General features: G+C 68.8%; 204 protein-coding genes, 1 tRNA gene and 1 pseudogene (1 of these 206 only partly in view). 106 read left to right on the plus strand and 100 right to left on the minus strand.

Features of this window, described 5'->3' with window-relative positions:
• Positions 1-954 carry the 5' portion of an efflux RND transporter periplasmic adaptor subunit gene (locus tag VEC11_RS17040; RefSeq protein WP_464134865.1) on the minus strand. The gene continues 351 nt to the left of window position 1, outside the view, so 954 of the gene's 1,305 nt are visible here — the first part of the coding sequence; the start codon lies at positions 952-954; the stop codon falls past the left edge of the window.
• Between the two features lie 392 nt (positions 955-1,346).
• Between VEC11_RS17040 and VEC11_RS17045 the strand changes: the two genes are divergently transcribed.
• Both VEC11_RS17045 and VEC11_RS17050 read left to right on the plus strand, forming a co-directional pair.
• Positions 1,347-2,756, plus strand: coding sequence for a sigma-54-dependent transcriptional regulator (locus VEC11_RS17045; protein ID WP_464134870.1), 1,410 nt, complete (start codon positions 1,347-1,349; stop codon positions 2,754-2,756).
• A 138-nt stretch (positions 2,757-2,894) separates the two neighbouring features.
• Positions 2,895-4,235, plus strand: a complete 1,341-nt coding sequence (locus VEC11_RS17050) for a sensor histidine kinase (RefSeq protein ID WP_464134876.1) — start codon at positions 2,895-2,897, stop codon at positions 4,233-4,235.
• Between the two features lie 32 nt (positions 4,236-4,267).
• Here the strand turns inward: VEC11_RS17050 and VEC11_RS17055 are convergent, their stop codons facing one another.
• Together VEC11_RS17055 and VEC11_RS17060 are read right to left on the minus strand one after the other, a co-directional pair.
• Positions 4,268-5,557, minus strand: a complete 1,290-nt coding sequence (locus VEC11_RS17055; RefSeq protein ID WP_464134882.1) for an FAD/NAD(P)-binding protein — start codon at positions 5,555-5,557, stop codon at positions 4,268-4,270.
• The gene (locus VEC11_RS17060) at positions 5,554-5,985 is read right to left on the minus strand and encodes an RrF2 family transcriptional regulator (RefSeq protein ID WP_464134886.1); all 432 of its coding nucleotides are present in this window, start codon (positions 5,983-5,985) and stop codon (positions 5,554-5,556) included. Before VEC11_RS17060 ends, VEC11_RS17055 begins: the two co-directional genes overlap by 4 nt.
• A gap of 74 nt (positions 5,986-6,059) precedes the next feature.
• Between VEC11_RS17060 and VEC11_RS17065 the strand changes: the two genes are divergently transcribed.
• Positions 6,060-6,725: a GntR family transcriptional regulator gene (locus VEC11_RS17065; protein ID WP_464134891.1), complete on the plus strand. Its 666-nt coding sequence runs from the start codon at positions 6,060-6,062 to the stop codon at positions 6,723-6,725.
• Positions 6,725-8,557 (plus strand): serine hydrolase domain-containing protein, encoded by a 1,833-nt coding sequence (locus VEC11_RS17070; protein ID WP_464135571.1) that lies wholly within the window; start codon positions 6,725-6,727, stop codon positions 8,555-8,557. Before VEC11_RS17065 ends, VEC11_RS17070 begins: the two co-directional genes overlap by 1 nt.
• A gap of 20 nt (positions 8,558-8,577) precedes the next feature.
• Here the strand turns inward: VEC11_RS17070 and VEC11_RS17075 are convergent, their stop codons facing one another.
• The 3 genes from VEC11_RS17075 to VEC11_RS17085 form a co-directional block, all read right to left on the minus strand.
• The gene (locus tag VEC11_RS17075; protein ID WP_464134895.1) at positions 8,578-8,799 is read right to left on the minus strand and encodes a type II toxin-antitoxin system HicB family antitoxin; all 222 of its coding nucleotides are present in this window, start codon (positions 8,797-8,799) and stop codon (positions 8,578-8,580) included.
• Positions 8,800-9,049: 250 nt separating this feature from the next.
• Positions 9,050-9,703 (minus strand): dihydrofolate reductase family protein, encoded by a 654-nt coding sequence (locus tag VEC11_RS17080; RefSeq protein ID WP_464134900.1) that lies wholly within the window; start codon positions 9,701-9,703, stop codon positions 9,050-9,052.
• Positions 9,704-9,734: 31 nt separating this feature from the next.
• Positions 9,735-10,106 carry a YciI family protein gene (locus VEC11_RS17085; RefSeq protein WP_464134904.1) on the minus strand — a complete coding sequence of 124 codons (372 nt, stop codon included), beginning with the start codon at positions 10,104-10,106 and terminating at the stop codon, positions 9,735-9,737.
• 106 nt (positions 10,107-10,212) lie between these two features.
• Between VEC11_RS17085 and VEC11_RS17090 the strand changes: the two genes are divergently transcribed.
• From VEC11_RS17090 to VEC11_RS17120, 7 genes are all read left to right on the plus strand, one after another.
• A complete protein-coding gene (locus tag VEC11_RS17090; RefSeq protein WP_464134910.1) occupies positions 10,213-10,704 on the plus strand; it encodes a winged helix-turn-helix transcriptional regulator in 492 nt (163 codons plus the stop codon).
• 293 nt (positions 10,705-10,997) lie between these two features.
• Positions 10,998-12,923, plus strand: coding sequence for a ribonucleoside-diphosphate reductase subunit alpha (locus VEC11_RS17095; RefSeq protein WP_464134914.1), 1,926 nt, complete (start codon positions 10,998-11,000; stop codon positions 12,921-12,923).
• Between the two features lie 86 nt (positions 12,924-13,009).
• Complete coding sequence (locus VEC11_RS17100; protein WP_464134919.1) at positions 13,010-13,189, plus strand: hypothetical protein; 180 nt, start codon at positions 13,010-13,012, stop codon at positions 13,187-13,189.
• 2 nt (positions 13,190-13,191) lie between these two features.
• The gene (locus VEC11_RS17105) at positions 13,192-13,542 is read left to right on the plus strand and encodes a hypothetical protein (RefSeq protein WP_464134924.1); all 351 of its coding nucleotides are present in this window, start codon (positions 13,192-13,194) and stop codon (positions 13,540-13,542) included.
• A complete protein-coding gene (locus tag VEC11_RS17110; RefSeq protein WP_464134928.1) occupies positions 13,539-13,793 on the plus strand; it encodes a hypothetical protein in 255 nt (84 codons plus the stop codon). The genes VEC11_RS17105 and VEC11_RS17110 overlap by 4 nt, the downstream gene beginning before the upstream one ends.
• Positions 13,790-14,293 (plus strand): endonuclease domain-containing protein, encoded by a 504-nt coding sequence (locus VEC11_RS17115; protein ID WP_464134935.1) that lies wholly within the window; start codon positions 13,790-13,792, stop codon positions 14,291-14,293. Before VEC11_RS17110 ends, VEC11_RS17115 begins: the two co-directional genes overlap by 4 nt.
• On the plus strand, positions 14,293-15,348 hold the full coding sequence (locus tag VEC11_RS17120; RefSeq protein WP_464134941.1) for a ribonucleotide-diphosphate reductase subunit beta: 1,056 nt from the start codon (positions 14,293-14,295) through the stop codon (positions 15,346-15,348). Before VEC11_RS17115 ends, VEC11_RS17120 begins: the two co-directional genes overlap by 1 nt.
• A gap of 69 nt (positions 15,349-15,417) precedes the next feature.
• Here VEC11_RS17120 and VEC11_RS17125 read toward each other — a convergent pair whose 3' ends face one another.
• Positions 15,418-16,170, minus strand: coding sequence for a hypothetical protein (locus tag VEC11_RS17125; RefSeq protein ID WP_464134948.1), 753 nt, complete (start codon positions 16,168-16,170; stop codon positions 15,418-15,420).
• A gap of 112 nt (positions 16,171-16,282) precedes the next feature.
• Here VEC11_RS17125 and VEC11_RS17130 point away from each other — a divergent pair, with 112 nt between their 5' ends.
• The 3 genes from VEC11_RS17130 (at position 16,283) to VEC11_RS17140 (ending at position 17,901) form a co-directional block, all read left to right on the plus strand.
• Positions 16,283-16,900, plus strand: coding sequence for a DUF5343 domain-containing protein (locus tag VEC11_RS17130; RefSeq protein ID WP_464134953.1), 618 nt, complete (start codon positions 16,283-16,285; stop codon positions 16,898-16,900).
• On the plus strand, positions 16,884-17,438 hold the full coding sequence (locus tag VEC11_RS17135; RefSeq protein WP_464134959.1) for a hypothetical protein: 555 nt from the start codon (positions 16,884-16,886) through the stop codon (positions 17,436-17,438). The genes VEC11_RS17130 and VEC11_RS17135 overlap by 17 nt, the downstream gene beginning before the upstream one ends.
• Positions 17,439-17,502: 64 nt before the next feature.
• Entirely contained in the window at positions 17,503-17,901 is a 399-nt protein-coding gene (locus VEC11_RS17140) for a GFA family protein (RefSeq protein WP_464134962.1), read from the plus strand.
• A gap of 19 nt (positions 17,902-17,920) precedes the next feature.
• Here VEC11_RS17140 and VEC11_RS17145 read toward each other — a convergent pair whose 3' ends face one another.
• Entirely contained in the window at positions 17,921-18,742 is an 822-nt protein-coding gene (locus VEC11_RS17145; protein ID WP_464134968.1) for an energy transducer TonB, read from the minus strand.
• A gap of 109 nt (positions 18,743-18,851) precedes the next feature.
• The gene (locus VEC11_RS17150; RefSeq protein WP_464134974.1) at positions 18,852-19,190 is read right to left on the minus strand and encodes a DMT family protein; all 339 of its coding nucleotides are present in this window, start codon (positions 19,188-19,190) and stop codon (positions 18,852-18,854) included.
• Positions 19,191-19,370: 180 nt separating this feature from the next.
• Between VEC11_RS17150 and VEC11_RS17155 the strand changes: the two genes are divergently transcribed.
• Positions 19,371-19,904, plus strand: coding sequence for a hypothetical protein (locus VEC11_RS17155; RefSeq protein WP_464134978.1), 534 nt, complete (start codon positions 19,371-19,373; stop codon positions 19,902-19,904).
• Between the two features lie 85 nt (positions 19,905-19,989).
• On the opposite strand, the gene VEC11_RS17160 is transcribed toward VEC11_RS17155, so the two are convergent.
• The 3 genes from VEC11_RS17160 to VEC11_RS17170 form a co-directional block, all read right to left on the minus strand.
• Positions 19,990-20,613 (minus strand): hypothetical protein, encoded by a 624-nt coding sequence (locus VEC11_RS17160; RefSeq protein WP_464134983.1) that lies wholly within the window; start codon positions 20,611-20,613, stop codon positions 19,990-19,992.
• A gap of 181 nt (positions 20,614-20,794) precedes the next feature.
• Complete coding sequence (locus tag VEC11_RS17165) at positions 20,795-21,145, minus strand: DUF2200 domain-containing protein (RefSeq protein ID WP_464134990.1); 351 nt, start codon at positions 21,143-21,145, stop codon at positions 20,795-20,797.
• 96 nt (positions 21,146-21,241) lie between these two features.
• On the minus strand, positions 21,242-22,069 hold the full coding sequence (locus VEC11_RS17170) for an arylamine N-acetyltransferase family protein (protein WP_464134995.1): 828 nt from the start codon (positions 22,067-22,069) through the stop codon (positions 21,242-21,244).
• A 110-nt stretch (positions 22,070-22,179) separates the two neighbouring features.
• Here VEC11_RS17170 and VEC11_RS17175 point away from each other — a divergent pair, with 110 nt between their 5' ends.
• The 5 genes from VEC11_RS17175 (at position 22,180) to VEC11_RS17195 (ending at position 24,841) form a co-directional block, all read left to right on the plus strand.
• Positions 22,180-22,926 carry a hypothetical protein gene (locus VEC11_RS17175; RefSeq protein WP_464135000.1) on the plus strand — a complete coding sequence of 249 codons (747 nt, stop codon included), beginning with the start codon at positions 22,180-22,182 and terminating at the stop codon, positions 22,924-22,926.
• Positions 22,927-22,981: 55 nt separating this feature from the next.
• Positions 22,982-23,392: a nuclear transport factor 2 family protein gene (locus VEC11_RS17180; RefSeq protein WP_464135005.1), complete on the plus strand. Its 411-nt coding sequence runs from the start codon at positions 22,982-22,984 to the stop codon at positions 23,390-23,392.
• A 110-nt stretch (positions 23,393-23,502) separates the two neighbouring features.
• The gene (locus tag VEC11_RS17185) at positions 23,503-23,796 is read left to right on the plus strand and encodes a hypothetical protein (protein WP_464135010.1); all 294 of its coding nucleotides are present in this window, start codon (positions 23,503-23,505) and stop codon (positions 23,794-23,796) included.
• Positions 23,797-23,912: 116 nt separating this feature from the next.
• Positions 23,913-24,038, plus strand: coding sequence for a hypothetical protein (locus VEC11_RS17190; RefSeq protein ID WP_464135012.1), 126 nt, complete (start codon positions 23,913-23,915; stop codon positions 24,036-24,038).
• A 185-nt stretch (positions 24,039-24,223) separates the two neighbouring features.
• Positions 24,224-24,841 carry a PilZ domain-containing protein gene (locus VEC11_RS17195; protein ID WP_464135016.1) on the plus strand — a complete coding sequence of 206 codons (618 nt, stop codon included), beginning with the start codon at positions 24,224-24,226 and terminating at the stop codon, positions 24,839-24,841.
• On the opposite strand, the gene VEC11_RS17200 is transcribed toward VEC11_RS17195, so the two are convergent.
• Together VEC11_RS17200 and VEC11_RS17205 are read right to left on the minus strand one after the other, a co-directional pair.
• Positions 24,838-25,740, minus strand: a complete 903-nt coding sequence (locus tag VEC11_RS17200; protein ID WP_464135019.1) for a hypothetical protein — start codon at positions 25,738-25,740, stop codon at positions 24,838-24,840. The genes VEC11_RS17195 and VEC11_RS17200 overlap by 4 nt on opposite strands.
• Before the next feature lie 70 nt (positions 25,741-25,810).
• The gene (locus VEC11_RS17205; protein WP_464135025.1) at positions 25,811-26,302 is read right to left on the minus strand and encodes an ExbD/TolR family protein; all 492 of its coding nucleotides are present in this window, start codon (positions 26,300-26,302) and stop codon (positions 25,811-25,813) included.
• Between the two features lie 198 nt (positions 26,303-26,500).
• Here VEC11_RS17205 and VEC11_RS17210 point away from each other — a divergent pair, with 198 nt between their 5' ends.
• From VEC11_RS17210 to VEC11_RS17240, 7 genes are all read left to right on the plus strand, one after another.
• Positions 26,501-27,010 (plus strand): OsmC family protein, encoded by a 510-nt coding sequence (locus VEC11_RS17210; RefSeq protein WP_464135029.1) that lies wholly within the window; start codon positions 26,501-26,503, stop codon positions 27,008-27,010.
• Between the two features lie 55 nt (positions 27,011-27,065).
• Entirely contained in the window at positions 27,066-29,096 is a 2,031-nt protein-coding gene (locus VEC11_RS17215; RefSeq protein WP_464135033.1) for a zinc dependent phospholipase C family protein, read from the plus strand.
• A gap of 46 nt (positions 29,097-29,142) precedes the next feature.
• Complete coding sequence (locus VEC11_RS17220) at positions 29,143-29,340, plus strand: KTSC domain-containing protein (RefSeq protein WP_464135039.1); 198 nt, start codon at positions 29,143-29,145, stop codon at positions 29,338-29,340.
• A gap of 93 nt (positions 29,341-29,433) precedes the next feature.
• Complete coding sequence (locus VEC11_RS17225) at positions 29,434-29,955, plus strand: glycine zipper 2TM domain-containing protein (protein WP_464135044.1); 522 nt, start codon at positions 29,434-29,436, stop codon at positions 29,953-29,955.
• A 181-nt stretch (positions 29,956-30,136) separates the two neighbouring features.
• Positions 30,137-30,430, plus strand: a complete 294-nt coding sequence (locus tag VEC11_RS17230; RefSeq protein WP_464135050.1) for a hypothetical protein — start codon at positions 30,137-30,139, stop codon at positions 30,428-30,430.
• Between the two features lie 125 nt (positions 30,431-30,555).
• A complete protein-coding gene (locus VEC11_RS17235) occupies positions 30,556-31,212 on the plus strand; it encodes a hypothetical protein (RefSeq protein ID WP_464135054.1) in 657 nt (218 codons plus the stop codon).
• Between the two features lie 57 nt (positions 31,213-31,269).
• A complete protein-coding gene (locus VEC11_RS17240; protein WP_464135058.1) occupies positions 31,270-31,800 on the plus strand; it encodes a nuclear transport factor 2 family protein in 531 nt (176 codons plus the stop codon).
• On the opposite strand, the gene VEC11_RS17245 is transcribed toward VEC11_RS17240, so the two are convergent.
• The 3 genes from VEC11_RS17245 to VEC11_RS17255 form a co-directional block, all read right to left on the minus strand.
• Positions 31,797-32,474, minus strand: a complete 678-nt coding sequence (locus VEC11_RS17245) for a phosphocholine cytidylyltransferase family protein (RefSeq protein WP_464135061.1) — start codon at positions 32,472-32,474, stop codon at positions 31,797-31,799. The two genes, VEC11_RS17240 and VEC11_RS17245, sit on opposite strands and share 4 nt — an antisense overlap.
• 13 nt (positions 32,475-32,487) lie before the next feature.
• Positions 32,488-33,588, minus strand: coding sequence for an inositol-3-phosphate synthase (locus tag VEC11_RS17250; protein WP_464135063.1), 1,101 nt, complete (start codon positions 33,586-33,588; stop codon positions 32,488-32,490).
• A gap of 79 nt (positions 33,589-33,667) precedes the next feature.
• Positions 33,668-34,615, minus strand: coding sequence for a CDP-alcohol phosphatidyltransferase family protein (locus tag VEC11_RS17255; RefSeq protein WP_464135068.1), 948 nt, complete (start codon positions 34,613-34,615; stop codon positions 33,668-33,670).
• A gap of 82 nt (positions 34,616-34,697) precedes the next feature.
• Here VEC11_RS17255 and VEC11_RS17260 point away from each other — a divergent pair, with 82 nt between their 5' ends.
• Positions 34,698-35,609: a CDP-alcohol phosphatidyltransferase family protein gene (locus VEC11_RS17260; RefSeq protein ID WP_464135073.1), complete on the plus strand. Its 912-nt coding sequence runs from the start codon at positions 34,698-34,700 to the stop codon at positions 35,607-35,609.
• Here the strand turns inward: VEC11_RS17260 and VEC11_RS17265 are convergent.
• The 15 genes from VEC11_RS17265 to VEC11_RS17335 all read right to left on the minus strand — a co-directional run bounded on the left by VEC11_RS17265 (position 35,596) and on the right by VEC11_RS17335 (position 48,444).
• Complete coding sequence (locus VEC11_RS17265; protein ID WP_464135078.1) at positions 35,596-36,735, minus strand: glycosyltransferase family 4 protein; 1,140 nt, start codon at positions 36,733-36,735, stop codon at positions 35,596-35,598. The genes VEC11_RS17260 and VEC11_RS17265 overlap by 14 nt on opposite strands.
• A gap of 47 nt (positions 36,736-36,782) precedes the next feature.
• Positions 36,783-37,763 carry a GGDEF domain-containing protein gene (locus tag VEC11_RS17270; RefSeq protein WP_464135083.1) on the minus strand — a complete coding sequence of 327 codons (981 nt, stop codon included), beginning with the start codon at positions 37,761-37,763 and terminating at the stop codon, positions 36,783-36,785.
• A gap of 14 nt (positions 37,764-37,777) precedes the next feature.
• Positions 37,778-38,737, minus strand: coding sequence for a flagellar motor protein MotB (locus VEC11_RS17275; RefSeq protein WP_464135088.1), 960 nt, complete (start codon positions 38,735-38,737; stop codon positions 37,778-37,780).
• A 3-nt stretch (positions 38,738-38,740) separates the two neighbouring features.
• A complete protein-coding gene (motA, locus tag VEC11_RS17280) occupies positions 38,741-39,604 on the minus strand; it encodes a flagellar motor stator protein MotA (RefSeq protein ID WP_464135092.1) in 864 nt (287 codons plus the stop codon).
• 134 nt (positions 39,605-39,738) lie between these two features.
• Positions 39,739-40,596 (minus strand): flagellin, encoded by an 858-nt coding sequence (locus VEC11_RS17285; protein WP_464135096.1) that lies wholly within the window; start codon positions 40,594-40,596, stop codon positions 39,739-39,741.
• 21 nt (positions 40,597-40,617) lie between these two features.
• Positions 40,618-41,967, minus strand: a complete 1,350-nt coding sequence (gene flgK, locus VEC11_RS17290; RefSeq protein WP_464135100.1) for a flagellar hook-associated protein FlgK — start codon at positions 41,965-41,967, stop codon at positions 40,618-40,620.
• Positions 41,964-42,317 carry a rod-binding protein gene (locus tag VEC11_RS17295; protein WP_464135106.1) on the minus strand — a complete coding sequence of 118 codons (354 nt, stop codon included), beginning with the start codon at positions 42,315-42,317 and terminating at the stop codon, positions 41,964-41,966. Before VEC11_RS17295 ends, flgK begins: the two co-directional genes overlap by 4 nt.
• On the minus strand, positions 42,314-43,411 hold the full coding sequence (locus tag VEC11_RS17300) for a flagellar basal body P-ring protein FlgI (protein WP_464135111.1): 1,098 nt from the start codon (positions 43,409-43,411) through the stop codon (positions 42,314-42,316). Before VEC11_RS17300 ends, VEC11_RS17295 begins: the two co-directional genes overlap by 4 nt.
• 14 nt (positions 43,412-43,425) lie before the next feature.
• Entirely contained in the window at positions 43,426-44,073 is a 648-nt protein-coding gene (locus VEC11_RS17305; RefSeq protein ID WP_464135116.1) for a flagellar basal body L-ring protein FlgH, read from the minus strand.
• Position 44,074: 1 nt separating this feature from the next.
• Positions 44,075-44,863 carry a flagellar basal-body rod protein FlgG gene (gene flgG, locus VEC11_RS17310; RefSeq protein WP_464135122.1) on the minus strand — a complete coding sequence of 263 codons (789 nt, stop codon included), beginning with the start codon at positions 44,861-44,863 and terminating at the stop codon, positions 44,075-44,077.
• A gap of 26 nt (positions 44,864-44,889) precedes the next feature.
• Positions 44,890-45,633 carry a flagellar basal-body rod protein FlgF gene (gene flgF, locus VEC11_RS17315; RefSeq protein ID WP_464135127.1) on the minus strand — a complete coding sequence of 248 codons (744 nt, stop codon included), beginning with the start codon at positions 45,631-45,633 and terminating at the stop codon, positions 44,890-44,892.
• A gap of 25 nt (positions 45,634-45,658) precedes the next feature.
• Positions 45,659-46,951, minus strand: coding sequence for a flagellar hook protein FlgE (locus VEC11_RS17320; protein ID WP_464135131.1), 1,293 nt, complete (start codon positions 46,949-46,951; stop codon positions 45,659-45,661).
• A 48-nt stretch (positions 46,952-46,999) separates the two neighbouring features.
• Positions 47,000-47,680, minus strand: a complete 681-nt coding sequence (locus tag VEC11_RS17325; RefSeq protein ID WP_464135137.1) for a flagellar hook assembly protein FlgD — start codon at positions 47,678-47,680, stop codon at positions 47,000-47,002.
• Positions 47,677-48,087, minus strand: a complete 411-nt coding sequence (gene flgC / locus VEC11_RS17330) for a flagellar basal body rod protein FlgC (protein WP_464135142.1) — start codon at positions 48,085-48,087, stop codon at positions 47,677-47,679. The genes VEC11_RS17325 and flgC overlap by 4 nt, the downstream gene beginning before the upstream one ends.
• Before the next feature lie 3 nt (positions 48,088-48,090).
• Complete coding sequence (locus VEC11_RS17335; protein WP_464135149.1) at positions 48,091-48,444, minus strand: flagellar basal body rod protein FlgB; 354 nt, start codon at positions 48,442-48,444, stop codon at positions 48,091-48,093.
• Between the two features lie 192 nt (positions 48,445-48,636).
• Between VEC11_RS17335 and VEC11_RS17340 the strand changes: the two genes are divergently transcribed.
• From VEC11_RS17340 to fliA, 9 genes are all read left to right on the plus strand, one after another.
• Complete coding sequence (locus tag VEC11_RS17340; RefSeq protein ID WP_464135154.1) at positions 48,637-49,329, plus strand: motility protein A; 693 nt, start codon at positions 48,637-48,639, stop codon at positions 49,327-49,329.
• Positions 49,326-49,784 (plus strand): OmpA family protein, encoded by a 459-nt coding sequence (locus VEC11_RS17345; RefSeq protein WP_464135159.1) that lies wholly within the window; start codon positions 49,326-49,328, stop codon positions 49,782-49,784. Before VEC11_RS17340 ends, VEC11_RS17345 begins: the two co-directional genes overlap by 4 nt.
• Positions 49,785-49,819: 35 nt before the next feature.
• Positions 49,820-50,374 (plus strand): flagella basal body P-ring formation protein FlgA, encoded by a 555-nt coding sequence (locus VEC11_RS17350; protein ID WP_464135166.1) that lies wholly within the window; start codon positions 49,820-49,822, stop codon positions 50,372-50,374.
• Positions 50,375-50,414: 40 nt separating this feature from the next.
• Positions 50,415-50,687 (plus strand): flagellar biosynthesis anti-sigma factor FlgM, encoded by a 273-nt coding sequence (flgM, locus tag VEC11_RS17355; RefSeq protein WP_464135171.1) that lies wholly within the window; start codon positions 50,415-50,417, stop codon positions 50,685-50,687.
• Positions 50,687-50,995 carry a hypothetical protein gene (locus tag VEC11_RS17360; RefSeq protein WP_464135177.1) on the plus strand — a complete coding sequence of 103 codons (309 nt, stop codon included), beginning with the start codon at positions 50,687-50,689 and terminating at the stop codon, positions 50,993-50,995. Before flgM ends, VEC11_RS17360 begins: the two co-directional genes overlap by 1 nt.
• An 80-nt stretch (positions 50,996-51,075) precedes the next feature.
• Positions 51,076-52,041 carry a lysozyme family protein gene (locus tag VEC11_RS17365; RefSeq protein WP_464135182.1) on the plus strand — a complete coding sequence of 322 codons (966 nt, stop codon included), beginning with the start codon at positions 51,076-51,078 and terminating at the stop codon, positions 52,039-52,041.
• A gap of 1 nt (position 52,042) precedes the next feature.
• Positions 52,043-54,139, plus strand: coding sequence for a flagellar biosynthesis protein FlhA (flhA, locus tag VEC11_RS17370; RefSeq protein ID WP_464135189.1), 2,097 nt, complete (start codon positions 52,043-52,045; stop codon positions 54,137-54,139).
• A complete protein-coding gene (locus tag VEC11_RS17375) occupies positions 54,136-54,945 on the plus strand; it encodes a MinD/ParA family protein (protein ID WP_464135193.1) in 810 nt (269 codons plus the stop codon). Before flhA ends, VEC11_RS17375 begins: the two co-directional genes overlap by 4 nt.
• Complete coding sequence (gene fliA, locus VEC11_RS17380) at positions 54,932-55,651, plus strand: RNA polymerase sigma factor FliA (RefSeq protein WP_464135199.1); 720 nt, start codon at positions 54,932-54,934, stop codon at positions 55,649-55,651. Before VEC11_RS17375 ends, fliA begins: the two co-directional genes overlap by 14 nt.
• Before the next feature lie 88 nt (positions 55,652-55,739).
• On the opposite strand, the gene VEC11_RS17385 is transcribed toward fliA, so the two are convergent.
• Positions 55,740-56,549, minus strand: a complete 810-nt coding sequence (locus tag VEC11_RS17385) for a flagellin N-terminal helical domain-containing protein (protein ID WP_464135205.1) — start codon at positions 56,547-56,549, stop codon at positions 55,740-55,742.
• A gap of 246 nt (positions 56,550-56,795) precedes the next feature.
• Between VEC11_RS17385 and VEC11_RS17390 the strand changes: the two genes are divergently transcribed.
• The 19 genes from VEC11_RS17390 (at position 56,796) to VEC11_RS17480 (ending at position 72,636) form a co-directional block, all read left to right on the plus strand.
• Positions 56,796-58,034 carry a sigma-54 interaction domain-containing protein gene (locus tag VEC11_RS17390; protein ID WP_464135573.1) on the plus strand — a complete coding sequence of 413 codons (1,239 nt, stop codon included), beginning with the start codon at positions 56,796-56,798 and terminating at the stop codon, positions 58,032-58,034.
• Between the two features lie 10 nt (positions 58,035-58,044).
• A complete protein-coding gene (fliE, locus tag VEC11_RS17395; protein ID WP_464135210.1) occupies positions 58,045-58,398 on the plus strand; it encodes a flagellar hook-basal body complex protein FliE in 354 nt (117 codons plus the stop codon).
• A 6-nt stretch (positions 58,399-58,404) separates the two neighbouring features.
• Positions 58,405-60,138, plus strand: a complete 1,734-nt coding sequence (gene fliF, locus VEC11_RS17400; protein ID WP_464135214.1) for a flagellar basal-body MS-ring/collar protein FliF — start codon at positions 58,405-58,407, stop codon at positions 60,136-60,138.
• A complete protein-coding gene (gene fliG / locus VEC11_RS17405; RefSeq protein ID WP_464135219.1) occupies positions 60,131-61,168 on the plus strand; it encodes a flagellar motor switch protein FliG in 1,038 nt (345 codons plus the stop codon). Before fliF ends, fliG begins: the two co-directional genes overlap by 8 nt.
• Complete coding sequence (locus VEC11_RS17410; protein WP_464135223.1) at positions 61,161-61,787, plus strand: FliH/SctL family protein; 627 nt, start codon at positions 61,161-61,163, stop codon at positions 61,785-61,787. Before fliG ends, VEC11_RS17410 begins: the two co-directional genes overlap by 8 nt.
• Entirely contained in the window at positions 61,784-63,112 is a 1,329-nt protein-coding gene (locus VEC11_RS17415) for a FliI/YscN family ATPase (RefSeq protein ID WP_464135230.1), read from the plus strand. Before VEC11_RS17410 ends, VEC11_RS17415 begins: the two co-directional genes overlap by 4 nt.
• Positions 63,109-63,528, plus strand: coding sequence for a hypothetical protein (locus VEC11_RS17420; RefSeq protein WP_464135236.1), 420 nt, complete (start codon positions 63,109-63,111; stop codon positions 63,526-63,528). Before VEC11_RS17415 ends, VEC11_RS17420 begins: the two co-directional genes overlap by 4 nt.
• 1 nt (position 63,529) lies before the next feature.
• Positions 63,530-64,843: a flagellar hook-length control protein FliK gene (locus VEC11_RS17425; RefSeq protein ID WP_464135243.1), complete on the plus strand. Its 1,314-nt coding sequence runs from the start codon at positions 63,530-63,532 to the stop codon at positions 64,841-64,843.
• 11 nt (positions 64,844-64,854) lie between these two features.
• On the plus strand, positions 64,855-65,454 hold the full coding sequence (locus VEC11_RS17430; RefSeq protein WP_464135247.1) for a flagellar basal body-associated FliL family protein: 600 nt from the start codon (positions 64,855-64,857) through the stop codon (positions 65,452-65,454).
• Positions 65,451-66,428 carry a flagellar motor switch protein FliM gene (locus VEC11_RS17435; protein WP_464135250.1) on the plus strand — a complete coding sequence of 326 codons (978 nt, stop codon included), beginning with the start codon at positions 65,451-65,453 and terminating at the stop codon, positions 66,426-66,428. The genes VEC11_RS17430 and VEC11_RS17435 overlap by 4 nt, the downstream gene beginning before the upstream one ends.
• Entirely contained in the window at positions 66,425-66,745 is a 321-nt protein-coding gene (fliN, locus tag VEC11_RS17440; protein WP_464135253.1) for a flagellar motor switch protein FliN, read from the plus strand. Before VEC11_RS17435 ends, fliN begins: the two co-directional genes overlap by 4 nt.
• On the plus strand, positions 66,742-67,047 hold the full coding sequence (locus VEC11_RS17445) for a flagellar biosynthetic protein FliO (RefSeq protein WP_464135255.1): 306 nt from the start codon (positions 66,742-66,744) through the stop codon (positions 67,045-67,047). The genes fliN and VEC11_RS17445 overlap by 4 nt, the downstream gene beginning before the upstream one ends.
• Positions 67,040-67,942 (plus strand): flagellar type III secretion system pore protein FliP, encoded by a 903-nt coding sequence (fliP, locus tag VEC11_RS17450; protein ID WP_464135258.1) that lies wholly within the window; start codon positions 67,040-67,042, stop codon positions 67,940-67,942. The genes VEC11_RS17445 and fliP overlap by 8 nt, the downstream gene beginning before the upstream one ends.
• A 4-nt stretch (positions 67,943-67,946) precedes the next feature.
• Positions 67,947-68,219, plus strand: coding sequence for a flagellar biosynthetic protein FliQ (locus VEC11_RS17455; protein ID WP_464135260.1), 273 nt, complete (start codon positions 67,947-67,949; stop codon positions 68,217-68,219).
• Positions 68,216-69,001 (plus strand): flagellar biosynthetic protein FliR, encoded by a 786-nt coding sequence (gene fliR / locus VEC11_RS17460; protein WP_464135263.1) that lies wholly within the window; start codon positions 68,216-68,218, stop codon positions 68,999-69,001. The genes VEC11_RS17455 and fliR overlap by 4 nt, the downstream gene beginning before the upstream one ends.
• A gap of 3 nt (positions 69,002-69,004) precedes the next feature.
• Complete coding sequence (gene flhB, locus VEC11_RS17465) at positions 69,005-70,144, plus strand: flagellar type III secretion system protein FlhB (RefSeq protein WP_464135265.1); 1,140 nt, start codon at positions 69,005-69,007, stop codon at positions 70,142-70,144.
• A 51-nt stretch (positions 70,145-70,195) separates the two neighbouring features.
• Positions 70,196-70,438 (plus strand): hypothetical protein, encoded by a 243-nt coding sequence (locus VEC11_RS17470; RefSeq protein WP_464135267.1) that lies wholly within the window; start codon positions 70,196-70,198, stop codon positions 70,436-70,438.
• Positions 70,439-70,599: 161 nt separating this feature from the next.
• Positions 70,600-72,201, plus strand: a complete 1,602-nt coding sequence (fliD, locus tag VEC11_RS17475) for a flagellar filament capping protein FliD (protein ID WP_464135269.1) — start codon at positions 70,600-70,602, stop codon at positions 72,199-72,201.
• A 36-nt stretch (positions 72,202-72,237) separates the two neighbouring features.
• Positions 72,238-72,636, plus strand: coding sequence for a flagellar export chaperone FliS (locus tag VEC11_RS17480; RefSeq protein WP_464135272.1), 399 nt, complete (start codon positions 72,238-72,240; stop codon positions 72,634-72,636).
• Here VEC11_RS17480 and VEC11_RS17485 read toward each other — a convergent pair.
• The 3 genes from VEC11_RS17485 to VEC11_RS17495 all read right to left on the minus strand — a co-directional run bounded on the left by VEC11_RS17485 (position 72,633) and on the right by VEC11_RS17495 (position 81,444).
• Entirely contained in the window at positions 72,633-73,730 is a 1,098-nt protein-coding gene (locus tag VEC11_RS17485) for a sigma-54 interaction domain-containing protein (protein ID WP_464135275.1), read from the minus strand. The two genes, VEC11_RS17480 and VEC11_RS17485, sit on opposite strands and share 4 nt — an antisense overlap.
• Before the next feature lie 235 nt (positions 73,731-73,965).
• Positions 73,966-76,044 (minus strand): response regulator, encoded by a 2,079-nt coding sequence (locus VEC11_RS17490; protein WP_464135278.1) that lies wholly within the window; start codon positions 76,042-76,044, stop codon positions 73,966-73,968.
• A 3-nt stretch (positions 76,045-76,047) separates the two neighbouring features.
• Positions 76,048-81,444 (minus strand): HAMP domain-containing protein, encoded by a 5,397-nt coding sequence (locus VEC11_RS17495; RefSeq protein WP_464135281.1) that lies wholly within the window; start codon positions 81,442-81,444, stop codon positions 76,048-76,050.
• Between the two features lie 224 nt (positions 81,445-81,668).
• On the opposite strand from VEC11_RS17495, the gene VEC11_RS17500 reads away from it, so the two are divergent.
• The 6 genes from VEC11_RS17500 (at position 81,669) to VEC11_RS17525 (ending at position 84,867) form a co-directional block, all read left to right on the plus strand.
• A complete protein-coding gene (locus VEC11_RS17500; protein WP_464135283.1) occupies positions 81,669-82,067 on the plus strand; it encodes a hypothetical protein in 399 nt (132 codons plus the stop codon).
• Positions 82,060-82,332 carry a DUF5985 family protein gene (locus VEC11_RS17505; RefSeq protein ID WP_464135285.1) on the plus strand — a complete coding sequence of 91 codons (273 nt, stop codon included), beginning with the start codon at positions 82,060-82,062 and terminating at the stop codon, positions 82,330-82,332. Before VEC11_RS17500 ends, VEC11_RS17505 begins: the two co-directional genes overlap by 8 nt.
• Before the next feature lies 1 nt (position 82,333).
• The gene (locus tag VEC11_RS17510) at positions 82,334-82,591 is read left to right on the plus strand and encodes a DUF5985 family protein (protein ID WP_464135287.1); all 258 of its coding nucleotides are present in this window, start codon (positions 82,334-82,336) and stop codon (positions 82,589-82,591) included.
• Between the two features lie 211 nt (positions 82,592-82,802).
• Positions 82,803-83,165, plus strand: a complete 363-nt coding sequence (locus VEC11_RS17515) for a hypothetical protein (protein ID WP_464135290.1) — start codon at positions 82,803-82,805, stop codon at positions 83,163-83,165.
• Between the two features lie 54 nt (positions 83,166-83,219).
• Complete coding sequence (locus tag VEC11_RS17520) at positions 83,220-83,432, plus strand: hypothetical protein (RefSeq protein ID WP_464135293.1); 213 nt, start codon at positions 83,220-83,222, stop codon at positions 83,430-83,432.
• 466 nt (positions 83,433-83,898) lie between these two features.
• Positions 83,899-84,867 carry a hypothetical protein gene (locus VEC11_RS17525; RefSeq protein WP_464135296.1) on the plus strand — a complete coding sequence of 323 codons (969 nt, stop codon included), beginning with the start codon at positions 83,899-83,901 and terminating at the stop codon, positions 84,865-84,867.
• 6 nt (positions 84,868-84,873) lie between these two features.
• Here the strand turns inward: VEC11_RS17525 and VEC11_RS17530 are convergent, their stop codons facing one another.
• Positions 84,874-87,012, minus strand: a complete 2,139-nt coding sequence (locus VEC11_RS17530; RefSeq protein ID WP_464135298.1) for a peptidase domain-containing ABC transporter — start codon at positions 87,010-87,012, stop codon at positions 84,874-84,876.
• A complete protein-coding gene (locus VEC11_RS17535) occupies positions 87,009-88,241 on the minus strand; it encodes an HlyD family secretion protein (protein WP_464135302.1) in 1,233 nt (410 codons plus the stop codon). The genes VEC11_RS17530 and VEC11_RS17535 overlap by 4 nt, the downstream gene beginning before the upstream one ends.
• A 146-nt stretch (positions 88,242-88,387) precedes the next feature.
• On the opposite strand from VEC11_RS17535, the gene VEC11_RS17540 reads away from it, so the two are divergent.
• Entirely contained in the window at positions 88,388-89,773 is a 1,386-nt protein-coding gene (locus VEC11_RS17540) for an efflux transporter outer membrane subunit (RefSeq protein ID WP_464135305.1), read from the plus strand.
• A gap of 188 nt (positions 89,774-89,961) precedes the next feature.
• Positions 89,962-90,570: a hypothetical protein gene (locus VEC11_RS17545; protein ID WP_464135307.1), complete on the plus strand. Its 609-nt coding sequence runs from the start codon at positions 89,962-89,964 to the stop codon at positions 90,568-90,570.
• Here the strand turns inward: VEC11_RS17545 and VEC11_RS17550 are convergent.
• The 3 genes from VEC11_RS17550 to VEC11_RS17560 all read right to left on the minus strand — a co-directional run bounded on the left by VEC11_RS17550 (position 90,547) and on the right by VEC11_RS17560 (position 92,433).
• The gene (locus VEC11_RS17550; RefSeq protein WP_464135311.1) at positions 90,547-91,263 is read right to left on the minus strand and encodes a hypothetical protein; all 717 of its coding nucleotides are present in this window, start codon (positions 91,261-91,263) and stop codon (positions 90,547-90,549) included. The two genes, VEC11_RS17545 and VEC11_RS17550, sit on opposite strands and share 24 nt — an antisense overlap.
• Before the next feature lie 11 nt (positions 91,264-91,274).
• Complete coding sequence (locus VEC11_RS17555) at positions 91,275-92,042, minus strand: ImmA/IrrE family metallo-endopeptidase (RefSeq protein WP_464135313.1); 768 nt, start codon at positions 92,040-92,042, stop codon at positions 91,275-91,277.
• A 67-nt stretch (positions 92,043-92,109) separates the two neighbouring features.
• Positions 92,110-92,433, minus strand: a complete 324-nt coding sequence (locus VEC11_RS17560; RefSeq protein ID WP_464135315.1) for a helix-turn-helix domain-containing protein — start codon at positions 92,431-92,433, stop codon at positions 92,110-92,112.
• A 124-nt stretch (positions 92,434-92,557) separates the two neighbouring features.
• Here VEC11_RS17560 and VEC11_RS17565 point away from each other — a divergent pair, with 124 nt between their 5' ends.
• Positions 92,558-92,773, plus strand: coding sequence for a hypothetical protein (locus VEC11_RS17565; RefSeq protein ID WP_464135318.1), 216 nt, complete (start codon positions 92,558-92,560; stop codon positions 92,771-92,773).
• A gap of 50 nt (positions 92,774-92,823) precedes the next feature.
• Positions 92,824-93,015: a YegP family protein gene (locus VEC11_RS17570; RefSeq protein ID WP_464135320.1), complete on the plus strand. Its 192-nt coding sequence runs from the start codon at positions 92,824-92,826 to the stop codon at positions 93,013-93,015.
• A gap of 162 nt (positions 93,016-93,177) precedes the next feature.
• On the opposite strand, the gene VEC11_RS17575 is transcribed toward VEC11_RS17570, so the two are convergent.
• Complete coding sequence (locus VEC11_RS17575) at positions 93,178-94,464, minus strand: phage major capsid protein (protein WP_464135323.1); 1,287 nt, start codon at positions 94,462-94,464, stop codon at positions 93,178-93,180.
• A gap of 292 nt (positions 94,465-94,756) precedes the next feature.
• On the opposite strand from VEC11_RS17575, the gene VEC11_RS17580 reads away from it, so the two are divergent.
• Entirely contained in the window at positions 94,757-95,416 is a 660-nt protein-coding gene (locus VEC11_RS17580) for a hypothetical protein (RefSeq protein ID WP_464135325.1), read from the plus strand.
• Here VEC11_RS17580 and VEC11_RS17585 read toward each other — a convergent pair.
• From VEC11_RS17585 to VEC11_RS17615, 7 genes are all read right to left on the minus strand, one after another.
• Entirely contained in the window at positions 95,413-95,652 is a 240-nt protein-coding gene (locus tag VEC11_RS17585) for a hypothetical protein (protein ID WP_464135328.1), read from the minus strand. The two genes, VEC11_RS17580 and VEC11_RS17585, sit on opposite strands and share 4 nt — an antisense overlap.
• 482 nt (positions 95,653-96,134) lie before the next feature.
• Positions 96,135-98,447, minus strand: a complete 2,313-nt coding sequence (locus tag VEC11_RS17590) for a primase-helicase family protein (RefSeq protein ID WP_464135330.1) — start codon at positions 98,445-98,447, stop codon at positions 96,135-96,137.
• On the minus strand, positions 98,444-98,869 hold the full coding sequence (locus VEC11_RS17595) for a hypothetical protein (RefSeq protein WP_464135333.1): 426 nt from the start codon (positions 98,867-98,869) through the stop codon (positions 98,444-98,446). The genes VEC11_RS17590 and VEC11_RS17595 overlap by 4 nt, the downstream gene beginning before the upstream one ends.
• Positions 98,870-99,171: 302 nt before the next feature.
• Positions 99,172-99,417 carry a helix-turn-helix transcriptional regulator gene (locus tag VEC11_RS17600; RefSeq protein WP_464135336.1) on the minus strand — a complete coding sequence of 82 codons (246 nt, stop codon included), beginning with the start codon at positions 99,415-99,417 and terminating at the stop codon, positions 99,172-99,174.
• 156 nt (positions 99,418-99,573) lie between these two features.
• Positions 99,574-100,773 carry a tyrosine-type recombinase/integrase gene (locus tag VEC11_RS17605; protein ID WP_464135339.1) on the minus strand — a complete coding sequence of 400 codons (1,200 nt, stop codon included), beginning with the start codon at positions 100,771-100,773 and terminating at the stop codon, positions 99,574-99,576.
• A gap of 185 nt (positions 100,774-100,958) precedes the next feature.
• Positions 100,959-101,049, minus strand: a tRNA-Ser gene (locus VEC11_RS17610).
• A 105-nt stretch (positions 101,050-101,154) separates the two neighbouring features.
• A complete protein-coding gene (locus VEC11_RS17615) occupies positions 101,155-101,442 on the minus strand; it encodes a 4a-hydroxytetrahydrobiopterin dehydratase (protein WP_464135342.1) in 288 nt (95 codons plus the stop codon).
• 41 nt (positions 101,443-101,483) lie between these two features.
• On the opposite strand from VEC11_RS17615, the gene VEC11_RS17620 reads away from it, so the two are divergent.
• The 3 genes from VEC11_RS17620 to VEC11_RS17630 are packed head-to-tail and all read left to right on the plus strand — an operon-like array spanning position 101,484 to position 103,065.
• Entirely contained in the window at positions 101,484-101,882 is a 399-nt protein-coding gene (locus VEC11_RS17620; protein ID WP_464135344.1) for a metallopeptidase family protein, read from the plus strand.
• Between the two features lie 11 nt (positions 101,883-101,893).
• The gene (ccmA, locus tag VEC11_RS17625; RefSeq protein ID WP_464135576.1) at positions 101,894-102,427 is read left to right on the plus strand and encodes a heme ABC exporter ATP-binding protein CcmA; all 534 of its coding nucleotides are present in this window, start codon (positions 101,894-101,896) and stop codon (positions 102,425-102,427) included.
• Positions 102,424-103,065, plus strand: coding sequence for a heme exporter protein CcmB (locus VEC11_RS17630; protein ID WP_464135347.1), 642 nt, complete (start codon positions 102,424-102,426; stop codon positions 103,063-103,065). The genes ccmA and VEC11_RS17630 overlap by 4 nt, the downstream gene beginning before the upstream one ends.
• Here the strand turns inward: VEC11_RS17630 and VEC11_RS17635 are convergent.
• The 8 genes from VEC11_RS17635 to VEC11_RS17670 all read right to left on the minus strand — a co-directional run bounded on the left by VEC11_RS17635 (position 103,062) and on the right by VEC11_RS17670 (position 108,819).
• Positions 103,062-103,790, minus strand: a complete 729-nt coding sequence (locus VEC11_RS17635; protein ID WP_464135350.1) for a class I SAM-dependent methyltransferase — start codon at positions 103,788-103,790, stop codon at positions 103,062-103,064. The genes VEC11_RS17630 and VEC11_RS17635 overlap by 4 nt on opposite strands.
• 193 nt (positions 103,791-103,983) lie before the next feature.
• Complete coding sequence (locus VEC11_RS17640; RefSeq protein WP_464135353.1) at positions 103,984-105,210, minus strand: M16 family metallopeptidase; 1,227 nt, start codon at positions 105,208-105,210, stop codon at positions 103,984-103,986.
• Between the two features lie 21 nt (positions 105,211-105,231).
• On the minus strand, positions 105,232-105,852 hold the full coding sequence (locus VEC11_RS17645) for an SURF1 family cytochrome oxidase biogenesis protein (RefSeq protein WP_464135356.1): 621 nt from the start codon (positions 105,850-105,852) through the stop codon (positions 105,232-105,234).
• Positions 105,849-106,229, minus strand: a complete 381-nt coding sequence (locus VEC11_RS17650) for a DUF983 domain-containing protein (RefSeq protein WP_464135359.1) — start codon at positions 106,227-106,229, stop codon at positions 105,849-105,851. The genes VEC11_RS17645 and VEC11_RS17650 overlap by 4 nt, the downstream gene beginning before the upstream one ends.
• A 97-nt stretch (positions 106,230-106,326) precedes the next feature.
• Positions 106,327-107,160: a cytochrome c oxidase subunit 3 gene (locus tag VEC11_RS17655; RefSeq protein WP_464135363.1), complete on the minus strand. Its 834-nt coding sequence runs from the start codon at positions 107,158-107,160 to the stop codon at positions 106,327-106,329.
• A gap of 62 nt (positions 107,161-107,222) precedes the next feature.
• On the minus strand, positions 107,223-107,780 hold the full coding sequence (locus VEC11_RS17660; RefSeq protein ID WP_464135366.1) for a cytochrome c oxidase assembly protein: 558 nt from the start codon (positions 107,778-107,780) through the stop codon (positions 107,223-107,225).
• Positions 107,777-107,911 (minus strand): hypothetical protein, encoded by a 135-nt coding sequence (locus tag VEC11_RS17665; RefSeq protein WP_464135369.1) that lies wholly within the window; start codon positions 107,909-107,911, stop codon positions 107,777-107,779. The genes VEC11_RS17660 and VEC11_RS17665 overlap by 4 nt, the downstream gene beginning before the upstream one ends.
• The gene (locus VEC11_RS17670) at positions 107,908-108,819 is read right to left on the minus strand and encodes a heme o synthase (protein ID WP_464135372.1); all 912 of its coding nucleotides are present in this window, start codon (positions 108,817-108,819) and stop codon (positions 107,908-107,910) included. The genes VEC11_RS17665 and VEC11_RS17670 overlap by 4 nt, the downstream gene beginning before the upstream one ends.
• Before the next feature lie 127 nt (positions 108,820-108,946).
• Between VEC11_RS17670 and VEC11_RS17675 the strand changes: the two genes are divergently transcribed.
• A complete protein-coding gene (locus VEC11_RS17675) occupies positions 108,947-109,897 on the plus strand; it encodes a bifunctional helix-turn-helix transcriptional regulator/GNAT family N-acetyltransferase (protein ID WP_464135375.1) in 951 nt (316 codons plus the stop codon).
• A 55-nt stretch (positions 109,898-109,952) separates the two neighbouring features.
• Here the strand turns inward: VEC11_RS17675 and ctaD are convergent, their stop codons facing one another.
• Positions 109,953-111,644, minus strand: a complete 1,692-nt coding sequence (gene ctaD, locus VEC11_RS17680; protein WP_464135377.1) for a cytochrome c oxidase subunit I — start codon at positions 111,642-111,644, stop codon at positions 109,953-109,955.
• 15 nt (positions 111,645-111,659) lie between these two features.
• Positions 111,660-112,781, minus strand: coding sequence for a cytochrome c oxidase subunit II (coxB, locus tag VEC11_RS17685; RefSeq protein WP_464135379.1), 1,122 nt, complete (start codon positions 112,779-112,781; stop codon positions 111,660-111,662).
• A gap of 192 nt (positions 112,782-112,973) precedes the next feature.
• Here coxB and pyrE point away from each other — a divergent pair, with 192 nt between their 5' ends.
• From pyrE to VEC11_RS17720, 7 genes are read left to right on the plus strand one after another with little or no spacing between them, the layout of a single operon-like run.
• The gene (gene pyrE, locus VEC11_RS17690; RefSeq protein ID WP_464135578.1) at positions 112,974-113,558 is read left to right on the plus strand and encodes an orotate phosphoribosyltransferase; all 585 of its coding nucleotides are present in this window, start codon (positions 112,974-112,976) and stop codon (positions 113,556-113,558) included.
• Positions 113,555-113,959, plus strand: a complete 405-nt coding sequence (locus tag VEC11_RS17695; RefSeq protein ID WP_464135382.1) for a VOC family protein — start codon at positions 113,555-113,557, stop codon at positions 113,957-113,959. The genes pyrE and VEC11_RS17695 overlap by 4 nt, the downstream gene beginning before the upstream one ends.
• Complete coding sequence (locus VEC11_RS17700; RefSeq protein ID WP_464135384.1) at positions 113,956-114,687, plus strand: pyridoxine 5'-phosphate synthase; 732 nt, start codon at positions 113,956-113,958, stop codon at positions 114,685-114,687. The genes VEC11_RS17695 and VEC11_RS17700 overlap by 4 nt, the downstream gene beginning before the upstream one ends.
• Positions 114,680-114,973 (plus strand): hypothetical protein, encoded by a 294-nt coding sequence (locus tag VEC11_RS17705; RefSeq protein WP_464135386.1) that lies wholly within the window; start codon positions 114,680-114,682, stop codon positions 114,971-114,973. The genes VEC11_RS17700 and VEC11_RS17705 overlap by 8 nt, the downstream gene beginning before the upstream one ends.
• Positions 114,970-115,386 (plus strand): holo-ACP synthase, encoded by a 417-nt coding sequence (acpS, locus tag VEC11_RS17710; RefSeq protein ID WP_464135389.1) that lies wholly within the window; start codon positions 114,970-114,972, stop codon positions 115,384-115,386. Before VEC11_RS17705 ends, acpS begins: the two co-directional genes overlap by 4 nt.
• Entirely contained in the window at positions 115,383-116,513 is a 1,131-nt protein-coding gene (lepB, locus tag VEC11_RS17715) for a signal peptidase I (protein ID WP_464135391.1), read from the plus strand. The genes acpS and lepB overlap by 4 nt, the downstream gene beginning before the upstream one ends.
• Entirely contained in the window at positions 116,510-117,706 is a 1,197-nt protein-coding gene (locus VEC11_RS17720) for an AI-2E family transporter (protein WP_464135393.1), read from the plus strand. Before lepB ends, VEC11_RS17720 begins: the two co-directional genes overlap by 4 nt.
• A gap of 3 nt (positions 117,707-117,709) precedes the next feature.
• Here VEC11_RS17720 and VEC11_RS17725 read toward each other — a convergent pair whose 3' ends face one another.
• From VEC11_RS17725 to VEC11_RS17740, 4 genes are all read right to left on the minus strand, one after another.
• A complete protein-coding gene (locus tag VEC11_RS17725; RefSeq protein WP_464135395.1) occupies positions 117,710-118,339 on the minus strand; it encodes an FKBP-type peptidyl-prolyl cis-trans isomerase in 630 nt (209 codons plus the stop codon).
• Positions 118,340-118,435: 96 nt separating this feature from the next.
• The gene (gene rpsU / locus VEC11_RS17730; protein ID WP_010126124.1) at positions 118,436-118,642 is read right to left on the minus strand and encodes a 30S ribosomal protein S21; all 207 of its coding nucleotides are present in this window, start codon (positions 118,640-118,642) and stop codon (positions 118,436-118,438) included.
• 136 nt (positions 118,643-118,778) lie between these two features.
• Complete coding sequence (locus VEC11_RS17735) at positions 118,779-120,095, minus strand: DEAD/DEAH box helicase (protein WP_464135400.1); 1,317 nt, start codon at positions 120,093-120,095, stop codon at positions 118,779-118,781.
• Positions 120,096-120,338: 243 nt separating this feature from the next.
• Complete coding sequence (locus tag VEC11_RS17740; protein ID WP_464135402.1) at positions 120,339-120,755, minus strand: surface-adhesin E family protein; 417 nt, start codon at positions 120,753-120,755, stop codon at positions 120,339-120,341.
• Between the two features lie 112 nt (positions 120,756-120,867).
• Between VEC11_RS17740 and VEC11_RS17745 the strand changes: the two genes are divergently transcribed.
• A complete protein-coding gene (locus VEC11_RS17745) occupies positions 120,868-121,278 on the plus strand; it encodes a VOC family protein (RefSeq protein WP_464135404.1) in 411 nt (136 codons plus the stop codon).
• A 5-nt stretch (positions 121,279-121,283) separates the two neighbouring features.
• On the opposite strand, the gene VEC11_RS17750 is transcribed toward VEC11_RS17745, so the two are convergent.
• Together VEC11_RS17750 and VEC11_RS17755 are read right to left on the minus strand one after the other, a co-directional pair.
• Positions 121,284-122,297: a magnesium transporter gene (locus tag VEC11_RS17750; protein WP_464135407.1), complete on the minus strand. Its 1,014-nt coding sequence runs from the start codon at positions 122,295-122,297 to the stop codon at positions 121,284-121,286.
• Positions 122,298-122,384: 87 nt separating this feature from the next.
• Positions 122,385-123,200 carry a crotonase/enoyl-CoA hydratase family protein gene (locus tag VEC11_RS17755; protein WP_464135410.1) on the minus strand — a complete coding sequence of 272 codons (816 nt, stop codon included), beginning with the start codon at positions 123,198-123,200 and terminating at the stop codon, positions 122,385-122,387.
• A 29-nt stretch (positions 123,201-123,229) separates the two neighbouring features.
• On the opposite strand from VEC11_RS17755, the gene VEC11_RS17760 reads away from it, so the two are divergent.
• The 9 genes from VEC11_RS17760 (at position 123,230) to VEC11_RS17800 (ending at position 130,676) form a co-directional block, all read left to right on the plus strand.
• The gene (locus VEC11_RS17760; protein WP_464135412.1) at positions 123,230-123,784 is read left to right on the plus strand and encodes a (2Fe-2S)-binding protein; all 555 of its coding nucleotides are present in this window, start codon (positions 123,230-123,232) and stop codon (positions 123,782-123,784) included.
• A gap of 114 nt (positions 123,785-123,898) precedes the next feature.
• Positions 123,899-124,789, plus strand: a complete 891-nt coding sequence (locus tag VEC11_RS17765; RefSeq protein WP_464135414.1) for an RcnB family protein — start codon at positions 123,899-123,901, stop codon at positions 124,787-124,789.
• A 145-nt stretch (positions 124,790-124,934) separates the two neighbouring features.
• On the plus strand, positions 124,935-126,203 hold the full coding sequence (locus tag VEC11_RS17770) for a metal-dependent hydrolase family protein (protein ID WP_464135417.1): 1,269 nt from the start codon (positions 124,935-124,937) through the stop codon (positions 126,201-126,203).
• Between the two features lie 10 nt (positions 126,204-126,213).
• Positions 126,214-126,912: a prolyl hydroxylase family protein gene (locus tag VEC11_RS17775; protein WP_464135419.1), complete on the plus strand. Its 699-nt coding sequence runs from the start codon at positions 126,214-126,216 to the stop codon at positions 126,910-126,912.
• A gap of 70 nt (positions 126,913-126,982) precedes the next feature.
• Positions 126,983-128,806: a DUF885 domain-containing protein gene (locus VEC11_RS17780; RefSeq protein WP_464135422.1), complete on the plus strand. Its 1,824-nt coding sequence runs from the start codon at positions 126,983-126,985 to the stop codon at positions 128,804-128,806.
• A gap of 40 nt (positions 128,807-128,846) precedes the next feature.
• On the plus strand, positions 128,847-129,254 hold the full coding sequence (locus VEC11_RS17785; RefSeq protein WP_464135426.1) for a hypothetical protein: 408 nt from the start codon (positions 128,847-128,849) through the stop codon (positions 129,252-129,254).
• Positions 129,255-129,268: 14 nt separating this feature from the next.
• Complete coding sequence (locus tag VEC11_RS17790) at positions 129,269-129,688, plus strand: DUF5655 domain-containing protein (protein WP_464135429.1); 420 nt, start codon at positions 129,269-129,271, stop codon at positions 129,686-129,688.
• A gap of 43 nt (positions 129,689-129,731) precedes the next feature.
• Positions 129,732-130,154 (plus strand): hypothetical protein, encoded by a 423-nt coding sequence (locus VEC11_RS17795; RefSeq protein ID WP_464135432.1) that lies wholly within the window; start codon positions 129,732-129,734, stop codon positions 130,152-130,154.
• Positions 130,155-130,187: 33 nt separating this feature from the next.
• Positions 130,188-130,676, plus strand: coding sequence for a hypothetical protein (locus tag VEC11_RS17800; protein WP_464135435.1), 489 nt, complete (start codon positions 130,188-130,190; stop codon positions 130,674-130,676).
• Here VEC11_RS17800 and VEC11_RS17805 read toward each other — a convergent pair whose 3' ends face one another.
• Positions 130,677-132,284 carry a lysine--tRNA ligase gene (locus VEC11_RS17805; protein ID WP_464135438.1) on the minus strand — a complete coding sequence of 536 codons (1,608 nt, stop codon included), beginning with the start codon at positions 132,282-132,284 and terminating at the stop codon, positions 130,677-130,679.
• 16 nt (positions 132,285-132,300) lie between these two features.
• Here VEC11_RS17805 and VEC11_RS17810 point away from each other — a divergent pair, with 16 nt between their 5' ends.
• Both VEC11_RS17810 and VEC11_RS17815 read left to right on the plus strand, forming a co-directional pair.
• Positions 132,301-135,021, plus strand: a complete 2,721-nt coding sequence (locus VEC11_RS17810) for an ATP-dependent DNA helicase (protein WP_464135441.1) — start codon at positions 132,301-132,303, stop codon at positions 135,019-135,021.
• Entirely contained in the window at positions 135,018-135,548 is a 531-nt protein-coding gene (locus tag VEC11_RS17815) for a SixA phosphatase family protein (RefSeq protein ID WP_464135444.1), read from the plus strand. The genes VEC11_RS17810 and VEC11_RS17815 overlap by 4 nt, the downstream gene beginning before the upstream one ends.
• Before the next feature lie 6 nt (positions 135,549-135,554).
• On the opposite strand, the gene VEC11_RS17820 is transcribed toward VEC11_RS17815, so the two are convergent.
• The 6 genes from VEC11_RS17820 to rpmF form a co-directional block, all read right to left on the minus strand.
• Positions 135,555-136,016: a hypothetical protein gene (locus VEC11_RS17820; protein WP_464135446.1), complete on the minus strand. Its 462-nt coding sequence runs from the start codon at positions 136,014-136,016 to the stop codon at positions 135,555-135,557.
• A complete protein-coding gene (locus VEC11_RS17825) occupies positions 136,013-136,408 on the minus strand; it encodes a MerR family transcriptional regulator (RefSeq protein ID WP_464135448.1) in 396 nt (131 codons plus the stop codon). The genes VEC11_RS17820 and VEC11_RS17825 overlap by 4 nt, the downstream gene beginning before the upstream one ends.
• Before the next feature lies 1 nt (position 136,409).
• On the minus strand, positions 136,410-136,733 hold the full coding sequence (locus VEC11_RS17830; protein WP_464135451.1) for an integration host factor subunit alpha: 324 nt from the start codon (positions 136,731-136,733) through the stop codon (positions 136,410-136,412).
• A gap of 98 nt (positions 136,734-136,831) precedes the next feature.
• Complete coding sequence (locus tag VEC11_RS17835; RefSeq protein ID WP_464135455.1) at positions 136,832-137,803, minus strand: beta-ketoacyl-ACP synthase III; 972 nt, start codon at positions 137,801-137,803, stop codon at positions 136,832-136,834.
• Entirely contained in the window at positions 137,800-138,849 is a 1,050-nt protein-coding gene (plsX, locus tag VEC11_RS17840) for a phosphate acyltransferase PlsX (RefSeq protein ID WP_464135458.1), read from the minus strand. The genes VEC11_RS17835 and plsX overlap by 4 nt, the downstream gene beginning before the upstream one ends.
• Positions 138,850-138,880: 31 nt before the next feature.
• On the minus strand, positions 138,881-139,060 hold the full coding sequence (rpmF, locus tag VEC11_RS17845) for a 50S ribosomal protein L32 (protein WP_395611694.1): 180 nt from the start codon (positions 139,058-139,060) through the stop codon (positions 138,881-138,883).
• Positions 139,061-139,264: 204 nt separating this feature from the next.
• Between rpmF and VEC11_RS17850 the strand changes: the two genes are divergently transcribed.
• The gene (locus VEC11_RS17850; protein ID WP_464135581.1) at positions 139,265-139,678 is read left to right on the plus strand and encodes an MAPEG family protein; all 414 of its coding nucleotides are present in this window, start codon (positions 139,265-139,267) and stop codon (positions 139,676-139,678) included.
• A gap of 7 nt (positions 139,679-139,685) precedes the next feature.
• Here the strand turns inward: VEC11_RS17850 and VEC11_RS17855 are convergent, their stop codons facing one another.
• Positions 139,686-140,363 (minus strand): MBL fold metallo-hydrolase, encoded by a 678-nt coding sequence (locus VEC11_RS17855; RefSeq protein WP_464135464.1) that lies wholly within the window; start codon positions 140,361-140,363, stop codon positions 139,686-139,688.
• Between the two features lie 50 nt (positions 140,364-140,413).
• Between VEC11_RS17855 and VEC11_RS17860 the strand changes: the two genes are divergently transcribed.
• On the plus strand, positions 140,414-141,181 hold the full coding sequence (locus VEC11_RS17860; RefSeq protein ID WP_464135466.1) for a class I SAM-dependent methyltransferase: 768 nt from the start codon (positions 140,414-140,416) through the stop codon (positions 141,179-141,181).
• Position 141,182: 1 nt separating this feature from the next.
• Here VEC11_RS17860 and VEC11_RS17865 read toward each other — a convergent pair whose 3' ends face one another.
• Genes VEC11_RS17865 through VEC11_RS17880 form a run of 4 tightly spaced genes read right to left on the minus strand, consistent with a single transcriptional unit; the run spans position 141,183 to position 146,055 of the window.
• Entirely contained in the window at positions 141,183-141,797 is a 615-nt protein-coding gene (locus VEC11_RS17865) for a DUF4328 domain-containing protein (RefSeq protein ID WP_464135468.1), read from the minus strand.
• Entirely contained in the window at positions 141,797-142,270 is a 474-nt protein-coding gene (locus VEC11_RS17870; RefSeq protein ID WP_464135470.1) for a hypothetical protein, read from the minus strand. The genes VEC11_RS17865 and VEC11_RS17870 overlap by 1 nt, the downstream gene beginning before the upstream one ends.
• A gap of 18 nt (positions 142,271-142,288) precedes the next feature.
• Positions 142,289-144,232, minus strand: a complete 1,944-nt coding sequence (locus VEC11_RS17875) for a S9 family peptidase (protein WP_464135473.1) — start codon at positions 144,230-144,232, stop codon at positions 142,289-142,291.
• Between the two features lie 29 nt (positions 144,233-144,261).
• Positions 144,262-146,055: a hypothetical protein gene (locus VEC11_RS17880; RefSeq protein ID WP_464135476.1), complete on the minus strand. Its 1,794-nt coding sequence runs from the start codon at positions 146,053-146,055 to the stop codon at positions 144,262-144,264.
• Positions 146,056-146,143: 88 nt separating this feature from the next.
• Here VEC11_RS17880 and VEC11_RS17885 point away from each other — a divergent pair, with 88 nt between their 5' ends.
• Both VEC11_RS17885 and VEC11_RS17890 read left to right on the plus strand, forming a co-directional pair.
• Positions 146,144-147,262: a DUF47 family protein gene (locus VEC11_RS17885; protein WP_464135478.1), complete on the plus strand. Its 1,119-nt coding sequence runs from the start codon at positions 146,144-146,146 to the stop codon at positions 147,260-147,262.
• Positions 147,262-148,257, plus strand: coding sequence for an anion permease (locus VEC11_RS17890; RefSeq protein WP_464135481.1), 996 nt, complete (start codon positions 147,262-147,264; stop codon positions 148,255-148,257). Before VEC11_RS17885 ends, VEC11_RS17890 begins: the two co-directional genes overlap by 1 nt.
• Positions 148,258-148,261: 4 nt before the next feature.
• Here the strand turns inward: VEC11_RS17890 and VEC11_RS17895 are convergent, their stop codons facing one another.
• On the minus strand, positions 148,262-149,641 hold the full coding sequence (locus VEC11_RS17895) for an L-serine ammonia-lyase (protein ID WP_464135484.1): 1,380 nt from the start codon (positions 149,639-149,641) through the stop codon (positions 148,262-148,264).
• A 102-nt stretch (positions 149,642-149,743) separates the two neighbouring features.
• Here VEC11_RS17895 and pabB point away from each other — a divergent pair, with 102 nt between their 5' ends.
• On the plus strand, positions 149,744-151,468 hold the full coding sequence (pabB, locus tag VEC11_RS17900) for an aminodeoxychorismate synthase component I (protein WP_464135486.1): 1,725 nt from the start codon (positions 149,744-149,746) through the stop codon (positions 151,466-151,468).
• Positions 151,469-151,476: 8 nt separating this feature from the next.
• Positions 151,477-151,983, plus strand: a complete 507-nt coding sequence (msrB, locus tag VEC11_RS17905) for a peptide-methionine (R)-S-oxide reductase MsrB (RefSeq protein ID WP_464135488.1) — start codon at positions 151,477-151,479, stop codon at positions 151,981-151,983.
• On the opposite strand, the gene pdeM is transcribed toward msrB, so the two are convergent.
• The 6 genes from pdeM to VEC11_RS17935 form a co-directional block, all read right to left on the minus strand.
• Complete coding sequence (gene pdeM, locus VEC11_RS17910; protein WP_464135490.1) at positions 151,980-152,642, minus strand: ligase-associated DNA damage response endonuclease PdeM; 663 nt, start codon at positions 152,640-152,642, stop codon at positions 151,980-151,982. The genes msrB and pdeM overlap by 4 nt on opposite strands.
• Positions 152,643-152,681: 39 nt before the next feature.
• Entirely contained in the window at positions 152,682-152,831 is a 150-nt protein-coding gene (locus VEC11_RS17915) for a hypothetical protein (protein ID WP_464135493.1), read from the minus strand.
• Between the two features lie 177 nt (positions 152,832-153,008).
• Positions 153,009-153,497 carry an Hsp20 family protein gene (locus VEC11_RS17920; protein ID WP_464135584.1) on the minus strand — a complete coding sequence of 163 codons (489 nt, stop codon included), beginning with the start codon at positions 153,495-153,497 and terminating at the stop codon, positions 153,009-153,011.
• An 80-nt stretch (positions 153,498-153,577) separates the two neighbouring features.
• Positions 153,578-155,695, minus strand: a complete 2,118-nt coding sequence (locus VEC11_RS17925; protein WP_464135496.1) for a PAS domain S-box protein — start codon at positions 155,693-155,695, stop codon at positions 153,578-153,580.
• A gap of 80 nt (positions 155,696-155,775) precedes the next feature.
• On the minus strand, positions 155,776-157,002 hold the full coding sequence (locus tag VEC11_RS17930; RefSeq protein WP_464135499.1) for a dipeptidase: 1,227 nt from the start codon (positions 157,000-157,002) through the stop codon (positions 155,776-155,778).
• A 40-nt stretch (positions 157,003-157,042) separates the two neighbouring features.
• On the minus strand, positions 157,043-157,267 hold the full coding sequence (locus tag VEC11_RS17935) for a hypothetical protein (protein ID WP_464135502.1): 225 nt from the start codon (positions 157,265-157,267) through the stop codon (positions 157,043-157,045).
• A 100-nt stretch (positions 157,268-157,367) separates the two neighbouring features.
• On the opposite strand from VEC11_RS17935, the gene VEC11_RS17940 reads away from it, so the two are divergent.
• Complete coding sequence (locus VEC11_RS17940) at positions 157,368-158,597, plus strand: M10 family metallopeptidase C-terminal domain-containing protein (protein ID WP_464135506.1); 1,230 nt, start codon at positions 157,368-157,370, stop codon at positions 158,595-158,597.
• On the opposite strand, the gene VEC11_RS17945 is transcribed toward VEC11_RS17940, so the two are convergent.
• On the minus strand, positions 158,594-161,005 hold the full coding sequence (locus tag VEC11_RS17945; RefSeq protein WP_464135510.1) for a ligase-associated DNA damage response DEXH box helicase: 2,412 nt from the start codon (positions 161,003-161,005) through the stop codon (positions 158,594-158,596). The genes VEC11_RS17940 and VEC11_RS17945 overlap by 4 nt on opposite strands.
• Positions 161,006-161,023: 18 nt before the next feature.
• The gene (locus VEC11_RS17950; protein WP_464135514.1) at positions 161,024-161,218 is read right to left on the minus strand and encodes a hypothetical protein; all 195 of its coding nucleotides are present in this window, start codon (positions 161,216-161,218) and stop codon (positions 161,024-161,026) included.
• 63 nt (positions 161,219-161,281) lie between these two features.
• Between VEC11_RS17950 and VEC11_RS17955 the strand changes: the two genes are divergently transcribed.
• Entirely contained in the window at positions 161,282-162,280 is a 999-nt protein-coding gene (locus tag VEC11_RS17955; RefSeq protein ID WP_464135516.1) for a ligase-associated DNA damage response exonuclease, read from the plus strand.
• 3 nt (positions 162,281-162,283) lie between these two features.
• Here VEC11_RS17955 and VEC11_RS17960 read toward each other — a convergent pair whose 3' ends face one another.
• Genes VEC11_RS17960 through VEC11_RS17975 form a run of 4 tightly spaced genes read right to left on the minus strand, consistent with a single transcriptional unit; the run spans position 162,284 to position 165,008 of the window.
• On the minus strand, positions 162,284-162,526 hold the full coding sequence (locus tag VEC11_RS17960) for a hypothetical protein (RefSeq protein WP_464135518.1): 243 nt from the start codon (positions 162,524-162,526) through the stop codon (positions 162,284-162,286).
• A complete protein-coding gene (gene pgmG, locus VEC11_RS17965) occupies positions 162,526-163,908 on the minus strand; it encodes a phosphoglucomutase/phosphomannomutase PgmG (protein ID WP_464135520.1) in 1,383 nt (460 codons plus the stop codon). Before pgmG ends, VEC11_RS17960 begins: the two co-directional genes overlap by 1 nt.
• Positions 163,909-163,920: 12 nt before the next feature.
• A complete protein-coding gene (locus tag VEC11_RS17970) occupies positions 163,921-164,196 on the minus strand; it encodes a J domain-containing protein (protein WP_464135523.1) in 276 nt (91 codons plus the stop codon).
• A gap of 8 nt (positions 164,197-164,204) precedes the next feature.
• The gene (locus tag VEC11_RS17975; protein WP_464135525.1) at positions 164,205-165,008 is read right to left on the minus strand and encodes a division plane positioning ATPase MipZ; all 804 of its coding nucleotides are present in this window, start codon (positions 165,006-165,008) and stop codon (positions 164,205-164,207) included.
• An 89-nt stretch (positions 165,009-165,097) separates the two neighbouring features.
• On the opposite strand from VEC11_RS17975, the gene panC reads away from it, so the two are divergent.
• Positions 165,098-165,943: a pantoate--beta-alanine ligase gene (panC, locus tag VEC11_RS17980; RefSeq protein WP_464135528.1), complete on the plus strand. Its 846-nt coding sequence runs from the start codon at positions 165,098-165,100 to the stop codon at positions 165,941-165,943.
• 80 nt (positions 165,944-166,023) lie between these two features.
• Entirely contained in the window at positions 166,024-166,326 is a 303-nt protein-coding gene (locus VEC11_RS17985; RefSeq protein ID WP_464135530.1) for a hypothetical protein, read from the plus strand.
• Positions 166,327-166,338: 12 nt separating this feature from the next.
• On the opposite strand, the gene VEC11_RS17990 is transcribed toward VEC11_RS17985, so the two are convergent.
• Positions 166,339-168,408, minus strand: coding sequence for a S9 family peptidase (locus tag VEC11_RS17990; protein WP_464135533.1), 2,070 nt, complete (start codon positions 168,406-168,408; stop codon positions 166,339-166,341).
• Between the two features lie 342 nt (positions 168,409-168,750).
• Between VEC11_RS17990 and VEC11_RS17995 the strand changes: the two genes are divergently transcribed.
• On the plus strand, positions 168,751-169,260 hold the full coding sequence (locus VEC11_RS17995) for a hypothetical protein (RefSeq protein ID WP_464135535.1): 510 nt from the start codon (positions 168,751-168,753) through the stop codon (positions 169,258-169,260).
• Positions 169,261-169,286: 26 nt separating this feature from the next.
• On the opposite strand, the gene VEC11_RS18000 is transcribed toward VEC11_RS17995, so the two are convergent.
• The 5 genes from VEC11_RS18000 to VEC11_RS18020 are packed head-to-tail and all read right to left on the minus strand — an operon-like array spanning position 169,287 to position 172,502.
• On the minus strand, positions 169,287-170,423 hold the full coding sequence (locus VEC11_RS18000; RefSeq protein ID WP_464135538.1) for a GNAT family N-acetyltransferase: 1,137 nt from the start codon (positions 170,421-170,423) through the stop codon (positions 169,287-169,289).
• Positions 170,420-171,145 (minus strand): glycerophosphodiester phosphodiesterase family protein, encoded by a 726-nt coding sequence (locus tag VEC11_RS18005; protein WP_464135540.1) that lies wholly within the window; start codon positions 171,143-171,145, stop codon positions 170,420-170,422. Before VEC11_RS18005 ends, VEC11_RS18000 begins: the two co-directional genes overlap by 4 nt.
• Positions 171,123-171,593: a RidA family protein gene (locus tag VEC11_RS18010; protein ID WP_464135543.1), complete on the minus strand. Its 471-nt coding sequence runs from the start codon at positions 171,591-171,593 to the stop codon at positions 171,123-171,125. Before VEC11_RS18010 ends, VEC11_RS18005 begins: the two co-directional genes overlap by 23 nt.
• Before the next feature lie 31 nt (positions 171,594-171,624).
• Positions 171,625-172,236: an HAD family hydrolase gene (locus tag VEC11_RS18015; protein WP_464135545.1), complete on the minus strand. Its 612-nt coding sequence runs from the start codon at positions 172,234-172,236 to the stop codon at positions 171,625-171,627.
• Positions 172,233-172,502, minus strand: coding sequence for a DUF3572 domain-containing protein (locus tag VEC11_RS18020; protein WP_464135548.1), 270 nt, complete (start codon positions 172,500-172,502; stop codon positions 172,233-172,235). Before VEC11_RS18020 ends, VEC11_RS18015 begins: the two co-directional genes overlap by 4 nt.
• A gap of 13 nt (positions 172,503-172,515) precedes the next feature.
• Here VEC11_RS18020 and VEC11_RS18025 point away from each other — a divergent pair.
• Positions 172,516-172,875, plus strand: a pseudogene (locus VEC11_RS18025) (response regulator); the annotation flags it as partial.
• A gap of 139 nt (positions 172,876-173,014) precedes the next feature.
• Here VEC11_RS18025 and rpmG read toward each other — a convergent pair.
• Positions 173,015-173,182 (minus strand): 50S ribosomal protein L33, encoded by a 168-nt coding sequence (rpmG, locus tag VEC11_RS18030; RefSeq protein ID WP_309002778.1) that lies wholly within the window; start codon positions 173,180-173,182, stop codon positions 173,015-173,017.
• A 199-nt stretch (positions 173,183-173,381) separates the two neighbouring features.
• Here rpmG and VEC11_RS18035 point away from each other — a divergent pair, with 199 nt between their 5' ends.
• Both VEC11_RS18035 and VEC11_RS18040 read left to right on the plus strand, forming a co-directional pair.
• Entirely contained in the window at positions 173,382-173,705 is a 324-nt protein-coding gene (locus VEC11_RS18035; RefSeq protein WP_464135551.1) for a hypothetical protein, read from the plus strand.
• Between the two features lie 9 nt (positions 173,706-173,714).
• Positions 173,715-174,275 (plus strand): TMEM165/GDT1 family protein, encoded by a 561-nt coding sequence (locus VEC11_RS18040; protein ID WP_464135553.1) that lies wholly within the window; start codon positions 173,715-173,717, stop codon positions 174,273-174,275.
• Here the strand turns inward: VEC11_RS18040 and VEC11_RS18045 are convergent.
• Complete coding sequence (locus VEC11_RS18045) at positions 174,272-175,102, minus strand: metallophosphoesterase (RefSeq protein ID WP_464135555.1); 831 nt, start codon at positions 175,100-175,102, stop codon at positions 174,272-174,274. The genes VEC11_RS18040 and VEC11_RS18045 overlap by 4 nt on opposite strands.
• A 101-nt stretch (positions 175,103-175,203) precedes the next feature.
• Between VEC11_RS18045 and VEC11_RS18050 the strand changes: the two genes are divergently transcribed.
• Positions 175,204-176,808, plus strand: a complete 1,605-nt coding sequence (locus VEC11_RS18050; RefSeq protein ID WP_464135558.1) for a cisplatin damage response ATP-dependent DNA ligase — start codon at positions 175,204-175,206, stop codon at positions 176,806-176,808.
• Positions 176,809-176,883: 75 nt separating this feature from the next.
• Positions 176,884-177,210, plus strand: a complete 327-nt coding sequence (locus VEC11_RS18055) for a GIY-YIG nuclease family protein (RefSeq protein ID WP_464135561.1) — start codon at positions 176,884-176,886, stop codon at positions 177,208-177,210.
• 174 nt (positions 177,211-177,384) lie between these two features.
• Here the strand turns inward: VEC11_RS18055 and VEC11_RS18060 are convergent, their stop codons facing one another.
• Positions 177,385-177,714, minus strand: coding sequence for a hypothetical protein (locus VEC11_RS18060; protein WP_464135564.1), 330 nt, complete (start codon positions 177,712-177,714; stop codon positions 177,385-177,387).
• 279 nt (positions 177,715-177,993) lie between these two features.
• On the minus strand, positions 177,994-178,508 hold a 515-nt coding region (locus tag VEC11_RS18065), incomplete at its 5' end, for a cold-shock protein (protein ID WP_464135566.1).

The following is a 178,508-nucleotide window of genomic DNA, read 5'->3' on the forward strand; positions in this document are numbered from 1 at the left end:
GCTGACCCGCATCCGGTAGGTGCGGCCGGCCACCTCCGCATCGGCGGTGAGGCCCTCGCTGACCCGGTTCAGGTAGAATTCGTCGACCTGGGCCCGCAGCTTGTTGCGGCCGGCGCTGTCGATCTGCCCGAGCCGCTCGCCGCGGTTCAGCGACTGGCCGATCTGGATGTTGAAGCTGGTCAGCTGGCCCGAGACCGGCGCGCGCAGGTTCAGCGAATCCAGGCTGCGGCGGGCGATGTCGAGGCTCTGGTTCAGGCCGCTGGCGGAGGCGCGCAGCTGGGCGAGCTGGCTGGACTGCAGGCGCTCGTCATCGGCCTGCTGGCGGCGCAGCACTTCGGAGCGGCGCCGGTTCGCCTCATAGGTGTCGCGCGAATCCGCGAAGGTCCGGCCGGAGACGAAGCCGCGCTCGGCGAGCGGGCGCTGCATCTCATACTGGCGCCGCGCCGTCTGGGTGGCGAGATCGGCCTCGATCCGCGCGCGCTCGTTGGCGAGGCGCGTCTGGTTCAGCGCCAGCTCCTGGCTGCGCATCGAGTTGATCTGCTGGGTGACCTCGGTCTGGCGGGCGAGCACGTTGAGCTGCAGGTCGGAATTGGAGAGCTCGGCGAGGAGCTGGCCCTGGGTGACCATGGCGCCGTCCTCGACGAGGACGCGCTCGACCCGGCCGCCCTGGACGGCGTCGAGATAGATGGTGAGCGAGGGCTGGACCTGCGCGCGCAGCGGCAGGAAATCGTCGAACCGGCCCTGGGTGACCGTCGAGATGGTGAGGCGGCTGGCCTCGACCGTCTGGCTGTTGCCGGCGGGCATGAAGTACCAGAAGAGCGCGAGCAGGATGACGAGGCCGCCGGCGCCGAGGCCGATCTTCGCCTTGGTGCCCAGCTTCCGCGACGCGACCTCGCGGTCCATGCCGCCGCCGCTCTGGGGGCCTTGCGCCTCTTTCATCCGCACGATGCTCATCTAGTTCCCCGAAACTCCGGATTGGCTGGCGGCGGCGGTATGTCCGTTAAGCAACCGGGACTTTCCGCCGCCGCGCACGCACCACTCACGCGCCAAGCGGCAGGGCCACGAGCGTGAGGAAACCGGTGGCGATGAAGCCGGCCATGAAGGCGAAGGTTTCGAATTTCGCTGCGGACATGATCTTTACTCCCTTTACACGCTCCCTGTTGCCTCCTTCCCAGCATCAGCCATGCCAAGTGGAGAAAAGCCCGGAAATCCGCCAATTTCCGGTTGATCCGCCGGCGAGAGGCGGGCCCAAAGGTGCGCGAAACCGGGCGAATCTGTCCGCGCGCGGACTGGCCTCGGCCGCGATTGTCCGTTATCGGACACGGCATCGGGTGGGAGTGTAAGGCGTGACTCAGGCAAAGCCCTTCGGGCGCTGCATCATCATTGACGACGATCCGGACATCGCCTTGTCCGCGCGGCTGCTGCTGCGCGACCTGTTCGTCGAGGTCGCCGCCTTCCAGGAGCCGGCCGAGGCGCTCGCCTCGATGGAGCGCGAGCTGCCCGACGCGATCCTGCTCGACGCCAATTTCGCGCGCGGCGCGACCAATGCGGCCGAGGGCTATCACTGGCTCAGCGAGATATTGGCGCGCGATCCCCAGGCGGTGGTGGTGATGATCACCGCCCATGCGGGGATCGGCGTCGCCGTCGAGGCGATGAAGCGCGGCGCCACCGACTTCGTCTCCAAGCCCTGGTCGAACGAGCGGCTGCTCGCCACCGTCCGCACCGCCGCGGCCCTGCGCACCTCGCGCGCCGAGGTCGTGGTCGAGCGCAAGAAGGCGGAGGCGATCTCGACCCCGGCCGGCGGTGACACGCCCCTGCTCGGCGAGTCCCCGGCCATGGCCCGGGTCTGGTCGCTGATCGAGCGGGCCGGGCCGACCGACGCCAATGTCCTGATCCTCGGCGAGAATGGCACCGGCAAGGAGCTGGCCGCCCGCGCGCTCCATGCCCGCTCCCGCCGCGCCGACCAGATCCTGGTCTCGGTCGATCTCGGCGCGGTCGCCGAGAATCTGTTCGAGAGCGAGCTGTTCGGCCATGTGAAGGGCGCCTTCACCGACGCGCGCAGCGACCGGATCGGGCGCATGCAGGCGGCGGACGGCGGCACCCTCTTCCTCGACGAGATCGGCAATCTGCCGCTCCATCTCCAGCCGAAATTGCTGACCGCGCTGGAGCAGCGCCAGATCGTCCCGGTCGGCGCCAACAAGCCGGTGCCGATCGATATCCGCGTGATCGCGGCGACCAACTGCCCGGTCGACCAGCTCGCCGACGAGAGCCGCTTCCGCCAGGACCTGCTCTTCCGCCTCAACACGGTGGAGATCGACCTGCCGCCCTTGCGCGAACGGCGGCAGGACATCCTCCAGCTGGCCGAGCATTTCATCGCCCAATATGCGAAGAAATACGGCAAGCCGGTCCGCGCCCTGCCCGACGTGGTGGTGCAGGCGCTCGAGGCCTATGACTGGCCCGGCAACGTCCGCGCGCTCCGCCATGCCTGCGAGCGCGCCGTGATCCTGTCGGACGGCGCCGCCTTCACCGAAGCCGACTTCTCCCTCTCCCGCGGCCTCGCCCCGTCGCGCGCCGCGCCGGTGCCCGCGCCTGCTCCCACGCCAGTCGCGCGTGATGACCTCAATCTCGAGCGGGTCGAGAAGCAGATGGTCGAGGAGGCGCTGAAGAAGCACAGCTACAATATCAGCCTCGCCGCCTCCGAGCTCGGCCTCACCCGCGCCTCGCTCTACCGGCGCATGGAAAAGCATGGGCTGTGATGCGGTGAGGGAAGACTCGGCCAAATACCCTCTCCCCGGCGGGGAGAGGGTCAGGGTGAGGGGGCTCGGCCTCCGCGGATCCTCCCGAACGCCGGACACCCCCTCCCTACCCTCCCCCTCGAGGGGGAGGGATTTCAGGTGAGGCTCCACTTCCACAACCGCTTCGTGCTCGGCCTGGCCTGGCGGCTGAGCCTGCTCGTCGCGCTGGTCTTCCTGTTCGTCGCCTCGCTCGGCCGGACCGACCTCGGCGCGGCGCGGATCGTCGCCGGGCTGATCGTGCTCGGTGCCGCCTTCATGCTCTGGCGCTACATCCAGCGCACCAACATGGAGCTGGCCCGCTTCCTCGACGCGGTGCGCTTCGGCGATTTCAGCCAGGGCTTCTCCAACCGCGGCCAGGGCTCCGGCTTCGGCGACCTGTCCGACGTGCTCGACGATTCGATCAAGAAATTGCGCGACGAGCGCCACAAATTGATCGATGCCAACCGCTTCTACGAGGCGGTGCTCGACGACGCGCCGACCGCCCTGCTCACCGTCGACGCCGGCAAGGTCGAGCTGGCCAACAAGGCGGCGCGCCGGCTGCTCGTCCGCCACCAGGGCGTCAGGATCGAGGATTTCCGCGAATATGGCGAGGCCTTCGCCGCGGCGCTGCAGGGCGGCGCGGTGAACCGCCCGCGCCTCGTCCCGCTCGTCTCCGACGGTGTGCCGCAGACCATGCTGGTCAGCGCCGCGGTCGTGCACCGGCTCGGCGGCCTGGTCCGCGTCGTCGCGGTGCAGCCCATCCAGGGCGAGCTCAACGCGATCGAGATCGCCGCCCAGTCCGACCTGATCCGCGTGCTGACCCACGAGATCATGAACTCGATGACCCCGGTCACCAGCCTCGCGCACAGCGCGGTCGATCTGATGCGCGAGGTCGATCATGGCGAGAATGCGGACGTCACCGACGCGCGCATGGCGGTGGAGACGCTCGCCCGGCGAGCCGACGGCGTCATGCATTTCGTGGAGAGCTACCGCCAGATCAGCCGCGCCCCCGAGATTCGCCGCCGGCCGATCGACGTCGAGGCCTGGGGCCGCGAGCTGGAGAGCCTGTTCCGCGCCAGCGACCGCACGCAGGGGATCGGCTTCACCCTGAATGTGGACGGCGTGCCGACATTGGACGCCGATCCGGACCTGATGAGCCAGGTGCTGATCAACCTGATCCGCAATGCCGCCCAGGCCGCCCGCGGCCATGCCGAGGCGCCGCACGTCTGGCTGAGCTATTCCCGCACCCGCTCCGGTCGCGTCCAGATCGAGATTGCCGACAACGGCCCCGGCGTGCCGGAAGGGCTGAGGCAGGACATCTTCCTCCCCTTCTTCACCACCAAGCAGGAGGGCACCGGCGTCGGCCTCAGCCTCGCCCGCCAGGTCGTCCTCGCCCATCGCGGCGCGATCAGCGTGGGGGACCGGGAGGGCGGCGGCGCCCTGTTCCGGATCGTGATCTAGTCTTTCTCCCCAATCGGCGACTGGGGAGGAGGCTAGCCGGTCAACCGCGCCGCCACCCTGGCCGCCTGCACCTTGATGTCGGGCACAGCCACGCTCTCCCAGAAGGTCCCCCGCGTCACCGGGCCGATCACCGACAGGGTCTCGCTTGCCGCGCCGTCCGCACCGATCGCCCGGCATTCCAGGTCGACGTCGACGCCGATGCCGAGCGCATCCTCGCGGATCGCGCCCTTGGCGAGCAAAACGTCGAGCAAGGGCTCCCCGGCCCGGGCGATGCCCAGCTCGGGCCCGGTGCAATTGACGATCCGCGCCGCGCGCAACTGCTCGATCTCCTCATGGCCGCGCAGCCGGAACCGCACTTCCACGCCGCCCTCGACCGGGTCAACCGACACCAGCCGCCCGGCCGCCACGGCGAGCCGCGCCTCGGCCCGCATCGCCTCGATCGTCGCCCCGACCGCCGGCGCCAGTTTGTGGCGATGCACGTCCCACCAGGGGCGCAGATGGCGGAGGAAGCGGCGCCGCTCCGCCTCGTCCGCCGCGCCCCAGAGCCATTGCGTGACCGTGCGCAGCTCGTGCACCGCGCCCCGCCAGCCCACCTCCCCGCTGCGCTGGCGGACCCGGCGCAGCATCTTCGTGCAGGACGGCACCAGATCCTCGCGCGCCGCCACCATCGGCTCGCGCAGGCCGTGGCTGCGCGGCGCGAGGCCGCGGCGGGACAGCGCCACGATCCGCCCCCGGAAACCGGTCGCCTCCAGGGTCAGCGCGACGTCGACCGCGGTGAGGCCGGTGCCGAGCAGAAAGACGACGTCCTTCGGCCCGAGCCCCTCGAGCCCGCCGGCCCAGGGGTCCTCGATCCAGCGGTCGCCGAGCGCGGCCGGATCGATGCCGCGCGGCGTCGCCGGGCGGAAATTGCCGGGCGCGAGCACCACTGCGTCCGCGGCCAGCCCTTGCCCGTCGGCGAGCAGGACCGCGCCGGCGACGTCCACCGCCTCACCGTGCACGACCGCCACGCCCGATTCCGCCAGCAATTCCGTGAGATAGTCGCCATAGACCATGCGCGGCGCATAATCCTCCTCGGTGGCGGCATCGTCGGTGCGGTCGGCCCACCAGCGGCTGAAATGGCCGATCTCGTCGGCAAAGGCGCTCATCCGCCGCGCGGGCACGTTCAGCAGATGCTCGGGCCTGGTCGTGCCATAGGCGACGCCGCGCCCCGGCCGGGCGGCCCGCTCGACCAGGGTGACGTCGGCGCCGGCGCGCTGAAGATGCAGCGCCTGCAAGGTCCCCGACGCCCCCGCGCCGACCACGACGACGCGAGGGCCGCTCATGCCTCGATGCGGTCGTCGACCTCGACCTTGTCGGCGAGGCTGAGCCCGTCGAGGATGCGCGCCGTCTCGTCGCGGACCATCAGCATCGCCCGGTGCAGGCGGCACTGATCCTCGCTGATGCAATTCTTGCACTGCTCGTAGGCGAGCCGGCTCGCGCAGGGCAGCAGCCCGAGCGAGCCGCGGGTCAGCCGGACGATCTCGCCATAGCTGATCTCCTCGGGCCGGCGGGCGAGCCAATAGCCGCCCTCGCGGCCGCGCATCGTGTCGACGAGGCCGGCGCGGCGCATCTGCGAGAGGATGACGGTCAGGAACTTGGCCGGCAGGTTTTGCGCCTGCGCGATCTCGGTGAGCTGGACCGGGCCTTCCCCGTAGCGGTCGGCGAGGTGCAGCAGCGCCCTGATTGTATACCGCGTTCGTTGAGAAAGCATGCGCGCCCCATACACCTCTCACTCCGCTTGGCAATGACTTGCGGTCGGTGGCACTATTGTATACAGTATACAACATGGCCACCGCCGCGCTCTCCCGGGACACGCTTGCCGACACCGCGGCGCGCGCGGTCCGCAACATGATCGTCGACGGCACGCTCCCGGCGGGCGCGCGGGTCAACGAGGTCCATCTCGCCGCGCGGCTCGGAATCAGCCGGACGCCCCTCCGGGAAGCGCTCGCCGGGCTCGAGCGCGAGGGGGCGCTGTCGAACCGGCCGAGGATCGGCTGGTTCGTCGAGCCGCTGACCCTCGAGGAGCTGGCCGACCTCTATCCGATCCGCGCCTTGCTCGATCCCGAGGCGCTGCGCCTCGCCGGCCTGCCCTCGCCGGCCCGGCTGCGCGCGCTCGCACAGCTCAACGGCCGGATCGGCCGGGAAAGCGATGCCGACGCGGTGATCGCGCTCGACGACGAATGGCACCGCCTGCTGATCGCGGGCTGCCCGAACCGGGCGCTGCTCGACCTGATCGACACCTTCATCCTGCGCACGCGCCGCTATGAGGTCGCTTTGATGCGCGAGCGACGCAACGTGGCGGTGGCGACCGGCGGGCACGAGGCGGTGATGGCCGCGCTTCGGGACGGGGATCTCGCCGCCGCCTGCGCCGCGCTCAAGGCCAATCTTCAGCACGGCTTCGCGCCGATCGCCGCCTGGCTGGCGGAACGCGAGACGAAGGAGACAGCGTGATGCTCAGGATCTTCTGCGCCCTGTTCGCGGGTCTGGCTCTTGCCTCGCTGCGGCCCGCCACTGCCGCCGCGCAGGCCGCTCCCGCGGACGACGCCCTGCTCGGCCTCTGGGCCTATGAGGGCGATTTCGGCCCCGCCCTGCGCGGCGCGCTCACTCTCGTCCGGCGGGGCACCGGCTGGCAGGGCATGATCGGCGGGCGCACGGCGGCCGGGACGAGCGAGGGCGGTGAGCTCTTCTTCCGCTTCGGCGAGCAGGGCGGCTTTCGCGGCCGCCTCGTCGACGGCGGCCGCCGGCTCGAGGGCTTCTGGCTGCAGCCCTCGGGCGCCAGCGAGACCCGGCCCAATCCCGGCGGCTCGGGGCAGCGCTTCGCCACGCCGGTAACGCTCGCCGCCCTTGGCAGAGGCCGCTGGCGCGGCAACGTCGTCCCACTGGACGACCGCTTCCGCCTCTATCTCAGCATCTTCCGGGACGGCCGGGGCGTGCTCACCGCCGCCTTCCGCAATCCGGAGCTCAACTTTACCGGCGGCGCCTCGCGCTTCCTTGTGCTGCGCGAGGGCGACAGGATCCGCTTCAATCTTCGCTACGATGGCGGCGAGCTCAACCATGAGGCGCGGCTGCTCGCGCGGCCCGAACGGCTGGAGCTGCGCTGGCGCGGCTTCACCCGCCCGCTGGTGCTGCGCCGCATCCGGCCGGCGCTCGCCACGGGCTTCCACCCCGCCCCGCCCGGCCGGCGGCCCTACGTCTATCGCGCCCCGCCCGCAACCGGCGACGGCTGGCGCACCGCCGCCGCGTCCGCAGGCGGGATCGACGAGGCGGCCCTCACCCAGATCGTCCGCGACATCGCCCAGTCCGATCCGACGACGCGGCCGCCGAAGCTGATCCACTCCCTGCTCGTCGCGCATCGCGGCCGGCTGGTGCTCGAGGAATATTTCTTCGGCTATGATCGCGACACGCCGCACGACATCCGCTCGGCCGGCAAGACCTTTTCCTCCGTCCTGCTCGGCACAGTGATGGCCGAGACCGGCCTTTCCCCCGACTCGCGGGTCGCGCCGTTGCTCGCGGCGGGCGCGCCCTTCGCCAATCCCGATCCGCGCAAGGACGCGATCACCCTCGCCCATTTGATGACCCACAGCGCCGGCCTCGCCTGCAACGACAATGACGACGCGTCGCCGGGCAATGAGGGGACGATGCAGGGCCAGCGGGAGCAGCCCGACTGGTGGCGCTACACGCTCGACCTGCCGATGGCGCACGATCCGGGCACCCGCTACGCTTATTGCTCGGCCAATACCAATCTGGTCGGCGGGGCGCTGACCCGCGCCACGCGCACCTGGCTGCCGCGCCTGTTCGAGCGCATGCTCGCCCGGCCGCTGCAGTTCGGCCGCTGGCACTGGAACCTGATGCCGAACGGCGAGGGCTATCTGGGCGGCGGCGCCTTCCTGAGGCCCCGCGACCTGCTCAAGATCGGGCAGATGTATCTCGACGGCGGAATGTGGAACGGGCGGCGGATCGTGCCTGCCGAATGGGTCGCCCGGTCGACCGCGCCGCGCATGGAGATCAGCCCGGCCACCACTGGCTACAGCGAGGAGGAGTTCGGCGAATATTATGGCCGCGGCGTCGACGGCCTCGCCTGGCATCTCGGCGCGTTCACCGTCAACGGCCGCCAGGTCCAAATCTATTCCGCGACCGGCAATGGCGGTCAGATCTTGCTCGTCATTCCCGAATATCGGCTCGCCGTGGTGTTCACCGGGGGCAATTACATGCAGGGCGGAATCTGGGGCCGCTGGGGCGAGTTGATCGTCGCCAACCGCATCATCCCCGCGACCAGGCGGTAGGCGCCGGTTTCGAAGCGCCCCTAGGCGGGAACGATCAGCGGCGCTTCGATCAGGGTCGCGCCGCGCGCGCTGGGCTCGGGCAGGAACTCGCCGGACCGTGCATGCTCGTCGAGCGCCCGTCGCGCCTCGCCCAGCGCCTCCTCGTCGTCGCGGCCCAGGGCGGTCACGCCGGGCAGGTCCGGGAAGGTGGCGATGACGAGCCCGTCATAACGGGTCATGAGCTCCACGGCATATGCGGCCATAAACGACTCCTCGCGAATGCGGGGAATGTTTGCACGCGGCCGAAAAGAGTCAATCGCCGCCCCCGCCGCAAGTCTCCGAATGGCGCAATCGGCTTTCGTTTCGGCGCGTGGGTGCGCTGCCGTGCCCCCGAGTCATCCCGGCGAAAGCCGGGACCCATGAACTCGATTCGTGGAAGGAGAGGCTCGAGCGTCTTGACCGGGCCGACACGCCCAGGCTGTTCATGGGTCCCGGCCTGCGCCGGGATGACTATCAGGCCCCGGCACGTTCCAGGATCACATGCGTCGCTCCCTCGCCGGGGACGGTCTCGCGCACCCGGTAGCCGAGCGCCGGCAGGTCGAGCCCGGCGAACAGGGCCTCGCCCTTGCCGAGCAGGACGGGCGCGACGGCGAGGTGCAGCTCGTCGAGCAGGCCGGCCGCGAGATACTCGCGGATCGTCGCGGTGCCGCCGCCCAGCCGGATGTCCTTGCCGCCGGCCGCCTCCCGCGCCCGATCCAGCGCTTCGTGGATGCCGCCGGTGACGAAATGGAAGATTGTGCCGCCGTTCATGGCGAGGTCTTCCCGCGCATGGTGGGTGAGCACGAAGACCGGGCAATGATAGGGCGGATTGTCGCCCCACCAGCCCTTCCAGCCGTCGTCCGGCCAGGGCCCGCGGCTCGCCGCAAACATGTTGCGGCCCATGATCCAGGCGCCGACATTCTCGAAGCCGGCCGCGGCGAAGCGGTCGTCGACGCCGGTCGTGCCGCCTTCCTGGCCGTACATCGAGCGGAAGGTGCGCGTGGCGATCAGGCCGCTTTTGTGCAGGTCCTCCCCGCCCACGCCCAGAGGGTTGGCCAGGCTCTGGTCCGGCCCGGCGCCATAGCCGTCCAGCGACAGGCCGAAGGAAGCGACGCGAAGTTTCGACATGACAGGCTCCTTGGTCTTTGGATTGGGGGGGTCAGGGCTGCTCGAAGAAATCGACCGGCCGGATTTCGATCCCGCCGCGCATGAACGCGCCCAGATGCGCGCCGGGGTGCAGTCGGGCGATCTCCTCGGCTTCGTCCATCGATTCCGCCTCGATCAGGAAGAAGGCGCCAAATGGCTCGGGCGCCTCGGCATAGGGCCCGTCGGCGACGGTGACGCCATCGGCGTCGGCGCGCAACGTCCGATATTGGTCGGGCATGGCGAGCGAGCCGACGAACTGCAAATGGCCGCTCGCCTTCAGCGCCGCATCATGTGGCGCGCAAATCGCACCGATTTCCTTGAAGTCGGCGGGGCCGAGCGCGGCAAACGCGGCGGCGTCATAATGGCAGAGGCAGAGGAACTTCATGGCGGACTCCATTCAGAAAACCGATTGCACTTTGCAAGCAGTTGCACCTGACTAGGCAAACTGATTTCATATTGCAAGCGGTTTTTTCGCGCCCTATATCCTGTCCATGACCGAGATCCGTTCCGGCTGCCCGATCAACCTCACCCTGGAAGTGCTCGGCGACCGCTGGAGCCTGATCGTGATCCGCGACATGATGTTCGGCAACCGCCGGCATTTCCGGACCCTGCTCACCGAATCGGAGGAGGGGATCGCCTCCAACATCCTGTCGGACCGGCTGAAGCGGCTGCTCGCGGCGGGGTTGATCAGCAAGGCCGACGATCCCAGCCACAAACAGAAGGCGATCTACAGCCTGACCGAGAAGGCGATCCAGCTGGTCCCCCTGTTCGCCCAGATGGGCGCCTGGGGCCGCCGCCACCTGCCGGTGACGCACGAATTGTCGGTCCGCGCCGAGCTGCTCGAGACGGGCGGGCCAAAGCTGTGGGAGGACTTCATGGCCGAGCTCCGGACGGTGCATCTGGGTGCCCCGCGGCCGGCCGGGCCGTCGGTGAGCGAGCGCCTCCAGGCGGCTTGGGAGGAAGCCTGCAAAATCGCCGGCTGAACCCTCGAAGATTCGGTTCGTCGCACCCATATAAATGCGACGAACCGAATCCTTACCGCATATTTACTCTATTGCGTCGGACTCGATTTGAGGCACAATGGATGGTGGCGCTTCGCAGGGGGAGCCGCTATTGGTTGTGGGAGCGTTGAATCGGCGACAGGCTTCGCCGAGGCACGGACGCCTGCCCTGTGGATATCGGGGACAAGGCGAAATCAACCCGCACACGCTCTCCCGGAATCGCTTAGATGGGACCCGAATCCCACTGGAACGTTATAGGAACGAGGGGTAGAGTGATGGACCTGTCCGGCAGCAGCGAAGTGAGTCAGGCCGACGTGAGCGTGAGCGTGACCGAGGCGCCCAGGAAGGCGAAAGCGGCCCCCAAGGCGACGGGGTCTGCCCGCGACTCCGATTCGAAATCGGTGAAGCCGATCGTCTATCCGGTCGAGGTCGATCATTCGCGCGACGCTTTGCTCACCGATTTCGGCAAGGACACGCTGCAGGACCGCTATCTGCTGCCCGGGGAGACCTTCCAGGACCTCTTCGTCCGAGTCGCCTCGGCCTATGCCGACGACGCCGCCCATGCGCAGCGGCTCTACGACTATATCTCGCGGCTCTGGTTCATGCCGGCGACTCCGGTCCTCTCCAACGGCGGCACCGGCCGCGGCCTGCCGATCAGCTGCTACCTCAACAGCGTCAACGACAGCCTCGAGGGCATTGTCGGGACGTGGAACGAGAATGTCTGGCTCGCCGCGCGAGGCGGCGGCATCGGCACCTATTGGGGCAATGTCCGCGGCATCGGCGAGGCGGTGGGCCTCAACGGCAAGACCAGCGGCATCATCCCCTTCGTCCGGGTGATGGACAGCCTGACGCTCGCCATCTCGCAGGGCTCGCTCCGCCGCGGCTCGGCCGCCTGCTATCTCGACATCTCCCATCCGGAGATCGAGGAGTTCCTCGAGATCCGGAAACCCTCGGGCGACTTCAACCGCAAGGCGCTGAACCTGCACCATGGCGTGCTCGTCACCGACGCCTTCATGGAGGCGGTGCGCGACGGCCGCGAATGGCAGCTGCAGAGCCCGAAGGACGGCTCGGAGCGCGGCAGCGTCGACGCCCGCTCGCTCTTCCAGAAACTGGTCGAGACCCGTCTCGCGACCGGCGAGCCCTACATCATCTTCATCGACCAGGTGAATCGCTCGATGCCGAAGCATCAGCGCGACGTCGGCCTCAAGGTCACCACCTCGAACCTCTGCTCGGAGATCACCCTCCCCACCGGCACCGACCAGAACGGGCAGGAGCGGACCGCGGTCTGCTGCCTCTCCTCGCTCAACCTCGAGACCTGGGACGAGTGGCACGGCGAGAAGATGTTCATCGAGGACGTGATGCGCTTCCTCGACAATGTCCTGCAGGACTATATCGACCGCGCCCCGGACGAGATGGCCCGCGCCCGCTATTCGGCCGAGCGCGAGCGCAGCGTCGGGCTCGGCGTGATGGGCTTCCACTCCTTCCTCCAGGCCCGCGGCCTGCCCTTCGAGGGCGCCATGGCCAAGTCCTGGAACCTCCGGATCTTCAAGCATATCCGCGCCCAGGTCGACGAGGCGAGCCTGATGCTCGCGCAGGAGCGCGGCGCCTGCCCCGACGCGGCCGACCAGGGCGTGATGGAGCGGTTCAGCTGCAAGATGGCGATCGCGCCGACCGCCTCGATCTCGATCATCTGCGGCGGCACCTCGGCCTGCATCGAGCCGATCCCGGCCAATATCTACACCCACAAGACGCTCTCGGGCTCGACCTCGATCCGCAACCCGCATCTCGAGCGGCTGCTGACCGACAAGGCCAAGAACAGCGAGAGCGTCTGGTCCTCGATCCTCGAGCGCGGCGGCTCGGTCCAGCATCTCGACTTCCTGACCCAGGAGGAGAAGGACGTCTTCAAGACCAGCTTCGAGATCGACCAGCGCTGGCTGCTCGAGCTGGCCGCGGACCGCACCCCCTATATCGACCAGGCCACGAGCCTGAACCTGTTCATCCCTGCCGACGTCGACAAATGGGACCTCCTGATGCTCCACTACCGGGCCTGGGAGCTCGGCATCAAATCGCTTTACTATCTGCGCTCCAAGTCCGTGCAGCGCGCCGGCTTCGCCGGCGGCGTCGAGGCCGACAACACGCCGAACCTGCGCGAGATCGAGCTGCAGTCGACCGATTATGACGAGTGTCTCGCCTGTCAGTGATGTGACTCCCTCTCCCCTCGGGGAGAGGGCTGGGGGAGAGGGGCACGCCAGAGCAGGGGCCCGCGGAGCCTGAGAAGGAAAGACGGATGCAGATCGTGAACGCGACCCGTTTCGTCATCGGCATGGTCTTCCTCGTGGTCGCCGTCGGCCTGTTCCTCAGCACCCGCGGCGAGCGCGGCTTCGGCCAGCTCCGCCAGGCCGCCGTCATGTGCCTCCTCGCCGCCGGCATCTTCACCGCCATCGGCCTGGGCTGGCTGGACCTGTGACGATGACCGCCGCCCGCGCCCTGCCCGCCCTCGGCCTGCTCGTCACCCTCTCCGCCTGCGCGCGGCAGACGCTGGCGGGCGCCGTCGCCGCGGACGCGCCGGGCTTCCTGCGCGGCCTCTGGGACGGCTTCATCTTCATCTGGTCGTGGCTGGTCTCGCTGTTCGTGCCCGAGGTCGCCGTCTACCAGGTGCCCAATAATGGCGGCTGGTACGATTTCGGCTATTTCCTCGGCATCGTCGTGTTCGGCGCCGGCGCCCGCGGCGGCACCCGCATCGTCTACCGCACCCGCACGATCCGCGAGCGCGAGGTCGCCGGCAGCCACCGCGTCATCCGCGAGGAGGACGAGGCGTGACCTGGCTCCCCCTCGCCATCGCCCTCTTGCTCGGCCTCTGCTGCCTCGTCTTCGCGCGGCAGATCCTCGGCTTCTTCCTGAAGGGCATGGACTGGCAGAAGCGCCATATCGGCGGCGGCGGCACCGTGCCGCTGCAGATCCGCCTCCTCTCCAGCACGGGCGCGCTCTGGTTCGTCCGCGGCTTCGGCGCGCTCCTCCTGCTCGGCGGCGCGCTCGCCGGCCTCGACGCGCTCAAGGGAGGCCGGCCATGACGAAAATGCGTCGCAGCCCTTATCTGGCGCCAGGGACGGTCGCCCGTGCACGAACGCTTCGCCGGGAGATGACTCCGGCGGAGCGCTGCCTCTGGAAGGGGATGCGCTCGGTGCTGACTGACGCCCGCTTCCGCTGTCAGGTTCCTTTCGGTCCCTATTACGCCGATTTCGCCTCGCATCGTTGCCGGCTGATCGTCGAGGTGGACGGAAGCCAGCATGGCGAAGCGCTGGACTATGACGCCGCGCGCACCCATTTTCTGGAAGGCGAAGGGTATCGCGTGCTTCGCTTCTGGAACAATGAGGTACTGCGGGATCTCGACGCCGTACTGACCGCGATCGCCGCACAAATCCCTTCCCCCCTTGTGGGGGAAGGTGGCCCGAAGGGCCGGATGGGGGGTGCGCGACGCAGTCGCGCGCGGTCCGCCGGCCCGCACCCCCACCCCAGCCCTCCCCACAAGGGGGAGGGAGGGAATGACAACCTCCGGTTGGAGTCTGACTGATGCCTCTTCTCGAAGCCCGCAAGCAGTACAAGCCGTTCGAATATCCCTGGGCGTTCGACTTCTGGAAGCGCCAGCAGCAGATCCACTGGATGCCGGAGGAGGTCCCGCTCGGCGAGGATTGCCGCGACTGGGCGCAGAAGCTGACCGAGCATGAGCGCAACCTGCTCACCCAGATCTTCCGCTTCTTCACCCAGGCCGACGTCGAGGTGCAGGATTGCTACCACGACAAATATGGCCGGGTGTTCAGGCCGACCGAGATCAAGATGATGCTGACCGCCTTCTCCAACATGGAGACGGTGCACATCGCGGCTTATTCCCACCTGCTCGACACGATCGGCATGCCGGAGAGCGAGTATTCGGCCTTCCTCCAGTACAAGGAGATGAAGGACAAGCACGATTACCTCGCGACGTTCAGCGTCGACACGGACGAGGACATCGCCCGCACGCTCGCCATGTTCGGCGGCTTCACCGAGGGCCTGCAGCTCTTCGCGAGCTTCGCCATGCTGATGAACTTCCCGCGCTTCAACAAGATGAAGGGCATGGGCCAGATCGTCAGCTGGTCGGTGCGCGACGAGAGCCTGCACTGCGAGGGCATCACCCGCCTGTTCCACGCCTTCGTCAAGGAGCGCGACTGCCTCACGAAGAGCGTACGCGAGGACATTCTCGACGTCTGCCAGAAGACCGTCCGCCTCGAGGACGCCTTCATCGACCTCGCCTTCGAGATGGGCCCGGTCCCCGGCATGACGCCGAAGGAGATCAAGAAATATATCCGCTACATCGCCGACTGGCGGCTGGGCCAGCTCGGCTTCCAGCCCATCTACATGGTGGACGAGCATCCCCTGCCCTGGCTGGCGCCTTTGCTGAACGGCGTCGAGCACGCCAATTTCTTCGAGCAGCGCGCGACGGAATATTCCAAGGCCGCGACGAAGGGGAATTGGGGCGAGGTTTGGGAGAATTTTGATCGCCGGCAGGCGGCGAAGGCGGCCAATGACGCGCCTGAGGCCGGGAGCGAGGGAGATGATATGTTCACGCGGGCCGGGGTGGCGGCGGAGTAGCGAACGCTTCTTCGCCTCAGCCTCCGAAAGGGCGGAACAATTTACGAACTGGAGCAGGGGCGGAGTAACCTACCCCTCCGCCCACACTTCCTTCATCAGTTCGATGTGCTTCACCAGTTTGTCGAGCGCGATGGCGGTCACTGGGCCTTCGAACCGCAGCTCTGCGATGCAATGCCGAGCTACCGGGACGCGGAAGACCTCACCAGATCGCTCAAGCCGGCTGGGCTCGGACGGGGCGACGCTATCCCCGACAGGAGTTTCTTCGACTTCCTGTTGTAGGGAATTACCATCGCCTTCTTGTCTATCGTTGTCTTGATCCGAATGGTCTTGCTTCATCGGAACGAACTGGCCGACGTAATTCAGAGTTGCTCGGAACGATTCCAAGAAGCTGTCAGCACCTGTTTTCGAGAACCCCGCCTCGCGTATCAAAAAGGCCCGTAAGGGCTCATCCGCCGAAGGAATACGTCCTTCGAACCGAGACAATATCTGGTTATAAAGTTCCGGGCGCCGCGCAGCATCATTGATAGCCTCAGCCTTTTCATTCGGAGAAGCCGGCTCGAATATCTTGAGAGCCAAATCTGTTATTCTCGTTCTATCCCCTGTTCCTTCAACAAGACCAAATTGTCTGGCTGCGCCAAGGGCCTTCGAGCTGCTTCCCGTTTTCCCCGTGAAACCCATCAGTTTGTATGCAGTTAGAGAATCAACTGGGCTCCTGTGGACGCCCTGATAGATCTTTTCTGCATAGGAGATCGCATCGCTGAGCGGGAAAAATGGAAACCTGGGACTTCTACCTCCCGCAGTGGACAAGGATTGTGTGGCCATTGGTGCACCCCTCCACAACGAAACATACCAGAGCAGAACTCCCAACACCAACCATGGACTTGGCTTGGGGCGCAAAGCCGCTAACATCCGCGACATAGCCAGGGGGCCGTGCATGTATCCTTCCACGCAAAACACCGGGACGCTCACGAACGTCATTAGCGCGATCGGCAAACATGGCTTTCCGGCAAAATTTACGACGAAGGACCTTCCTGTTTGGGGTTACAAGAGTAGCCACGACCGATCGGTTGTGGGCGTCCTTCGCTTCATAGGGTTCTTAGACAGCAGCGGAGTGCCAACAGATTTGTGGCGAGAGGCACGTACCGATCCGGCGCTCGCGGTGGCGAAGGGCACCCGAGAAGCATATAGCGAACTATTTCAAACATTTCCGGACGCTCACCGGAAGGACACTGAGTCCCTAACTAATTTCTTCAAGGCGAAAACCACTGCTAGCGAACCGAATGTCAAAAAGATGGTCGGGACCTTCAAGGCACTCGCCCAATATGGTAACTTCGACGGCATCGAGACGGCATCTCCTGAAGGCAACACTTCCGCAAAAGTCCCTCGCCCCGAGACGCCCATTCATAACAGCCAGACGAAGGTCCCCACGGATGATGGATTGGCCGTGGTGATGAACATCCAGCTCAGCCTACCTGGGGACGCTTCAGGCGAGGTGTACGACAAGTTCTTTGCAGCTATGCGTAAGCACCTATTCGATGCCAAATCCAAATAAGATTGCTGTCTTAGCACAGAATCTCCGGCTTTTCGAAGTTGAAGCCGCTTCGATCCTTGGCGTAATAGAGAGTTCGCCGACGCGGACTGTGACGTTAGATCAAAGCTATGACACCCTCAATGGCCTAAACTTGAAGCAGGATGATCTTTTAAGGCAATCTTTGCGATGCGTGGAGGTTGGAGTATTTAGGGCCGCTCATGTCATGGCGTGGGCGGGGATGACTGACTGTATGCAGGAATTGGCGGCGAGCGACGGATTTGCTGCTCTCAACGCCGCGCGACCCGCATGGAATGTCACATCGATAGAATATTTGCGGGAGGAAGTGACAGAGTTTGCTCTAATTGATGCGTTTAAGGTTATGGGAGTGCTGGGAAAGGCTGAAAAAAAGGCGCTTCACGGGATGCTCTCTAAGAGAAATGAATGCGCTCATCCGGCAGATTACTTTCCCACCTTTAATGAGACACTTGGATACATCACCGAGATATTCTCAAGGCTGGCGGCCATCGAAAAGCGATATCCGAACTTCTCTCTCGTATAAAGATCGGTCTGAGTGCGAACAGCTGGACTGCGGCCATGCCTCCTGAGCCAACGGGAGTCTCACCATGCCCCAACACACCGCCTCCTGCCTCTGCGGCGCCGTCCGCATCACGGCCACCGGCACCCCCAACCGCGTCGGCCTCTGCCACTGCATGGATTGCCGCAAGCATCATGGCGCCCTGTTCTACGCCGCGGCCATCTTCCCGGCCGGACAGGTGACGATCGAGGGCGAGACGCGCGAGTACAAGAGCCGCCATTTCTGCCCCGCCTGCGGCTCCTCCGTCTTCGCCAGCTTCCCGGGCTCCGGCGAGATCGAGCTTCACCTCGGCGCGCTCGACGCGCCCAGCCAGTTCACCCCCAGCTACGAATGCTGGACCATCCGCCGCGAAGCCTCGCTCCCGCCTTTCCCGCTCGCCCATTCTTACGAGCGCGACCGCGAGGGCGACGGGCCGTTCGAGGACTAGGCCGCACCGGTTCCTCCGCTCAGCGCGCCCCGGGCACCAGCCAGGTCACCGTGAAGACCGAGGCGATCGCCACCGGCCGGCCGGAGGCGTCGCGGCCCGGCGTGAAGCGGGCCCGCGCCCGCACCACCCGGCAGCTGCGGTCGTCGATCTGCGGGTCGCCGCTCGTCGCGACGACGCTGCACTCGGCCGCGCGCCCGTCGGCGGCGACCATGACGCGCAGGATCACCCGCCCCTGGTTGCGGTCCGACAGTGAAACCTGGGGATAATCCGACGAGCGGAAGCCGAAGCCGTTGGTGGTGAACGGCCGCTCGCGCAGCGCCGCCAGCGCCGCCTCGTCGATCCCCCATTGCCGCGCGATCCCGGCCGTGCATTCGCGGTGCGCGGCGAGCGCGGCGCGCGACTGGTCGACCGGAATGCGGAGCCGCACCTCGGTCCCGGCGCGAAGCTCCAGCGCCTCCGCGCCCTCGAGCAGCCCGCGCAGGTCATAGGGGAAGCCGGTGATCTGCAGCACCTGCGCCGTGCCGCGTCTCTGCTGGAAAGCGCGGAGCGGAAAGGCGCGGCCTCCCGGCATGAGCACAGCTGTGTCGATGCCGCGCGGCAGCGTTGCATTCCCCTCGGGCACGAGCAGCAGCGAGCTGCTGTTGCTCCCGGGAACGGTCAGGAGCGCCGCGGCATAGGGCCGCCCGGCGGCGGGCTGGCGGATCAGGGAGCAGAAATGCGAGCCCCAGTCGACCTGCCAGGGCGGGACGGCAGGGGCCGGCGCCGGCGGCTGCGCGGCGAGCGGGGCGGATGCAGGCGCGGCGAGGGCGAGGGCGACGAACAGGGAGCGGGCGCGGGGCATTGCCGGAACCTAGGCCGCGGCGCCAGGGCGGCGCAAGGGCAAGCCTCCCCTGGTTCCCGGTACTTCCTTCTTGCCCCCTCCGAGCACGCCGGCCACCCGATCCACTCCCTCACTTCCCCACGAACAGGAACGCCACCGCCGCCATGATGCAGGCGAAGGCCGCGACATGCCGCCAGCTGATCGCCTCCCCCAGGAAGGTCACCATGAAGACGCCAAACACGGAGAGGGCGATCGCCTCCTGCGCGATCTTGAGCTGGCCGGGCGTCCAGCCGGCGAGCGCGCCCATCCGGTTGGCGGGGACGGCGCAGCAATATTCAGCCAGCGCGATCCCCCAGCTGATCAGGATCACGGCGACCAGCGGCCGGCTCAGCCCCTCTCCCTTGATGTGCCAGTACCAGGCGACGGTCATGAACAGGTTGGAGACGGTGAGCAGCAGGATCACGGGCATGAGGCTTCTTCCGCTTGGGAGACAGGCTGACGGGCATGGCGACGGCCCGCCCCTTTCGCACAGGCGCGCCGGCCAGGGAATCGCGGAGCGGGCATCGGAACAAAAGGTGAAAAACAATTTTCCTACAGCCCCCGATTCGGTATAAATAGCCGGCTCCTTTTTTCCCTGAAGGAGCCCCTGATGACCGAACGACCCGATCCTCTCGCCTTCGCCCCCGTCCCCGTCCGCCCGCGCCGCGACGGCTGGACCGTCGACAGGCAGATCGCCTTCATCGAGACCCTGGCCGAGACCGGCTGCGTCACCACGGCCGCGCGATCGGTCGGCATGTCGGTGCGCTCGGCCTATCGGCTGGCGGCCCGCCCCGACGCGCGCGCCTTTTCCGAGGCCTGGGACACCGCCATGGCAATCGCCGCCCGGTCGCTGGCCGCCCTTGCCTTCGACTATGCGACCGGCGGCATGGTCGAGCAGGTCTGGAAGGACGGCGTGCTCGTCTCGGAGCGGCGGCGGCCGTCCGAGCGGTTGCTGATCTTCCTGCTGAGCCGGCACGACCCCGTCCGCTACGGGACGCGGCCCGCGCCGCTCGAAGGCCAGGACGACTGGCCGCGCGACTTTCCCCAGCGCAGCCTCGGCGAGCATTTCGAGGCGTTCCGCGACATCGAGATCGAGGGCGACCCCGAAGGGGACGACGACTCCGCTTCGCGCGCGCGCACGTAGCGGCGTGACTTTCGTGACCTTCGGGCCGGAAGGGGGAGCGCGCGCCTTCGCGGAAGCCGCGTCTACCCCGTCCGCAAGAGGCGGCTCAGATCACCTGGTCGGGCCGCACCGCCGGGCGCGGGCGCCGGGCCGGGGCGACGGCGCGCGGGGCGGCCGGCGTCGCCGCGCCCGCGCCGCAATCGCCGGAGGTCCGCCGCACGACCTGCGGGGCCGCGTCCGCCGAGGTCCGAGTCACCTGTACCGTCTCCGTGCAGGCGCGGCCGCCGCTCACCCGGGTCACCGAGGAATAGCTGACCGCGCCCGGCGGCAGAGCGACCCCGGCGGCGGCGCCGAAGCCGGGCAGGCTCACCCAGCGCATGCCATCTCCGTCGCGCGCGCCGCTCCGGGCCTGCGCCGCGAGCGCCGCCATGGTGAGCCGCATCCGTTCGCGCATCAGCGCCGCGCGCTCGGCCATCGCCGCCATGAACCGGTCCATCTCGGCGAACCGGGCGGCCTCGTAGCGCGCCCGGAGCGCGTCCGCGCCCGCCTCGCCGACGAGGATGCGCGGCGCCACGTCGCCGCTATAGCTGATCCGGGCGACGCCGCCGCCGGGCAGCGCCACCTCCATCACGTTCACCACCGGCTTGACCGGCTTCTCCGCGGCCCAGGCCGCGCCCGCCAGCGCGAGCGACGCGAGGCCGGCGAGGGCCGCCGTTCGGGTCAGTCGCATGTCTCAATTCCTCCGCTGCTTGTTTACACCGACAGGAGGCGTGCACGGCGGACGTGCGACGCCCCGCCCGGGACGCGCGAGGGGCGCCCCGGCAGGGAAAAATCTATCCGCCGGAGCCGCGCGGGCAAGGGGCGCAGGGGGCCATTTGTCGCAGCAGGGTCGCGATTCGCCGACTGCCGGCTCAGGCCGTCCGCAGGATCTTCTCCAGCTTCCGGCCTTTGGCGAGCTCGTCGATCAACTTGTCCATGTAGCGCAGCTCGCGCATCAGCGGCTCCTCGATCGTCTCGACCCGCACCCCGCAGACCGTGCCGGTGATCAGCTCGCGGTTCGGGTTGAGGCGCGGCGCCCTGGCGAAGAAGTCCTCGAAATTCGTCTTCGCCGCGATCTCGGCCTCGAGGCTCGCCTGGCTGTGCCCGGTCAGCCAGCGCAGCACTTCGTCCACCTCCGCCTTGGTCCGCCCCTTCTTCTCCGCCTTCTGCACGTAGAGCGGATAGACGCTCGCGAAGCTCATCCTGTAGATGCGGTGGCTCATGGCCGGATGATGGGGCGGGGCGGCAAACGGGTCAATCGCCGCAGGGCTTTCGCCGCCCTCGGGACGGCCGGCATCCATGCGGCGAAATCGCCGCGGTCAGGCTGCTGCCCTGGCCCGCGCCACGACCTCGCCGGTCTTCGCCCAGAGCGCCGGCACGTCCGGATGGTCGAGCGCGAACGGACCCGCGAGCGTCGCCGCGAAGTCCGCCTCGTCCTCGATCTCGCGTTCCGCGAGGCCCGCGGCGCCGAGCGTGCGCCTGGTCCGGTTGACCAGGCTTTCGATCCGGTCGGGGAAATGGCGCATGATCGCGAGCGCGCCGGTGAAGGGCGAACCCGGATCGGTCCGCATCCAGACTTCGGTCGCGGCCAGCACCGCCTCGTCGGCATAATCCGGGCGGAAGTCGAAGCTGCTGGCGACGCCGTGGCGGTGGTTCACGTAGCGCAGCCATTCCCCGTCCGCCGGCTCGATCGCGCTGGCGAGGAAGCCCTGTTCGTGCGCGCCGGCGCGCAGCGGGATCGGCACGGGCAGCGCGTCGCCGAGCCCGGCCTCGACCAGCCACGGCCCGTCCTCGAGCTCGACGCGGAGCGAGAGATGGTTGCCGATCGCGGCCTCGCCGAGCGTTGCCCGGTGCACGCCGCAGCAGAGCCGGGTCACCGCGAAGCCGGCGCCCGCCAGGGCCGCGCCGAGCAGCCCGTTCATCTCGTAGCACCAGCCGCCGCGCCGGCCCGTCACCATCCGCTCGAACGCGCGCGCCGGATCGATGCCGCCTTCGGGGCGCATCAGGAAGGCGTCCGCCGCTTCCCAGGTGAAGGCCAGGGCATGGGCGCGGTGGATCGCGGCGAGCGCCGCGGCGTCGGCGCGCGCCGGGGCAGCGATCCCGATCCGCGCGAAATAGGCGTCGAGCTGGGCGGGCGTGAGTTTCATCGATCCATTTTCCAGTGAGTCGCGGCCTCGATAGGCTAATGAGACTATAATCTCAATATGAAAATTGTGTCTCTATTCCTCTGCCGCCGCGAAGTCCCTATGCAGTCCGCATGCGGATCGCTCCCCTTTTCCCCGCTCTGATCGTGCTCGCCGCGTGCAGCGGGGAGCAGCCAGCCGACAATAAAAGCGCGGCGCCGGCGAGTCCCGCAGCCAATGCCGCCACGCCTGCCACGAGCGCCGGCCCGGCTGCTGCGCCAGATCCGCTGGCCGACTATCTGCCCACGCCCGGCCGCCATGCGGCGCGCGCGATGGCGCTTGCGCCGCCCGCCGAGGCCGTGGCGCTGCGCGACCGCATGGCCGCTGCCATCCTCCGCAACCGCACCTGGTACGAGACCTATGCGGCGCAGCACCCGCAGGGCGAGCTGCCCTGGCACGCCAATCTGGGGATCGGCGAGGCCGACTATCGCCGCTATCTCGCTTTGACCCGGCAGATCGGCCTCGGCGAGCGCGGGCGCGTGACCCTGACCGTCACCCGGCGGTCCGACGGCGGCCTCGCGCTCGGCGCGGACGGCGCCGCCGCCGCGCTGGACGGGCTCATCCTCTATCCCGACCGGGGCCGCGTCGAGACGCCGCTGGGCCGGCTCGGCACGCGCGCCGCGACCGGCAACGACGCGCCCGAATCGCCGCTCGGCCGCTGGCAGGGCATCCGGTGGAGCAACGAGGGGACGGGGGCGCCGCGCCAGCTGAGCCTCTCCGCCGGCCGCCGCGCCGACGGCGAGCGGCTCCTCTACTACAATTACGGCCCGTCGGACGCCGAGACCGTCATCCTCCTCTATCCGGCGGGGCCGGCGCGATGACCGATTGCTGCCTGCCGAAAGCCCGATCATAGTCGCCATCAGAAGGGGGCAAGCCATGTCTCAGGAGAATGTGGAACTGGTGCAGGCGGTCTATGCCGCCTTCGGCGAAGGCGACGTGCCGGGCGTGCTCGGGCGGATGAGCCCGGACATCGTCTGGAACGAGGCCGAGAATTTTCCCTATGCGGACCGCAACCCCTATCTCGGCCCCGAGGCGGTGCTGACCGGCGTGTTCGCGCGGATCGGCACCGAATGGGACGGCTTCACCGTGGTGCCCGAAGACATGCTCGACGCCGGCGACACCGTGGTCGTGCTGGGCCGCTACAAGGGCACCTACAGAGCGACCGGCCGGGCGCTGGATGCCCAGCTCGTCCATGTCTGGCGCGTTGAGGACGGCAAGGTCGTCCGCTTCCAGCAATATACCGACACGCTGCAGACCGCGCGCGTCGTCGAGCGACGCGGCGGCTGAGCCGCCGCGGGGAACCCGGACCCGATCGGCGCTTTATGTCCCGGGAGCCGGCCTGGGCCGGCTTGCCGCGCGCCCGGCTTTGCCCGGCGCCCCACAGAGAGGAAGCCGAGATGAAGACCGGGACGATCCTCCTTGCCGCCGCCGGCCTGTGCGGGCTCGGCGCCTGCACCAACAGCACGCCCGCCGAGAATGCGAGCCGGAACATCAGCCAGGCCGCGGACAATATCGCCGAGGACCTCGGCAATGTCGCCGACAATGCGCGCAACGAGATTGCCGGTCAGACCGATGCGGTGCGCAACGCCGCAGCGAATGCCGCGAACGTGATCGAGGAGCGGGCCGGACGCGTCCGGGAGGCGGCGGGCAACAGCATGCGCGATCTCGGCAACGCCGTGGACGGCCGCTAGCGCCTGTCCCGATTCTCTTTGGCCGTGACATTATCCTGCTTCAGGCTTGGCCGGCCACCTGCAGGAGATACGTTCGCTTTCATGCCGATGCCGCCGGCTATCGCACCCTGAGCCGGATGGACGCCGGGCCCGACGCCCACCCTGGTCCTGCAGCGAGCGCCAACGAGAATGTCTCGATCAGCGCGACGCGCGTCGGCAACGTCACGCAGGGCACGATCGTGGTCGCCGGACCGGCCGGATGAGAGGCGCCGCTTCAAATAATATGGTTATCACGCCGTTAACTATTATTTCGTGAATATTATGAAGCGACTGGCCGTCTTCTTGGCTCTTGTGAATAAAATGGCGACTTATTTGCAAAATTGCGGAACCGAAATTGATCCAGGTTGTTTTCAGCAAGTATTCGGCTCGGTCAGGAGGGATGGGTCCGATGATTGTTGGCAATCGTCAGGCACCCCGCAAGGCCCCGGTAAAGCTGCCCGGGGACATGGAGCGGCGGGAGGATGTGCGCTTTCACACCGTCCTGCGGGTCGCTTTGGTCACGCGCGCCCATGATGTCGGCCTCTGGCGGGTGCGCAATATTTCCGATCGGGGAATCATGCTGGCCACCCATGTGCAGCTCGTGCCCGGCGAGCGGCTCACCATCGGCCTGTCCGACGCCATCGCGGTCGATGGCCGCGTCGTCTGGTGGGACGGCGAACGCTGCGGCGTCGCTTTCGACGAGCCGATCGATTGCGCGGCTGCGCTCCATGCCCTGGTCGCGGAGCAGCGGCTCCCGCATTACCGGCCGCCCCGGCTGACCGTGGCGACGCGCGCGATCGCCTGGTGCGACAAGGGCCTGCACACGGTGCGCATCTACAATCTGTCGCACCATGGCGCGGCCTTCACCCATGACGGCTGCTTCCATGCCGGCATGCCGACCAAGCTGCACTTCGAGACGGGCGAGGATTATCGCGGCGTCGTCCGCTGGTCGGAGGACGGCCGGGCCGGCCTTTACCTGACCGACCCGATTCCCTCGGCGAAGCTGGAGAGCGCCAGGCGGCTCTAGGCTGGCGGCGGCGGGCCTCCGGCCGGGCTTCCGTCCGGCCGGATCGCCGTCGCCAGCCAGGCGCGACGGCGGGCCTGGAGGAAGCCGGCAAAGCCGACCAGCAGGCAGACCAGCCCGATGAAGCCGCCCAAAGCCGCGGCGATATAATAAGGCTCGCGCAGGGCGAGATCGCCTGTCTTCAGCAGCCAGTGCGGACGCGCCACCGCGATCCCGCGGGCGCGCAGGTCGGCGAGCGCCTCCTCGGGCAGGCCGTTCTCGATCAGATAGCCGGTCTGCTCGGGCAGGAAGGCCTGCAGGGTGGTCAGCGCCTCCGGTCCCGGCGTGTTCCGCTCGATGAACAGGCGGAGCGGGGCGTCCTTGGCCTCTCCCTCGAGCCGGAAGCCGGCGTAGAAGGTGGTGCGCTCGTTCGGCCCGGGCCGGTCGACGCGGGTCCGCGCCTCGATATCGTCGGTGCCGCGGATCCGGATCCTGGTGGCGGGGGCCTGGCCGCTGACCAGCCGCGTCCCGTCGATCTCCCCGGCGCGCTCGCTGCCGTCCGGAAGCGTCTGCGAGAAAGCGAAGGCGGCGCCCCCGCCGAGCAGCAGCACCACGCCGATCAGCATCGTCCAGCGCGCCGTCCGCCCGATCGTCCGTGCCTGCGCGGCCTTGTCGTTCGCCTCGGCGGCCTGGCGGAGCCGGCTGCGGTGGCCGAGATAGGCGATGGCGGGCAGGCTGAGGACCAGGGCCGGCAGCGCCGCGGTCCATTTCTGGTAGAAGCCGCCCCATTGCTCGACCTGCCATTCGGCCAGCCAGCGATAGAGGCCCGAATAATTGAACGCGCCCCAGATCATGTAGCCGCCGACGGCCACGATCCAGAGCAGGCTCAGCGCAATGAAGACCTTGTGCCTGCCGTCGCTCATCCGTCCCTCGCGCCTGCCTGCCAGCAAGCGTGGCGGAAAGGGCGAGCCTGCGTCAATCCCGGGGCGACGCTCAGAAGGCGCGGCGGTAGCGCTCGTTGCCGACGAAGCCGAGTCGATCCACGCCGGCAAGGCGGATCTGGGCGAGGATCTGGTCGATCCGCTCGTAGCGCGCCTCGCTGGCGGCATTGAGCCGGAGCTCCGGCAGGGAAGGGCTGGCGGCCAGCTGCAGCAACTGGCCCTGCAGCTGATCGGCCGCCAGCGCGGCGCCGTTCCAGGCCAGGCTGCCGTCCGCGGCGATGTCGAGCTGGTGGAACGGGCGCTCGGGGAGCGGGAGGACAGGCGGTCGGCCGGGCAGATCGAGCGGAACTTTGTGGCTGGCGACCGGGATGGTGATGATGAACATGATCAACAACACCAACATCACGTCGATAAGGGGCGTCGTGTTGATGTCGGAGATCGTCCCGGGCTCCGTTCCGGCGGGGCCGAGGGCGAAGCGGCGGCTCCCGGAAGCCGGCGGGCGCCGGATCGACATGCCGGCGGGAAGCGGGTCAATCATGGCCATCTTCTTTCTCCCTGATCGCGCGTTCGGGCCTTGCTTCGCTTTGCTAATGGTTGCGTGGACCGAACTGTTAGGAACCTGTGGATAACCCCGTTTCTGCTTCTGACTGACTGATATAGTATATCATTCCATAGTAGATGCAAGCCCGACTTACCTTGCCCCGCGGCCTGTGCCATGGTCGCCGCGAAAAGGAGCCTCGCAATGACCGACGGCAGCAGCGCCGGACCCGATTTCAACGTGATCGCAAGGCCGACCGGGCAAGGCCGGTTCCAGACGGAGGTGCAGCTGCGGGGCGGTCCGGTCGTCGCCGACGAGCCGGTCGAGGCGGGCGGGCTCGGCGGCGGGCCGACGCCCTATGAACTGCTCTCCGGCGCGCTCGCCGCCTGCACGGCGATGACGCTTCGCCTCTATGCCGAGCGCAAGGGCTGGACGCTCCCGCCCTTCTCGGTCGCCGCCGCGCACAGCATCGTGCCGGCCGGTGCGGACGGGATGCCGCCGCGCGACCTCTTCACCCGCAACATCGCCTTCGAGGCGCCGCTCGACCCGGAAAGGTCCGGCAAATTGCTCGCCGTCGCCGACAAATGCCCGGTCCACCGCACCCTGATGCGGGGCTTCGAGATCAAAACCGAAATCGGCACCGCGCTTGCCCCGCTCACCCCGGAGGAGCCGACCCGCCACGAGCGCGACATGGAGTGGGCCTGCAACGATTGACTTGCCGCAGGGGCTGGCCGATCCCAAAGCTGTCGTTGCGAGGGGAGAATGACTCGTGAGGAAGCGGCTTCTGCTCTTGGCCGGCGCGGCGCTGATCGCCGCCGGCGCAACCCCGGCCGGGGCCTTCGGCCTGCGCACCCACCTCTATATCGCCGACCAGGTCTGGCAGGATCTCAGCGACTGCCGGGTCTCGATCCGCGGCGCGGACTTCGCCGTCCCGGCCGAGGCCTGCCGGGCGATCCGCGCCCACAGGGGCGAGTTCCTGGCCGGCGCGCTGGGGCCGGACGTCTTTCCCGACGTGCTGGTCGGCCAGGCGATCGTTCATCCCGGCGTCGCCAATGGCTGGCAGGCCGCGGACTGGCTGAACCATCTGCTCAGCAACGCCCGCACCGACGAGCAACTCGCCTTCGCGTGGGGCTATGCGATGCATTTCGCCGGCGACAGCTTCGCCCATAGCTACGTCAACAATTATGCCGGCGGGATCTTCGAGATCGGGGCCGACCGAACCAGGGGGATCGAGCTGCGCCACTTCCGGCTCGAAAAATATATCGACCAAAGGCTCGACTACGCGATCGACCCGGCGATGCTCCGCGTCCCCGCCGCCTGGCTGGCGCAGCAGCTGATCCAATATGATTATGCGGCGGGCGGCGGCCCGCGCGTCGGCGATTTCTACGCCTCGGCGGCGGCGGACCCGCAGGCCTTCCTGACCGCCTCGCGGCGGCGGCTGCGCGCGAGCGGCGTGGCAGCACCGGTCACCACCATCCTCACCATGCTCGATCTCGCCCGCGTCGCCCGCGCCCGCGCGCCGGGCCAAGAGGCGGCGGAGCGGGCCAGGCTCGCCACCACACTCGGCGCGGCCCGCGCGGTCGAACAGCGCTACAACCTGCCCGCCTCGGACACGATGATCTTTGACGAGCGCAGCCCGGGCCATGCCCGTCTCAACGGCACCCAGCGCAGCGAAGTGCAGGCCGCCTACCGGACCTATCGCGCGCAGGTGGAATCCTGGCAGCAGGCGCGGGCGCTCACCGTGTTCACCGCCGAATGGGCGCGCGACCTCGAGATCGTCGCCCAGCGCTATATCGAGGCCTCGCTCGAATTCGGCCAGAACATGGTCCGCGAAGGCGGCGCCAGCCGGCCGCCCCTGCAGGAACGCCAGAGCCCCACCGCCGCCTATCGCCGCTGGCTCGCCTGCTACGCGCCGGTGCTGGAGGGCCAGCCCGCCGCCGCCGGCGACCTGGTCTGCGCGCGGCTGCAGGCGATGCGTTCCGACCTCGCCCTGCGGCGCGCCGCCTTGCTCTCCTCGCTGGGCGCGCAGCCCCGCTCCACCTATTTCCGGCTGCTCCAGCTCGACGAATATCTGGGCGGCCTGGTCGAGGATTTCGTCACCGGGCTCGTCGGCCTGCGCGACCAGAGCTTCGGCGACCTGCTCGAGGAAGGGCTCCAGCCCGTCACGGTCACCGCCGACACCCTCAACACGACCTTCGCGACCGCGCCGAACGGCCAGCTCGCCTTCCAGTGCGCATCGGACTGGATCGACGCCGATCTCGGCCTGCGTGCGCCGCTCGCCTCGAGCGCCGACGGTCCTTGCGACAATGCGCCGCGGACCCGGACGACGCTCGATCCGGCGCGCTTCGCGGCGCTGGACGACGCCCTCGTCCTCGCCCGCCTGGCTTTGCTCGACCAGCAGGGCGTGCGCGCCGTGACCGGCCGCTTCGGCGGCAATCCGGCCGAGCCGCGCATGGGCAACCAGCGGCGCTATTCGGTGCTGCTGGACAGCGTGCGCTCGCTCGACGGCAGCCACCAGTGGCGCGGCACCTCCATGCCCTTCCCGCGCCGCCAGGCCTGGCGGGCCGCGTTCACGCCGGTCAGCGCGGGCTATGCGTCCGGCGGCGCAAGCGGGCCCGCTGGTTTCCCGCTCTACCAGAGCGCCGCCCTGCGCCGGACCGTCTTCACCGCTTTGTTCCGCCCCTTCGAGGGCGCGATCCTGACGCGGGCGGAGATGCAGCCTTCGGCCTATCCGTTCCGCCCGTGCGACGGCGATCCCCTGCGCGGCGAGCCTTTGCCCGGCCAGAACCCGATCTGCTGAGGGCACCGCCGGGGATCAGCGGCGTTCTGCCTTCATGCCCTCGAGCGTGATCAAGCAGGCCCGGTACCGCGCGGACGAGGCGGTGCTCGACATCCTGTTCACCACCGGCCGGCGCTATCTCTACCGCGGCGTGCCGCCCGACGAGGCCGAGCGATTCGCCGCGGCGTTCAGCAAGGGACGTTATTTCAACGCCCGGATCCGCGACCGCTACGATTTCACCGAGGTCGCTTCGGTCGCGTCATAAACCCCGGATGAACAGCGGGTTGGAGAATGTTCACGCAACCTCGCGCGGTGCTTTTCGTTCTTACGCCATCCCTAGGATTTCAGGAGAGATGAGATGCGTAAGCTGATTCTTGCGACCGCCGTGGCGGTTTCAGCGATTCCGTTCGCTGCCCCCGCTTCGGCAGATCAGGGCTATAACGAACGCCAGGAGCGCCGCGAGTGCGCCCGTGAGCTCCGCAATGCCGACAGCCGCCGCGAATATCGTCGCGAGCGGCGCGAGTGTGCGCGCGAGATTACCCAGGCGCGGCGCGAGGACTGGCGTCGCTGGAACCGGTACGACTGGAACCGGCCGGGGCCGGGTGGCTATTATTATGCCGACCAATATTACCGGGACGGCCGCTATTATTCGGTCCGCAGGCTGAGCCGCAATGACCGGATCTATCGCGGTCGCGACGGCCGCTATTATTGCCGCCGTAGCGACGGCACGACCGGACTGATCATCGGCGCCGGCATCGGCGCGCTGATCGGCAACTCGCTGGACAATGGCCGCTCGAGCCTGTTCGGCACCCTGATTGGCGGTGCTGCCGGTGCGGCGATCGGTCGTGAGATCGACCGCGGCAACGTGCGCTGCCGTTAAGGCTCCTGCGGACAGTCAGGAAGGAAGGGCGCCCTCGCTTGGGGGCGCCCTTTTCCTGCCGGATCCGCCTTCCTAAACCCCGGCTGAACGCGGGGTAGTTTGGGGTTCATGCAACGGCCGGTACATCCTGTTCGTTCTTTCCGGGCGTCCGGATTGGACGATTGACAAGGGAGTATGCACGATGCGTTTCCTGATCCTTGCGGCGGTCGCCGGAGCCGTCGCATTACCCAGCGCGGCCAGCGCCCAATATTATGGCCGCGGCTATGGTTACGGCAATTACTACAACAACCGGGTCCGCCAGGAGCAGCGCGAATGCGCGCGTGAGCTGAGGCGGGCGGACAGCCGCCGCGAATATCGCCGCGAGCTGCGCGAATGCCGTCGCGAGATCAACGCGGCGCGATACCACCGCGGCTACCGGAATTATTATCGCGACCGGCGCTACTGGGATGGCTATCGCTGGCGCAACCGCTGGTAAGCCGTCCAGCGGGGCGAACGCTCCGCCCCGCTCTTTCTCCCCGAGCCCGCGCCTTCGCGGTTGACCTCTCCCTGCGAGAGGCGGATCATCCCCCCGACACAGCTTGACGACAGGGGGGGATTCTCATGGCCGGCTCGTCGCTTTTCCTCAATCTGGCGCGTGCAGCCAAGGTCGTCGCCTTGCTGCTCTTCCTGCTGCCCTGGGTCACGGTCTCCTGCTCGTCCGAGGCGATTGACCGGACGCAGAGCGAAGCCGCCGGCAGCGCGCCGCGGCTCAACATGCCGACCAGCCTGAATGCGGGCGTTCCGGTCGCCGATGCGTCCGGCCTCAATATGGCCACGGGCCAGCTGCGGATGCTGCTGCCGAACACCGGCCCGAGGGAACAGGCCAAGGCGTCCGAACCCCCCGCCGTGCCGATCGAGATCGGCGTGATCGCCGGGGCCGCGCTTATCCTGCTCGCGCTGCTCGCCAGCTTCCTGCTGAAGGGGGCGACCGGGGCGATGGCGGCGATCGGCGGCAGCGTCCTCGCCATCGGCGCGCTCTGCTATTCGGTGTTCGTCAGCTATCCGCCCGCCGTGCGGGCCGCGCTGGCGGCGCACAATCCGTCGGGGCCGAGAGGCGAAAGTGCACCCACGCCGGACCAGATCGCGCAGATCCTCAGCGTTAAGCCCGAAATCGCCTTCTATCTGGTGCTCGTCGCGCTCGCTCTGGCGGTGCTGTTCAACGCGCTGGCGCTGCGCAAGCCGGGCGCGGCCGCGCCGGCTCCGCCGGCCGGGGCGTAAGGCTTGCGATCTGATTTCTCCTGTGTATTACATGCCTAATACACAGGAGAATTCTCGATGCTGTCCACCCTTGTCTTCGCGCTGGCCGCCCAGCCCGCGGCCGCGACCGTCACGCTCCCCGAGGGGCAGTCGCTGACCGAGGCGATCCGAAGCCGGGACGCCGAATTCTTCCAGCTCGTCTTTCTGGGCTGCGACCCGGCGCGGCTGCGCACGATGATCACCCCCGATTTCGAAATGTACCATGACCGGGGCGGCGTGGTCGCAACCAATGCCGACGCGTTCATCCGGGTGCATGAAAATTCCTGCCGGGAGCGCGCGCCCGCCGATGCCTGGCGCTCGCGGCGGGAACTCGTCCCGGCGAGCCTTCGCGTCGATCCCGTCCCCGGCTATGGCGCGATCGAGGATGGCGAGCATCTCTTCTACGAATGGCGCGGCGCGGCCGAAGGGCCTCCGGAACGCGCGGGGCGCCTGGTCGGCCGCGCCCGTTTCACCCAATTGTGGCGGCTCACGCCGGACGGCTGGCGGCTGGCGCGCGTGTTCAGCTACGGGCACGCGCCGGCCGGTGAGAATGCGCCCGCCGGGAACTAGGCGATCATCGCCTCCGCCCTGGCCAGCGCGGCGGGGTCGTCGACGTCGAGCCAGGCAAGGCCGGTGACGTCGAGCGTCGCCGCACGCCCCTCGTCGGCCAGGCGCTGCACGCCCTCCGACAGGCTGCCGCCGCCGCCGGCGATCGCCGCGGCCAGCGCCGGCGTGGCGCGGAACAGCCCGGTGTCGATCGCATCGAACCGGTCGAGCGTCTTGCCGATCCGGCGGATGCGGCCGCCCTCGCCCGTCTCGACCTTGGTCGCATCGTCCATGTCGAGCAGCGGATTGGCGAGGTCGCGGTCCACGGCGAGCGTCAGCGCCGCGGTTGGCGCCGCGATCAGCCGCGACGCGATCGCCGGATCGAACAGATGGTCCGACATGGCCAGCAGATAGTCGCCGGCGATCCGCGCCGCGCCGGCCAGCACGCTGTGGCCGTTGGGCAGATTCCAGTCCGCCACCCGCACCGGCGCGATCGCGAAGGGCAAGGTCTCGAGAAATGCCTCGAGCCGGTCCGCCTCATGGCCCGTGGCGACGGTGAAGCGGGTCGCGCCGCCCGCCGCGGCCGCGCGGATCACGCGCTCGATCAGCGGCACGCCGGCCACCGGTGTCAGCGGCTTCGAGGGCGAGACCGAGCGCAGCCGGCTGCCATGGCCGGCGGCGATGATCAGGCAGTCCATATTCCCGCCGCTCCTATTCCGCGGCGAGGGCTTCCCCGGCGATGAACTCCTCCGTCAGCTGCGCGGCGACATCGTCGCTGAACTGCTGCGGCGGATGCTTGCAGAAATAGGCGCTCGGGCCGATCAGCACGCCGCCCTGGCCGCGGTCCAGCGCCACCTTGCAGCAGCGGATCGCGTCCACCACCACGCCGGCGCTGTTCGGGCTGTCCTCGACCGAGAGGCGAAGCTCCAGGTTCATCGGCACGTCGCCGAACAGGGCGCCCTCCATGCGCAGGAAGCAGAGCTTGTTGTCGTTGAGCCAGGGGATGTAGTCGGACGGGCCGATATGGATGTCCTCGGCGCCGAGCGGCTCTGCCAAGGTCGACTGGACGGCGTCCGTCTTGGATTCCTTCTTCGATTCCAGCCGGTTCCGGTCCAGCATGTTCATGAAGTCGGTATTGCCGCCGGTGTTCAGCTGATAGGTGCGGTCGTAGCTGACGCCCCGCGCCCGGAACAGGCTGGACAGCACGCGGTGGACGATGGTCGCGCCGAGCTGCGCCTTCACGTCGTCGCCGACGATCGGCAGATTCTTCTCGCGGAAGCGCCGTTCCCATTCGGGCTTGGAGGCGATGAACACGGGCATGCAGTTGACCACCGCGACGCCCGCCTTCAGCGCGCATTCCATGTAGAATTCGACCGCCTCCTGCGAGCCGACCGGCAGGAAGTTGACGAGGATCTCGGCCCCGCTCTCCTTCAGCATGGCGACGATCTCGTCCTCGCTCGCCTCGGGCGCGTCGGCGCGGACGAAGCCGCGCTCGCCATAATTGGCCATGTGCGGCGCCATGCCGTCCAGCACCCGGCCCATCCGCACGGTGACTCCGGTCGCCGGAATCTGCGCCTGGAAGACGGTCGTGCAATTGGGCTTGGCGAAGATCGCCTCGCCCAGATCCTTGCCGACCTTGCGTGCGTCCGTGTCGATGGCCAGCACGAACTCGATATCGGCTATGGCATAGCCGCCGAGCCGCTCGTGCATGATGCCCGCCGGCGCCTTGCGGCCGGCATAATAGTAACGCCCCTGCACCAGGGAGCTCGCGCAATTGCCGATGCCGACCAGCGCCACCTTGATCTTGTTCATGTTTCTCCGGTTCTTTGCCCGGGCTCGCGCCCGAAAATGCGTCATACGCTCGTCACAATCCGGAAAGGAAGTCAATAAACTATGCGGTGCCGCGATAGGTCCGCGGCGGCGGCAAGAGCGAGGCGATCAGGACGTAGAAGAACCAGATCACGGCAACGCCCGCAAAGATGCACAGGGCGACGCGCTCCAGGCCCAATATGGTCAACACCATGTACATGAAAGCGAAAAAGTCGCGGCTCGAGATGACCTGGACCACCCAGTAGACCAGGTCGACGAGGCCGCCGATGCGGGCGTTGCGGCGCTTGAACAGGTCGAAGCCGAGCGGCGCCCCCTGCGCGCGGACGCGGCGGGCGATCAGCACGTTGCCGACGATCATCGCCACGATCGCCCAGGCGCCGATCCAGCCGATCGCGTCCCGGTCGCGCAGGGCGAGGTGGATGGTGAGGCCGGACACGAACAGGAAGTTGATCGTCATGTCGACCAGCGAATCCAGCGAGGCGCCCTGCGCCGACGTGCGCCAGGTGGCGCGGGCCATCTCGCCGTCGACGCCGTCGACCACGGAGGCGACATGGAAGAGGATGGCGCCGGCGATCAGGCCGCCATGGCCGCCGAACAGGAGCAGCCACAGCATCGGCACCGCGATGAGGGCGGTGACGATCGTGACGTGAAGCGGCCGCACGCCCGGAATGGCGAGGACCGCCCAGGTCAGGCGCTGCGAGATCGGCCGGTTCAGCCAGCGCGAGACGAGGCCGTCGCCCGGCTTGCCCGTGGCCCGGACTACCTCCCAGGCGGTCGGCAGGACGGGGACGGGGCCGTCGCCCGCCTCGATCCGCACGCCCGCATTGCCGCGCAGCCGCTCGATATCGGCCCTGGTCGCGTCCGCAAGCCGGGCACCGTCGCCGATCCTGAGGAGGATATCGGTGGCACCCGCGTCGGCGAGGCTGCGGACCGCCCGGCCCGCGGCGGCAACGCCGGCGATGGGCCGGTCCCCAGCCGCGGCAGTCGCGAAGCCGGCAATAGTCTCCACCGTTTTTCCTCTTCCCAACAAGCGGCTCCCTGACGCAAGGGACGCCACGGACAGCGTTTTCCCGCAAAAAGGAGGCCGGAACATGGCAATGGCTGGGGCCGCCGACATCCGGCCGCCCGAACCCGTCAATCGCCCGCGGGAGCTGCAGGATCCGCTGAACTTCTATTTCTACCACCCGCTGGCGAAACGGCTCGCAATCCTGCTGCGGCCGACGGGCATCTCGCCCAACCTGGTCTCGGTGATGAGCGCGATCAGCCTCTGCGCCGCCACCGCCTGCTTCGTCGGCCTCGCCTGGCCGGCCAACGCCCTGGCGGGGTTCTGCTTCATGCTGCTCTGGCATGTCGTCGACGGCGCCGACGGCGACCTCGCCCGGATGACCGGCAAGGCCTCTCCCACCGGCGAGCTGGTCGACGGGGTCTGCGACTATTTCGGCAATACCGTCATGTATTTCGCCTTCGCCTTCCTTGCCGACAACGTCTGGGGCGCCTGGGCCTGGGTCCTCGCGGTCGCGGCCGGGGCCAGCCATGTCATGCAGACCAATCATGCCGAGACCCAGCGCCGCCTCTATCTCGCCCGCGCCTATGGCGTGCCCTGGCTGCGCAATGCGCAGGCCGACAAGGACGAGGTGTTCAGGCGCGACACCTGGTTCACCCGCTATTTCGGCTTCTGGGCGGTCGGCTATCTCTGGCTGTCGGAGCGGATGGTGCCCGCCGCCAATCCGATCGACCGGGCGCTGGCCGAGGCGGAGGGGGATCCGGCCGAGACCGAGCGCATCCGCGCCTTCGTCCGTCGCGCCCATGCGCCGACCATGTTCCTGCCGAAATTGCTCGGCGCCAATCCCAAGACCTTCCTGATCGCCGGCGCGATCCTGCTCGGCAGCCCGGTCTGGTATTTCCTGGCGATGATCGGGCCGGTGAACCTGATCCTGATCGTCTCGATCGTCCACCACAAGCGCCTGGCCGCGCGGGTGGGAGCCGCGCTCAGCGCGCGCTGAGCCGCGCCTTCAGGAACGCCTCGATCTTCTCCGCCCGCCGGTCCCAGGTCAGCTCGCCGGAGCGGGCCAGGGCCGCGGCGCCCAGCCGGTCCGCCAGCGCCGGCTCGCGCAGCCGGTCCAGCGCCGCTGCCGCGGCGGCGGGATCACCCGGCGGGACGAGCAGGGCATTCTCCCCGTCGGTCAGCAATTCCGCCGTGTCCGGCGCCTCGGGCGCGAGGATCGGCCGGCCAGCGGCGAGATAGGAAAAGAGCTTCAGCGGCAGCACGCAGTTGCGGAACTGCTCGAGCGGCGCGCGAGAGGGCGGGATCAGCAGCACGTCCGCCGCATGGAGCCAGGCGGGAAGCGCGGCCGGTTCCTGCCACGGCACCACCCGCACATTGGGCCGCCGCCGGGCGTCCGTCTCGACCGGTCCCTCCCCCTCCGAGCCGACGAGCAGGAAGAGCGTCTCCGGCCTGAGGTCGGCGAGCGCGAGCAAGGCATCCAGCCCTTTCTGCGCGTTCACCCGGCCTGCATAGACGGCGGTGAAGCGGTTCGGGTCGAGCCCCAGCGCCGTGCGGACCCCGGCCTTCGCGGCGGGCGGCCCCATCCGCCGCGGCTCCGCGCCATTGTGCGCGACGAGCAATTTCTCCCCGGGCACGCCCGCGCGCCGGTAAGCGCCGGCCGCAAATTCCGAATGGAGGACGAAGCCGAGGCATACAGGGCTCCGCGCCGTCCGGCGGACCAGGGGCCGGATCGCGGGCAGATCGTCCGGCCAGGGCCGGTAATGATCGACCGCGAAGGGCAGAGGGGCGCGCGCCCCCATGCCCAGCATCGCCGGGATCCGCGAGTAAAGCAGGTCCGCCTGGCCGACCTCGGGATCGCGGAACACCTGCCGCAGCCAGAACAGGGTCCGCCCCAGCGCCTCGCCGGCCCATCGGCTCTCGCGCTGGACGAGACTGAACTCCCCCTCCACCCCGAACCAGTCCCTGAGGTCCGCCGCCGTCAGCACCGGATCGCCCGCGCCGCGCGGCATCAGCAGAGTCGCCTCCACGCCCCGGCGCGCCAGCGCGGCGACGGTATTGACGCTCTGCTCCCGGCAGGCCTTGCGGTCCGGGCGCGACCACATCAGGGGATAGAGAAGCCGCATCGCCCCGGCACGACAGCATTGCCGGCCATCCTGTCAAGCGAGGCGGCTCAGGCGGCTTCGCAGAAGACCTGGTTCCGGCCCCCGTTCTTGGCGGCGTAGAGCAGGGCGTCGGCCCGCTGCAGCGCCGGGGTGCCGTCGGGATGACGACCCCGCGCCACGCCGCCCGAGAAGGTGACCTTGCCGAGCGGCTGGTCGGTCTCGCGCAGCTTGAAATAGCGCGCGCCCAGGACGTCGCGGGCGCCGTCGAGGATGCGGCCGGCATCCACAGGCTCCAGGCCCGGGAACAGGACGACGAACTCCTCGCCGCCGATCCGCGCGACCATATTGCCACCGCAATTGTCGCGCAGGGTCTGGGCGACGGCGCGGATCACGCGGTCCCCGACGGCGTGGCCGTAAGTGTCGTTGACCCGCTTGAAATGATCGATGTCGCAGATGGCGAGGCTCAGCGCCGCTTCGCTCTTCTCCAGCTCGGCCAGCCGCTCCTCGAAGGCGCGGCGGTTGGGGAGGCCGGTCAGCGGGTCGCTGCGCGCCTCCTCGCCCGCCTCGGCGAGCTTGGCCTTGAGCTGCTGGGTCTCATCGCGCGCGGCGGTGAGCTGCTGCTCGACTGTCTTGGTGCGCTCGGCCATGGCGCGGGTGATCGCGACCAGGGCGGCGACGCCGCCTTCGCCGGATTCGAGCTTGTCCGCGCCCGCCGCCAGGTCGGCGCCGTAGCTCTGCGCGTCGGCGCGCTGCGCCTCGACGATCGCCGCAAAGCGCTCGACCTCCTGGGTCGCGGCGGCGAACAGGGCCGGGTCGACGCCGGCCCGGACCGCGTGGGCGACGGGCAGGCCCACCTCGGCCTTGATCCGGTCGGCCTCCTTCTGGCTGAGGCGGATGCCGTCGGCGGTTGCGATGCGCACGGCCTGCGCCGCAGGCGAGCTCTCGTCCGCCATCAAGGCGTGCACGAGGGCGTAATTGTCCGGGCTCGGCCAGAGGCCGTGATCCTTCAGGAACTTCCCGATCAGGTTGAAGAGCGCGCTGCCGTCCATCTGGTCCTCGGTGGCTAGTGCGCGGGCCGGGCCGGCGGCGCCCCGGCCTGGGGCGTCGGCGGCGAGGTGGTCGGCCGGGCGGAGGTCGAGGAGGTTCCGTTCCGCCAGCCGAGCGTGATCGAGATCCGGCGGTTGCGCGGATCGTAGCGGTTGTTGGCGACATAGGGCTGGCGGTCGGCCACGCCCTCGATCCGGGCGATCCGGGCCAGGGGGACGCCGGCCGCCTCCAGCGTGCCGCGCGTGCTCTCCGCGCGCGCCGCCGACAGGGTCCAGTTGTTGGTCGTCCGCCCGGCCGCATAAGGCAGGGAGTCCGTATGGCCCCGGATGATCACGTTATTGGGCACGCCCGAAATGACCTGCGCCACCTCACGCACCAGGCGCTGGGCCGGCGGCAGCAACTGGTCGGTGCCGACCCGGAACATGGAGAAGTCGCCCTCGTCCATCAGGTCGATGCGCAGGCCCTCGTCGCTCTCGGCGAAGCTGACATGGCGGCCGAGCCGGCGCAGCTCGGGCGAGGCCTCGATGCGGCGACGGAGCTCGGCGGACAGGCGCCGGAATTCCTCGCGGTCGATCTGGTTGCGCGGCACCGCCCCCTCCTGCACGCCGCCGGTGACGTCGCGCGGGATGGTGATGGCGCGCGAGCCGGTCTGGCCCGCGCGGTGCGGATAATTGTCCGCGGCGACGATGGAATCGCCGCCGAGGATGCCGTTGGAGCCGGCGCTGTTCTGCTTGTACTCGATCAGCGTCGGCGTGAAATAGTCGGCGAGGCCGCGGCGCTGGTCCTCGTCGGTCGCGCCGAGCAGCCAGAGCAAGAGGAAGAAGGCCATCATCGCGGTCACGAAGTCCGCATAGGCGATCTTCCAGGCGCCGCCATGATGGGCGCCATGCGCCTCCTGGACCACCTTCTTGATGATGATCGGCGGCGGCTGCGGCGCGGGATCGTTCCGCCCGCGCTTCATCGCGGCGCTGGCCATGGTCTAGCGTCCCCGCATCCCGTCGAACACGTCGGCGAAGGCCGGCTGGTTCGAATGGGCAATCCCCGAGCGCGCCGCCTCGATGACCAGGGGCAGCGGATGGCCGTGCAGCGAGGCGATGATGATCTGCTTGACGACATGATAGATCGCCATGTCGCCTTCGATCGCGTTCTTGGCCCGGTTGGCGAAGGGGCCGACGAAGCCGTAGGCGAGCAGCACGCCAAGGAAGGTGCCGACCAGCGCCGAGCCGATCATCTCGCCCAGGATCTCCGGCGGCTTGTCGATCGAGGCCATGGTCTTCACGACGCCGAGCACGGCGGCGACGATGCCGAGCGCCGGCAGCGCATCGGCCAGCGTCTGCAGATTGTTCGCCGGCGCGATCGCATGGTGCTGGTGGGTCTTGATCGCATTGTCCATCACGTCCTCGACGGCGCGCGGATCGAGCGTGCCGGAGGAGACGACGACCAGCCGCAGCGTGTCGCAGATCAGGTGGACGAGCACCTCGTCCTTCAGGAGCTTGGGATATTCGGCGAAGATCGCCGAGGATTTCGGGTCCTCGATATGCGGCTCGACGGCCACCGGGCCGTCCGTGCGCAGCATCTTCATCAGCTTCGAGACGAGGAAGATGACGTCGAGAAAGTCTTGCTTCTTGTATTTCGCGCCCTTGAAGACCTTGCCGAAGCCCCCGAGCAGCGCCTTGAGCTCGGCGCCGGAGTTGCCGGTGATGGTCGCGCCGATCGCCGCGCCGCCGATGATCGTCAGCTCGACCGGCAGCGCGTGCAGGATCACGCCGATGCTGCCGCCGGAGAAGATGAACCCGCCGAACACCAGCACGAGGAGGACGACGATGCCTACGGCTGCGAACATTTCTTCCCTCGTGAGACCTGGCCAGTCGGGAGGGTTTCTCCCCTCCCTGTATGATTAACGGCAGAGCGATACGGACTTTATGGTTAAGGACCCTTCAACCACGCTTTTTCCGGAACCGGCTTCGGACCGGCGGATCAGCGCAGGATGTCGAAGAGCGTGCTTTCGTTGACCCGCGCGAACACCGCCTGCGCCGCCTGCAGCGAGAGCTGCTGCGAGCTGAGCCGGGCGATGACCGCCTGGATGTCCGTATCCTCGAGGCCGCTGCGCTCTTCCGCCAGCTGCAGGCCGGCATCGGCCTGGCGCTCGAGCAGCTGGTCGACACGATTGGCCAAGGCGCCCTGCTCGCCGCGCTGGCCGGCGACATGCTGGACGGCCGCGGCCACCTCGTCCACCGCCGTCGCGACGGCGGTGCGGCGGGCGGTCGGGTCGGTGATCTCCAGCGCGGTCGCGGCGTCGGCCAGGATCGCTGCGAGGTCCTTGGGGCCGCCGGCGGTGGCGACGCTCTCGAACACCTCCTCGCGCGTGCCGACGGCAATCACCTGGACGCCGCTCTGCACCGGAATGCGGAGCGAGAAACCGGACATGAAGAGTGCGTTGCCGCGCGAATCCTTGCTCGCCTTCAGCGAATTCAGCTCGTCGGCGAGCGAGCGCAGCTCGAGCGCGATCGTCGCCCGGTCCTGGCCGGACAAGGTGCCGGTGGCGCCCTGGGTCATCAGCTCGGTCGCGCGGTCGAAGGCGGTGGCGGCAGCCTTCAGCGCGGTGTCGGCTCGGTCGCCGAGCGCAGCGGCGAGCTGGAGATTGCTCTTCCAGGCGGCCTCGTTGGCCTGGGAACGGCCGATCGAGGAGATGCGCGCTGCCGCGACCGGATCCTCGGACGGGGACTGGATGCGCTTCTGGGTCGAGAGCTGGGTCTGCGCCTTCGCGATCTCGCGCGACAGAGCGAGCTGCCGGTTGATCTCCTGGTCCAGGCGATAGCGGGTGCCGCTGATCATCGTTCAATCCCCCAATCTGGTTCAGAGCGCGTCGAACAGCGCCTGGATGGTTTCGCGCGCCACCTGGATGATCCGGGCGGAAGCGCTGTAGGCCTGCTGGTAGCGGAGCAGGTCCGCCGCCTCGGCGTCGAGGTCGACCCCCGTCACCTCGTCCAGCGCCGCATAGCTGTTGTCGCGCCAGGTGGCGGTCGCCGCGGCCTCGGCATTGGCGGAGGCGAGCATCTGCGCATTGGCGGAGACGATCGCGCCCCAGCGGTCCTCGACCGCGCTGCTGTTACGGATCGCGTCGAGCGCGAGCAGGTTGGCGTTGGGCGCGCCGCCAGGGCTCGCCGCCGGGACGAGATCGGGATCGGTGACCAGCGACTGGAGCGAGGTGGCGCCGCCGGCAACGCTCATCAGGGCCACGCCCGGATTGCCGTCCGCATCCTCGCCGGCCGCCGACCAGCCGTTCACCATCGCCGCGAAGTCCACGGCCAGACCGTCCAGGGTGGCGCGGCGGTCCGCGACGGTCTGCGCGACGTCGACCAGGCCGGCCAGTGTGCCGCCCGCAGCCGGCAGCGGCTGGGTGGTGCCGTTGGCCTGCAGCTGCAGCGAGAGCCGTCCGTCCGTCGCGCGGACCAGCACGGCCAGGCCCGGCCCCGGGCCGGCGAGCAGGGAGAGGGTCGGATTGCTGGTCGCGGCAAGCCGCGCCGCCCCGTCCGCGCCGACCGTGACGTCGACGTCGACCTTTCCGGCAATGAAGTCGATCAGCCGGTCCCGCTCGTCCTCGAGCGAGGCGCGGGCGCTGCCGCCCTTGTCGGCCGGGGCGAGCGCGCCATTGACCTCGTGCAGGGCGCGCAGCGCCTCGTTCAGCGCGGCGACCTCGAGCTCGGCGGCCTGGCCGATCCCGTCGGCAAGCCGGCCGAGCGTCTGGCCGCTGGTCCGGAAGGCGGAGGCGACATTGTCGAGCGACGACAGCACCGCCCGCCGGCCGAGCGTGTCGCCGGGATCGGAGGCCAGCGAGGCGACGGAGGTGAAGAAGCCGGTCATCGCCGAACCGACGCCGGCCATGTCGTCGCTCAGCGCGGTCTCGACGCCGGACAGCCATTGCTGGCGGACCGCGGCGCGGCCGTCGGCGGAGGCTGAGAAGCGGGCCTCGGCCGCCTTGAAATTGTCCCAGGCGCGGGCGACGCCGGCGGCGGTGACGCCGTTGAAGGTGAGCTGCGGCCGGTAGGCGATGTCGCCCGTGCCGGTGACCGACAGCTCCTCGAGCACGACGCGGCGGCGGGCATAGCCCGGGGTCTGCGCGTTCGCGACATTCTCGCCGACCGCGTTCAGCGCCGAGCGATAGGCGGCGAGCGCCGAGGTGCCGATGCCGAGAAGATCGCTCACCTTGTCACCTCGTTCGGGTTCTGCGCGGCATCGCCGCCGGTCCCGGCGACGGGCGGCTGCGGCTGCACGCTGCGGTGCCGCTCGAATTGCGCGGTGAGCAATTCGGCAATGCCGAACGTGCCCTGCTGCGACATGGCATCGGCAAGGCGCGCATCGGCCATGTCGCGGAACTGCTCGGTCGCCTGGCTGCCGAACATTTCGTCGGCGAGCCGGGCATTGCGCATCGAGCCGATCAGCTGACGGATGAACACCGCCTCGAAGGCCTGCGCCGCCTGGCGCAGCTCCTGCCGGCGCTGGGCATTCGCCTCACCGCCCGTGGCGGGGGTCTGGTTGTTGAGCGGGTTGATCACAGGATGATGAGCTCCGCACGCAGGGCGCCGGCCTGCTTCAGCGCCTCGAGGATGGCGACGAGGTCGGACGGGGCCGCGCCGATCGCGTTCACCGCCCGGACGATTTCCGAGAGCGAGGCGCCGGGGGCGAAGTTGAACATGCGGGTGCGGTCCTCGGTGACCTCGATCTCCGAATTGGGGACGACCACGGTCTGGCCGCGCGACAGCGGTCGCGGCTGGCTGGCGCGCGGATCCTCGCGCACGGCCACGGTGAGGCGGCCATGGCTGACCGCGGCCGGGCGGATGCGCACCGCGCCGTTGATCACCACCGTGCCGGTCCGCGCATTGACGATCACGCGCGCCGGCGCATCGGCCGGCTCGACCTCGATATTCTCGATCCGGCTCATCAGGGCAGTGCGGATCTCGGCGCCGGGCGCGACCTCGATCGCCACCGAGACGCCGTCCACCGCGCGCGCGATCGGCTGGCCGACCTCGCTGTTGATCGCCTGCGCGATGCGCTGGGCGGTGGTGAAATCGGATTCGGCCAAGTTGAAGGTCAGGCGCGGCGCGTCGGCGAAACCGGTTTCGACCGCGCGCTCGACCGTGGCGCCGCCCGGGATCCGGCCCGAGGAGGGCACGTTCACCGAGACCTGGCTTCCGTCCTGCGCCGAGACGCCGAGGCCGCCCACGGCGAGATTGCCCTGCGCCATGGCGTAGATCTGGTTGTCGGCGCCCCGCAGCGGGCTCATGATCAGGGTGCCGCCGCGCAGCGATCGCGCGCGGCCCATGGCGGAAACGGTGATGTCGAGCCGCTGGCCGGGCCGGGCGAAGGCGGGCAGCTCGGCGGTGATCATCACCGCGGCCGCATTCTTCAGCGCCGGATTCACGCCCGGCGGCAGGGTCAGGCCGAAGCGGGAGGCGACGCCGTTCATGCCCTGCGTCGCATATTCCAGATTGTCGTCGCCCGTGCCGGCGAGGCCGACGACGATGCCGTAGCCGACCAGCTGGTTGGGACGCACGCTCTGGAACGCGCCCAGATCCTTGATCCGGGTCGCCTGCGCGGGCGTGGCCAGGGCGAGCAAGGCGGCAAGGGCGATGAGGAAACGGCTAAGCATGATCGGGCACCTCATCAAAACGGGCTGAGAATGTTGAAGAAGCGCTGCAGCCAGCCCATCCGGCTGGAGCGCGCGATCTCGCCGCGGCCGAGATAGTCGATCCGCGCATCGGCGATGCGGGTCGAGGCGACGCGGTTGTCGGAGGTGAGGTCGCCGGGCCGGACGATGCCGGACAGCCGGATCGCCTCGTTGCCGCGGTTGATCCTGAGGCGCTTCTCGCCGCGCACCCGCATCGTGCCGTTGGGCAGCACTTCCTCGACGGTGACCGTCAGCTCGCCGGTCAGCGAATTGGCCTGGCCGGTCTGGCCGCGTCCCTGGAACTCGTTGCCGCCGCCCATCGCCACGTCGGACGGACGAAAGAAGGAGAGCGGCCCCGTGGTCGGCGGGGTGAGGCTCAGCGAGCCCTCGCGGTTGGTGTTCGAGGTGCTCTGCGAGCTGCCCTGGGTGCGCTCGACCAGCACGATGGTGATGACGTCGCCCACCTGCGCGGCGCGCTGGCCGGAGGTGAGCGGCGCATAGCCATATTGCGGCTGGAAGATCGCGCCGTTCGCCGCGGCCGGCGGGGCCGGCGGCGGCGGCGTCGGGCGATATTCGGGCTCGCGCTCGCGCCGTGCGGCGACGAGCAGCACGGCCGTGCAGGCGAGGAGGATGGCGCGCGTCATGCTAGAGCTGCTGGTTCGCATTGCGCAGCATCTCGTCGGTCGCCTGGATCATCTTGGAGTTGACCTCATAGGCGCGCTGGGTCTCGATCATGTCGACCAGCTCCTGGACGACGTTGACGTTGGAAGCCTCGAGCGCGCCCTGGCGGATCGCGCCACGGCCCTCGGCATTGGCCGGGCCGGTCTGGGCAGTGCCGCTGGCGCCGGTTTCCGCATAGAGATTGTTGCCGAGCGCCTGCAGGCCGGCCGGATTGACGAAGCGTGCAAGCTCCAGCTTGCCGACTTCCTGCGGCTCGGTCTGACCGGAGACGGTCACCGAGACGGTGCCGTCCTGGCCGATCGTGATAGACTGGGCGCCGTCCGGAATGGTGATCTCCGGCATGACCGGCATGCCGTCCGACGTCACCACCTTGCCCTCCGAGGAGAGATGGAAATTGCCCGCGCGGCTGTAGCCGGTCGAGCCGTCCGGCCGCTGGATCTGGAAATAGCCCTCGCCCTCGATCGCGAGGTCGAGATTGTTGCCCGTCGTGTTGATCGAGCCCTGCGAGGTGATCCGGCCGGTGCCGGTCAGGCGCACGCCCGTGCCCAGGTTGAGCCCGGTCGCATATTGGTTGTCGCCGGCCGAGCGGGCGCCGGCCGCGGTCACCATCTGATAGGCGAGCGTGGCGAATTCGGCGCGGTCGCGCTGGAAAGCGGTGGTGTTCACGTTCGCCAGGTTGTTGGCGATGATCCGCATCCGTTCGGCCTGCGCGTCGAGCCCGGTGCGGGCGACCTGGAGAGCTGAGGTGGACATCTATATTCTCCTTGGGAATTCGGGGCCTAGCTCGGCAGGCGCATCAGGTCGGCGGCGGACGTGTCCATCTCGCGCGCCGAGCTGACGAGCTGCAGCTGCATGTCCCACGAGCGGCTGGCCTCGATCATGTCGATCAGGGTCTGGCTGGTGTTGACGTTGGAGCCTTCGAGGCTGGCCGGAATCAGCCGCGCCTGCGGATCGGAGGGCAAAGCGCCGCCGCCTTGGACGCGGAACAGGCCGTCCAGCGCCTTGGCGATGCGCGAGCCCGCCGGCGAGACCAGTTTCAGCCGGTCGACCTGCTGCGGCTGGCTGGCGTCGCCGCCCGCCGGCACGATCCAGATCGCGCCATCCTCGGCGACGCGGATCGAGTCCGCGGGCGGGATGGTGATCGGCCCGGATTCGCCGAGCACGGGACGGCCGTCGCCGGTGGTCAGCACGCCGGTCGCCGCGACCTGCAGGTCGCCGCGCCTGGTATAGGCTTCGCTGCCGTCCTCGGCCTGCACGGTGAGCAGGGCGTCGCCGGTCATCGCGACGTCGAGGTCGCGGCCGGTATGGTTGATCGAGCCGGCCGACATGTCCGCGCCCGTGACCTCCTCGGAAACGGGAGCGCGGGTTTCCAGCCCCGCGCCGCGCACCCAGAGCGACCGCGCCGACTGCATCTCGGCACGGAAGCCCACGGTGTTCGCGTTGGCGAGGTTGTTCGCCGTCGCGGCCTGCCGGGCCATCGAGCCCCGCATCCCGGAAAGCGCGGTGTAGATCAGCCGGTCCATGGCCTAACTCCCGTCCCGCGTTCCGTTACGAGCGCAGGTTGATGATCGACTGGTCCATCGAATTGGCGGTCTCGATGGCCTTGGCGTTCGCCTGGAAGTTGCGCTGCGCCGCGATCAGGGCGACCAGCTCCTCCGTGATGTCGACATTGGCCCGCTCGAGCGCGCCGGACTGGATCCGGCCGAAGGCGTCGGAGCCGGCCTCGCCGACGATCGCGTCGCCGCTATTGCCGGTCACCGTCCAGCGGCCGTCGCCGCGCTGGCGAAGCCCGGCCGGATTGGAGAAATTGGCGATCAGCAGCTTGCCCAGCGCCTGGGTCGTGCCGTCGGTGAAGCTGGCGGTGACGAGCCCGTCCTCGCCGATCGAGACGTCCGAGATCTTCGCGGAGGCGATGCCGTCCTGGTCGATCGCGGCGATGTTGAAGGCGCCCGCGGCCTGGCGCGTGGCGGTGCCGAAATCGATAGTGATCGCCAGCGGCGCCGAGGCCCCCGAGGGGAAAACGCTGGAGAAGGCGACCGGGGTCGTCGGCGAGGTCAGCGTGCCCGTGGCGTCGAAGGTCAGGGTCGCCGGCACCGGGCTCGGCGAGCCGGTCGTGGCGGAGGCCTCCTCGTTGCCGATGAACATGTGGACGTCCCAGGTGTCCGTGCTGTCGCCCGCGGCGACCGAGCCGGTGCGCACGAAGTAGAGCGTCGCGGACTGGGCATTGCCCTCGCTGTCATAGACGGTCTGCTGCTGCGAATAATTGTAGCTGTTCGGGTCCAGCCGGTCGAAGCCATAGGGATTGGACGGGCTGTAGACGGCGCGGTCCTCCGGCTTGTCGGCGGTGATCGGCACGTTGGCGGTCAGCGAGATCAGGCTGGTCGCGCGCGGCGTGCCCGAGGTCAAAGGCAGCTGGATGTTGCGCGAGGCGGCGAGGCCGCTCGCCGTGACATTGCCCTCGGCGTCGACCGGCAGGACCTGCACATAGCCGCCATTGCCGTCGACCAGGTAGCGCTGGCCGTCGACCGAGAGGTTGCCGTTGCGCGAGAAATAGGTGGTGCCGCCGTTCAGCGCGTCGCGGGTCACGAAGAAGCCGCTGCCCGAAATGGCGAGGTCGAGGTCGCGCGCGGAGGTCTCGAAGCCGCCCTGCGTGAACTGCTGCTGGATGCCCTTCAGGCGCGTGCCCTGGCCCGCGGTCGTGCTCGACGCGGGCATGATGTCGCCGAAGAAGGTGCGGCTGCGCTTGAAGCCGATCGAGCCGACATTCGCGATGTTGTTCGAGATGGTCGACAGGTCGGTCTGGGCGCCGCGAAGGCCGGAGAGCGAGGTGTAGAAGGACATGGCAGGACTCCTTGGGTGATCCGTGCGAAGGGGATTTGGGCGATAGTGTCAGGCGAGGCGGATGGCCGCGCTCGGTTCGAGCAGGCCGAGGCCGGTCACGAGCCGGCTCTCGCCGCCTGCGGCCGGGGACTGGATGCCGCCGATCGAGGTCCAGGTGGCCGTCGCCGCGTTGCTGGTCTGGCCGTTCTTCGTGGCGGTCACGATCATGCGCAGCGGGCCGCCGGCAATATATTCGCCGGCCTCGTTCTTGCCGTCCCAGGTCACGGCGACATTACCCGCCTGCTGCGAGCCCATCGTCTCGCTGTGGACAACGGCGCCATTGGCGTCCTGGAAGCTCACGGTGACGCTGTCGGCGCCCTCGGGGAGCGAGAATTCGCCGGCATAGGTGCCGTCGCGCAGCGGCGTTGCGATGTCGGATTCGACGAGCATCGAATGGCCGATCCAGCTCGCCGCGTCGCTGAGGCGGCTGCCGCCCAGCGAGGTCGCGATCCGCTGCAGGCTCTGGTTCATCTCGGCGATGCCGGCGACCTGCGAGAATTGCGCCATCTGCGCGACCATCTGCGTGTTGTCGACGGGGTTGAACGGATCCTGGGTGGTGAGCTGCGTGGTCATCAGCCGCAGGAAGTCGTTCTGGTCCATCGACCCGGCAGGGTTGGTGTTGCTGACCGCATTCTGGGTCGGCAGGTTGGTCACGTTATGGGCGTTGTTGATTGTGTCGATAATGCTCATTGTCCGAGCCTCAAAGTGTCGAGGGTGAGGGTTTTGGCGGTCTGCAGGACCTGCACGTTGTTCTGGTACTGGCGGGCGGTCTCGACCATGTCGATCAGCTCGGCGGCGGTATCGACGCCGGCCTCCCAGACGTCGCCATTGGCGTCGGCCAGGGGGTGCTGCGGATCGTGGCGGCGGGTCGGCTCGACGCCGGCGCGGACGACGCTGTCGACGCGCACGGTGGCGATGCCCGGGCCGCCCTCGACGCTCCGGAAGACCGGGCGCAGCGCCTGGAAGGCGCCCTCGCGCGTGGAGGAGACGGAGCCGGCATTGGCGAGGTTCGACGCGGTGGTGTTCAGCCGCACGAGCTGCGCGGACATGGCGCGGCCGGCGATGTCGAACACGTTCATCGGGCGATTGGTGTTCATGGCTTATTCCCCCTTGAGGGCGCGGCGGATCGTCGAGATCCGGCCTTCGAGGAAGGCGAGGGTGGTGCGGTATTGCATCGCGTTCTCGGCGAAGAGCGTCTGCTCGGTGCTGAGCTCGACCGTATTGCCGTCGATCGACGGTGTGATCGGCACGCGCCAGGCGACCGCCTCGCCCGCGGCCCGGTCGGCGCTGTAGCCGCGCGAGGCCAGGCTCATCGCCCGGTCGAAGTCGATGTCGCGGGCGCGATAGCCCGGCGTCGCGGCATTGGCGATGTTGGAGGCGAGCAGGTTCAGGCGCTGGGACCGGAGGGTCAGCGCCGTGCCGTGAATGCCGAACAGGCTTTCGCCATTGGCCATGTGCATTCCCCTAAAGCTCGGCCCCCGCCCGCCGTTAAATTGACAGGCAAGGGGCGCCGGTCTGGATGAAGCAATGATCGTGCCAATTCTGGCCTGCTGCCTGACCGGCACCCTTGCGCAAATATGGGGCAGCGTAGAACCGGCAAAGTCTTGCCGGTGCCGGCAGTTTCCTGCCGGGGGCGGGAGGGACGAGTGATCGACGTCGTGGATCGGTTTTTCGACCCTCTCGCCTTCTCCGTCGTGCTGGGCGGGACGATGGTCGTCACCTGGATCTCGGCGACCGGCAAGGATGGCGGCCGCGGCTTCGGCGCCCTCATCCCTTTCTTCCGCGCGCGCCCCGCGCGCGACGCCGAGCGCGCCGACGAGGCGGTGCAGCGCATCCGCCATCTTTCCGAATATAAGGGCACGCTCTGCGCCGACCGGGTGAAGACGCCGGTCGACTTCGTCCATCGCGCCGCCTGCCGGCTCGCCGATGCCGACAGCGCCGAGAAGTTCGCGGTCTGGGCGCGCGAGGAGCTGGAGGACCGGCGCGCGCGCCACAAGGCGGCGATCGGGCTGTGGCGCTATGCCGCCGAGGTGGCTCCGGCCATGGGCATGATCGGCACGGTGATCGGCCTGATCATGATGTTCGCGACGATGAACGATGCGTCCGCGATGGGCCCGGCCATGGCGATCGCGATGCTGACCACGCTCTACGGCCTGATCCTCGCCTTCGGCATTGCCGGGCCGGTCGCGGCGCGGCTCGAGCGGCTGTCGGAGGCGGAATGCGCCTGGCAGGCGCGGGTGGCCGAGCGCCTGCTCGCGCTCGCGCGCGCGGAAGAGAAAGCGCTGGCCGAGGGGGCCTGGCGCGAGCGTCCGGTCCATCCGCTGCGGCGCTCCGCATGAACCCGCTGCCCCTGCCCCGCTGGGCCGTCAGCTTCGCCGATCTGGTGCTGCTGCTGCTCGGCTGTTTCGTGATGCTGCACGCCATGCAAGCCTCGCGGCCGACCGGCGCCGGCGCGGCGCCTGTTGCGGCGCGGGCCGCAGCCCCTGCGGCACCCGTCCGCGCGTTCAGCGCCGCCGAAGTGTTCCAGCCGGGCGAGGCGCTGCTCAGGCCCGAGGCGCGCGAGGCGCTGCGCGCCGAGGGCGGGCGGCTCGCCGGCCGACCGGTCCGCATCCTCAGCAGCGGCACCGGCGAGGAGGGGGGCCGGCTGGACCGCTTCGAGCTCGCCGCCGCCCGCGCCGCCGCGGTCGGCCGGGCGCTCCGCGAAGGCGGCCTCGCCGAGCGCGACATCGCCATCGTCATGGCCGAATCCGGCACGCCCGGCGCCGGGCAGACCATCGCGATTTCCCGTCGCTGAGCGGTTTGGCACGGCCATTGCTTAAGTTGCTCCAAATGCCTGGAGTGACCGTCATGCTGCCAATTTTCCGACGCCTCGCCTTGCTGCTCGTCATGCTCGCCGTGCCGCTTCCGGCGCTGGCGCAGAGCTTCGAGAATCTCGAAATGCTGGACAATCGCGTCGCCGCTGCGCTCGGCGCCAATATCGGCGAGCCGGGCGGCGCGACGACCCCGATCGACCGGCGCCTCCGCCTGCTGGCCTGCCCGCAGCCGGTCGAGATCGGCGAGCCGATCGCCGGCGCGCTCGCGGTGCGCTGCCTGCCGCTCGGCTGGCGCATCCGCGTCTCGATCGTCGGTAGACCCCAGGCGAGCCAGGCCGCGGCGAGCCCGTCCCGCGCGCAGGCGCGGCCCGAGCCGGTGGTGCGCCGCGGCGACCAGATCGAGCTGGTCGCGATCGCCCGGGGCTTCACGGTCAGCACGCTCGCCACGGCCGAGCAGGACGGCGCGCCGGGCGACCGGATCCGCGTCCGCACCGAGCGGCGTGGCGCGCCGGTCATGGGTCAGGTGCTCGAGGACGGCCGGGTCGCCTTGCCAGGATTTAATGGATTGTGAAAATCGCCGTTACTACTCCCAGGGGAGAAAGGACCAGACGATGATCGACGGTGTTGGACAGGGCGGCGCAGGGCGTATCGACGCCGCGCGCCAGGACAAGGGGGCCCCTGTCGCCTTGCCCCGCGGCCAGAGCCCGCGCAGCGCTGAAGGCACGGTGCAGAGCGCCGTGCTCGAGCTCGTCTCGGGCGGCGCCCCGGTCGACAGCTCCCGCGTCGAGGCGCTTCGCACCGCGATCCAGAATGGCCGCTATCCGGTCGATCCGGACCGGATCGCCGCGCGCATGCTCGACGTCGATCTCCCCCGGCGCGGCTGATGCAGCTCGCCATCCTCGATACTCTGGCCGGCTCGCACGAGGCGCTGATCCGCGCGCTCGACGGCGACGACCTGGCCGGGATCGAGCGGGCCACGGCCGCCCTGGCCGAGGCCGTCCACGAAGCGCGCCGCCATGACTGGCACGCCGCGCCCGACCTCAAGGAACGCCTGCTGAGCCTCGCCGCTCTGGCCCAGGCCGCCCAGATCCGCGTCAATTTCCTGACGGACATGATCCGCCGCCGCGTCGACGCCGCGGCCGCCCTGCGCGGCGCCCAGCCGCAGATGACCTACTCCCCGCACGCCGCCTGAGGGCACCCGCTCCGGCCCGCCGCTGAACCGGCGGTTTGGCACGCTCCTTGCTCAGATGTCCCTCGAACGAAAGGGACGTCATGAATCCGACGACGATCGGCAATGCAGGCAGTGGAGGTGGGGGCGATCGGGTCACCGCCGCCATCCAGCTTGCGTCCGCCCATACCGGCGTCCAGTTCGGCTACCTGCTCAACCAGGCCCGGCTGGAAAGCGGCCTGAACCCCAATGCCCGCGCCCGCACCTCGAGCGCGACCGGGCTCTTCCAGTTCATCGACCAGACCTGGCTCGGCATGGTCCGCCAGCACGGCGCCGGGCATGGCCTCGGCTGGGCCGCCGCCCAGATCCGCCAGGGGCCGAACGGCCGCTTCTACGTCGCCGACCCGGAGATGCGCCGGCAGATCCTCGATCTGCGCCGCCAGCCCGAGGCCGCCTCGGCCATGGCCGCCGAATATGCCGCGGACAATGGCCGTTTCCTTGAGAACCGGCTCGGCCGCCGGATGGAGCCGGTCGACCTCTACCTCGCCCATTTCCTGGGCGCGGGCGGGGCTGCGCGCTTCCTGCGCGCCCATCAATCCTCGCCCGATGCGCCCGCCGCGGTGATGCTGCCGCAGGCGGCCCGCGCCAACCGGCCGATCTTCTACAATCGCGACGGCTCGATGCGCAGCTTTGCGGAGATCCGCGCCCGCTTCGCCGAGAAGATCGCGACGGGCAACCATGGCGGCGGCGGCAGCCATGCCCCCGCTCCGGTCCGCCAGCGCCCGCCGGCCCCGTCCTTCCTCGAGGGGACGGTCCGCGCCGCCGCGCTTGACATGCCGCAGCTGCCGCGCGCCGCGACGCTGGACGCCAATCCGCTCGATTCCGCCGAGCAACGCGGCCTGGACGCCGACGCGCTCGCCTTCGCCAGCCTCAACCTCGGCAATCCGAACGCGATCGATCCGGACACCTTGCTCGAGCTGGGCCGCGACCGCGGCCGGGCGGCGGGCCCGTCGCCGCGTTACGCGCGGCTCGCCTATCTGATGCTCGCGCAGCTGGGAGGCCAGGTCTAGGATGAACCGGTCGATGTGGCTGAGCGCGTCGCGCGGAGCGGTCCTGCCGATCGCCATCCTGCTGCTCGTCTCGCTGATGGTGGTGCCGATCCCAGCGACCTTCCTCGACATCGGCTTCGTCGCCAACATCATGATCAGCCTCGCCGTGCTGATGGTGGCGCTGAACGTCGCCAAGCCGCTCGATTTCTCCTCCTTCCCGACGGTCCTGCTGTTCGCGACCCTGCTCAGGCTCGCGCTCAACGTCGCCTCGACCCGCGTCGTCCTGGTCAACGGCCATGAGGGCTCGGCTGCGGCCGGCCATGTCATCGAGGCCTTCGGCAGCTTCCTGATCGGCGGCGATTATGCCGTCGGCATCTTCGTCTTCATGATCCTGATGATCATCAACCTGATCGTCATCACCAAGGGCGCCGGCCGCGTCTCCGAGGTCTCGGCGCGCTTCACCCTCGACGCCATGCCCGGCAAGCAGATGGCGATCGACGCCGATCTCAACGCCGGCCTGCTCACGCCGGAAGAGGCCAAGAGCCGCCGCCAGGAGATCGCCACCGAGGCCGATTTCTACGGCTCGATGGACGGTGCCTCCAAGTTCGTGAAGGGCGACGCGATCGCCGGCGTGCTGATCCTCGTCGTCAACATCCTGGGCGGCCTGATCCTCGGCGTCGCCAGCCACGGCATGACGCTCGGCAATGCCGCGTCCAATTACGTGCTTCTGGCGATCGGCGACGCGCTGGTCGCTCAGGTGCCGGCGCTTCTGCTCTCCATCGCCGCGGCGTCGATCGTCACCCGGGTCTCCTCGCCCTTCGACCTGTCGGGCCAGATCACCCGCCAGTTCGGCCTTGCCGGCGCCTGGCTGCCGGTCGCCTGCATCCTGCTCTTCCTCGGCCTGCTCCCCGGCATGCCGCATTTCACCATCCTGCCCTTCGCCGGCCTCGCCTTCTTCATCGCCCACCGGCTGCGCAAGGCCGCAAAAGCCCGCGCCCTCGCCGAAGCGGCGCCGAAGGAGGAGCCCGTCGCCTCGCCGAGCACGATCGGCTGGGACGAGGTGTCGGACGATGCCGCGCTCGGCCTGGAGCTGGGCTTCGCCTTGGTCGGCCTGGTCGACGAGCGCAAGGGCGCGCCGCTCATGGCCCGGATCACCGGCATCCGCCGCCAGCTCTCCCGCGAGCTCGGCTTCGTCGTGCCCCTGGTGCGGGTCCGCGACGAGCTCACCCTCTCGCCGAACAGCTACCGCATCTCGGTCGCCGGCGTCGTCGTCGCCGAGGACGAGATCTTCCCCGACGATCTGCTCGCCCTCGACAGCGGCGACCTGATCGACCGCGTCCAGGGCCGGCCCTGCAAGGACCCGACCTTCGGTCTCGACGCCGTCTGGATCAGCCCGGCGCAGCGCGCCGAGGCGGTGGTCGCCGGCTATACGGTGGTCGATCCGGCCACCGTCGTCGCTACCCATCTCAACCAGGTCGTGCAGGCCGCCGCGGCCGACCTGTTCGGCATGGACGAGGCGCAGAAGCTGCTCGACGCGCTGAAGGAAAGCGCGCCCCAGCTCGCCGCCAACCTCGTCCCGCAGCCGCTCAGCCTCGCCGCTCTGGCCGGGCTCTGCCGCGCGCTGCTGGCCGAAGGCGTCCCGCTCAAGGATTTCCGCCGCATCGCCGAGGCGATGGCCGACGCCGCCCGCACCGAGGCCGATCCCGTCCAGCTCGTCGAGGAGGTCCGCCAGCGGATCGGCGCGCTGATCGTGCAGACGATCGTGCCGGTCAGGATGCCGCTCCCCGTGGTCACGCTCGATCCGGGCCTCGAGCATCTGCTGAGCCAGGCCGTGCGCAGCGGCCAGGGCGCGGTCCATCCGATCGAGCCGGGCCTCGGCAACAAGCTCGTCCACGCGATCGGCGAGGTCGCCGGACCGCTGCTGTCCGAAGGACGCCGCTTCGCCGTCGTTACCTCGCCGATCGCGCGCCGGGCGCTCTCTCGCCTGCTCGCCCCGCACGTCCCCGACGTGCCGGTCCTCTCTTTGCTCGAAATCCCCGACAGCAAGCCTGTCGAGGTCGTCGCCATCGTCGGCGGCGAGCCCGAGCGTCCGCTTCTTCAATCGGAGGTTGTTGCGTGATTCCCTTCCCGACCCGTGCCCGCATCATTTCGGTCGCCTCCGGCAAGGGGGGCGCCGGCAAGACCAATGTCAGCGTCAATCTTGCCGTCGCCTTTGCCCAGGCCGGCGACCGCACCCTCCTGATCGACTGCGACATGGGCCTCGCCAATGCCGCGATACTGCTCGGCATGCCGTCGGCCTGGACGATCGGCGACCTGCTTGCCGGCCGCTGCGGCCTGGACGACCTCCTCCAGACCGGCCCCGCCGGCCTCCGCTTCCTGCCCGGCCATAGCGGCACCGGGACCGGCTCCACCCTTTCCGCCGCGGAACGCGCGCGCCTGATGGAGGCGCTGCAGCCGCACCTCGCCGATTACGACCAGGTGGTGATCGACACGGGCGGCGGCCTCGAGGCCTCCGCGCTCGCTCTGGTCGCCAGCGCCGATACGCCGCTCATCGTGCTCACCCCGGAGCCGACCAGCTTCGTCGACGCCTATGCGGTGGTGAAGGCGCTCAACGTCGCCCACGGCACCAGCGATTTCGACATCGTCTGCAACATGGTCCGCCACGACGTCGCCGCCCGCCAGCTCTTCGACCGCTTCCGCGCGATCGCCGGCCGGTTCCTCGACGTCGAGCTCAATTATGCCGGGGCCATCCCGACGGACAATTATGTGAAGGAGGCGGTGCTCCGGAAGCGCTGCGTCGTCGAGATCTTCCCGGGCGCCCCGGCCTCGCGCGCCTTCGGCGCGCTGGCCCGGCGCCTCGCCCTGCCGGCCGCGGCCATGCCGCCGGAGCGGATTTTCGCGGAGGTGAGCCATGGCGCTCATTGATCCGCAGCATACCTATGCCAGGCAGGCGAAGCCGACGCCGGAGGCGCTGGTGCGCACGCACATGCCTCTGGTCCGCCGGATCGCCTGGCACGTCCATGCCCGCGTCGCCTCGGCGATCGACGTCGAGGATCTCGCCCAGATCGGCATGGTCGCGCTGGTCGAGGCGGCGAACGGCTTCGAGGACCGGGGCCATGCCTTCGCCACCTATGCGACCCTGCGCGTCCGCGGCGCGATGATCGATCATCTCCGCCGCCACGCCACCATCTGCCGCGCCGCGATCCAGCGCCGCCGCGAGCTGGCCCGGATCCGCTCGCGGCTGGAGGGCCGGCTCGGCCGCGCCGCAAGCGAGGCCGAGATGGCCGAGGAAATGGGCCTCGCCGCCGCCGATTATCGCGCGATGGTCGACGACAGCCAGGCCGTGCAGCAGGAATCGATCGACGAGGTCTATTCCGATCATTCGATGTGGTTCGCCGACGTCGAGGAGCGGGCCGACGACGCGATCGACCGCGAGCGCCTGCAGGGCGCGATCGCCGAGGCGATCTCCTCCCTGCCCGAGCGCGAGGCGATGGTCCTCCAGCTCTATTTCGTCGAGGAGATGAACCTGGAGGAGATCGGCCAGACGCTCGGCGTCGGCGCCGCCCGCATCTGCCAGATCAAGAAGGCCGCGCTCGACCGCGTGCGCGCCGATCTTCGGGACTGGGCCTGACGAGGCCGCCTGCGACGAAAGGATCAATCAAAGAAAAGCCCGGCGCGGGGGTCCGCGCCGGGCTCTCTTTTCTCCGCTATCGGTGGGGTTAGCGGAGCAGGCTCAGCACGTCCTGCTGGCTCTGATTGGCCTGGGCGAGCATCGCAGTCGACGCCTGGCTCAGGATCTGGGCCTTGGCGAGGTTGGTCGTCTCGGCCGAGAAATCGGCGTCCTCGATCCGCGACCGCGCATCGCTGAGGTTGGTGACCTGATTGCTCAGGTTGTTGACGACCGACTCGAGGCGGCTCTGGCCGGCGCCGAGCGAGGCGCGGGTCACGTTGACCGCATCCAGCGCGGCGTCGACATCGGTCAGCGCGGTGCCGGCGCCGGAAGCGTCCGAAATATCGGAAGCCGAAGCGGCGGAGACGTCGAGACCGGTGATCGTCAGCGTGGTCGTGTCGCCCGAGTTGTAGCCCGTCTGGATGGAGACGGTGACGTCGCTCGAACCGAACACCGCGACGTCGTTGAACGTCGTGTCGGAGATGATCGCGTCGATCTGGGCGCCGAGCTCGGCAACTTCCGCCTGCAGGTTGGCGCGGTCGTCGTCCGAATAGGTGCCGCTGGCGCTCTGCACCGCCAGCTCGCGGATACGCTGCAGCATGTTGGTGACTTCGTTGAGCGCGCCGTCCGCGGTCTGCGCGAGCGAGATACCGTCGTTCGCGTTGCGGATGGCCTGGTTCATGCCGCGGATCTGCGACGTCATCGAGCTCGCGATCGCGAGGCCGGCGGCGTCGTCCTTGGCAGAGTTGATGCGCTTGCCGGTCGACAGGCGCTCCATGGCAGTCTGGAGGGCCTGGTTGGCGACCCGGCTGCCGTTCTGCGCACGAAGCGCAGCCGTATTGGTGTTGATGACAGTCATTCTACGGTTCCTTTCCCGCTCATTCGCGGCTGACCGGGTCATCCCGTCGTGCCACGATGCAGTTAACGGCTGGCCTGCCACGGGCTTTAATCGTCGAAAGTTTCAGGCGACGTTTTTTCGACGCGCACCGTCAAATGGCCGACGTTTCTTCTGCCCCTGTTCAGAACCCGCAAGAGAGCGGCAAGAAGCCGGCGGCAATTGGCACGGCGCTTGCACCTCCCGGATCGAGTGAATCCCGGGGGTATGATGATCGGCATCAGCGAAAAGGTCGCAGAGGCAAATCCGGCGCTGGCAGCTGTGCTGGCCGGCGCCGGCCTCGCCTCCGCGATTTTCGCGTCCGAGCAGGGCTGGGCCAGGGGCCTCGCCGTGTTCGCGCCCGAGGAGGAGGCCTGCGCCGCCCCGTATGATTTGATCCTCGATTATGGCGCGCGCACCCCCGCCTGGACGCGCGCGACGATGAACGCGCCGGCCCGCCTCGCCTTCGGCCCCGACGACCTCGCCTTCGGCAATGCGCTGATCGCCGAACTGCTCCGTCCCAATGGCCGCCCGGCCTGCGGCGAGGCGGCGAGCGCGGCGACGCTCGACTTCGCCGCCCGCATCGCCGCCAGCGACGCCTCGGTGCTGCTGCTCGGCGAGACCGGCACGGGCAAGGAAGGCCTCGCCCGCTACATCCATCTCTGCTCCCCGAGAGCGCACGGCCCGTTCACCGCCGTCAATTGCGCGGCGCTCCCCGAGTCGATGCTCGAGGCGATCCTGTTCGGCCATCGCAAGGGCGCCTTCACCGGAGCCGGCGCCGACGGCGAGGGCCTGTTCCGCGCCGCGGACGGCGGCACCCTCCTGCTCGACGAGATCGCCGAGATACCGCTCGCCCTCCAGGCCAAATTGCTCCGCGCCATCCAGGAGCGCGAGATCCTCCCGGTGGGCGCCGTCCGCCCGGAGCCGGTCGACCTGCGCATCATCGCCTCCGCCAACCGCGACCTCGCCGCCGAAGTCGCCGCCGGCCGCTTCCGCGCCGATCTCTACTGGCGGCTCAACGTCATGCCGGTGAATCTGCTGCCGCTCCGCGAGCGCGCCATGGACATCCCCGCCATCGCCGCCGCCATGCTCGTCCGCCACTGCCCGCCCTCCGCCCCCTTCGCCTTCCCGACCCCCGCAGCAATGGCGCGGCTCGCCGCCCACAGCTGGCCGGGCAATTGCCGCGAGCTCGAGAACGTCCTCCAGCGCGCGATCCTGCTGCGCGGCGGCGAGCGGATCGAGGCCGGCGATCTCGTCATCGACGGCGCCCCCGCCGCGCCGGCCAATGCGCCCTTCCACTTCCCCGCCCCGCTCTCGCTCGACGAGGCCGCCCGCACCGCCGAGGCGCAGGCGATCCGCGCCGCGCTCGACGAGGTCGGCGGCCACCGCCTCCGCGCCGCCCGCCGGCTCGGGATCAGCGAACGCACCCTTCGATACCGGCTCGCCGAAATGCGCGCCGTGGCCGCCTAGGAGATAATGGATGACCATCGATGCAAGCCGGCTGATGGCGATGCGAAGCGCCATCCTCGAACAGAACAGCGCCCTGCAGCGTGCCGCCGGCCTCGCCGGCAGCGGCCAGCCGGGCACGATCGGCGGCCCCGAGGCGACCCGCCCGGGCGGCTTCGGCGACGCGCTGCAGACGGCTTTGCGCCAGGTCAACGAAAGCCAGGCCCGCGCCTCGGCGATGACCGAGGCCTATGAGCGCGGCGAGACCACGGACATCGCGGCCGTGATGCTCTCGCGCCAGCAGGCGTCGCTCGGCTTCGAGGCGACCCTGCAGGTCAGGAACCGCCTCCTGACCGCCTACAAAGACATCATGTCCATGCCGGTGTAACGAGCCATGACCGATACCACGCTCAACGATCTCACGCCCGTCCCCCCGCGCAGCGCCGCGCCCTTGCGGTCCGGCGGCGCCATGCAGGGGGTGCGCGGCTTTCTCGCCCAGCCGGCGGTGGCGCGCAGCCTGCCCCTGCTCGGCTTCCTCGGCGTGCTCGGCATTGCCGCCCTGATCTGGATGACGGTCGCGGCCGCGCCCAGCCGCACGCTCTTCACCGGTCTCGCCGACGGCGACAAGGCGGCGGTGGTCGAGGCGCTGAACAGCGCCGGCATCGCCAATTCGATCGACCGCGACACCGGCGCAATCCAGGTCTCCGACGACGATTATCACCGCGCCCGCATGGCGCTCGCCTCGCAGGGCCTGCCCCGCGGCGGCACCAGCGGGGCCGACGTGGTCGCCGACATGCCGCTCGGCGCCAGCCGCGCGGTCGAGGCCGAGCGGATCCGCGCGGCGCGCGAAGCCGATCTCGCCCGCACCATCGAGGCGATCGACGTCGTGCAGACCGCGCGCGTCCATCTCGCCGCGGAGCAGCCGAGCGTCTTCGTGCGCACGCGCAGCAATGCCGCCGCCTCGGTCATGCTCACCTTGTCGTCCGGCCGCACGCTTGGCGACGACCAGGTGCAGGCGATCGTCAATCTGGTCGCTTCCTCCGTCCCCGGCCTCGCGCCGGAGGGCGTGTCGGTGATCGACCAGAACGGCCGTTTGCTGTCCCGCACCGGCGGCAGCGGCCCGGGCGCCGCCTCGGAGCGGCAGCTCGCCATCCAGAACCAGGTCGAGGACCGCGCCCGCCAGGCGATCACCACCTTGCTGACCCCGATCGTCGGTGCCGGCAATTTCACCACCGAGGTCAGCGCCGAGATGGACTTCTCGGAGACCCAGTCGACGCGCGAGGGCTTCCCCGAGAACCAGCGCGCGATGACTGCCGAGGAAGGCCAGGTCTCGGCCGAAGGCGGTGCCGGCGCAGGTGCCGCGGCCGCGGGCGGCGTCCCGGGCGCGCTCTCCAACACCCCGCCGCCGGCCGCGCAGGTCGCCGCGGCCCCCGGCGGCGCGGTCTCGGTCCCGGCCCAGGGCGCGCCGGCCGGCGCCGCTCCGGCCGTGCCGGGTACGAACCGCACCGAGAATTACAACCGCAGCTACGCCGTCGGCCGCGAGGTCTCGGTGACCCGCGCCCAGACGGGCACGGTCCGCCGCCTCAGCGTCGCCGTCGCCCTGCGCAATCCGGAAGGGCGCCCCCGCGACATCCGCGAGATCCAGAATCTGGAGCAGCTCGTGAAGGGCGCGGTCGGCTTCAACCAGGCGCGCGGCGACGTCGTCGCGATCACCTCGCGGCCCTTCGCGGCCACCGAGGAGGCTGCGCCGAGCTGGTGGGAAGCCGGCTGGGTGTCGCTGGTCGTGCGCAACCTGACCGCCTTGATCATCGCCCTGCTCGTCATCTTCGTCTTCGCCAAGCCCCTGCTCCGCAAGACGCAGGCCGCGCTCGCCAACCGCGCCGTCGCCGGCAAGGCCAGCCGCACCCGCGTCGGCGGCGAGATCGCCAATGCGATCGCCGACCGGGTCGATCGCAGCAGCGGCACCGAGCTCGACGTCAAGGTGTCGCTGGAGATGATCGAGGCCACCCGCGACTATGAGGCGCGCGCCGCCCTGATCCGCGCCTTCGTCCGCCAGGACCCCGCCCGCGCCGCGCTCGTCGTGCGTGATCTCATCCGCACCGAATCCGGAGCCGAGCGCAATGGATAATCTCGAAACCTCCGGCTTCTCCAGCAACGGCCCGGCCGCCGGGCCGAGCGGCAGCGACGCCGCCGCCATCCTCCTGATGATGCTCGGCGACAGCGAGGCCGCGGAGATCCTTTCCTATCTGGAGCCGGACGAGGTCCAGCATCTGGGCAGCGCGATGTTCAACGTCGCCGACGTCTCCGAGGACCAGGTCGAGGGCGTGTTCAACACCTTCATGACCCGGACGCGGCAGCGCACCTCGATCGGCTTCGGCGCCGCGCCGCGCATCCGCGCCGTCATGGAGCACGCCCTGGGCGCCGAGCGCGCCGAGAATGTGCTCGCCCGGATCACGCCGCCGACCCGCAGCCGCGCGCTCGAGCCGCTCCGCTGGATGGACGCCAAGACCATCGCCGCCCTGATCGCCGAGGAGCATCCGCAGATCGCCGCGATCGTGCTCGCCCATCTGGAGCCCCCGATCGCCGCCGACGTGCTGCAGCTGCTCCCCTCGGACGTCCAGCCCGACGTCATTTTCCGCGTCGCCAAGCTGGAATCGGTGAGCGCGGAGGCGATCGAGGAGCTGGAGAAGATCCTGGTCCGCCAGGTTGCCCGCGTGAACACGGCCCCCGCCGCGTCGCGCGGCGGCGCCAGCGAGGCCGCCAAGATCATGAACAACCTGCGCCCGGGCTCGGACAAGACGATCATCCGCAGCCTCGGCAAGCTCGACAAGCAGCTCGCCCAGCGGATCGAGGACGAGATGTTCGTCTTCGAGGATCTGATGGAGCTGGACGACAAGAATCTCGGCATCCTGCTGCGCAACGTCGAGAACGACATGCTGGTCGTGGCGCTCAAGGGCGCCGACGAGAAGCTCCGCGAGAAGATGCTGGGCTGCATGTCGGCCCGCGCCGCGGATTCGATCCGCGACGAGATGGCCGAGCGCGGCCCGCTGCGCCTCGCCGAGGTGCTGGAGTCGCAGAAGGAGGTGCTGGCGATCGCCCGGCGCCTCGCCGATTCCGGCAGCCTGATGCTCGCCGGCCGGGGCGACGATTATGTCTAGGCTGCTGCGCGCCATCGATGCCCAGGCGGAGAGCCTCGGCAGCTTCGTCCTCAGCCACCGCGAGGTCGGCTTCCGGCCGCGCAGCGCCGAGGGCGGCTTCACCGCGGACAATGACGAAGGCGCGCTGCCGCTGACCGCCGAGCAGGAACGCGTCCGGCTGGAGGAAGAGGCCTTCGCCGCCGGCCATGCCGAGGGCCGCCGCGAGGCCGAGTTGGACTATGAGGCGGAGCGCGACGCGCTCGCCCGCCTCGCCCAGTCGCTGCAGGTGCTCCGGCCCGAGCCGGCCAATGCTCTCGCCCTCTTGCTCGCCGAGACCGTCGACCGGCTCGTCCGCGAGGTGGTCGGGCAGGTCGAGATCGACGGCAATCTGCTCGTTGCCCGCGCGCAGCAGGCGGCGGCCCTGGTCGCGCGCGACGTCGAGCCGAGCAAGCTGCGCGCCCATCCGGACGACATCGTCCATCTGGAGCGCGCCGGCCTGTCAATGACTCTGGAGGCCGATCCCGCGCTCGCCCGCGGTTCGATCGTGCTCGAGACCGGCCATGGCTGGATCGAGGACGGCCCCGCCGTCCGCCTCGAGCGGCTGCGGGCCGAGCTGGACCGGATGGGGACGCCGCAATGACGATGCTCCTCGACCGCGCCCGCAACCTGGTGGACCATGTCCGCGTCGGCGAGACCGGCCCCCGCGTCGTCGGCCGGCTCGCCGCCTATGACGGGCTGATGCTCGAGGCGACCGGCTTCACCCGGCCGATCGGCGCCGGCGCGCGCATCGTCTCCGCCGGCAACCAGGTCAGCCGGGCCGAGGTGGTCGGCTTCCGCGGCGACCGCACCCTCCTCATGGCACTGGACGGGGCAGCCGCCCATGCCAATGGCGCCCGCGTCGAGCCTGATGCGTCGAGCGCAATGGCCGAGGTCGGCCCCGCTCTGCTCGGCCGCGTCGTCGACGGGCTCGGCAATCCGCTGGACGGGCTCGGCCCGGTCGGCGCGGTCGACAAATGGCCGCTGCACGGCGTCCAGGACAATCCGCTCTCGCGGGCCCGCGTGACCAAGCCGTTCGACACCGGCGTGCGCGCCGTGAACGCGATGCTGACCGCCGGCGTCGGCCAGCGCATCGCCATCGTCGCCGGCTCCGGCGTCGGCAAATCCGTGCTGATGGGCCAGATGATCGCCGGCGCCGACGCCGACGTGATCGTCGTCGGCCTGATCGGCGAGCGCAGCCGCGAGGTCTCTGACTTCCTGGCTACCAAGCTGCCGCCCGAAGTCCGCCGCAAGGCCGTGGTGGTCGCCGTCCCGGCCGACCATGCGCCCTTGCTTCGCCTCCGCGCGGCGATGCGCGCCACCGCCATCGCCGAGGATTTCCGCGCGCGCGGCCTCAAGGTCCTGCTGCTCGTCGACAGCCTCACCCGCGTCGCCCACGCGCAGCGCGAGATCGGCCTCTCGCTCGGCGAGCCGCCGACCGTGAAGGGCTATCCGCCCTCCGCGCTCGGCCTGATCCCGAAACTGGTCGAGCGGGCCGGCGCCGACGCGCTGACCGGCGGCTCGATCACCGCGCTCTACACCGTGCTCGCCGACGGCGACGACACGTCGGACCCGATCGTCGACGCCGCGCGGGCGATCGTCGACGGCCATATCATCCTCTCGCGCGGCCTCGCCGAGCAGGGCGTCTATCCGGCGATCGACATCGGCAAGTCGCTGTCCCGCGTCATGGCCGACATCGTCACGCCCGAACATGCCCAGGCGGCCGCCGGCTTCCGCCGGCTCTGGTCCGCCTTCGAGGAGAATCGCGACCTGATCCTGATGGGCGCCTATGCGCCGGGCAACGATCCCCTGATCGACGAGGCGATCGTCCGCCGGCCGGAATTGCTCGATTTCCTCACCCAGCCGCAACTGGAGCGCGCGCCCTATGACGCGTCTGTCGCGGGCCTGATCGGGCTGATGGCGTCATGAGCGCCGCCCTTCGCCAGCGCCAGCGCATCGTGAAGGTCCGCCGGATCCAGCATGCGCTCGCCGCCAATGCCGCGGCGACCGCCGCCGGCCGGGTGCGCTCACTGGAACTGTCGCGCGAGCGCCTCCAGCAGATGCGCGCCGAGCTGAAGCCGGTCGCGGGCCCGACCTCAGGCCAGGCGCTCGCCCAGATGGGCGAGCTCGCCATGCGGCTCGACAGCGCCCGCCTCGGCCTTGCGCCTACGATCGAATCCGCCCGCTCCGCCGCCGCCGTGCGCGAGGCCGAAAGGCTCGCCGCCCGCCGCGACCAGGAGAGCGCCGAGAAGCTCGAAAATATCGCCTATCGCGCCGCCGAGGAGCTGGCGGAACAGAAATTGCGCGGCACCTTCCGCCGCCGCGCCCGGGTTCAGGGAGACTGAGATGATGGCTTCGATCCCGAACATGCGCAGCACGCCGCTGCCCCTCCCTGCCGCCAAGGCCGCGCCCGTCGACGGTGCCCCCGGCGATTTCGCCGCGCAGATGCCGGCCGTCCGCGGCCGGCCGACCCAGCCGGTGCCGCCGGTGCCGGAGCAGCCCGCCGAGGGCGTGGAGCTTCTCCTGTCGGAGATCGGCGAGGCGATCCTTCCCCCCGGCGAGGACGGCGACGCGCCCGAGAGCAAGGCCGAGACGTCCGAGGCGTCCGAGACGCCCGACACGATCAAGACCGGCCAGACGCCGGTGCCGGCCGTGATCATTCCGTTCGTGCCGGTCCAGCCGGCGTCCGCCGGGCCGCAGGAGCTGCCGACAGTCGCCGCCGGCGAGACGCCTCCTGTCGACAGCCATGAGACCCGGGCCGAAGCACCGGTCCGTCCGGTCGCGCAGCCGGCCAGCGGGACGGCCAACGGCAAGGCGATGCTCCCGCAGGTCGCCACAGGAACGAAGAGCCTCGAGGAAGCGCCATCCAACGCCCCGCAGCCAGAGGCCAAGCCGGCTGAGGCACAGCCGCAGACGCAGGCGGGCCCGCAGCTCGAGGCGGCAGTAAAGGAGCTCCTGCAGCGCAAGCAGGTCCTGCCGAAGCCGGCCGGCCGCACTGCGAAGGAAACCGCCCCCGTCGCGGCCAGGCCCGAGGCCACCGCCATGCCGGCGCAGGGCCAGGCCCCGGCTCCCATCCAGCCGCAGCCGGCGGCGCCGGTCCCGGCGCCCGTGACGCAGGCGATCTCGGAGCCGCTCCCGCCGCTGCTCGCGGCCACGCCGCCGCAATCCACGCCGCTCAAGGCGGAGGCCCCGCGCACCGTCGAAGGCGCGCGCATCGCCGACGTCGCCGTCGACCGTCAGTTCGATCTGGCACGTGACGGCCAGTGGCTCGACCGGCTGGCGCGCGACATCGCCGCCGCCGGCTCGAACGACAGCCCGCTGCGTTTCCGCCTGCATCCGCAGACGCTCGGCCACCTCCAGGTCGAGCTGCAGCAGGGCGATCACGGCACCGCCGTCCGCCTCACCGTCGAGACCGAGGCGGCGCGGCAGATCCTGGCCGACGCGCAGCCCCGGCTCGCCGCCGAGGCGCGGGCGCAGGGCGTGCGCATCGCCGAGACCCATGTCGACCTTTCGGGCTCCGGCCGGCACGCGCCGGGCGACCAGCGCCGGCAGGACGAGGCCCGCCACAACCCCATGATCAGGACCGCGCCCGGCGCGGGCGAGGACGCCGTCGCTTCCGCCCGCGCGTCCCGCCGCGCCGGCCTGGACCGCTACGCCTGAGGAGCTGAACGATGACCGATATCGCCGCAACCGCGCCCGCCGATGCCGGCGCCGAAGCCAGGCCGAAGAAGAAGGGCAAGAAGAAGAAGCTCATCCTCCTCCTGCTCGTCGTCCTGCTGGGCGCGGGCGGCGGCTATTATGCCATGTACGGCCTGCCGGGCAGCGGCGGCGGTCATGCCGCCGAGGAAGAGCATGCGGAGCAGCCGCAGCTCGTCGTCAAGGACGGCGTGAGCGAGGCGGCGGCCGAGCGCGGCCGCGCCGCCGCGCGCACCGGCCGGCCCGATCCGCGCGTCTTCAAGACGACCTACATCACGCTCGAGGGCAATTTCACCTCGAACCTCCGGGGCGGCGACAATTTCGTCCAGATCGGCCTCGGCCTTTCCACTTTCTACGACGACCATGTGAAAGAGAATGTCGAACGCAACATGATGGCCATACGCTCGGCCGTCATCCTGACCCTCTCCGAGGCCGATCCCGTTGAAATCACGACACTTTCCGGGAAGGAAGCCCTTAAGAACGCGTTAAAGGACGCGATAAACAGGGTGTTAACCAATCGGGAAGGTTTTGGCGGGATAGATGACGTCTATTTCACGAGTTTCGTCACGCAATGAGCCAGGACCAGACCCTTTCGGGCGAAGAGATTTCGGCCCTGATGAGCGAGGCCCGCGACGGTGGGCCCGGCGGGGAGAGCGCGTCGGCGGGGCCGGCGCGCGCTTTCTCGCTTGGCGGGGATGCCGGCCGCACCATGGCGGCGATCCCGGCGCTCGACCGGCTGGGCGAACGCATGGTCAAGCGTCTGCGCGACGTGATCGAGCCATTCGCGCGGGCGAAGCCGCGCGTCGAGACCCTGCCGGCGGAGGTCCGCGCCTTCGGCGACTGGCGGGCCGAGCAGAGCGAGTTCGTCAGCCTCAGCCTGTACAGCTTCCGCCCGCTCAAGGGCGCGATCCTGCTGCGCATCGAGCCGGAGTTCGTCAGCCGCCTGGTCGACGCCTTCTACGGCGGCAACGGCACCGCGCCGAGCCGCCGCGCCCGTGAGTTCACCCCGACCGAGGAGAGCCTGCTCGGCCGCCTCGCCGAGGCCGTGATCGGCGCGCTCGCCGAGGTCTGGCAGGAAATCGTGCCGGTCCGCCCGCAGCTCAAAGGCCGCGAGACAAATGTCGGCTTCGCCGATCTCGCGGGCGCCGACGAGGCCGTGGCGATCACCCGTTTCGAGGTCGCGCCCTGGACCGGCCCGGGCTCGGGCATCGAGATCCTCTATCCCGTCGCCGCCCTGCGCGCGGTCGAGCCGGAGCTGGCGGCCAGGTCGCATGACGAGGCGGGCGCCCGCAGCGGCGACTGGCGCCAGCGGCTCGGCGCCGCGGTCGGCGAGGTCCGCATCGAGGCGCGCACCGTGCTCGCCCGTCCGGAATTGTCGCTCTCCGAGCTGATGCAGCTGCGTGAGGGCGACGTCATTCCCGTGAGCCTCACCAAGCTCGTCCCCCTGATCGTCGCCGGGCGCCGCGTCGCGCTCGGCTCGGTCGGCGAGAGGGACGGCAAGGCGGCGCTCAAGATCGAGAAAATGGAAAGCAGGAGGTTCGGTCAGTGAAAGAGGGTCAGGACATTATCGAGGCCGGGCCGGCGGACGAGTTCGCCCGCCGCAATTTCGGCCTGTTCGCCGACATCTCCGTCCGCCTGTCGGTCGAGGTCGGCAGCACCGCGCTGAAGCTTTCGGAGCTGATGGATCTCGCCGAGGGCAGCATCGTCGAGCTGGACCGCCAGTCGCACGAGCTGCTCGACATCATGGCGAACGGCACCCTGATCGCCCGCGGCGAGGTGGTGACCGTGAACGGCCGCTTCGGCATCCGCGTCGTCGAGGTCGTCGCGACCGAGGGTGCCATGCCGGGGGCCGAGCGCCGCAAATGAGCGCCACCCTCGGCTATATCATCAAGCTGCTGATCCTCATCCCGCTGGTCGGCGGGCTGGCTTGGGGCTCGCTCTGGCTGTGGCGGCGTGCCCAGCAGGGGATCGGCGCCGCCGGCCGCCGCGAGCGGCTGGTGACCCTGCTCGACGCCACCCCGCTCGGTGCCACCGCCAAGCTGGCGGTGGTCGAGTTCGAGGGGCGCCGCCTGCTGCTTTCCGTTTCCCGCACCGGCGTCCAGCTCGTCGCCGACGGCAGCGCCCCCGTGGCGCCGCTGCCTACGACCGTGGGCCGCTTCGGTGACTGACACGCCGCCGTCCCGCGGACGCAGGGCCATCTGGGGGATCGCGATCGCGCTCCTCGCCGTGCTCGCCGCCTTCACCTTCCGGCCCGAGAGCGCGCAGGCCCAGCCGGCGCAGGCTCCGGCCGCGACCGCCCAGGCGCCCGCCGCTCCGACGGCGACCTCTGCTCAGGCACCGGCCACCGGGACGCCCAATGCGACCTCGCCCGCCGGCGGCCAGAGCGGCGCGCTGACCAAGGCGCTCGGCGCCATTTCCGGCGACGGCCGCCCGCTCTCGCTGTCGCTCCAAATCCTGTTGCTCATGAGCCTGTTGACGGTGCTGCCGTCGATCCTGCTCATGATGACCAGCTTCACCCGCATCCTGATCGTCCTCTCCATCCTCCGCCAGGCGATCGGCCTCCAGCAGACTCCGCCCAACCAGGTTCTCGTGGGGCTCTCGCTGTTCCTCTCCCTGTTCGTGATGAAGCCGGTGATCGACGAGATCGGCTCCCGGGCCTACACGCCCTATGGCAACGGCCAGATCACGATCGAGGAGGCTGTCTCGCGTTCGGGCACTGTCCTGCACGGCTTCATGATCCGCCAGACCCGCGAGACCGACCTTCGCATGTTCGCCGGCCTGGCGGGCGTCGAGCGCTTCCCGAACCCGGAGGCCGTGCCCTTCTCGATCCTGCTGCCCGCCTTCATCACCTCGGAGCTCAAGACCGCCTTCCAGATCGGCTTCCTGATCTTCCTGCCCTTCCTGATCATCGACCTCGTTGTCTCGTCGACCCTGATGTCGCTGGGCATGATGATGCTCTCGCCGACGATCGTCTCCATGCCGTTCAAGCTGCTGCTGTTCGTCATGGTCGACGGCTGGACCCTGACCATGGGCTCGCTCGCCTCCTCATTCTCGGGAGGCTAGCGACATGGAGGGCGATTTCTTCATCGGCGTCGCGCAGCAGGCGCTCTGGATCCTGGCCCTCGCCTCGGCGCCGATCCTGATCCCTGCGCTCATCGCCGGCCTCATCCTCGGCATGATCCAGGCCGCGACCTCGATCAACGAGCAGACCCTGACCTTCGTCCCGAAGCTCATCGTCGTCGCCATCTGCCTCGCCATTTTCGGCGGCTCGATCATGGTGCTGATCAGCGGCTTCACCCAGGACGTGTTCAACACGATGATCCCCGAGATCGTGAAATGATCCCGGCCGGGTTCGTCGGCGTCGAGGATCAGCTCTGGGTCTGGCTGGTGGCGATGCTCCGGCCCGGCGCCGCCTTCCTCGCCGCGCCGATCTTCGGCGCCAATTTCGTCCCGATCCAGATCCGCGCGATCGTCGCGCTCGCGGTCGGCATTCCCGGGCTCGCGGTCGCGCAGTTCCAGCTGCCGCCGGACGGGCTCGCGACCATGGCCGGCTTCATGCTGGTCACCGGGGAGATCATCGCCGGCCTGGCCATCGGCTTCGCGGTCCAGATCGGCTTCTCCTGCGCGCTCGTCGCCGGCGAGGTGATCGGCAATGCGATGGGCCTCGGCTTCGCCGCGATGATGGATCCGGCCTCCGGCCAGCAGAATCCGGTGCTCGGCCAGTTCCTGATGATCGTCGCGACCCTGCTCTTCCTCGCCATGGACGGGCATCTGATGCTCGCCCGGACGGTCGTCGAAAGCTATCACGCGCTGCCGCCCGGCAATGCCTGGCTCTCCGCCGAGGCGCTGCGCGGGCTCGTCTTCTTCGGTGCGGTCCTGTTTTCCGCCGGCCTCTCAATCGCCTTGCCGGTCGCCTTCGCGATCATCCTCGTGCAGATCGTGATGGGCCTGCTCGCCCGCTCCGCGCCGCAGCTCAACCTGTTCGCGGTCGGCTTCCCGGCGGCCCTGCTCGCCGGCATCGTCCTCCTCGCCATCGCCGCGCCCGTGCTCGGCGAGGGCATCAACACGGCGATCGGCGCCGGCCTCGACGAGGCGCGGCGGCTCGCTCTGGGCGGCGGCTGAGCCATGGCCGCCGACCAGGACCAGGATCAGAAGACCGAGGCACCGACTCCCAAGCGCAAAAGGGAGGCGATGGAGAATGGCGACGTCCTCCAGTCCAGGGAGCTCGGCACCGCCCTCGTCATCATCGTCGGCGCCGCCTGGATCGCGCTCGCCGGGCCGATGATCATGAGCTCGCTCCAGTCGATGGTGACGGACGGGCTCAGCTTCGGCAATGCCGATGTCGCGGATTTCGATCCGGGCCGGGTGATCCTGCGGCTGCTTGGCGCGGTCGCCTTGCCCGTGCTGATCCTGTTCGCCCTGACCCTCGCCGCCGCGGTCGCCGCGCCCGCGGCGCTCGGCTCGCTCGGCTTCCGCAGCAAGGCCTTCGCCTTCAAAGGGAACAAGCTCAATCCGCTGACCGGCGTGAAGCGCATGTTCGGCCTGCAGGGGCTGATCGAGCTGGTGAAGTCGATCGCCAAGGTCGCCCTGCTCGGCGGCGTCGGCGCCTGGCTGATCTTCAGCCAGACCCGCAACATGGTCGGTCTCTCCTCGCAGGAAATCGGACCGGCGCTCGCCAATGTCGGCCATGTCTTCACGATCACCGTCCTGGTCATGGCCGGCCTGCTCGCCGTGATCGCGCTGATCGACGTGCCCGCGCAGATCTTCCAGCGCATGCGGCGCCTTCGGATGAGCAAGCAGGACGTCAAGGACGAGCACAAGCAGACCGAAGGCTCGCCCGAGCTCAAGGCCGCTTTGCGCAGCCGCCAGATCCAGACCGCGCGCAACTCCGCCCGCAAGGCAATATCGGAGGCGACGGTCGTGCTCACAAATCCGACCCATTTCGCCGTGGCATTGCGCTACAAGCCCGAGATCGACGCGGCGCCGGTCGTGCTCGCCAAAGGCCGCGGCGCCACCGCGGAGGCGATCCGCGAGCTGGCCGGCGAGCATGAGGTGCCGATGCTCTCTTATCCGCAGCTCACCCGCGCCCTCTATTACACCTCGCGCCCGGGCCAGATCATCCGCGAGGATCTCTACATCGCCGTGGCCACCATTCTCGCCTTCGTCTTCAACCTCGATCAGGCCTTATCCTCCGGCCAGGCGCAGCCCGAAATCGAGGTCCCGGCCCGAATGCGCTTTGACGCAAGCGGTCTGCCCGAGGCTTAAGAAAGTCCTTCCGGCGCCGTTATTTCCCGGTTGAAGGGAAGGCGCGCAGCAGTGGACCAGGACCCGAAACTCACCGTCACGCTCGCCGAGATCGAACGCATGCTCGCCGAGGCGCGCCGTGCGGGCGACCGCGTGCCGGTCTGGCTCGACCAGCTCGCGCTCGAATTGCGCGAGGCGGCGCCCGGCAGCGGCGCCCGCGCCGACCTCGCCCGCCGCATCCTCTCCGACCCCCGGCTCTCGCTCGGCGCGCAAGCCAATGTCGACGCCGCGGCGCTCAGGAGCCTGAAGGGATAGCCGTCATTGCGAGGAGCGTGGCGACGCGGCAACCCAGCGGGTCTCTGACGTCATTCCGGGTTGCCTCGCTACGCTCGCAATGACGTCCTGTTTTCCAGCGATCTGGCCCTAAAGAATCCTCCGCTCCGGCCGTTCTTGAAGAGGAACGGAAGGACGCCCCCATGACCACCTCCATCGGATATGCGCTGGGCGCCGGATCCGGGCTCGACATCAGGGCCCTGGTCGCCGACCTCGCCAACGCCGCCAAGGCGCCGAAAGAGACCCTGCTCGCCAATCGCGAGGCGGCGAACGAGGCGAAGGTCTCCGGCCTCGCCCAGGTCAGTTCGGCGATCGACAGCTTCGCCGCGGCGCTCTCCAGCCTGATCTCCGGCGGCACCCTGTTCAGCCAGCCGAGCGTCTCCGACACCAGCGTCTTCACCGCCTCGGCGCTCGCCGGCTCCCGGCTCGGCGGCCTTTCCGCCTCGGTCGAGGTGGAGCGGCTCGCGCAGGCGCAGACCAGCGTCTCCGGCTATCTCACGGCCGCCACCGATCCGGTCGGCGAGGGGGTGCTCACCATCGCTGCTGGCGGCGGCACGCCGGTCGACGTGACGATCACCGCCGCCAACAACAATCTGAACGGCCTCGCCAGGGCGATCAACGACGCCAATGCCGGCGTCACCGCCGCCGTGGTCACCGACTCCAACGGTGCCCGGCTGGTGGTGAAGGGCAAGACCGGCGCCGCCAACGCTTTCACGCTGTCGGTGCCCGGCGGCACGACGAGCGGGCTCGAGCGCTTCGCCAGCGACGCGATGACCACGCCGCTCGCCGCGCAGGATGCCAGGGTCTGGCTCGACGGCGTCGCCGTGACCCGCAGCACGAACAGCTTCAGCGACCTCATCGCCGGCGTCCAGATCGACCTCAAGAGCGCGAAGCCCGGCACCATCGTCTCGGTCGGCGTCACCCGCCCGACCGCGGCGATCAGCCAGGGCGTCCAGGATTTCGTCAGCGCCTATAACGAGCTGATGAGCATGATCGCCGAGCAGACCAAGGCCGGCGTCAACGGCGAGGCCGGCGCACTGCGCGGCGACGTCGGCGTGCGCGAGCTGCAGCGGCGCCTTTCGGCGCTGCCCACTCAGATATTGTCCAGCCCCGGCACGGGCCCGCACACGCTCGCCGAGATCGGCGTGCGCACCAATCGCGACGGCACACTCGGCGTCGATGCCGGCCGGCTCGCCGCGGTGCTCGCCTCCGACCCGGACGGCGTCGAGGCGCTGTTCAATCCGGGCCAGTACAGCTCCAGCCCCTTCCTCACCATCAAGAGCCTGGCCGGCAAGGTCGCGCCCGGCACCTATACGATCACCGATGTGGTCCCGGCCGCGCCGCCGGCGGCCGCCTCCGGCAAGGTCAACAATGTCGCGATGACCGGCGTCGGGGCCAATCTCGTCGCGCCCCAGGGTTCGGCCGCGGTCGGCCTCATCCTCGGCGTCAGCGGCGCGGTGGCGAGCGCGACGATCACCGTGGACCCGGGCCTCGGCGGCGCCCTCCAGTCGATCCGCGACGCGCTCCGCGCCCGCGGCGGCGCCTTCGCCGCGGCGCAGGAGCGGCTCGACAAGGAAGCCGACCGCATCGCCGAGGACCGCGAGAAGCTCGAGGCGAGCTCGACCAAATATTACAACCAGTTGCTGACGACCTTCACCGCCATGGACAGCAAGGTCTCGGCGTTCAGGGCGACCCAGTCCTATCTCGAGCAGCAGATCAAGATCTGGACCAACGACAGAGACTGATTGGTGGCGCGTTTCCGGTTTCGGGAGAGTTGAGTGATGTATCAGTACGGTAAGTTCCGCGCCGGCACCGCACGCTATCAGAGCGTCGACATCGCCAGCCGGATCGAGGGCGCGACCCCGCACCAGCTCGTCCAGATCATGTACGAGGAGCTGCTGAAGGCGCTCGACGCCATGGCCTTCGCGACCGCGCGCGGCGACTATGTCCAGCGCGGCCAGCACCAGTCCAAGGTGCTGGCGGTGCTGACCGGGCTGGAGACCAGCCTCGACTTCGACAAAGGCGGGCAGATCGCCGTCGATCTCGTCGCCATCTATCGCGAGGCGCGGCGGCTGGTGCTCGCCGGCGGCCGCGACAGCGACGCGCGCCTCGTCACCCAGGCCCGCGAGATGATCCAGGAAATCGCGACCGCCTGGGACGCGATCGGCAGAAGGGGCTAGGCCGCCTTCATCTCATATTTGCGCATCTTCTCGATCAGGGTGGTGCGCTGGAGCGAGAGCATGCGGGCGGCGTCGGCGATGACCCCGCCGGAGAGGGTCAGCGCCTGCTCGATATAGCGGCGCTCGATCTCGGCCAGCATCTCCTTGAGCGCGACCGGCTCGCCGCAGTTCATCTGCGGCGGGGGCGCCGAGGGGCTGCGTCCGCGGATCGGGACGACGACCTCGTCGGCAGGCTGCATGGTAACCGGCTCGACTTCGGGCTCGGCTTCGGTGGCCGCCCAGAGTGCCCGGGCCTCGATCGCGCCGACCCGGCCGCGGCGGACCAGCAGGGCGCCGGCCTCGTCCGCGCCGATCGTCCGGCCGGCGAACATCACGTTGGCGCGGTCGACGAAGTTGCGGAGTTCGCGGACATTGCCCGGCCAGCCATGCTCGGCCATGCGGGCATAGGCCTCGGGCGAGAAGACCACGCCCGGCCGGCGGCCCGGCTGCCTCGCCAGGAAATGGCCGACGAGCAGGGGCACGTCCTCGATCCGCTCGGCGAGGCCCGGAATGTCCAGCGGAAAGACGGCGAGGCGGTAGAACAGGTCCTCGCGGAAGCTGCCGGAGTCGATCGCCGCGTCGATATCGCGATGGGTGGCGGCGACGATCCGCACGTCGACCTGGATCTGGCCGCGGCCGCCGACGCGCTGCACCGCGCGCTCCTCGAGCACGCGCAGCAGTTTCACCTGCATCTCGGCCGGCATGTCGCCGATCTCGTCGAGGAAGAGGGTGCCGCCGTCGGCTTCCTCGAAACGGCCCTTATGCTGGGCATGGGCACCGGTGAACGAGCCCTTCTCATGGCCGAACAGGACGGATTCGAGCAGGTCCCTGGGGATCGCGCCGCAATTGACGGCGACGAAGGGCTTGCCGGCGCGCTTGCTCTGCGCGTGGATGGCGCGGGCGAAGACTTCCTTGCCGCTGCCCGAGGGCCCGGTGAGGAGCACCGAAGCCTCGCTCGGCGCGACCTGGCGGACGAGGCGGCGCAGCGCCGACATCACGGGCGCGTCGCCCACGATCATGTCCTCGAGGCTGACCGGCGCGGCGGACGCGGGCATCGCTGCCCCCGCCGCGGCTCCGCTGTCCGCGCAAACTGGCTCCAGATTCTCCAACTTGACCCCCCGGTCGAAACGCCTGTGTCAGGGGCGAGTGGTGAACGGAAATGGTTAACAGCGATTTAAGGGCGTCAACATTTTGACCCGCGCAATGCGCATATCCCCTCTGGGGGAGGGTTTCGAAAGAGGACGCAAAAACCCGGTCCGGCGGTAAATCGGTGTCATGAGCGGTGAGCCGCTACGCGTCCGCGGTCAGCGCGCTGATCGCCTGGCCCATCTGGCCGAGGGTGAAGGGCTTGCGCAGCACGGCGACGCCGGGCGGCGCGTCGGCCAGCGCCTGGTCGTCGGCATAGCCGCTGATGATGATCGCGGGGATGGCCGGCAGGATGCCGCGGGCCTGTTTCAGCATCTCGCAGCCCGACATGAGCGGCATCGCATAATCGGTGATGATCAGGTCGCAGCCCGCGGGCGCGTCGGCCAGCCGGCGCAGCATGGCGGGGCCGTCGCAGGCCGTTTCGACGGCATGGCCGAGATCGCGCAGGATCGCCTCGGTCGTCTCGCGGACCGCATCATGATCGTCGACCAGCAGGATGCGCAGCGGCCGCCCGGGCTTCGCGCAGTCGGTCCGGGGCGAAGCGGGCCCGGCCGGCTCGGCCGCCTCGGCCGCGCGCGGCAGCCAGAGCTCGACGATCGTCCCCTCCCCCAAGGTCGAATCGATGCGGATGCCGCCGCCGGACTGGCTGGCGAAGCCGTAGACCATCGACAGGCCGAGGCCGGTGCCCTTGCCGATATCCTTGGTGGTGAAGAAGGGCTCGGTGACCTGGGCCAGCAGATCGGGCGCGATGCCGCTGCCCGTGTCGTTGACGGCGAGCACGACATAATCGCCCGGTGCCACCTTGACCGCGTTGCCGGGCCCGGCCTCGGCATTGCGGGCGGTGAGCAGGACGGTGCCGCCCTCGGGCATGGCGTCGCGCGCGTTGATGATCAGGTTCATCAGCGCCAGCTCGAGCTGGGCGCCGTCGGCAAAGACGGGCCAGACCCCCTCTTCCGCCTGCCAGTCGAGCCGGACCAGCCCGCCAAGCGTCGGCGCCAGCAATTCGGTGACGCTTTCCGACAGCCGGCCGATGTCGATCGGCCCGGGCCGCAGCTTCTGCCGGCGCGCGAAGGAGAGCAGCCGGCCGACCAGCTCCGCCCCCTGCTCGGCGGCGTGGCGGGTCATGGCGACGATCCGGCCCTGCTCCTCGTCCAGCTCCAGCCGGCGCTCGATCAGGCCGATGCCGCCCAGCACCGCCGCGAGCAGATTGTTGAAATCGTGGGCGATGCCGCCGGTGAGCTTGCCGATCGCATCCATCTTGCGGACCTGCAGGAGTTCCTCCTCGAGCGACTTGCGCTCGGTCACGTCGAGCAGGGTCCCGGCATATTGCGCGGCTGCCCCGCCGGACGAGGGCAGCAGCACCGCCTGGTCGAGGAAATGCTTGTACTGGCCGTCGGCGCAGCGCCAGCGATACTCAACCGCCATGGCGCCGGTCAGCGCCCGCTCCGCCAGCGCCGCCTTGGCCCGCTCGGCATCGTCGGGATGAAGCCGATCGGCCCAGAGCGATGGCGTCTCGACCACCGCCTCGAACGGGAAGCCGGTCAGCGCCTCGAAATTGCCGCCGACGAATTGCGGGACGCGCGGGCCCTCGGCCGGCTCCTCCAGGTAAAGGACGATGGGCAGCGAGCTGATGATCGCTGCCTGCCGCTGTTCGGCGATGCGCAGCGCCTGCTCGATCTCCAGCCGCTCGGCATTGGCGCGCAGGTTCGCGTCGAGCAGTTGCTGCTCCTGCGCCGCCTTGCGCTCGATCTCGTGGCGCATCGTATAGAGATCGACGAACACGCCGACCTTCGAGCGCAGCACGACCGGCTCGACCGGCTTGAAGACGTAGTCGACCGCGCCCATCGAATAGCCGCGCAGCAGATGCTCCTTCTCCTTGTTCACCGCGGAGAGGAAGACGATCGGGATCCGCTTGGTCTGCTCGCGGCCGCGGATGATGCTCGCCGTCTCGTAGCCGTCCATGCCGGCCATGTAGACGTCGAGCAGGATCACCGCGAACTCGCCCTTCAGCAGGTGGCGCAGCGCTTCCTCGCCCGAAGTCGCGACCTCGACCTCGGCGAGATCCTCGATCACCGTGCGGATGGCGAGCAGATTATGCTCGTCATCGTCGACGACGAGCACCCGTGCGCGCGGCATCGCCTCGTCCGCCGGCCCGGCTGCGGGCGGCGCGGCGGGGCGCGGGCGCGTGGATCTGTTGGGAAGGGCCATGCGGGCGTCGCTCATCGCCTATTCCGCCGCCGCCTCGGCAATCTCTGCCGTGAGGGCGTCGCCGGGCGAGAGGGCGCCGAGCCCGCTCCGCGCCTTGCCGATCCAGACGCGCAGCAAGGCGAGCAGCAGCTCGATGTCGACCGGCTTGGCGATATAGTCGGAGGCACCCGCGTCGAGGCATTTCTGCCGGTCCCCCTTCATCGCCTTGGCCGTCACCGCGATCAGCGGCAGGTTGACGAGGTCTGGATTGGAGCGGATCTGCTGCATTGTTTCGTAACCGTCCATCTCGGGCATCATGATGTCGATGAGCGCAACGTCCACGCCGGGAGTCTGCTCCAGGATCAGGATGCCGTCGCGGCCGCGCTCGGCATGGAGGACCTCGACGTCGTAGCTCTCCAGGACGCTGGTCAGCGAGTAGATGTTGCGGATGTCGTCGTCGACGATGAGGATTTTCGCGCCGGCCAGCTCGGGCAGGTTTCGCGGCACGGGCTGCGTCTCGGCCGCCTTGGCGAGGCGCCGGCGCTTCGGCTTGGCCTGGGCGCGGATCCGGGAAAAGACGCGGGCGAGATCCTTGTGGTCGGCCGGCTTGCCGAGCGCTCCGCGCGCGCCGATCTCCTTCACATAGGCCAGCTCGTCTGCCCCCGAGATGACGTGCACCGGAATGTCGCTGGTGTCGGCATCATGCTTCAGCAGGTCGAGCAGCACGAAACCATTGATGTCGTCGAGGCCGAGGTCGAGCGTGATCGCGCTCGGCCTGAGCTTGCGGGCCAGCGCCAGGGTGCCCGAGCCCGCGGTCGAGACGACGCCCTTGAGGCCCGCCTCCCTGGCCAGGTCGAGCAGGATCGAGGCGAAGGTGACGTCGTCCTCGACGATCAGCACGAAGGGCTCGCCGTTCAGATTGTCGCGGTCGTCGGTGATTTCGAGCGTGCCGGGCAGCGCCGTCGGCACCGTCGCGCCGGTATTCTCGTAGCGCGCCATCGTCGCCGGCGGGATCGGCGCGGCCACGGCGGCGGCCTCCAGCGGCACGAACAGGGTGAAGGTCGAGCCCATGCCCGGCCTCGATTTCACCTGCAGCTCGCCGCCGAGCAGGCGCGCGATCTCGCGGCTGATCGAAAGCCCGAGGCCGGTGCCGCCATATTTGCGGCTGGTGGTGCCGTCCGCCTGCTGGAAGGCCTCGAAGATGAGCTTCTGCTTGTCCTCGGGAATGCCGATGCCGGTGTCGGTGACCGCGATCGCGATCGTCTTCTCGGCGTTGCGCAGCACCGGATGGTTGGTGCTCCAGCCGCTCTCCGCCGCCTTCACCGACAGGGTCACGCTGCCATGCGAGGTGAACTTGAAGGCGTTGGACAGGAGGTTGAGCACCACCTGCTGCAGCCTCTTCTCGTCGGTGCGGATCGAGGCGGGCAGCGCCTCGTCGAACTCGACGTTGAAGTCGAGCGACTTGTCCGCGGCGAGCTGACGGAAGGTGCGCTCCATGTGGAGCTTGAGGCCGGCCAGCGGCATGTCGCCGAGCTCGATCGACACCGTGCCCGATTCGATCTTCGACAGGTCGAGAATGTCGTTGATCAGGCTGAGCAGGTCCGAGCCCGCCGAGTGGATGGTGCGGGCGAACTCCGTCTGCTTCTCGTTGAGGTTGCCGTGCGGGTTGTCCGACAGCAGCTTGGACAGGATGAGCAGCGAGTTGAGCGGCGTACGCAGCTCGTGGCTCATATTGGCGAGGAACTCCGACTTGTACTTCGAGGTGAGGGCGAGCTGCTCCGCCTTCTCCTCGATCGCGCGCCGCGCCATGTCGATCTCGATATTCTTCGCCTCGACCTGCTTCTTCTCGTTCTCGAGCAGCTGCGCCTTTTCCTGCAGCTCCTCGTTGGTGTTGTGCAGCTCCTCCTGCTTGGTGGTGAGCTCGGTCTGGCGCGCCTGCAGCTCCTGGGTCAGCAGCTGCGACTGTTCGAGCAGGCCCTCTGTGCGCATCGTCGCCGCGATCGTGTTCAGCACGATGCCGATCGATTCCATCAGCTGGTTGAGGAAGCTCTGGTGGGTCTCGCTGAACTCGCGGAACGAGGCCAGCTCGATCACCGCCTTCACCTCGTCCTCGAACAGGGCGGGGAGGATGTTGACGTTGACCGGCGGCGCATGGCCGAGGCCGGAGCCGATGCGGATGAAGTCCCCGGGCACGCCCTCCAGCAGGATCGGGCGCTTGTCGGCCGCGGCCTGGCCGACCAGGCCCTCGCGCAGGCCGAATTCGCGGCGCAGCTCGTCATGGCGCTCGGCGCCGTAGCTCGCGACCAGCTCGAGCTTCGTCTCCTCTTCCTCGCGGCGGGTGACGTAGAAGACGCCATATTGGGCGTTCACCAGCGGCGCGAGCTCGGACATGATCAGGTTCGACACGGTCGCCAGGTCGCGCTCGCCCTGCAGCATGCGCGAGAAGCGGGCGAGGTTGGTCTTCAGCCAGTCCTGCTCGGCATTCTTCAGCGTCTGATCCTTCAGGTTGCGGATCATCTCGTTGATATTGTCCTTGAGCGCGGCCATCTCGCCCGACGCCTCCACCGCGATCGAGCGGGTGAGGTCGCCCTTGGTCACCGCGGTCGCCACCTCGGCGATCGAGCGCACCTGGTTGGTCAGGTTGGCGGCGAGCTCGTTGACGTTGTCGGTGAGGTCGCGCCACAGGCCGGCGGCGCCGGGCACGCGCGCCTGGCCGCCCAGCTTGCCTTCGATGCCGACCTCGCGGGCCATGTTGGTGACCTGGTCGCCGAAGGCCGAGAGCGTGTCGATCATGAAGTTGATTGTCTCGGCGAGCGCCGCGATCTCGCCCTTCGCGTCCACGATCAGCTTCCGCTTGAGGTTGCCCTGCGCCACCGCGGTGACGACGTCGGCGATGCCGCGCACCTGGTTGGTGAGGTTGGTCGCCATCAGGTTGACGTTGTCGGTGAGGTCCTTCCAGGTGCCACCGACGCCGGGGACCTGCGCCTGGCCGCCGAGCTTGCCCTCGGTGCCGACCTCGCGGGCGACGCGCGTCACCTCCGAGGCGAAGGAGTTGAGCTGATCGACCATCACGTTGATCGTGTTCTTGAGCTCGAGGATCTCGCCCTTCACGTCGACGGTGATCTTCTTGGAAAGGTCGCCGCGGGCGACGGCGGTGGTCACGTCCGCGATGTTGCGCACCTGGCCGGTCAGATTCTCGGCCATCAGGTTGACGTTGTCGGTCAGGTCCTTCCAGGTGCCGGCGACGCCGCGCACCTGCGCCTGGCCGCCGAGCTTGCCTTCCGAGCCGACTTCGCGGGCGACGCGCGTCACCTCCGAGGCGAAGGAGTTGAGCTGGTCGACCATCGTGTTGATGGTGTTCTTCAGCTCCAGGATCTCGCCCTTCACGTCGACGGTGATCTTCTTGGAAAGGTCGCCCAGCGCCACGGCGGTGGTCACCTCGGCGATGTTGCGGACCTGGCCGGTCAGATTGCCGGCCATGAGGTTCACGTTGTCGGTGAGGTCCTTCCAGGTGCCGGCGACGCCCTCGACCTGGGCCTGACCGCCCAATTTGCCTTCGGAGCCCACCTCGCGCGCCACGCGCGTGACCTCCGAAGCAAAGGAGTTGAGCTGGTCCACCATCGTGTTGATCGTGTTCTTGAGCTCGAGAATCTCGCCCTTCACGTCGACGGTGATCTTCTTGGAGAGGTCCCCCAGCGCCACCGCGGTGGTCACCTCGGCGATGTTGCGGACCTGGCCGGTAAGGTTGCCGGCCATCAGGTTGACGTTGTCGGTGAGGTCCTTCCAGGTGCCGCCCACGCCCTCGACCTGCGCCTGGCCGCCGAGCTTGCCCTCCGAGCCCACCTCGCGCGCCACGCGCGTCACCTCGGACGCGAAGGCATTGAGCTGGTCGACCATCACGTTGATCGTGTTCTTGAGCTCCAGGATCTCGCCCTTCACGTCGACCGTGATCTTCTTCGAAAGGTCGCCGCGGGCCACCGCCGTCGTCACGTCCGCGATGTTGCGGACCTGGCCGGTCAGGTTCGCCGCCATCAGGTTCACATTGTCGGTGAGATCGGCCCAGGTGCCGGCGACGCCCTCGACCTGCGCCTGGCCGCCCAATTTGCCCTCGGTGCCGACCTCGCGGGCCACGCGCGTCACCTCCGAGGCGAAGGCGTTGAGCTGGTCGACCATCACGTTGATCGTGTTCTTGAGCTCGAGGATCTCGCCCTTCACGTCGACCGTGATCTTCTTGGAAAGGTCGCCGCGGGCCACGGCGGTGGTCACCTCGGCGATGTTGCGCACCTGGCCCGTCAGGTTCGCGGCCATCAGGTTGACGTTGTCGGTCAGGTCCGCCCAGGTCCCCGCCACGCCCGGCACCTGCGCCTGGCCGCCGAGCTTGCCCTCCGTGCCGACCTCGCGGGCCACGCGCGTCACCTCCGAGGCGAAGCTGTTCAGCTGGTCGACCATCACGTTGATGGTGTTCTTCAGCTCCAGGATCTCGCCCTTCACGTCGACGGTGATCTTCTTGGAAAGGTCGCCGCGCGCCACGGCGGTGGTCACCTCGGCGATGTTGCGGACCTGGCCGGTCAGATTCTCGGCCATCAGGTTCACGTTGTCGGTGAGGTCCTTCCAGGTGCCGCCGACGCCCTCGACGCGCGCCTGGCCGCCGAGCTTGCCCTCCGTGCCCACCTCGCGCGCCACGCGCGTCACCTCGGAGGCGAAGGAGTTGAGCTGGTCCACCATCACGTTGATGGTGTTCTTCAGCTCGAGGATCTCGCCCTTCACCTCCACCGTGATCTTCTTGGAAAGGTCGCCCGAGGCGACCGCGGTCGTCACCTCGGCGATGTTGCGGACCTGGCCGGTGAGGTTCGCGGCCATCAGGTTGACGTTGTCGGTCAGGTCCTTCCAGGTTCCGGCGACGCCCTTCACATTGGCTTGGCCGCCGAGCTTGCCTTCGGTGCCCACCTCGCGGGCCACGCGCGTCACTTCCGAGGCAAAGGAGGCGAGCTGCTCCACCATCGTGTTCACGATCTTGCCGATGCGCAGGAACTCGCCGCGCAGCGGCCGCCCGTCGATCTCGACGGTCATCGCCTGCGAGAGGTCGCCCTTGGCGACCGCGCCGATCACGCGCGCCACCTCCGCGGTCGGCTGCGCCATGTCCTCGATCAGCTCGTTGATCGAGCGGAGCTTCGCCTCCCAGCCGCCGGTCGCGCCCCGGACGCGCCCGCGCTGGCTGATCTTGCCTTCCTTGCCGACGACCACCGACAGCCTGTCGAACTCGGCGGTCAGCTGTTCCTCGATGCTGACCACCTCGTTGAACAGCTGCGCAATCTCGGCATCCTCGCCGGACAGGTCTTCCGGGAGGCGAACGGTGAAATCGCCCCGCCTCAGGCTGCGCAGGGCGGCGACGAGCTGACGACGGTCAAGCCGGTCGCGCGTGGAAAGGTGGTTCACTCATCGCTCCTTCGGACGGCCCCCCGCTCGAATTCGCAATGCAATTCCTTTTCCAAACCGGGTGATAGCAGCAAGGATGCGCGCTCGCCCATTAAAAAATGCTTGCCGGGGGATTCGCGAACGGCGGGTTGCCTCCCGCGCCGACGGGCGGCTACAGGCTGAAGGCGCGGGGCGGGGCAGCTTACCGGCGCAAGCCGGCAAAAGGGATTGTTTGCGCCGGCCTCATGCCTTCGAAAGACGAAATTGCAGACTTCATCCAGGCGACCTTCCCGTCGGTCTGGGCGCTGGAATTATTGTGCTTTCTCAGGCAGAAAGAGGGTCAGAACCTGTCGCGGGCCGAAATGGTCGCGGGCCTGAGGGGAAGCGAGCTGGTGATCACCCAAAGCGTCGAATCGCTGGTGCGCGGCGGCCTCGTCGTCACCGATGCGGACGGCGCCGCGCGTTATGCCCCCGCCAATGCCCGGCTGGCCGATCTCGCCGGCAAGGCCGAGGACCGATACGCGCGGAGCCCCGATGCCGTGCGCCGGCTGATCGTCTCGGCCGCCAGCCCGGGACTCGCCGCCTTCGTCGATGCCTTCCGCTTCCGAAAGGGGAAAGAAGGCAAGGAGGGGAACGATGGCTGAGGCCTTCCCGACCGGCGTCTATCTGCTCTGTCTTCTGACCGCGGGCGCGTGCGCCCTGCTGCTCGCCCGCACCTACTGGCGCACCGGCACGCGGCTGCTGCTCTGGAGCGCGCTCTGCTTCCTGTTTCTCGCGGGCAACAGCCTGGCCGTCATCCTCGACCTGCTCGTGCTCAAGAATATCGACCTGTCGCTGGTGCGGACCCTGCTCTCGCTGGCCGCGGTTTCCGTGCTGCTCTACGGCTTCATCTGGGACCGGGAGGACTGAGATGCTGTTCAGCTTCCTCTCCGGCGCGATCACCATGGGCTTCCTGGTCGCGGGCCTGCTGTTCCTGCGCTTCTGGCACCGGACGCGCGAATCGCTCTTCGCCTGGTTCGCGGTCGCCTTCTGGCTGCTCGGCCTCGCCCAGGCGCTGCTGGCGCTCAGCGTCGTGCCGGTCGAGGAACGGAGCTGGCTCTATCTGGTGAGGCTCGCCGCCTTCGTCCTGATCCTGGTCTCGGTCTGGCGGGCGAACCGGCGCGCCTAGGCGTCGCGCGCGCGCATCGTCGTCGGGGCTCCGGGCATAGTCGCGCTGGAGCACGGTCGGTGCCCAGTTGAGCGCAGCAACGTCGGCCATCACAACAGCACCACGCCCGAGCGCGCGAAGGCGGTCCCGTCCTCCCGTATTGGGTGTTGACGACGGGATGGCTCACCCCGCGCTTGTTGCTGGCTCCGCCCATCCCCGGTAAGAGCGGGCCATGTTCCGCGCCGCGCCTCTCCATCGCCGGCTGCTCTGCCTGTTCATGGCCTTCGCCATGCTCGTGCCGGCGGCCGCCTGGGGCGCGCACAGCCTGCGCCACGGCCTGGATGCCGCCGCCACTGCTCCGCATCACCGGCAGGCGACCGCCGCGGACAAGAGCGACAGGACGCCGGTCGGGGACAGGCAGGATGGCGGGCACGATCACCAGCTCAGCCTCTCCGTCCCGGTCGCGGCCCTGTTCGGGGAGACCCCGCTCGTCCATCCGCCGCTCGCGGCGCCGGCTCCGCCGGAGATGCGGGTGAAGACGCTCGCATTGCGCGCGGCCGAGCCGCCGCCCGCCCATCCGCCCCAGGCCTCCTGACCGACAGGCCGCGCCCCTTGGGCGCCGCTTCCCATCGATCAGGAAGGACATGGCATGACCAGCATCCCCCTGCGCGTGAACGCGCTGATTACCGACAGCGGCGGCTCCCGCTGCGACCGCTGCATCCAGGAGGCGCTCGGCGTCTCCCAGAACAACCAGGTCCAGCAGATCACCAGCGCGCTCGCCACGACGCGGGAATTCGTCCGCGAAAAGGCGGTCTGCGAGACCTGCGGCAAGACCAAGTCGGTCACCCGGCGCGCTGTCTGACGCGGGTCATCGCGTTCCGGAACCGAAGCGTTGACGCCTTTGCGTCACGCCTGTGACCGGCGCACAATCTTCTAACCTCGATCGTCCCGGCTTGAGACACTGGCCGTTAACCCTTTTTGTTAACCATCTTCCTCCGCTGACTCCCTCCTATTCAAAAGGTTAGCCGGGCGCTGCGGCATAATGCCGCCACTAATGGGGAGACTCCCGATGCGTGACCTTAACAAGGAAGAGCTCGGCTTCGTTTACGGAGCTGGCGGGCGCGGAAAGAAGGGCGGCAACTGCGGCTCCGGCGGCAGCAAGTCCAGGAAGTCCAAGTCCAGGAAGTCCAAGTCCTGCAAGTCCAAGTCGAAGAAGTCGCGGTCGCGTAAGTACTGCTGACTCATGCTCTGGCCCGGGGGAGGCCATACGCCTCCCTCCGGCCTCTTTCTCCACCTTTCCTAAAGCCTTGCCCGCTATGAAGGCCCCCATGCATGGACGGCCGCAGGTGCAGGTGACCCGAAAGAAGGAAAAGGTGCTGCGCGCACGCAGCACCGGCGCGGAGCTCGTCTGGCTGCTCGGCCAGCCGCATCTCGGCGACTATCTCGACTTCGTGAAGACCAAGGTCATCGGCGGCGCCGAGCTGGATCCGCGCATGCTGGCCGATGAGTGGCGCGCGGCGAACGACGTCTATGCCGAGCTCGAAAGGTCGGAAGACGGTTATGCCGACGAGACGAAGCGCCGGCCGGCCGGGCGCGCGCTGAAGCCGCTCGTCCGCCGCCTCGAGGCGAACCCCTGGTTCCGCGATTCCTTCGACAATCTGCCTTATGCCGTCGAGCGGGTGGAGCTGGACAGGCTCGTCGCCTCGCAAAACCATGTCGAGCGCGCCTTCACCGGCCGGTTCCTGAAGCGGCTCGCCTCGATGAGCGAGGAGGAGCTGTTTCATTTCTGCCTGCCGCTCGACAGGCAGCAGCCGCCCGTGACCATTACCCGGCTCGCGAGCGACCGCTTCGTCTTCACCTCCCCCTCCACGGATTTCCGCGCGCATACGCCCCGCATACTCCGGCCCGAGGAGGTCGCGCATCTCACGAGTTGCGGCCCGGTCAGCGCCTTCGCCGGCATCGCCCTGGGCTTCGGCTCGAACTTCCTGAGCGCGGTGCGCAGCGACCGGCGGATCGTGCTGCAGAACGGCTATCACCGCGCCTACGCGCTGCGCTCTGCCGGCCTCAAATATGCCTATTGCGTGGTCGAGGACGTGACCCGCAAGGACGAGATGAAGCTGACCGTGGACGATACCGTCGCGGAGGATCCGGAATTCTACTTCGCCAGCCGGCGGCCGCCCCTGCTCAAGGATTTCTTCGACCGTCGCCTCGCCAGGCAGCTGCGCATCCGGCCGATGCAGAACCATGTCGAGGTCGAGATCAAGGTCCGCTCCAGCATCGCGACCGACTGGAACTGATCCGGCCTAGCGCGGCTCGCTGAACGACCTGGCGAGGCGCGGGCGGCGGTCGCGCTCGAGGATCAGGCGCCCCGCTTCCATCCTGAGCACGATGTCGGCCTTCTCGACCAAGGCGGGCCGGTGCGCGATCACCACGCGGGTGATCTGCAGGATCGAGAGCATCCGCGCGATCTCGTTCTCGGTCGCCGGATCGAGATTGGCCGTGCCCTCGTCAAGGAACAGGGCGTCCGGATCGCGGTAGAGCGCCCGGGCGAGCAGAATGCGCTGGCGCTGGCCGGAGGACAGGGCGACGCCCATGTCGCTGACCAGGCTGTGATAGGCCATCGGCATCCTGACGATATCGTCATGGATGCAGGCCAGGCGGCAGGCCTGCTCGATCCGCCGCTCGCTGGGCTGGGGATCGAAGAAGGAGATATTCTCGGCCAGCGTGCCCGACAGCAGATAATCGTCCTGCATGACAGCGGCGATCCGGCTGCGCCAGCCGCCCACCGTGGCCGGCCCGAGCGGCACCTGGTCGATGATGATCTTGCCCGCATTCTGCGGCAGCAGGCCCAGCATGATCCTGAGCAGGGTGGTCTTGCCGCAGCCCGACGCGCCGGTGATCGCGACGAAGGAGCCGCTCGGTATGTCGAGGGACAGGTCGGTCAGGATCGGCGGCTCCGTAGGGCCGTAGGAGAAGCTCAGCCCCTGCAGCTGGATGTGCGGGCTGGTCTGCACGGGGGCGCGGACGTTCGGCAGCAGGATCTCCTCGCGCTTCTCGCCGACGATGTCCGACAGGCGCTCGAGATGCAGGCCGAGCAGCCGCCATTTCTGGAATTGCGAGACGAGCGCGGTGGCTGAGGAGGTGAAGCTGCTGCGATAGGCGAGGAAGGCAAGCAGCAGGCCGACGGTCAGCCTCTGGTCCATCACCGCCAGCGCGCCGACATAGACGGTCAGCAGGAAGGACAGACTGAACAGGAAATCCTCGGCGAAGGAGAGTTTGATGCCCACCATGCGCGACCGGTAGGTGGCAGAGATCACCTCGGCATAGCGGTTCCGCCAGCCGCTCTCGCGCACCGCCTCGTGGCCGTGCAGCTTGATCGCCCGGATCGAGCGCATCGATTCCATGAGGTAGGTTTCCTCATTGGCGCGGGCCATGATCTCCTCCTCGGTGCACTGGCGAAGGCGCGGGAAGAAGATCTGGTTGAGGGCGAGATAGAGGAGGGTGACCGCAACGACGATGCCGGTCAGCGCCGGGCTGATCAGCATCATCACGATCAGGGTCGTCAGGAGCAGGACGGAATCGATCAGGACGTTGACGATACCCTTGGTCAGCAGCGACTGGATCGGCTGGATCGAGCCGATGCGCGAGAGCAGGTCGCCGACATGGCGGCGCTCGAAATAGCCGAGCGGCAGGCGCAACAGATGGCGGACGACATTGCCGCCGAGCTGGAAGGACAGGGATTCGCCGAAGGTCAGGATCACCCAGTCGCGCAGGGCCCGCGACACCGCGCTCAGCGCATAGACCGCGCCGAAGCCGATCAGGAGGATGGTGAGCAGGCTCACATCGCCTTGGCCGATCGCCTCGTCGACGACGAGCTGGATGAAGAAGGGGGTCAGCAGGGTCAGCAGCTGGATCACCAGAGAGAGCACGAAAATCTGGGTGAAGGGGCCGCGGAAATTGCTGAACTTGCTCCACAGGTCGCTGAGCCGGGTGGTGACCTTGGCCTCGATCGGCTTGAAGGCCGCGGTCGGCGTCAGGTCCAGCGCCACCCCGGTGAAGTGGTTGCTCATTTTCGCAACCGAGAGGCGGCGGCGCCCGCTCGCCGGGTCGACGATCGTCGCCATGCCGGCGGAGACGCCTTCCAGGACCACGAAATGGTTCATGTCCCAGTGCAGGATGGCGGGCTTCTGCAGCTTGTCCAGCTCGTCCAGCTCGAGCCGCACCGCGCGCGGCGCCAGCTCCAGGTCCGAGGCGATCGCCATGAGCTGCTCGAGCGTCGAGCCGCGGACCGAGGGTGGATATTTCTGCCTGAGGCCGGCCAGGTCGATCCGGTGCCCGTAATGGCGCGCGACCATGACGAGCGAGGCGAGGCCGCATTCCGCCGCCTCGGACTGCAGGACCGGCGCCTGCTGGCGCGACCAGGGCCAGTGGATGCCGCTCATTGCCGCAGCGGCCCGATGATCGGCCCGAGCAGCACCTGCCAGAGGCTGCGGCTTTCGAGCACGAGATTGGCGCCCAAGGTCATGCCCGGACGCAAGGTGCGCCGCTCGGCCGGCAGGCGGGGCGGCAGCTCGTCAATCCTGACGCGGATACGGAAGACCGGCTCCTCGATGCCGAGGCCCGGATCGAGATTGGTCGGCTCGGTCGGGACCCGCGACACCTCGGTCACCGTGCCCCGACCGGCGCCATATTGCTGATAGGGAAAGGCGTCGAACAGGATCCGCACCTGCTGCCCGGCCTGGGTGACGCCGACCGCGCGCGACGGCGCATAGAGCCAGATTTCCAGCCGGCTGTTCCGGGGAATGATGGTGACGAGCGACTGGTCCGGCCGCGCCCGCTGGCCCACGTCGATTGCGATGTCGCTGACCTCGCCGGCGATCGGCGCGGTCAGCTGGAGCCTGTCGGTGCGCATCAGGCCCGCCCTCTGCTCGGCAATGGCCGCGCGCTGGGCGAGCAGCACCGAGCGGGTGCGGCTTGCCTCGATCTGCCGCTGCGCGCCCTGCGCCTCGGCGTTGCGGAGCGTCGCCCGCTGGGCGATGACCCGCTCGGCCAGTGATTCCACGTCCGCCCGCCTGGCCAGCAGGGTCGAGCGCGCATCCTCGACCTGCCGCTGGCTGCCGGCGCCCTGGCGGGCGAGGCCGGTGGCGCGGCGGACGGCGGACTGGGCAAGATTGACCTGACCGGCGGCCAGGCTGCGCTGGCGCTCGAGCGAGGCGATGGAGGCGGTGAGGCTCGCGCGCTGCTGCTCGAGCGCCGCGGCTTCCGCCGTGCTGGCCTGTGCCGCCAGCTCGACCTGCCTCGCCAGCTCCCCGTCCTGATGGGCCAGCTGCTCCAGCTGGCTGCCGACCCCGTCCACGCCCTGGGCGAGCGAAAGGGTGACCAAAGGCTGGCCGGCGCGGACGAGATCGCCGTTGCGCACGTGGAACTGGCGGATTTCGGCGGCGGCCGACGGATAGACGCGGGCGATGCCGGTATCGTAGGCGACGATGCCGCGCACTCTGGCGGTGGTCGCGTAGCTGCCGAAAATGAGCAGAGCGACCATGACCGCCACGACCGTCGCGACGAGGATCGTGTACAGGCGCGAGGACGGCGGCACCGCAGCGACGACATTGCCTTCCAGCCTGTCGCGCTTGGCGTCTATCACTTCGGCGCGGAAAAGCGGTGCGTTCATGGCCCCCGGGCGAGCGGAATTTCAAGCCTTGGTCGCTACGATAGAGACCTAAATTCCTGGTTAACTGAAACAAAACCATAAGGATCGGGCGCGGCCGGCGGCGCTTGGCTAAACCAATCTTAACCGCGCGCTTTTATGAGCCGGGCATGCGCAAAACCGGCCTTCCGACGACCAGCCTGATCGCCGCCCTGGGCCTCGGCGCCTGCGCGCCCCGGGTCGCGCTCGAGCCGACGCCGGTCGTCCAGTCGCAGCAATGGAGCGAACAGGGTGTCCGGCGGGCCGAGGAGGTGGCGGAAGCGACCCCCGGCAGCGCAACTCTGGGCTCGGCCATGGGCTCCCCCGCGCTCGACGCGCTGATCGACCAGGCGAGCCGGCAGAATACCGACCTGGCCGTGGCAGTCGCCCGGATCAGGCAGTCGCGCGCCCTGCTCAGAATTGCCCGGGGGGCGATGCTGCCTGCCATTTCGGCCTCGGCCGGGATCAGCGCGACGCGCACGGACCAGACCCGCTTCGACTTCAGGGACGCGTTCGGCGGCCTTGACATCTCCTTCGAGCTGGACCTGTTCGGCGGCCGCCGGGCCGAGGCGGACGCCGCGCGCGGCCGCTTCCGGGCCACGGAATTCGACCGCGAGGCGGTCCTGCTCGCGGTGCAGGCCGACGTCGCGCGCGCCTTCGTCCAGCAGGCCACGCTCGCCGCGCGGCTTGCGCTCATCGACCGCAACATCGCCCAGCAGCGCGAGCTCGAACGGATCATCCGCGCCCGCGTCGATGCCGGCGAGGGGACCAGGGTCGATCTCGGCCTGCAGACCATCCAGGTTCGCCAGCTCCAGTCGGAGCGCTCCCGGCTGGAAGAGGCGCTCGAACGCACGCGCACCTCTTTGGCGGTCCTCGTCGGCGAGGAGGCGCCGCGCTTCAGGCAGTCCCCCGCCGCGCTCGAAGCCCTGGTCGTGCCCGCCGTCAGGCTCGTCCAGCCGACCGAGCTCGTGGCCCGGCGCCCGGACGTGCGCGCGGCGGAGGCCCGCATCCAGGCGGCCGGCGGCGACGTCCGCGCCGCCCGCGCCGCTTTCTACCCGCGCCTGACCCTGAGCTCGCGCGGCCTGAGCGAGGCGGCCGTCCTCGGCGGCCCGCTGAGCACGCTCTACTCCACCGGCGCGGGCCTGCTGGCGCCGATCTTCGACCGCGGCCGGCTGCGCGGCAATCTCGAATTCGCCGCCGGGCAGCAGGCGGAAAGCGTCGCGCTCTACCGCCAAGCCCTGCTCAACTGCCTGGCGGACGTGGAAAACGCCATTTCGGCGGTCAACCGCTCGGGCGAGCGGGCGGCGATCACCGGGGAGATCGTGGCGCAGGCGCGCGAGACGGCGCGACTGGCCCGCCTGCAATATCTGGAGGGCGACGCCGACCTGCAGCGCCTGTTCGATGCGGAGCAAAGGCTGATCGAGAACGAGGATGCCCGGCTGCTTACCCTGCAGGAGCGGCTCGAGGCGGCGATCGACCTGTACAAGGCGCTGGGCGGCATGCCGGCCCGGCTCTGACGGCGCGGCTTCAGGGGCGGACAGGACAAGCAGGGGTGGCGGAGCGGGAGGGAGCCAAACCCATCAGGAAAACGTGGGTAAATCGGCTCCAGTTGGGCCTTGACCCCCGATATGACCCCTGACGAAGAGTTCGCTTTGACCGTTGCGGCCAAACGTATCGCCGGGCACACTGATCATCCATTCGACAGATGACGCTCATGAACCGCGCTCACAGTATTCGACCCGAGTTGGTCAAAGCGTATCATGTGCATGATCGCGCCAGTTGGAGCGATAGGCTAGCCGTGCTGCGCGAACGAGACGCTCGCTACAAAGCGCTCAACGCCCTGTATGGCATAGACAGTACCTCCTACCATGGGCAGCCTGACCCCGCATACGACCGACGGTACAAGGAAATCGACGCGGAGTTTGACCCGCAATACGCGTTGATCGGCAAACAAGAGCGCGAGTGGGCACAGCGTTCCGATATGACGATCCCGGAATACCTATTTTTGGACAATTTCACCTCGGAGCTAAAAATCATCTGTGCCCGGCCTGACTTTGAAACGCTCCACTACTTCTCCTTCATCGAAGCCAAGGCGCAGACCCTTATCGCTCGCTGGAAGGCTGAATTCAGCTACGCGGGGATGCGCCCACGTGTCGAAATGGAGATCGAGGATTTCCGGTTCGCCCGGAAACGCTGCTGGAAGCACTTTGCATTTCAGCTTTGGGACATGGACGCTTGGAAGCAAGTTAGGGTGTATCGGAGAATCTATGCGCGCAGTTTGCGCAACGCGTTAGGCAGGAGCCGGCTCGCTTAATGAAAAACAAGGCACGCGGGGCTTGATTGAGCGGCCGGTGATCTGCCCGCATTGTCCGCATGGCTCCTCGGTCCAAACGGGATTCTTCACAATCTCCCTCACCGTCCTCGGAGGTTCATCGCGCGAGGCAAAATAGGACAGCGGAATGTCGGTGCGCTGGCGGCATGACGGGCAGCGCAGTTGCATGACGAGTCGGTCCTGCACTGCCTCGGCGAGGGTGAATTCTAGCAGCCACTTCTCGGGGATCATCTGGGCAGTGATGTCGTCACCACCGCGATTCTGAAGGGCTTTCCTGTTGATTAACACGTATCCAGCATTCCACGCCCTCCGCGCCAAATTCGTCTCCGACACCAGCGACGCGAGCCGAGTCGGCTGACGGTCGATCACCTGATATCGGGCGACCAGACCCAAGTGGAGCAACTCGGCTACTCGTGCCTCGATGCAATCGACACCCTTCTCAAGAGCCTCTTTCTCGCACTTGTTGAAGCGCGACAATACGCGCTCCGGGAAGTCGTTGGTCTGGCCAACATAGATCGGAAGGCCGGGCTTTCCCTTCTTATCTTCAAAGCGAGGGTCGCGGATGAGGTAGGTGATCCACTCCCCATCGCGTTGCTGCTCCTCGGCGCGGCGAGTCTCAGCGAGCACCCCATCCCACACCGCTCTCTTGGCCGGATCAGCGAAATACTTGGCCATTTGAGATACTGCTAGCCGAAGCGATTGAAGCGGTCGAAAGCGTCTTCAACGTCCTCCTCCTCCCATCCGTCGGGCAACACGCCCAACTCTTCGAACACCAGCAGGGATATGGTCATCTCATACTTATCCGCGAAGATAGCGACCTCCCGCGTCGGCCGGTTCCACCAGATGCCTGAGGACAGATTCACTCCCTCAGCAGAAAGCAGCCTGTCCCCATCTGCCGCGAGCGACCCAGGCGGTAGCTCCATCCCATTGGGAAAGTAGATGCGCGCGCGTCGCGCCGCGGCACTCGGGCGAGCCCAGACCACGTAACCATTTTCGGCGACAACCACCGCAGCACAGAGACGGGTACTTTCAAGCCACTTGAGGGCCGCGGCTGTGAGTGAGACCTCATACCGGTCAGCGCAGTGGCGGAGGAGATCGAGTGTCATCCTCTCGCTGCCGACCTGAGCCCTAAAGTCGTCGAGCGGCATGAGCAGATACGATGCAAAGCGGTCCGCCTCTTGCTCCTGTTTGCGAGTGCCGCCCAACACATCCGACTGACTGCACTCGAAGCCGACGGGCGCGGCGGTGCGGTGGCAAAGGTAATGACCCCACTCATGCCCAAGCGTGAAATTGATTCGGCCGGGCGAGGAGATGGACGGATTGTAGAGTATCGCCCATCCACCCCGCTTGCCGAGCGGGTACAGAGCGCCTTCAAACCGCCGCACGTCGGCCTCGGCGATCTTCAAAACGGGGTCATTGAATCGTTTGGAATATTCGAGAGCGATCTGCCGCACATCAACGGGGAACCGAGGCCCCCACATGGTGACGAGGGTGTTGGCCCAAGCGCAAGGCGTAGTCGGGTCAGTCCTCATCGCTCAGCGCGTCCAAGATGCGCTGCAAGCGCGCCTTATCGGGGGGATCTAGCTTCTGATACCGGCGGTAAAAGGCGGTGTCGGCGACATCCTCGCTTGGGTCTGTTTGCGATGCGTCAATCAGGAACGCGGACGTCAGGCCCAAGACCTCGGCTATACGTTCAAGCTTCTCCGCCGAGGGTCGCGCGACGTCCTTATTCTCCAGTTCCCACATGTAGCTCTTTGAGCTGCCGGTGGCTTGGGCAAGTTGCTCCAACGTAAGCCCCTTCTCGCGGCGGAATTGCTTAATCTTGTCCCCCAAAGGCGTCGGCATCGTCCCTCCACAGAAAACTGGTCGGGTTCGCGATAACGAGACTGCGAGTGCTTGACAACCGAACTCGTAATCCCCATACGTCGTGTATGGCAGTTACGAACCCCTGCCAGAAAGGAGGTCGAGGATGAGTAAGGGCAAGAGCGGCGGCCACTATCGCAGCGCGATCAGCGGTCGGTATGTCACGACGGCTCACGGGCAGCGCAGCCCGCGGACGACCGTGCGGGAGGCCAGCGGCAAGAGCGGCAGCACCGGCGGCGCCTATCGCAGCGCGATCTCCGGCCGCTTCGTGACGACTGCGCATGGCAAGCGCAGCCCGCGGACCACCACCCACGAGAAGTAGTTTGGCGGCGCCGCCGGTAGGCGGCGCCGCTCGTCTTAGGAGAAGTCAAAATGGCGACGGTCACCTACCCCTGCTATTGGCAGAAGAAAGACAACGGCGGCTTCTGGTACTGGATCTATTACGCCTCCAACGGCAAGGCGATTTCGCGCAGCAGCGAGAGCTACGTCAATCGCACCGACTGCTCCCACTCGATCAACATCATGAAGGGCTCCAGCGCCAATCCGGTCTTCTACACGGACTGAGATCGATGATTGGCAGGTCGCGAACTCATTAGCCGGTGCCGGTGGCCCGAGATCACAAAACAGAGGGTCGGGAATCCTCGGGTGCTGGACGCCCGCCCTCAGCATTCTATGGCCATTCTAGCCAGCCGTTACCCATCCATGAAGCGAAGCCGGGAAGCTCGATTAGACCGGCAGGCGGAGGAACCGCAGCGCATTCGGATCGGCAAGGCCGCCACCTACGCGCTTCGTCACATAGAACATGACATAGGGCTTGTTGGAGAACGGATCGCGGAGGATGCGCGTCCCGAGCCGGTCATTGATGACATAGCCCGCCCTGAAATCGCCGAACGCGATGCAGATGGACCCGGCAGTCGGCCCCGGCATGCCTTCGTCGATCTCTACCGGGCGCCCGAGCAGCGTGGCCGGCTGACCGCTGATCAGGCCTTCGCGCCAGATGTAGTTGTCGTCCCCGTCCTTCATCTTTGAGATGAGCGCGGCGGTGAGGCTCGACATGAGCCAGGTGGCGTTCTGGCGATACGGCGCTGTGAGGCTGTAGAGGAAGTCCACCAGCGCGTCCGGCGTGATGGCAACCTCCGTCACGTCGATGGCGCCACCCGGGTGCACGGCTTCGTTCGCGGCGCCCTCGGCATAGGTCAGGAGGCCGTAGGGCTTGTTGGTGCCGTTGCCGCTCAGGAAGGCGATGCCCTCCTGCCGGTTGAACTCGCGCTGGACGGAATCAGTCAGCCAGCGCTCCACATTGATCCCGGCATCATCCAGCAGCCGCTGCGTAGCGATCGGCATCGCGTAAATCTCGCCGGTCGGAAACACGAGCGGGGAGAGGCTGGCATTGCTCGTCGCCGGGCGCGCGGCAGTCTCGCCAACCCATCCCGATCCCCACTGGTCGTTATTCCAGAGGGTGGAATAGGCGCCGACGCTGGTCACCTGCACCTGGGCCAGCCGACGCATCGGCGACACGGCCCGGAGCGCCTCCGAGATGCGGCGATCCCATTCGACCGGGGCCAGATAGCCGCCCGCCGAGTTGTCCCCGATGCTCATCGCGGCGTGGACGGTGGCGCGGTCTCCGGTCCCATTGGCGGTGCGCAGATAGTCCTCACCGTCGCCGCGTCGGAAATGGGAGGCGAAGGTGCGAGAATAGTCCGGGTCATAGCCGGGGATCGCATTGACCGGGCCGGTGACCCCGCCGTGCGATGGGACGATGTTCCCGTTCACCTGCTCTTGGATCGCCTGCATGGCGTCGGCGAGGTTCTGAACGCGATTATCCTGCTGCGAGCAGAACGTCTTGAGCTCATTGGTGAGCTGGTCGAACAGGGCGCGCGGATTGTCGGCATTGGCGTGAACCGACAAGGGGACTCCGCTGAGGGCGCTGGCCCGGCGGAGAGCGGCGGGGAAGGTCGCGGCGCCGGGGCGAATGATCCCCGCACCCGCCGGACGCGTGTGAATGTGCTGCATGACAGCCTCCAAATTCTCGGATTGGTCAGCGGCGCGAAGGTCCGGATGACCCCAGCCCAAAAGGCAGCGCCCGGCGTGCCCGCGTAGTTGAGGTCAGAACAGCGTCCGGCTTGCTCCCAACTCGACCTTGCGGGCCGTGTATCGCGGAGCGATAGTCCAGAAGAAACCGCGAGGCGTCACGACAGCGATGGCAGCAATTACGTTGACATGTCCCAGGTGCAGCAAAGATGCGATAGCGCCGGACGAGGGTGGTCGGCTACTGATCAAACTGGCCCGGAGAGGGGCTGCGCGCGTGACTTGCGACAACGGTCACTCCCTCGCCATTGTCGTTCAGCACCCCAAGTTTGACGTGCTTGCAGAGATAGCCTGCCAAGCCATTCTCGACGGGTATCCGAGGGAAGCGGTCGCGAGCTTCCAAGCATCACTTGAACGTTTCTACGAATACTTCTTCTTCGTGCTCTCTGATGTCAGAGGCATCCCGATTGAGGAAGCGGAGAAGGCTTGGAAGGCGGTAGCGAAGCAGTCTGAGCGACAGCTTGGCCTGTATGTAGCGGCCTATCTCTTCCATTTCGGTGAGCCGCCGGCACTGCTCCCCAATGCGATGGTGGCCTTCCGCAACCGCGTAATCCACCAAGGCGATATTCCTGAAGAAGATGAGGCAATCGCGTTCGGGCAGGCGGTATTGGACATCACCTACGTGATGCTTCGGGACTTCAGTCAGAAGAACATCGGCGCCTGCACGGGTTACATCAAACGGGAACTCGCTGAGCAGGCGGAGTTCAGACAGCCGGGCGATATCAATGTGAACGCCGTTTGGAGGCTGATCTACAGCTACAATGTTCCCGGTCCACCGACCTTCGATCTTGCTCAGGAGATCAAAGAGCGGCGCGAGGCCCGAGCTCTGCGCGTGATGGTTGATGCTGAGAATGCGAAGGACAGGGACCGGGCCTAGTGCGTTTCGATCCTGACCTGCTGCTCGATCACGTCCAGCACCCCTCTAAGCCATTCGACGCCGCCTCTGCGGGAACCCGCCAGATCGCTCGCAAGGTCGAATGCGGCATAGCCTAGCCCGATGGTGATATCCTCATAGCTGACGCCATAGCTCTGCGCCTTTGCGGCGAGAGAGCGCCCAAGGGTGCGGACCTTCTCAATGGCCTCCATGCTTAGGTCTTCATCGTTCCCGGTCATGGCTTACCTCATGGATCCACGCGCGCGGGCGGACCCGCCGGTGCGCGCGCCCGCGGGGGACTGCGCGCGAATTGCGAATTTGAAAGACGAGCATCGGGTGCGAAATGCGAATTAGCATTCACGCTCGTGGCCGCCGCCGGTCCGCAAAGGGCCAGCCGGAAACTTTTCAACCGGGGGGTCATCGCCGCCTCCGTCGATAGCCAAAGGATGGCGCGTGCCACTCAAGGCCAGGATCGGCCGCAGCCGCCTGCCGGGTGGCGCGATCAAGGAGGATCGCCGGGCGGGACGTCACAAAATAGAGGAACGCCGCCCGCGCGGACGTGACCACGAAGGGCATCCCCAAGAGCCGAAGGGGACGGGGGACGGCTAAATCGCCCGATCCGGTTTCCCGTAAGATTAAATACTCCTTCGTCTCTCGATTAATTCCAGCGGAACTACGAAACGGCGTTTTCTCCGTCCCCCGTCCCCTTCCCCTCTCTTGGTCACATTGGCTCATCGAGGCTCACTCCTTCAGGATTGGTCAGATGCTCCTTGATGTCCGCCCACCGCGCATCCGCGTCCGGGGTGAAGTTCATCACGACCGCTTCGCGGGTCGCCCCAAACTTGGGTCGCATTGCGTCGGCCCAGACAGTCACGCCTCGGACCTTCCGCATCGCGGCGATGATCGTGGTGAGCCGTTCAAGGCGCTTGTCGCCGAAGTCTATTCCTCGCTGGCGCGCGATCCACCGCCTCACGTCGCTGACCTTGAGGATCACTCGCCGGTCCAGCCCGACCAGATGCTCAGCGAAGGACATAGCGAGGTTCTGGCCCTCGGACCGCGATCCTTCGGCAATCGCCTGTTTCCGCTTCGATCCCGGAGCATGGTCCCCGGTCCGCACATAGCCGTGGGTGGAGACATACTCCTCAGCCCAGCGGGCGATTATCCCCGGCCCGTCGCCCTCGATCCACGAATACAGACTCTCCCACCATTCGCGGGGGCGCAGCGTCTCCGCCACCGTCGGGACGAACCACCGCCGATCCTCATCGTCCAGATGGAGCGCGGCCAGCGAATTGGAACACGCTATGACCGTCGCCCAATTCTGGAGCGTGTATTGTTTGACGTGCTTCTCATTCACCTCGCACTCGTCGTCGGCCAGCACGCCTTTGAGGTTGTCGTAAGCCTTGCGGCTGGCGCCCGAGTAAATCTCAGCGAGGAAGATGAGGCGACGGCGCGCCAGCCAGCCATTGAACTGGCTCTCCACAACCGACTTTTCGGAGGGGAAGCTGATGTTGGCCGCGCCGATGAGTCGCTTGAGGATATTGGCGAGCGTATTCTTGCCGACGCCTTGAGTGGTCGAGATGAGCAGGAGGCCGTACCTCATCCGGATCGCGGGCCGGGCGATCAAGGTGGCGAGCCAGCGCGAGACCACGGCCCGCTCATCCGGGTCCGGGATCAGGTGTTCCAGATATTCGAGCCAAGGCCCGGCCTCCCCGTCCCGGCTCCGAATGCGTGGGGCCTGATAGACGTTGAAGCAGCGGGCGCCGTCCACGAGGATCGTGCCGGGCGCGAAGGCGGGATTGTAGATGAGCCGGTCATGCTGGCACTCGATTTGCCCAAGCAGCTTTGAGGCCGTGTCCTTCACGTCTGAGAATGGCGCGGCGAGCGCGTTAAATTCATCCGGCGAGCGGTCGCGGCTCGGATGGTGGCGGAAGATGAAGCGGGGTGGCTCCACCGTGTAGGCGACTGTCTGCGCAAATTCCGGCCGGACGATCACCGTGGGCCGTCCGCGGCGTTCCGCGGGCAGCACCTGGGTGGCTCTAGTGGCCGGGAGCAAACAATCGTCCAGCGAAGGCCCGATATAGCTGCCGGAGGCGTCGAACAGCGTCTCCGGCCATTCATCGCCCAAATCGTGGCCCTCCGGAAAGCGCTGGTCGAAGGCGAGGATGAAGACATTGGCCGGGAAGAAGCGGGCGATCCGAAGCGCTGCCCGGATGCCTTGCCTATCGTTATCTGCCACGATTACCACGCGCCGCCAGCCGAGCCGCGAGAGCGCCGGCCAGTCGCTCCGGCCAATCGCGTGAACGCCGCCGATCCAGCCGAGATGATGGCCTAGGCGCATGTCATCGAACCACGGGAAGCGGGAGCTATCGCCCGCCTCGATCAGCGCCTTCACCCGCTTCGCGGCCTTCGCGCCTTCATGGACGAACAGGGTGCACGCGTCTTGATGACCGGGGAGGCCGAAGAAGGGCATGACCTCCGGCTCCATCTTGCGCCATTGGCCGTCGCTCCAGCGGGTCCACGGAATGAAGCCCTTGCCTCCGTCCTGTGTCGAATAGCGCTGGTGGATCATCACGACCCGGCCTGCGAAGTCGTGGCATACGAATACATCTGGATCGGAGAGAGTCACGCCGGGGGGCGCTTCCGCAACTGCGGTCAGAGCGACGTGCTTGGGAAACTCCACGCGCCGGAAGGCATCGTGGATCAGCGCCTGTTGCGCTTCCGTGGGTGCGATCGCCGGATCGCTGACCTCAATCGTGCCATCCTCGCCAAAGGTGATCCGGGCCATGGGCGCCGGATAGCCATCCCGCATCTCGATCACGCGGGCCGTCCTGAAATTTATCGGCTCGGCGTCATGCTCGCGAAGATAGTCGGCGACGGGATCCAGCTCGGTCAGGCTCGACACCATCCCGATCCTCGCTGGCGCTTCCTTTTGAATCGGAGCCGACGCATTCCCGTCGCGGGAACGATCCTCGTCCACCTCCGCGCCCGCTCCTTCCGCTTCATGGGGAGCGGGCGCATTTCCCGGATCGGTCATCCGACAATCTCCGCCTCGGCAGCTATGGCGCGCTCAATGCGAGCGCGGAGCAGGCTCACGTTCACGGTCAGCGCCGTTCGCATGAAGCCGCCGCTCAGGTAGCCGGTGGACAGGTTCAGCGTTGCGGTCGGCAACGTGGCCGTGCTGCCGTTCTCGAGCGTGACGATGGTGAGCTGGTCGGCGCCGGGATTGATCCGCATGGCCTCCCGCAGCTTCGTGGCCGCGATCCCCGACAGCCGCACCGACTGCCCCGCGCCGATCTCATCGACATAGAACAGCGCAGCGGCGGCATCGTCGATGCTCCACAGGCGGCGACCATCGGCGGGCGGCACGAAGCCGAGATACCCGGTGGCGATGTCGTCGCCCATCTTCTTACGATCCCAGCCGATGAGTCCGGCCAGCTTCTTGGTCTTGATTTGCATTGCACGTCTCCTTCCGCCCGGAATTATTCGGCGGGAGAAATTCAGAAGAAACGGCGGGGCCGATACGGACCGCGCGGGCCTCGGGAGGCGCCAACCGGGAGGGCATTGCCAACGGTTAGGTCGCTCAGGCCGAGGCGATGCTCCGTCCACAGACCTTGGGCGTATTTCCAGGCGTTGCTTTTGTCGCAGAACGTGAGCGTTCGCTCCGCCCCGTCCGACAACGGCGGCTCCACCGTGACCTCGAAGCCCTCCGGCACTGGCCGGATCACCACGATAGGTTTGGCTTGTCCCATGACGGCGGCTCACGCGCAGGGCCGCAGTGGTCGCTCCCTCGCGTCACGCTCCGCTTTCCGCCGTTCCAGCCACGCGTGGACTTCATCAGCCAGCCAGCCCTTGGAGCGGGGGCCAAGCTGGATTGGAGCACTGAGGCCTTCCTCGGCCATTAGCCGCTCAATTGCGTTCCGGGAGAGGCCGAGCAGCGCCTCCAAGTCACGCTGACGGTAAATGATGCGGCCTCCTTGGGCCGCTGAGTTGTCGGGGATAGTCACTTGTCGGTTCCTTCCAAAGCAAGTGCCTAAGGCACCAGGAAGACGCTCTGAGCAGCGCCCGACACCTGATCGTCCCCCGAATAACTCCAAATACAAATGGTTTTTTTCGGCTGAATTCCGCCGTTTTTTGTCAGCGCGCGAGCACCTGTCCGCGAATCATGCCCGGATCGGGACCACTTTCGCCCCGGACCGCGAATCACCGGCGCAGCACGCCGCCCAATCGACCATTAGCCGTTCGCGCTTCTGGAATAGATCGCCGCGCCGATACGCGGCTTCGACCGCGTTTCCGATAGAATGGGCAAGCGCCATTTCCACCACCGGGGCCTCGTGCGCGGTGACCTCGGATGCCCAGTCGCGGAAAGTGGACCGGAAGCCGTGAACCGTGAGGTCCGTTCGCTTCATCAGCTTCAGCACCTTTAGGAGCGCCATGTTGCTCATCGGCTTGCCCTTCGACATGACGCTGATGAAGACAAACTCGCCCTCGGGGTCGCGGGGGAGGGCCTTGAGCAGTGTGATCGCCGCATCGCTCAACGGGACACGATGTTCGCGCCGGGCCTTCATCCGCTCCGCCGGGATCGTCCAAACTTTCTTGTCTAGGTCGATCTCAGACCAACGGGCGCCAAGCACTTCCGAGGTCCGCGCGGCGGTTAGGATCGCAAATTCGAGTGCGCGCGGGGCGATGCCCTCCCGCTTCCTAAGAGCAGCCATGAATGCCGGCATCTCAGCGTAAGGCAGAGCCGCATGGTGCTGAACCTTCCGCACCTTCACCTTCTTGGGAAACAGGGCTTCAAGGCCCCCGCGCCAACGCGCCGGGTTGTCCCCGGTCCTCAGCTTAAGAGCCGAGGCAAAGTCCAGCACCTTCTCAACCCGCTCGCGGACGCGCTTGGCCGTCTCAGGCTTGGCGCTCCAGATCGGCTCCAGCACGTCGAACACGTCTGACGCGGTGATCGCCGACACGTCCATTTTGCCGAGGCCGGGAAAGGCGTACGCCTTGAGCGAGGATCGCCACTGGCGCTCACTCTTGAGGTTGCTCCAACCGGGCTTCATCGAAGTGATGCACTGATCGGCCACGTCCTCGAAGGTAGTGGGCCTGGGCTTCTTGTCGTCCCGGGCGTCGATTGGATCCACTCCCCGGCGGACAGTGCGGAGCAGGTCGATAGCGGTATTGCGGGCTTCCTCCAGCGACACGAGGTCCGCAGACCCTAGGCCCATCTCGCGGGAGCGCCCGCCCATCGTGAAGCGAAACTCCCAGCGCTTCCGCCCGGTCGATCCGATGATGAGCCACAGGTTGTTGCCGTCGCCATATTTGCCCGGCTCCTTGAGGCTCTGGACCTTCTTCACCGTCAGCTTGCCCATCGTGATTCCCTCTAGTCAGCGAGCCGCCCCAGCGGCCATTGACCCCCGTTCTAACCCCCGATGCGGTGCAAAATCTACAGGTTTCTTAGGGCATCTAAAAAGCGCTCACCCGGCCCACGGTCCTTCAAAAGCGACGGAAAACAGCCGTTTCTAGGGCTGACTAGGGTGTTCGGGAAAGTGGGTGGTGGCGGAGCGGGAGGGATTCGAACCCTCGATACGGTTTTGCCGTATACTCACTTTCCAGGCGAGCGCCTTCGACCACTCGGCCACCGCTCCGCACCGAACCCGATCGTTCGCCGCATCGCGACGGGCGTGAATCGGGTTCGCAACCAATTCGCACTGGAAGCGGGTCATCTACTGGCGTGATGCCGCGAGGGCAAGCTACCCGGCGATGGCGTCGATCTTCGCGGCGAGCGCGATGTCCTTCCGGGTAACGCCACCGGCATCATGGGTCGAAAGCAGCACGTCCACCCTGTTCCAGACGTTCGACCATTCGGGATGGTGATCGGCCTTCTCCGCCGCCAGCGCGACCCGGGTCATGAAGGCGAAGGCCTCGGAGAAGTCCGCGAACCTGAAGCCTCGCGCGATCCCGTTGCGTCCCGCGTCGAAGCGCCAGCCGGCAAGGCCCGCCAGGGCGGCCTCGCGTTCGCTTTCGGTCAGGACTGCCACGGCTCTTCCTCCTTCGGCTGCTCCCCTTTATGTCCGCAGCGATGGGGACGGGTCAAACCTGGGCGCCGGACGCGGCGACGATCGAGCGGCTCGCCGAGCAGGCGATCGCCCGGCTGCCGGCAAAGTTCCGCCGGCATCTGACCAATGTCGTCCTCCGGATCGAGGATTTCGCCGACGATGCGGTGCTCGACCAGCTCGGCATCGAGGATCCGTTCGAGCTTTCCGGCCTCTATACGGGCCGCCCGGTCAGCGAGGAGACGAACTGGGCCTCGGGCGAGCTGCCGCCGATGGTCCATCTCTACCGCCGCCCCCTGCTCGACGAATGGGTGGAGACCGGCGTCGCGCTCGAGGATCTGATCACGCACGTCATCGTCCACGAGATCGGCCATCATTTCGGCTTCTCCGATGCGGACATGCACCGGCTCGAGGATCAGGCGTGAGTCTGCTCGCCATGCAGGGCGTCGCCTGCCTGCGCGGCGGCCGGCTGCTGTTCGAGGGCCTGGACCTGGTGCTGGCGCCGGGCGCCGCCGCCCTGGTCGAGGGGCCGAACGGAGCCGGCAAATCCTCCCTGATCCGCGTCGCCGCCGGCCTGCTCCGGGCCGCCGCCGGCACCGTGTCGCGCGGCGAGGCGGCGCTGGCCGACGAGCATCTCGCGCTCGACGAGCGCCAGCCGCTGCAGCGGGCGCTCGCCTTCTGGGTGAGGGACGCCGCGCCCGGCCTGGCGGCGATGGGGCTGGCGCCGCTCGCGGCCGTGCCGGTCCGCATGCTCTCCACCGGCCAGCGCAAGCGCGCGGCGCTGGCGCGGGTGATCGCCGCGGGCGCGCCGCTCTGGCTGCTCGACGAGCCGGGCAACGGCCTCGATGCGGACGGCCTCCGGCAGCTCGAAGCGGCGATGGCGGCGCATCGCGCGGGCGGCGGCGCCATCCTCGCGGCGACGCACCAGCCGCTCGCCTTGCCCGACGCGCAGAGGCTGGTGCTGGCATGACCGGCCTGGTCCTGCGCGAACTTAGGCTGGCGCTGGCGGGCGGCGCGGCGGCGCTGCCGCTCATCTTCTTCCTTTTGGTCGCGACCCTCTTCCCGTTCGCGATCGGGCCCGACGGGGCCCTGCTCGCGCGGGCCGGCGGCGGCGCGCTCTGGACCGCGGCCCTCCTCGCCGCTTTGCTGCCGGTCGACCGGCTGGTGGAGCCGGACCGGGCCGCGGGCGTGCTCGACCAGCTCCACCTCAAGGGCTTCGGCGAGGAGACGATCGCGCTCGCCAAATTGCTCGGCCACTGGCTGAGCTTCGGCCCGCCGCTCATGCTCGCCGCCTTGCCCGCCGCGGCCCTGCTGAAGCTGCCCGCCGAGACGCTCTGGCGACTGGAACTCGGTCTCGCCATCGGCACGCCCGGCCTCGCCGCGCTCGGCGTCGGCGTCGGCGCGCTCACCGCGGGCCTCCGCCGCTCCGGCGCGCTCGCCGGCCTGCTGCTGCTGCCGCTCGCCGTGCCCGTGCTGATCTTCGGCGCCGGGTATCTGGAGCGCGGCAACGGGAGCGGCGCCCTGCAATTGCTCGGCGCGGTCTCGCTGTTGCTGGTGGCTGGAGCGCCCTTCGCTGCCGGCGCCGCGATCAGGGCCGGTCGGGACTAGCCCTTCGACCAGCGCGCGAAGATCGCCGTCGGCAGGAGCAGGCCGCGCGCTTCCTCGCGCACCGCCATGTCGCCGCACTCGACCCGGCCGCCAAGCTCGCCGAGCGCCTGGTTCAGCAGTTCGCCGATCGCCAGCGCCGACATGCGCACCGCATAGACGGTGAGGACGAGGAAGCGGCTGTCGGCGTCGAGCAGCTTGCGGCAGTCGGCGATCAGGCCGGGCAGGCCTTCCTCCAGCCGCCAGACCTCGCCCTCGGGGCCGCGCCCGAATTTGGGCGGGTCGAGGATGATGCCGTCATAGCGCCGCCCGCGCCGGACCTCGCGCGCGGTGAATTTGGCGGCGTCGTCGACCAGCCAGCGGATAGGCCGCTCCGCCATGCCGGAGAGCGCCGCATTGGCCTTGCCCGCCTCGGCCGACTTCTTCGAGGCATCGACATGAGTGAGGCGCGACCCGGTCGCGCTCATCGCCAGGGTGCCGACGCCGGTATAGCCGAACAGGTTCAGCGCTTCCGTGCCGTCGCCCAGCCGTTCCCGCATCCAAGCCCATTGCGGCGCCATGTCGGGGAAGAAGGCGAGGTGGCGGAAGGGGGTGCACTGGGCGCGGAAGCGGACCTCCTCCCAGGCGAGGTCCCACCCCTCGCGCGGCACGGGCCGGGCGAATTGCCAGCGGCCGCCGCCTTCCTCGTCCGAGCCCGGGATGAACTCGCCGTCCGCGTCCCACTCCATTGACGCAGGCGCCCAGAGCGCCTGCGGCTCGGGCCGGATGAAGCGGTAAGGCCCATAGCGTTCGAGCTTGCGGCCGTGACCGCTGTCGACGAGGCCGTAATCGGCCCAAGGCTCGGCGATCAGGGTGTCCAGAGCGCCTTCCGCAAAAGTGGCTACCGGTTTTGCGATCAGAAGGCGCTCCTCAAACGAATCCTCACGCGGCGCGGACTGCCGGCATGCCGATCGTGGCGCTGGCTTTCGGCCCGGCGAGCATCTTCGCCCCGGCGGCGCGGACCTGCTCGAGCGTCACCGCCTCCAGCTCGGCCACCACCTCGGCGGGCTCGACCAGGCGGCCCTTGATGCTCAGCTGACGGGCGACATAGGAGGCCTGCCCCCAGGAGGATTCGAGCGACATGAGCAGGCCGGCCTTGGCCTGCGCCCGCGCCCGGTCGAGTTCGCGCGGCGTCGCCGTGGCCGCCGCGTCGGCGACGACCTCGGCGATCAGGGCGGCCGCGGCGGCCGCCTCGCGGCGCGCGGTCGCGGCGTAGAAATAGAAGAGGCCGGCGTCGTCATAGGGCTGGAGCGAGGACCAGACCGAATAAGCCAGCCCCCGATCCTCACGCACCGCCTGGAACAGGCGCGAGGAGGCGCCGGAGCCGACGATGTCGCTGAACAGACGGGCGGGATAATAGTCGGCATCGTGAATGCCGGGCCCGGCATAGGCGGCGGCGAGATGCGCCTGCCCGGCCCTGGGGCTGCTTGTGCGGATGCCGCCGCCGAAGCGGGCGGGCTCGGCGGGGCGGGCCTTGCCCGCGGGCAGGCCGGCGAAGCGCGCCGCGGCGAGGCCAACCAGCGCCTCATGCTCGACCTTGCCCGCCGCGACCAGGGTGAGGCTGCCGGCCCTGTAATGCTCGCTCCGCCAGCCGTGCAGGTCCTCGACCGCGATGCCGCCGACGCTGTCCTCGTCGCCGAGGATCGAGCGGCCCAGGGGCTGGTCCGGCCAGGCCGCCAGCCAGAGGTCATCGAAGATGATGTCGCTCGGCGTGCCCTGCGCCTCGGCCAGCTCCTGCAGCACCACCTCCTTCTCGCGCGCCAGATCGTCGGCGGCGAAGCGGGGCCTCAGGATCATGTCCGAGATGAGCTCGATGCCGAGCGGCAGATGCTCGGCGATCAGGGAGGCGGTGAAGCTGGTCTGGTCGCGGTCGGTGCAGGCGTTGAGGTCGCCGCCCACATCCTCGATCGCCTCGCTGATCTCGCGCGCCGAGCGGTCGCCCGCGCCCTTGAACACCATATGCTCGAAGAGATGGGCGATGCCGTTGACCCGCGCCGGCTCGTGCCGCGAGCCCGCCTCGGCGAACAGGCCGACGGCGACCGTCTCCAGGCCGTCCATCGTCCGGCTGGCGACCTTGAGGCCGTTGTCCAATATGGTGAGCTTCATCATGGGAGCAGGGGATTTAGGCGCTCAGGGCTCCGGCGGCAATCTCGGCCGGTTCCGCTTCCTGAGCGCCAGCAGGTAGATCACCGTCGCCGCCGCCGCGAAGAAGAACCATTGCCAGGCGTAGAGCATATGGTTGTTGGCGATCGTGTCGGGCCCGGGCGGGCGGCTCGGCACGAGCGGCGGCGCGGCGGTTGCGGCGGTCAGCGTGATCGGGCCGTCCGCCTCCACCAGGCTCAGCCGTCCGGCGACGATCCCGCCGAGCGACAGCCGCCGCACCGCGTCCGGCCGCGTCGCCCAGCCCGCATTGATCCGGAGCCGCCCCGCCGGCCCCGACGCGCCCGGACGGCAGGGAATGGTGAAGGCCTGGCCGGTGACGTCCGCCAGGTTCCGCCCCGCCCGCGCCTCGACCGGCACGTCGCGCGCGTCGCAGCTGACCAGGGCGCGGCGGAAGGAGAGCTCGGGCAGCGGCCGCCCGCTCGCGAGCAACGGATCGAGGTCCACCGCCGGCAGCGCCATCGCCCGCGCATAATCGGCGAGCAGGGCCTCCTTCCAGGCGGCGCGCTGCAGCTGCCAGACGCCGAGGCCGATCATCGTCAGCACCGCGGCTGCGACGATGATGGTGGGGATGAGGGGCAGTCGCTTCACGGCCGGTCCTTGAGCCGGCCCTCGCGGGCGCCGCGCTGATATTCGAGCGCGAGCAGGAGGCCCTTGCCGATCCGGAGCAGGCCGACGGTGAGCGCGGCCGCGAGCGGCAGCCAGAGCAGGATGTGCACCCAGAAAGGCGGGGCGAAGCGGAGCTCGACCCAGATCGCCAGGGCAACCACCAGCCCGCCGACGATGAAGATCAGGAAGGCGGCCGGCCCGTCGCCGACGTTGAAGCTGGCGAAGTCCAGCCCGCAGGCCCGGCAACTCGGCTGAAAGCCTGCCAGCCCCCTGAACAGGGGCGCGTTGCCGCAGCGCGGGCAGATGCCGCGCAGCGCCGCGACGAAGGGCGTGGGCTGGGTCGGCGCGTGCTCACTCATATCGTCATTCCGGCGGCAGCCGGAATCTCACTTCTTCCGAGCCGAAGGCAGGGAGATTCCAGCCTTCGCTGGAACGACGGGACGCCCGTCTTCCGCCCTAGTGATAGGCCGCGCCCCAGCCGCCCCAGACATAGATGCACAGGAACAGGAACAGCCAGACGACGTCGACGAAATGCCAGTACCAGGCGGCCGCCTCGAAGCCGAAATGCTGCTGCGGCCTGAAATGGCCCTTATAGGCCCTGACCAGGCAGACGATCAGGAAGATCGTGCCGACGATGACATGGAAGCCGTGGAAGCCCGTCGCCATCATGAAGGTCGAGCCGTATATATTGGCGCCGTCCGCCGGCTCGCCAACGAACAGGAAGGGCGCGTGATAATATTCATAGGCCTGGATGCTGGTGAACAGCAGGCCGAGCCCGATCGTCGCCCAAAGGCCCTTGATCAGCCCGTCCCGATGACCGTTGATCAGGGCGTGATGAGCCCAGGTGACGGTGCAGCCCGAGCAGAGCAGGATCATCGTGTTCAGCAGCGGGAAGCCGAACGGATCGAGCACGTGCATGCCCTCGGGCGGCCAGGTCCCGCCCACTGCCTCGATCGTCGAGGGGAAGAGGGCGGCGGCGAAATAGGCCCAGAACCAGGCGACGAAGAACATCACCTCCGAGGCGATGAACAGGATCATGCCGTAGCGCAGGTGGAGCTGGACGATCGGCGTGTGATCCCCGCCATGCGCTTCCTTGATCACGTCCGCCCACCAGGAGAACATCGTGAAAGCGACGCCGATCAGGCCGGCGCCGACGACATAGGGGCCGGCCTGGAAATCGTGCATCCAGAGCACCAGGCCGGAAAAGAGTGCCAAAGCCGCAATGGAGCCGACCAGCGGCCAGATGCTCGGATTGACGATATGATATTGGTGGTTCTTCGCTCCGGCCATTCGTCCGTTCCCTGTTCACGTCCTTCGCCCGCGGGTTGGGCCCGCGCGGCGGTCATGGGTCTCTATCTCGCCGCTGCCGCCCGGTCCACCTTGTAAAAGGTGTAGGAGAGCGTGATCTCGCTGATGTTGCGCGCGTCCGGATCGTTGAGGATCGCCGGGTCGACGTAGAAGGTCACCGGCATGCGCACCTCCTGGAAGGGCTGCAGCGTCTGCTCCTCGAAGCAGAAGCAGTGGATCTTGGTGAAGTAGCGCCCGGCCTGCGCCGGCGTCACGTTGAAGCTGGCCTGCCCGGTCACCGGCACGCCCGAATCGTTGCGCGCCGTGTAGAAGGCGATGTTCCGCGAGCCGATCGGGATGGTGCGGTGCACCTCCTCGGCGCGGAAGCGCCAGGGCAATTGCGCATCCGTATTGGCGTCGAAGCGGATCGAGATGGTGCGCGCCGTCGCGCCCGGTGCCTCGGCGCCGACCGCGACCTGCGGGGTGCCGCCGAAGCCGGTCACCTGGCAGAAGAGGCGGTAGAGCGGGACGCTGGCATAGGCGACGCCGACCATGCCGAAGACGATCGCGAACATGAGAACGCCGGTGCGCGCGTTGCGGCTCAGATTCCGGTACCAGCTCATCCGCCGTACAGCCCCATCTTGGCGATGCTGACCGCATAGACCAAGGCCGCGAAGGCGAGCAGCAGCACCGCCATCACCACCGCGCGGCTCTTCTGGCGGCGCCGGACCTCCTCCTCGTCCTGCGGGGTCACAGGCCGATCCACCTGTCGGCCACCAGCGCGCCGAAAATGGCGAAGAGATAGAGGATGGAGAAAGCGAACAGCCTTTTCTCGGGGCCCATCTCCTTCGGCTCGGTCGCGCGATTGAGCGAGACCTGCACCGCGAGCAAGGCGAAGACCGCGCTCAGCGCGATCGCGGCGATACCGTAGACCGCGCCCGTCAGGTGCAAGGCCCAGGGGGCCACGGCGGCGGCGATCATCGGGGCGGTGTAGAGCAGGATCTGGACCCGCGTCGCCTTCGCCCCCGCCACCACCGGCAGCATCGGCACGCCCGCATTGGCATAATCGGTGCGGACGAACAGGGAGAGCGCCCAGAAATGCGGCGGCGTCCAGAGGAAGATCAGCGAGAAGAGCAGGACCGGCAGCAGGGTCACGTCGCCGGTCGCCGCCGCCCAGCCGATCACCGGCGGGAAGGCGCCGGCGGCGCCGCCGATCACGATATTCTGCGGCGTCCGCCGCTTCAGCCAGATCGTGTAGACGAAGACGTAGAAGAGGATGGAGACGGCGAGGATGCCGGCCGCCACCCAGTTCGTGGCCACCCCCATCAGCAGCACCGAGAAGAAGGAGAGGCCGACGCCGAAGTGGAGTGCGCTCGCGCGGTCCATCCGGCCGGCCGGCAGCGGCCGCGAGGCGGTCCGCTTCATCTGCGCGTCGATGTCCGCCTCGTACCACATGTTGAGCGCCGCCGCGGCGCCCGCGCCGAGCGCGATGCAGAGGATGGCGGCAAAGGCCAGGGCCGGCGGCAGCCGTACCGGCGCCACGAGCAGCCCGCACAGGCCGGTGAAGACGACGAGCGTCATCACCCGGGGCTTGGTCAGCGCCAGGAAGTCCCGCCAGTCGGCGGGCATGGCCGCGGGAAGGCTGTGCGTCACAGTGTTCATGAGTCTGCGCGCCTATAGGAGGAAGCAGCGCGAGAGGGAAGGGCCGGGGCGACCCCGGTGGCAACGCTATTGACCAAGGAGGGCAAGGATGGAATAACCGGATATATAACATGCTATGGAATTGCGCATGGCGACCGACATCCTGCACGAGCTCGGCCCCGTCTTCCTCGGCAGCCGGCTGAAGCGGCTGGCCGAGCGGATGCAGGCCGGTGCGGCCCGGATCCTCGCCGAAGCCGGCCTTCCGTTGCAGCCGGCCCAGGCGCCCCTGCTCGCCGCGCTCGAGCGCGGGCCGATGACGGTCGGCGAGCTGGTCGAGACCGTGGGCTACAGCCAGCCCGCAATCACCCGCGCCGCGGGCCAGCTCGTCGCTTTGGGCCTGGTCCGCGCGGAGCGCGGCGGCGACCAGCGTCGCCGCACGCTCTCGCTCACGCCCGAGGGCGAGATGGCGATGGCGCGGATCCGGCGGCTGGTCTGGCCGCGCGTCGGCCAGGCGGTGACCGGGATGCTGGACGGCCTGTCCGGGCCCCTGCTCGAGCAGATTGCCGGGATCGAGGCGGCGCTGGCCGAGCGGCCGCTCGACGCGCGGGTCGCGGCGATCGCGCCGGCCGGGCTCGTCATCAGGAACTTCGAGGACAGCCTCGCCACCGCCTTCCATGACATCAATGAGGAATGGGTCACCGCCATGTTCCGGATGGAGCCGGCCGACCGCGAGGTGCTCGAGCAGCCGCGCGCGCGGATCGTCGAGCCGGGCGGGGCCATCCTGTTCGTCGAGGCGCCCGGCCTCGGCGTGATCGGCACCTGCGCCCTGCGCAAGGAGGCCGAGGGCGTGTTCGAGCTCACCAAGATGGCGGTGCGCGCCGCCGCGCGCGGCCTCAAGGCCGGCGAGTTCCTGCTCGAGGCGACGATCGCCCGGGCGCAGGAGCTGGGCGCCGAGACCCTCTATCTGCTGACCAACAGCGACTGCGCCGCCGCCATCCATCTCTACGAGAAGAACGGCTTCGTCCATGATGCCGGGATCATGGCCCGCTACGGCGCCCGCTACGCCCGCTGCAACGTCGCCATGCGCTACGTCGGCTGAACGAAAAACGCCCCGGCTTTCACCGGGGCGCTTCGTTTCGATCCGGTGCCGCGGATCAGTCGACCTTGGGCAGGGTCTCGAACTGGTGGAAGGGCGGCGGGCTGGACAGCGTCCATTCGAGCGTCGTCGCGCCCTCGCCCCAGGGATTGTCCTCGGCCTTCCGGCCCGCGAACAGCGACCAGAAGACGTTCACGAAGAAGAAGATCATGCCGACGGCCATCACCACATAGCCGATCGAGGCCAGGTGGTTGGTCGGGCCGAAGGCGTCCGCATAATCGGGGGTACGGCGCTGCTGGCCCTCCCAGCCGAGCACGTGCATCGGGAAGAACAGGATGTTCACGCCGATGAAGAAGGTCCAGAAATGGAGCTGCCCGAGCAGCTCGTTATAGTTCTTCCCCCACATCTTGCCGAACCAGTAATAGAAACCGGCGAAGAGCGAGAAGACGGCGCCGAGCGACAGCACATAGTGGAAGTGCGCGACGACATAATAGGTGTCGTGCATCACCGTATCGACGCCCGCATTGGCGAGCACCACGCCGGTGACGCCGCCGACCGTGAACATGAAGATGAAGCCCAAGGCCCAGAGCATCGGCGTCTGGAAGGTCAGCGAGCCGCCCCACATGGTCGCGATCCAGGAGAAGATCTTGATGCCCGTGGGCACCGCGATCACCATCGTCGCCGCGGTGAAGTACATCTTCGTGTTCACGTCCATACCGACGGTGAACATGTGGTGCGCCCAGACGACGAAGCCGATCACGCCGATCGCGACCATCGCATAGGCCATGCCGAGATAGCCGAAGACCGGCTTGCGGCTGAACGTGGCGATGATCTGGCTGACCATGCCGAAGCCCGGCAGGATCATGATGTAGACCTCGGGATGGCCGAAGAACCAGAAGAGGTGCTGGTAGAGGACGGGATCGCCGCCGCCGGCCGCGTCGAAGAAATGCGTGCTGAAATTGCGGTCGGTGAGCAGCATGGTGATCGCGCCGGCCAGTACCGGAAGCGCCAGCAGCAGCAGGAAGGCGGTGACCAGGATCGACCAGACGAACAAAGGCATTTTGTGCAGGGTCATGCCCGGCGCGCGCATGTTGAAGATGGTCGTGATGAAGTTGACCGCGCCCAGGATCGAGCTGGCGCCCGCAAGGTGCAGCGCGAAGATCGCCATGTCGACCGCCGGCCCCTGCGAGAAGGTGGTCGAGAGCGGCGCATAGACCGTCCAGCCGACGCCGGCGCCGAGGCCGCTGACGCTGCCCGGCACGAACTGGCTGCCGAGCAGCAGCAGGAAGGCGGGCGGCAGCAGCCAGAAGGAGATGTTGTTCATGCGCGGGAAGGCCATGTCCGGCGCCCCGATCATGATCGGCACGAACCAGTTGCCGAAGCCGCCGATCATCGCCGGCATGACCATGAAGAAGACCATGATCAGGCCGTGCGCCGAAATCAGCACGTTCCACAGGTGCAGGGCCTCGTCGGGATTGGCGGCGGGCCTGCCGACCAGGTCGTGGATCGCATTGGCCCACTGGCCGAGATACTGGATGCCCGGCTCGGCAAGCTCGAGCCGCATCAGGCCCGAGATCGCGCCGCCGATGATCCCCGCGACGATCGCGAAGATCAGGTAGAGCGTGCCGATGTCCTTGTGGTTCGTCGACATGAACCAGCGGACGAAAAAGCCCGGCTTGTGGTCGGCGTCATGATGCGCGTCATGGGCCTGGGCCTCGAAATGGACGGCATTTGCGGTGGTGTCGGTCATATCTGTCTCGCCGTCCTAGCGGTTGGTCGTCGCGCTTTGATTAGTAGTGGCCGGCGCCTCCGCGCCCGCCGTGACATTGCCCGTCGGTGCGGTCGACGCCGCGGTCGCGGTGGCCGGCGGGGCTGCGGCAGCGGCCGGCGCGGGGGCGGCGGCCGTCGCATTGCCCTCGGCGCCGCCCGGGGCCGCCAGATGGCCGCCGCGCGAGAGCACCCACTGGTTGAAGCGCTCGCGGCTCACCACCTCGACGGCGATCGGCATATAGCCGTGCTGGGCCCCGCACAGCTCGTAGCAGACGCCGTAATAGACGCCCTCGCGGTCGGCGCGGAACCAGGTCTCGTTGAGCCGGCCCGGGACCGCGTCGATCTTGGTCCAGAAGGCAGGGACGCCGAAGGCGTGGATCACGTCGTTCGAGGTGACGATCAGCTTCACGACCGCACCAACCGGGACGACCATGCGATTGTCCACGCCGAGCTGGCGGGGTTCGCCGCGCGCCCGGGCGTCGGCGTCCGGGAGAATGCGCGAGGTCAGGGTCACGCCATTGTCGGGATATTCGTAATCCCAATACCATTGGTTGCCGATCACCTTGACCGTGAGGTCGGCGCGCGGCGGATCATATTGGTGGGCGAGCAGCCGGATCGACGGCACGGCGATCACCACCAGGATCAGCACCGGCACCAAAGTCCAGATCACCTCGAGCGTCGTATTGTGGGTGTTGCGCGAGGGCGTCGGATTGGCGCCGCGCCGGTAGCGGATGATCACCCAGAACAGCAGCAGCAGCACGAAGGCCGAGATCACGATGATCAGCGGCATCAGGATCTTGTCGTGGAACCAGGCCGCCTCCTGGCCGATCGGCGTCACCTGCTCCTGCAGGCCCCAGCGGCCGTCGGGCTGGCCGAGGCCGGGGGTCGGCGCGAGGCTCGGCGGGGCAGCGGGAGCCGCGGCATTGGCGGCGGGCGCGGCGGCGGCCTCGTTGCCGGCGGTGGGGGCCGGCGCTGGCGCCGCAGCCGGGGCGGGGGCCGTCGCCGCAGCCGTCGGGGCGGGCGCTGCCACATTGGCCGTTGCAGGTGCCTGGGCGGATGCGCCGGTCGCCAGCCCGAAAGCGGTGGCGATGGCGGCAAACTTGAAAAGAATCTTCATCTAAACCCCTGTGAGCCGCCCGGAAGCGGTTGGATTCGGCGCCTCTGGGGGGCGCTCCGCGCCGGCCTTATAGGCAGGGGATCATGGTCCCTCAAGCCCGTCGCGTACGGCAATCTTGCCACCGGCTGAACGCTTGATGGCACCGCCCCGCTCCCTTATGCGATGGGGGCCCATCAGCAGCAGAAGATCAGCATGACCGAGGACGAGGTTCTGGCCGAATTCCGCGCCGCAGGCGCGCTCATGGAGGGTCACTTCATCCTTTCCTCGGGGCTGCGCTCGCCCGTCTTCCTGCAGAAGATGCGGATCTTCGAGGATCCGCCCCGGGCCGAGCGGCTCTGCCGCGCGCTCGGCGAAGCGGTGACCGCGCGCTTCGGCAAGGTCGATCTCGTCGTCAGTCCCGCCATCGGCGGCATCATCCCCGGCTACGAGACGGCGCGGGCCTTGGGCTGCAAGGGCATCTTCGTCGAGCGCGAGGGCGCCGACTTCGCGCTGCGCCGCGGCTTCGAGATTCCCGCGGGCGCGCGCGTCCTCGTCGTCGAGGACATCGTCTCGACCGGCAAGTCGCTCAGGGAATGCCTCGCCGTGGTCCGCTCCTGTCCGGGCGAGATATTGGGCGCCGCCTGCCTGATCGACCGCTCGGGCGGCCGCGCCGAGCTCGGCGTGCCGCTGGTCGCGCTCGCCACAGTCGACTTCCCGGCCTATCCAGCCGACGCGCTGCCGCCGGAGCTCGCCGCCATTCCCGCCGAGAAGCCGGGGAGCCGCAAGGTCTTCGCGTGACCGACGCGCCGATCTTCCACCTCTCCTTCCCCGTACGCGATCTGGAGGAAAGCCTGGCTTACTATACGGAGACGCTGGGCGCGGTTCCGGGGCGGCGCGAGGCAGCGTGGGCGGATATCGCCCTGTTCGGCGCCCAGCTGACCTTGCAGCACCGGCCCGGCGACGTGCTCGATCCGATGCCGCGCTCGCGCCATTTCGGCGCGACCCTCACCTGGCGTGAATGGGAAGATCTCGTCGGCAGGCTGGGCGATTTCGTCGAGCCGCCCCATATCGACCATCGTGGGACCGAGCGCGAGCAGGCGAAGGCGATGGTACAGGATCCGAGCGGCAATCTGATCGAGCTTAAGGCCTACCGGCAGCCCGGGGCCGTGCTCGGCCCGCTGGCGGGGCGGCGCGCATGACCGGCCATCTCCGCCTCGGCGTCAATATCGACCATGTCGCGACGATCAGGAACGCGCGCGGCGGCGCCTATCCGGACCCGATCCGCGCTGCCCTCGTGGCGCAGGAGGCCGGCGCCGACGGCATCACGGCCCATCTGCGCGAGGACCGGCGGCACATCATCGACGAGGATATCGCCCATCTGATCGGCGCGATCGCGCTGCCGCTCAACATGGAGATGGCGGCGACCGAGGAGATGGTGGCGCTCGCCCTGCGCCATCGCCCGCACGCCGCCTGCATCGTCCCGGAGCGGCGCGAGGAGGTGACCACCGAGGGCGGGCTCGACGCCTTCGGCCAGCATAATCACCTGCAGCCTTTGATCTCGCGCCTCGCCGATGCCGGCATCCGCGTCTCCCTGTTCATCGAGCCCGACCCGCGCCAGATCGAGGCGGCGATGCTGCTCGGCGCCCCGGTCGTCGAATTCCACACCGGCCGCTACGCCCATGCCGAGGGCGAGGCGCGCGCCGCCGAGCTGCGTCGCATTGCCGATGCCGCCGCGCTCGCGGTGAAGAACGGCATCGAGCCCCATGCCGGCCACGGCCTCACCTACGACAATGTCCAGCCGATCGCCGCCATCCCGCAGATCGCCGAGCTCAATATCGGCCATTTCCTGATCGGCGAGGCGATTTTCTGCGGGCTCGATGCGAGCGTCAGGCGAATGCGCGCGCTGATGGACGAGGCGCGTGGATAAGCGAAAGCTCTTCGTCTTTGCCGCAGTCGTTGCGGCGATCGTGACGACGCTGGCGGCGCTCGCGACGACAATATCGCGCGCAATTCACAAGATCAGCCCTGAGCTTGCCCGGACATTGAAGCCAATCTTTCTCTACGAAGCACTGCCCGCAATGGCACTGGGCGGGCTCGTCATTTGCGTTGCGGTAGCTCTGTCGGAACGGCGCATGCCATTCGCAATCGTACTTCTGGCGGCTGCCCCAATAGTGGCGTGGATAGCCGGACTCATGATGTCGGTACTGCAATGACGATTATCGGCATCGGCTCCGACCTCTGCAATATCGAGCGGATCCAGCACTCGCTCGACCGGTTCGGCGAGCGCTTCCTCAACCGCGTCTTCACCGACACCGAGCGCGCGCGCGCCGAGAAGCGCCCGTTCACCCGCGCCGGCACCTATGCCAAACGCTTCGCCGCGAAGGAGGCCTATTCCAAGGCGGTCGGCACCGGCTTCAGGCGCGGCGTCTACATGAAGGATATCGGCGTCTCGAACCTGCCGTCGGGCGCGCCGACCCTCGTCCTGACGGGTGGGGCGAAGGAGAGGCTTGACGCCTTGGTCCCGCCGGGCCACGCGGCGCGGATACATTTGACGATGACCGACGACCATCCCTTCGCCATGGCCGTCGTGATCATCGAGGCGATGCCCGAGGAGCCTGGGATTTGACCGACGACGACCGCCAGCGCGCGGCCGAAACCCCTGCCGGGGGCGCCGAGGGCGTGCCTTCGCCCGCGGCGGGCACCGATCCCTCCGCGGCCGCCGATCTCCACGCCGCCCCGGACGCCGCCCCCGCCGTCCCCCCGGGAGGCGAGCCGTCGCTTGCCGGGACCGAGCCCGGCCCTGAAGGCGAGGCGACGCCTGCGGACCCCGAGCCCGCGCAGGGCAGGAAGAAAAAGAAGCGCGACAACACCTGGTGGGACGACCTCAAGGCGATCCTGTGGCTGCTTCTTGCCGTGCTTCTGTTTCACTCCTGCGTGGCCAAGCCCTTCTACATCCCGTCGGAATCGATGATGCCCGGGCTGCTCAAGGGCGACCGGCTGGTGGTCAGCAAATTCCCCTATGGCTGGTCCTGGGTCTCGCCGAGCTTCCACATCTTCCCGCACTGGGAGGGCCGGATCTGGGGGGCGATGCCGCGGCGGGGCGACATCGTCATCGTCACCCCGCGCAACAGCAGCTCGGACTATATCAAGCGCGTGATCGGCCTGCCCGGCGACACCATCCAGCTGATCGCCGGCCAGGTCTTCCTCAACGGCCGGCCGCTGCGCCGCGAGGAGCGGCCGCCGACGATGATCCCGGTCGACGCCAACGTCCCCTGCGGGATCGACGAGCCCGAAGGCTCCGAGGGCCGCCGCTTCCTGTTCCGTGGCACGGGCGGCCGCTGGTATTGCCGCCTGCCGGTCTTCCGCGAGTATATTCCCGACGGCAGCGAGCTGCGCGCCTATGACACGATCGACGGCGGCTACACGACCGCGGACGATTTCCCGCTCTACCGCGTGCCCGCGGGCCATGTCTTCCTGATGGGCGACAATCGCGACGACAGCGCCGACAGCCGGGTCTCCGAGGACCGCAGCGGCCTGGGCGGCGCGGTGCCCTGGGAGAATATCGGCGGCCGCGCCGAGTTCATCACCTTCTCGCTTGACGGCAGCTCCTCCTACTGGAACCCGGTCAGCTGGTTCACCGCCCTGCGCGGCGGCCGCGCCGGCACCTCGCTGCACCCGTCGAGCGCGCCGCAGACTGCAGGGCAGGACCAGGGGCAGAATCAGAACCGGAACCAGGGGGCGCCAAGACCATGACCATCACTCCACCGGGCGTCCAGGAAGGCGATCCCGTCGAGCTCGACCAGGCCGGCCCGATCGAGTTTCGCGATCCGATCGTCCGCAAGGAGCTGAAGAAGGCCATGGTCTGGGCCGGCGTCGTGCTCCTCATCCTCGGCGTGATCGTGCTCGCCGAGCCGCTGCTCCTGATCTTCGCCGGCATCGTGCTGGCGGCGATGCTGGACGGCGGCACCCGCCTGCTCGGCCGGGTGCTGCCGATCGGCCGCGGCTGGCGCCTCGCCATCGTCACCATTGCGGCGATCGGCTTCATCGTCTGGACCTTCTATTATGCGGGGACGGAGCTTGTCGGCCAGGCCGAGCGGCTGCGCGAGGCGGTGACCCTGCAGGCCAACCGCATCCTCGCCTGGGCGAACTCCATGCACCTGTTCGAGGGCGGCATCGACCTGCAGCAGATCGGCAGCCAGGTGATGGGCTCGCTCGGCCGGCTCGGCTCGGCGGTGTCGAGCGCGCTCGGCGCGGTGACCAGCGCGGTGATGATCCTCGTCATCGGCATCTTCATCGCTGCCGAGCCCAGGCTCTACCAGCGCGGCGTCGCCTGGATGCTGCCGAGCGACAGCCGCGACCGCTTCTTCCGCACTGCCGAGCGGATGGGCCATGTCATGCGCCGGCTGATGGCCGGCCGCCTGATCGGCATGGCGGTGGAGGGCGTCGGCACCTGGCTTTTGCTCTGGCTCGGCGGCGTGCCGATGGCGGCCCTGCTCGGCATCCTCACCGGCCTGCTCGCCTTCCTCCCCAATATCGGCGCGATCATCTCGGGCGTGCTGATCATCCTCGCCGGTTTCTCGGTCAGCGTCGACGCGGGCCTCTGGGCGATCGGCGTCTATTTCGTGGTGCAGACCGTCGATGGCTATCTGATCGTGCCCTATGTCGCCAAGAAGACGGTCGACATGGCGCCCGCGCTCGTGCTGGGCGCGCAGCTGCTCGCCGGCGCCCTGTTCGGGCTGATCGGGCTGATGCTCGCCGACCCGCTGGTGGCAATGATCAAGACCGCGCTGGAGCAGAAGTCGGACGACGACCAGGCCGAGGCGGAAGCGGAGGCGGCGCGGGAGCGTGAGGAAGCGGCGGCAGCGGTCGCCGCCATGGCCGCGGCCGCGGCGGCGGCCCCGCCGAATAAACGGCGCTTCTGGCGGCGCCGGCGCGCCGAGGGCTGAGGCTCAGCGGCCGCCCGCGGGCGGCGTCGCACCGGGCGCCGGGGCGCCGGACGGAGGCGCGCCGGGCCCGCCTGACGGCGGCGTTGCGCCCTGCTGCTGCTGCATCATTTGCTGCTGCTGCATCATCTGCCGGATGCGGCCCATCTGGTAAGCGGAGGCCTGGCCCGGATCGACCTGCAGCACCTGGGTCTCGAACAGCAAGGTGTCGTTCTCGGAGAATCCGGCCTGCGGCGGGATCGGCTGACCCGCCGCGACCACGCGCGCCGGCACCGATACGATATAATGGCCGCGGGCGCGCATCTGCTGGACACCCTCGGCAAAGCCGGCCGGAAGATCCTGGACGGTGCCCACGAACGGCTCCCGGCCGGAATCCCGGAACGGCGTCGCCTCGGGGTCGTTCACCCGGATCACGAAGCGCATCGCGACCACGTCCGCCGGCGTGATCGCCGGGCCGGTGCCCTGGCGGACGGCCCTGACCGTCACGCCTGAGTCGAGCGTCGTGAGCTGCATGCCGCGCGTCCCCCACCAGGCGAGGCCCGCGGCGAGAGCGACGAGCAGGGCCAGCGCGATCCACAATTTGAGCACGCTGCCTTTGGCGAGCGGGCGAAGCGGGACAGCGGTGACAGCGGACATGGCGGGCTCCCCGGCGAGATGTGCCCCAAAACGAGAACGGGCGGCGATTGATTATCGCCGCCCGGTCATGAAGCCAAGCTTGGAAGCGGGCGGCCCTTAGCGGACGCCGTCGCGCTCCGCCCGCTTGCGCTCGAGCTTGCGCGCGCGCCGGATCGCGGCGGCCCGCTCGCGGGCGCGCTTCTCCGACGGCTTCTCGTAATGACGGCGGAGCTTCATCTCGCGATAGACGCCCTCACGCTGCAGCTTCTTCTTGAGCGCCCGCAGCGCCTGGTCGACATTGTTATCGCGAACGATGATTTGCATAAAAGGCTCGCCACTCTTTCTTTTTAAGTGCGTCGTAAAAAGTCGTGAAAACGGATTCGCCGCAGGCAGGGCCCGCGGCGCAGGCCGGTGCCCCTAGCAGCACCTCCCTCTGAAAGCAAGCTTCAGCGCCAAAGTCCTAACGACTCGCGCGGCGCCGGGAGCCGCCCATCGGCTTCACCTTGTGCGCATGCTTGCCGCGCTCGCCCTTGGGGCGGGGCTGGAAGCGGCGCTGCTCGTGCCGCGGCTGGTGCTCCTCACGGGCCGGCGTGGTCCGCGTCGCCTTGATCCGCTGGGCCTCGGCGACGAAACCCTGCGGCAGCGGCTCGACCGCGATCTTCTGCCGGGTCAATTTCTCGATGTCGCGCAGATAGGGCCGCTCGTCCTCGGCGCAGAAGGCGATGGCGATGCCGTCATTGCCGGCCCGCGCCGTCCGCCCGATCCGGTGGACATATTGCTCCGCCACGTTCGGCAGCTCGAAATTGATCACGTGCGACACGCCCGAGACGTCGATGCCGCGCGCGGCGATGTCGGTGGCGACGAGGATGCGGACCTCGCCCTGCTTGAACAGAGCCAGCGCCCGCTCGCGCTGCGGCTGGCTCTTGTTGCCGTGGATCGCGTTCGCGGCGATGCCGTTGCCGGCGAGCAGTTTCACCACCCGGTCCGCGCCATGCTTGGTGCGGGTGAAGATCAGCACCCGGTCCATGTTGCCGCGCGGCCCGAAGCCCCAGCGCAGCATCATGGTGAGCAAAGCCTGCTTCTCCTGCTGCTGCACGAAGGTGACATATTGCTCGACGCGCTCCGCCGTCGTCGATTGCGGCGCGACCGAGACCTGCACCGGGTTCGGATCGTTGATGAACTGGGCGGCGAGCTGCTGGATCGCCTTCGGCATGGTCGCCGAGAAGAACAGGGTCTGCCGCTTCGCGGGCAGCAGCCGGACGATCTTCTTGAGATCGTGGATGAAGCCGAGGTCCATCATCTGGTCCGCCTCGTCGAGGACGAGGATCTCGACCTCGCGCAGGGTCAGATGGCCCTGCTCGACCAGGTCGAGCAGCCGGCCCGGGGTCGCGACCAGCACGTCGACGCCGCGCGCCACGTCCTGGCGGTTCTTGTTGATCGAGGTGCCGCCGAACACGGTGGCGACGCGGATGCGGCTATATTCGCCATAGGCGCGGGCGCTGTCGGCGATCTGCCCGGCCAGCTCGCGCGTCGGCGCCAGCACCAGCATGCGGCAGGCGCGCGGGCTCGCGCGGCGGTTGGCCGCAGCCAGGCGGTCGATGCTTGGCAGCATGAAGGCCGCGGTCTTGCCGGTGCCCGTCTGGGCGATGCCGAGCAGGTCCCGGCCCTGCAGGACCGAGGGAATGGCCTGCTGCTGGATCGGCGTCGGCGTGTCGTAATTCTTCGCGGCGAGCGCCTGCAGAAGGGGCTGCGAGAGCCCGAGGGATTCGAATGACATTGGAATGAAAACTCACAAATGTGCGGCACGCAGGCAGCCTCGACGGGCGCACCACGTGCGGCGGGTTCTGAACGACCCGCGTGAAAAGGGAAGCTCTTAAAAAAACCGAGGCGGAGCCGAAATCCCGAAGGACCAGTTCACGCTGCATGACGCCTCGCTGGGCGGGCATATGGATGCTGCAGTGCAAAAAGTCAAGGAAATGCGCGGAAAAGGCCGGCCACGGGCCAGAACGGCGCCCCGGGCCTAGCCCGGCCACTCGTTGAAGCAGGCCGCGCGCAGGTCAGCATCCGCCGTGGAGCCGGCCCGCACCGGCTCGATCTGACCATCGCCGTCCTGGCGGACGACGACCGCTGCCCCGAGCATCGCATAGGCCTCCAGCGTCTGCAGCGTCCTCGCCCGGCAATCCATCTCCATGAAGGAGCCGATCCGGTCGTAGCGCGTGCCGTCCGAGAAGCTGCGGGTCTCGCCCATGCGGATCTCCCGCCTGAAGCGCACCTTGTCCCCGGTGCGCCGGAGCGAGGACGTATCGATGAACGCCCGCTGCTGCCCGGCGCGGCTGGCCGGCCGCCAGCTCTCCTGCGCAGAGGCGGGAAGCGCCGTAGCGAGCAGCGCCGCCAAACAGGCCGCGGCCGGCATTGCGCTCTTCAGGATCTGTCCCATCCCCTTCCCCCTTCTCGCCCCGAACCTGCACCGGGCGTCCCGGTCTGGCAAGCGTCGCGGACCCGGAGCGGCCGGCAGGCGTTGGCGGGCAAAGCCCTGCTGGAGAAGCATCATGGAACTGCATCGCGGCCGCCTGCTCGACCATCTCCATCTCCATGCGCGCGACCTGGACGCAGCGAAACGCTTCTACCGCGCCTGCCTCGGGGCGCTCGGCATCCCGATCGTCGAGGAGGCGGACCATTTCTACGCGGACGAGCTCTGGGTGGACCAGGGCGAGCCCGCCACCGCCGTCCATTTCGCCTTCCAGGCGAAGGACCGGGACCAGGTCGACGCCTGGCACGCGGCGGTGCTGGCCGCGGGCGGCCGGGACAATGGCGCGCCGGGCGAGCGGCCCTATCATCCGGGCTATTATGCCGCCTTCGCCTTCGATCCGGACGGCAACAATGTCGAGGCGGTCTATCACGGCCCCGCGGAGCGCTCGGCCGAGAGCGTGGCGCTGCGCTTCGAGATGCCCGGCGGCTGAGCCGCCTAGAGCAGGAGCAAGGTCGCGAAGGTCAGGAACATGCCCATGCTGGCAATGTCGCTGGCGGTCGTGAGGAAGATGCCCGAGGCGGTGGCGGGATCGGCGCCGAGCCGCTTGAGGGTGAGCGGGATGACGGCGCCTGCGAAGCCCGCAATGGTGCAGCTCCCGACCATCGCCACCAGCACGGTGAAGCTCAGCATCAGCGGTTCGGCCTCGCCCTTCGTCGAGGCATAGATGAACATGCCCAGCGCAGCGGTGAGCCCGACGAGCAGGCCATTGAGGAAGCCGAGCGCCGTCTCCTTCACCATCAGCCGCCCGGAAAGGGCCGGCGTCAGCTCGCCGAGCGTGATGCCGCGCAGCGCGACCGCCAAGGCCTGGAGGCCGGTATTGCCGGTCTGTCCGGCCATGACCGGCAGGAAGACGGCGAGCACGACCAGCTGGTCGATCGTGCTCTCGAACATGCCGACGACCGCGGCCGCGCCGAAGGCGGTGAGCAGGTTGATCTGCAGCCAGGGATGACGAAGCCGGAGGCTGCGCAGGAAGGGCGTGGCAAAGCGCTCCTCCTTGTCGACACCGACCATCTTACCGGACTGGGCGGAGATCTCGATCGCCTGGTTGCGAAACAGTTCCTCGCCGCGGATCAGGCCCTTGAGGTGACCGCCGGAGTCGCAGACCGGATAGACGGGATAGTGCCGGCCGACCGCCGCCTTCAGCGCCTCGTCCAGCTCCATGTCCTCGGTGAAATAATAAGGCTCCTTGAGCATGATCGCGTCCAGCCGCGTCTCCGGCGTCGCGAGCAGCATGTCGCGCATCACCACGACGCCGACCAGCCTGCCGTCCTCCTCGGTGACGTAGCAATAGGTGATCATCGCCGAGCGGGTGAGCTCGCGCAGCTCCTCGACCGTGTCGGCGACGGTCATGTCCGGGTTGAACACCCCGAGCGCGGGCGACATCAGGTCGGCGACCTTCGCGTCCTCGTCCTCGCTGTCGGTCAGGTTCTTGAGCGGCTGTTCGGTCATGGCCGCGGACACTGGCCGATCAAGGCTTTGGGAACAAGCGCATCTTTTCCCGCCCGGTCGCGTGACGGAACACTTTGGTCGAAGGGGTCAGTCGTCGAGCGGCGGGAAGCTGGCCTCGGTCCTGCCCAGCCGCGCGCGGACCGCCTCGCCCAGGTCCGCGGTCGCCAGCGCCGCTGCGTTCCACAAGGCGACGTCGCGCAGCCCCTCCTCGACCGGCCGGCCGCGGCTGTGGTTGAGGTTCTTCTTGGCGCCGGCGACCGCGAGCGGCGACTTGGCGGCGATCGTCCGCGCCAGCGCGAGCCCGGCGGCGACGACTGCGTCGCGGTCCGCCTCGATCCGATTGGCGAGGCCGATCCGCACCGCCTCCTCGGCGTTCACCCGCCGCCCGGTATAGGTCAGCTCGCGCAGCAGGCCCTGCGGGATCAGATAGCCGAGCCGCTGCAGCGTGCCGAGATCAGCGGTGATCGCCACGTCCACCTCGGCGATCTGGAAGAAGGCGTCGGCGCTGGCGAGGCGGATGTCGCAGGCCGAGACCAGGTCGACGCCGGCGCCGATGCAGCCGCCATGCACGGCGGCGATCACCGGCGGCCGCGCCTGCTCGACCGCGGTGAAGCTGTCCTGCAGCCATTCGATGTGGCGGAGCTTCGCCTCCGCCGCCCGGCCCGCATCCGTGGCCGGCCTGAATTGCGAGGCCGCATATTCGAGGTCGAGCCCGGCGGTGAAATGCCTGCCCTGGCCGCTGAGCAGGATCGCCCGCACCGCCGGGTCGCGGCCGAGCGCGCGGAAGGCGTCGCCGATCGCGGCGAACATGTCCCGGTCCATCGCGTTGAACTTGTCGGGCCGGGCCAGCTCCACATGGGCGACGCCGCCGTCGATCCCAACGCTCAGTCGGTCGCTTCCCATCGCCGCCCTTCCCCGTCTATCTCCTGGCGATGAGCAGCTTTACCGTGAACGGACAGCCCGTCCACTACCGGATGGACCCGGAGACGCCCCTGCTCTGGGCGCTGCGCGACGCTTCCAACCTCACCGGGACCAAATATGGCTGCGGCACCGGCCATTGCGGCGCCTGCATCGTCCATGTCGACGGCAATGCGGTGCGCTCCTGCCGGGTGCCGATCTCGGCGCTGGAGGGCAGCTTCGTCACCACGATCGAGGGCCTGTCGGGCGACCGCTCGCACCCGGTCCAGCAGGCCTTCATCGCCGACATGGTCGTGCAGTGCGGCTATTGCATTCCCGGCGTGATCATGGCCGCCGCCGCTTTGATCGACCGCAACGACAGCCCGACCGACGAGCAGATCGACGCGGCGATTGCCAATCTCTGCCGCTGCGGCATCTATCCCCGCCTCAGGGAATCGATCCGTCGCGCGATCCGCATCAAGACCGGGCGGGAGCAGGCCGCGGGCGCGCCGCCGCCCCGCGTCGCGCCGGCCGATGCGGCCCGCGAAGTCCCCGCGCTCCGCCCCCAGCCGCGCCAGCCAAGACGTTGAGTTTCTGTCCGCTTTCTGACGTTCCGGTTCAGCAACCGCTCATCCGCGAATCGGCACAAGCCGTCTTATGAACGGGCGGCGCATGGCCGCCGGGGAGCGAAGGAGTCGAATTCGATGCGCAAGGCATTGATTGGTATCATTCTGGCCGCGACCGCGATGACGTCGGTGGCGGCCGAAGCCCAGCGGGGCAATCGCGGCGGCAGCCGCGGCGAGCGCAGCTGGTCGGGCAGCAACAATGGCGGTGAGAGCCAGCGGGCGCCGCGTTCCGAGCGGGCCACCGAGTCGCAGCCCAGCCAGCCGCAGCAGCAGGAGGCACCCCGCCCGCGGCCCAACCCTCAGGTCGCCCAGAGCCCGCGCGGCGACGGCGGCAATCGCGGCAACTGGAACCGCGGCGGCAACAATGACAGCAACCGCGGGGCCCGCGGCGATCGCGGCGACCGTGGCGGCTGGAACCGCGGCGGTGGCGGCGGCGACGGCGAGCGCCGCACCCGGCGCCAGCAGCCGAGCGTCTATCCGCAGGCCTGGCAGGGCAATCCGAACGATCCCCGCCTGCAGCATTATCGCGACCTCGAGCGCCGCAACCAGGCCGAGGGCCGCCGCGGCGACCGCGACGGCCGGCGGGGCGACTGGCGCAATGACCGGAACGACCGCCGCGACTGGCGGGGCGACCGCGACGGCCGGCGCAATTGGCGCAACGACTGGAACCGCGGCTGGCGCAACGACAATCGCTACAATTGGAGCGGCTGGCGGAGCCGCAACCGGCACATCTTCCACCTGCGGCCTTATTATTCGCCCTACCGGAACTGGAGCTACCGCCGCTTCTCGATCGGCCTGTTCCTCGACTCGCTGTTCTACAGCCAGCGTTACTGGATCGCCGATCCCTGGCAGTATCGCCTGCCGGCGGCGCCCTACGGCACGCAGTGGGTGCGCTACTATAACGACGTCCTTCTCGTCGACGTTTACACCGGCGAGGTCATCGACGTGATCTACGACTTCTTCTGGTAAGGACCGCTTCGCGCAGTCTGAAGGCAGAGACGTCCCACGCGAGGGAACGGGAAGCCCGGATCGGCCCAGCCGCTCCGGGCTTTTCGCTTGTCAGGGCTCCGCCCCCTGTCGCATGAATTCGCCCGCTTTCTCGGGGGATTCGCCGATGCTCGCCCGCCTGCTCGCCCTGCTCCTGCTCCTCGTCGCCGGTCCTGCCGCGGCGGAGACCATCGTCATCCATGCCGGCCGCGTGATCGCCGATCCGGCGCGGCCCGCGCTCGGCCCCTCGACGATCACCGTCGTCGACGGCCGCATCCAGGGCATTGCGCCCGGCCTCAACCCGGCGCCGCAGGGCGCGCGCCTCATCGATCTCCGCTCGAAGACAGTGCTGCCGGGCCTGATCGACATGCACGTCCATCTCTCCGGCAATCCGGGCGGCGACTATCGCGACGAGGCGGTCGACTCGGACGACTATGCCGTGGTGATGGGCGTCCGCAACGCGATCACTACCCTGCGCGCCGGCTTCACCACGGTGCGCGACCTCGGCTCCGGCCCGCAGGTCGGCTTCGCTTTGTCGCGGGGCACGCGCGAGGGCCTCTTTCCGGGTCCGCGCATCGTCGCGTCCGGCCCCGCAATCTCGATCATCGGCGGCCATGGCGACGTCTCCGGCTTCCGCCCCGACGTGATCGAGGCGCTCTCCGCGAACAATACCTGCACGGGCCCGGTCGAATGCGCCGCGCTCGTCCGCCGCAAGGCGCGCGAAGGCGCGCAGGTGATCAAGTTCACCGCCACCGGCGGCGTCCTCTCGCAGCAGGGCGCCGGGCTCGAGGCGCATTTCACGCCCGAGGAGATGCGCGCCATCGTCGTCACCGCGCACAGCCTCGGCCTCAAGGTCGCCGCCCATGCCCATGGCGCCCGCGGCATCGAGGCGGCGGCCCGGGCCGGCGTCGATTCGATCGAGCACGGCACCTTCGCCGATGCCGCCGCGATCCGCGCGATGCGCGAGAACGGCACCGCCCTGGTGCCGACCCTGATGGCCTTCACCGGCGTCCGCGAGGGCCTCGCCCGCAATGCCTTTACGCCCACGGTCGCGGTCAAGGCACGCGAGGCGCTGGAGCATCTGGGCGAGGCCGTGCGGCTTGCGCGGGCGGCGGGCGTGCCGGTGGTGTTCGGCACCGACGCCGCCGTCTATCCGCACGGCCGCAACGGCGAGGAATTCGCCCAGCTCGTGCGTTATGGCGGGATGAGCCCGGCCGAGGCGATCGCCTCCGCGACGACCGGGGCGGCCCGCCTGCTCGGCCTGGAGAATGAGATCGGCCGGATCGCGCCCGGCCTGTCCGCCGACCTGATCGCGGTCGAGGGCGACCCCTTGACCGACGTCACCCGTCTCGAACATGTGGATTTCGTGATGGTCCGCGGACGGACCCTGGAGTGAAGGCTTAAAGATGGCAACGCAGCCCGGCAGAGCGACCAACGACATCGATTACCGGATCACCCTCGGCGCCTATGTGAATGCGCGCCTGCAGGTGAATCCCAAGGCGTTCCGGATCCCCTGCAACAATCTGCTCGACATCTACATCGTCCGCGACTTCCTCGACGAGCGGGACTGCCGCGAGCTGATCGCACTGATCGACGCCGACAATTCGCCCTCGCAGCTCCTCTCCTACAATGGCGACCAGGAGTTCCGCACCAGCCACAGCTGCAACGTCGACCCCGAGAACGAGACGGTGAAAAGGGTCGAGGGCAAGATCACCGGCCTGATGGGCATCGATTCGACCCATGGCGAGACCATCCAGGGCCAGCGTTACGAGGTCGGGCAGCAGTTCAAGCCGCATTACGACTTCTTTCACAAGGGCGAGGCCTATTGGGAGGACATGATGCGCTCGGGCGGCCAGCGCACCTGGACGGCGATGGTCTTCCTCAACGACGTCGAGGGCGGCGGCGAGACCAATTTCACCAATTGCGCGGCCAAGGTGACCCCGCGGCGCGGCAATCTGCTCTGCTGGAACAATATGGACGGGATCGGCCAGCCGAACACCTATGCCATGCACCAGGGCTGCCCGGTCACCGCGGGCACCAAATATATCATCACCAAATGGTACCGGGAGCGGCCCTGGGCCTATACGGAGACGCCCGTCTATTGAGCGCTTGCCAGCGGGCGGTCCGGCGTCTTAGGGTGGCAACACAGTCCAGCCTCCCTCGGAACCCGCGCATATGACCCTCAAAGCCCTTCTGCTCGCCGCTACCCTCCTGTCCGCCGCCGCGGTTCCCGCCGCCGCCCAGAACACCGCCGCCCCGGCCGCCGCCGCGCCCGCCAGGAACGAGGCCGGCGCGCGCCTCAGGCAGCTGTTCCACGAGAGCGACGAGGCCAATCTCCGCCGCAACCCGATCAGCGCCCTGTTCCGCGGCGACTTCCGCTACGCCGATCGGCTCGGCGACTATATGAGCGACGCTTATTATGCGGCCGAGCGCGAGGCCGCCGAGCAGGAGCTCGCGGCCCTGCACCGGATCGACCGCAACCGGCTCAACGCGACCGACCGGCTCGCTTATGACGTGTTCGAATATCAGCGCCGCGAGGACCTGGCCGACGTCCAGCCGCAGATGCTGGCGCTGACCGCGGTCCGACCGCTCAACCATTTCTCTGGCTTCCACACCTTCTACCCGGTGCTCGCCTCCGGGCGTAGCGCGGCGCCGTTCCGCAACGTCCAGGATTACAACAACAACGTCTCGCGCCACCGGCAATATGCGGTGCTGATCGACCGGGCGATCGGCCGCTTCCGCCAGGGCCTCGCCTCCGGCGTGGTCGAGACCAAGCTCACCATCCGCAACGTGATCGACCAGCTCGACACGCAGCTGCGCGACGCCCCCGAGGCCTCGCCATTCTTCGGCCCCGCGCAGAACTTCCCCGAAGGCGTGCCGGAGGCGGACCGCGCGCGGCTGCGCGCCGAATTGCTGGCGGTGATCCGCGACCAGGTCTTCCCGGCCTACCGGCGCCTCCGGGCCTTCCTCAACGACGAATATTTGCCCCGCGCCCGCGACGGCGTCGGCCTCTCCTCCATGCAGGGCGGCGCGCAGCTCTACGCCCGCCTCATCGAGAAGAACACGACGCTGCCGATGAGCGCGGACGAGGTCCACAATCTCGGCCTCAGCGAGGTCGCCCGCATCCGCGGCGAGATGGACGCGATCCGCCGGCAGACCAATTTCAGCGGCACGCTGGCCCAGTTCTTCGAATTTATCCGCACCGACCGCCGCTTCGAGCCGCAGAGCCGCGAATGGATGCGCGAGCGCTATTACGAGATCGGCCGGCGGGTCGACGCGCGCATCCGCGAATATTTCTCCACCATCCCGCGCAGCCGCCTCGAGATCCGCGAGGTCGAGGCCTTCCGCGAGCGCACCGAGGCGGGCGGCTCCTACCAGGACGGCACGCCCGACGGCAGCCGGCCCGGCATCTTCTACTACAATGCCTATGACCTGCCCTCGCGGCGGACCTCGGGCATGGAGACGCTCTACCTGCACGAGGGTTCGCCCGGCCATCACTTCCAGATCATGCTCGCCGCGGAGAACGAGGCGCTCCCCGCTTTCATGCGCTTCGGCGGCAACACCGCCTTCGTCGAAGGCTGGGCGCTTTATGCGGAGACACTCTGGGACGAGCTCGGCATGGAAACCGACCCCTATCAGCGCTTCGGCGGCCTCAACGACGAGATGCTGCGCGCGATGCGCCTCGTCGTCGACAGCGGCATCCACGCCAGGAACTGGACCCGCGACCAGGCGATCCAGTACATGCTCGACAATAGCGGCATGAGCCGCACCGAGGTGGTCGCGGAGGTCGAGCGCTACATCGCCATCCCCGGCCAGGCGCTGGCCTACAAGGTCGGCCAGCTGACGATCCTGCGCCTTCGCGCCGAGGCCGAGCGGGCCCTCGGCCGCCGCTTCGACCTGCGCGACTTCCACGCCCAGGTATTGATGACCGGCTCGCTGCCCATGCCGGTGCTCGAGCGCAAGATCAGGGACTGGATCGCCGAACGGCAGCGGGGGTGACAAGCTTTACGGCCGGGCACGCATGACCTAGTCTCGGGTCATGCGAGCGCCCCTCCTCGCCTTCGCGCTGATCGCGGCTCTGGTCGCGGCGTCGCCCGCCACAGCCTGCAGTCGGCCACCCCCCTTTACCGACGCCCAGATCGAGGCGTTCGTGCTGGGCGACTATCGCGCCGCTGCCGGCCTGGTCGAGATCGAGGTGCTGACCGACGCAACCTTCGAGACGCCCGGGACCGCCCGGGTGGTGCGCGTCCACAAGGGCGATGTCGCAGTCGGCCGTCTCTACCGGATGCGCGGCAACAGGGATTCCTGCAGCCCGGGCAATTTCATGACCGCCGGTATGCGGGGCTGGATGTATGTCGGCGCTTCGGAGCCGGAGGAATTCCCGGGTCTGCTCAGTGCCGACGCGATCCGCATCCTCCGCCGCAACGGCGTCGAGCTGCAGCGCTGAACGCCCGGTCCGAATTGTGGACCTGCCCGGCTTGCGGCCGCGGCTTCGCCAACCGCAACCAGAGCCATGCCTGCGGCCGGCACGATCTCGCCGCGCATTTCGCGGGCAAGTCGTCGAACGTCCGCGCGATCTACGACGCCTTCCTGGCGATGCTGGAAGGCTTCGGCCCGGTCACCGTCCTGCCCGAGAAGACCCGGATCGCCTTCCAGGTGCGCATGTCCTTCGCCCAGCTCACCGTCAGACGCGACTGGGTGCTCGGCCATCTCATTCTCGCCCGCCGCGTCGAGGATCCCGTCTTTACCCGCGTGGAGAGCTTCTCGCCCCGCAACCACCTTCACGCCTTCCGCCTGGATGCGCCGGATGAAGTGGCGCGCGTGAAAGGCTTTGCACGCGAAGCCTATGCCGTCGGAAAGCAGGAGCATCTCGGCCGCTGATAAGCCGATTGGCATCGGAGATGTGATAGTGTATCATTGGCGCATGAGAAAGCTCGCCATTCTCGCCGGCCTGGCGCTGGCGCCCCTTGCCATCCCTGCCGCCGCTTCGGCCTGTTCGCCGATCCCGAACTACCGGCCGCCGAGCCGGGCAGAGCAGGAACGCGGCGTGCGCGAGGGCTTCCGCCGCGCGCATGCGGTGCTTGAAGTGGTGGCGGAGACCGGCTCATCCTATCCCCGTCCCGGGCGGATGCGCGTGCTCCGCGTTTACAAGGGCAATTATCGCGCCGGCGCGCGGTTTGCGGTCACAGGCGTGCCGGGATCGATGTGCGGCGCCGGCGACGTTCCCGCCGGCGCGCGCGGTATCATAATGATCCATCATCCGGGCGATCGCATCACCTTCCAGGGCTTCGTCGCGCCCGCCCATGTGGCGATGCTCCGCCGCGCGGGCCTGCTGCCGGCGCGCTAGGCCCGGCCGATGAAAGGACGTAGAATGGCGCGCATGAGGATGCTCGCCATCGCCCTGGCGGCAGGCGCTGCACTGCTGCCGCAGCCTGTGGCCGCCTGCGTCGTTGCCATCGCCCCGGAAGAGCCGCCGCCGGCAAACGCGGCCGAGCGGCGCGCGCTTCGGCAGCGTATGGCGGAGCACCGGCGCTTCCTGGCCCGCCAGGCAATCGCCACCTATCACGCCGCCACCTCGCTCGTCGAGCTCGTGGTCGTCGAGGTGCCCGACTGGCGCCGGCCGATCCGGATGCGCGTGACCGCCGTCTACAAGGGCGATTTCACGCCCGGCCAGGAGATCGCTTTCCCGCAGGAGCTGCCCAACAGTTGCGGCGGCCTGTTCCGCCCCACCCTGCATCCGGGGATGCGCGGCTTCATGCATCTGCGCGAGACCGAGACCCCGCCTTATTATCAGTTCAACGGCTTCCTGTCGGACGACACCGTCCGGACGCTCCGGCAGAACCGGATCCTGCCGCGCCCGCGCCGCTGATCAGCCGGCGCGGCCCAGCGCCTCGGCGATCAGCTTGCGGCCGTTGCCGATCCCGTAAAGCGCGAAGAAGCTGCCCATGCGCGGGCCCTGGCTGGTGCCGAGCAAGGTCTCGTAGAGCACGCGGAAGAAGTCGCGCAGTGCCTCCTTGCCGTAATGCGCCTTGCCGACCTCGTAGACCTCGTTCTGGATCGCCTCGGCGCCCGCATCCTCCGGGAGGGCTGCCAGCCGCGCGTCGAGGTCGCGCAGGGCCGTCGCCTCCGCCTCGGTCGGCGCGCGATGGTGGAGCGAATTGGCGATGAAGTCGCGGAAGTAGGCGAGCGCATAGTCCAGCCGCCGGTCCAGCTCCGGATGCGTTTCGGGCGAGGTATCCGGCGCATAGCGCTTCACGAAGCCCCAGAGCAGGTCCTTGTCGTCCGTCGAGGCGACCGCGACGAGGTTCAGCAGCAGGGCGAAGCTGATCGGCATCCGCGCCGGCGGCGGATCGCCGGCATGGACGTGGTGGACCGGATTGCCCGTCCTTTTGTCCCATTCCTGGCCCGGCCAGGCGGCCAGGAACTGGTCATATTCGTCGACCGCCTTCGGGATGATGCCGAAGCTCAGTTGCTTCGCCTTCCTCGGCTCGCGGTAGATGTAGAAGGAGAGGCTCTCCTCGGGCGCATAGGTCAGCCACTCGTCGATGGTGACGCCATTGCCCTTCGTCTTGGAGATTTTCTCGCCATTCTCGTCGAGGAAGAGCTCGTAGTTGAAGCCCTCGGGCGGGCGGGCGCCGAGCACGCGGGTGATCTTCGAGCTCTGGATCACCGAATCGATCAGATCCTTGCCCGACATTTCGTAATCGACGCCGAGCGCGACCCAGCGCATCGCCCAGTCCACCTTCCACTGCAGCTTGGCGCCGCCGGAGAGGATCGACTGCTCGACGCGCGTCCCCTCGTCTTCGAAGGCGACCATGCCGGTCTCCGCGTCCAGCACCTTGACCGGCACCTGCAGCACCTTGCCGCTCCGCGGGCTGATCGGCAGCACCGGCGAATAGGTCTTGCGGCGCTCCTCGCGCAGGGTCGGCAGCATGACGTCGAGGATCGCGTCGTAGCGGCGCAGCACTTGCTTCAGCGTCTCGTCGAACCGGCCCTCGCCATAGCAGTCCGAGGAGGCGAGGAACTCATAGTCGAAGCCGAACCGGTCGAGGAATTGCCGCAGCAGGTTGTTGTTGTGGTCGGCAAAGCTCCGGTGGCCGCAGCCATAGGGGTCGGGCACGCGGCTGAGCGGCTGGTCGAGATGCGCGTGCATCATGTCCTGGTGCGGCACGCCGGGCGGCACCTTGCGCATCCCGTCCATGTCGTCGGAAAAGGCGATGAGCCGGCTCGGCCAGTCGACCATCTCGGCGAGCGCGTGGCGGACCATCAGCGTGCGCGCCACCTCCTGGAAGGTGCCGAGATGCGGCAGGCCCGACGGCCCGTAGCCCGTCTCGAAGACGATCGCCTTGCCCGCCGGGGGCCCGTCCGGATAGCGCTTCAGGAGCTTGCGCGCTTCCTCATAGGGCCAGGCCCTGGAGATCTTCGCGGCCTCGCGCAGTTCGGGAGAGATCGACACCGTTGCCCTTTCGTTCCGCATGAGCCATGGCTGCGGGATGGCGGCCTCTTTGCCCTATCCCGCGCTGCACGCAACCCATGGCGGCATCTGGATCGCCTGGCCGGACGGAAAGGTGGAGGCGACGGGACGCGGCGAAGCGATCGCGCGGGCGGCCGAAACGCCGATGATCATGCTGAACGCGCCGCTCGTCGGCAACCGGCTCGGCTATCCCGATCTCAACGGCCTCGACCTGCTCGAGCTCTTCGCCTTCGTCCATCCGGCGCGCTTCGCAGTGCCGACGCCCCACGGCATGGCGCGGGCGCTCGGCCTCCCGGAGCCGGAGAGTGACGAGGCGGCGGCGACCTTCCTGCGCGACGCGGCGTCCACCCTGCTCGACACGCTCGGCGGCGACTGGCCCGAGCGCGAGGGCGCCTGGGCCTCGGCGCAGGCGCTCCACCGGCTGCGCTGGACCTGGGCGGGCGCGGTCGCTGACCGCCTGCAGCGGCCGGAGCGTGAGGAACGCTGGCTCTTCTCCCGCCTCCCCGAATGGGAGGACAGCGCCCCGCGCCCGCAGCCGCGCCCCGTCCGGCTCGACCTCGCCGACACCGCGCTGAGGCTCGAGGATCTGGTCGGCACGGATGCCGAGGTCCGCGACGGCCAGCGCGACTATGCCGCGGCCGCCGCCGTAATCTTCGATCCGCGCCGGGTCGAGGACCAGCCGAATCTGCTGCTCGCCGAGGCGGGGACCGGGATCGGCAAGACCCTGGGCTATCTCGCCCCGGCCTCGCTCTGGGCCGAGCAGGCGGACGGGGCGGTCTGGATCTCGACCTATACCAAGGCGCTGCAACGCCAGCTCGACCGCGAAGGCGAGCGCCTCTTCCCCGACGCCGCCGAGCGCCGGCAGCGAATCGTGATCCGCAAGGGCCGGGAAAACTATCTCTGTCTGCTCAACCTGGAGGATGCGCTGCAGGGCGGCTTTGCCGGCCGCGCCGCAATCCTTGCCCAGCTCGCCGCGCGCTGGGCCGCCTGGACGCGCGACGGTGACATGGTCGGCGGCGACCTGCCGGGCTGGCTGACCAGCCTGTTCCGCCGCGCCGGCGCGACCGCGCTCACCGACCGGCGCGGCGAATGCGTCTATGCGGGCTGCCCGCATTACCGGCGCTGCTTCATCGAACGCGCCGCCCGCGCCAGCCAGCATGCCGATCTCGTCATCGCCAATCATGCCCTGGTCATGGTCAATGCCGCGCGCGGCCGGGAGGAAGGCCGGGCGCCGACCCGGATCGTCTTCGACGAGGGTCATCATCTGTTCGACGCCGCCGATTCGACCTTCGCCGCCGCCTTCACCGGCCAGGAGGCGATCGAATTGCGGCGCTGGATCGTCGGGCCCGAGGGCCGCACCCGCGGCCGGCGGCGCGGCCTCGCCGCCCGGCTGATGGACGTCGCCTCCTATGACGAGGCGGGGGCGCTGGCGCTGGACGGCGCGATCCAGCATGCGGGCGCGCTGCCGGGCGACGGCTGGCTTGGCCGGATCGCCGAGGGCGCGGCCTTCGGCCCGGTCGAGGCCCTGCTCGCCGCGGTGCGCTCCACCGTCTACGCCCGGGCCACGGCGCAGGATGCGGGCTACGGCCTCGAGACCGAGCTGGCCGAGCCCGATCCGGCCCTGGTCGAGGCGGCCGCGCCCGCCGTCCAGGCGCTGGAGCAATTGGTCCGGCCCCTTGTCGCGCTCGGCAAAAGGCTGGAGGCGGTGCTCGAGGATGCGCCGGACTGGCTCGACGCGCAGGCCCGCGCCCGCGTCGAGGGCGCGATCGGCGGGCTCGGCTGGCGGACGCAGACCCTCCAGGCCTGGATCGCGCTCGCCGCGCGGATCGGCGGCCCCGCCGATGCCGACTTCGTCGACTGGCTCGCCGTCGACCGGGTCGAGGGGCGCGAATATGATGTCGGCCTGCACCGCCACTGGCTCGACCCGACCCGCCCCTTCGCCGAGTCGGTGCTGAAGCCCGCGCACGGGGTGCTCGTCACCTCGGCCACCTTGCGTGCGGGTGCCGACTGGCCGATCGCCGAGGCCCGGACCGGCGCCCTGCATCTCGGCGGCCCGGCCGCGCGCTTCGAGGCCGCCAGCCCGTTCGATTATGCCGCCAACAGCGAGGTGCTGATCGTCACCGACGTGAAGCGCGGCGATCTCGCCGCCCTGGCCGGCGCCTATTCCCGGCTGATCGAGGCCGCGGACGGCGGCACTCTGGGCCTGTTCACCGCCATCCAGCGCCTGAAGGCCGTCCATGCCCGGATCGCCGACCGCCTCGCCCGCGCCGGGCTCCCGCTCTACGCCCAGCATGTCGACCCGATCGATACCGGCACACTCATCGACATTTTCCGCGACGATCCCCACGCCTCCCTCCTCGGCACCGATGCGCTCAGGGACGGGGTCGACGTGCCCGGCCATTCGCTGCGCCTGGTCGTGATGGAAGGCGTGCCCTGGCCGCGGCCGACCGTGCTCCATGCGGCGCGCAAGGCGGCCGGCGGCGGCACAAGCTATGACGACCGCGTCGTACGCGCCCGCCTCGCCCAGGCCTTCGGCCGTCTGATCCGCCGCGCCGGCGACCGCGGCATGTTCGTCCTGCTCTCGGCCGCCACCCCCACCCGCCTGCTCGACGGCTTCCCGCCCGGCGTGCGCGTCTCGCGCGTGCCGCTCGACGGGGCCATAGACCGGGTGCGCGAGCGGCTGGCATCCGGAACCGGCGCCGTGCATGATGAGCGCGAGAGGATCGACGGGGCGGGATGAAGACGCTGACCTTGCTGCGCCACGCCAAGTCCGGCTGGGACGCGCCGGTCGCGCGCGATTTCGACCGGCCGCTAAACGCGCGAGGCCACAAGGCGGCGCGGGCCATGGGCCGGGAGATGCGCCGCCTCGGCCTCGGCTACGACCTGATCCTGGCCTCGCCGGCCGTCCGGGTCACCGAGACCCTGACCGAGCTGGCGCAGGGCTATGGCGGCGCGGTCGCCACCCATTTCGACGAGACTATCTATCTGGCGCCGGTCGAGACGCTGCTGGCCCTGGTCCGCGACGCCGACGACGAGGTCGAGCGGCTGCTCCTGGTCGGCCACAATCCGGGGATGGAGCAGCTTGCCTTGCTGCTCTCCGGCGGCGGCGCGCTGCACGACCAGATCGCGGTCAAATATCCGACGGGCGCGCTCGCCGAGATCGGCTTCGACGCCGCGCATTGGCGCGACGTCGCGCCCGGCGAGGGCCGGCTCGCGCGCTTCATCCGCCCGCGCGAGCTGGCCGAGGGCCTGGGGCCCGGGGACTAGCCGCCTTTATTGCTGGCGCTGGGCGGCGTCGAAGCGCGACTGGAAGAGCTGCAGCCGCTCGTCAATCTGCGCCTGCTCCTCCGGTCGCGCCTGGCCATGGAGGAAGCGAAACCGGTAGCGGCCATTGTCGATCTCGAGCACGCCGAGCTGGCTGCCCGCCGCGATGAACAACGGCAGGCCGAGGTGGATCACCCGGTCGTCCCAGGCGGCCGGGACGACGCTGGTGCGGCCGCAGGAAATCGCGGCAATGCCTTGCGGGATGGCGGGCGCGAAGGCGCGGCCGCCGGCCGTCTGCTCGAGGACGTGCAGGTCCGGCGCCTCGATCGTGACCATCCGGCCGCGTTGCTGCTCGAGCATGTCGCAGCGCATCTCGCGCAGCTCGCGCGACGTGCCCGCCGCGGGCGCCGCGGCGAGAAGGGTGGCGCCGCCCAGGGCGGCGAGCGAAAGCAGGGTCAAGCGCTTGGTCACAGGGCCGTCTCCTCCAAAGCGTCGGCCAGCGTCTGCCTCAGTGCGCGCAGCGCGGCCGCAGGGAAGGGGGTGGAATGATCGGTCGAAATCGCCGCGGATGCAAGGGGGGTCCGCTCGCCCTCCGCTTCCGAGGGCGCCGCGCCGCCGGCCTTCAGCAATTGCTGGACGCCGCGGATCGTATAGCCGTCCTGGTTGAGCAGCCGGTGGATCCGCCGCGCGAGCGCGACGTCGTCCGGCCGGTAATAGCGCCGGTTGCCGGCCCGCTGCAGCGGCCGCAGCTGCGGGAAGCGCGTCTCCCAATAGCGCAGGATGTGCTGCGGGACCCCGAGGTCGCTGGCGAGTTCGCCGATCGTCCGGAAAGCGTGCTCGCTCTTGCGGACCGGTTCCGGCATATCAGCTCGTGCGGGCAATCCGCTCGCGCATGATCTGGCTGGCGCGGAAGGTGAGGACGCGGCGGGGCGCGATCGGCACCTCGACGCCCGTCTTCGGATTGCGGCCGATCCGCTCGCCCTTGTCGCGCAGGATGAAGCTGCCGAAGCCCGAAATCTTGACGTTCTGGCCGTCGGCCAGAGCGGCGCACATATGATGCAGGATGCCCTCGACGATCCCGGCCGATTCGGCGCGGGACAGGCCGATCTCGCGATGCACGATATCGGCGAGGTCCGCGCGGGTCAGCGTACCCACGGACGGTTTCCTGGCTGCGCCCAGATCGGCCATCGAAACATTCCCCCTAGGACTTCAAACCGCAACATTAGAACAGCTTGCCTCTCTTAGCAACGTGACTTTTCCGCAAATTCGGCACCGGTCGGAACGCGCTAGTAACGAACCACCGCGGCGCCCCAGGTGAAGCCCCCGCCCATCGCCTCGAGCACGAGCAGGTCGCCCCTACGGATCCGTCCGTCGCGCACTGCCGTGTCGAGCGCGAGCGGAACCGAGGCGGCAGAGGTGTTGGCGTGGCGGTCGACGGTGACGATCACCTTTTCCGGCGCCAGGCCGAGCTTCTTCGCGGTCGCGTCGAGAATGCGCTTGTTGGCCTGGTGCGGCACCACCCAGTCGACATCCCCGGGCTCGTGCCCGGCAGCGTCCAGCACTTCGTGCATCACCCCCGCCAGGTTCACGACCGCGTGCCGGAACACCTCCTTGCCCTTCATCCGCACCGTGCCCACGGTCTGGGTCGTCGACGGGCCGCCGGTCACATAGAGCAGATCGTTATGGCGCCCGTCGGCGTGCAGGCGGCTCGCCAGGATCCCGGAATCCGGATCGCCCTCCTCGGCCGTCAGCACCACCGCGCCGGCGCCGTCTCCGAACAGGACGCAGGTCGTGCGGTCCTCCCAGTCGAGGATGCGGCTGAACGTCTCGGCGCCGATCACCAGGGCATGGTCGGCCATGCCGCCCTTCAGCATATTGTCCGCGACCGAGAGCGCATAGAGGAAGCCGGTGCAGACCGCGGCCACGTCGAAGGCGATGCAGTCGTCGATGCCGAGCATCGTCTGGACGATCGTCGCGGTGGCGGGGAAGGTCTGGTCGGGCGTGGCGGTGGCCAGCACGATCAGCCCGATCCGGTCGGCTGCGACCCCGGCGGCGGCCAGCGCCCGACGCGCGGCGTCGGCGGCGAGCGTAGCCGTGGTCTCGCCCTCGCCGGCGATGTGGCGGTTGCGGATGCCGGTCCGCTCGACGATCCACTCGTCGGTCGTGTCGATATTCTTCCAGGCAGCCAGCTCGTTATTGGACACGCTGCGCGCGGGCAAGGCGGCGCCGGTACCGGCAATGATCGAGCGACGGGTCATTTGGCGGCGGCGAGCTGGGCGTTCTGGGCGGAGATGTTGGCGAGATCCTCGGTGATCTTGCGGGTGAGATCCTCGCGCACCATCCGCGCGGCGACCCGGATGGCATTGGCGACGCCCTTGTCGCTGGCGCTGCCATGGCTCTTCACGACCAGGCCGTTGAGGCCGAGGAAGACGGCGCCGTTGTGATTGTTCGGATCGAGATGATGGCGCAGCAGCTCCGTCGCGGGCCGCGAGATCAGGAAGCCGAGCTTGGAGCGGGCCGAGCTGGTGAAGGCGCGCCGCAGCAGATCGGTGACGAAGCGCGCCGTCCCTTCGAGCGACTTGAGCGCAATGTTGCCGGAAAAGCCGTCGGTGACGATCACGTCGGTATTGCCGCGGGAGAGCTTGTCGCCCTCGATATAGCCGTCGAAGCGCATGTGCAGATGCTGCGAGCCGCGCAGGATCGCGGCGGCGTCCTTCAGCTCGTCCGTGCCCTTCAGCTCCTCGGTGCCGATGTTGAGCAGCTGCACGCGCGGCCGCTCCAGCTCGAGCACGACCCGCGCATAGGCGGCGCCCATCACCGCGAACTGGACGAGGTTGTTGGTGTCGCACTCGGTATTGGCGCCGAGATCGAGCATCACGCAGTCATTGGCGCCGAGCGTCGGCAGCAGGGCCGCGAGCGCGGGCCGGTCGATGCCGGGCATCGTGCGGAGCGCGATCTTGGACATCGCCATCAAGGCGCCGGTATTGCCGCAGGAGAGCGCGGCCTGCGCCTCGCCCTCCTTCACCGCCGCGATGGCGCGGCCCATGGAGGAGGATTTGGCGCGGCGGATGGCCTGGCTCGGCTTTTCGTCGCCCGAGATGACGTCGTCGCAATGGACGATCGAGGCCACCGCCTCGAGCCCGTCATGCTTGACCAGCTCGGCGCGGATCGCGTCCTCATGGCCGAACAGCAGGAAATGGAGATCGTCGCGGCGTTGCCAGGCGATGGCGGCACCCGCCACCGTCACTTCCGGACCCGAATCGCCACCCATCGCGTCGATTGCGATCCGTGGGCCCTGTCCCAACGCGGTTCTCCGTTCAGCCGTCGGCTTTCCCTTACGCCTCGGTCTTGAGGATTTCACGCCCCTTATAGTGACCGCAGCTCGGGCAGAGGTTGTGCGGCAGGCGGAGCTCGCCGCAATTCGGGCATTCCTGATAGCCCGTCGCCTTCAGCGAATCGTGGCTGCGCCGCATGTTGCGCTTGGAGGGCGAGGTTTTTCTCTTGGGGACGGCCATCGTGGCACCTGTTCTCGTTCAAAAGGGTCTGGCGAAAGTGATGTGGCGAGCGCCGGGTCTTTGGTCAACGGCCGGTCCGGCCGCTGGCCTCGCGGCCTGAAGCTCTCGCATGAAGGGTGCCGCCTATAGCGATTTGGCCCGCGGTTGCAAGCATGGCGGCGCATGTTACGGAGGAGGCCAGCGAGGGGAATATCCATGATACCGATCATCCTGCCGATCACGCTCACCATCGCCGGCGCCGCCGCGCTGCTGCACGTCTGGCTGAGCCTCCGCGTCTCGCGGCTGCGCCGGCCGCTGAAGATCGGGATCGGCGACGGCGGCAACGAGGTGCTGCTCCGGCGGATGCGCGCGCATGCCAATTTCGCCGAGAACATGCCGATCTTTTTGGTGCTGCTCGGCTTCGTCGAGCTGGCCGTCGGCAAGAGCGTCTGGCTCTGGGCGGCGGGTATCGTCTTCGTCCTCGCCCGCATCGCCCATGCCTTCGGCATGGACCGGCCCGGCGCGAACCTGCTGCGCGTCGCCGGCATCGCCCTGAGCTGGCTCGTCCTGCTCGGGCTCGGCGCCTTCGCCATCTACCTCGCTTATACCAGCCCGTCCCTGTTCGAAGCCGGTCGCTGACCGCGCGTCAGGCGCGCGCCAGCACCCGGTCGGCGACGAACGGGTTGGTCTGCCGCTCGTGCCCGAACGTGCTCATCGGCCCGTGGCCCGGGACGAAATGGGTGTCGTCGCCGAGCGGCCAGAGCCGGCCGGTGATCGCATCGAGCAGGTCCTGGTGATTGCCCATCGGGAAGTCGGTGCGGCCGATCGAGCCCTGGAACAGCACGTCGCCGACGATCGCCAGCTTCGAGGCCGGATGGTGGAAGACGACATGGCCGGGCGTGTGACCGGGGCAATGGTAGACATCGAGCACCAGCTCGCCGACCGTCACGCTGTCGCCGTTGACCAGCCAGCGGTCGCTCTCGAAGCTCTTGCCGGTGATCCCGTAATTGCGCCCGTCATCCTCGAGCCGCGCGATCCAGAAGCGGTCGTCCTCGTGCGGCCCCTCGATCTTCACGCCCAGCTCCTCGGCGAGGATCTTGGCCGAGCCGCAATGATCGATATGGCCGTGGGTGAGCAGGATCTTCTCGACCGTGACGCCATGCTGGACGGCCGCGGCCTTCAGCCGGTGGAGGTCGCCGCCCGGGTCCGTGAACGCCCCGCGCATGGTCTTCGTGCACCAGATCAGGCAGCAATTCTGCTGCAGCGGCGTCACCGGGATGATCGTCGCCCGAAGCGGGGGCGCGGAGGCGGGAGCACTGGCCATGGACCGCAAATGGCCTTGGCGGCGGGCCGATGCAAGCTATGCTGGCCCGGATGGACCTCAACCGCCGCCAGCTGCTCGCCGCCACGGCGGCCCTGCCCCTGCTCAGCGCGGCAGCCGAGCCGGAATATGACGTCCCCTATGTCCCGACCCCGGCGGAGCTGGTCGAGAAGATGCTCGATCTCGCCGGGGTCACCGCGTCCGACTATCTGATCGACCTCGGCTGCGGCGACGGCCGGATCGCGCTTGCGGCGGCGCGCCGGGGCGCCCGCGCGCTCGGCGTCGACATCGATCCGGTGCGCATCCAGGAGGCGGTCAACGCCGCCCGCTTCGCGCAGATGGAGAGCCGCGTCGTCTTCCGCCGGCAGGATCTGTTCCGCACGCCGATCTATGAGGCGAGCGTGATCACCCTCTATCTGCTGCCGCGCATCAACCTCGAATTGCGCCCGCGCCTGCTGACCGAGCTCCGCCCCGGCAGCCGCGTCGTCAGCCACGCCTTCCACATGGGCGACTGGCGGCCCGAGGCGCAGGAGGAGCTGGAGGGAAGGCGCATCTTCCTCTGGATCGTCCCCGCCGTCGCCGGCGGCAGCTGGACGCTGACCGAGGCGAACGGCGCCAGCTGGACGCTGGAGATCGAGCAGCGCTTCCAGGAGGTGAGCGGCACGCTGACCGGCCCATCCGGCGCGCTCGCCCTCGAGCGGCCGGTGCTGCGCGGCACCCGGCTCGGCTTCACCGCGGGCGGGCGGGCCTTCGCCGGCATCGTCGGCGACGCCTCGATCGCGGACGAAGGCGGCGCCTGGACCGCGCGCCGGCTGACCTGAGCTAGCGGAACGTCTCGCTCAGATGGGCGGGGCTCACCTGCAGCCTCTGGATCCGCATCATCAATGCGACGCTGAGCAAATTGGCCAGGATGCCGGCGCCGTTGGAGATCAGGTCCAGCACCCCCACCGCCTCCACCACGTCATAATCGCCGCTGAGCCAGAGCCGGAAGGAGAAGGAGGCGGCAAGGTGCGTGGCCAGCATCGCCGCCCACCAGAAGCCGATCAGGGGCGCGGTCGGCTGGCCCTGCCAGTCCCGCGGCGAGGCGCTCGCCTTCCAGGTGTCGCGCATCACCACGAAGGGCATGAACAGGAAGACGATCGGAATGAAGAACCAGGCGACCGAGAGCCCCGGCGAGCCCGTCAGCCCGTCCGCGCCCATCGCCCGGACATTGGCGTTGGCCCGGTAGAACCAGAGCAGGAACAGGATCAGCGAGCCGACCGCGGTGACGAGCTGGACGATGCCGAAGGCCGCGGCGAGATCGCCGTAGAGCAGGGCCCAGGGTCCCTGGACCAGCGCGATGGCCACCGCCGCGGCGCAGACCAGGCTGTCCGCATAGAGCGCCCAGCGCGCCGTCTCCGCGAGCCCGGCGGCGTCGCGGTAGACATAGGTCGTCATCAGGCCGCCCGGGCCGCCGGCCGGAAGCCGGCATCGGCCTTGAACGCTTTTTCGGCGTCGAGCCTGGTCTGCCGATAGAGCAGGAACAGCGGCAGGCCGAGGACCGCCAGCACGAGCGCCCAGACCGAGACCCCGTCGAGCAGACTCATCTGGAGGATGACGAGAAGCGTCATCGAAATGAAGACGCCAAGGCCGGCATATTCGTTGACCCGGCCGAAGCCGAAAGCCTCCCGCCCGTCGTCCGTCCGGACGCCGCTGATCCCGCGATGGTCGATCGCGGAGAAGGTATAGAAGCGGCCGCGCGTGCCGGGGGTCAGCAGGTCCGCGACATCGTTCATCACCACGGCCTTGGCCCAGGTCCTGGTGGAGCCGTCGTCGAGCCGGAACAGGATCCGGTCATAGACGCTCATCTTCGGCCGCCGGCGACGCAGGACCGCCTCCTCGACAGTGCCGTCGATCGTCGATGTCGCCATAACCCCTCCCTTTTTTCGCTAGCTTTGCGCTCCGCCGAGCAGGTTCGCCTGCCAGAACATCAGGTTCACCCAGAAATTATAGTCCTGATTCTCCTTCTTGGCGAAGCCGTGCCCCTCATTCTGGCCGATCAGGTGCCAGGCCGGGCGCCCCGCATTGCGGACCGCGGCGACCATCTGGTCGGCCTCGGACTGCGGCACGCGCGGATCGTTGGCGCCGGTGACGACCATCAAGGGAATGCGCAGCTCCGACACCCGGGTGAGCGGGCTGATCGCGGTCAGCTGCGCGCGCTGCGCCGCGTCGCGCTCGTCGCCATATTCGACGCGCCGCAGGTCGCGGCGATAGCTCTGGGTATTCTCCAGGAAGGTCACGAAATTGGAGATGGCGACGACGCAATTGGCGGCGCGCAGCCGGTCGCCGAAGCGGATCGCCGAGGCGTAGCACATATAGCCGCCATAGGAGCCGCCGGTGACCGCGAAGCGGGCCCGGTCGAGCGCCGGATCGTCCTGCAGCCGGTCGAGGAAGGCGCCGATGTCGCGGACGCTGTTCTCACGCAGCGCCGGCCCGTTGTCGAGGCTGACGAAGCGCTTGCCGAAGCCGGTCGAGCCGCGGACGTTCGGATAGAAGATGGCGATGCCGAGCTCGTTGATGAGATAGTTGTTGCGGCCGAGGAAACCGGGGCGGGACTGGCCCTCCGGCCCGCCATGGATGTTGACGAGCAGCGGCCGCCGCCCGGGGAAGCGGCGGGCGTCGGGCCGGTAGAGGAAGCCCGAGATGCGCTCGCCGTCGAAGCTCCGGGTCTCGACCAGTTCCGGCTCGACATTGGCCGAGGCGTCGAGGCCGCCCGTCTCGCTCCGCGTCCAGCGCGTCACCGCGAGCGTCTGCGGATCGACCGAATAGACGTCCGACGGGCTCCGCGCCGAGCTCAGGCTGAAGCCGACCGCGCCCCAGGGCGCGATCTGCAGGCCGCCGATCGTGCCCGCGGGCAGGTTGACCAGCCGGGCCGCGCCGGTGCGCGTGTCGAGCAGCCTGAGCCGGCTGCTTCCGGCCTCGTTGGTGACGAAGGCGATCGTCCGTCCATCCTCGGAGACGTCGAAATTCTCGACGTCCCAGTTGATGTTCGTCACCACCGGCGTGAACCTGCCGCTGGCCGGGTCGAGCCGGCCGAGCCGCTGGAAGTCCGAGCCCTCGTCGGAGGTGACCCAGAGCGTCCCGTCCGGCGCGAATTCGGCGCCGCCATAGGAAATGTCGCGAGCATGGTCGCCGATCGGCGTCATCCGCCCCGAGGCGAGATCCAGCATGTAGGGGTTCGACTTGGTGATCGAGATATAGTGGATCACCGCCGCCCTTTGGCCGTCGAAGGCGAAGTCGGCGACGCCCCAGCCGCCGCCCTGGACCTGCGCGACCATCCGGTTGGTCGAGGGATCGCGCGGGTCCATCACATAGATGTCGGAATCGGTGCCGTTTCGCCGGGTCGAGGTATAGGCGATCCAGCGCCCGTCATGGCTGAAGGCATTGTACCCGTTGCGGCTGCGCCCGTCGGTCAACAGGGTCAGCCGTCCGCCGGCGAGAGTGTAGAGCTGGAAGAATTCGCTACCGCCCGTGTCGCGGGTGGCGACGAGCACGTCCCCGGTCGGCGACCACCGGCCGCCGGTCGGCTCGGCCTCGAAGCTGATCTGCTGGCGGTCGCCCATCGGCACTGCCACGCGGTGGAGCTGGCTGGTGTCGCCGAAGCGTGTGGTGATCAGGATCGAGCGATCACGCGCGTTCCAGCCCGCAAAGCCGGCGGTGCGGAACTCCATATAGGGCCGGGTGCGCTGCGCCAGCTCCAGCGGCACTGCCGGAATACCGTCGGCGGTCAGCGCGGCGGGCTTCGGGACGGTGGGCGGAGCGCTCCCCTCCTGGGCGCCGGCGGCGGCGAGCGGCAGGACGGCGAGCGAGGCGGCAAGCAACTTCAGACGCATGAATTTCCTCCCGGACAGCTGGCCTTTGACTAGCCGCGCGCGCCCGCGCCGTCGAGCGCCTGATACAGGAACAGGCGATAGCGATAGCGCTGCTGGGAGCGCATGTTGGCGGCGATGCGGCCGTGAAGATTATCGTCCCACCGGCTCCAGCGGGCGATGAAGGCGTCGGCCGCCGCGCTGTCGCCCCGGTCCTGGAGCGCCAGCACCTCGCGCAGCAGGCCGGTGACCGCTTCGCGATAGCGGCCATAGTCGATCGAGAGGCGCTGGCTCGCCGGATCGAAGCGCAGGACCCCATTTTCCAGGAACCAGTTCATCTGCATGAGCTGCATGGTCTGGTAGGGCTGCTCGCGGCGGGGCCGGACGTTCTGCAGCGTGCGGAAGATGCCGCTCGCATAATGGGAGCGCAGGCCCGCCTCGGTGAAGTAGCCGCGGCGCCTCAGCTCCTCGCCGGCGAACAGGGAGACAAGGTCGGCCTTCATCTCCTCAAGCAGATTGCCGTTCGCGCCGAGCGCGGCGTCCAGGTCGCGGCCGTCGGCGGTCCGGTCGACGCCGAGATAATGGCCGACCTCGTGCCAGAGCGTGCGGTGGAAGGTGCTGTCCGCAGTGAGGTCGGCCGCATGCCCAGGCGCCACGGCCGCCCGCCAGGCCGCATTGCCGGCGGAAAATATTTCCGGCGAGCGCATGATGTTGGCGCGCAGCAGGATGGTGCGGCCGTAGCGGCGCGCGTGCAGCGCGTCATTGGGCAGGATCGAGGCGGTGTTGCCGCCGCGGGACTGGCCGAAGTCGGCGATCACGTCATAGGCGCCGACCGGGATGTCCTCGCGGACCTTCTTGTGCCGGTCGTAGGGCAGGGCGTCCTCGACCGCCTGCAAGCCCTGCATGCCGCGCCGGATCGCCGCCGTCTCCTCCGCGCGGACCAGCAGCAGGCTCAGCGAATAGAAGGCGCGGGTGCCGTAGAGCTCGTCGTCATAGGTCTCATAGGCGCCGACCTGGACGTTGAGACGGCGGAAGCGCGCCGTCACCCAGGCGGCGTCGCCCGATTCGTAATCGTCGGAGAGCAGGTCCCGCGCGCGGTTGCGGAGATAGCCGGCCAGCTCCGCATCGCTGGGCTCCAGCAGGGCGGCCGCCTCGTTGAGCAGGCCGTGCGCCACCAGCATCTCGCGCGCATAGGCCACTGAATAGGGCACGGCGTAGAGCTGGCGCCGGTCCGGCCGCCGCGCCCGCTGCTCCAGGTTGGCGCGGAGGCCGGGGTGCAGAATATCGAGCACCGGATTGGCCCGCAGGGTCGCAAGGTCGGCCGACAGGCTCGCCGCATCCGCCCGGCGCACCACCGAAAGCGGGTTCATCAGCCCGGCCCGCGCGTCCGGATGGGCGGCGAGAAAGGCGTCCATCTCGGCCTTGGTCAGATCGGCCGGATAGACGTTCTTGCCCGGCGGCGCATCGGGGACGGCGAGAAAGGGCTCGCGGCGATTCTCCAGATTGGTCGCAATCGGCCCCTGGAAGAGGCGGTAGAGGGTCAGGTAGGCGGGGCGCAGCGCCGCCGGGGCCTGCGCGAGCAGCCGCCGGACGCGCGGCATGCCGGCATATCTCTGCTCCTCGTAGAGCCGCTGGAAGATCGCGCCCGCTTCGAGCAGCTTCGCGACCGCTTGCCGCTCCTGCGCGCCGAGCCGGGACAGATCGGGCGCGAGCGTGATTTCCTGGGTCTTGTCGAGGATCGCCTTCGCCTGCTCCGCGGAATAGGCCGCCGGCGCAGAAGCGGGCTGCGCGACGAGGGGCGGGATGGCGAGAAACGCCGCCAGCGGCAGCGCGAATCTGAGCTTCATGGACACGAACTCCTTGTGGCCCCGATCTGGCCTTTGCGCGTTCCATGCGTCAACAAGCGAGAATGAAGGTGCGCGGGGTAACCGGGAATTGATCAACCAATATGCCGCGCTGCCCTATCGGCTCGATGAGGAGGGGAAGCTCGAAATCCTGCTCATCACCTCGAAGGAACGCCGGCGCTGGGTGATCCCCAAGGGCAACCCGATTCCATCGATGATGAATTACGAGACCGCGGCGCGCGAGGCGTTCGAGGAGGCCGGCGTCGAAGGCGGCATCTCGCCCGAGGCGATCGGCAGCTATCGCTACATGAAACGCCGCCGCTCGGGCCTGGAGGTGCCGGCCCTCGTCACCGTCCACCCGATGCTCGTGACCCGTCAGGCGAAGAGCTGGCCGGAGCGTGGCGAGCGGCAGCTGCGCTGGTTTACGCCCGAGGCCGCGGCCGAGGCCGTGGAGGAGCCCGAGCTCAGCGTAATAATTCTGTCGCTAAACGGTCGCAAAGAGGCGCTCAATCCGCGTTCATCGCTCGTCGTGCTGGGCGTCAACCGATTCTCCTGGGGATACCGAATGCTGAAACTGGTCCGCAAGCTGATGCCGCGGGAGGACCGCTTCTTCGATATGTTCGAACGCCACGCCCAGATCCTGGTCGCCGGCGCCGACGCGCTCGAGAAGATGGTCTCCGGGTCGGAGCCGATCCCGGCCTCCTGCCAGGCGATCGAGACTCATGAAAATGCCGCCGACGACATCACCCGCGACGTGCTGGTCGCGGTCCGCCGCTCGTTCATCACGCCGTTCGACCGCAGCGCGATCACCGCGCTGACCTCGGCGATGGACAATGCGATCGACGAGATGTGGCAGACCGCCAAGGCGGTCACGCTCTACGAGGTGACGAGCTTCCAGCCGCAAATGGCGGAGATGGGGCGGGTCGGCAGCGAGGCGGCGAAGCTGGTCCTCGAAGGCGTGCCGCTGCTCCGCAACATCGGCAAGAATGCCGCGCGGCTGCACGAGATCACCGAGGCGATCGTCCATCTCGAGGGCAAGGCCGACGTGCTTCACGACCAGGGGCTCAGGGCCCTGATCGCCGGCGGCGCGAAGAAGGATCCGATGAACTTCATCGTCAATCGCGAGGTCTACCGGCATCTCGAGCGCGTGCTCGACGCGTTCGAGGACGTGGCCGACGAGATTTCCGGCATCGTAATCGATCACGCCTGATGGACGGCTACACCTTCGCGATCGTCGCCCTGATCGCAGTCGCGCTCGCCTTCGACTTCCTGAACGGCCTGCACGACGCCGCCAACTCGATCGCGACCGTGGTGTCGACGCGCGTGCTGAGCCCGCCGCTGGCGGTCTGCTGGGCCGCCTTCTTCAACTTCATCTCCTTCCTCTTCTTTGGCCTCGCCGTCGCGACCACGATCGGCAAGGGGATCATCCATCCCGACATCGTCACCCCCGCAGTGATCTTCGGTGCGCTGATGGGCGCGATCAGCTGGAACCTGCTGACCTGGTGGCTCGGCATCCCGTCGAGCAGCAGCCATGCTCTGGTCGGCGGCCTCGTCGGCGCCGGTGTGGCGGCCGCGGGCTTCAGCTCGATCGTCGCCTGGGGCGTGATCAAGACCGCTCTGTTCATCTTCCTCGCCCCGATCTTCGGCATGCTGATGGCGATCCTGCTCGTGATCATCACCTCCTGGCTGTTCAAGCCGGTGGCGGCGACCACCTCGGACCGCGTCTTCCGGCGCATGCAATTGCTCTCGGCCGCCGCCTATTCGCTCGGCCATGGTGCCAATGACGCGCAGAAGACGATGGGCATCATCATGGCCCTGCTCATCTCGCAGGGCCTGCTCGGCGCCCATGATCCCGTCCCCTTCTGGGTGGTGATCTCCTGCCAGCTGGCCATGGGTCTCGGCACCCTGATGGGCGGCTGGCGGATCGTCCACACGATGGGCTCCAAGATCACCCGGCTCACCCCGCACCAGGGCTTCTGCGCGGAGACGGGCGGCGCCTTCATGCTGTTCGGCGCGACCGCAGCAGGCATACCGGTCTCGACCACGCACACGATCACCGGCGCGATCATGGGGGTCGGCGCAGCGCGGCGCGCCTCGGCGGTGCGCTGGGGCGTCGCCGGAAACATCGTCGTCGCCTGGTTCCTGACCATCCCGGCCTCGGCCGCGATGGCCTGGGGCTTCTACGAGCTGACCGTTCTCTTCTAGGCCCTCAGCACTCCACCACGTTGACCGCCAGGCCGCCGAGGCTGGTCTCCTTGTAGCGCTCGTTCATGTCGAGCCCGGTCCTGCGCATCGTCTCGATCACCTGGTCGAGGCTGACCCGGTGCGAGCCGTCGCCGACCAGGGCCAGCCGCGACGCCTCGATCGCCTTGATCGCGCCGACCGCATTGCGCTCGATGCAAGGCACCTGGACCAGCCCGCCGACCGGATCGCAGGTCAGGCCGAGATTATGCTCCATGCCGATCTCGGCGGCATTCTCGACCTGCGCCGGCGTGCCGCCGAGCGCCGCCGTGAGCCCCGCGGCCGCCATCGAGCAGGCGACGCCGACCTCGCCCTGGCAGCCGACCTCGGCGCCGGAGATGGAGGCGTTCTCCTTGAACAGGGAGCCGATCGCCGCCGCGGTCAGCAGGAAGACATGCTCGCCCTCCTTGTCCGAATGGGGCGTGAAGCGCTGATAGTAACGCAGCACCGCCGGGACGATGCCCGCGGCGCCGTTGGTCGGCGCGGTGACGACCTTGCCGCCCGCCGCATTCTCCTCGTTCACCGCCAGCGCCCAGAGATTCACCCAGTCGATCACGGTGAGCGGGTCCTGCAGCGCCCGCTCGGCCCGCTCGGTGAGGAGCCGGTAGAGGTCCGGCGCCCGCCGCTTCACCTTGAGTCCGCCGGGCAGGATGCCGGCGGCGGCCATGCCGCGGTCGACGCAGGCCGACATCGCCGCCGAAATCGCGTCGAGCCGCGCGTCGATCTCCGCGTCCGGCAAGGCGGCGCGCTCATTGTCACGGGCGATCTCGGCGATGCTCAGCCCCTCGCGCGCGGCGATGGCCAGCAATTGCTCGCCGGAGCTGTAGGGCCAGCGCGCGTCCCAGCCGCCTTCGGGCGGGGCGTTGCGCGCCACCTCCGCTTCGTCGACGACGGCACCGCCGCCGACCGAATAGGAGACTGCGCTGTCGATCAGATCCCCGGCCGCATCATAGGCGCTGAAGCGCATGCCGTTCGAATGATGCGGCAGCCGCTCGCGCTGCAGGAAGCGCACGTCGTTCGGCTCGTCGAAGGCGATGTCGTGCGTTCCGCCCAGGCTGATCCGCCTGCTCTCCCGGATCCGCGCCACCGTCGCGTCGGCGGCATCGGGGTCGATCCGGTCCGGCCGCTCGCCGCTGAGGCCGAGCAGCACGGCCCGGTCGGTGGCGTGGCCCTTGCCGGTCAGCGCCAGCGAGCCGTAAAGGTCCGCCTGCACGCGGGCCGTCCGCTCCAGCAGGCCGCTTTGCCTTAGCCTCTCGACAAAGCGGCAGGCGGCGGTCATCGGACCCATGGTGTGCGAAGAGGAAGGGCCGACCCCGATCTTGAAGAGGTCGAAGACGCTGCAGACCAAGATGTTTCTCCCGGACCTGGATCGGTTCGTGCCCGTCCGGGCGCGAACCGTGAATCCCGGTCCCATCAAATGTGACCGGGCAGATGAGCCCGTTCGACCCGCATGACAAGGGTAAGCGGCCCTTTCGTCCTGCTCGACGATGCCCGGCCGGGCGGGAGCTCGCTCCTCTATACCGGGCTGCGCGAGGTCCTTCAGACGCGCGATCCCGCCGAGGTCCCCGACTGCCTCGCACGGCTGCGCGGCCGCAAGGCGGCGGGCTTCCTCGCCTACGAGGCCGGGCATGCGCTGGAGCCGAAGCTGGCGCCGCTGGCGCGGACGCCGGGGCCGGACGAGCCGCCCCTGCTCTGGTTCGGCACCTTCGCCGAGGAACGCAGGGGCGATGCCGCCGACATCCTGCCCGATCCGGCCGGCGCCTGGGCCGGGCCGGCGCGGCCCTTGATCAGCCGCGCCGAATATGAGGCGGCCCTGGCGGCAGTGAAGATCCATATCCTCGCCGGCGACATCTACCAGGCCAATCTCACCTTCGCCGCCGAGGTGCCCGTCGCGGGCCATCCGATCGCGCTCTATGCGGCCCTCCGCGCGCGTGCCGCCGCCGGCCATGGCGCGCTCGTCTATACCGGCGAGCACTGGCTGCTCAGCCTCTCGCCCGAGCTCTTCTTCACCCTGGAGAACGGCATTGTCACGACCCGGCCGATGAAGGGCACCGCCCCGGTCGATGCCGACCCGGAGGCGTTCCGCGCCGACCCGAAGCAGCGGGCCGAGAATCTGATGATCGTCGACCTGCTGCGCAACGACCTCTCCCGCGTCGCCCGCACGGGCAGCGTCAGGGTGCCGGCCCTGTTCGAGGTCGAGCCCTATCCGACCCTGCTCCAGCTGACCTCGACAGTGACGGCGGAGCTGGAAGAGGAGAAAGACGCGATTGACCTGCTGAACGCCATCTATCCCTGCGGCTCGATCACCGGGGCGCCCAAGATCAGGGCGATGCAGATCATCGACGCGCTGGAGGCGAGCCCGCGCGGCGCCTATTGCGGCGCGATCGGCAGGCTTGCGCCCGACGGCGCGGCGGCGTTCAATGTCGCGATCCGGACGCTGACGCTCCGGGCCGGGGCCGGAACGGCGCGGCTCGGTCTCGGTTCGGGCATCGTGACAGACAGCGAGGCGGGCGCGGAATGGCGCGAATGCCTCGTGAAGGGAAAGTTCGTGGAGACGCAAAGGCGGTTCGACCTCATCGAGACGATGCGCTTCGATCCGCATGAGGGGGTGGTAGAGCTCGACCGCCATCTCGCCCGGATGCGCGCCTCGGCGGACGCGCTCGATTTCCGCTTCGACCGGCACGAGGCGCGCAACGAGCTGCAGGCGGCGACCTTCCGTGCCGGGCCGAGCCGGGTCCGGCTGCTGCTGTCGAAAAGCGGCGCCTTCGCGATCGAGCTCAGGCCGCTGGCAGCGGAGCCCGAGGCGCCGGTGGAGGTGGCGCTGGCGCCGCTGCCCGTCGATCCGGACGATTTCCGCCTCCGCCACAAGACCAGCGACCGCGCCTTTTACGAGGAGGCTCGGGCGGCGGCGGGGACGTTCGAGGTGATCTTCCGCGACCGCGACGGCTTCCTGACCGAGGGCAGCTTCACCAGCCTCTTCGTCGCGCAGGGCGGCCGGCTCGTCACCCCGCCGCTCGCCCGCGGCCTGCTCCCCGGCGTGCTCCGCGCGAAGCTGCTCGACGAGGGCCGGGCGGTCGAGGGCGACCTGAAGCCGGCCGATCTCGCCGACGGCTTCTTCCTCGGCAATGCCGTGCGGGGGCTCGTTCCAGCGCGGTTAAGGTCCCGCCCCGCATAGGCCGCGCCATGCAGCTCGACAGACGGACCTTTCTCGCCTTCGGCGGCGCCGCGATGGTCGTCGGCGTGGCCGTGACCTATCCCGGCAGCGAACCCCCGGCCGACGCGGCCCCCCCGCCGCCGGGCCGCTTTCCCTACCGGCTCACGGACGCCCAGTGGCGAGCGCGGCTGACTAACATGCAATATCGCGTGCTCCGCCAGGGCGAGACCGAGCGCGCCGGCACCAGCCCGCTCGACCGGGAGCATCGGCGCGGCACCTTCCACTGCGCCGGCTGCAACAACCCGCTCTACTCTTCTGCGACCAAGTTCGAGAGCGGCACCGGCTGGCCGAGCTTCTGGCGACCCTTGCGCGGTGCGGTGGTGGAGCGGGCCGACAACAGCCTCGGCATGCGCCGCACCGAGATCCTCTGCGCGCGCTGCGGCGGCCATCTCGGCCACGTCTTCAACGACGGCCCGCGCCCGACCGGGCTGCGCTACTGCATGAACGGCGCGGCGATGGTGTTCCGCGCCGCCTAGGCGGCGATCGGAAACCTGAGCAGCCGGTCCTGCACCGGCACCAGGGCCTGCGCGCCCTCGCCCACTGCCCGCACGATTTCCGGATGATGGGCGTCGAGCCCGCCGGTCAGCGCGCCGAAGGCCGGCAGGATCAGCTTGCGCTCCGTGGCGACGAAGCAGCGCCGGGAGACGAGCCGGCCGCGCAGGTGCAGGCGCAGCTTCGGATGGAAATGGCCGGAAAGCTCGGGCCGCGCCTCGCCGGGGTGGGCTTCGTGGCGGAGCAGGAGGCCGTCCACCTCCGCCTCCTCGACGATCTCGCCGCCGCAATGGTCGGCAATGCCGGGATCGTGATTGCCCGTGATCCAGGTCCAGCGCGTGCTTTGGGTGAGCGCGGTCAGCAAGGCCCGCGCCTCCGCCGGCAGCCGGTCGCAGCCGGCGCTGTCGTGGAAGGAGTCGCCCAGGCACCAGATCTCCGCCGCATCCGTGGCGGCCGCGATGGCGGTGAGGTCGGCCAGCGTGGCGATGCTGTCATAGGGCGGCAGCATCTGCCCGCCCTTGGCGAACCAGCTCGCTTTCTCGAGATGCAGATCGGCGACGAGCAGGGCGCGGCGCGCCGGCCAGAAGAGCGCGCCCTGCGGCAGCGCCATCAGCTCGTGGCTGCAGAACGAAAAGCGAACCATACCCCGCTATAAAGCGGCGGCGCGGCCCGGTTCAAGCGGTCAGTTGGCGGAGACGCTCGTCTCGATGGGCGCGGGCGAAGCGGGGGCCGGCGCGGCCTGGCCCTGCGTGGTCCAGAAGAGCACGCCGCCCGCGACGAAGCCCTGGACGACCAGGGCGACAGGATGCTGGAGCTTCTTCAGGACGTTCACTTGGGTTCGCTTTCCATCTCTAGGCGCTTACGTTGGCGCGGGATCGGAGATGGCGTTCCATTCCTAAACAGCCGGTGAATCGGCGAGCGGAATCCCACGAAACGAACAGATTCTGCGACGAATAAAACCGGCGCCGGAACAAACCGGCGCCGGCTGAATCAGGCGTTCACCTGAGGTTTAGGCGGAGACGGCCTCGTCGGCCCTGTTCTCGGCCGGAGTCGGCGCTGCCTCGAGCTGCTCCGGAGCCTCGCCGCCGATCACGATCTTGCGGGGCTTCATCGCCTCCGGAATCTCGCGCTGCAGGCCGATGGTGAGCAGGCCGTCGGCAAGGTCGGCCTCGGTCACCCGCACGAAATCGGCCAGCTCGAACCGGCGCTCGAACGCGCGGTTGGCGATGCCCATGTGCAGATAGGAGCCGTCGCGACCGCGATCTTCGCTGCGGCGACCGGTGATCGTCAGCATGTTCTGGTGCGCGACGATCTCGATCTCCGACCGCTTGAAGCCGGCCACCGCGATCGTGATCCGGTAGCTGTCGTCGCTCAGCTTCTCGATGTCGAAGGGCGGGTAATTTTCCTGCTCGGCGCGGCTGGCGCTCTCCAGGAAGTCGAAGAGCCGGTCAAAGCCGACGGTCGAACGGCGGAAGGGGGTAAAGTCGTAACCACGCATGTTCATGTCCTCCATCGAGCAACATTGGACAGCGGGCCACCGGGACGGTCAACCCGCCGGATACAGGCCGGAACCCGAACTCAGGCGTTCCGACCGGAGGAATCTAGGACAGGCTTTTCGGCCTTCAAGTCCGGCAGGTTGGCGGTCACGATCCCGGCCAGCTCATCCATGCCGAACGGCTTGCGCAGCACCGGCGCGCCGGGACCGAGCGCGCCTTCGAGCTGGTCGGTCTCGGCGAAGCCGGTGACGAAGACGATGGCGAGCGAGGGGTAGAGCCGCCGCGCCGCGCAGGCCAGCTCGGCGCCGTTCATCCCGGGCATGGCGAAATCGACGAGCATCAGGTCCGGCGCCCCCTGCGCCAGCGCGCCGAGGGCCGCCTCGGCGCCGGGCAGCGCCTCGACCTCGTGGCCGAGGCTGACCAAGGCGTCGGCAAGGAATTCGCGCACGTCGCGGTCGTCGTCGACGACGAAGATGCGGGCGCCGCCCTCCGCGGCCGGCTCGGCCCGGCCCGGACCGGCACTCTCCATCTCGCCCTCCGCCGCCTCGGGCGCGCGGGGCAGCAGCAGCCGGACCAACGTGCCGACGCCCTCCTGGCTCTCGATCCGGAGCGCGCCGCCCGACTGGCGCACGATCCCGTAGACCTGGGCGAGGCCGAGCCCGGTGCCCTTGCCGAGCGGCTTGGTGGAGAAGAAGGGCTCGGTCGCGCGGGCGACCACCTCCGGGGCCATGCCGTGCCCGGTATCGCCGACGCAGACGCAGATATAGTCGCCCGGCGGCAGGTCCAGCCTTTCGTCCTCGCTGACCAGGCTGGTTGAGATGGTGAGCGTGCCGCCGTCCGGCATGGCGTCGCGGGCGTTGATCGCGAGGTTGAGGATCGCATTTTCGAGCTGGTTCTCGTCGCAGATCGCCCGGTCCACCTCCTCGCGTAATTCGGTGCGGACGGTGATCGCGCTGCCGATCGTGTGGCGCAGCATCAGCCGCATCGTCTCGATCACCCGGTTGACGCTGACCGGGGTCATGCGGATGCGCTGGATGCGCGAGAAGGTGAGCAGCTGGGAGGTCAGCTTCGCGCCCCGCCGCGCCGAATCGAGCCCGGCCTCGGCGACCTTCTTCAGCCGCGGCTCCTCGAGCGACTGGGCGATGATCTCCAGCCCGCCGATCACCGGGGTGAGCAGGTTGTTGAAATCGTGGGCGATGCCGCCGGTCAGCCGGCCGACCGCCTCCATCTTCTGCGCCTGGCGGAGCGCCTCCTCGGCCCGCTCGCGCTCGGCGACCTCCGCCTGCAGCCGGTCGAGCGCGGTGCGCAGGTCAGCGGTGCGTTCGGCGACCCGCGCCTCCAGCACCTCGGTGCCGAGCTTCCACTCGGTGAGGTCGTGGGCGACGCCGATGAAGCCGATATGCTCGCCCCCGGGGCCCCAGCGCGGCTGCGAGACCGAGCGCAGCCAGCGCCATTCGCCGTCGCCGCGGCGGAAGCGCGCCTCCAGCACGAAGGTCTCGAGGCTCGCCTCGCCCGCCGCCGATTCGGCGAGCACGCGCGCCTGGTCGTCGGGATGGATGATCGCGCGCCAGTCATAATCGACCGCCTGCTCGTAGCTGATCCCGAGAAAGTCGACATAGGCGCGGTTCACGAAGCCGCGCTTGCGGTCCAGCTTGGTGACCCAGATCGGCACCGGCGCGGAATCGGCGATCAGGCGGAAGCGCTCCTCGCTCTCGCGCAGCCTCTCCTCGGCCGAGGCGTCGCGGTTGACCGCGGTGACCGTGCCGAACACGCCGGCCGCGCTGCCGTCCTCGCCAAGCACGGGCGTGTAGGAGAAGGTGAGCCAGACCATCTCCTCGCGGCCGCCCCGCCGCAGCGTCCGCGGCTCGGACTCGAAGAACAGGGTCTCGCCGGCCAAAGCGCGGCGGGCATTGGGTTCGATGCGCGGCCAGGCGTCCGCCCAGATCTCGGCCGCCGGCCGCCCCTGGCAGGGGTGGCGGTCGCCGAGGATGTCGCCATAGGCGTCGTTGTAGAGCAGCAGGAAGTCCGGCCCCCAGCCGAGGAACATGGGCAGGGTCGAGCCCAGGACCATCGAGGCGGCGGTGCGCAGGGACTGCGGCCAGCCTTCGAAGGGCCCGAACGCCGTCTCCGACCAGTCCCGCACCCGTGACGGCGAGAAAGCGGGCCTGACGAGATTGGGCTGGGCAGGGACGCGGTCCATCGGGCGCCTTGATACACCTTGTGCAAACAAACCCGCCCCCGCCGGGAGTCTAGTCCCGGCGCGGCGGGAAAGGGAAGCCCTTAGCGCGCGGGCGCGGGCGCCGGCGCCGCGACGGCCTGGACCTGGCGCATGACGCGCAGCAAATTGCCCCCCATCACCTTGGCGATGTCGGCCTCGCTGAAGCCCTCGCGCCTGAGCCGCGCGCTGATCCGCGGCAGGGCGGTAATGTCCTCCATGCCGATCACGCCGCCGCCACCGTCCCAGTCGGCGCCGAGCCCGACATGGTCGACGCCCATCACCCTGATCGCATGCAGCAGGGCGCGCATGTAGAGGTCGAAATTCGCGGTCGTATAGGGGCGCAGCCGGTTCAGCGCGGCCGTGTCGGCGACCAGCTGTCGCCGCTCGGCGGGCGTCAGCTCCGCCCAGCGCCGGTGACGCTCGTTGATCCGGTCGCGCTCGTCCGAGCTGTCATGCTGGACCAGGAAGATCGAGTTCATGAACATGACGCCGCCCGCCGCCGCGACCCGGCGCATGCGCTCGTCGTCGAGGTTCCGGCGATGCTGGAAGATCGCCTTCGGCGCCGAATGGGAGAGCACGATCGGCGCGCGCGACAGGCGCAGCATGTCGTCCAGCGTCGCGTCGGAGCTGTGGCTGGCGTCGATGATGATGCCGAGCCGGTTCATTTCGGCCACCCAGCGCCGGCCGAGCGGGCTGAGCCCGTTCCAGCGCGCCTCGCCGGTCGCCGAATCGGCGAGCTGGTTGGTGCGGCTGTGCACCGGCCCCGCCATGCGCAGGCCGAGGCGGTGGAAGGTGGTCAGCAGGGTCAGGTCCTCGCCCAGCGGCCAGCCATTCTCCATCGAGAGGAAGGCGAAGCGCCGCCCGGCCCGCGCCGAGCGCTCCGCATCGTCGGCGGTCAGGGCGAGGTCCATGGCGGCGCGATTCTCGCCGATCACCCGGCGGATCGCGGCGGCGCGGACCAGGGCGCGGTCGCGGGCGTCGCGATAGCCCTCCTCGGTCAGCGGCCCCTGCGCCGTGTAGATGACGAAGAAGCCGCCATCCATGCCGCCCTCGCGCATCCGCGGCAGGTCCACCTGGGTGCCGTCCTCGGCATAGCGGTGGCGCGCGGCGAAGTCCCAGCGGCCGTCGTCGAAATGGTCGGCGATGTCGAGATGGGTGTCGATGACGATCAGCCGCTCGTGCGCCGCGCGCTCGCGGCCGGTGAGCCGGGGCTGGGCCTGCGGGGCGCGCTGGGCGGCGATCGGGCTGGCGAGCATCAGCGCCACGAGGGGGAGGGAGAGTATGCGCATGGCCCCGTTCTGGCGCCAGCGCCGCCCTCAGGTCAATGCGTTACGCCGTTCCGGCCGTCCCGCGCAGGGCCTCCGCCCTGCGCCTCAGGGCCTCGGCGGAATGCTCGGTAACGCGCTCCATGAGTGCCGCCTGCAGCTCGCCGAGCGAGCCCTGCTCGGCGCCGCAATCGTTGCAGAGCACGGTGCCGTCCTCCGCCCCGCCCGCCGGCAGGCTGTAATTGGCGCTGCCGCAGATTTCGCAATTGATCTCGACGCTCACGTCCATGGCCCGGCCATAGGCACAGCGCCCCGTCTCCGCAATGTGGACGGGCCTTTTCGCTTGTGATAGCGCTGGCTTTGCTGAGGAAATTGGGGACGGATTCGGCGTGGCAAGACCATTTTGGCTCAAACTGTTCGGCCCGAACGGCCCGACGACTTTCGCCGAGTTCCGCGCCGCGCTGATGAATGCGCCGATCGGCCAGGCGCTGGGCGACGGCCAGGTCCTGACCAACATCCGCGCCCTGCTGAACCTGCCGGCGGGGGTCGAGCGGCCCACGCACGACACGCCCCGCGATCCCAGCATCCGCGAGCAGTTCCTGCTGAACCTGACGCCGCTGCCTGACCCCGGCGGCCACGGCGACTCCGGGGCGTCGGCCGAGGGCATCGCCGCGCCCACCGCACCCGGCCCGGAAAATGCCGCGGAGAATCTCGCCGGCGAGGATGGCGGCCGGTCGGCCAGCCTCTTCCTGAACGGCATCGTCTCGGCCAATTCCATGGCCGGCGGGGCGCTGTCGCCCTTCGCCCGCCTCGACACGTCCGGACCCTTCATGCTGCTCGGCGACATGCAGAGCGGGCTGGTCATCGACACCCGCAACAAGTCACTGATGCAGGGCGGCCCGGGCGATTATGCCTTGCTTGGCGCTGGCCCGAACGATGTGGTCGAGCTGAACGGCGACTATTCGGCCGGCTTCGAAATCGCCGTGCCGGCGCTGGCCGAGCAGATCGTCGCCCGCGGAGGCAATGACTACAACCTGATCGCGGGCGACGGCAGCGTGGCGGCCGGCGGCGCGCTCATCGTCAACGCGATGCCGCTCGGCGGCGCCAACCACATGATCTTCGATGGCAGCGCCGAATCGGACGGCCGCTTCCTCTTCTACGGCAGCGAGTCGGGCGACGTCTTCCTCGGCGGCGCCGGCAACGACCTGCTCTACGGCCTCGGCGGCGCCGACCTGCTGAGCGGCGGCGGCGGCCGTGACACCTTCGCTTATCATGACGCGGCCCAGAGCTCGGGCGCCGATTATGACATCCTCGCCGACTTCGATCCGACCGCGGACCGGATCGATCTCGAAGTCTCCGTGGGCGGCTTCGACGCTGCGATTCAGGGCGGCGCGCTGTCCTCGGGCAGCTTCGCGGCCGATCTGTCCGCCGCTTTGTCCGGGCTCGGCGCGGGCCGGGCCGTGCTCTATGCGCCCGATGCCGGGGACCTGGCCGGCAATGTCTTCCTGGTCGTCGATGCGAACGGCATCGCCGGCTATCAGGAGGGCGAGGATTATGTCTTCGCGCTGGCCGGCGCGACGCTCGACGACCTTTCCGGGCAGACCGGCTTCTTCATCTAGTCCACGCGCATCGCGAGCTCGGCGAGGCTCTCCGCCTCGATCAGCAGCGCGTCGTCGGTCGTCCCCTGCGCGGTGCGCTCGCGGCCGATGATCACCAGCACCGGCACCGCCATGGGCGAGACCCGGTCCAGCGCGACATGCACCATCGTCCCCTGCGCGCGGTCGAGCAGGCTGGCGAGCCGGCCGACATCGGTCATCTTCATTCGTGCATCGGCCCAGGCGGCCTTCAGCAGCAGATGGTCGGGCTCGTAGCGGCGCAGCACGTCGTAGATGAGGTCGGTCGAGAAGCTGACCTGCTTGCCGGTCTTGCGCTTGCCCGGATGGTGGCGCTCGACCAGGCCGCCGATCACCGCCACCTCCCGGAAGGCGCGGCGAAGCAGATGCGAGCCCTCGACCCAGTCGACGAACTCCTTCTCCAGTATGTCGCGGGAGAAGAGCGCGGCCGGGTCGGCGATCGGCTCCAGCCCGTAGCAGGCGAGCGCATAATCGTTGGAGACGAAGCCGAGCGGCTTCAGGCCCGCATTCTCCATCCGCTTGGTGATCAGCATGCCGAGCGACTGGTGCGCGTTCCAGCCCTCGAAACTGTAGGCGACCATGTAATGGACCCGGTCGTGCGGGAAGGTCTCGACCAGCAATTGCTCCGGCGCCGGGACGACGGAGCGATAATCCTGCACCCGCAGCCATTCGCGCACCGCGTCCGGGAAGCGCGGCCATTGCTCGCGGTCGTGGAGGAAGGTCCGCACCCGGTCGGCAAGGTTGGCCGAGATCGCGATGCGCGCGCCCATATAGGTCGGGATGCGCGCCGATTTGGACGTCGCCTTGACGATCAGGTCGACGCCGTCGATCCGCTCGACCTCAAGCACCAGCCCGGAGAAATAGAAGGTGTCGCCCGGGCTCAGAGTCTCGGCGAAATTGTCCTCGACCGTGCCGAGCAGCCGCCCCCCCTTGAAGCGGACATAATAAAGCGGCGCGTCGACGATGATGCCGGCGTTCATCCGGTGCTGCTGGATGAAGCGCGGATGGGAGACCCGCCAGAACGCCCCGTCCTGCGTCAGCCGGCGGAACTTGTCATAGGCCCTCAGCGCATAGCCGCCGCTCTCGATGAAGCTCAGCACCTGGCGGAAAAGCTCCGCCGAGAGCCCCGCATAAGGCGCGGCGCCGCGCACCTCCGCCAGCAGCTCCGCCTCGCGGAACGGGCCGGCGCAGGCCACCGCCATGATATGCTGGGCGAGGACATCGAGCGCGCCGGGGCGAAAGGTCTCGGCGTCGAGCGCCCCTTCCTCGACCGCGTCGATCGCCGCCCGCGCCTCCAGATATTCGAAGCGGTTGCCGGGGACGAGAATCGCCTCCGAGGGCTCGTCGAGCCGGTGATTGGCCCGCCCGATCCGCTGCATCAGCCGCGAGCTGCCCTTGGGCGCCCCCATCTGGATGACGAGATCGACATCGCCCCAGTCGACGCCGAGATCGAGGCTGGCGGTGCAGACCAGGGCGCGCAACTTGCCCGAGGCCACCGCCGCCTCGACCTTGCGCCGCGCCTCCAGCGCGAGGCTGCCGTGATGGATGCCGATCGGCAGCTGCTGCTCGTTGACCATCCAGAGGTCCTGGAAGATCAGTTCCGCGAGGCTGCGCGTGTTGCAGAAGATCAAAGTGGTCCGGTGTCGCTCGATCTCGCGCATCACGTTCTGCGCCGCCCAGCGTCCGCTATGCCCGGCCCAGGGGATGGTCTCGTCCTCGGGCAGCATGATCGCGACCCTGGGCTCCGCGCCGGGATCGCCGCGGACCAGCGCCACCTCCTCCGCATCGCCATGCGCCGCCAGCCAGCCCTGGAAGGCCTCCGGGTCGGCGACGGTGGCGGAGAGGCCAACGCGGCGCAGTCCCGGTGCGAGCGCCTGCAGCCGGGCGAGCGACAACGCCAGCAGGTCGCCGCGCTTGCCCGTGGCGAAGGCGTGAATCTCGTCCACCACCACCGTCTTCAGCCCCTGGAAGAGCAGCAGGCTGTCCTCATGGCTGAGCAGCAGCGACAGGCTCTCCGGCGTGGTCAGCAATATCTGCGGCGGCCGCACCCGCTGCCGCGCCTTGCGCTCGGCCGGCGTGTCCCCGGTCCGGGTCTCCACCCTGATCGGCAGGTCCATCTCCGCGACCGGGGTCAGCAGATTGCGCTGCACGTCCACGGCCAGCGCCTTGAGCGGCGAGATGTAGAGCGTGTGCAGCCCGTCGGTCGGCTGCTCGACCAGCTCGGCCAGCGTCGGCAGGAAGCCCGCCAGCGTCTTCCCCGCCCCGGTCGGCGCCACGAGGAGCGCGCTCCGCCCCGCCCGTGCGGCATCCAGCATTTCCAGCTGGTGCCGCCGCGGCGCCCAGCCTTTCCCGGCGAACCAGGCGGCGATCGGGGCGGGCAGGCTGGGTGTCATCCACCCCCTCTAGCCGCCTCAGCTCTCGGCGTCGTCAGTCCCGGCGCGCCCCCTGCGCTCTTCTTCGTCATAGACGCGCCGCGTCCCGGCCTCGGTAACCTCGTCCGGCGTCCGGGCCCTGCGGTTTCGAATCACCGCCCAGGCGAGCACGATGGCGAGCAGGAGGGGCCCGCCGATGATGAGCAGCTTCCAGCCCCATTGACCGATGTCCATTGGCTCCAACTCCTCGGCAGGGGCAGCTTGGCCACCCTTCATTGTGCGCCCATATAAAGAGCCATGGCCCGTCTCGGTTCCTGGATAACGCCCCGTCCGGAGGGCATTTACGTGAAGCCGGCCGATGCCTGGATCGATCCCTCGCAGCCCAGGGCGGTCGCGCTCGTCACCCACGGCCATGCCGATCATGCCCGCGGCGGCCACGCCAGGGTGTTCGCGACGCCCGAGACGCTGGCGATCATGGATTGCCGCTATGGCCCGCAACCCGGGGCGGCGGTCGCCTATGGCGAGACCATCCGCCTGGGCGAGGTCGACGTGAGCTTCGTCCCCGCCGGCCATGTCCTCGGCTCCGCCCAGATCGTGCTCGAACATGCCGGCGAGAAGATCGTCGTCTCGGGCGACTACAAGCGCCGGCCGGATCCGACCTGCGCGCCCTTCGAGCCCGTACCCTGCGACATCTTCATCACGGAGGCGACCTTCGGCCTGCCCGTCTTCCGCCATCCCGCGACCAGCGGCGAGATCGACCGGCTGCTGCAGCGGCTGCACGACAATCCGGAGCGCTGCATCCTCGTCGGCGCCTATGCGCTCGGCAAGGCGCAGCGCCTGATCATGGAGCTGCGCGGCCGCGGCCATCACCACCCGATCTACATTCACGGCGCGCTGCAGCGCCTTTGCGAGCTCTACGAGGAATGGGGCGTGCCGCTCGGCGAGCTCCGCCCCGCCACCGGCGTCGCGAAGGACGAATTGCGGGGCCATATCGTCCTCGCCCCGCCCGGCCAGCTCAACGACCGCTGGTCGCGCCGCCTGCCCGATCCGATCACCGCCATGGCGTCAGGCTGGATGCGCGTCCGCCAGCGCGCCCGCCAGCAGCTGGTCGAGATGCCCCTGATCGTCTCCGACCATGCCGACTGGGACGAGCTCACCATGACAATCCGCGAGCTCGCCCCGCGCGAGGTCTGGATCACCCATGGCCGGGAGGAAGCGCTCAAGCATTGGTGCATGACCCGCCAGATCAAGGCCCGCGAGCTGAACCTGGTCGGCTATGAGGATGAGGACGACTAGGCTCTAGCGCGTGAGCCAGATCGCCAGCAGCAGGCCGGCGATCACCAGGATTCCCCAGCGCACCTGCCGCTCCAGTTTCTCATCCTCGTAGCGGGTGAGGATGAAGGCGCTGGTCGGCATCAGCACGAGCAGGAGGCCGAGCGCCACCGCCAGCCCCGCCCAGGTGCCGCCGAGCACGCTCGCCACCACGGCCAGCAGGATCCAGCAGAGGCAGAAGGTCAGGGGCTCGAGGCGGAGCTTCGACATCAATGCGCCGCCTGCGGGCCGCGCTCGACGCCGGAAAGGGCGAGCTGCGCGTCGATCTGGGCGACGAGCCGGTCGAGGCCGGCCTGGTCCTTCGCCTCGGCGCGGGCGACGAGCACGTCCTGCGTGTTCGAGGCGCGCAGCAGCCACCAGCCGTCCGCCGTGTTGACGCGGGCGCCGTCCGTGCGGTCGACCTCCGCGCCGTCCGCCGCCAGCCGGTCGAGCACCTCGTCGACGACCGCGAACTTGCGGCTCTCGTCGACCTGGAAGCGCATTTCGGGCGTGTTCACGACGTCCGGCATAGCCGAACGCAAAGCGGTGAGCGAGCCGCCGAGCTGGGTCACCGCCCGGATCAGCCGCACGGCGGCGTACAGGGCATCGTCGAAGCCGTAATAATCATGCGCGAAGAAGATATGACCGCTCATTTCGCCGGCGAGCGGCGCTCCGGTCTCCTTCATCTTCGACTTGATCAGGCTGTGCCCGGTCTTCCACATCAGGGGCCGGCCGCCGAGGTCGGCGATCCGGTCGTAGAGCGTCTGGCTCGCCTTGACGTCGGCGATGATCGTCGCGCCCGGCACGTCGCGCAGCACCGGTTCGGCGAGGATGGCGAGCAGCTGGTCGCCCCAGACCACGCGGCCCTCGCCGTCCACCGCGCCGATCCGGTCGCCGTCGCCGTCGAAGGCGATGCCGAAGTCCAGCCCCTTCTCCGCGACCAGGGCCTTGAGGTCGGCCAGATTGGCCTCCTCGGTCGGGTCCGGATGGTGGTTGGGGAAGCGGCTGTCGACATTGGTGTAGATGGCGTGATGCTCGCCCGGCAGCCTGGCGATGAGCTGCTCCAGCGCCGGCCCGGCCGCGCCGTTGCCGGCATCCCAGCCGATCCGGTAGGCGCCGCCATCGAAATTCTGCACCAGCCGCTCGACGTAGCGGTCGATCACAACCTCGTCGGAGACATGACCTTCGCCGGTCTCCCAGTCGCCGGCTGCGGCCATGACGCCGAGATTCTTGATGTCCGCCCCGAAGAAGGCGCGGCCGAAACAGACCATCTTGAAGCCGTTATAATCGGCCGGATTGTGGCTGCCGGTGATCATGATGCCGCCGGCCACGTCCAGCTCGGCCTCGGCATAATAGAGCATCGGCGTCGGCCCGAGCCCGATCCGCACCACGTCCACGCCGCTTTCGGTGAGCCCGCGGACCAGGGCGCCCTGCATCTCCGGCGAGCTCGCCCGCCCGTCGCGCCCGACCGCGATCTTCGCGCCGCCCGCGCGCCGGATCAGGGTGCCGAAGCTCCGTCCGACCGCATAGGCGTCGTCGGGCCCGAGGGTTTTCCCGACCACGCCCCTGATGTCATATTCGCGCAGGCTCGTCGGGTTGAACTGGTGACTCACGAGATACTCCGTTCAGGACCGGCGCTTGAGCTCGGCCAGCAAGGTGTCGCGCGCGGCGTTGACCCGGGTCGCGAGACCCGCCGAGCCGCCCGCATCGGGATGGACGCGGGCGATCATCCGCCGGTGCGCCGCCCTGACCTCGTCCGCGGTCGCGCCGACATGCAGGTTCAGCAATTCGCGCGCCTCGCTCGGCCGCATCCGCGCGCCGGAGACGATGCCGCGCCGCCACAGGCTGTAGATCATGCCCGCGATGACGAGCGCGATGACCAGTTTGAGGATGAAGCCCATCTCGGTCCTCAGCCCGCCATAGCCGCGGCCCGCCGGGCGACGCCCGGCTCCGGCAAAGCAAGGCCCGCGATCATCTCCCTCAGCTCCTGCCGGGCCGCGATATGGGCGAGGCCGACCTCGCCGATCGCCTGCAGGTCGAGCAGGGTCAGGCCCTTGGGGAAGAGCTCGCGATAGATGACGCGCTCGCCGAGCCCCGGGATGATCCGGAAGCCGACCCGGCGCGACAATTCGTTCATCGCCTCGCCGACGCGGCGCATGTTGCGCGCCTCGATATGCTGCATGCGGTTCCGGAGCACAACCCAGTCGACGCTCGCGCCGTGCGTCTTGGCGCGCTGGGTGCGGCTGTTCCAGACCAGCTCCGCATAGAAGCTCGGCCGGCGCACCCGATAGGTCTCCGCATCCACCTCGCCGATCAGGTCGAGGTCGACGAAGCTGTCGTTGATCGGCGTCACCAAAGTGTCGGCGCGGACGATCGCCTCGCGCGCATGGGAATCGTCGCGGCCCGGCGTATCGATGATCACGAAATCCGCATCCTCGCTCGCCCGCTCGAGTGCCGCCTCCAGGCTCTCGCCCTTCGCCGGATCGAACGTGTCGTGCGCGGGCATGGGCAATTCCAGCCCGAGCCGCCGCACCGTCGCCAGCCTGTTGTCCAGATAGCGGCCGAACGTGCGCTGCCTGGTGTCGAGATCGAGCGCCGCCACTCTCTTGCCCTGCGCGGCGAGGGCGACGGCGGCATGGACCGCGGTGGTGGATTTGCCGGTGCCGCCTTTCTCGTTCGCGAAGGTGATGACGTGCGGCGCGCTGCCAGCCATGAAAGCTTAACCTCGGATACTTGATTTCATCGCCCGCGAGCCGCTAGGGCCCGCCTTCCTCCAAATCCTCTATCGGAGCCCTTGAGGCGGTGCAAATCATCCGTGACGCCGACGCGCTGAGGCGCGAGATCGACGCCCTGAAGGCGGATGGCGGCAGCATCGCCTTCGTCCCGACCATGGGCGCGCTCCATGACGGCCATCTCGCCTTGGTCGCCGAGGCCAGGCTGCGCGCGGACCATGTCGTCGCCTCGATCTTCGTCAACCCGACCCAGTTCGGCGCCAATGAGGATCTGTCGGTCTACCCGCGGCGCGAGGCGGCGGACGCGGCTTTGCTCGACGCGGCGGGCGTCGCCATCCTCTGGGCGCCGGACGTCGAGACCATGTATCCGGACGGGCCCGCGGCGACGATCCGCGCCGGCGCGGCCGCGCAGGGGCTGGACGGCGACTCCCGCCCAGGCCATTTCGACGGCGTCGCTACAATCGTCGCCCGGCTGTTCGACCAGGTGCGGCCCGACGTCGCCCTGTTCGGCGAGAAGGATTATCAGCAGCTCGCCGTCATCCGCGAGCTGGTCCGGGGGCGCTCCATCCCCGTCGAGATCGTCGGCGTTCCTACCCAGCGCGACGCCGACGGCCTCGCTCTCTCCTCGCGCAACGCCTATCTCTCGGAGGAGGAGCGCACCGCCGCCCGCACCCTGCCGCGCGCACTGGGCGAGGCCGCGGCCGCGATCGAGGCCGGCGGCGACGTCGCCGAAGCGCTCGAGAAAGCCCGCGCCCGGCTCGAGGGCGCCGGCTTCGACCCGATCGACTATGTCGCCCTGCACGATGCCGAGACGCTGGCGCCGATGAATGTGCTCGACCGCCCGGCCCGCCTGCTCGCCGCCGCCCGCATGGGCCGCACCCGGCTGATCGACAACCTGCCGGTCAATCCCGCGTAAACATGCTCAAGGCCGCGTTAACCATTTATTGACCGTGGCTGCGCGACACATGCCCCGGAAATGGATCGAGGGGGCGAATTATGGCGAACAGCCTGAAAGCCGGGATGTTCCTGATCGAAAGCCGGATGGCCGATGCGGCCATGGGGGACGTCGAGGCGCTCTACGAGCTGGGCGTCGCTTATTCGACGGGCACGGGCGGGGTCGAGATCGACTTCATCGAGGCGCACAAATGGTTCAACCTCGCCGCGCTCAACGGCAATGTGCAGGCCCAGGAGTGCCGCGCCGACATCGCCGAGGACATGACCGCCCGCGAGATCGCCGAAGCCCAGCGCCAGGCCCGCGCCTGGCTCGCCGACATCGCTGAACGCCGCCACGCAGCCTGAGCCCTTCCTCCCTTATTGCGTCGCCGGCTGCGTCCTCGCCGGCGCCCCGTCCCGATAGCGCGCGAACCACGCCAGGATCGCCCCCGCCTTCGCCCCGCTCTGCGAGGGCCGCGAGGCGATGCCGCCATGGCTTGCGCCGGGCACCTTCACCAGCGCCGTCGGGACGCCGCGCAGCTGCAGCGCCGTATAATATTGCTCGGATTCGCTGACCGGGGTTCGGTAATCCTCGCTGCCGACCACCACCAGAGTCGGCGTCTGCACGTTGCCGACCAGCGACAAGGGCGAGCGGTTCCAGAAGGCCTGCGGATCTTCCCAGGGATAGCGGCCGAACCAGTAGCGCGAGAAGACCGCGGGACCGTCCGCGGTCAGCACGAAGCTCGCCCAGTCGATCACCGGCTTCTGCGTCGCCGCGGCGCGGAAGCGGTTGGTCTTGCCGACGATCCAGGCGGTGAGCACGCCGCCGCCCGAGCCGCCGGTGACGAAGAGCCGCTCCGGATCGGCGAAGCCCTGCGCGATCGCCGCGTCCACCACGCTCATCAGATCGTCATAATCCTGCCCGGGATAGGCATGGTGGATGAGGTTAGCGAACTCGGCGCCATAGGAGGTCGAGCCGCGCGGATTGGCCGAGAGCACGACATAGCCCGCCGCCGCATAGAGCTGGTTGTCGGTCGAGAAATGCGGGCCGTAGGCGGCGAAGGGCCCGCCATGGATCTCCAGGATCAACGGATAACGCTGCCCCGCCACATAATTGGGCGGCAAGGTCAGCCAGGCGTCGATCGGCCTTTGGTCGACCGAGGAGGCCACCCGGATGTGCCGCACCTCGCCGAGCCTTTTGTTGTCGAGCAGCTCTGCATTGAGCCGGGTCAGCGCCCGGCGCTGGCCGCCGCGGACCAGCACCACGTCCGGCGGCCGGGTTGCGCTGCCGCCCGTCAGGGCGATCGCGCCGTCCCGCGCCACGCTGAACCGGCCGCCCGTATAGGGCCGGTCGAAATCCGCGCCCGCCATCCCCTCGGCGACGGTGCGGATCGAGCCGTCCAGGCCGACGCGCGCGATCCTCGGCATGCCGTGCTCGTCATACTGGACGAAGATGGAACGGCTGTCCGCGGCCCAGACCGGGGTCCCCACCGCCCGGTCGAGCCCGCCGGTCAGCGCCCGCTTGTTCGAGCCGTCCGGGTTCATCACGTAGAGGACATTGTTCTCGTAGCTGCGCCGCGCGGCATCGTCATAGCCGGTATAGGCGACCAGCCGGCCGTCCGGCGACACGACCGGCTCGGCGTCGGGGCCATCGCGGTCGGTCAGCGCGGTGATCCGGTTGGAGGCGATGTCGAGCGCATAGACTTCGGTGTTGAACCCGTCCCGCTCCCAGCCCGGCGAGCGGTTGCCGCTGAACAGCAAGGTCCGCCCGTCCGGCGTCCAGCTGAGCGGCCCGCCATTATTGTACGGCCCGTAGGAGAGCTGACGCGGCGCCCCGCCCTCGGAGGAGACAAGGAAGAGCTGGTCATAGCCGGCGTGCAGATAGCCCTGGCCGTCGGCCCGGTAGGTGACCGCGGTGATCACCTGCAGCGGCTCGGCCCACTGGGCCCCCTCGGGCCGCGCCTGCGCCGGGCCCAGCCTTTGCCCCTCGTCGGGCACGAACATCGAATAGGCGAGCTGCCGCCCGTCCGGCGACCAGGCGATCCCGCTCGGCGCGAAGCCGAGGCCGGTGATCGGCACCGCCTCGCCCGACTGCATCCAGCGGACGTAGAGCTGCGGACGCCCGCCATCGGCCGCGGCGATGTAGGCGAGCCGGTCCCCGCTCGGCGACCAGCGCGGCTGCGAGGCATCGCGCGCGAGCGGCATCTGCCGTCCGGTCGCCGTGTCGACCAGCCAGATCGAGCGGCGGAAGCGGTCGGTCATGATGTCGCCGGAGCGCCGCGTATAGGCGATCCAGCGCCCGTCCGGGCTGATCTGCGGATCGTCCGCGGCCTCGAGGTCGAACAGGTCGCGCGCTGTAAACAGCCGCTCCGGCCCCGAGGGCGGCACGGCCGGTGCGGCGCCCGTCCAGAGAAGAATGACCGCCAGCCCCGCCAGAACCTTCCGCATGACTCGCCCCTCGCCGTTCAGCTTGTGGCGCGGATCATAGGGGCTGGCGGGACGTGGACAAGCGATGGTTCGACGAAGGGCCGGGGGGCGCGATCGTGCTCCGGCGAAGGCCGGAGCGTTGCGCGAGCGGACGCTGCATTTTCACCCAACGCTCCGGCCTTCGCCGGAGCACATCCTGGGTCGCTACGCTCCTGAGCCCGGCTCGACTAGTGTAAGCCGGGGACGCACGCCCGGAACGCAGGCCCACACGGTTTAACTGCTCCGTCAAAATCTCACTATTGCTTGGTGGTGCAGCAATCGAGCCTCGGCTAGAATCGGGCGGTAATTGACGGGCGGGCAACCATGCAGCGCTATCAGGCGATCTTCAAATACGCCGTCCTCGTCAACGTCGCGCTTGCCCTCTATGTGACGGCACGCGGTGCTTACGTCATCTGGGATCACCACGAAGCTTTGGAACAATGGGCGCGATGGCTTGCATCCGATCGTGGAGAATTTGGATTCGATCACCTGGTACAGCCTAGAAACCACATCCTGGTATTTGCCTGGGTGTTGATTGTGGATGCCGTCATTCTGGCGGCGGCGACTATCTACGGTGTCTGGCGCAACGGCCGCTGGGCCGACTGGGCCCGAATTTTCGCCTTTCTGGCGATCTGGTTCGTGGCCTGGTTGGAAGGCCTCGGCGTGCTGGCCTTCATCTTTGATATCGTTCCCTCCTGGGACTGGCACACGACTTGGGCGGCCCTCAAGGCGCTTGCCGTTCCGGTATTCGCCTGCATCTGGCTGGTCTATAATATCGTCTATCGCGCCCACCGGACCGACGCCGACGCTCCAACCGTCAGCGCCCAGCCGTAGAGCTTGCCGCCCGCCGTCCCTCGCGGTTACCCCCGCTTGAACGGCGTCATTTCACCCAGCGCATGAATCTCGTGCACCACCGCGGCGCGCTCGCGCTCAAGGAAATCCGCGACCGCCCGCCGGAAGCCCGGATCGGCGAGATAATGGGCCGAGAAGGTCGGCACCGGCCGGTAGCCGCGCGCCAGTTTGTGCCGGCCCTGCGCCCCCGCCTCGGCGCGGGAGAGGCCGCGGGCGATGGCGGCGTCGATCGCCTGGTAATAGCAGAGCTCGAAATGGAGGAAGGGCACCTCCTCGAGCGCGCCCCAATAGCGGCCGTAAAGCGCCTCCGCGCCGATCACGTTCAGCGCCCCGGCGATCGGCCGGCCGTCGCGGAGCGCGAGGATCAGCAGAAGCCGGTCCGCCATCCGCTCGCCGAGCAGGGAGAAGCAGGCGCGGGTCAGATAGGGATGGCCCCATTTGCGCGCGCCAGTATCCTGGTAGAAATGCCAGAAGGCGTCCCAATGCGCCTCCCTGAGGTCGCTGCCCGTCAGATGAACGATCTCCAGGCCCTCGACCGCCCGTTCCCGCTCCCGCCGGATCGACTTGCGGTGGCGCGAGGACATCGTGCCCAGGAAGTCCTCGAAGCTGCCGAACCCCTCGTTCAGCCAGTGGAACTGGCTGTCGGCACGGATCAGCCAGCCGGCCTGCTCGAACAGGCTCACCTGCTCCGGCGCGATGAAGGTGGCGTGCGCCGACGACAGGCCGTTGGCCTCGACCAGCCGCTCGGCCGCCGCAATCAGGGCCGGCGCGAGGGCCGGCTCCTTCGCCAGCAGCCGCCGCCCCGGCACCGGCGTGAACGGCACCGCGATCTGCAGCTTCGGATAATAATCCCCGCCGGCCCGCTCCCAGGCATCGGCCCAGCCATGGTCGAACACATATTCGCCGAGGCTGTGGCTCTTGAGCCAGGCCGGCATCAGGGCGGCCGGGGCCCCGTCCGGCCCGTCGATCGCGATCGGCAGCGGCCGCCAGCCCGTTGCGGCCGTCGCGCTCCCGGATTCCTCCAGGGCGGAGAGGAAGGCGTGGCCCAGGAACGGATCGTCCGTGCCGGCGCAGGCGTCCCACGCCGCCGCGTCGAATTCGGCGACGCCGCCGCCAACCCGCGCGACGACCGGCTCGCCGCTCATCGCGGGGCGACCTCGTAGATGATCTGGTCGGCATGCTCGGCGGCGCGGGCCCGCTCGCTCATCGTCCGCACCGTCCAGGTCAGCACGCGCAGCCCGCGCCGCTGCGCGCTTTCCGCGAAGGCGGAGGGCAGGTCCCGAATGTCATAGGCGAGGAAATCGGCCCTGCTCCGCCACAGCGCCAGCCGCCGGCTCAGCCAGCCGCGCCATTTCCTCCCCTTCTCGGTCACCACCAGCCCGCGCAGCCTTTTCGGGGCATGCCGCGCGAACCATTGCCCGACCTCGGGATTGAAGCTCATCACCGCCACCGGCCCGTCATAGCCGTTCAGCGCGTCGGCGACCGCTCGGCTGAGCGCGCCCACCTCGCGGCCCGGCGCTTTCACCTCGATCAGCAGCGGCGCCCGGCCCGCGATCAGCGCCAGCACCTCGGCCAGCGACGGAATCGTCTCGTCCGAATCGCGGAGGCGAATCCGCTCCAGCTCGCCGCGCACCATCCCGCAGATCGGCCCCGCATGCTCGGCCAGCCGGTCGAGCCTTTCGTCGTGGAAGACCATCGCCTGCCCGTCGCGGCTCGCCTGCACGTCCAGCTCGATCCCGTGCCGCGCCTCGATCGCGGCCTCGAAGGCGGCGCGGCTGTTCTCGATCCGCCCCTGGCCGTGCAGCCCCCGGTGCGCGAAGGGCCGCGCGATCAGGCGCCGGAGCTCAGTCTCCCTTGACGGCGACAATCGCGTCCACCTCGACGGCGGCGCCCCGCGGCAGCACCGGCACGCCGACCGCCGCGCGGGCATGGCGCCCGGCCTCGCCGAACACCTTCTCCATCAGCTCGGAGGCGCCGTTGGCGACTTTGGGCTGGTCGGTGAAATGCGGGTCCGAGGCGACGAAGGCGCCGAGCCGCACGATCCGCTCGACCCGGTCGAGCGAGCCCAAAGCCTTCTTCATCTGCGCGATCAGCATCACGCCGCAACGCTCCGCCGCCTCATGGCCGTGCGAGACGTCATAATCCTCGCCGAGCCGGCCGGTGATCAGCGAGCCGTCCTCGCGGAACGGGAGCTGGCCGGAAATGTAGAGCAGCCCGCCAATCTCCACCGCCGGCACATAAGCTGCGACGGGGGCGGCGGGATCGGGCAGGTGGATGCCGAGCTCGGCAAGGCGGGCGGAGATGCTGTCGGTCATGCGCCCGCTAAGCACCGCCGCCGCTGCCCGGTCAAGCGCCGCGCAATTTCTCCAGCACCCAGGGAAGCGCCTCGTCCCACCGGTCGATCCGGGCATGGGCGAAGGGCGAGGCCGGCGCGGCGGCGGCCATCAGTGGTTCGGCGATCATGTGCAGCCGCCAGACGTCCGGGGCGTGGGTCGCGACCGATTCGTGATGCACGGGCAGATCGTCGACGAAGACGGTGGCGGTCGGCTGCATCGCCTCGACCAGCTCCAGCACCGGCCGCCCCTTGCCGCCCTGGTTGCAGAGCACGCGGTGGCGGATCTCCAGCCGCTCCAGCTGCTCGACCCGATTGGCATGATATTGGTCGCCGATATTGGTGAGGATGACGATGTCCGCCTCCGCGCCGATCGTCCTCAGGGCGTCGAGCGCGCCGTCGACCAGGTGCTGACGGTGCATCTCGGCGTCGAAGAAGGCATTGAGCAGCTCCCACGCCCGCTCGCGCGGCACCGGGATGCCGGCCTCGTTCGTCAGCGCGTCGACGAAGCCGGGCGAACCCAGCCGGAAGTGATAGCCATAAGCCTCGGCGACATAATCGGCGAAGTGCGGCGCGAAATGGAGCAGCACGTCGTCGCAGTCCGAGATCAGCAGCGGCCGGCTCATTCCTCCAGCTCCTGCCGCGCCGCGACCAGGGCCGGCGGCGGCACGCCGAGCGCGCTCGCGCAACCGACCAGATCGGGCTCGTGATTTTCGAGGAAGCGCAGCACCGCGGCGAGGAAGGCCCGGTCCTCGATCCGCGCCCGAAGGGTCTCGGGCGTCAGCCCGGTCAAGGCCAGCAGCCGCGCGGCGCGGTCGTCCTCCGCGAGCACCCAGCCGAGCGCCCCAAGCGCCAGCGTCTCGCCGTCATTTGTCTGTTGGTTCCGCATCATCTACGGGTGCCCGGTGGGACAAAAAATCCTGGTTGTCGAGGACAACGAGCTCAATCTGAAGCTGTTCTGCGACCTGTTGCGCGCGCATGCCTATGTCGCCGAGCCGGTCCGCGACGGCCGCGAGGCGATCGCCACCGCCCGCGCCTTCGTCCCCGACCTCATCGTCATGGACATCCAGATGCCGCACATCACCGGGCTGGAGCTGATCGAGCAGATCAAGGCCGACGAGGAGCTCCGGCCGATCCCGATCATGGCGGTCACCGCCTACGCGGCGAAGGGCGACGAGGAACGGATCCGCGACGCCGGCGCCGAGGGCTATGTTTCCAAGCCGATCTCGGTGCTGAAGTTCGTCGGCGCCGTGCGGGCGCTGCTCGATGCCGCGGCGGCGCGGGCGACGGCCGAGGCCGGGAGCGAGGACCCGGAAACGGAGGAAGCGGCCGCGCCGGAAGGCGAGACCGCTCCTGAAGAGATCGGCGATGACGATCAGGACGGGGACGCGCCCGCCCGCGACGTCACTTGATCTTGGCTTCCTTGAACTCGACGTGCTTGCGCGCGACCGGATCATATTTCCGGAAGGTCATCTTCTCGGTGATGTTCCGCGGATTCTTCTTGGTCACGTAGAAGAAGCCGGTGTCGGCGGAGCTGACGAGCTTGATCTTGACCGTGGTCGGCTTGGCCATGACGGGCCCCTCTTGAAACTGGTGCGAAAAAAGAAAGCGGCGAAACCGCCGCCCTGCTTGCCGCGCGCCTCTGCCCGGGGAGGGCCGGATTGTCAAGGGCGGCGCACCTGAATCCCGGCAGAACGCATGGTTAACGCCATGGTAACCGGGATGACGCATTGTGTCGCCAAAGGCCCGATCAGGGCCTGAGGAGCGGGACATGCGGGTGGACCTCGACGGGATGATGGTCGTGCGGGCCGATCTCTGCGATCGCCTGGACCAGCTGCAGCGGGCCGCCGCCCGCCTGACCGTCCGCGAGTTCATGAGCCAAGTCGGCGCGATCCGCACCCTCGCCCTCGCTTACGGCCTCCTCCCGGTCGCCGCCGTCGCCGACGCCCTTTCTCGCGCGATCGCTGCCGAGCCGCGCGGCTGCCCGGCAGGCCTCTATTTCGACCGGCTGCGCGACGCGATCGGCTGCGAGCGCCTCGACGCCGCCGCCGAGCAGGCGATGCTCGCCTCGGTCTCGATCCGTCTCGGGGCGTAAAGCCCCTTCATGGAAGCCCTGGTCACCGCCTTCGTCGCCGCTTTGCTCGCGGGCTGGAGCGACAAGACGCAGCTCGTCACCGCGATGCTTGCCGAGCGGACCCGGCGGCCCCTGCTCGTGCTCGCCGGCCTCCTCCTCGCGCTCGCGGCCAGCAACATCATCGCCGCCTTTGCCGGCGCCTATATCGCCGGCGCGATCAACGTGCGCGCGCAGACCCTGCTGCTCGCGCTGGCCCTGCTCTTCGCCGGCGCCTCCGGCCTGATCCGCCGCCGCCCGCCCCGGCAGGCAACGCTCAGGCTGCCGCTGCTCACCGCCTTCATCCTCTGCCTCGCCACCGAAATGGGCGACCGCACCCAGTTCCTGACCTTCGCGCTCGCCGGCCGCTTCGACAGCGCCCCGCTCGCCGCCGCCGGCGCCACGGCGGGCGCGCTCGCCGCCTGCCTGCCGGCGCTCTTCCTCGGCGAGAAACTGCAGACGGCGGTACCGCTGCGCGCGATCCGTTATGCCGGCGCGGCCCTGTTCCTGATCGCCGGCTTCATCGCCGCCGTGAACGCACTCCGGCTGGTCTAGCGGCCCGCCCGCGGGCCGATCGTCACGATCCAGAAGTCCGGCGCCGCCCCGAGGCGGAGCGGCAGGATGCTCGCGCCGAGCCCCGCGGTGACGATCAGCTTGCGCCCGTTCTGCTCGACGAAGCCGCAGGCATAACGCTCGCCATAGGCCGAATCGTTGGTCAAGGCGCCGTAGAGCGGCAGCCTGATCTGCCCGCAATGGGTGTGGCCGGCGAGCATCAGGCCGATATCGGGCGGCAAGGTCGCAAAGGGATCGGGGCTGTGACTCAGCAGCACGCGCGCGCCGGACAGGGCCCGCATTGCGCTGTAGGTCTGCTGGTCGCGATTATGCCCCGTCCGCTGGTCGTCCAGCCCGCCCAGCGCCAGCGGCCCCGCCTGCACCGCCTGGTTGGCGAGCACCCGCACCCCGATCCGGGTCAGCGCGTCGCGCACCTCGCGACCGTTGCGCCAGTAATCGTGGTTGCCGAGCACGGCGAAGGTGCCGAGCCGCGATCTCAGCCCGGCCAGCGGCGCCACCGTCTCTGCGGTCGAATATTGGCTGGCGAGCGAGCGGTCCCCGACGAAATCCCCGGCGATCAGCACCAGATCCGGCCGCTGCGCGTTGACCTGCTCGACGATCCGCGCGAGCCGCTCGGGCGGCATGTCCGGCCCCTGGACGTGGAGGTCGGAGAGCAGGGCGACGCGGACCGGCGCCTGGCCGGCCGGGAAGCCGGGCAGTTCCACCCGCGCCTCGCGTACCGCCGGATCGGCGATCGCGCGCCAGTAGCTCCAGCCGAGCAGGAGCAGGAGCAAAGCGGCCAAGAGCAGCAGAAAGCGTTTGAACGTCATCGGGCTTGCATGGTCCGTGGGTAAGCGCATCCTGCGCGGAACTGGGAGGCGGGTCCGATCATAGTCCAGCGGCCCTAAGGAAACGGAAAAGAAGCCCGGCGATGCGCGATTTTTCCCAGCTGCTCGATGCGCTCGTCTACACGCGCTCGCGCACCGCCAAGCTGAAGCTGATCGGCGACTATCTGAGGCGGACCCCCGATCCGGACCGCGGCTATGCCCTCGCCGCTTTGACCGGCGAGCTCAACCTGCCGGCGGTGAAGCCCGCCGCGATCCGCGCCATCGCCGAGGAACGGGTCGATCCGGTGCTGCTCTATATGAGCCGCGACTATGTCGGCGACATGGCCGAGACCGTGTCCCTGCTCTGGCCCGTGCCGGAGGGACAGGCGCCGGACATGGACGACGGCACCTTGCGTCTCGCCGCGGTGGTCGAGCGGCTCGCTTCTTTGGGCCGCGCCGAGGCGCCGGGCGCGCTCGCGACCATGCTCGACCATCTCGACATCAGCGGCCGCTTCGCCTTGCTGAAGCTCGCCACGGGCGCGCTGCGCATCGGCATCTCGGCGCGGCTGGCCAAGGTGGCGCTGGCCGAGGCCTTCGGGCTCGACGTCGACGCGGTCGAGGAGGTCTGGCACGGCATCGGCCCGCCCTACCAGGCGATCTTCGACTGGGCCGAGGGCAAAGGCCCGCAGCCGACGGCAGAGAACGTCCCCGTCTTCCGCCCCTTCATGCTCGCCCATGCGCTCGAGGAGACCAGGGTCTCGCTCGACGACTATCTCGCCGAATGGAAATGGGACGGGATCCGCGTCCAGCTCGTCCATGCCGGCGGCGAAACCCGCCTCTACAGCCGGGCCGGCGACGACATTACCGGCAGCTTTCCCGACGTGGCCGGGGCCTTCGCCCGCGAGGGCGTGCTCGACGGCGAGCTGCTGGTGAAGGGCGAGGCCCAGGGCGGCGCCCTGGAAACGGCGGGAGCGGCGAGCTTCAACGCGCTGCAGCAAAGGCTCGGCCGCAAGATCGTGTCGGCGCGGATGCTCGGCGACTATCCGGCCTTCGTCCGGCTCTACGACATCCTCTTCGACGGGCATGAGGATTTACGCGCGCTCCCGCTCATCGAGCGGCGCCCGCGGCTCGAAGCCTTCGCCGCCACGCTCGACCCCGACCGCTTCGATGTCTCTGCAGTGATCGAGGCCTGGGATTTCGAGACGCTGGAGGAAATCCGCGCCGGCGCCCGCGACGCCGCGATCGAGGGCGTGATGCTGAAGCGCCGCGATTCCCCCTATGTCGCCGGCCGCCGCGCCGGGCTCTGGTACAAGTGGAAGCGCGATCCGCTCGTCGCCGACTGCGTGCTGATGTACGCCGCCCGCGGCAGCGGCAAGCGCTCCTCTTATTATTCCGATTACACCTTCGGCTGCTGGACCGAGGAAGGCGGCGGCGAATTGCTTCCGGTCGGCAAGGCCTATTTCGGCTTCACCGACGAGGAGCTGAAATGGCTGGACCGGTTCGTGCGCAACCACACGATCGGCCGCTTCGGCCCGGTCCGCGAGGTCGAGAAGACCCTGGTCCTCGAAGTCGCCTTCGATTCCATCCACCTCTCGAAGCGCCACAAATCCGGCCTCGCCATGCGCTTCCCCCGCATCTCCCGCATCCGCACGGACAAGCCGGCGAACGAAGCGGACACGGTCGGGACATTGCGCAGGATGGTGACCTGACCCCTGACTTGAGAAGCATCCAATTCCGTTCGGGCTGAGCTTGTCGAAGCCCTCCCCTTCTGTTTCTCTCCGCTCATGGGCTTCTGGGCCTACATGCTCCACTGCGCCGACCGCAGCTTCTACGTCGGGCATACGGACGATCTCGACGCGCGGATCGGAGCGCATCAATCCGGCCTGATCAAGGGCTATACCTCGACGCGCCTGCCCGTCACCCTGGTCTGGGCGGACGAGTTCCCCAGCCGCTACGAGGCGCTGCAGGCCGAGCGGCAGATCAAGGGCTGGCGCAGGGCGAAGAAGCTGGCCCTGATCCGGGGGGACTGGAGGCTGATCAGCGCCTTGGCCCGAAACGCTGAAGAGAAGAAGCGGGCTTCGACAGGCTCGGCCCGAACGGAGGAGGGTTAACTGCCGGACGAGTCCATCCGGACGGTTTGCTTCCCGGTGGGGAGATTGACCTCACCCACTCCCAGTAACCCGTTCGGGCTGAGCCTGTCGAAGCCCTTCCTTGACTTCAGTGCAGGGAAGTAAGGCCCTTCGACAGGCTCAGGGCGAACGGAGCTTGTGCCCGAATCCGGAAGCCTAGACCGTCGGCCGCCCCCGCGGCGCAAGCTGCCGGCCGATCATGCGGAAGTCCCGCCCGCCGGCCTGCATGGCGTCGCCGCATTGCCCGAGCAGTCTTTGCCGTTCCGCGCCCGTGGGCGCAGGCGCGTCCATGGCGGCGTCGGAATCGAAGCCGGGGTCGGCCGCGTCGATCCGGCCAAGAAAATACTGCGCGGCCATCCGGCCGAGGCCCTGGACCCTGGGGTCCCGGTCCTCGGCCAGATCGGCCATCAGCCGGAAGCAGCGCTGGTTCAGCACGTCCCCGGCCGCCGGTCCGTTGACCGGGGCAGCATTTGTCGAAGCAGCCATCATTGCGGCCGCGAGTAGCACGCTTTCCATGCCGCCCTTGGTAAACGGCAAAGGTGGACGCCGGGTCGCCGACAATGGTTGACGATCCGTTCAGCACGATCCGTGGAAATACCGAGGCTTCACAAGCCCTCCTCGTCATTGCGAGGAGCAAAGCGACGAAGCAGTCCAGCAGGCCTCGGACACTGGATTGCTTCGCTCCGCTCGCAATGACGGCAAAAGAGAAAGGGCGCCGCGACCGTGGCCGCGACGCCCTCTAGCTCAGCCCGCCGGGGCTCCCGGTTACTGGATCGGAACCAGGTTCACCGCCGCGGTCTTGCCGCGCCGGTCGACCTCCAGCTCGAACTCGACCCGGTCGCCCTCGTTCAGGGAGACCATGCCGGCCCGCTCGACCGCCGAGATGTGGACGAAGGCGTCCGGCTGCCCGTCGTCGCGGGTGATGAAGCCGAAGCCCTTCGTGGCGTTGAAGAACTTGACCGTGCCCGTCGCCTTCTCGCCGGTCAGCTCGCGCTGCGGCTTGTCGCGGGGGCCGCGATCCTCGACCGGCAGCGGATCGCCGTCGATCTTGAGGTCCGTCGCCGACACGCGCCCGCCCCGGTCCACCAGGGTGAACTCGAGCGGCTGCCCTTCGGCGAGCCCGGTCAGGCCGGCCTGCTCGACCGCCGAAATATGGACGAACACGTCGTCGCCCCCATCGTCGCGGACGATGAAGCCGAAGCCCTTCTGACCGTTGAAGAATTTGACGACGCCCTTGGCCTCGCCGACGACCTGCGGAGGCATGCCGCCACCGCCGCCGC

Source organism: Allosphingosinicella sp., from assembly GCF_035626655.1.
Taxonomy (GTDB): domain Bacteria; phylum Pseudomonadota; class Alphaproteobacteria; order Sphingomonadales; family Sphingomonadaceae; genus Allosphingosinicella.

Excerpts from the sequence above, each read along its gene's own strand:
- VEC11_RS17055 (WP_464134882.1), bottom strand. The coding sequence starts at position 5,557 with ATGAGCGGCCCTCGCGTCGTCGTGGTCGGCGCGGGGGCGTCGGGGACC.
- VEC11_RS17060 (WP_464134886.1), bottom strand. The coding sequence starts at position 5,985 with ATGCTTTCTCAACGAACGCGGTATACAATCAGGGCGCTGCTGCACCTC.
- VEC11_RS17065 (WP_464134891.1), top strand. The coding sequence starts at position 6,060 with ATGGCCACCGCCGCGCTCTCCCGGGACACGCTTGCCGACACCGCGGCG.
- VEC11_RS17070 (WP_464135571.1), top strand. The coding sequence starts at position 6,725 with ATGCTCAGGATCTTCTGCGCCCTGTTCGCGGGTCTGGCTCTTGCCTCG.
- VEC11_RS17075 (WP_464134895.1), bottom strand. The coding sequence starts at position 8,799 with ATGGCCGCATATGCCGTGGAGCTCATGACCCGTTATGACGGGCTCGTC.
- VEC11_RS17080 (WP_464134900.1), bottom strand. The coding sequence starts at position 9,703 with ATGTCGAAACTTCGCGTCGCTTCCTTCGGCCTGTCGCTGGACGGCTAT.
- VEC11_RS17085 (WP_464134904.1), bottom strand. The coding sequence starts at position 10,106 with ATGAAGTTCCTCTGCCTCTGCCATTATGACGCCGCCGCGTTTGCCGCG.
- VEC11_RS17090 (WP_464134910.1), top strand. The coding sequence starts at position 10,213 with ATGACCGAGATCCGTTCCGGCTGCCCGATCAACCTCACCCTGGAAGTG.
- VEC11_RS17095 (WP_464134914.1), top strand. The coding sequence starts at position 10,998 with ATGGACCTGTCCGGCAGCAGCGAAGTGAGTCAGGCCGACGTGAGCGTG.
- VEC11_RS17100 (WP_464134919.1), top strand. The coding sequence starts at position 13,010 with ATGCAGATCGTGAACGCGACCCGTTTCGTCATCGGCATGGTCTTCCTC.
- VEC11_RS17105 (WP_464134924.1), top strand. The coding sequence starts at position 13,192 with ATGACCGCCGCCCGCGCCCTGCCCGCCCTCGGCCTGCTCGTCACCCTC.
- VEC11_RS17115 (WP_464134935.1), top strand. The coding sequence starts at position 13,790 with ATGACGAAAATGCGTCGCAGCCCTTATCTGGCGCCAGGGACGGTCGCC.
- VEC11_RS17120 (WP_464134941.1), top strand. The coding sequence starts at position 14,293 with ATGCCTCTTCTCGAAGCCCGCAAGCAGTACAAGCCGTTCGAATATCCC.
- VEC11_RS17125 (WP_464134948.1), bottom strand. The coding sequence starts at position 16,170 with ATGGCCACACAATCCTTGTCCACTGCGGGAGGTAGAAGTCCCAGGTTT.
- VEC11_RS17130 (WP_464134953.1), top strand. The coding sequence starts at position 16,283 with ATGTATCCTTCCACGCAAAACACCGGGACGCTCACGAACGTCATTAGC.
- VEC11_RS17135 (WP_464134959.1), top strand. The coding sequence starts at position 16,884 with ATGCCAAATCCAAATAAGATTGCTGTCTTAGCACAGAATCTCCGGCTT.
- VEC11_RS17140 (WP_464134962.1), top strand. The coding sequence starts at position 17,503 with ATGCCCCAACACACCGCCTCCTGCCTCTGCGGCGCCGTCCGCATCACG.
- VEC11_RS17145 (WP_464134968.1), bottom strand. The coding sequence starts at position 18,742 with ATGCCCCGCGCCCGCTCCCTGTTCGTCGCCCTCGCCCTCGCCGCGCCT.
- VEC11_RS17150 (WP_464134974.1), bottom strand. The coding sequence starts at position 19,190 with ATGCCCGTGATCCTGCTGCTCACCGTCTCCAACCTGTTCATGACCGTC.
- VEC11_RS17155 (WP_464134978.1), top strand. The coding sequence starts at position 19,371 with ATGACCGAACGACCCGATCCTCTCGCCTTCGCCCCCGTCCCCGTCCGC.
- VEC11_RS17160 (WP_464134983.1), bottom strand. The coding sequence starts at position 20,613 with ATGCGACTGACCCGAACGGCGGCCCTCGCCGGCCTCGCGTCGCTCGCG.
- VEC11_RS17165 (WP_464134990.1), bottom strand. The coding sequence starts at position 21,145 with ATGAGCCACCGCATCTACAGGATGAGCTTCGCGAGCGTCTATCCGCTC.
- VEC11_RS17170 (WP_464134995.1), bottom strand. The coding sequence starts at position 22,069 with ATGAAACTCACGCCCGCCCAGCTCGACGCCTATTTCGCGCGGATCGGG.
- VEC11_RS17175 (WP_464135000.1), top strand. The coding sequence starts at position 22,180 with ATGCGGATCGCTCCCCTTTTCCCCGCTCTGATCGTGCTCGCCGCGTGC.
- VEC11_RS17180 (WP_464135005.1), top strand. The coding sequence starts at position 22,982 with ATGTCTCAGGAGAATGTGGAACTGGTGCAGGCGGTCTATGCCGCCTTC.
- VEC11_RS17185 (WP_464135010.1), top strand. The coding sequence starts at position 23,503 with ATGAAGACCGGGACGATCCTCCTTGCCGCCGCCGGCCTGTGCGGGCTC.
- VEC11_RS17190 (WP_464135012.1), top strand. The coding sequence starts at position 23,913 with ATGGACGCCGGGCCCGACGCCCACCCTGGTCCTGCAGCGAGCGCCAAC.
- VEC11_RS17195 (WP_464135016.1), top strand. The coding sequence starts at position 24,224 with ATGATTGTTGGCAATCGTCAGGCACCCCGCAAGGCCCCGGTAAAGCTG.
- VEC11_RS17200 (WP_464135019.1), bottom strand. The coding sequence starts at position 25,740 with ATGAGCGACGGCAGGCACAAGGTCTTCATTGCGCTGAGCCTGCTCTGG.
- VEC11_RS17205 (WP_464135025.1), bottom strand. The coding sequence starts at position 26,302 with ATGGCCATGATTGACCCGCTTCCCGCCGGCATGTCGATCCGGCGCCCG.
- VEC11_RS17210 (WP_464135029.1), top strand. The coding sequence starts at position 26,501 with ATGACCGACGGCAGCAGCGCCGGACCCGATTTCAACGTGATCGCAAGG.
- VEC11_RS17225 (WP_464135044.1), top strand. The coding sequence starts at position 29,434 with ATGCGTAAGCTGATTCTTGCGACCGCCGTGGCGGTTTCAGCGATTCCG.
- VEC11_RS17230 (WP_464135050.1), top strand. The coding sequence starts at position 30,137 with ATGCGTTTCCTGATCCTTGCGGCGGTCGCCGGAGCCGTCGCATTACCC.
- VEC11_RS17235 (WP_464135054.1), top strand. The coding sequence starts at position 30,556 with ATGGCCGGCTCGTCGCTTTTCCTCAATCTGGCGCGTGCAGCCAAGGTC.
- VEC11_RS17240 (WP_464135058.1), top strand. The coding sequence starts at position 31,270 with ATGCTGTCCACCCTTGTCTTCGCGCTGGCCGCCCAGCCCGCGGCCGCG.
- VEC11_RS17245 (WP_464135061.1), bottom strand. The coding sequence starts at position 32,474 with ATGGACTGCCTGATCATCGCCGCCGGCCATGGCAGCCGGCTGCGCTCG.
- VEC11_RS17250 (WP_464135063.1), bottom strand. The coding sequence starts at position 33,588 with ATGAACAAGATCAAGGTGGCGCTGGTCGGCATCGGCAATTGCGCGAGC.
- VEC11_RS17260 (WP_464135073.1), top strand. The coding sequence starts at position 34,698 with ATGGCAATGGCTGGGGCCGCCGACATCCGGCCGCCCGAACCCGTCAAT.
- VEC11_RS17265 (WP_464135078.1), bottom strand. The coding sequence starts at position 36,735 with ATGCGGCTTCTCTATCCCCTGATGTGGTCGCGCCCGGACCGCAAGGCC.
- VEC11_RS17270 (WP_464135083.1), bottom strand. The coding sequence starts at position 37,763 with ATGGACGGCAGCGCGCTCTTCAACCTGATCGGGAAGTTCCTGAAGGAT.
- VEC11_RS17275 (WP_464135088.1), bottom strand. The coding sequence starts at position 38,737 with ATGGCCAGCGCCGCGATGAAGCGCGGGCGGAACGATCCCGCGCCGCAG.
- motA (WP_464135092.1), bottom strand. The coding sequence starts at position 39,604 with ATGTTCGCAGCCGTAGGCATCGTCGTCCTCCTCGTGCTGGTGTTCGGC.
- VEC11_RS17285 (WP_464135096.1), bottom strand. The coding sequence starts at position 40,596 with ATGATCAGCGGCACCCGCTATCGCCTGGACCAGGAGATCAACCGGCAG.
- VEC11_RS17300 (WP_464135111.1), bottom strand. The coding sequence starts at position 43,411 with ATGCTTAGCCGTTTCCTCATCGCCCTTGCCGCCTTGCTCGCCCTGGCC.
- VEC11_RS17305 (WP_464135116.1), bottom strand. The coding sequence starts at position 44,073 with ATGACGCGCGCCATCCTCCTCGCCTGCACGGCCGTGCTGCTCGTCGCC.
- flgG (WP_464135122.1), bottom strand. The coding sequence starts at position 44,863 with ATGTCCACCTCAGCTCTCCAGGTCGCCCGCACCGGGCTCGACGCGCAG.
- flgF (WP_464135127.1), bottom strand. The coding sequence starts at position 45,633 with ATGGACCGGCTGATCTACACCGCGCTTTCCGGGATGCGGGGCTCGATG.
- VEC11_RS17320 (WP_464135131.1), bottom strand. The coding sequence starts at position 46,951 with ATGTCCTTCTACACCTCGCTCTCCGGCCTTCGCGGCGCCCAGACCGAC.
- VEC11_RS17325 (WP_464135137.1), bottom strand. The coding sequence starts at position 47,680 with ATGAGCATTATCGACACAATCAACAACGCCCATAACGTGACCAACCTG.
- flgC (WP_464135142.1), bottom strand. The coding sequence starts at position 48,087 with ATGAACACCAATCGCCCGATGAACGTGTTCGACATCGCCGGCCGCGCC.
- VEC11_RS17335 (WP_464135149.1), bottom strand. The coding sequence starts at position 48,444 with ATGGCCAATGGCGAAAGCCTGTTCGGCATTCACGGCACGGCGCTGACC.
- VEC11_RS17345 (WP_464135159.1), top strand. The coding sequence starts at position 49,326 with ATGAACCCGCTGCCCCTGCCCCGCTGGGCCGTCAGCTTCGCCGATCTG.
- VEC11_RS17350 (WP_464135166.1), top strand. The coding sequence starts at position 49,820 with ATGCCTGGAGTGACCGTCATGCTGCCAATTTTCCGACGCCTCGCCTTG.
- flgM (WP_464135171.1), top strand. The coding sequence starts at position 50,415 with ATGATCGACGGTGTTGGACAGGGCGGCGCAGGGCGTATCGACGCCGCG.
- VEC11_RS17360 (WP_464135177.1), top strand. The coding sequence starts at position 50,687 with ATGCAGCTCGCCATCCTCGATACTCTGGCCGGCTCGCACGAGGCGCTG.
- VEC11_RS17365 (WP_464135182.1), top strand. The coding sequence starts at position 51,076 with ATGAATCCGACGACGATCGGCAATGCAGGCAGTGGAGGTGGGGGCGAT.
- flhA (WP_464135189.1), top strand. The coding sequence starts at position 52,043 with ATGAACCGGTCGATGTGGCTGAGCGCGTCGCGCGGAGCGGTCCTGCCG.
- fliA (WP_464135199.1), top strand. The coding sequence starts at position 54,932 with ATGGCGCTCATTGATCCGCAGCATACCTATGCCAGGCAGGCGAAGCCG.
- VEC11_RS17385 (WP_464135205.1), bottom strand. The coding sequence starts at position 56,549 with ATGACTGTCATCAACACCAATACGGCTGCGCTTCGTGCGCAGAACGGC.
- VEC11_RS17390 (WP_464135573.1), top strand. The coding sequence starts at position 56,796 with ATGATCGGCATCAGCGAAAAGGTCGCAGAGGCAAATCCGGCGCTGGCA.
- fliE (WP_464135210.1), top strand. The coding sequence starts at position 58,045 with ATGACCATCGATGCAAGCCGGCTGATGGCGATGCGAAGCGCCATCCTC.
- fliF (WP_464135214.1), top strand. The coding sequence starts at position 58,405 with ATGACCGATACCACGCTCAACGATCTCACGCCCGTCCCCCCGCGCAGC.
- fliG (WP_464135219.1), top strand. The coding sequence starts at position 60,131 with ATGGATAATCTCGAAACCTCCGGCTTCTCCAGCAACGGCCCGGCCGCC.
- VEC11_RS17410 (WP_464135223.1), top strand. The coding sequence starts at position 61,161 with ATGTCTAGGCTGCTGCGCGCCATCGATGCCCAGGCGGAGAGCCTCGGC.
- VEC11_RS17415 (WP_464135230.1), top strand. The coding sequence starts at position 61,784 with ATGACGATGCTCCTCGACCGCGCCCGCAACCTGGTGGACCATGTCCGC.
- VEC11_RS17420 (WP_464135236.1), top strand. The coding sequence starts at position 63,109 with ATGAGCGCCGCCCTTCGCCAGCGCCAGCGCATCGTGAAGGTCCGCCGG.
- VEC11_RS17425 (WP_464135243.1), top strand. The coding sequence starts at position 63,530 with ATGATGGCTTCGATCCCGAACATGCGCAGCACGCCGCTGCCCCTCCCT.
- VEC11_RS17430 (WP_464135247.1), top strand. The coding sequence starts at position 64,855 with ATGACCGATATCGCCGCAACCGCGCCCGCCGATGCCGGCGCCGAAGCC.
- VEC11_RS17435 (WP_464135250.1), top strand. The coding sequence starts at position 65,451 with ATGAGCCAGGACCAGACCCTTTCGGGCGAAGAGATTTCGGCCCTGATG.
- VEC11_RS17445 (WP_464135255.1), top strand. The coding sequence starts at position 66,742 with ATGAGCGCCACCCTCGGCTATATCATCAAGCTGCTGATCCTCATCCCG.
- VEC11_RS17455 (WP_464135260.1), top strand. The coding sequence starts at position 67,947 with ATGGAGGGCGATTTCTTCATCGGCGTCGCGCAGCAGGCGCTCTGGATC.
- fliR (WP_464135263.1), top strand. The coding sequence starts at position 68,216 with ATGATCCCGGCCGGGTTCGTCGGCGTCGAGGATCAGCTCTGGGTCTGG.
- flhB (WP_464135265.1), top strand. The coding sequence starts at position 69,005 with ATGGCCGCCGACCAGGACCAGGATCAGAAGACCGAGGCACCGACTCCC.
- fliD (WP_464135269.1), top strand. The coding sequence starts at position 70,600 with ATGACCACCTCCATCGGATATGCGCTGGGCGCCGGATCCGGGCTCGAC.
- VEC11_RS17480 (WP_464135272.1), top strand. The coding sequence starts at position 72,238 with ATGTATCAGTACGGTAAGTTCCGCGCCGGCACCGCACGCTATCAGAGC.
- VEC11_RS17485 (WP_464135275.1), bottom strand. The coding sequence starts at position 73,730 with ATGCCCGCGTCCGCCGCGCCGGTCAGCCTCGAGGACATGATCGTGGGC.
- VEC11_RS17490 (WP_464135278.1), bottom strand. The coding sequence starts at position 76,044 with ATGAGCGACGCCCGCATGGCCCTTCCCAACAGATCCACGCGCCCGCGC.
- VEC11_RS17500 (WP_464135283.1), top strand. The coding sequence starts at position 81,669 with ATGCCTTCGAAAGACGAAATTGCAGACTTCATCCAGGCGACCTTCCCG.
- VEC11_RS17505 (WP_464135285.1), top strand. The coding sequence starts at position 82,060 with ATGGCTGAGGCCTTCCCGACCGGCGTCTATCTGCTCTGTCTTCTGACC.
- VEC11_RS17510 (WP_464135287.1), top strand. The coding sequence starts at position 82,334 with ATGCTGTTCAGCTTCCTCTCCGGCGCGATCACCATGGGCTTCCTGGTC.
- VEC11_RS17515 (WP_464135290.1), top strand. The coding sequence starts at position 82,803 with ATGTTCCGCGCCGCGCCTCTCCATCGCCGGCTGCTCTGCCTGTTCATG.
- VEC11_RS17520 (WP_464135293.1), top strand. The coding sequence starts at position 83,220 with ATGACCAGCATCCCCCTGCGCGTGAACGCGCTGATTACCGACAGCGGC.
- VEC11_RS17525 (WP_464135296.1), top strand. The coding sequence starts at position 83,899 with ATGCATGGACGGCCGCAGGTGCAGGTGACCCGAAAGAAGGAAAAGGTG.
- VEC11_RS17530 (WP_464135298.1), bottom strand. The coding sequence starts at position 87,012 with ATGAGCGGCATCCACTGGCCCTGGTCGCGCCAGCAGGCGCCGGTCCTG.
- VEC11_RS17535 (WP_464135302.1), bottom strand. The coding sequence starts at position 88,241 with ATGAACGCACCGCTTTTCCGCGCCGAAGTGATAGACGCCAAGCGCGAC.
- VEC11_RS17540 (WP_464135305.1), top strand. The coding sequence starts at position 88,388 with ATGCGCAAAACCGGCCTTCCGACGACCAGCCTGATCGCCGCCCTGGGC.
- VEC11_RS17545 (WP_464135307.1), top strand. The coding sequence starts at position 89,962 with ATGACGCTCATGAACCGCGCTCACAGTATTCGACCCGAGTTGGTCAAA.
- VEC11_RS17550 (WP_464135311.1), bottom strand. The coding sequence starts at position 91,263 with ATGGCCAAGTATTTCGCTGATCCGGCCAAGAGAGCGGTGTGGGATGGG.
- VEC11_RS17560 (WP_464135315.1), bottom strand. The coding sequence starts at position 92,433 with ATGCCGACGCCTTTGGGGGACAAGATTAAGCAATTCCGCCGCGAGAAG.
- VEC11_RS17565 (WP_464135318.1), top strand. The coding sequence starts at position 92,558 with ATGAGTAAGGGCAAGAGCGGCGGCCACTATCGCAGCGCGATCAGCGGT.
- VEC11_RS17570 (WP_464135320.1), top strand. The coding sequence starts at position 92,824 with ATGGCGACGGTCACCTACCCCTGCTATTGGCAGAAGAAAGACAACGGC.
- VEC11_RS17575 (WP_464135323.1), bottom strand. The coding sequence starts at position 94,464 with ATGCAGCACATTCACACGCGTCCGGCGGGTGCGGGGATCATTCGCCCC.
- VEC11_RS17585 (WP_464135328.1), bottom strand. The coding sequence starts at position 95,652 with ATGACCGGGAACGATGAAGACCTAAGCATGGAGGCCATTGAGAAGGTC.
- VEC11_RS17590 (WP_464135330.1), bottom strand. The coding sequence starts at position 98,447 with ATGACCGATCCGGGAAATGCGCCCGCTCCCCATGAAGCGGAAGGAGCG.
- VEC11_RS17595 (WP_464135333.1), bottom strand. The coding sequence starts at position 98,869 with ATGCAAATCAAGACCAAGAAGCTGGCCGGACTCATCGGCTGGGATCGT.
- VEC11_RS17605 (WP_464135339.1), bottom strand. The coding sequence starts at position 100,773 with ATGGGCAAGCTGACGGTGAAGAAGGTCCAGAGCCTCAAGGAGCCGGGC.
- VEC11_RS17620 (WP_464135344.1), top strand. The coding sequence starts at position 101,484 with ATGGGGACGGGTCAAACCTGGGCGCCGGACGCGGCGACGATCGAGCGG.
- ccmA (WP_464135576.1), top strand. The coding sequence starts at position 101,894 with ATGCAGGGCGTCGCCTGCCTGCGCGGCGGCCGGCTGCTGTTCGAGGGC.
- VEC11_RS17630 (WP_464135347.1), top strand. The coding sequence starts at position 102,424 with ATGACCGGCCTGGTCCTGCGCGAACTTAGGCTGGCGCTGGCGGGCGGC.
- VEC11_RS17635 (WP_464135350.1), bottom strand. The coding sequence starts at position 103,790 with ATGGAGTGGGACGCGGACGGCGAGTTCATCCCGGGCTCGGACGAGGAA.
- VEC11_RS17640 (WP_464135353.1), bottom strand. The coding sequence starts at position 105,210 with ATGATGAAGCTCACCATATTGGACAACGGCCTCAAGGTCGCCAGCCGG.
- VEC11_RS17650 (WP_464135359.1), bottom strand. The coding sequence starts at position 106,229 with ATGAGTGAGCACGCGCCGACCCAGCCCACGCCCTTCGTCGCGGCGCTG.
- VEC11_RS17655 (WP_464135363.1), bottom strand. The coding sequence starts at position 107,160 with ATGGCCGGAGCGAAGAACCACCAATATCATATCGTCAATCCGAGCATC.
- VEC11_RS17660 (WP_464135366.1), bottom strand. The coding sequence starts at position 107,780 with ATGAGCTGGTACCGGAATCTGAGCCGCAACGCGCGCACCGGCGTTCTC.
- VEC11_RS17670 (WP_464135372.1), bottom strand. The coding sequence starts at position 108,819 with ATGAACACTGTGACGCACAGCCTTCCCGCGGCCATGCCCGCCGACTGG.
- VEC11_RS17675 (WP_464135375.1), top strand. The coding sequence starts at position 108,947 with ATGGCGACCGACATCCTGCACGAGCTCGGCCCCGTCTTCCTCGGCAGC.
- ctaD (WP_464135377.1), bottom strand. The coding sequence starts at position 111,644 with ATGACCGACACCACCGCAAATGCCGTCCATTTCGAGGCCCAGGCCCAT.
- coxB (WP_464135379.1), bottom strand. The coding sequence starts at position 112,781 with ATGAAGATTCTTTTCAAGTTTGCCGCCATCGCCACCGCTTTCGGGCTG.
- pyrE (WP_464135578.1), top strand. The coding sequence starts at position 112,974 with ATGACCGAGGACGAGGTTCTGGCCGAATTCCGCGCCGCAGGCGCGCTC.
- VEC11_RS17700 (WP_464135384.1), top strand. The coding sequence starts at position 113,956 with ATGACCGGCCATCTCCGCCTCGGCGTCAATATCGACCATGTCGCGACG.
- acpS (WP_464135389.1), top strand. The coding sequence starts at position 114,970 with ATGACGATTATCGGCATCGGCTCCGACCTCTGCAATATCGAGCGGATC.
- VEC11_RS17720 (WP_464135393.1), top strand. The coding sequence starts at position 116,510 with ATGACCATCACTCCACCGGGCGTCCAGGAAGGCGATCCCGTCGAGCTC.
- VEC11_RS17725 (WP_464135395.1), bottom strand. The coding sequence starts at position 118,339 with ATGTCCGCTGTCACCGCTGTCCCGCTTCGCCCGCTCGCCAAAGGCAGC.
- rpsU (WP_010126124.1), bottom strand. The coding sequence starts at position 118,642 with ATGCAAATCATCGTTCGCGATAACAATGTCGACCAGGCGCTGCGGGCG.
- VEC11_RS17735 (WP_464135400.1), bottom strand. The coding sequence starts at position 120,095 with ATGTCATTCGAATCCCTCGGGCTCTCGCAGCCCCTTCTGCAGGCGCTC.
- VEC11_RS17740 (WP_464135402.1), bottom strand. The coding sequence starts at position 120,755 with ATGGGACAGATCCTGAAGAGCGCAATGCCGGCCGCGGCCTGTTTGGCG.
- VEC11_RS17745 (WP_464135404.1), top strand. The coding sequence starts at position 120,868 with ATGGAACTGCATCGCGGCCGCCTGCTCGACCATCTCCATCTCCATGCG.
- VEC11_RS17750 (WP_464135407.1), bottom strand. The coding sequence starts at position 122,297 with ATGACCGAACAGCCGCTCAAGAACCTGACCGACAGCGAGGACGAGGAC.
- VEC11_RS17755 (WP_464135410.1), bottom strand. The coding sequence starts at position 123,200 with ATGGGAAGCGACCGACTGAGCGTTGGGATCGACGGCGGCGTCGCCCAT.
- VEC11_RS17760 (WP_464135412.1), top strand. The coding sequence starts at position 123,230 with ATGAGCAGCTTTACCGTGAACGGACAGCCCGTCCACTACCGGATGGAC.
- VEC11_RS17765 (WP_464135414.1), top strand. The coding sequence starts at position 123,899 with ATGCGCAAGGCATTGATTGGTATCATTCTGGCCGCGACCGCGATGACG.
- VEC11_RS17770 (WP_464135417.1), top strand. The coding sequence starts at position 124,935 with ATGCTCGCCCGCCTGCTCGCCCTGCTCCTGCTCCTCGTCGCCGGTCCT.
- VEC11_RS17775 (WP_464135419.1), top strand. The coding sequence starts at position 126,214 with ATGGCAACGCAGCCCGGCAGAGCGACCAACGACATCGATTACCGGATC.
- VEC11_RS17780 (WP_464135422.1), top strand. The coding sequence starts at position 126,983 with ATGACCCTCAAAGCCCTTCTGCTCGCCGCTACCCTCCTGTCCGCCGCC.
- VEC11_RS17785 (WP_464135426.1), top strand. The coding sequence starts at position 128,847 with ATGCGAGCGCCCCTCCTCGCCTTCGCGCTGATCGCGGCTCTGGTCGCG.
- VEC11_RS17795 (WP_464135432.1), top strand. The coding sequence starts at position 129,732 with ATGAGAAAGCTCGCCATTCTCGCCGGCCTGGCGCTGGCGCCCCTTGCC.
- VEC11_RS17800 (WP_464135435.1), top strand. The coding sequence starts at position 130,188 with ATGAGGATGCTCGCCATCGCCCTGGCGGCAGGCGCTGCACTGCTGCCG.
- VEC11_RS17805 (WP_464135438.1), bottom strand. The coding sequence starts at position 132,284 with ATGCGGAACGAAAGGGCAACGGTGTCGATCTCTCCCGAACTGCGCGAG.
- VEC11_RS17810 (WP_464135441.1), top strand. The coding sequence starts at position 132,301 with ATGGCGGCCTCTTTGCCCTATCCCGCGCTGCACGCAACCCATGGCGGC.
- VEC11_RS17815 (WP_464135444.1), top strand. The coding sequence starts at position 135,018 with ATGAAGACGCTGACCTTGCTGCGCCACGCCAAGTCCGGCTGGGACGCG.
- VEC11_RS17825 (WP_464135448.1), bottom strand. The coding sequence starts at position 136,408 with ATGCCGGAACCGGTCCGCAAGAGCGAGCACGCTTTCCGGACGATCGGC.
- VEC11_RS17830 (WP_464135451.1), bottom strand. The coding sequence starts at position 136,733 with ATGGCCGATCTGGGCGCAGCCAGGAAACCGTCCGTGGGTACGCTGACC.
- VEC11_RS17835 (WP_464135455.1), bottom strand. The coding sequence starts at position 137,803 with ATGACCCGTCGCTCGATCATTGCCGGTACCGGCGCCGCCTTGCCCGCG.
- rpmF (WP_395611694.1), bottom strand. The coding sequence starts at position 139,060 with ATGGCCGTCCCCAAGAGAAAAACCTCGCCCTCCAAGCGCAACATGCGG.
- VEC11_RS17855 (WP_464135464.1), bottom strand. The coding sequence starts at position 140,363 with ATGGCCAGTGCTCCCGCCTCCGCGCCCCCGCTTCGGGCGACGATCATC.
- VEC11_RS17860 (WP_464135466.1), top strand. The coding sequence starts at position 140,414 with ATGGACCTCAACCGCCGCCAGCTGCTCGCCGCCACGGCGGCCCTGCCC.
- VEC11_RS17865 (WP_464135468.1), bottom strand. The coding sequence starts at position 141,797 with ATGACGACCTATGTCTACCGCGACGCCGCCGGGCTCGCGGAGACGGCG.
- VEC11_RS17870 (WP_464135470.1), bottom strand. The coding sequence starts at position 142,270 with ATGGCGACATCGACGATCGACGGCACTGTCGAGGAGGCGGTCCTGCGT.
- VEC11_RS17875 (WP_464135473.1), bottom strand. The coding sequence starts at position 144,232 with ATGCGTCTGAAGTTGCTTGCCGCCTCGCTCGCCGTCCTGCCGCTCGCC.
- VEC11_RS17880 (WP_464135476.1), bottom strand. The coding sequence starts at position 146,055 with ATGAAGCTCAGATTCGCGCTGCCGCTGGCGGCGTTTCTCGCCATCCCG.
- VEC11_RS17890 (WP_464135481.1), top strand. The coding sequence starts at position 147,262 with ATGGACGGCTACACCTTCGCGATCGTCGCCCTGATCGCAGTCGCGCTC.
- pabB (WP_464135486.1), top strand. The coding sequence starts at position 149,744 with ATGACAAGGGTAAGCGGCCCTTTCGTCCTGCTCGACGATGCCCGGCCG.
- msrB (WP_464135488.1), top strand. The coding sequence starts at position 151,477 with ATGCAGCTCGACAGACGGACCTTTCTCGCCTTCGGCGGCGCCGCGATG.
- pdeM (WP_464135490.1), bottom strand. The coding sequence starts at position 152,642 with ATGGTTCGCTTTTCGTTCTGCAGCCACGAGCTGATGGCGCTGCCGCAG.
- VEC11_RS17920 (WP_464135584.1), bottom strand. The coding sequence starts at position 153,497 with ATGCGTGGTTACGACTTTACCCCCTTCCGCCGTTCGACCGTCGGCTTT.
- VEC11_RS17925 (WP_464135496.1), bottom strand. The coding sequence starts at position 155,695 with ATGGACCGCGTCCCTGCCCAGCCCAATCTCGTCAGGCCCGCTTTCTCG.
- VEC11_RS17930 (WP_464135499.1), bottom strand. The coding sequence starts at position 157,002 with ATGCGCATACTCTCCCTCCCCCTCGTGGCGCTGATGCTCGCCAGCCCG.
- VEC11_RS17935 (WP_464135502.1), bottom strand. The coding sequence starts at position 157,267 with ATGGACGTGAGCGTCGAGATCAATTGCGAAATCTGCGGCAGCGCCAAT.
- VEC11_RS17945 (WP_464135510.1), bottom strand. The coding sequence starts at position 161,005 with ATGACACCCAGCCTGCCCGCCCCGATCGCCGCCTGGTTCGCCGGGAAA.
- VEC11_RS17950 (WP_464135514.1), bottom strand. The coding sequence starts at position 161,218 with ATGGACATCGGTCAATGGGGCTGGAAGCTGCTCATCATCGGCGGGCCC.
- VEC11_RS17955 (WP_464135516.1), top strand. The coding sequence starts at position 161,282 with ATGGCCCGTCTCGGTTCCTGGATAACGCCCCGTCCGGAGGGCATTTAC.
- VEC11_RS17960 (WP_464135518.1), bottom strand. The coding sequence starts at position 162,526 with ATGTCGAAGCTCCGCCTCGAGCCCCTGACCTTCTGCCTCTGCTGGATC.
- VEC11_RS17970 (WP_464135523.1), bottom strand. The coding sequence starts at position 164,196 with ATGGGCTTCATCCTCAAACTGGTCATCGCGCTCGTCATCGCGGGCATG.
- VEC11_RS17975 (WP_464135525.1), bottom strand. The coding sequence starts at position 165,008 with ATGGCTGGCAGCGCGCCGCACGTCATCACCTTCGCGAACGAGAAAGGC.
- VEC11_RS17985 (WP_464135530.1), top strand. The coding sequence starts at position 166,024 with ATGGCGAACAGCCTGAAAGCCGGGATGTTCCTGATCGAAAGCCGGATG.
- VEC11_RS17990 (WP_464135533.1), bottom strand. The coding sequence starts at position 168,408 with ATGCGGAAGGTTCTGGCGGGGCTGGCGGTCATTCTTCTCTGGACGGGC.
- VEC11_RS17995 (WP_464135535.1), top strand. The coding sequence starts at position 168,751 with ATGCAGCGCTATCAGGCGATCTTCAAATACGCCGTCCTCGTCAACGTC.
- VEC11_RS18000 (WP_464135538.1), bottom strand. The coding sequence starts at position 170,423 with ATGAGCGGCGAGCCGGTCGTCGCGCGGGTTGGCGGCGGCGTCGCCGAA.
- VEC11_RS18010 (WP_464135543.1), bottom strand. The coding sequence starts at position 171,593 with ATGACCGACAGCATCTCCGCCCGCCTTGCCGAGCTCGGCATCCACCTG.
- VEC11_RS18015 (WP_464135545.1), bottom strand. The coding sequence starts at position 172,236 with ATGAGCCGGCCGCTGCTGATCTCGGACTGCGACGACGTGCTGCTCCAT.
- VEC11_RS18020 (WP_464135548.1), bottom strand. The coding sequence starts at position 172,502 with ATGATGCGGAACCAACAGACAAATGACGGCGAGACGCTGGCGCTTGGG.
- rpmG (WP_309002778.1), bottom strand. The coding sequence starts at position 173,182 with ATGGCCAAGCCGACCACGGTCAAGATCAAGCTCGTCAGCTCCGCCGAC.
- VEC11_RS18035 (WP_464135551.1), top strand. The coding sequence starts at position 173,382 with ATGCGGGTGGACCTCGACGGGATGATGGTCGTGCGGGCCGATCTCTGC.
- VEC11_RS18040 (WP_464135553.1), top strand. The coding sequence starts at position 173,715 with ATGGAAGCCCTGGTCACCGCCTTCGTCGCCGCTTTGCTCGCGGGCTGG.
- VEC11_RS18045 (WP_464135555.1), bottom strand. The coding sequence starts at position 175,102 with ATGACGTTCAAACGCTTTCTGCTGCTCTTGGCCGCTTTGCTCCTGCTC.
- VEC11_RS18050 (WP_464135558.1), top strand. The coding sequence starts at position 175,204 with ATGCGCGATTTTTCCCAGCTGCTCGATGCGCTCGTCTACACGCGCTCG.
- VEC11_RS18055 (WP_464135561.1), top strand. The coding sequence starts at position 176,884 with ATGGGCTTCTGGGCCTACATGCTCCACTGCGCCGACCGCAGCTTCTAC.
- VEC11_RS18060 (WP_464135564.1), bottom strand. The coding sequence starts at position 177,714 with ATGGCTGCTTCGACAAATGCTGCCCCGGTCAACGGACCGGCGGCCGGG.